Raw genomic sequence first — 162,617 nt, forward strand, 5'->3', positions numbered from 1 at the left:
GCTCCTGCGTGCCCGGGTTGCCGGGTGCCGCGTCTTCCAGAGAACCGCGCATCGGGGCGCGCAGCGAGTCACTGATGAGGGGTGTACTGGCAGTACATCGCTCAGGCGGCGCTCGGGCCGTACGGTCGAGACATGGACAACCGTGATGAGGTTCGCGAGTTCCTGACCTCGCGGCGGGCCAGGATCAGCCCGGAGCAGGCGGGGCTTCCCGCCGGGGCCCGGCGTCGCGTGCCGGGGCTGCGCCGCAGCGAGGTCGCGGCCCTGGCCGACATGAGCGTCGAGTACTACGCCAAACTCGAACGCGGCAATCTCTCCGGCGTCTCCCCGGCGGTCCTCGAAGCGGTCGCCCGCGTGCTCCAGCTGGACGACGCCGAACGCGCTCACCTGCTGAATCTGGCGCAGGCGGCCGACGGCTCCGACGCCCTCACCCGCCCCCGGCGCCGACGCACCAGGGACCAGTGGAAGCCCCACCGCACCCTGCAGTGGACACTGGACGCCATCACCGCCGGGCCCGCGTTCGTGCGCAACGGGCGCATGGACATCCTCGCGACCAATCAGCTCGCCCGCGCCTTCCACCGCGACATCTACGCCGCCCCGGGGAATCAGGCGAACCTCGCGCGGTTCCAGTTCCTCGACCCTGCGTCCCGGCGCTTCTACCCCGACTGGGACCTGTTCGCCGACATTGCGGTCGCCATCCTGCGCACCGAGGCCGGCCGCAACCCGTACGACAAGGACCTGCACGACCTCGTCGGTGAACTGTCCACCCGGAGCGAGGAGTTCCGCACCCGCTGGGGCGCGCACAACGTCCGCCACCACGGCACCGGAATCAAGCGCTTCCAGCACGAGGTGGTCGGCGAGCTCACACTCGCCTTCGAAGGCCTGGAGCTGGCCGCCGAACCCGGCCTGACCATGACCATCTACACCGCTGAGCCCGGCTCGCCGTTCGAAGAGGGCTTGCGCCTGCTCGCCTCCTGGGCCGCCACGCACGAGGCTCCGGCGGCCTCGCAGCAGTCCACGACGAGCTGATTCCGGCGACGGGCAGCGTCATTTTCTGACCGCACGAAGTTCCACGCGGAGTGGGGTGCCGGGGCAGCTCGGGCGGCGGCCATGTCTTCGTTACGCAGGAATGCGGCTCGGTGGGTAGGGGCGTCGGACCCCGACAGGTGTCAGGACCGCTGGTCGGGGGTCGGAGACTAGGCTCGCGCTCGACTTCCGTAGCAGCCCGGCTGCACGCCCGCCCCATGGTGAAGTCGACAAGTCTCTTTCCACAGAGGTGGCAATGATCGCGTCGAAGATGGTCCGTCAAACCGCCGCGCTGGCGTCCGCGGCCGCGGCACTGCTCATGCTCGGCACCGTCGAGGCCCAGGCCGCCACGGCGGCGAGCTCGCACGGATGTCCCGACGGTGCCTTCTGCATCTATCCGGAGAACACGGGCTTCAACAACGACGTGCCCTCACACGTGTACTGGTCCCGGGGGGTGCACCAGCTCTCCAACCAGTACGGCATTCACATGATCTACAACAACCAGACGGACGGCTGGAAGGCCGACATCTGCGTCAACTCCAACGGCACCAACTGCTGGACCGCGAACCAGGGTTACGCCAACGAGATCGACCTCACGCCGATCAACTCGGTGGTTCTGCGCCCGTAAACCGGCGCCGGCCCAGGAGCCCGACCGCAGGCGCGATCGGGCTCCGCGCGTTCCGTGGTGCGTGCTCAGGGGGCCGTACGTGGTTCACAGCATGGCCGTCTCGTCCGGGGTACCGGCGCTGGCCGGCTCTCCGGGCCAGTCGCATGCCCTCGTAGGTCGGGGTCACCGGGCCGACCTTGGGATGCATGCCGGAAGGTCTTCTGCCCGCCGCCGCGTTCGCAGACGTCGTACCGCTCCCAGAGAGGGAGGACCCGCTGCGTATTGCCACGCGGCACCTGCCTGCCGCTCGGCTGACATCGATCGGACAGGGCCTGTCACTGATGCCGATGACCGACTCGCTGTTCGAAACCGTCACAGACGGCAGCGGCGCGTTGGGCCGGCATCGGCACAACGAAGCGTGGATCGCCTGACGCGCCCTTCGGGACGCACTCCTGCCGGTGCACCCGCACGGCTCCGGCTGTGCACGATCCACCGCGAGCTGATGCACGACTCCCCCGCTGCCCGCGTCAGTCCATGCCGGTTTCGAGGTGGTGCGCGAGATCGATCAGGTCTGCCGGCCGCATCACCCGTCCGTCGAACCCTGGCAGAGGGACATGCAGGGGTTCGGTCCAGCGGTCGGGGATCGCGTCCCATCCGTAGTACGCGCCCGCGAGACCTCCGGTGACCGCGGCGACGGTGTCTGTGTCGCCGCCCACGTCGATGGCCGCGCGAAGGGCGTCCTCGAAGCTGTTCGTGTTGCGCAGAGCCCAGACCGCCGACCCGAGGCAGGGCCAGACCGCGCCGTTGAACTCGGTTGCCTGGTCGGGATGCCAATCGGCAGCAAGGACTGTGCCGTATCGACGGCGGTGGTCGGGATGGACGTCTTCCAGGACGTCGGGCAGGGCGCGGAGCGGGTCGGCGCCTGCCAGGGTGAGGCGGATGAGTTCGTGAAATATGGCCGTGCCTTCCCATGCGGCGCGGTCGCCGTGGGTAAGGGCGGCGATACGCCGGGCGGCGTCCATCGTCATCGTCCGCCCGGCACGAGCGAAATAGACCGCAGATGTCGACGCCCTCATCAACGATCCGTTACCGGCTGCTCGTTGCGTGACCTGGAAGTGGATCGCGGCTGCCAGGTCCCACGGCATGCCGTTGGTCAGGACGTCCTCCGTCTGCAGGCCGATGTCCTTTGGGTCGGCTGCCGCCCACTGTTGGAAGCGGCCGAAGATGTCCGGCAGATCCAGTCCGCCCCGCCGCAGTAGTGACTCCGCGACGAGAACGGCCATCTGCGTGTCGTCCGTGCCTTCGCCCGGTTCCCAACCGCCGCCTCCGCACATCTCGCCACCGCCCCCCGGTTCCGGGAAACGGGCGGAGAACGCACCCGGTGGACCGAACTCGAAGGGTGCTCCCAGTGCGTCTCCGACGGCTGAGCCGACGACCGTCGCGACGGCTCGGTCCATGCGCTTCATCCGTGCAGGCTATCGGCGTCACACGGCAGCCGACCGGCCTCTTCTACGTGGTGGGCGGCGAGGGCGTCCGACGTCGCGGCCTTCACCAGGTCCAGGAAGTTGTAGGCGTGTCGGAAGCCTCCTGGAACCAAGCAGCCGCGTCCGGCTGCGGATGCGGTCGTCAGGTGAGGTCGTGGCCGGGGCCGTCGTCCAGTGCGATGCGGGCGGTGATGCGTTTGCCCACCGGCTCCCGCTGCACCTCGAAGTTTTCAACCACGGCCTTCACGATCTCCAAGCCGTGTTGGCCGATCCTGCTGGGATCGGCCGCCCGGGCCGCGGGGATCGTGGGGTCGCTGTCCCACACCATGACCTCCACGGCGCGGGCGGTGATGCGCAGCTCCAGCAGGACGGGGCCGGGAGCGTATTTGCGCGTGTTGGTGACAAGCTCGCTGACCACCAGCTGGGTGAGGTCCCGCACGCGGGCAGAAACGTGCAGGTGCTGGTCGTCGCTGACCTGGTCGAGGAAAGCGGCGGCGTGATGGCGGGCATCTGCAATACAGCTGTCGTCTCCGTCCAAGGCGTACCCCACGCGCATGAGCTGCTCGTCCGGCGTTGTACAGCCGTCACCGTCGGTATCAGATCCCACTGGCCTCGCCCTCATTCCCCGTTCACGCGCGCCGGTACCCGTTTCTGCGCCCTGCATGCCGCAAGGGTGTCGTTCGGCACAGCCGCTCAGGTGCATCCGGCCGGGGCGGTAGGGCAGAATCAAGCGCGCACGTTCTGACCGGGCAAGCCTAAACACACTTGAGGAGACGGTGTCCCAGCTCGAGGAAGCGGACCGGCCGGGCCGGCTCCACGCCGAACACCGCATGGCCGGAGACATCCGTGTCGTGACGCTGCGGGGCGAGATCGACCACGACGTCCGGGACGTGCTCAGCGCAGCCCTGCTGGTCGATGACGGGACGGTCCCGCCGCGGATAGTCGCGGATCTCAGCGGAGTGACCTTCATGGACTCCAGCGGCATCAACGTCTTCGTCGCCACCCACCAGCAGGTGAGCCGCGCGGACGGCTGGGTACGCATCGCCGGCGCTCAGGAAACGGTCCTGCGTGTCCTGCAGTTGGTCGGGGTCGACACCCTCATCCCCTGCCACCCCACCACCGAGCAGGCCCTGACGTCCTGACCCGCGCCGTCAGCGCTGTGCTTCGGCAAGCGATCCCCGCAGGTCGATGAGCTGCCGGGCGGCGGTCGCGGCACCGTCGGTGCGTACGGCGTCGGCGACCGTGCGTGCCTGCGCGGCGACCTCGCCGTCGAGGGCCCGGCGGAGAGCGGGCAGGAGGGTGTCGGTGGTGAGGTCGCCGAAGGGGTGCGCGCTGCCGATGCCGAGGTGCTCGACGCGGCGAGCGAAGTAGAGCTGGTCGAACTGGAGCGGGACGACGACCTGGGGTGCTCCGGAGACGGCAGCCACGGTGGTGGTGCCGGCGCCGCCGTGATGGATCGCGGCGGCGACCCGCCGGAACAGTGCCTGCTGATTCACCTCGCCGATCAGCAGACAGTCGGGGGCGTCGTCCACGAGGGAGAGTTCCGCCCAGCCGCTGGAGAGGACGACACGACGGCCCAGTGCGCGAGCCGTGTCGATCACGGCCTTCGTGACACCGTCCGGTGCGCGGGAGCTGCCGAACCCGCAGTAGACGGGTGGCTGCCGGCGTCCAGGAAGCTCTCCAGTTCGTCGGAGAGCGGACGGGTGTCCGGCAGCACCCAGGCTCCGGTCTGGCGCACGTCCAGTTCGGACGGCTGCGGCCACGGGGCCAGGGTCGGGTCTGCGGCCAGCCACGGGGCGCCGGTGAAGAAGTGGTCGCGCATGTCCCGGACCGGGGACAGCCCGACGGTCGCGCGTCGTGCGTTGAGGGCCTCCCGGAAGACGGCGTTCCAGCGTTCGGCGTCCCGATCCCACAGTGTGCGGTTGTCGATCGTTCCGTCCGCCGGCTTCTCTCCGAGGGTGCCGAAGACTGGTGGTGCGTGGTGGGCGGACGGCAGCGTGACCGGGGCGAAGGCGGCGTAGACGTAGCCGATGCCACGCTGTTCGGCCACCGAGCGGGCGGCGATGGCCAGCCCGCCGCCTCCCACGATGGCGTCGCAGCCCTCCGCGGCCCTGCCGACCGCCTCGAACTGCGCGGCGACGGTGCTCTCGATCATCTGGCGGCGCTGTTCGGGCGTGGGCACGGTACCGGTGCTCCGCCGGGCGGTCCCGCTCAGTTCGGGGCCGCGAGAAGTAGCTTCTCCTCAGCCCACCAGCCGCGCCCGCCCGGCACTCGGGCGAGCGCGGCGTGGGTCAACCCATTCCTGGCAACCCCACACCGCGGGTGCGTGGGGGCCTTCTGGTCGTGGTCGGTCAGGACAGGATCTCGACGTACCCGTCGGTCCCGTGCACCCGGATCCGCTGTCCGTCCTGGATCAGCCGGGTGGCCTCCCCCACGCCCACGACGGCCGGCAGGCCGTACTCGCGTGCGATGACCGCGCCATGGGTCATCAGGCCGCCCACCTCCGTCACCAGGCCGGCGATTCCGACGAAGAGGGGTGACCAACTGGGGTCCGTGTAGGCCGTGACCAGGATGTCGCCCGGCTCGAGGTCGGCCTGCGCCATGTCGAGGATGACGCGGGCCCGTCCCTCGATGGTCCCGCCCGACACCGGCAGGCCGATCAGGGCACCGGCCGGCACGTCGTCGCGCTGGTACGCCCCGTTGATGGTCTCGCCGTCCGAGGTGAGTACGCGGGGCGGTGTGAGCGCCTGGTACGACCGGAACGCGTCCTTGCGCTCCTGGATCAGCCGGTCGTCCACCCGGTTCGAGCGGACGACGTCGTGGAGCTCCTGGAACGTGAGGTAGAAGATGTCCTCCCTGTCGGACAGCACGCCGGCCTGCTCGAGGCGCTCGGCCTCCTTGAGCAAGGCCTGCTTGTAGACGAAGTAGCGGTCGACGATGCCGTACTTCGGGTACTCCCGATACCCGATGAAGGTGCGGACCCGGTCGATCATCCGCTTGGTCTCGTCGGCTTTGGCGTCCCCGTCCGGCAGGGCCCGCAGGCGGGTCAGCACGTCCTGTTCCTTCTTCAACGCCTCCTGCCGACCTTGCTCGAAGCGCTGCTCTGCGGCGCCCGGACCGAAGTTCCTGACGTTGTCGAGGATCGCCGGCACGAGCGTGCTGGGGCGCTCGCGCCAACGAGGCCTCGTGATGTCGATCTCTCCGGCACAGCGCATGCCGTACCGGTCGAGGTAGGCCTCGATGGCGTCGCGCGCCTCGGTCCCGCCGGACAGCTTCGGCAGCTCGTCAAGGAAGCTGTCGTCCTCGACGCCGCGCAGGAACGCCACCACCTCCGGATGGGGACGGATCACGTCCGCGACGTCGAGCAGCGCCAGTCCCATCTCCGACGTGACGTTGTCGGGGGCGGACAGCGTGAGCGTGTCAGCCGCGTTCTTCTCGCCCAGCCATTCGTGCAGCTTGTCGTTCAGCCACCACGTGGCTTCCATCCCCGCCATGATCGCCTGGTGGCTCAGCGGATCGGTGAGGACTCGCTTGTGCTCCTCGAAGGCCTCCAACAGGAAGTCGAACAGCGGCGGTCCGCTCTTCGTCCCGATGTCGCGCCGTAGGGCGGCGATGGACGTCCGGCTGCGCTCGATCAGTTCGGCGACGATGGCCGGATCGGTCTCGATCGGGGCAGGCGCGCCGCCGGCCGGGGGCCCGCCGGGGCCCGCGTCCGGGAGTGACGGGACGAAGTCGTCGCGGTCGAGGACGGTTTCCAGGGCGTTCCTGGTCAGCGGGTCGCCTCTGCCGATGAGGTCGAGGAGGCCGGCGCGGCTCGCGGGCGACGACAGGGCCCGGGTGGCGTCGACGAACAGCCTTCCGCCGGCCGCGCGCATCGGTGCCATGGCCGTCAACTGCCACATGGAGAGCCCGAGGGGCTTCATGGGGTCGGTCATCATCTGCTGATGGCCGACGGAGACGTAGATGTGATTCTCCTGATCGCCGGCCTCCGGGACGGGGAACAGCGTCGTGATCGGCCGGCTCTGAACGATCTGGAAACCATCGTCGACCAGACACCATTCGATGTCCTGAGGGCGGCCGAAGTGCTCTTCGATCCGCCGCCCGAACTCCACGAGCTGCACGGCCTGTTCATCGGTCAGGGCCGGTTGCTGCTGGCGCGGTGAGTCGATCGCCACCTCCTGCGTGCCTCCGGCCGGCAGGGCGTGCACCGCACGCTGTTTGGCGGCGATCGTCTTGGCGACGACTTGGCCGTGTCGCACTTTGAAGACGTCCGGGTTGACCAGGCCGGAGACCAGGGCCTCGCCCAGGCCGAAGCCGGCGTCCACGGTGGCGACCTTCCGGTTGCCGGTGACCGGGTCGGCCGTGAACAGGATGCCCGCCGCATGCGAGAAGACCATCTGCTGCACGACCACGGCCATGTGGACCGTGCGGTGGTCGATGCCGTTTCGCTGGCGGTAGGTCACGGCCCGCTCGGTGAACAGCGAGGCCCAGCACCGGCTGACGTGCTGGAGGATCGCCGTCGGCCCCACGACGTTCAGGTACGTGTCCTGCTGGCCGGCGAAGGAGGCCGTCGGCAGGTCCTCCGCCGTCGCGCTGGACCGGACGGCGCAGGCGGCTTGTTCGCCGAGCCGGGCGAGCGCGCGGGTGATCGCCGCCGCGAGATCGCCCGGGATGGCGATGTCTTCGATGGTCCGGCGAATCTGCGCGCTGAGGGTGCGGATCGCCTCCCGGTCGTCGGGGCCCAAGCGTGACAGCTGATCCAGCAGATCGTCGATCGACGGCGCCTGAGCCATGATCCGCCGGAAGGCTTCCGTCGTCACGCAGAAGCCACCCGGTACGCGGATGCCGTCGATCCGCGACATCGCGCCCAGGTGCGCGCCCTTGCCGCCGACGACCGCGATCTGCGTCTCGTCGGCCTCTCGGAGATCCAGCACGTACGGCTCGATCATCGCGACACCTCCGAGGCAGCCGTGCTCCGTCGCACTGCGCTGGCCGGTCGGATCACCAGCGCCTCCGAGCACGTCCTCGTCTCCAACACACGCACCTCGTGTCCCCGTTTCCGCAGGTTGTGGCTTTGGTCGACGATTCTGCGCCGTGACCCGGGCCTTGCCGCAAGCCCCCCGGTGCGCTATAACTTGGGAGAGGCAAGGAGAGATCTCCTTGCCTTTGTCTTTTGCCGGGGTGACCTCCGGAAGAGATCGGCCTCCGAACGATTGCGTTACGCTGCCGACGACGTCGACCGTGAGTTCGAGCGGCTCGACCGCACGGCCGGGACACCTACGAGCTGTCCGTGGGCCCGGGGCGGGCCGAGAAGGTGCCGATCGGCTCGCTCGGTCTGATGCACGAGGCGGACCTGGCCCAGCCCGTCGGGCACCTGTCCGTGGGGCAACGCCGACGCTTGGCCCTCGCGTTGCTGGTGGCCCGCCGGCCGCATCTGCTGCTGCTCGACGAGCCCACCAACCACCTCTCCCCGCGTCTGTGCGATGAGCTGGAGGAGGCGCTGGGCACCGCCGGGCCGGGCGCGATCGTGGTCGCCAGCCACGATCGCTGGCTGCGCCGACGGTGGCAGGGGCGTGAGCTACGCCTGGAACCGGATCGTGGGCGACGGGAGGAGACCGGGCGCTGACAGTTCCTTGCCCATGACCGGCCTCCCCCTCGGAATCACGCTGTCGCCTTGGACGGCCATCAGCATGCCGCCCACGAGCATTCGTCACCTGTCAAGCAGGTGAGAATGCTCGTGGGCGGGCACCGACGGCACCCACGCGCTCGGCACCGAGAGAAGCAGAAACGACGCGTGGCCGGGGGAGGGCGGCACCCTCCCCCGGCCACGTCGGCGTCCAGGACTAGCCGCGCCTGGGCAACCGCCAGTTCGGGCGCGGGAAGTGGCAGGTGTAGCCGTCCGGATAGCGCTGGAGGTAGTCCTGGTGCTCCGGCTCGGCATCCCAGAACGCGCCGGCCGGCACGACCTCGGTCACCACCGGGCCCGGCCACAGCCCGGACGCCTCGACATCGGCGATGGTGTCCTGCGCGACGCGCCGCTGCTCGTCGTCGAGGTAGAAGATGGCGGAGCGGTAACTCAGACCGATGTCGTTGCCCTGCCGGTCCCTCGTGGTCGGGTCGTGGATCTGGAAGAAGTACTCCAGGATCGCGCGGTAGTCGGTGGCGGTCGGATCGAACACGACCTCGATCGACTCCGCGTGTTTTCCGTGGTCACGGTAGGTGGGGTGAGGCTTGTCGTCGTCCCCGCTGTAGCCGACCCGGGTGCGGATCACCCCGGGAAGCGACCGGATCAGCTCCTGCATGCCCCAGAAGCAGCCACCCGCCAGCAGCGCCCTCTCCTCGACATCACTCATGACGCATCACCTTTCTTGCCCGTATCCGTCCGCGCGAGACCAGCCTCGCACATATACCGTTCGCATTGCGGTCACCATTTTGACAGGTGACGAGCCGACTTGCCCGCAGGGGGCCGCCAGGGGAGCGCGCATCGCCACCGCCACCGAGGCGGGAGCCACGCCCAGGCTGCGGGCGTCGCGGCCGACACCTTGCCGCGGGGTCCCGGTACGCCCTGACAGACCCCCTCGGCGACGCAGGCCGGAACCCGGCGGATGGCCGAGATTCCCGGGGTGATCGCGAACGCGGGAGAGGCCCGCCGGATCCGATACGCGCCAATGTCATCTCTTCGCGCCGCGGAAGCGGCCGGCGGCGGCCGTCCCGCACAGCCGCCCCGACAGGCGTTGACTGCCTGGGCGAATGCAACTCCCGCCACGCCTCCATATTTTCGGCACACCTCGATCACACCATGAACACTTCCAGCCGAGTGGCGAGCAGCACCTTCCCCGCCAGGCAGACGCTGCGCTCGGCCCCTGCCTAGCCTCCCAGGCCATGCGATCACCTCTGATGAGACGTTTCGGCCTCGGTGCCGTCCTCGCCCTCGCTCTCGCCGTGTTCGGCCTGACCCCCAGCGCGAGCGCGGCCGATCCGGCGCCGGCGGAGCTGACCTTCGCCACCGACAGCGCCACCACCACGCCCGGCGGCTCGGTCAAGCTGTCGATGACCATCACCAACAACAACACCTACGACGTCTGGTTCGTGTACCAGACGATCGAACCGACGTGGCTGACCACGCAGCGCCCCGACCTCAAGTACAGCTTCAGCGGATGCAGCCTGACCACCACGAACGGCCCCGCTCCCTGCTCCGGGACCGGCCCGGCCAACCTCGGCAGCAACTACGGCGCCACCATCCCGCCCGGCCAGAGCCGTACGGTCACCCTGACACTGGACGTCGCCGCCGACTCCGGCTGCAACGGCAACATCGGCTTCTACTCGTACTTCTACGCCGAGTTCAGCGACTCCACGAACGTCAGCGGCGGCCCGGTCTACACGCCCGTGACGCGCGTGCTCTGTTCCTGACGCTCCGTCCGGAGCCCGGCGGCCTTGACCTGAAAGCCTCCATGGCCAGGCACTCGCCCCGGTCTGAACCACTGGCACTCCGACCGGCGGGCCCCTCCGGCCCGCCGGTGCGCCGCGCAGGGCCCGGACCAGCATGCCGGGCCCTCGCGTCCACCGGGTCCGACCTCGCCCTACGGCCGGGAACGGCTCGTTTCGCTTCGAAAGCACCATGTTCGACACCTGCGCTTTTCCGTCATGTTCCGCAACATGACCGCGAAATCTCCACACAGACCTCACTATGTGACGCGAACGGATGCGTGACGAACTGGCTTCTGAGGGGGACGCCGGCGGCACGCAAGGGGGTGCGTCCGCTCCACGGGAGCCGTGCTCACCCCTGCCCGGGGAGGGGACCTCACCGCATGAAGCGGACCTTACGCACCACCGTGCTCACGGTGGGCGCGCTCATCGCCGCACTGGGCCTGCCGGCCGGAGCCGCCCACGCCGACACCACGCCCCGTATCGACCTGCGGGTGCTGGTGGTGAGCGACGGCGGCCCGGCCACCGACGCGATAGCCGCCGAACTGGCCGCGGCAGGCACGCCGTACACCCGGATCGACCTCACCCGGTCCGGCCGGACCGTGATCGATGCCGACTTCCTCGCGGACACCGTCGACGGCCGCCCGCGCGCCAAGTTCCAGGCCGTCGTGCTGCCCAACGACAACCCGTTCCCGGCCGGCTCCGCCGAGATGGCGGCACTCGCGACGTACGAGCAGACGTACGACGTTCCCCAGGTCGACGCCTACACCTACGCGCGTCCCGAAGCCGGTTTGCAGTACCCGATCCACGGGGGCTACTCCGGCAGCGTCGACGGCAAGCGGGCGGAGGTGACCGCCGCGGGCAAGTCGGGCCCCTTCGGCTATCTCGACGGGGCGGTGCCCTTCGAGGACAACGACCCGGCTGTCGGCGAGAGTTACGCCTACTTGTCGAAGCCCGTGGCGGGTGCCGACTTCACCCCGTACGTCGAGGCGGCGATCCCCGGGCAGTCGGCCAAGGGCACGCTGGTGGGTGAGTACCGGCACGACGGGCGGCGCGAGCTGGTCGTCACCTTCGTCTACAACCAGTACCAGCAGCAGTTCCGGCTCCTGGCCCGCGGCATCGTGGAGTGGATGACCGGCGGTGTGCACCTGGGCGCCTCTCGGAACTACTTCTCCGTCCACGTGGACGACGTGTTCGCCGCCGACGACCGCTGGAACAGCCAGCTCAACTGCACGCCCGGCGACGTCGACTGCACGGACCCCAACGCGACGCCCGACCCGATCCGGATGACGCCCGGCGACGTCGACCACGCCGTCGACTGGCAGAACAGCAAGGACTTCACCCTCGACTTCGCCTACAACGGCGCCGGCAGCGTCGATCAGCGCGAGGACAACAACGGCGCCGACCCGCTCGCCGACCGGCTGATCGCACGGCGGGGCGAGTTCCGGTGGATCAACCACACCTACTCGCACCCCTTCCTCGGCTGTGTGCAGGACACCACCGTGGTCCCCTGGAAGTGCGCGACCGACGCCGACGGCAGCACCCGTTGGATGAGCCGCAACGACATCTCCGACGAGATCGCCACCAACCGGGTCTGGGGCGAGAACGCCGGACTGCCGCTGGTGAACGGCGAGTTGGTCACCGGCGAGCACTCGGGCATGAAGGTGCTGCCGCAGCAGCCCGAGGACAACCCCAACCTGGCGCTCGCCCTCGACGACAACGACATCACCTGGCTGGGTTCCGACAACTCCCGTGAGCCCGACCAGCGTCGGGTCGGTCCGGCCACGACCGTGCCCCGCTATCCGATGAACGTCTTCTACAACGCCGGCCGGGCGGCCGAGCAGGTCGACGAGTACAACTGGATCTACACCAGCCGCGCCCAGGGAGGCAGCGGCATCTGCGAGGACAACCCGGCCACCACCACCTGTCTGGCGGCGCCCCTGGATGCCGCCACCGGCTACGCCGACCACATCGTGCCGCTGGAGACCCGGATCGCCCTCGGGCACGTCCTGTCCAACGACCCCAAGCCGCACTTCATCCACCAGTCGAACCTGGCCGAGGACCGCATCGCCTACCCCGTGCTCAACGGCGTCCTGGACGACTACGCGGCACTGTTCACCGAGGACACCCCCGTGGTGAACCCGCGGATGCGGGACATCGGCACCGAACTCCGGCGGCGGGCCGACTGGCAGGCCGCACTCCGGGCCGGGGAGGTCACCGCCTACCGCATCGGCGACACGGTGACCGTCGACGCGCCGGACGGGCTGGCGGTCACCGCGACCCTGCCCACCGGCACCACGCTGGCCGGCGCCGCGTTCGGCGAGGCGTACGCGGGGGCGGTGTCCGGCTGGACGCCCTCCACGGGCACACCGCTCGCTCTCACCCTGCCGGCGTCCGCCACGGCCCCGGCCGCCGACGCCGTCGAGTCCGCCCCGGCCACCGGCCCCGCACCACGGACCCGTGTCCCCGCGGGCGTCACCGACCCGGTGGGCCACACCGCAGACGGCTGAACGGCGCACCCGCCCAAGACCGAACCGAAGGTCCTGGCCGCCACGGGGGCGGCCAGGACCGGCCCGAACCACCCCACACCTCGGCCGTGGAGCACATCGATGCCCGTTCCCCAGGGCGCGCGACATACCGGAGCGACGCGCGTCACCCTGCTCACCGAAGGCACCTACCCGCACAGCCACGGCGGCGTCAGTGTCTGGTGCGACCAACTCGTCCAGGGCATGCCCGACCTCGCCTTCGACGTCATCGCCGTCACCGGCACCGGACGTGAACCGGTCGTATGGGACCTGCCCGCGCACGTCTCGAGCGTGCTGTCCGTCCCCATGTGGGGCGCCCCGCCCGAAGGCCGCCCGCCCCGGGGCAGGGCCCGCAACCAACTCGCCACCGCCTACGAGCGGTTCCTGACCGCGCTGCTCGACCCGCGCGCCGAGGACGGATTCGCCCCCGCCCTGTACGCGCTGGCACGGGCCGCGTCGGACGGGACGCTGAGCCCTTTCCTGCGCGCGGACCGGGCGATCGCGATCCTCACCGCGCTGTGGAACCGCCCCGGTCTCGCCGTGCGCGAGGCACAGCCGACCCTGCACGACGCGCTCACCGCGACCGCCCTGCTGGAGCACGCCCTGCGCCCGCTGGCCGCCCCGGCTCCGGAGAGCGGGGTCGCCCACGCGGTGAGCGGCGGGGTCGCGGTCCTGCCGGGCCTCGCCGCTCTCGAACACCACGGTGTCCCCCTGCTGTTGACCGAACACGGGGTCTATCTGCGTGAGCGCTACCTCGGCTATCGCACCGCGCCGTACCGCTGGCCGGTGAAGGCCGTGATCCTCGGGTTCTTCCGGCTGCTCGCGCAGGAGAGCTACCGGCGGGCCGCGCTGATCACACCGGGCAACCGTTACAACCGGCTGTGGGAGGAGGAGGGCGGCGCCGCCCCGGAGTCGATCCGCACGGTCTACAACGGCGTCGACCCCGCGGCGTTCCCGGCGGCCGGGCCCGAACCGGACGCGCCCACCCTCAGCTGGGCGGGCCGGGTCGATCCCATCAAGGACCTGGAGACCCTCATCCGGGCCTTCGCCCTCGTCCGCGCCCGGCTCCCGCACGCGCGGCTGCGGTTGTTCGGCGGGACACCGCGGGGCGGAGAGGCCTACCGGGAACGCTGCGAGGCCCTGGCCGCCGAACTCGGGCACGCCGACGCCGTCACGTTCGAAGGGCGCGTCGACGACATCAAGGACGCCTACGCCGCCGGAAACGTCGTGATGCTCTCCAGCATCAGCGAAGGCTTCCCCTTCACCCTGATCGAGGCCATGTCCTGCGGTCGGGCGACCGTGTCCACCGACGTGGGCGGTGTACGCGAGGCCGTCGGTGACACCGGGCTCGTGGTGCCTCCGCGCGATCCGGAGGCGATGGCCGCGGCCGCGCTGGAGCTGCTGGGCGATCCCGGGCGGCGCAGGGCGATGGGCGAGGCGGCCCGGTTGCGGGTCATCGAGCAGTTCACCCTCCGGCAGACCATTGACACGTTTCGGTCCGTCTATCTGGAACTGGCCCACCCGAAACAGGAGTTGACCGTCATGCCCCCGGTCAGGACGCCCGCCCCGGCCGTCCACGGCACCGGAAGCCTCGCCCTGTGAGCGGGCCGATGTCCCTCGAACCCGGGGGCGGCGAACAGGACACGCTGGCCATACGGCTGGCCGACACACGTCCGCCGCGACGCCGGCCACGCTGGGCCCTCGACGACACCACGCTCGCCATCCGGCTGCCCCGGCGCGGCCCCGACGAGGAGGCGGTCAGTGAACTCGCCGCCGAACTCGCCGACCGCATAGGTCCCGCAGTCCACCCCTACGAAGTGGCCGCGCTGCTGGAGGCGGAGGGACTGTCCGCGTCCCTGATCAGCGAACGGTACGGCCACCCGAACCTGTTCTCCCTCGCCTCCGCCCTGTACGAGCGAGTCCCGCGCACCTTCCCCGAACCCGCCCCGGCGGCCGACCCCTGGCGCCCCGACACCCTGCGCTGTCTGCTGCGGGGAGTGCTGTTCGCCCTGCCGGGCCTCGCCTACCTGCTGACCGCACCGCTGTGGAACGCCGGCGGGCACGCCCCCGCCCTCATCGTGGCCGGCCTCGCCTCCTGGGCGTGGGGGCAGGCACTCGGCCATCGCGCGCACCTGCGGATGGCGACGGGACGCCGGGAGGCGGGCCGTACCCTCCTGGCCGGCGCGCCCGCGGGAGCGGCGGTGGCCACGGCGATCGCCGCGCTGCCCGCCGACGGCGGACCGGTGACCCTGGTGGCTGCCGCGCAGTCCGCGTACCTGGCGGCCGCCGGTGTCCTGCTGGTGCTGGGCCGGGAACGGCTGCTGCTGGCCGCGCTCAGCCCGCTGATCGCCGGTGCCGCCGTCCTGGCGTGGTGGGAGCCCGGCCCCACGCTCCGGGCCGGGCTGCCCCTGCTGGCGCTGCTCGCCACGCTCACCGTCACCGGCTGGGTCCTGCGGGGCGCCCTCGCCGTCCCGGCCGTCGCCGGCGCGACCCGGCCGCGCCCGCTGTGGTCGCTGCCGTACGGCCTGTTCGGGCTGGCCGCGGGGGTGCTGGTGCTGCTGGAGGGACGGGAGGAGCCGTACGCGGTGATCGTGCTGACGCTGAGCATGGGACCGGCGGAATGGCTGCTGTACCGCTACCGCGGGCTGTCGGTCGCCGCGCTGCGTGCCACTGCCACGCCCGCCGGGTTCCTGCTGCGTTCGGCCGGCATCCTCGGCCTCTGCCTGCTCGCCTATCTCGCGCCGCTGCTGCCCGCGGCCCTGCTGACCGGCGCGGACCCGGCCGCCCTGCTGCTGCTCGCGGCCGTCCTGTGGACCGCGCTGCTGCTCCAGGCGTTCGGGGCGGCCTGGTCGTCGGCCGGGATCTGCCTGACGGCAGCCGGCGGGGCCGCAGCGGTCGTCCTGTTCGATCTGCCACCGGGCGCCGCCCTGGCCCTGCCGCTCAGCTGCGGCGCCGCCGCCCTGTGTCTGTCGGCGTGCGCACTGTGGCTGCTCGGCCGGCCCGCCCCGCACGCCTGAGCCCCGCGCCACTCTCCGCTCCTATCCCGTCCAACCGAAGGGACACCGCAGTTGACCTCCGCACCGCTCGCCGCCGTCACCGGAGCCGAAGGCTTCATCGGCTCGCACCTCACCGAGGCACTGGTCGCCTCCGGACACCGGGTCAGGGCCATGGCCCAGTACAACTCCTTCTCCTCCTACGGCTGGCTGGAGACCCTGCATCCGGACGTCCTGGACCAGGTGGAGATCGTCCTCGGCGACGTCCGGGACCCCGGGTCGGTCCGCGGCCTCCTCGAAGGGGCCGACACCGCCTACCACCTGGCCGCGCTGATCGCGATCCCGTACTCCTACCAGGCCCCGCACAGCTACGTGGACACCAACGTCACCGGCACTCTCAACGTGCTGGAAGCCGTGCGCGCCCTGGGCACGCCCCGGCTGGTGCACACCTCCACCAGCGAGACGTACGGCACCGCGCAGACCGTGCCCATCACCGAGGACCACCCCATCAACACCCAGTCCCCCTACGCCGCTTCGAAGGCGGGCGGGGACCGGCTGGCCGACAGCTACCACGCCAGTTTCGACACCCCGGTCGTCACCCTGCGGCCCTTCAACACCTTCGGGCCGCGCCAGTCGATGCGCGCGGTCATCCCCACCGTGATCGGGCAGGTCGCGGCGGGGGAACGCACGATCACCCTCGGCGACCTGCGCCCCACCCGGGACTTCACCTTCGTCAAGGACACCGCGCAGGCCTTCCTCGCCGTCGGCAGCGCGCCCGCAGAGCAGGTCGTGGGCCGTACCTTCAACGCCGGAACCGGTGGGGAGATCTCGGTCGGCGACCTGGTCGCGCTGATCGGCAAGGTGATGGACACCGCTCTCGATGTCCGCGAGGACACCGCCCGCATCCGCCCCGCCAACTCCGAGGTGATGCGGCTGGTCGCGGACGCGAGCCGGCTCGGCGCGGCCACCGGCTGGCAGCCCGCGCACACCTTGGAGGAAGGCCTGGCGTCCACCGTGGAGTTCTTCCGCGACCCGGCCAACCTCGCCCGCTACAAGACCGGCATCTACAACATCTGACACCGCCCAGCGGATCTCGTCCGTCACGTCCGCGCACGTCCACGAAGCGTTCACGAAGGAGGAGCCTCATGCACGCAGTGATCCTGGCGGGAGGCAAGGGCGTCCGGCTGCGGCCGTACACCACCGCGCTGCCCAAGCCGCTCGTGCCCATCGGCGACCAGCACGCCATCCTGGAGATCGTGCTGCGCCAGCTGTCCACGGCCGGCTTCACCAGCTGCACCATCGCCATCGGCCACCTCGGCGAGATCATCCGCGCCTACGTCGGCGACGGCTCCCAGTGGGGCCTGACCGTCGACTACGCCACGGAGGACAGCCCGCTGGGCACCATGGGCCCGCTGCTCACCCTGCGCCACCGACTGCCGGAGACCTTCCTGGTGATGAACGGCGACGTCCTCACCGACCTCGACTACGCCGACGTCCTGCACCGGCACCGCGCGTCCGGGGCCCCGCTGACCATCGCGACGTACGCCCGCAAGGTGCACATCGACTTCGGCGTGCTGACCACCGACTCCAGCAAGGTCGTCGCGTTCACCGAGAAGCCGAGCATGGACTACCGCGTCTCCATGGGCGTCTACGGCCTGTCCCGCGCCACCCTCGACGGCTACACGCCCGGACTCCCCCTCGGCTTCGACGAGTTGGTGCTCGACCTGCTGAAGACCGACAACCAGCCGCACGCCTACGACTTCGACGGGTACTGGCTGGACATCGGCCGCCCCGACGACTACGACCGTGCCAACGCCGAGTTCACCACCCGCAAGTCGCTTCTGCTCAAGGGAGCCTGAGCACGTCATGCGCATTCTCGTCCTGGGCTTCACCGGCTATCTCGGCGTGCACGTCGTCGAGCGGCTGCGCGCACTGCCGGGCGCGCTGGTGCTCGGCGGCGGCCGGTCGCCGGCCGCCGACCTCGACGTCGATCTCGCCCGCGTCAGCCCGGAGCGGCTGGCGAAGTCCCTCGCGTCGGCCGCGCCCGACACCGTCGTCAACTGCGCGGGCGCTACCGGCGGCGACGCCGTCACCCTCGCCGAGGTCAACACCCGGGGTCCGGCGGTGCTGTGCGCCGCGCTGCGCGAGGCGGCCCCCGCGGCCCGTCTGGTGCACCTGGGCTCGGCCGCCGAGTACGGGCCGGGCACGCCGGACATCCCGGTGACGGAGTCGGCGGCCACCCGCCCGGTCGGCCCCTATGGTGCGACCAAGCTCGCGGGCACGGTCGCGGTGACGGCCTCCGGCCTGGACGCGGTGGTGCTGCGGGTGGGCAATCCGGTGGGCCCCGGAGCTCCGTCCACCGGGCTGCCCGGCCGGATCGCCACACTGCTGCGCGAGGCCGGCCCCGACCCGGAGGCGGTGCTGCGGCTCGGCGACCTGTCCGCCTACCGCGACTTCGTCGACGTACGTGACGTGGCACGGGCGGCGGTACTCGCGGCCACGGCCCCGGGCCCGCTGCCGCCCGTCCTCAACGTCGGCGGGGGCCGGGCCGTCCCGGTGCGCGACCTGGTGCGGAACCTGGCCGGCCTGGCCGGCTTCCGGGGCCGGATCGAGGAGAGCACGGCCGGTTCGGGCCGCTCCGCGCAGGTGTCGTGGCAGTGTTCGGACATCACCGCCGCCGAGGAGGCCCTGGGCTGGCGTCCGGACCACTCCCTCGACGACGCGCTGACCGCGCTGTGGGCAGGCGGCCGCACGCCGTGAACCTGCTGATTCCGCTGTACGTCCATCCGGCCGAGGACCCGGGGGCCTGGCACCGGCTGATCACCGCCGCGTCCCGCACCTACGGAGTCGTTCTCAACCCGGCGAGCGGTCCGGGCGAGGTCCCCGACCCGGCGTTCACCGCCGCGGCCGGTGCGCTGCGGGCGGCGGGGGCGCGTCTGCTGGGCTACGTCGACACCGACTACGGGGTGCGCGACGCCGCGGACGTCACCGAGGACGTACGCCGGCACCGGGAGTGGTACGCGGCGGACGGCTGCTTCCTGGACCGGGTGACGGCGACCGCGGACGGGCTGCCGGCCTGCCGCCGGCTGGTACGGGCGGTGCGCCGGGCGGGTGCGGGGACGGTCGTCCTCAACCCCGGGGTCCATCCGGCGCCGGGGTACGCTCGCCTCGCCGACCTGACCGTCACGTTCGAGGGCCACTGGTCGACGTACGTCTCCGCCTTCAGCCGGCCGGCGTGGACCGCGCGGCACCCGCCCGAGCGGTTGTGCCACCTCGTGTACGGGGTGCCCGAGGCGCTCGTTCCTCTCGCCGTGCGCACCGCGCACGAGCGCGGGGCGGCGGTCTGCGGCCCGGTGACGGGCGAACCACCCAACCCCTGGGCCCAGTTGACACCCGCCCTCACCGGGGCGGGGCGATGAGCCGGCGGGCCTTTTCCTGCGTGACCCTGCTGACCGCGCTCGCGGCCTCGGCGCTGTCGGGCTGTTCCGGCAGCGCCGGGCATCCGGCCGAAGCACACCGGACGACGTCGGGCGCGCCGCACGCGGCGACTTCCAGACCGCCGGCTCCTGAGCCGGAGAGGCCGCCGACCTCCCCGAGCGCCTCCCCTTCCCCATCGCGGGGTTCCGCCGCCCCTTCGCCCTCCAGGACCCTGTGGAAGCCACGTCCGGGCCTTGCCTGGCAGTGGCAACTCGACGGCAGGATCGATGCGTCGGCCGACGTGCCCGTCTACGACATCGACGGCTTCGAGAACTCGGCGTCGGACGTGGCCCGGCTGCACCGCGCGGGGAAGAAGGTCATCTGCTACGTCAACGTGGGCGCGTGGGAGGACTTCCGGCCGGACCGGGACGCTTTCCCGCAATCGGTGCTCGGCGAGCCCAACGGGTGGTCGGGCGAGCGGTGGCTGGACATCCGGCAGCTGGCCGTTCTGCGACCGATCATGGAGCGCCGCTTCGACATGTGCCGTGACAAGGGCTTCGACGCGGTGGAGCCGGATCTCGTGGAGGGCTACGGCAACGACACCGGCTTCCCGCTCACCGCACGGGACCAGCTCAGGTACAACCGCATGATCGCGGCCATCGCCCATGAGCGAGGGCTCTCGGTAGGGCTGAAGAACGATCTTCCCCAGATTCCCCAACTCGTGAGCCATTTCGACTTCGCGGTCAACGAGGAGTGCGCCCAGTACGACGAGTGCGGCGAGCTCTCCCCGTTCATCGCGGCGGGCAAGGCGGTCTTCCACGTCGAATACACGGAGCCGCGGAGCGGTTTCTGTGCCGAGTCCCGCCGACTGAGGCTGTCGTCGATGCTGAAGAAACCGGAACTCGGGGTGTGGCGAAGCCCGTGTTGACGGTTGCCTCGCAGAACGGCTCCTTTCCCTGTGAACAGGGAAAGGAGCCGTTCAGGAGTGACCGGAGGTGTGTGCCTTCAACGGGTCATGCGTGACGGTGCGAGCGCCGGTTGCCGGTGACGAGGCGGTAGAGGGCCAGCAGGACGAGGGAGCCTGCGATCGCGGCGATCCACGTGGAGAGCTCGAAGAACCCGTCGATGGAGTCGACGCCGAAGATCACCTTGCCGAGCCAGCCGCCGAGCAGACCGCCGGCAATACCGATGAGCATGGTGATGATGATGCCGCCGGGGTCCTTGCCCGGCATCAGGAGCTTGGCGATGGCGCCGGCGAGTAGCCCGATGATGATCCAAGCAATGATGCCCATGGTGCCTCTCCGCTTCGTCGTATAAGGATTCTGTTAACTCATCGGGTGCGCCGATCCCGCGTTGCCAAACGTCTCCTTCTGATATCGGCTCTGTCGGCCCTGATTGCGGCTCAGGTCATCGGGGGGAAAGACGTACCTCGTCAGGAACGGTCGAGGGCAAGGTGAGCGCCAGGGCGGCCTCAGCCCGGGGCAGCGCAGCAGCATGGAAGGCGGCTGTTCCGTACTCTGACGGCATGCGCATGCGCCCCACCCTGAGCTGGACCCCTGCCGAGGACCTGCCGCCGGGCACCACGGATCTGGAGCCGGTCGCCGATGCGCTCGGCGACGGCGGAGTGCTGGTGCTCAGCGGAGCGGGCATCTCCACGGAATCGGGCATCCCCGACTACCGGGGCGAGGGCGGGAGCCTGAGCCGGCACACCCCCATGACCTACCAGGACTTCATCGCCGACGCCCAGGCCAGGCGCCGGTACTGGGCACGCAGCCACCTCGGCTGGCGGACCTTCGGCCGGGCCCGCCCCAATGCCGGGCACCGGGCCGTGGCCGCATTCGGGCGCCGGGGCCTGCTCTCGGGTGTCATCACCCAGAACGTGGACGGCCTGCACCAGGCCGCAGGCAGCGAGGACGTCGTGGAACTCCACGGAACCCTGACCCGGGTCGTCTGCCTTTCCTGCGGCGCCTTCAGCCCACGCCGCGAACTCGCCCGGCGGCTGGAGGAAGCCAATCCGGGGTTCGAGCCCGTGGCCGCCGGAATCAACCCGGACGGTGACGCCGACCTCACGGACGACCAGGTCGGAGGCTTCCGCGTGGTGCCCTGCGCGCTCTGCGGCGGCACCCTCAAACCGGACGTCGTGTTCTTCGGCGAAGCAGTTCCGCCGCCGCGCGTCGAGCACTGCCGCGAACTGGTCCGTGCGGCGACCTCGGTACTGGTCCTCGGTTCCTCGCTGACGGTGATGTCCGGGCTCCGCTTCGTCCGCCAGGCGGCCCAGGCCGGGAAGCCGGTGCTGATCGTCAACCTGGATCAGACGCGGGGCGACCAGCACGCCCTTGCCAGGGTTGCTCTCCCGCTGGGCACAGCCCTCAGCACCGTCGCCCACCGGCTGGGCGTCGCCTAGCCGTCTCGGCCCTGAACCGACCGGGAACACCCCGAGCAACTCGGACACGGCACGGACCGCGTCACGTCAATGCCCGGCGGCCGCCTTCACCAGGGCGACCGCCACACCGATCGCCGCGTCCGCGAGGCCCGCCACGACCGCCGCCAAGGCGCCTCCCCCCATCCGCAGCCCGCCCACACAGCCCCACAGGAAGAGGGAGACCACGCACACTCCCGCCGCGGCCGGCAACGCGGCGTCCAGAGACAGGACGTCCAGCGCGGCCAGGGCGATCAGCACGGACGGGCCCACAGCGCAGGACAGCAGCGGGCTGCTGACGTACAGCATGCGGCGCAGCTCGCGGCCGTTGGCGAGGCGACGGTGGACTGTGCGGTGCGCCTGCTGGTCGGCGACCAACGCCGCGAGCCACAGACCCAGTGCGGTCGTCAGGACCGTGGCGAGGGCGCCGAGGGGACCCACATCACCGAGAGACAGACCGATCACCACGGCGATCATCGTGATGGTGGCGTAGATCCGTTCCTTCAGACGGTCCGCCAGTGCACCGGTCTCCGCGCCAGGCGGCGCCTCCGCTCGCCGGTCGTCCTCCACCTGCTGCCCCTCACCAGTAGACAGCGGTCAGGGCGTCAACCGAGTCGACGGCGGAGGGCCGCCGCCAGCCTGACCGGCGCCACGCGCAGCACCAGGGCTCCCTTCGGCCCGCCAGAGAGTGGCTTGGCGTAATAGGGACGGCCGAGCCGGGAGGCACGGAACCAACGGGTGCCGGACAGTCCCCTCGTGGCCGGGAGGGGAATGCGGTTCTTCGGGTCGCCCGTGCGGAGGGTCAGCGTCCACCGTCCTGGGCGCAGTGTCCCCACCGGCATGCGGGCGGTGAAGGTGCGGCTGCCGTCCGGTGCGTACAGCAGGGGTACCTCTCGTACCGAGCCCGAGTCCTCTTCGGCGCGCAGGGCGGTGGGTTCGGGGTGGCGTGCGGACTCGGCGGTCAGGCGTCCGCTGACGATGAGCGTGGTGGATGCGAAGGCGTCCCAGGCGATTCCGGTCACCCGGCATGCCGGCTCGGCCTTGGCCTGCCGGACATCCAGGGAGAAGTTGCCGTGGGGGGTGAAGAAGGGGCGTGCGGTGGTGGGATGGTGCCCGGGCCGGGAGTCGGTGGTCATCTCTCGCTGCGGTGGAGCGGCCCTTCGGCCGTCCGCGTCCGTCCGGGCCTGTCGGAGCCTCACGGTCCGGCTGACGCCCTGGGCGCGTAGATCCAGGTAGAGGTCCCACGTCCCCTTGCCGAGCGGGGCGCCCGCGTCCACGGTGCTCAGGTCCACATCGACGGTGAAGCCGACTGCTGCGTCGTCACCGTGGCGCGGTGCGGTACCGACGGTCACGGGCACTCGGATGTCCGGGTGCCGGAAGTCCCTGGGGCGCAGGATCAGTTGGGTGGCGGGCTGGAGGGGGCCGAGGGACTCGATGCGGGCGTGGCCGGCGAGGCGGAGCACCACGCCGTCGCCCGTCCAGGCCGCTTCGGCCAGTTCATGGTGGACGGGGATGCGGTCCGTGGCGTCGAAGCAGGCGTCCGGGACCGCCTTCAGGGGGTCACGGAAGAAGGGGTGGGACCAGTAGACGCGGCCCTTGTCGACGACGTGGCCGCGTCCCGCGTCCTCCTTGGCGTGCCGGGCCACGGTCATGAGGTCCTCGTAGCGGTCCGTGCGCAGGAGGTGGACGATCAGCCGGTCCTCCGGGGCGAGCAACTGGAAGACGCCGTCGGTCACATAGCTCTGGGCCCAGTGCCGGAACTGCGGGTAGAAGTGCTCCCGGGCCCGCTGTTCGCTCTCCCGGGGCAGCAGGGCACGCAGTGGCCCGCACAACTCCCACTCCACATGGCGGCGCATGATCCGGTCCTGGCGCGGTCCGGGGTCCAGGTAGCGGGCGACCGTTTCGAAGCACAGCCGGGTGCCGTCCATGCGGTGGACGAGGTCGGCGGCGGTGAGGGTGAGGTTGTTGCCGTTCTGGCGATTGCGGGAGTAGTAGCAGTCGTAGTCGGCGACCACGGAGATGCCGTCGGCGTTCAGGAAGGCCGCGGCGGTGAAGGGCTTGTCCTCGCAGTTGCGGTACGGCGGAAACCTCAGGCCCAGCCGTTCGATCAGCGAGCGCCTGAACAGTTTCCAGCAGCCCAGGGTGCGGTAGGCCGCGGAGGAGAAGACGTCCGTCCTGGGCTGGTTGTGTGAGAAGACCGCCGTCGGTACGGCTCGTCCGCCGACCGACACCATCTTGCCGAGGACCACGTCGGTGCGGTTCTCGTCCGCCATCGCGACCATGCGGCGCAGGGCGTCCGGGCCGAGGTAGTCGTCGGAGTCGAGGAAGAAGACGTAGTCACCGCCGGCCATGTCCAGGCCGGTGTTGCGTGGGCCTCCGGCCCCTCCGCTGTTGGGCTGGTGCACGACACGCAGGCTGGAGCAGGTCTGGGCGAGGCGGTCCAGTTCACGTCCGGTGCCGTCGGTCGAGCCGTCGTCCACGGCGATGATCTCGATCATGTCGAGACCGAGCGTCTGCTCCATGACGGAGGTGACGCACTTCGTCAGTTCCGGCATCGCGTTGTACGCGGGGATGATCACGCTCACGCGGGGAGGGGTCGTAAGGGACATGAGGGGCTCCCGGGCCGTGGGGCGGTGCGGAGGTGAGGGAGGCAGTCCGGTTTCTGCCGGGGCCGGGCGACAAGCGGCTCCATGGAGCTTCCGGCGCGGCCCCTCCTGCCCGCCCGACGTAGGGCCTCCTCCTACGCCGTCGGAGTGTGGGAACCACCCGTTCGGGTGCGTGTCGGCGACTGCAGCCGGGCGGCGTGACTCCTGGGCGCCGCCCACCGCCGAGAACGCCTGGCTGGTCACCCAGCACGAGGCCGGCTGCCGGGACATGAGCCCGCGGCAGGTCGCCGAGCAGGCGTTCCGGCTGGCCGACGGCTGCCTGATGAGCGCGAAGAAGGACGGCGTCGTCCACATCGGCGGCTTCCTGGGCCTGCGTGACCGCAGCCTCACCGAGCGGTGCGAGTTGCTGCTCATCGCTACGGAAGGCTTCCCCGGCCACGCGCGCTCGCCTGCCAGCTCTACCTGGAAGGTGGCATCCGCTCGGTCGAACTGGGTTCCCTCTACCTCGGCAGCGAGGACGAGAACGGCACCCGGTCACCGCAGCGCCCTACGAGCTGGTCCGGCTCGCGCTTCCCCGCAGGACGTACGGCCTCAGCCAAGGACAAGGAGCGGATCCCGGGATACCGCCTGGTCGAACAGCCCCCGCTGCTCCGCCACTTCCGCTGCAAGCTGGAACCCGTTCCGTCGTGAGTGCGGCAACTCGCCTTCCGCTGCGGCGGTGTGTGCCGTGTCACACCCCCCAAAGTCCGCCTAAGTTGTCTGCATCACAGCGGAAATGTCCTTTTGGCGGGCATGCTCGAAACGGATGCCGATGCCCTAAGTGGGGCTCATCGGCACCCTCTTGGGCGCGATGCTTCAAAGTGACCCATGGCACAGCACTCGCGACATTCTCCCCGTCCCCCTTGGAAGGTGCCTCATCATGGCCGCTTACCTCTGCCCACCCGCCGTGATACACGGTGAGCATGCCGTGAAGACCAGCCAGATCGTGGCGGAGGTGAGCGACCGGCACCCAAACGCGGCGTGGGCGCCGCGGATCGACGGCATCGCGGCCAGTACGGGCATCGACACCCGTCGGTGGATGCTTCCCCTGGAGACCGCCGTCGCCCCCGGCAACGGCGGCGGCCTGCGGGCTGTCGGCGCCGAGCGGGCCCAAGAGGCGCTGGCACGCGACGGGTTCACCCAGCAGGACGTGGACCGCGTGATCACCGCCCTCGAGGCGATACCCGCCCCGCAGACCGTCCAGGAGCGCACCGCGCCGGCCTGGGAGGCTGTGCAGTCCTACGGGGAGCACGCGGCGCGCGGGGCCCTGCAGACAGCCGGGCTGGACCCCGCGGACGTCGACTGCCTGATCACCAGCCACTCCACCACCCCGGCACTGCCGGGTCTGGACATAGCCCTGGCCAACAGGCTGCCGCTCCGCAACGACGTGATGCTGCTGCCGGCCACGCAGTGGGCCTGTATCGCGGGGACCCGCTCCCTGGCACTGGCGGCGGAGCTCGTGGCCGCGGACCCCGACCGGGTGGTCCTGGTCGTCATCGCCGAGGCGCTGAGCACGACCTACCAGCCCGCCGACGACACCCTCGAGTCCCTGATCGTCCGGTTGCTGTTCGCCGACACCGCTGTCGCCGCGGTGGTCACGGGCCGCCCGAGGCCCGAGTCGGTGCTGCGACTGGACGCCGCCTGGCACCACACCCTGCCCGGCACCGGGGACCTGCACCGCCTGGAGACACGGGCGGACGGCACCCACTTCGTGATGGACCGGCGCGGGCCGCGCGCCGTGCAGGAGACCGTCACGGCGATGTGGGAGTGGCTGCGCGCCCGCTACCAGGACGACCCCGACTCATGGCACCCCGACGTACTGCTCGCGCACCCCGGGGGGACCCGCGTGCTGGAGTACATGGAACAGACGATGCCCGACGCGTGGCCGTCGGGGCTGCTGGACTACAGCCGGGACAGCTACACCAGCGGCAACCGCGGAGGCGCCGCCGTGTTCGACATCCTGCGGCGGGCGCACGACGCCGGGCAGCAGAAGCCCGGCAATCGCGCCGTTCTGTACGCGGCGGCACCGGGTCTCACGGCCACCGCGCTGGAAGGGCAGTGGCTGTAGTGCGCGCCCGCGCCCCCGAGGCGTAGCCGCGTCACCTCGCGACTTCCGCCCAGACGACCTTTCCGGTGTCCGTCCACCGCACCCCCCACCGGGTGGTGAGCCGGTGCACGATGCTCAGGCCACGCCCGCCGTCGTCGAGCAGGTCGCCCCGCCTCAGGCGTGGCCTGCCGTTTCCGGTGTCGCCCACCTCGCACAGCAGGCTCTGACCGGCCCTGATCAGCCGGACCGTGACGGGACCGGTGGCGAAGCGCACCGCGTTCGTGACCAGTTCGCTGACCAGCAGCAGCGCGTTGTCCCGGGTGCCGTCCCTGACTCGCCATTGCCTCAGCAGGGCGGAGACCTCCGCGCGGGCTCGGGCGGGGGCGTCGCCGCGGGCGGGCAGCCGCCAGGTCGCCGTGTCCCCCTTGCGGTAGCCGATCATCCGCGCGAGCAGCAGGGTCACGTCGTCGCGCTGGGGCGCGGGCGCCAGTGCGGAGACGACGTGCCGTGCGGTCTGCTGCAAGGCGTCCCAGGGGTGCACCGTGGCCACGGCGTCCGCCAGCCTGTCGATGCCCTCGTCGATCGACAGCGCGGGATCCTCCACCAGGCCGTCGGTGTAGAGCGCGAGCACGGAGCCCGGGGGCACGCCGATGGTGTACACGTCGAACGGCTCTCGCAGCGCGAACTCGGCACCCAGGCCGGGGTGAGGGCGGATCGAGAGCGGGGCCGCGCGCCCGTCCGGGGAAACCAGGATCGGGGGGAGGTGGCCGGCGCTGGACAACGTCACGTGGTGGCTGACCGGGTCGTAGATCGCGATGCAGCAGGTCGACCCGAGGGCGCTGTAGCCAGCTGCCAGCCCGGACTCCGCGTCGTCCAGCAGCGTCACGGTCTCGTCCAGGTGCTCCAGTACCTGGTCGGGCGCGAGCCCCGCGGACAGCAGCGCGCGGGCCTCCATGCTCAGCTGGCCCATGGTCGCCGCGGCCCCCAGGCCATGCCCGACGACGTCACCGACCACCAGCGCGGTACGGCCGTCAGGCAGCGGAAAACTGTTCACCCAGTCGCCGCCGACACCCGCGCTGTCGGGGGTGGCGGGCTGGTCGACGCTGGCGATCTCGATGGTGTCGCCGCCGGCGCGGGGCAGGAGCCGGCGCTGCAAGGCCAGCACCTGCGTGTGCTCGCGCTGGTGCTGACGGGCCAGGTCGACGTGGTGAGCGGTTCTGGCGACCAGTTCCTGCAGGTCGAACAGCTCGCTGTCGCGGAAGGGGCAGTCCGCCCGCCGCCAGACCTCCGCCACGCCCAGTACGACGGGCGGCGCGCCGTCCAGGACCAACGGTATGCACGCCAGACCCGCCGACCGGTCACCGGGTACCAGGGCACGCACCACCCGTGGACTGCCGAAGACCCGCTCGACCGCCTGCCGGTCGGGTATGACGATGGTCTGCGGGGCATCCTCCCGCAGCACCGCCTGCGCCAGCAGGCGACTCGCGTCGCCGGGAAGATCGTCGCCCGGCGTCATATAGCCCTCGGGCCACACCCGGTCCGGCACCAGGGCCGCCCGCCGCAGTCGGATGCGCCCCTGCGGCTTCCCGGTGACTCCCTCGCCCGTCCATACGGCGAAGTCGAGGTCGACGGCGGCAACGTCTCCCCAGGCCAGCAGGGACTCCGCCAGCGACTGCGCGGTCTCGCCGATGTCCAGCGAGGTGCCGATCGCGGTCTCGGCGGCGTAGAGATGCAGTCTCCTGGCCATGGCGATCACGGAGACGGTCAGACCCTCCTCGGGCGCCGCGGCCGGCAGGATGCTCATCGAGACCACCAGCTCAGACCCGTCATCGCGCCGCAGCCTCTGGATTCGGGCGACGTGCGCCTCACCGCTCTCCACGACCTGCCGCAACCGCCGTGAGACCGTCGGTACGTCCCCAGGGGGCAGGAGATCGACGAACGGCCGCCCCGCCCCGGCGTCCAGACCCGCGAACACAGGGGCTTCCAGATTGCAGCGGGTGATGACCAGGTCCCTGTCCAGGTTGACCGCGCCGAGGATCTGCTCCTGACGGCCGGCTGCCGGGTCGTCGGGGACTCGCCGGGGCGTGGCGCGGTCACCCTGCGCATCGCCGGAACCGGCGGGCGCTGCCGCTCCGCCACGCGGGATGTAGCGCCCCAGAGCGCGGCTGACCAGGTCGAACGCCGAGGAGGACGAGGGCGGGGGTGAGGGCGAGGGTGTGGAGTCCATGCGGCTCTCTCAGCAATCCCCGGCACGGTGCCGGGGCCGTACTCGGACCCGTGCGGTGAGGCCCCGAGATCCCTGACCGCACACCTCATTGAATAACACCGGGGGCCGCTTCGCACACACCAGCGATTGCACGGTGTATGCGGACAGTAGGGGCGGGGGCGGGGGGCGTGCTCACCTCAGAGGCTGTGCATGGGCGATGAGCAGCGCGACATCGTCATGGTCAGCCGGATTGCGGAGTTGCCGGAGCAGCCGGTCGCAGGTCTCCTCCGCGGAGCGGTACGGCGGAGAGAGCAGGCGCAGGAGCTCGTTCAGGCGCTTGTCGATGGGGTCGTCGCGGGTCTCGACCAGGCCGTCGGTGTACAGGACGAGTTGATCGCCGGGGTTCATGGCGAGGGCGGAGGTTTCGAAGGGACCGCTGCCGACTCCCAGTGGGGTGCCGGTGGGCAGGTCGAGCAGTTCGGGTGGTCTGCCGGCGCGCACCAGAACGGGGGGCAGGTGGCCGGCGCAGGCCACGTGCAAGAGGGCGTGGTGGGGGTCGTAGACCGCGTACACGCACGTGGCGATGTAGGGGTCCAGACCCTGTGTGATCTTGTCGAGGTGGGTGAGGATCCGGCTCGGGGCGAGGTCGAGGTCGGCGAGGGTGGAGGTGGCGGTGCGCAGCCGGCCCATGGTGGTGGCTGCCGGGATGCCGCTGCCCATGACGTCGCCGACCGCCAGGGCGGTCCGGTCACCGCTGAGGGGGATGACGTCGTACCAGTCGCCGCCGACCTCGCTGAAGGCCTGCGCGGGCCGGTACCGGGCGGCGATCTCCAGGCCGGGGCGGCGAGGCGAGGGCTGGGGCAGCAGGCTGCGCTGGAGGGTTTCGGCCGCGGTGCGGATGTGCTGGTGCAGGATGGCGTTGTCGATGCTCAGGGCGGCGGACGAGGCCAGTTCGCAGGCGAGGGTGAGATCGTCCTCGTCGAAGGGCTGCGGGTTGCGCGCGCGGGCCAGGCCCATCACGCCGATGATCTCTCCGCGGGCGATGAGGGGGACGGCCATGTCGGTGTGGACGCCGGCCTGGGCGAGCAGGCCGGCGGCAGTGTCGTCGGCTGCGATGCGGCTGAGCTCTCGGCTCTCGAGGTGGGTGAGCAGCAGGGGCTTGCGGGTGCGGAGGCAGTGGGCCGCCGGGTGGTCGGCGTGGTAGGCGGTGAGGTGGCCGGGCGCGATGATCGCCTCGGAGGCGTCGGTGGGGTACGCGGTCTTCACCGCCAGGGCTCGGAACAGTGCCGTTCCCTCGCCGCGGTCCGGGCGGCCCGTGCGCAGGACGGAGTCCAGGATGTCCACCGCGATCATGTCGGCCAGGTCGGGCACCAGGACGTCCGCCAGTTCCTGGGCGGTCCGCTCCACCTCCAGTGTGGTCCCGATGCGGGCCGAGCCGTCGGCCATCATGCGCAGGCGCTCCTGGGCCCGGTCGGCCTGCCTGGCTGCTTCGTACCGGTCGGTGACGTCCACCACCACGTTGGCGATGCCCAGCACGTTCCCGCTGTGATCCTCGAGTCGGTAGAGCGACACGGCCCAGGCGTGGTCGTTGTCCGGGTCGGCGCGGGTACGGCCCACCACCTGGCGGTCCACCAGGGGCAGGCCGGTCTGCAGAACCTCCCGCATCTGCCTCTCCGCGGTCTCGAAGGGCGCTCCGGGCAGGATCTCGCGGAAGTGGCGGCCCACGTGGTCGGCCTCGGGGACGCCGTGCATGGAAGCCAGGGCCCCGTTGACGGCCACGTACCGCAACCCGGTGTCGAGGACGGACAGGCCGATCGGCGCCTGGGTGACCAACTGGCTGGAGAGGGCCACCTCGCGCTCCACCTGCCGCACCGTGGCCCTGTCGGTGGCCAGCCCGAGCGCGTAGTGGTCACCGATGTTGTCCGTCAGCCGCATGGTGCGGAACTCGACCGTCCGGGTGCTGCCGTCCTTGTGCCGGACGGGGAACGGTCCCGCCCAGCCTCGGCCGGTCTCCATCACCTCGTCGAACAGTGCGAGCCCCGCCTCCCGGTCTTCGGGATGGAGCAGCAGGGTGGACGCGTAGTGCCCGGCCGCCTCGCCACCGGTGTAGCCGAACAGCTCCTCGGCCTGCGGACTCCACATGTCGATCCGGCCGTCGGCCTCCACCAGCACCGCGGCGACACCCAGCAGGTCCATCAGCCCGCTCGGGCCGGATGCCGCCTCCTCCGGATCACCCGCCCGCTGCGCTGGCTGATTCGCTCGGCTCATCACATTCGCCCCTTAGGCCTGTCGAGCTCACCGGCCCGCCCGCCTGCCTCGGCAGACGCTCACGGCCGTCTCCTTGCAGGTCAGCAACCGTTGCACTTCCAGCCTTCCACACGTCCCGGCTCCGACCGAGGTCATGAACCGGTTCCGGTGGCGGAGTCGCGCGCCTCGCCGATGTCGCGGAGTGCCATCCCCCGGGCTTCGGCGTGGGAGGCCGCCGACGGCCCGTCGTGCGAGGACGGCAGTTCCCGTCCCAGGCGTGCGAGCGGGGAGAGGGCCATCACCACCGGGGACAGCATCATGCCTGCGGCCGTCACCAGCAGGCCGGTGCGCAGCCCCCACTCCCCCGCGAGAAATCCGCCGGCCAGAGAACCGAGCGGGGTCAGGCCCATTCCGGCAAACGTGATCGTCGCGGCCGCGCGGCCCTGCATCCCGCCCGGAGTGACGGCCTGCCGGACGGCCATGACCGTGACATTCACCAGCTGCCCGCCGAACCCGAACCCGAACACGAAGCCGACCGCGAGGAGCGCGGGAACCGTCACGGCAGCGGAGCCGTCCAGGGCGGGCACGCACAGGAACACGCCGTCGCCGAGTGCCGCCGCCCCCATGAGCACCGCGCCGTACCCGAACCGGCTCGGCAGGCGGGCGGCCAGCAGCGAGCCCAGGATCGCGCCCGGTCCGGCCGCCGCGAGCGCCAGCCCGACGACGGTTCCCGACAGGTGCAGTTCCCTTGGCAGGAACAGCAGATAGACGGTCATCATGGCCGCGAAGGAGAACTGGAACGCGGCCGAGGCCAGGCACACGGCCCGGAGCACGGTATCGCCGGCGACAAAGCGCAGGCCCTCGTGGATCCGCTGCCAGATCCCAGGGGGATTCTCCGGGCGCTCCGGCATGGATTCGGTTCGGCGGATCCGCCGGATCGACAGGAACGACAGGGCGAAGAACAGCGCGCTGGAGGCTGCGGCGATCGGCGCCGACAGCAGGGACACCAACACCCCGCCGAGAGCGGGACCGCCGATCTGCGCCGCGGACCTGCTGCCTTCGAGCGCGCTGTTGCCCGGCACCAGTTGGTCGCGTCTGACCAGTCGTACGAGAGACGCCTGGTATGCCACGTCGAAGGACACGGACAGGGCGCCGACGGTGAAGGCGAGCACGAGCAGGCCGGGCATGCCGAGCCGGCCGAGGAGGCCGGCCAGGGCGGCAGCGCCCAGGGCCAGGGCCCGGCCGGCGTCGGTGAGCACCATCGTCGTGCGGGTACGCCACCTGTCCACCCAGGCACCGACGAGGAGCGAGAGCAACAGGATCGGCGCCTGCCCCACGGCGCGGAGAACGCCCAGTTGGCCGGCGCTGGCGTGAAGTGTCAGGACGGCCAGGAGCGGCAGAACCACCAGGCTTGCGTGTTCACCGAGTTGGGAGGCTGTCTGCCCCGTCCAGAGTCTGCGGAAGTCGGCGTCTCGCCACAGGCTGGACGGAACAGGTCGAGCGGAATCGGATGCGGCGGAGGAAGCGGACGGCACGGGAATCCCTTGTGTTGCCGACAACGAGGCCCGCCACCGAGCACATGACCGGTGCATCGGCGGTTCGGGCAGGAGAAGGCTCGCTGTGCCGCATCCTCAAGGGCAGCACGCGATGACAGGCCGATGAACGGCCGACACGTCAACGCGCGCTCGGGAAACCGACCATGCCTCAGCTCCTCGTGGGTGACTCGCTGTGCCCAGACCCTACCTGGGCTCGTGACGTGTGGTGCAGGATCTCGGAGGCCAGACGGTCGTCCAGTGCCCTGGGCAGGGTGTGGCCCATGCCCTCGATCATCACCAGGCGGGCGCCGGGGATGGCGGCGGCGGTGGCCTCGGCGTGCGCGGGCGGGAACATCGGGTCCTCCGTGCCGTGCAGCACCAGCGTCGGCGCGGTGACCGAGGCCAACTCGGCCGCGGAACCCGAGCCTGCGGCCCCGGCGAGCGTGTGATGGAGCCCGGCCATCAGATCACGCGCCCGCTCGTACACCCGCCGTTCCATCGCGCGGTACTCGCGCTCGTCGAACGGCAGCACCCGTCCGTGCAGGACGCGCCACAGCGGCAGTCGGGCGGCAAGGTATTCCTCCAGTCCCGCCGCCGGCTCGGGGAGGGCCGTGGTGAGCGCGGCCAGCAACTCGGGGGTGGGCGGAGGCAGTTGCCCAGGAAGCGGGGACCCGCCCTCCAGAGCGCGCTGCACCGCCGCAGCCGTGTCCGTACCGAGGGGTTGTGACGACAGGCTCGTCAGGGTCAGGACCCGGGGAGCGTGGGTGACGGCCAGCCGTTGCGTGATGAGACCGCCGAGGGAGGCGCCCACCAGGTGGGCCTGCGCGGCTCCGAACGCGTCCAGGACGGCGAGCGCGTCGGAGGCCATGTCGGCGACGGTGTAGGGGTGGGCGGTGAAGTCGACGGTGGAGGAGCGGCCGGTGTCGCGGTGGTCGTAGCGGATGACCCGTCGGCCCCCGTCGACCAGCCGGCGGACGATGCCGTCGTTCCACTGGATGCCTTGGGCCTGTGCGCCCATGACCAGCAGCACTGGCGGATGGTCAGGATCGCCGAAGCTTTCCGCCCACAGCTCTACGTCGTCTGCGCGGACGATCTGCTCGCTGCCCGCCAGGAACTCGTTCTCGTACTCGTTCTCGTACTCGTTCTCGTTCTCGTTCTCGAGTGCATTTTCCTGCATGGTCGTTCAAGGTAATGGTTCTGTGCGCGTCACGCACCGGTTTTCCCGTCGGGCCCGGGTTGGACGCCACGGGCCCCGTCCGGGCAACCTGAGCCCATGGCTGGAGTCAAGGGGCAGGTGCAGAAGCGGGGCGTGGAACGCCGACGCGCCATGGTCGACGCCGCGATCGACCTGTTCGCACGTCAGGGGGTGCGCGGCACGGGGGTGGCCGCGATCGCCGAGCGCGCCGGCGCGACGCCCTCGGCCCTCATCCACCACTTCGGCAGCAAGGACGGACTCGTACAGGCCGTCCTGGAGGAAGCCGACCGGCGCGCCTTGCAGCGGCTGTCCGTCCCGGCCGACGCCGAACCCACGCTGGACGAGGCGTTCGACTGGTTCATCCGGGACGCCGAGTACACCGCCGCCACCGAAGGCCAGTTGGCTGCCCTGCACACCACGCTCACCGCGGAGAACCTGCAGCCGGGCTCCGTGCTCCACGCCTGGTTCCGGGACCGCGGCCGAGCGCTGCGGGCCCATCTGTCCGCCCTGTTCACGCGAGCCGTCGCCGATGGCTCGGCCCGGGCCGGCCTCGACCCGGGGATCCTGGCAGCGGAGACGGCCGCGTTCATCGAAGGGGCCCACCTGCTGTGGCTGCTCGACCCCGAGCAGGTGGACCTGACCGCCCTCCACCGCAGCTACTTCGAGGGCTTGGCGGCCCGGCTCACGCCATGAGCGGCAGCGGCGGCCCGGGAGGCCGCCGGCCCGGGGCACCGTGCCCCGGGCGGACGGACGGCCGATGCCGCCCGGCGTTCGGGGCCCGGCTGCGGCTCGTGGCCGCCTCCTCGTACCTGCATGCCCGCCCGACCCGCGCGGAGCTCGCTGCTGCCGATGTCTTCGACGTGGCCGCCCGCATCCATCGACCGCGTGTCCCGGGCCGCGGGGAAGGGTCGCGCTCGCCGGGGAGGGCGACGTTCCGGTGGCGCGGCCCGCCACCGCGATCGGCGCGTTCATCGCCGGGGCAGCCGTCGCGGGCGTCGTCCTGAAGTGGCTCGCTGTACGCAGACGGCCGTGGTTCCCGGCCGGGCTGGTCTGCGAGGCCGTACTGCTGGTGTGCGCCGGGGTGCTGGCCCTGGCGGAACACGGCACCGGGGCCGTTCCCGCCGAGGACGACAACGAGGTCGTCGCACTCGTCGCGCCGGCCATGGGAGTGCGTGCCTCCACCGCCCTGCGCGTCCATGTACCGAGCATGCCGACGCTGCTGAGCCGGACCGCCATCGCCGAGCTCATCAACGACGTACTGAGACGCCCCCGGGCAGCGCTGCGCGGATGACGGCGAAGCAGCGGCCGGCCAGGACCCGGTGGACGGCCACGGTGGGCGGGATCTTCTGCGGCGGTGTGCTGAGCACGCTGTTGCTGGTGCCGCTGGGCACGGGGCGCGCGCTGCTCGTCATCGCGGCGGCGGTGCTGCTCCTCGCGGTGGTGGGCATGGTCGCACCGCCACGCGACGCGGATCCGGTCCCGAACAGGACGTAGGCCTCGGCGGAGCACGGCACCAGCCGCTCGGCCACGCACCGGCAGATAGCGGTCCCGTGCTGTCGGCGCGACCAGGTAGAGCGCGGTGCGGCGGCCCGGGACTGCCCCCGGTTCTGCCCCTGCGGACCTCCCCGCTCGGGGCCCCGGTCGGGTAGGAGGAGAGGGCCCTCGTCGACGAAGGGGAATCGCGTATGCATGCCCAGGCACAGAAGCGCTCGAACGCCGACCGCGTCGGCGGACGCCCCGCGTCCCGGCCGGCCGCCACGCCGCCCCCGCTCGTCGCCCTCCAACAGGCCGCGGGCAACGCTGCGGTGACCCGCGCGATCCAGCGGGCACGGGACGAGCGCCACCCCGAAGGGAGGCAGAGCGAGCCCGGGGGACGCGACGCCGGCGAGGCCGTGCCGGTCCAGCGGCGCCCCTCGGCCCTCGACGCCGTCGGCTCCCCCGGACGCCCCCTGGAAGCCCGCATCCGTCAACGGGCCGAACAGGCCTACGGCATGGAGTTCGGCCACGTACGCGTCCACGACGAGCCCGTCGCGCAGCGCTCGGCCGAGGAACTCGGGGCCCTCGCCTACACCACCGGCTCCCACATCGTGCTCGGCGGGAGCCGCGTCAGCGATGAGGTGATGTTCGAAGAGGTCGACCACGTGCGCCAGCAGGCTCTGGGGCCCGTGCCGGGCACCGACAACGGCAAGGGTGAGAAGGTCTCCCACCCGAACGATCCGTTCGAGAAGAGCGCTGGGTCCAACGGCCGGAAATTGGCCCGGGGCGCCGACCCCGACCTGTCGCTGCCGGGGGCCGCCGCAGCCGGCGGGGTGGTGCAGCGCAGCGTGGACGGGGACGGGGATGTCCCCGTCCCCGTCCAGCGGGCGGACCGGCCCGGCCCTGCGGCCACGACCGGGTCGCCGGCCACCACCGAGTCCCCGACCACGGCTTCACCCCCGGCCATGGTCCGTCTGGCGCGGCTGCTCGTCGGCGGCAGCCAGGAGATCCGGAACAAGCAGGTGCGGGACGTCCTCCACAAGCGGGTGCGCGGTGGCCCGAGGTTCACGGGCGAGGAGCTCCAGGCGATCAGGGCCGTGGAGTCCGAGGACCCCAAGTGGCTGAAGACGGTGGGCCTCTGCACCCACGCCGAAGCGGCGGCCTACATCGAGGCGGGCGACTTCCGCGGCTGGCTCCAGCAGCCCGAGGGCAAACGCCTGCTCGTGGCCACCCTGCGGTGGCAGCAGAACGTCGAGGACCGCGGCCAAGGGAAGCCACCGGCCAAGCCCACGCGATCGGACTACCAGCTCGGCCGCCACATGGCCATGCACGCCGACGAGACCCCGCAAACCGAGAAGGATCAGCTGAAGGAGGAGCGCAACGAGCAGATCTTCCAGACCTTCATCAAGACCTTCCTCCCTCCCGGTATCAGCGACGACGTACCGGACGCCCAGAAGCACAGAGAGCGCGTCGAGCGCGGCACCGAGCTGCTGACCAAGATCTTCCTGATCCTGAAGGAGGGGCTCAAGGTCTTCAACCCGGAGGCGGGCATCCACGAGGACTTCGAGGACGACGTCGCCCACGCCCTGGCCTACGGCGGTCGCGTCAACGTCCGTATCCCGCAACTGGCCGACGGCCAGCACGGCTACGAGCTGCCCCAGTGGCTCCACATCACCAAGGAGGACCGGAATGCCTGGGAGCCCCGATCGGCGCCGGAGGCACCGGTGTACCGGCGCGGATTCGGCACGCACCACATGGAGATCGGCGACAACGAGAAGGACGGCACGCGGGGCGAGTTCGTCGAGAAGGGCGAGATCGGGGCCACCGTCCAGAACTGGCTCGACCCCCACAGCCACCTCTACGGCCTGCCCCTCGCCGTCGGCGGCATGGGAAACAACGACTACCACGGCGACACCATCCTCCCGGACGAGTCGTACGGGCACCTGTTCATGGGGTACAAGCCTCCGACCCGCAAACGGGACGGCGCACTTCAGGTCGGCATCGAGACCGCCGGGCCGGGAGGCAGAACTCCCGACGGCTACGAGCACGGCGTGACGAGCAGCGAGAAGAACAACAACCCCGTGAGCCACTTCGGCGGCCACAAGGACGACAAGCCCGGCGCCAAAGCGCCCCTCGGTTCGAGCCAGCGCCACGTCGACCTGCGGGAGTTCGGCGACTGGGTGCAGAAGCTGAAGCGCCTGGAGAGGGACTGGAAGACCGAGTTCGCCGAGGCGAAGACCCATGAAGAACGCGCGGCCCTGTACAGGGACCTGATCGGCAGACGCGGCAGCGCCGGTGCAGCGCATTGAGAGCGGCACTGTCGAAGTCGGCCCGCGTTCGCGCTCGCTCCGCCGCGTCGGCAAGATGGGATCATGACCGAGATCCGCACACCCCGCCTCCTCCTGCGCCGATGGCTCGACGACGACCTCGTCCCCCTGTCCGAGATCCATGCTGACCCGGCGGTGATGCAGCGCATCGGCGACGGCGCGCCCCGCTCCCTGGACGAGACCGCCGAGGACATCGAGGCGTGGGAGGAGGAGTGGGACGAGGAGGGGTTCGGGATGTTCGCCGTCGAGCTCCTGGGCTCCGGCGAGCTGGCGGGTGCCGTCGGCCTGTCCGTGGCCGACGCTCCGGCCGAGATCGCCGGCCAGGTGGCGATCAGCTGGCGGCTCGGGCGGGTGTTCTGGGGGCAGGGATACGCCTCCGAAGCGGCGCACGCCACCCTGGAGTTCGCCCTGCAGGACCGCGGTCTCGACCGGGTGGTGGCCGTGTGCCGGACGGACGACAGTGCCTCCGCGAACGTACTCGACAAACTCGGCATGCAGATGGAAGGAACCACACAGCACCCGGTCCACGGCTACGACCTCGGGGTCTACGGCATCGACCTCACGCAGTACCAGGAATAGTCCCCGCGCGACCGGCGTGACCCACCCCGGGTCGGGTGCACGACGGAGTGTGCAGCTCGCACTCCCCCGTGCCGCGAAGCCGCCTCGGCGGAGGGCCCCCGCCGGTCAGCCGTCCTTCTTCGTCACGGCCGCGTCGAGGACGGGACCCAGTTCCCGGGCCACGGTCGTCAGGGCCCGGACGTCCCGCTCGGCCCGGGCGAGGAGGATCGCCCCCTCCAGGCTGCTGATCATGAGCGTGGCGAGTGCGCCGGCCCGTTCCTCGGGCACGCCCATCTCGCTCAGCGCCCGGGCGACCGCACCGGTCCAGGTGGCGAAGGCCGCGGATGCGGCCTTGCGCGTGGAGGGGACCGACTCCGCGCAGTCCACCGTGGCGGCCGCTACCGGGCAGCCGCCCGCGAAGCCGGCGGCCTCGTACTCGTCGGTCCACTGGCGCACCATCTCGGCGAACAGCCCGCTCGGCGTCGGCTGGGGCAGTGAGGCCAGGAAACGGGCGACACGGCCTGCCGCGTAGCCGCCGGCCCAGCCCACCGCCTCGTCGACCAACTGCGTCTTGCCGCCGGGAAAGTAGTGCTGGAGCGAGCCACGTGGCGCTGCGGCGTCGACGGCGACCTGGCGCATGCCCGTGGAGGCGACTCCCTCGCGGCGGATGAGCTGGGCCGCGCTGAAGACCATCCGCTCGCGCGGTCCCCGTTCGGCCTTCGCCATCGTCGACCTCCGTCAGCAGCTCTGTCGCGCGTCTCTCGACCTCCACTCTATGACCGCCGTCATAATCGGGGCTACTATGACCGTTGTCATAGTCGAGGGGGAGGGTGGCGGCTCGGCCTCCGTGCGAGCCGGAGAGGCGGTGTGTCGTGCACGTCGGTTTCATCGGTCTGGGGGTCATGGGGCAGCCCATGGCACTGAACCTCGTTCGAGCCGGGACACGACTCGTGGTCTGGAACCGCACCCCTGAGCGATGCGAACCACTGCGGGCCGCCGGCGCCGAGGTGGCGGCCGGCACCGCCGAGGTCTTTCACCGGGCGGCCACCGTGTTCCTCATGCTGGCCGACGAGACGGCTGTGGACGCGGTGCTGGGGCGCGGCACCCCGGACTTCGCCCCGCGCGTCGCCGGCCGCACCGTCGTCCACATGGGCACGACCTCGGCGGAGTACTCCTGCAGCCTTCAGGACGACATCCGGGCCGCGGGCGGGCACTACGTCGAGGCCCCGGTCTCGGGCAGCCGAGTCCCTGCCGAACGGGGCGACCTGGTGGGGATGCTGGCGGGCGCCGACGACGCCGTGGCGACCGTACGGCCGCTGCTTGCTCCCATGTGCCGTGAGACGTTCGTGTGCGGCGCCGTCCCGAGCGCGCTGCTGCTGAAATTCTCAGTGAACCTGTTCTTGATCGCCGTGGTCACGGGGCTTGCCGAGGCGTTCCACTTCGCCGAGCGGCACGGGCTTGACCAGCATCTTTTCCGGGACGTCCTGGACGCCGGTCCCATGGCCAGTGCCGTCTCCCGGGGCAAGGCGCCGAAACTCGTGGAGCGCGACTTCTCGGTCCAGGCAGCCGCAGCGGACGTCCTGAAGAACAACCGCCTGATCGCCGAGGCCGCCCGCAAGGCCGACCTGGCGTCCCCGCTCCTCGACGTCTGTCACGCCCTCTACGACGAGACCGTTCGGCGGGGCCATGGCGGCGAGGACATGGTGGCCGTCCTGCACGCCCTGGAGGCCCGGACCGCCGGCGCACCCGTTTCAGCGGACCGAACGGCCGACAAGTCCGCTTAGACGCCGTCGCATGGGGTCAGCCGGTGCCACGCTGCCCGAGCAGACGAGCCTGTTCGGCCTTCAGTTCGGCGAACCCTTGCCGTGCATAGACGGCAAGCTCCTCGCTTGGGAACGGCACCACCGAGAGATGATGGTCGTAGCTGCCCCGCGTCCACCTGGCGGCTGTGATCTCGTACCCCGAGACGTGAGCGCACAGTTGGAGCAGGATCGGCGGCATCTCCGGTTCCTTCAGGAGATCTGCATGCCTGATGACGAGATCGCGCATGGCCTGGATGTTCGGGAGGAACACGGTCGTGACCCACAGCCGCCACTCGGCGAGTTCTTCCTCGCTGGGCGGAGTCTCGTGGACGAACGGTGATCTGCCGTCGGGGCGGGCGTTGCGTTCCTTGAACGCGTGGAAGCTGCGGCTGTTGGCCTCGGTGAGGGCGAACAGGGGCCCGTAGAAGTCGCTGAGCTGGCGGTTCAGGCGTGCCAGGCGTTCTTGACGCTGCGACAGGCGCAAGCCGTTGAGATAGGTGGCGACATAGCCGACGAACGCGAGTCCGATGGTGACGACCAGGGCGATCATGAAGGGCGATGCTACTGAGCAGTGCGCCCGTTGGTCAGCCGGTGGTGGCGGATGAGGGCTGAGGGGGTCGGTTCAGACCCCGCATCCCGAACAAGAAGCGCGTCACAGGCGTCCGGCGCACCAGCAGTTCGTAGGCGGCCAGCGTCAGGGCGAGGGAAATCGTCACCAGCACCACGTACTCGACCGGGATCGGTGCCGACCAGCCCACCACGAAATAGGCGACGGCGACGACGATCGGCTGGTGGAGGACGTACAGCGGCAGCACGGCGACGGCGAGGTAGCCGTGGACACGTCGACGCGCGGTCCGGGTCGGCGCCTGCACGGGTTCCTGTGGTGGCTGTAGACCGGGGCGGTCGAGGAGGCCCGGGATGGCGACCACCAAACACCAGCCGGCCGCCCCGAACACGGCCCGCGACACGACGGCCGAAGGGGTCGTGTCGGTGAAGGGGTCATCGCCCGTGGTGAAGCCGGGGGTTGCTGCGATGAAGAGGAGCACGCCTCCCCCGACTCGCATGCGTGGCACCCATGGTGGCGGGGAGGGTCGCCGAGGGCCATACCCGCACACCGCCGGCCGCCCGGACGATGTGACGTCAGGCGTGGGACAGCGCGAAGGAAACCAGGAAGCCGCTGACCGTGACCAGCCCGATCGCCAGATGAGCTTCCTGGAACGCCTCGGGGATCATCGTGTCGGCGATCATGGCCAGGATCGCACCGGCGGCCACCGCCGTCACCCCCGCGATCACGGTGGGCGAGAAGCCGCCGAGGACGGCGTAGCCGAGGACCGCGGAGGCAGTGCTCGCGACCGCGATGGCGCCCCACACCGCGAAGACGTAGCCCTTGCCGCGCCCGGACTTCTTCATTCCCGCCGAGCTGGACAGGCCTTCCGGGACGTTGCTGATGAACACCGCCGCGACCGTGACGAGGCTGACTGCACCGCCGTCGAGCAGGCTGACGCCGATCACCGCCGACTCGGGCACTCCGTCCAGCAGCGCGCCCAGCGCCAGAGCCAGGCCCGAACCGCTCTGTTCCTCCTCGGACGGCTGTGTCTGCCCCGTGTGGTGGCCCGATCGCTTGCGGTGGCGAGCGCCACGGCGTGCCAGCCACAGATTCCCCGCCGTGTAGGCCAGCGCTCCGGCCAGTGTCCCCACGGCTGCCGGGCCCAGCCCACCCTGCTCGTAGGCCTCGCCGACCAACTCGAAGGAGACGGCCGAGAGCAGCACTCCGGCGCCGAAGGCCATCACCAGCGCGATGAGCTTCTGCGGCACGCGCATCCCGTAGCCGAACACCGCTCCCAGCAGGAGGGCACTGCCTGCCAGCAACCCCCAGCCACCTGCCTGAATCACCTCGGACATGCCGCGCCGTGTACCCGCGAGAGCCTGCTCGGCACCTGCGGCCTCCGGTGGCCCTCGGCACACCCCCTGAGGCAAGCTGACCCGCATGGTCTCGATAGTGCAGAACGTGGCGATCGACTGCTCGGATGCGTATCAGCTGGCGCGCTTCTGGAGCGAGGTGACGGGTTGTCCGCTGCATCCCCAGGACGAGCCAGGAGACCGGGAGGTTCAGGTGATGCTTCCGGAGGGCCCGTTGCTGTACTTCAACCAGGTGCCGGAGCCGAAGACGGTCAAGAACCGGATCCACCTGTGTCTGCGCCCGACCACCTCGCGTGAGGACGAGATCGAGCGGCTGTTGAAGCTCGGAGCCTCCTTGGTCGCTGATCGCCGGAAGTCCGACGGCGCGGGCTGGGCTGTCCTCGCCGATCCGGAGGGCAATGAATTCTGTGTCCTGCGCAGCGATTCCGATCGCGCCGCGATGTCTCCCTGAGGCTCGGGGCGGGCAGCTCTCCGCCGCTGGTCCCCGGGCAGTACGTTCGGCTGAGACGGCTACGCGGGGCTTGGGTGGCGGACCAGGCAGAACGGGTGCCCCGCCGGGTCGGCGTAGATCCGCCAGCTCCGCCCGTCCGTACCGGCGTCCAACACCGTTGCTCCCTGGGCCAGTACCTCCTCTTCGGCCCGGTCCAGGTCCTCGACGCCGAAGTCGAGGTGGAACTGCTGCGGTCCGGCCGGGTCGGGCCAAAGCGGCGGCCGGTGGTCCATAGCCCGTTGAAAGGCCAGGACGGCACCGGACGCCCGGATCTCACCGCCGCCCCGAGGCCTCTACGACGTGCGAGAAGTGAGGTACTGCTTGACGCCTGGCGCGGTGTGGGCTTCCTCCACGTTCACCGCGGCCCCTACCGCCTTGGCGTCCGGCTTGTGCACGTAGGTCGAGGTGCTCGCGGGCCGTGCCTTGTCGGAGAAGTTCTGCGGCGAGCCGAGGCCGACGTCGACGCTGGACTGGGAGCGGTGGGCCTTGACCACGTCCTCGCGGGCCAGACTGCCGTTCTCACAGGCCTTCTTGAGGTCGGTGCCCATCAGCCGAGCGGCGTTGTAGCCGGAGAGCACACCGGAGTCGACCAGGGAGTCCGGGTACTTCTTCTTGTAGGAGGCGACCATCGTGCGGACCCCGGCCACGTCGGAGCTGACCGCGGGGACGGCACTGACCACGTTCAGCATGGCCGCCAGGGCCGGAGCGGCAGGCGTCTTCATCAACTGCGGGGCGTAGCCGGGGGCGCTGCTGACGACGGGCACCTTCAGGCCGCGGGAGGCCGCGACGCCGACCAGTGAGGCCGTCTGGGCCGGTCCGGCGCTGATCAGGATCGCCTTGACGCCCTCCTTGCGCAGGGCGGAGACCTGTGCGGACAGGTCGGTGTCCGTCGCCTTGATCTTCTGGTCGGCGATCTTCAGGCCCGCCTTCTTCGCGGCCCACCGCGAGCCCTCCAGCGCGTTCGCGCCGTAGTCGCCCTCGAAGTAGACGTGGCCGATCGTGTCGCCCTTCGCCAACCCCTTGGTGCGGGTGAGGAAGTCGACCGCGGCGATCATGTCGATGTCGTAGGTGGTGCCCAGGACCTGGACCGAGTCACGGTCGAGCAGGGAGGCGGCCCAGGCCTGCGGGAAGGTGAGCACCTTGTCCCGTTCGATGTCGTCGAGCAGGGCGGCCATCACGGGCGAACCGATGACCTGGGGCAGCGCCACGACGTCCGCGGAGATGTCGGCGTAGGCGGTGACGGCCTTCTGGACGTCGTAGCCGTGGTCCTTGACGACGATCTCGATGCGCCGGTCGCAGATGCCGCCGCGGGCGTTGACCTCGTCCGCCCACATCTGCTGGGCCTGCACGATGCTCTTGCCGAGGGTGGCGTAGGGGCCCGTGAGGTCCGTCAGTGCACCGAGCCTGATGGTCTTGCCGGTCACTCCGGGACCGGTCTTGATGCCGTCGGCGCCGTCGTCGGCGCTCTCGGAGGAGCCGGCCTTGGAACTGCATCCGGTGCCCGTGAGCAGCAGGGCCGCGAGGGCCGCGGCCAGGACCGTCTTGGTGCGTGCGGCGCGGTGCGTGTGGTGGTGCGTGGGCTTCACGGGGTGGGCTCCTTGGCTCGTACGGCTGGCGTGGGCGGCAGGGACGGGGAGGTGGTGCCGGCGGATGGTGGGGCGGCTCGGCGGCTGCGCAGGCGGGCTCGCAGGCGGCGGACCAGGCCGTGCAGGCCGTCGGGGGCGAAGAGGAGGATCAGGACGATCGCCGCTCCGTAGAGGTAGCGGGCGGCCTCGGTGGGGCCGACCGTGCCGCCGGTGGTGCCGGGGGCGGCCACCAGCGGGAGTTGGTCGGCGTAGCGGGTCATCAGCAAGGGCAGCGCCGTGACGAAGACGGCGCCCGCGGTGGCTCCGGCCACCGAACCCAGCCCGCCGATGACGATCATGGCGAGGTAGTCGACGGACAGTACGAGGCCGAAGTAGTCGGGGACCACGCGGCGGAAGGACAGGGCGAGCAGCACCCCGGCCAGGCCGGCGTACATCGACGAGACGACGAAGGCCGCCGAGCGGTAGCGGGAGACGTTCACGCCCATCACCGCGGCCGCGGTCTCGCTGTCGCGCAGCGCCACCAGAGCGCGTCCCGGACGGCCGCGGAGCAGCCCGCGGGCGGTGAACCAGGTGATCGCGAACAGCGCGAGTCCCAGGTACCACAGCCGTTCCTCGGCGCCGAACGGCACGCCCAGCAGGGTCAGTTCTGAGTCGGCGGAGAAGGAGAAGCCGCCCAGTTGCAGCGGCGGGACCGAGCGGCCGTTGAAGCCGCCGGTGACGGAGTCCGCGGTGAGCAGGACGTGGTGCCCGAGGAAGACCAGGGCGAGGGTGGCGACGCCCAGGTAGATGCCGCGCACCCGGCCGGCGACGGGGCTGAAGATCCCGCCGGCCGCCCCGGCGAGCAGGACCGCGAGCACCGCGGCCACGGCGGTCGGCAGCCCGGGTCCGGGTTCACCGGCCAGCCATACGTAGCCGTAGGCGCCCACGGCCAGGAAGAAGGCGTGACCGAGGGAGAGTTGGCCCGCTGTGCCGGAGAGCAGGCCGAGGCCCACCGCGCCGACGGCCGCCGCCATCGAGAACAGGCCGATGCGCAGCCAGAACGCGTCGAGGTAGAAGGGCAGGGCGCACAGGATGATGACGGCCGCGAAGGTCCGGCCGAGACGGACGGCGCGGGCGCGGGAGAGTCGCTCAGACACGGACCGCCGCCTTTCCGCCGAACAGCCCGGTCGGCCGCACCAGCAGCACCAGCACCATCACCGCGTAGGGAGCGACGTCGCCGAACCCCTCGCCCAGGACGTGCAGGTCGGACTGGTAGCCCGCGACGAGTGCCTCGGTCATGCCGATCAGCAGGCTGCCCGCGAGTGCGCCGGGCGGCGAGGCCATCCCGCCGAGGATCGCCGCCGGGAAGGCCTTCAGGGCGATCTGCCCTGTCGTGCGCTCCAGGCCGGGTGCGGGGAACGCGGCGAGGAAGACCGCCGCCAGGGCGGCCAGCGCTCCGGCCAGGCACCAGGCCAGCATGCGGACCCGCACCAGCCGTACGCCCATCAGGGAGGCCGCCTCGACGTCCTCGGCCGAGGCCCGCAGCGACAGGCCCCAGGAGGTGTACCGGAACAGGGCGAAGACACCGGCTATGACCACGGTGGAGACCACGATCGCGGCGATACGGCTGTCCGCGACGGTCACCGGCCCCAGCCCGCTGACCGAGTCGCCCCACGGGTCGCCGAGCGAGAGCAGGTCGCCGCCGATCCGCCGCGACAGGTCGGTGAGGATGAGGATGTCGACGCCGATGGTGACGATGGTCTGCACATGGGCGGTGTGCGGGTCCGGCCCGCCGGCCTGGAGCAGGAAGCGGTCCATGGCTCCGGCCACGGCCGCCGTCACCAGGACGGACACCGCGAGGGCCCCGGCGAAGCCGAGATCGTCGTGGAGGACGGCGGTGAGGTAGCCGCCGAGCAGGAGCAGGGAGCCGTGGGCGAAGTTCATGACGCCGGAGGCCTTGAAGATGATGACGAAGCCGAGGGCGACGAGGGCGTAGACCGCCCCGAGGGCGAGGCCGTTGAACACGTTGTCCAGGAGGGTGGTCATGCCGCGTCCTCCTGTTCGGCGCCGGTGCCGAGGTAGGCGCGCAGCACCTCGGGGTCGCTGCGGACCTCGTCCGGGGTGCCGTGCGCGATGGCGCGACCGAAGTCGAGGACGGTGACCTCGTCGGCGAGCCGCATCACCAGCCCCATGTCGTGCTCCACCAGCACGACGGACAGGCCGAGTTCGGCGCGCACGGTGTGCACGACCTCGACCGTGCGGGCACGCTCGGCCGCGTTCATTCCGGCGACCGGCTCGTCCAGCAGCAGGACGCTCGGCTCCAGGCACAGGGCACGGGCGAACTCCACGCGCTTGCGGTCGCCGTAGGAGAGCAGGGCGACGGGGCTGTCGAAGTGCGCTGCCAGGCCGGTGAGTTCGGCCATCTCGCGGGCCCGGTCGAGGTGTGCGCGTTGTTCGCGTCGCGCGTGCGGCAGGCGCAGCGCGCTGGCGGCGAATCCGGCCCGGGACAGGGCGTGGCGGCCGAGCATCAGGTTGTCGGCGACGGTGCCCTGGGTGGTGACGATGTTCTGGAAGGTGCGGGCCACGCCGAGGGCGGCGATGCGGTGCGGGGCGAGCCGGGTCAGATCGGCGTCCCCGAGGCGTACGGTGCCCGTGGCCGGGCGGCACAGGCCCGACAGCACGTTGAAGCAGGTGGACTTGCCCGCTCCGTTGGGTCCGATGAGCGCGTGGACGGAGCCCGGGGTGACGGTGAAGGACACCGCGTCCAGGGCGGTGAGCCCGGCGAACCGGACGGTCACGTCCGTCACGGCGAGTTCGGGTGGTGCGGTGGTACGGGCGGTCACGCGGCTCCCTGCCCCTCGGTGGTTCCGGCTCTCGCGGTCTCGGTCCCTTCTTCGGTGGTCTCGCCCAGGTACAGCCGCTTCACGGCGTCCGTGCGGGCGAGCTCGTCGGCGGGTCCGGAGAGCCGGACCTCGCCGACCTCCAGGACGTGGGCGGTGTCGGCGAGGGACAGCGCCATGCCCGCGTTCTGCTCGACGAGCAGGACGGCGGTGCCCTGGGCGTTGATCTCGCGGACGACCTCGGCGATCCGGTGGACCATCTGCGGGGCGAGGCCCAGGGAGGGCTCGTCGAGCAGGAGCAGGCGGGGCGCGGCCATGAGGGCCCGGCCGATGGCGAGCATCTGCTGCTCGCCGCCGGAGAGCAGTCCCGCCGCCTGCCGGGTGCGTTCGGCGAGGCGCGGGAAGAGCGTGAAGACCCGCTCCCGGGCCTCGGCGACCTGGTCCGGGCGGCGCCGCCCGAGGCCGAGGCCGCCGGAGCGCAGGTTCTCGTCGACGGTGAGTCCGGCGAAGACCCGGCGTCCCTCGGGTACCTGGACGACTCCGGCGCGCACCGCGGCGACCGGGTCGCGCCCGTCGAGTTCCGTGGCGCCGTAGCGGATACGGCCGGCCGTGACCGCGCCGCGGTGCAGGCGCAGGGTGCCCGACACCGCCCGCAGCAGGGTCGTCTTGCCCGCGCCGTTGGCGCCGAGCAGGGCGACGACCGTGCCGTGCGGGACGGTCAGGGACACGGAGCGAAGGGCGGACAGGGCGCGACCGTAGGTCACGTCGAGGCCCTCGACGTGCAGGGCGGGCTCTTCGTCCGGTGGTGCTTCGGGCATCACGGCTCCTCGGATCCGTGCCGTCGGGCACGGGTGCTTCGGGGGAAGGGCAGCTCACGACAGCACGGGCGCGGGTGGGCGGTACAGGTGTTCGGGCCGGGTGGCTGCGCCGTCCCAACGCGGGTCGGCGGGGACTGTGCGGCTGCCCAGGGGCGGCGGTGCGCGGGACGGGGGGATGCCGGGCAGGGGTGCGCTGCGGCAGGACGTCGGCCGGTGGGTGGCGGTGCTGTGCCGCGGCAATGAGACGTGCGAGGCGCGCCGCGGGGGGCGGAGTGCACGGACCGCGCGGCGGCGCCGGCCGGGGGGAATGTCCGGTCAGCCGCGCAGCAGCCGCCGCGCCGTCAACGCGAGGCCGATCTCCACCACGTCGTGCGGGCGGGCCAGAGAGCGGCCGATGAGTTGCTCACAGCGGCGCAGCCGGTTCAGGACGGTGTTGCGGTGGCAGTACAGCCGTCCACCGGCACGCTGGGCGGAACCCTCGCAGGCGAACCAGGCGACCAGGGTGTCCAGCAGTACGTCCCGGTCGGCCGGTTCCAGGCGCAGGAGTGGGCCGAGTACGCGCTCGGTGAGGGTCGCGCCGAGCTCCGGGCAGGAGACGACCAGCGCCTCGGGCAGGTGTTCGGTGAGCCGGACCGTGCCGCCCTCGGGCGGGCTGATGCTCAGCGCCAGGTCGGCCAGGCGCCGGGCGTCGCCGACGGCGGCGAGTCCCCTCACGACGCTGCCGACGCCGATCCGGCATCCGGCCCTGCCGTCGGCGGGCAGGGCCGACGCCGCCACGAGGTCCCGGTCGGCCTCCTCGTCCCCCTCGTCGCCGACCAGGACGATGCCGTAGTCCACCTCCACTCCCGAGTGCCAGTACGCGCTCCCGCGGGGCGCGGTGTCCTGCTGTCGGCCTCCGGCGACCGCGACGACGACGTACCGGCCGTGCTCCGGCAGGCACAGTCTCTCGGCGGTCTCGGGCAGGTCCGCGATCCGGCTCGTGCCGTCCAGGAGGGCCGCCGCCAGCAGACGCACCCTGTTCTCGCGCCGCCAGGCGAGCTGCCGCTCGGCCTGCCGGTAGGCGTCCGCCACGAGGGTGCAGTGCTCGTCGACGAAGTTCCACACGTCGGTCGCCACGTGCACGAGGAGCCGGATGTCCTCGGGCTCCGCGCGGGTGGTCTCCTCGACCAGCCGCTGCCACACCAGGGACCCGCCGAGCCGGAACGCGTGCAACAGGGCGTCCAGCGGCAGCCCCTGCTCGGCGCGGGCGACGCCGATCCGCCAGGTGCAGCGGTGGGCGGCCTCACGGGAGCCGCGGGGGTCGAGCAGCGAGGTCACGCTGTGCCGCAACGAGCGGTACACCTCCTGCCACGTGGCGGCATGGTCGTTCTCCAGAGCGGTCCGGTACGCCGGCTCCTGCTCGCGCAGGACCGCCAGCAGCCGGTCGGTCAGGTCCGGCAGGTCGTCGAGCAGGATGCGGGCCGACCGGTGCAGGACGCGCAGCGCGTCGGCGTCGATCAGCGACCGGATCCGACGTGAGCGCAGCTGCGCAACGGGCGTCGGCCCGGTGCGGAACGTCGTACGTGTGCGTGCGGCAGGATGCATGGCGGTCCTCCCCCGACTTCGGCCTTCCGGCAGCCCCCGCCGCCGTCCGGGCGCAGCGGCGTCCGGCGGGTGCGCTGCCCGTACGGCCGTCGTCACCCGCGTAGTGCTGCTTCGAAGAATGGCATACCGTCCGGTCGGTCCCCAGAGTCGTGCGGCGTCTTCTCGATGCGGCCGCCGAGATTCCCCGGGAATTCAGCGGTGCTCTTGGTCGACCATGCGGGCCAGTTCGATGCGGGAGCGCACGCCGAGAGCGGCGAAGACATTGCGTAGGTGGTAGTCGACCGTGCGGGTGCTGACGGCCAGCCGCTGGGCGACCTCCCTGTTGGTGGCGCCCTCGGCCACGTGGCGTGCGATGCGCAGTTGCTGCGGTGTCAGCCGCGCCAGCCCTGCGGTCGGCTCCTTGCCCGACGCGGCTCCGTTGGCGCGCAGCTCGCCGCGCGTCTGGTCGGCCCAGGCCCCGGCGCCGCAGCGCTCGAAGGCGACCAGGGCGGCCCCGAGCCGGGCGCGGGCCTCCCGCAGCCGACGGCGCCGCCGCAGCCACCTGCCGTACAGGTGCTCGGTGCGGGCCCGCTCGAAGTCGCCGCCCCACTCGTCGTGCAGGGCAAGCGCTTCCCGGTAGAGGTCGTCGGCCTCGCGGTCGTCCGTGGCGAGCAGGGCGCGGCAGCGCGCGAGCTGGGCGGGCGCGTGCGGATCGGCTCCGAAGGCGGCCCACCGGGCGAGGTCGGCGACGACACCCCGCGCGTCCTCCGGCTGCCCGGCGAGCACCGCGGCCTCCACGAAGCAGGGCACGGCGAGCATCCAGACGGCGAAGTGACCGCGCCGGGGTCCGGGGCCGACGAGCGGGCCGAGCCGGTCGGCGGCGTCCAGGGGGCGGCCGCGGGCGAGGTCGGCGCGTGCGGTGGCCCACTCGGCCAGGGTGGCGGCCTGAGCCAGTCCGTGCCGTCGGGCGGTGACCAGGGCGGCCGAGGCGTACCCGGCGACCGCGGCGGTGTCGCCCTCGATCGAAGCGGCCAGGGCGAGCATCGCGTGGTGGCTCGCCGCGGTGTTGCGATGGCCGGCCATCAGTGCCGCGCGCACGCCCTCCTCCGCGTGGGCGCGCGCCTGCGCGTGGCGGCCGGCGCGCAGTTCGCCGTAGGCCAGGTACTCCAGGGCGCGCGCTTCGAACGCGGCGCTCTCCGCGGTGCGGGCGGCTGCGAGGGCGCGGGCCCCGGCGGTACGGGCCGCGTGGACGTCCCCGAGCAGCAGGGCCGCCGCCGCGGCGCGCAGCAGCCGCTCCGGCCGGTCGTCGCGGCGCGCCTGGTCCAGCACGCGCCGCAGCGGCCCGGCGGCGTGCTCCGGCCGCCGGGCCAGCAGGGCCCGCATGCCGTCGCGGTAGTCCCGGAAGAACGGGTCGCGGGCATCGGTGAGGCAGCTGACGTCGGGTGACAGCGGGCTCTCGCCGGAGAGGTCCTCGGCTGTGACGGTGCCCGGTGCGGCGTGCCCGTCGGGCCGCTCCGGGGGGTCGGTGCCGTCGAGGGTCGTCAGACAGATCATGACGTCGCCGGACGCCCAGGCGGCGTCGGTGGCGCAGAGACGTGCGGCTTCGGCGGTGTCCGGGTCCTCGGGGGCCAGCAGGGACGCGGCCAGCAGCAGGGTCTCGCGCGCGTCGCCCACCGGCCCGTCGAACAACTGGCGCTTACCGCGCGCGAGTTCGACATGGCCGCGGTTCCCGGCGGCCGACCGGTCGGTGTCCCGTCCGTTCCGGCTCCCTGCGCGAGGGGCCGTTCGCCACCCGTTTCTGTCTCCGGTCATCCCACGGAGGTTACTTGCGCGTAAGGAAGACCGGAAGGCTCACGTCCGCGCTTCCGGGTGCGCCAACCCGTGGCTCCACCTGCGCGTTGACCGGCTCGGCCGGTGACCGGATTGTGCCGCGGCCCAACGGATGGCCGCATCGGCCGTGCCCCGGCACGCCACCGGCGGCGGACGCGTCGCACGCGTCCGCCGCCGATCCCCCTCGCAGGCGCGGCTCCGCAGCCCGGGGGCGCGGAACGTCAGGAACCGTGCGGGCAGTTGCCCCGGTACTCCTCGATCGTCAGGCTCGGCCGGGGCAGCGGGCACAGGAACTGCTCGTAGCGGGTGTCGTTGTCGATGAACCGCTTGAGCCAGGAAATGCTGTACTTCGCGATCGTCGTGTTCGACGAGTTGGGGGTGAAGTGCGTCGCCGAGTTCAGCTCCAGGTATCCCCGGTCCAGCGAGGAGGACAGGCTCGAGTAGAAGGGTTCGGCGTGGGAGGCGACCGGGGCGATGGTGTCGCCGTCGGCTCCGAAGATCAGGGTCGGCGTGGTGACCTCGGGCCAGGTCTTGTCGAGGTTCCACGGGGTCAGCGGGATGGCCGCTTGCAGGGCCGGACGCGACTTGGCGGCCTCCAGGCTGCCGCCGCCGCCCATCGAGTGGCCCATGACGCCGAGGCGTGAGGCGTCGACGCGGGTACGGACCGAGCTGCGGTCGGTGAGGTAGTCCAGGGCGGCCAGCAGCTGACGGCCGCGGGAGTCGGGCTGGTCGAGCGTGGTGAGGGTGTCGATGGTGAACACCACGAAGCCCTGCGAGGCCAGGCGCGGTCCGAGCCAGGCGATGGACGACTCGTAGGCGGTGTAGCCGGGCGAGACGGCCACCGCGCCGAAGGTGCCGTCGCTGGTGCTCGTCGGGTAGTAGATGGTGCCGCCGCCGAATCCGGTGACGGACAGCGAGGAGACGGACGTCTGTGACACAGCGTAGGGGCCGCGCAGCGCCTCGATGCTGGAGGTGGTGGGGGCCGGGCCGCGCTCGTAGGGGTTGTCCGCGGCGTGGGCCCCCGGGTTGTTCAGGGGTCCCAGGCCGACGGCGAGGGCGAGTGCCGCGGCGGCGCCGGCCAGTCGCCCGGCCCGGCGCCCGGCTCGGTGCCCGAGGGGGCTACGGGTGCGCGTGGGCGAATCGGTGTGGGGGTGGAGTTGCACGACGAGTCGTCCTCTCTGTCGTGGCGGTTGGCCGTTCGCGGGCACGCGGGACCTGGGGCGTCTGCCGCGTGCCCGCGGTGGGCACCGCCGTCGGGCTGGCCGTGCCACTGTCAGGGAGGGGTCGCTGTGCGGGGACCGGCAATGTCACCGGTCTCGTGCGGCCGGTGCCGGGGGTACGCCCGTCGTTGCGGGGCCGTTGTGCGGCGATCGCCCCGGGGCGCCAGTCAGCCGGCGGTGCCGGGGACCGCGAGGCCGAGGCCGAGGCCGAGGCCGATCACCGCACGGCTTGCGGGGGGGGCGGCCTTGTACGGCGGGAACACGTGGCTGCCCGGCCGGCGCGGGTGAGGACAGCGTGGAGTCGGTGCAGAAGGCGGCGATGAGACGGTGAGGGCCGAGGAGTTCGACGGCGAGGAAGGCAGCGGTCGGGCGGCGAGCCAGCCCGCGACCGCATCTCAGTGTGCCTGCTCCGCGACTCAGGCACCCCTGCGGAACGTGGACGAGCACGGAATCGAGGCCAAGGCGGGAAATCACTGACGAGTCCGGCAGCATCGACGTGCGGGCCCGGTCGGTTCCCCTGCCGTACGACGTGGTGGCAGGGGAACCGTCGCGTGCAAAGGCGCGGGGCCTTCTCACGCGTGGTGCCGCACGGGTCAGTCCACGATCACCTCGTTACCCATCGCCGGGGCCCGCCCGACGAGTTCGCCGCCGAAGTTGCCCTCGACCTCCGCCTTCTCCGCCGCGTTCGGATACGGGTTCGTGCACGAAGTACCCGCGGTGGAACCGGACATCAGGCTCGAGCACGGTCCGGGCTTGCGATCCGGCAGGCCGAGGATGTGCCCGAGTTCGTGCGCGGAGATGCGGATCGTGTCGTAGCCCTGGCCGACGGCCTGGCGCCCGATGTACACGGTCCCGTTGCCCAGGGTGGTGGGCAGGGCACGCGGCCAGCCGTTGTCCGCGAGGACCCGTATGTTCGCTCGCTGCCCGGCTGCGACCGGCCGCAGCTCGACGGCGTCGACACTCTCGTTCCAGATCGCCGCGCCCCGGTCGACGGCGCTCTTGAACTCCGCGGAGCCGCCGGCGTCATAGGTCAGGACACGGGCGGCCAGAGGGGCATCCGGCGCTTGGGGGGCAGCGGCCGCGGCCTGGCCACCCGTCAGGGACAAGGACACCAGACAGGCGGCGGCGAGGCCGCCGGTCAGCATACGGACGTGCATGATCGACCTCCTTGTGGGGGAAGGGTAGTCGTGCTCATGACACTCTTTAGCCCATGGCCCAGCAAGGTCACCACTGAATCCGTCAACTCGCGCCCGCGGACTCGGCCACGAGCACGCGTGCGACAGGCCGCCGTCAGGCGACAGCCGCGACCGAGACGCCGATGGCGATGAACAGCCAGCCGGTGGTCAGCTCCCAGCGGTGGCGGATCCTCGGCCGGGCGAGCAGGGCTCGCAGTCGCGCGGAGACGACAACGAGGGCGAACCAATAGGCGACGCCGATGACGACATCCAGCATGCCCAGGAAGAAGATCTGCCGGGCCGGAGATCCGTCGCCGTCGACGAACTGCGGAAGGACGCTGAGGAAGAAGAGGGCGGCCTTGGGATTGAGCAGGTTGGTGAGGAACCCCTGCGTGAAACCGGACCGGAAACGCCCCCGGGCGGGCCCGCCCTCCTGAGCGGCGTGGGAGGCAGCCTCGTTCGCGTTCCGCCTCTCACGGGCGGCCCGGCGGGCGGCCAGTACGGCCCGCACACCGAGATACACGAGGTAGGCCGCCCCCATCAGTTTGATCCCGTCGTACACCAGGGGTGAGCGCGTGGCGATCACCGAGAGACCGGCCGCCGCGGCCAGCATGTGCACGCACAACCCGGTCTGCGCGCCCAGCGCAGCGGCCCTGCCCTTCGAGGGGTCCTCGGCCGCCGATCTGACCACGACGAGGAAGTCCGGGCCCGGCACCACATACGCCACCAGCACAACGCCGAGGAAACCGACCAGGTCGACCGTCATCCGTCCTCCACTCCTGCGCCCTCCGAAACCACCCACGGCCAAGGCACGTCCGCGCCTCGGCGCACCCGGTCACCGAGCCGACCGGCTCCGTCGAGTACCCCCGTGCGGGCCTTCCGGACAGCCCGACGGCGGGAACGAGGGCGGAGCGAACGCCTGAACGAGCGTGATCACCGGCGTTGACCTCGCGCACGCGGCACGAGCACAATCTGCGGGCCTGCGTCACCGCCGGCGAAACAGGGGGAACCATGTGCGACACGTGTCCTGACCGCGACACGATCGATGCCATCGCGCGCAACCCCGCGGCACCGGTCGACGTACTGACCAGGCTGCTGTGCAAGGAAGCCGTCGCGGCCTGGGACGCGATGGCCTGGCGCGCTCTGCCGGACGAGGTGGTCGACGCGATCGTCGCGCATCCCGACCACAGGCTGCGGTCGGTCTTCGCCGCGAACCCCTCGGTGACGCCGGAACAACGCGCCCGGCTCGTCGACGATCCCGACGCACGGGTGCGCGAGGCTCTGGCCTACGGACCCGACTGGTTCCGCATCCCCGTGGAGCCCCTTCCCGTGTCCACCCAGAAGCGGCTGCTCGCCGACCGGGAAGCACGGGTCCGCCGGAGCGCAGCCGACTCACGGTTCACGGCTTCGGATCTGGTCGCCGGGCTCGCCGACCACCAGGACGCGAACCTCCGGAAGGCAGCGTGCCGCGCCTGGGCCCTGCTCTCCGAAGACAGCCGGGACCGCCTGCTCCACGATTCCGACCAGGACGTGCGCCGGGCCGCCATGATGCAGGCCTGCCGCGAGGACGTGGGGTACACCGACCTCCTGCTCGACGCGGAGCTCAACCCCTTCGACCGGCAGGAGGTGATCCGCTACGGCGCCATGAGCACGGCGACCGCCGAACGGCTCGCGGCAAGCAGCGAAGAGACGGAGCGGTGCGAACTGGCGGCCAACCTCAACGTGTCCATCGACATCGTCCGCACCCTGGCCGGCGACGTCGCGCACGGCGTCCGGCTGGCCGTATCGGTACGACCCGAGCTGACGGAGACCGAGCGTGCCGCCGTCGACATCACCATCGGCCCATTCGACCGGCTGCATCCGGTCGAATGGGTGCGCCGCTGCGCCGATCCGGACGTCCTGCGGCAATGCGCCCGGTCGGCCAACATCCTTCTGCGCCGCAGCGCCGCCTGCAGTCCGCACCTGCCCGCCGACGCCGTCGAACTGCTCTCCCAGGACGACGACTACCCCGTCAGACTCCTCCTGTGCGAGAACCAGCGGACCGTCGACGGCGAGATCGTGTTGCAGACCTACCTGGACTGCAAGGTCATCACCAAGGGTGGTCTGCTCGGCCATGCCAACTTCCCGCGTGCGGGCGCCGGCCGGCGCTTCGCCGACGACCCCGACCCGGAGAAGAGGTGGCTGGTGGGACTCGACAGGCAAGCACCGGCCGCCGTGGTGGTCCGGCTGCTCGCCGATTCCGACGCACGAGTACGCGGCATGGCCGCCGCGCACCCCGCGCTGCCGGTCGACCTCGTCCTGGAGAGCTGCAGGAACCCGGAGCTCTCCTCCCGGGCCCTGAGCAATCCCGGCCTCCCGGCAGAGGTCATGCACCAGTACCTCGACGACTTGGGCATCCCGCGTTGACACCGACGGCGGTGAGCGCCGCGAGGTGAGCCCCGACCGGCGGTCCTACCCCGCCGCCCGCCTCTCGGCTCCCGGCAGCGGCGGCAGTGTCGTCCCGTGGATCCACGCCTGCAGCAGTTCGTCCACCGGCTCGGTCGCGAAGCGGGCCACGTGCGAGGTGAAGGCCGCGGTCGTGACCGTGCCGCCCCGGTGCAGTTGCCCCCAGCCGCGCAGCATCCGGAAGAAGGCGATGTCGCCCAGCGCGCAGCGCACCGCGTGCAGCACGAGCCCGCCGCGTTCGTAGAGCCGGTCGTCGAACATCGACTTGCGGCCCGGGTCCGACAGTCGCAGATCCTGCGGCAGCGACGACAGCAACCGGTGTGCGGCAGCGGCCAGTTGCTCCGCCGTACGGCCGCCCGAGCGCTCCGACCACAGCCACTCCGCGTACTTCGCGAACCCCTCGTTGAGCCAGATGTGCCGCCAGTCGGCAATGGACACGCTGTTGCCGAACCACTGGTGGGCCAGCTCGTGCGCCACCAGCCGCTCCGAACCCCGCGCGCCGTCCACGTGGTTGGCGCCGAACAGCGACAGCCCCTGTGCCTCGACGGGCACGTCGAGCTCCTCCTCCGTCACCACGACGGCGTACTCGTCGAACGGGTACGGCCCGAAGAGCTCCTGGAACACCTCCATCATCTGCGGCTGGCGTGCGAAGTCCCGCGAGAAGTCGCCCAGCAGATGCGCCGGGATGTGCCCGTGCTGCGGGACCCCGCCCGGCCCCGGGTCGCCCAGCAGCACCGTCTGGTACTTGCCGATCACGAGGCCGACAAGATAGCTGGACGTCGGCGCCGACTGCTCGTACACCCAGGTGGTGGTGCTCGCCTTCGTCGTCCGGGTCAGCAGACGTCCGCCCGCCACCACCGCGTACGCCGACGGCGTCGTGATCGAGAGCTGGTACGACGCCTTGTCGGCGGGCCGGTCGTTGCACGGGTACCACGACGGCGCCCCGATCGGCTGGCTGGCCACCAGCGCCCCGTCCTCCAGCTCCTCCCAGCCGAGCCCGCCCCAGGGGCTGTTCACCGGCTCGGGGTTGCCCGACCAGTGCACCTCGACCGTGAAGGGCGCCCCGGCGCGGACCGGCTTGGCGGGACGGAGGCGCAGTCTGCCGCCGCGGTGCGTGTAGTGCGGCTGGCGTCCGTCGACCCGCACCCGGCCGATCTTGTAATCGGCCAGGTTCAGCACGAACTCGGTGAGCGGTGACCGTCCCGCTATGGCGTTGATGCGGGCTGTCCCTGACAGCCGGTTCGGGCCCGGGCGGTAGTCCAGCGCGAGCTCGTAGCGGTGCACCCGGTACCGGTGGTCGCCGTGCTCCGGAAAATACGGGTCCGCGCCCGCCGCCTGCTGGACTGCCACTGCCGTCTGGTCTCCCTGCGCTGCGCTGCTGCCACTGCCTGCCGGTCCGTCGCCCTCCGGTTCCGAGTGGGTAGCGCTCACTGGCGCCATGCCTCGATCGGGTTGCCGAGCCATCGGGTGTCGTCGGGGACGGACTCCGCGGCCATGACGAGCGACGCGGGACCCAGCGTCGTGCGGGCCCCGATCGTGCTGCCGGGCAGGACGATCCCGCCAGGGCCCAGCGTCGCGCCCTCACGGAGGACCACAGTATCCGTCCGCAAGATCCGGTCGTGGAAGAGGTGCGTCTGAAGGACGCAGCCCCGGTTCACGGTGGCCGCGTCCTGGAGCGTCACCAGATCGGTCTCGGGCAGCCAGTAGCTCTCCACCCACACGCCCCTGCCGATCCGTGCGCCCAGCCCCCGCAGCCACGCCGTCATCACCGGCGTGCCCGGCACCGCGCCCGCCAGCCACGGCACGGCGAGCACCTCGACGAAGGTGTCCGCCAGCTCGTTGCGCCACACGAAGGAGGACCACAGCGGATGCTCCCCGCTGCGGTGCCGTCCCACGAGCGCCCACTTGGCGACGATCGAGACGAGGGCCGCGCCCCCTCCCGCCGCGAGCAGCACCAGCCCCGACAGCAGCGGCGCCCAGGCCCCCAGCGCGCACAGCGCGGCGATCGTCAGCACCGCCAGGCTCGCCGAGCAGAAGACCGGCACGATCCGGCACAGCTCCACCAGACCGCGCGCCCACAGCAGCCGGGCCGGCGGTTCGTACGTGCGGCTCTGGTCGCCGTCGGCGGCGGCGCGCGGCAGCTTGACCGGCGGCAGCCCCAGATAGGACGTATGCTTCTTGGCCTTCTTCGGCGTCGCCGACAGCACGCCGACCAGCCCGCCGTCCGGCACGCTCCGCCCCGGCGCCGTCATCCCCGAGTTCCCGAGGAAGGCCCGCCGCCCGATCTCGGCCCGCCCGATGCGCATCCAGCCACCGCCGAGCTCGTACGGCGCGGTCAGTGTGTCGTCGGCCAGGAACGCGCCCTCGCCGACCGTCGTCAGACTGGGCAGTGCCAGTACCGTCGACACCTCGGCGCCGCGCCCGATCCGCATCCCGAGCAGCCGCAGCCACACGGGCGTGACCAGTCCCGCGTACAGAGGGAACAGCGTCTCCCGCGACCGGTCCATCAATTGCGTGACCGTCCACGCCTGCCACCCGACCCTGCTGTGCGTGGGGTGCGTCCCCTCCCGCAGGCCGAGGCTCAGAAGCCGTACGGCGACGAGGAGCAGTACCGCGTACGTCAGTCCGTAGGTGAGCGTTGCCGGTACGACGGCCAGGGCGGCGCCCGTGAGGACCGAGCCCGGCGTGACGAAGATCCGGGCCACGAGGAGCGCGGCCAGTCCCGCCAGTACCGGGAGCGAGGTCAGCGCGAGGCCGGTGAGGCCGTACATCACGCTCCAGTACGTCCCGCGCCGCGGTCGCTCCTTGGGCCAGTTGCGCTTGGCCTTGCCCAGCTTGACCGCGGGCGCACCCGCCCACCGCTGACCGGTGGGAATCTGCCCCGTGACCGCGGAACCGGGCGCCACCTCGGCCCGCTTGCCCACCCGGGCTCCGGGGAAGAGCACGCTGCGGGTGCCGACGACGGCGTGTGCGCCCACCTTGACCGTGCCGATCTCCAGCCGGTCGCCGTCCAGCCAGTAGCCGGACAGGTCCACCTCGGACTCCACGGCCGCGCCCCGCCCCAGCTTGAGCATGCCGGTGACCGGGGGCAGCGAGTGCAGATCGGCGTCCGGGCCGACCCTGGCACCCAGCGCCCGCGCGTACCGCTCCAGCCAGGAGCCGGTCAGCGACGTCGCGCCGCTGAATTCGGCCAGCCGCTCGGCGGTCCACAGCCGCAGATGTACGCCGCCCCCGCGTGTGTACCGGCCGGGCTTCACGCCGCGGAGCAGCAGTCGCGCGCCACCGGCGGCCAGGGCGAGCCGTCCCGGCGGGCTGAACAGGGCGACGGCTCCGAGCGCGAGGAGCCACCAAGGGGCCGTGGGCAGCCACGCGTAGGCGGGCAGCAGATTTCCGAGGGCGGCCAGTGCCACGGTCCAGCGCAGGCCGAGGAGGGTGAACAGCGGGACGAGGAGCAGCAGCTGGACGATCTGGGCGCGCCGCGGCACCGGGGTGACGGTGCGCCGGGCCTCGTCGTCCTGCGCCGACTTCTCCAGCCGCCTGGCCAGCTTGCGCAGTACGGGCTGCTGGTAGACGTCCAGGACGGCAGCGCCCGGGTAGCGGGTGCGCAGCCGGGTCGTCAGCTGGGCGGCGGACAGGCTGCTGCCGCCGATCACGAAGAAGTCGTCATGGGCGCTGGTGACCGGGATGCCGAGTACTTCGGTCCACTGCTCGGCGAGCCATGCCTCGGTGCCGTAGAGCTGTTCGGCCGGGCCGCTTGTCTCAAGGTCCTTCAGCGGCCAGGGCAGCGCGTTCCGGTCGACCTTGCCCGACGTGCGGGTCGGCAGCTCCTCGACCGGCGCGAGCAACGGCACCAGCGCGGCGGGCAGTTCGGCCCGCAGCTTCTCCACGGCGGCGGCGTGGTCCCACCCGTCCTGGGTGACGACGTACCCGACGAGGAGCTGATTGCCGCTGCGAGCGGTCCGCACGGCGGCCGCGGCTCCGGCGACCCCGGGCAGGCACTGGAGCGCGGCATCGACCTCACCGAGCTCGATCCGCCGCCCGCCGAGCTTGATCTGCTCGTCGGCACGCCCGAGGAAGACCAGCCCCTCAGGCTCCGCCTTGACGAGGTCGCCGCTGCGGTACGCCCGCTCCCACCCCAGGGACTCCAGGGGCGCGTACTTCTCCGCGTCCTTCTCGGCGTCGAGATACCGGGCCAGTCCGACCCCGCCGATCACGAGCTGCCCGCTGTCGCCCATCGGCACGGGCTCGCCGGCCTCGTCGACGACGGCCAGCTCCCAGCCGTCCAGGGGGAGCCCGATCCGGATCGGCTCCTGACCGCTCAGCAGCGAGGCGCAGGCGACGACGGTCGCCTCGGTGGGCCCGTACGTGTTCCAGACCTCGCGCCCCTCGGTCACCAGCCGCTGGGTCAGTTCGGGCGGGCATGCCTCACCGCCGAAGATCAGCAGCCGTACGTCGTTGAGGGTCTCCGGCTCCCACAGGGCGGCGAGCGTGGGCACCGTCGACACGACGGTGATCTCCTGCTCGACCAGCCAGGGCCCGAGATCGGCGCCGCTCCTGACCTGCGCACGCGGCACCGGCACCAGACAGGCCCCGTACCGCCAGGCCAGCCACATCTCCTCGCAGGAGGCGTCGAACGCCACGGACAGTCCCGCCATCACGCGGTCCCCGGGCCCGATCGGCTCCTCGGTGAGGAACAGCGCGGCCTCGGCGTCCACGAACGCGGCGGCACTGCGGTGCGAGACGGCGACGCCCTTGGGCTTCCCGGTGGAGCCGGACGTGAAGATGATCCAGGCGTCGTGCTCGATGCCGGGGCGTGCGGCGGGGGCCTCGCCGGCACCGTGCACGGTGATCTCGTGCCCGGCTCCGATGACGGCGCGTACGTCCGCCTCCCCGAACACCAACTCGGCCCGCTCGTCGGGGTCCTCGGCGTCGACGGGGACGTATGCCGCGCCGGCCGCGAGGACGGCGAGGATCGCGATGTAGAGCGCGTTGGTGCCGGACGGGACCCGGACCCCCACCCGGTCCCCGAGCCCGACCCCGGCGGAGCCGAGCCGCCGCCGCAGCCGCTCCACCTCCACGGCCAGCGCGCGGTAGGTGAGAGTGCTCGTGCCGTCGTCCAGGGCGGGCTCGTCCGGATGCGACCGCACGGACGCGTCGAAGACGTCGACGAGGGTGCGCGGCGAGGCCGCCGGGCCTCCCGAGAAGCGTGCGGTGTCCCCGAACTGCTGGTGGATCTCCGCGCCGAGCTCCTCGCCGAGCAGGCCGAGAGCGTGGCTCTCCTGTATGGCTGCCATCCGGTCCTCGCGTCTAGATCCCGGATGTCTCCGGGGCGCTGGCGGGCCCGCAGGTGTGCCTGGGGTTGTCCGGATCCAGCTCCAGTTACAAACCGGAAATCTTAGTACGACGCTGGATTTGGCCGCTTCGACATGCCAGTCGGAGTAGCCGTTCGGGGGTGGGTGGAGCCGACGACAATGATCCTGACCTGGGGATCTTCGGACGGACGAGACTTCCCCCACATGAGCCTGCTCGTCAGGGCAGTTGGCCAGAGGTGTGCAGCGCGTCGAACACCATCTGGTCCACGGCCGAGACCCGCGCACGATCGCCATAGCCGAACCAGTCCGACTCCGCGATCTCTCTTGAAGGAACCAGCGGACCGGTGTACTCGGCGGTGTAGCAGATCATCCGGAACTCGGTGCCTCCGTCGTGGTCCCTCCGCGTCTCGAAGGTGCCGACGTGCACCATCGTGGCGGTGTCGACCCGGGTGCGGAGTTCCTCGTCGATCTCGCGCTCCAAGGTCTCGGCATCGGACTCACCCGGCTCCCGCTTCCCGCCCGGGAAGTAGAAGACCTCCACACCGCGGTTGCGCGTCACCAGCACCCGCCCGTCACGCACCAGAACCCAGGCCACCTTCTCCGGAACGACCTCGATCTGCTCCATTCCCGGACGCTACCCACCTGTCCGCCCGCCTCAACGCCGCCCGGGCGAAAGCCCGAGGCCAAGGGGAGGTCGTCCAGCGAGGGGCCGTTCCGGTCCAGGCGGTTTCCCACGCGGCAAGGTTGTGGTGCTGGATGACGCGGTGGGCCGTGCCGTAGGCGGCGGCTGCTGCGGCATGGACGCCGAGGACGGCGATCAGGGCGGAACCCAGGGCACGGCTGCGGACCTGATCGGGGCTCAGGGGCGGGTGCTGCTCATCGGCCTCGTCGTCGGGACGTAGTCCTCGGTGTTCACCGCGGCGCCCGTCGCGATCCGGCTCCACCACCGCTTTCCCCGCGGGAAGCCGTCTCGCCGGGCCTGACCGGGCCGGCGTCGGGCCGGGCACCGGCACCGGACGTCCCCGTCCTGCCGGGTCGTGACCAGAGGGCGGACCGGTCAGGACGTGAGCCGGTCCAGGGCGGCCAGGACCGGGGCCACGCCGTCCTCTTCGGCCAGGCCACGGGCCAACTCCTGGGCGCGGCTGAGGTGGTGGGGGTCACCCGTGGCGCGGTGCAGGGCGGAGGCCAGTGTGCCGGCGGTGAGACGTCGCAGGGGGACGGCGCACGGGGCCACCCCCAGGGCGCCCAGCCGCGCCGCCCAGAAACCGCCGTCGAACTGCACCGGCACCGGGATCGTGGGAACGCCCGCGCGCAGAACGGCGGCGGTGGTGCCGGCTCCGGCGTGATGGACCACGGCGGCCGTACGGGGGAACAGCAGCGCGTGCGGCACGTCGCCCACGGTGATCACGTCGTCGTCGCCGTGGGCCGCCAGGCCCGCCCAGCCCTGCTGGATGATGCCGCGCAGTCCCGCCGTCCGCAGCGCACGCACGATCTCGGCGCTGAGGTCTCCGGGGTCCGGCACCGTCGCGCTGCCCAGTCCGACGAACACCGGCGGGGGCCCGGTGGCCAGGAACTCCTCCAGTTCACCGGGCAGCGTGCGCGTGTCGTGCGGCCACCAGTACCCGGCGATCTCCAGCCCGGGGCGCCAGTCCTCGGGGCGGGACACCACCCGTTCGCTGAACCCGTGCAGCACGGGCCAATGGGCTCGCTCGTGGGCCCGGCGGCTCGCGGAGGGGCCGGGCAGGGTCATGCCGTGCCGGGTGCGCAACCGGTGCGTGGCCTGCGTGAAGACCCGGTCGACGGCGGAGATGACAGCCCGTCCGCCCAGGTGGTTGCCCACGGTGCCGAGCGAGCGGCCGCCGAGCATGGGCGCGCCGAACTCGCGTGTCGGATGCTGGGGTTGGAGGAACAGGCCGAGGCTGGGCAGGCTCAGTCCGTCGGCGATGGCGCGTCCCAGGGGTGCCACGGCTCCGGCGGCCAGGACGACGTCCGCGCCGCGGGCCGCCTGGACCAGGGCGTCGGTCATCTCCTCGGCCGCGGACCGGGCCATCGACGCCGCGCGCAGCAGTTTGCCCAGGCCTGTGGTGCTGGAGTGCAGATCTCGGCCGCGGTCGGAGTGGGACACGGCGTGCGGGTCGACCGGGGTCGGGTGGAAGCGCACCCCCGAGTCGGCGGTCAGGGGTTCGAACAGGGCATGGGGGGCGAGCGTGACCTCGTGCCCGCTCCGCGCCAGCCCCGCGCCCAGCCCGGTGTACGGCGCGACGTCGCCGCGCGATCCCGCCGTCATGATCACCACGCGCATGGGTCCCAGTGTGGACCGGCCGCGCGGGGGACACACGGTGTGTGCCCGCACGTGGACGAAAATCGCCGGTCCGGGGGGGTGCTCCGACCGGATCTGCTCACCGCCGGCCGGTGTCCAGTGTGCCGAGGAGGCGGGCGGCGGCTTGGCACCGTCGTGATGGCCGGTCGACTCGTCGCACCACGGCACGGAGCCGGGTCCTCCGCCGCGGCGCGGCGGAGGACCCGGCTCCCGGCGGGACGGTGGATCAGGACGACTGGGCGCTCTGGTACAGGTTCTGGGCGTCCGCGCCGAAGTACGGGCCGTACATGGCGTTCGGGAGGAAGTTGTACTTGAAGCTGTTCACCGAGGACTGCAGGCCGGTCCCGGTGGCCTCGTTGAACTGGGTGAACCACGGGCCTCCGCTGGAGCCACCGGTCATGTTGCAGGTCAGGCCGTGGTCCCTGGACAGCAGGAAGTCCCGCGTGGTGGTGCCGCTGCAGTAGATGAACTTCTCACCGTCGTACGGCGCCGCGGCCGGGAAGCCGAAGGAGTACATGGCCTTGTTGTAGCCGGTGTTGAAGGCAAGGCCCTGCCCGCCGACGACGTCGGTCAGCTTCTGCCCGTCCAGCGGGGCGACCACGGCCGCGCCGATGTCGTAGTTGATGTCCTCGCTGGCCGTCCACTGCGGCGTGGACAGGGTCTTGGACGCGGCCCAGGTGCCGTACGGGCGCTGCCCGTCGTGGTAGCCGGGTACGAAGACCCAGTTGGTGTGCCAGGCGCCCTCCATCTTCACGCAGTGGCCCGCGGTGATCACGGTGCTCTTGTTGGCGCTGGTGACGGCGTTGCCGGAGCAGGACGCGGTGCGGCCCTGATAGCTGAAGAACACCCGCCCCGCGGTCTTGGCCACCGCTCCCCCGCCGGACCAGGGTCCGCCGCCGTGCGGGAAGGCCAGGGGACCCACGGCGGAGGCGGGCGCACTGGGGGCGACGACCGTCGCCTTGCCCGTGCGCAGTGCCGGTGCCCGTACGTCGGAGCGGTCGACGGTCAGGACGTCGAGCGGAGTGGCCTCGCGCATCCGCTGCGGGGTCCAGAAGGCCAGGGCGCGTTCCTGCGCCGAGAGGGTCGTCACGCCGGGGTCCGGTGCGGCGCTCGCCGGTGCGGCGGTGACGCCGGTCGCCAGGAGCGCGGCGACGCCGGCGAGCGCGCCGAGGACGGAGCGGCGGACACGGGTGCTGCCGCCGGACGGGCGGGAGCTGCGGGGTCGGCCTATCACGCGGTCTCCTTCTGCTGTGGGGGCCGGGCGCCGGGAAGGCCGGTACGCCCGGTCAGGCAGGGGTGTCACTGCGGACGGTCAGGGGGCAGCGTGCCACCAGGAGGCCGATATGGACAGGTGCATGTCATGCGTTGGCCGAAACTTCACGCCCTCACCGATCGGAGCGGGTCATACGGGCACAGAAGAACCCGGCCTCACCGTGGAGGCCGGGTTCGGAGAGTGCGCGGCTGGTGTCAGAGGATGGGGCCGGGGCCGCTGGGGCCGCCCGGCTGGACGCGGCCGCGCCATGCGCCGGATTCGATTCCGCGCTCCTCGATGTACTGCTTGAAGCGCCTCATGTCGCCCTTCACCCGGCGGTCGATCGTGCCCATCATGTCCGCGGCCTTCTCCACTGCTCCGCTGGGCTCGACTTCCAGCACGAGCTCCACCCTGGTGTGGGTGTCGTCCAGGCGCTCGAAGCGGACGGAGCCCCTCTGGTGGGTGTCTCCGCTGGTCGTGCGCCATGTGACCCGCTCGTCGGCCAGCTGGTCGACGATCTCGGTGTCGAATTCGCGCCGTACCCCGGCGATCTTGGTGGTCCAGTGGTTGTGGCGGTCGTCCAGCTGCCTGACCTCCTCGACGCCCTCCATGAAGTTCGGGAACTCCTCGAACTGCGTCCACTGGTTGTAGGCGGTGTGGACGGGGACGTCGACTTCCACGGTTTCCTTGATGGTGCTCATCTGAATGCCTCCGTATTCACTGATCGACTGCAGGAGGCCCATCGGCCCACACAGGTCCGGGCCCGCGAAGACCGAGTACCCGGGATGCTCCGGTTGCCACATCGGATGTGATCAGCGCCGTGGCAGACGCGCGGACGGGGTGCCGCGGGCCGGTGGTCCGCACGGTTTCCGAGCGGAAGCCGTGACCGAGCCTTGCAGCCAGTCCGTGGTAGTGGCGGCGGAACCTGTAGATGGGCGGGCTTCAGACGGCTGGGTCTCTATGCGGGATCAGAACCGGTCGTGCTGCTGCGGCTGCCCGTATGCCTGGCCGCTCGGGTCGTTCGTGCTCTGGGTCTGCAGTTGCTCCGCCTGCTCCTTGGTCACCTTCTGTTCCGCGCCGCAGAAGGTGCACTGCGTCAAGTACTTCGTCGAGATCGGGAACAGCGGGACGAAGAACAGGGTGAACTTCGTGATGCGCTTCCTGAGCGTGTGGGCGGCGGGGTTCTTGCACTGGCCGCACACCAGCGTCAGTATCGCCAGCTGGTACAGATATCCCTTGGTGCCGAAGATGATCACGTGTCGGTCCTTCCCGGTCGGATCTTCACCCAGTGTCCTGCATCGCGGGCATGTCGGGCGCGCGGGCCCCTCGTTCGTGTGGAGAGCCCGGCGGGGGCTGGTCCAGTCGGGTGACGGCGGGCCGGGTGCCTCCCGGCCCGCCGATACGGTTCCGCGGTGACCTCGATCTCACCCGAAACGCAGTCCGTGCCCACCGATGACCTGGGCTCCCTCGTCGTCCAGTCCTGGCGGGGCACGACCCCCGACGGGAACGACATCCCCTATCTGCTGGCCTGCTCCCTCGGAGACGGTGCGAACGGTCCGGAGGGCACTGCGAAGGCCATCGAGCAGTTGCTGCTGAGCGCCGGGCTCCCCCTGGGCGAGGGTCTCGTCCACGCGGCGCAGCGGCCCAGCCTGCCGGTCAGCCTGCTCGTCGTGCCCGGGTCGGCCGTCCTCACCGTGCAGCACCTCACATCCCAGTTCGTCCCGCCGGAGACCTGGCTGGAGACGGTGGACGAACTCGGCTACGCCTACCTCATCTTCACCACGCGGCCGTGGCCGGAGGGCGCCGAGCCCGGTGACGTCGGGACGCTCGCCGCCTTCACCTCCGACGAGGACGCGATGGCCTCGGCGGCGCATGTCGTCCTGCCCGCCCGCAGCCTGCGCAGCTGAAGCGCGTACAGCCCGGGCCACGTGCGGGTGGCCCGGGCTGTGGTGTGCCCGGGGTCAGCCGGACAGGGCCGTCAGCACCACGGACTTGGCCTCCTCCTGGACCCGGCCGAGGTGGTCGGGGCCGAGGAACGACTCGGCGTAGATCTTGTAGACGTCCTCGGTGCCCGAGGGGCGGGCCGCGAACCAGGCGTTGTCCGTGGTCACCTTGATGCCGCCGATGGCCGCGCCGTTCCCGGGGGCCTCGGTGAGCACCGCCGTGACCGCGTCCCCGGCCAGGGTGTCGGCGCTGACCTGGGCCGGGGAGAGCTTGGCGAGCAGGGCCTTCTCCTCGCGGGAGGCGGGCGCGTCGATGCGCGCGTACGCCGGTTCGCCGAAGCGGGCGGTCAGCGCCGCGTAGTGCTCGGAGGGGGTCTTCCCCGTGACCGCCGTGATCTCGGAGGCGAGCAGGGCCAGGAGGATGCCGTCCTTGTCGGTGGTCCAGACGGAGCCGTCCCGGCGGAGGAAGGACGCCCCGGCCGACTCCTCGCCGCCGAAGCCGATGGTGCCGCCGGCCAGTCCGTCCACGAACCACTTGAAGCCCACGGGCACCTCGACCAGCTCGCGGCCCAGGTCGGCGGCGACCCGGTCGATCATGGCGGAGGAGACCAGGGTCTTGCCGATGCCGGTGGTGGCCGGCCAGCGGTCGCGGTGGGCGTAGAGGTAGGAGATGGCGACGGCCAGGTAGTGGTTGGGGTTCATCAGGCCCGCGTCCGGGGTGACGATGCCGTGCCGGTCGGCGTCGGCGTCGTTGCCGGTGGAGATCTGGAAGCGGTCGCGCTGCTCGATGAGCGAGGCCATCGCGTACGGCGACGAGCAGTCCATGCGGATCTTGCCGTCCCAGTCGAGCGTCATGAACCGCCAGGTGGGATCGGTGTGCGGGTTGACCACGGTGAGGTCGAGGCCGTGCTGTTCGGCGATGCGGCCCCAGTAGGCGACCGACGCCCCGCCGAGGGGGTCGGCGCCGATCCGGATACCGGCCGAGCGGATCGCGTCCAGGTCGAGCACGTCGGGCAGGTCGGCGACGTAGGTGCCGAGGAAGTCGTAGCGGCCGGTGGTGGGTGCGGCGAGAGCGCGGGCGTAGGAGACGCGCCGTACGTCCTTCAGGCCGCCCCGGATGATCTCGTTCGCCCGGTCCTGGATCCAGGAGGTCGCGTCGGAGGCGGCGGGGCCTCCGCTGGGCGGGTTGTACTTGAACCCGCCGTCGGCGGGCGGGTTGTGGGAGGGCGTGACGACGACGCCGTCCGCGAGGCCGGCGGTGCGGCCGCGGTTGTGGGTGAGGATGGCGTGCGAGACGGCCGGGGTCGGCGTGTAACCGTCCGCGTCGTCGATCAGCACGGTCACCTCGTTGGCGGCGAACACCTCCAGGGCGGTCACGCGCGCGGGCTCCGACAGGGCGTGGGTGTCGGCGCCCAGGAACAGGGGGCCGTCGAAGCCCTGGCCTGCGCGGTACTCGCAGATGGCCTGGCTGGTCGCGGCGATGTGGTCGTCGTTGAACGCGCTCGCCAGTGACGATCCGCGGTGTCCGGAGGTCCCGAACGTGACGCGCTGCCCCGGATCGTCCAGGTCGGGCCGGCGCGCGTAGTACGCGGTGACCAGCCGAGCGACATCGACGAGATCTTCGGGTCCGGCCGGACGTCCCGCTCGCTCGTGCTGCATGGGCCCGCTCCTCCGCATGGGTTGATCCTTCGCTTGCGGTCTCATCCTTCCTCGTCACAGCGGTGCCGCGCGAGGGGGGCACCCCGGTGAGGGACGGATGTGCGCCAGACCACGAGGGAGGGGGCGGCACGGAGCACGAGGAGGCGGCGCTACGGACCACCGGTGCACCCGGTGGCGCGTCGCGCCGCCTGCTCCCCTCGTGCCGGCACGTCCATCGCGCCGGGCGTGCTTCAGATCCGCCCGCCGGTGAGCCGGGTGAGGGGGCCGTGCGCGCCGCGTTCCGCGCGGCGACCGACGGCGTAGGACGCGGCGCTCAGGGCGGTCAGGCCCGCTCCGACGCCCGCGGCCACGAGCTTGCGGTGGGCGATGACCGTCCACGCCGTCTTCGCCGTGGCGGCGACGTGGCCGGAGGCCGTGACGACCGCCTGGCGTCCCACCTCGACGCCCTTGGCCGCGGTCTGCGCGGCCGCCTTCGCCGTCTCGGCGGATCGCTCCGCGCCGGACTTGGCCGCTGACGCCGCCTCACCGGCCTTGTCCGCGGCGCCCTTCGCCGCCTGGGACGCCGGCGCGGTGGCCTTGTCCGCCGTGCTGCGGGCCTTGGACTCCGCGGTCCGTACGGTGGCCGGCTTCTGATTCGTGCGCTTGTTCTGTTCAGTCATGGACACCGACTTGCCTCTGACTCCGGCGGCAAACACATTCGGTCGCGCACCGACCGGGCGGCGGTGTGCCTGAGCACCTCGCCGAAGGGGTAGTCGCACTACAGGCAAGCGACATCACTACCGGAAGGAAGGTGCGTCATGGCCGGAATGCTGGATCGCATCAAGCAGTTCGCCCGGAGCCCGCAGGGGCGGCGGGCCGCGGAGCAGGCACGCCGGGCCGCGGCCGACCCCCGCAAGCGGGCCCAGGCCCAGCGTCTGCTCGGCAAGCTCAAGGGCCGCCACTGACGGCGAGCTCCCATTCCTCCCGATATCCAACTCCTCGGACACACAGGTGTGTTCATGCCCGGCTTGGGCACTTGGGTCGCACCATACGCACCTGAGAGGAGCTGGTTCGATGGGCAGGGCGGGAAATGGCAGGCGGGTCTGTGCCTTAGGCGTCGCCGGAGTCCTGGCGGGGACGGTGCTGGTCGGCTGCGGTGACGACGGCGGCTCGGACGACGGCGCGCGGGGCACCTCGGCGAAATCGAGCGCCGGCGCCCGGGAGCAGGGCACGCAGGCGGTGCGCTCGGCCTACGACAAGACGGCCGAGGAGGACACCGCCGAGGTGAAGCTCCGGGTGCAGACCTCGGCCGAGGGCGCCTCGCAGACCGCGAACGGCCAGGGCGCGGTGGACCTGGACGACGGCGACAGCGTCATGACGCTCACGGTGCAAGGGCAGCAGATCGAGCAACGAGTGATCGATCAGGTCCTCTACCAGAAGATGCCCAAGGGGCAGGCACCGGGCGGCAAGCCCTGGATCAAGATCGACCTGGGGAAGGTCGCCGCACAGCAGGGCACCGGCGACCAGTCCATGAGCGACCCGGCGCAGTCCGCGGCATACGCCAAGGCGATCACCGACAAGGACGTGACCGAGAAGGGCACGGCCACGGTCAACGGCGTGCAGACCACGCACTACCGCGTCTCCGTCGACGTCGCCGAGCTGCCCAACGGCGACACCCTGCGCAAGCAGGTCGGCCCGACCCTGCCGATGGACATGTGGCTGGACGACGAGGGCCGGATGCGCCGTCAGCAGATCGACATGACCGTCAAGGCCCCGGCGGGGTCGCAGCGGTCGTCCTCCGACGCCTCGGCCGCGCCCGAGAAGGTCACGGTGCGCACGGTCATGGACTTCACCGACTTCGGTACCGAGGTCGAGGCGGACGAGCCGCCGGCCGGGCAGGTCACCGACATGACCGGCAAGGCCCTGGAGCAGGGCAAGGGGCAGGGCTGACCCGAGGTCACCTCACTGACCCGAGGTCACCTCACCGCATAGCCGCGGACGCGTCGTACGAGGTCGCCCGCGGCCTCCGGCCACTCGGGACGCTCGAAGACGAAGCCCGCTTCGAGCAGGCGGCCGGGGACGACGCGGCGGCTCTTCAGCAGCAGTTCGGTGTCCGAGCGCAGGACGAACGCGCCGATCTCCGCCATCCAGCGCGTCGCGGGCAGGCCCAGCGGGACGCCCCACGCGGCGCGCAGGTCGCGCATGAAGGCGCGCTGCGGCACGGGGCCCGGCGCGGCGAGATTGACCGGGCCCTCGATGTCGTCCCGGGCGACGAGGAACTCGACCGCCCGGGTGAAGTCCCGGTCGTGGATCCAGGACACGTACTGGGCACCGCCGCCGACGGGCCCGCCGAGGCCGAGCCGGGCCAGTCGCAGCAGGACGTCGAAGACGCCGCCGCGGTCCGGGCTCATCACCATGGCGGCGCGCAGGGCCACCTTCCGGGTGTGCGGGGTGTCGGCAATCTCCTGCTCCCGCTCCCAGGCCTTGGCGATGTCGACGCTGTACCCCCAGTAGCCGGGGACGCCGGGTTCCGTGCCGCCGATCACGCCGGTGGCCTCGTCGTTGGGCGCGTCGAAGCGGTGCGCGTAGACGGTCGCGGTGCTCATCTGCAGCCAGACCCGGGGCGGGCGGGCGGCTGCGGCGACGGCCTCGCCCACGACCCGGGCGGAGTGGACCCGCGAGTCCATCATCTGCCGGAGGTTGGCGGGCGTGTAGCGGCAGTTGACGCTCCGGCCGGCCAGGTTGACCACGACATCGCTGCCGTCGACCTCCGCCGCCCAGGGCCCCAGGGTCGCACCGTCCCAGTGCACTTCGCCCGGCCCCGCGGGGTGCCTGCTGAGCACCACGACGTCATGTCCCGCCGCGCTCAGCGCGCGTTTCAGGACCGTGCCGACCTGCCCGGTGCCGCCGGGTATCACGAACTTCACGAAGGCCTCCCCCTCGATGTGTGACAGCGACCCTAGCCCATATTTGAACGCGTTCAAAACACTGCGGCGATGTGGGGGCTCAATCGGCGCAGATACGCCATCGGGCAAGATGGGGCCCATGAGCGTAGTCAAGATCAACGTGCTGACCGTGCCCGCCGAGCAGCGGGAGACCCTGGAGAAGCGGTTCGCCTCCCGCGCGCACGCCGTGGAGAACTCCGACGGGTTCGAGTGGTTCGAGCTGCTCCGCCCGGTGGAGGGCACCGACACCTACCTCGTTTACACCCGGTGGCGTGACGAGGCGTCCTTCCAGGCCTGGATGGAGGGGCCGATGAAGAGCGCGCACCAGGGCGGCGGCGAGGGCGGCGAACGGCCGAAGCCCGCGGCGAGCGGCTCGACGCTGTGGTCCTTCGAGGTGGTGCAGCAGGCCGGGCCGAAGGAGGCCTGACCGACGGCGCGACGCACGAGGTCCCCCATGCCGCATCGCATGGGGGACCTCGTGCGTGAGGGCCGTACCGGCGCTCAGCCGCGCCGGGAACGCGCGGGTACGGCGGTGCGGCCGACCGCGGCCGCCAGCTTGCGCAGCCGGCGCCAGTCGAGACGCGGAGGCGCCTCGGGGACGCCGGGACGGTTGCGGGGCACCCGGACGCGCAGGGCGCGGCGGGCGATGCGGCAGTGGACGGGGGCGGGCATGGTGAGCGCCTCGCCGTCGAGGCCGACCTCCAGCTCCGCGTCGTCGGCGTCGACGACGACGCGCTGGGCGGTGAGCACGGTGAGCCCTTCCGGGCGTGGGGACAGCAGGAGTTCGGCCGCCTCCACGGCACTGTCCACGCGGACGGCGAGCACGCCCAGGCGTCCGGAGTTGAGCCGCTCGCGCCGGCCGAAGCCGAAGGGGTCGTCCATGCGGTAGGCGTTGTTGCTGACCAGGATCGCCTGCGGGTCGATGACGGTGGTGCCGTCGGCGGTGACCGTCAGACGCGGGCCGCTCTGCCGGGTGAGCAGGTCGGGCAGGCGGTCCAGGGCCGCGCCCACCTTGTCCTCGCGATAGCCGGGGCTCTGGACGACGGCCCCGTACACACCGAACGAGGCGTTGTTGACGAACGGGCGGTCGTCCGCGAACCCGAGATCGACGCGGAGTTCGACGCCGTCGGTGAGGGCGTCGAGGCAGGTGGAGGGGTCGTCCCGGTCCAGGCCCAGGTCCATGGCGAAGTGGTTGCGCGTGCCGGCGGCGATGACGAGGAACGGCAGGCCGTGCTCCGCGGCGACCGCGGCGACCAGGGCCTGGGTGCCGTCGCCGCCCGCGACGCCCAGGAGGTCGGCTCCGTCGGCCACGGCGGCCTTGGCCAGGGCGGTGACGTCCTGGTGCTGGTCCGGGTCGAGCAGGAGGACCCGGGCGCCCAGCGACTCTGCCTTCGCCTGGAGGTTGAACTTCTCGACCTTGCCGCCACCGGAGCGCGGGTTGAGCAACAGGAAGGGGCGCAGGGGCGGCGGTGTGCGGTACTCCTTGACCCGTACGGTTCGCAGGCCCGTACTGCGCAGGGCGTAGCGGCCGCTCCAGACCGCCCCGCACCACAGGAGCAGGGACAGGAAGACCACCCAGAGCAGATTCGCGGTGGCGAAGAGGGTGATGAGACCGACGGGCGCGACGACGGCCAGCGCGGCCGACGCGATGCGGACCACGCCCCGCCGGGACAGCACCCACCAGAGCGCGGCCGCGGTCAGGGCGAGTCCCGCGAGGCCTGCCACGAGCAGCAGCAGCCCTCGCAGCCCGCCGGAGACGAGCGGCAGCAAGGCCGCCAGTGCGGCCGCGGCCAGGGCGCCCCTGGCGGCCCATCTCTGCCGGCGGTGAAACCGTTCGTCCATCGCCGATCCCATTGTGTCCCTCCGCTCGAAGGCCGACGCTGGCGAACTCTCGCGCCCGCGCGCGGCCGTGACCATGGTGCCCGCCGATGCCCCGGCTCCGCCACTGCCATCCTGGACGGCTCCCCCGCCGCCGGGCAGGTCGGACGTGAAGATCCCTGGGGGCGTAGCCATCGGTAGCGTACGCGGCCTCGTGGGCCCGGTTCCGCGCACCGGGGCACATCGGCACGCACGCTCACCTCTCCCGAACCTCCCCTCTCTTGACCTGGTGAGTCTCATTACGCAACTCTGTCGGTCACAGTCCCTGTCGACGAGGAGGCCGGCACGCGATGGAGTGGACGGGCGCGCGGTACGCGGACCAACCGACGGTCGAGGTGACGACGTGGGTCGCCGCCCCGCCGGGGAGGGTGTGGGCGCTGGTGTCGGATGTGACGCGGATGCCGGAGATGAGCGAGGAGCTGCAGTCCGTGCGGTGGGCCGAGGGTGCGGCCGGGCCGGCCGTCGGGGCCCGGTTCGTCGGCCGGAGCAGGCATGAGCGGTTCGGCGAGTGGGAGACGACCTCGACCGTCGTCGCGTGCGATCCGGAGCGGGTGTTCTCCTGGGCGGTAGGGGATCCGGCGGAGCCCAGTGCCGTCTGGCGGTTCGGGCTCGCGCCGAGGGACGGCGGGACCGAGCTGTCGCAGTGGATGCGGATGGGGCCCGGGCGTTCGGGTCTCTCGTTCGCGATCGACGCCATGCCGGAGAAGGAGCAGAAGATCGTGTTCGTGAGGCTGCGGGAGTTCGAGCGGTGCATGACCGCCACGCTGGAGCACATCAGGCAACGGGCGGAGGCGTGATGCGCGCGGCGACGACCGTCGAGGCGGCGGCGCTGGGCTCCTGGTCCCGGCAGGCCGACTTCGTCGTGGAGGCCGAGAAACTGGGGCTCGACGTCTGCTGGGTGGCCGAGGCCTGGGGCTCCGACGCCCCCTCCGCCCTGGGCTTCTACGCGGCCCGTACGGAACGGATGCTGCTCGGCTCCGGGGTCATGCAGGTCGGCACGCGCACGCCGGTCGCGCTCGCGCAGACGGCGATCACCCTGTCCAACCTGTCCGGCGGACGGTTCCTGCTGGGGCTCGGCCCGTCCGGCCCGCAGGTGATGGAGGGCCTGCACGGGGTGCCGTTCGCCCGCCCCCTGGCCCGGGTGCGCGAGACGGTGGAGATCGTGCGGCAGGTGGTCGCGGGCGGCAAGATCTCCTACTCGGGCTCCGAGTTCGGCATTCCGCTGCCCGGCGGGGAGGCGGTGCCGATGCGCCTGTCCATGCGGGCCGAGCACCCCGTCCCCGTCTACCTCGCCGCGCTGTCGCCCGCCATGCTGCGACTGACCGGCCAGGTCGCGGACGGCTGGCTCGGCACCAGCTTCGTCCCCGAGGGCGCGGCGGAGGCCTATTTCGCCCCCCTGGACGAGGGTCTGGCCGCCGCCGGCCGTGAGCGCGCCGGGTTCGACGTCTGCCAGGGCGCCGAGGTCGCGTTCGCCCGGGACGAGGAGGCGCTGGCCGCCATGGTCGCGGACCGGAAGAAGGAACTCGCCTTCAGCCTGGGCGGCATGGGCTCGGCGTCGACCAACTTCTACAACCGGGCCTACAGCCGCCAGGGCTGGGCCGAGGTCGCGGCGGAGGTACGGGAGCGCTGGCAGGCGGGCGACCGGGACGGTGCGGCCGGTCTCGTCACCGACGAGATGGTGCTGGCCACCACGCTCATCGGCACGGAGGACATGGTGCGGCGGCGGCTGCGCGTCTGGCGCGACGCCGGTGTGGACACGGTCCGCCTCTACCCGGCCGGAGCAACCCTCGACGACCGGCTCGACACACTCGGCAGGGCGATCGAGCTGGTCCACGCGACCTAGGGCCTGTCGTTCGGATCAGGCCGCAGACGCGGGGCCTGGCACGCGCCTCTGCCGCGTTGTCGTCGGTTGCCGACTCCCCCAAGCTCTCGACTTCGCACCAGCGAGCAGAAGCTGTGAGTGAAGACGCCCGTGGACCCGGCCTCTTCGGGCGGCGACGGACTCACCTCCTGCAAACGGCCCTTCGACTCGTTCGGCACGGCGAAGAAGGGCGGCTCCATCCGCGTCCGGGGACACGAAGGCCATCGAGCTGAGCGTCGGCGGTGCCGGCGGCTGACCCGGTCAGGAGGCAGCGGCGAAGCTCTCCGGTAGCGCTTTCCGTTGGATTTCCGGCGGCAACCGGCCGAGTGGGACGAATCGCCACACCAGGGCTTGACGGGGTGGAGGTGGGCTCGGCCTACTGGAAGCGCAGCCGGCCGTGTCGGGGGGTCTGGTCCGGTGCCGGCCCTGGGGTCGAGTCCACTCCGTACTCCCCCGCGGGAACGCAGGTCAGGGGTCTGATGGTGCGGCGACGTTGGGCAGCGGCGGTGGGTCTGGTGGCCTGCCTGCTGTTGCTGCACCTCGTCGTTCCGGGGCTCGCGGGCGAAGGGCCTTCGGCAGGGGCGGTCACGGCGGCGGCGGACGCGGTGGAGCCGGGCGCGGCTTCGAGTGCCGAGGCCGAGAGGGCCGGGGAGACGTGTCCGTGCGAGGAGGAGCCTTCGGTTCGGCGGCTCGCGGCGCGGACGCCACGGGCGGCGGGGGCGGCTGGAGTGAGCCCGGTGGTGACCGGGGCGGCCGTGGTGGGCCGGGGTGGTACGGCCCTCCGTGCTGCGGGTACGGGCCCGTGTCCGGGGGCGGTCGGATCCGCCCCGAGCGCCGCCCGGTTGCAGACGTTCCGGTGCTGAGTGACGGCAGTACCGCCAAGGGCCTGCGCCGTGCGGACTGAGTACTGCCCTGGTGCCGCATCGCGGTGAGTGCAGGCCTTCGTGTGTCCCCATGCCGACGACACAGGAGGCAGAGTTGCCTGGAAAGCGCGTTCTCGTTCTCAGGCCGGACGAACTCGGCTCGAACGACCAGAAGATGTGGCGGGAGATCCGGACGGAGTCCGGCGCCCCGGCGAATCCCTTTCTCGACCCCGCGTTCACCGTGGCCGTGGGGCAGGTCAGGCCGGGGGCCAGGGTGGCGGTGCTGCAGGACGACGGCTCCCCGGTGGGGTTCTTCCCGTACGAGGCGGGGATGTTGGGGCGGGGGCGGGCCATCGGGCTGGGGGTGTCCGACAGTCAGGGGGCCGTGTTGCGCCCCGGGATCCGGCTGGACGCCCGCCGGTTGTTACGCGTCTGCGGGCTGTCGTCCTGGGAGTTCGACAATCTCGAAGCCGGTCAGGGGGCGTTCGTGCCGCACGCGGTCGAGGAACTCGCCTCCCCGGTCGTCGACATCGGCGAGGGTTTCGAGGCGTACACGCAACGGCTGCGGGCGCAGTCGCCGGGCTTCCTCAGACAGACCCTGGCCAAGGAGCGCAAGCTGGTCCGGCAGGTGGGTGAGGTGCGGTTCGTGTACGACGCCCGGGACCCCGGTGCGCTGCGGGCGCTGATGGAGTGGAAGTCGGCGCAGTACCGGCGGACCGGCCGGCGGGACCGGTTCGCGCAGGAGTGGATCACCCGGCTGGTGGGGCTGCTCGGGGAGAGCGAGGAGCCGGAGTGCCGCGGGGTGCTGTCCGTGCTGTACGCCGCCGACCGGCCCGTGGCCGCACACTTCGGGCTGCGCTCGCGCACGGTGCTGTCCTGGTGGTTCCCCGCGTACGACCGCGCGTACGCCAAGTACTCCCCCGGTCTCGTACTGCAGCTGAAGATGCTGGAGGCCGCGGCGGCCGACGGCATCGAGACCGTCGACCTGGGGAGCGGTCCGGCCCGCTACAAGGAGTCGCTCAAGACGCGTGACCTGCGGGTCTACGAAGGAGCGGTGGTGCGGCCGGGGCCGGGCGGGGCCGCCCACTGGCTGAGCCGGGAGCCGGCCCGGGCGGCCCGTCGCTTCGTCCGCAACCGGCCCCGCCTGGCCGGCGCGGCGGCACGGACACTCGAGGAGCTGGGCCGGTTGCGCGGCGGCTGAGCCCGTGCCACCGGCGCCGTACTCATGGACCGTGACCTGGGCGCCCGGCCCCGGAGAGCCGGGCGCCGTGCGGTCAGCCCGTCGCGGTCCAGCTGTGGGCGACGTCGACGATGACGCGGTCGTCGAGCTGCTGCACCCGGAAGGGCAGCCGGGCGCGGACGCCGAGGCCTATCTGGGTCTCACCCTCGAAGCTGCCGGCGAACCGGGTGTCCCGGAAGGTGCGGTACCCGGTGAGGTCCACGCCCGGCAGCGGGCGCGCCACCCGGCCGGGGTACGTGGCCGCGCCGGTCTCCGGGTCGTAGGCGGGCGCGGCCACCCGCACCTCGATGACGGCGCCGCCGGCCACGGGGATCTCACGGCCCGAGCCGTCCTGATACAGCCGGTCGACGTACTGGACCGTGTAGCCGACGCCGCTGCCCGCGCCGGGCACGTCGACGACCATCCGGTCGAAGCAGGTGTGACGGCCGGTCCTGACGTTCGTCACCGGTGCGACGGTGCCGCCGGCGTCGGTCTTGGCGAGGCTTCCCCAGCCGGTCGGACACGCCGTGGCCTGTGTCGTGGACTGCCCGCCGGCCACCGGTGCGGCGCCGGCCGGGATCGCCGCCACACCCACCGTGGCACCCACGAGTGCGAGAGTCGCGCATGCTCTTCTGATTCGTACCATTGCCGCCCCCGGGGCTTGCATGTGACTGATATCGGGTGAGACGGCCGGGACGACCGAAAGGTTGCACTTGCCGCGCCGGACCGCCGACCATGGCACATCCTGGTGGGGAGCGATTGGTGTCCGGTGCGTCCGTACCGGGAGGACGCGACATGGATGAGGCAGCCGCCGTACCGGGCAGGCCACGGTCAGCCGATGGCCGGAGCCGGGACGGGGCTGACGGCCGGGTCCCGAGCGGGGACACGGGCCGGATCGAGGATGCCCTGACGACGCCGCTGGTGGAGGCCGTACGGGACCTCGACGGCTACGGCGGGCTGGTCTACCTGCGCTCCCGCGACCGGCGCTCGCTGGTGCTCGCGATGGTCGCCGGGGTGCCCCGCTCACTTCTCAAGAGCTGGTGGCGGGTGCCGGTGGGCGGTGCCCTGCCCATGGCGGAGGCCTACCGGCGCGACGAGCCCCTGTGGCTGCCGGACGAGCGCGCCACCATGGTGCGCTTCCCGCGCTTCACTGCCGGACTGCCCTACTCCTTCGGCTCCGCCTACCACCCCGTCCGCGTCGGCGGCGAGGCCGTGGGCGTCCTCGTCGTGCTGCGCTCGGCGGCCCGGGCGCCGATGGACGCGGAGGTGGTGGATCTCGCGCTGCGCCCAGCCGAGCGGGCCATGGAAGAGCGCCTCGACCGCCTCACCACGGCCCGGCCCGGCCCGGGCTCCGCCGCCTACCGCGTCGAGTACGACGACGAGCCGATCAGCGTGCGGGTGCCCACCTCCGCCGCCCGCCCGGTCCGGGTGGGGCTCATCGACTGGGACCTGGACAGCGACCGGTGCACGGCGGACGACGAGGCCCTCGCGCTCCTGGGCATCGACCGGGCGGAGTACGGCAACACCATCACGGACGTCGAAGCCCGTGTCAGCTCCGACGACCTGCACGAACTGCGGGAGAGCCGGCACGACGCGCTGGCGAGCGGCCGGGTCAGGTCCCGGCACTTCCGGGTGCGGGACGAGTCCCTGGGCGAGGGGAAGACCAGCTACCGGCCGGTCGAACTGTGGGGCCATCTCGTGCACGGCGGCGCCGGCTCCGGACGGATCCTGGTGGGCGCCCTCGTCGACGCGGCCGGCGGAGTCACCGCGGCCGAAGCGGCCGAGCGGTTGCCCGACGGGATCTTCTCCCTGGACCAGGACGGCCGCCTGACGTATGCCAACCGCCGCTGCGAGGAGCTCCTGGGCTCCGGGCGGGAAGAGCTCTTCGGCCGCTATCCGTGGGAGGTGATCACCTGGCTGCGGGATCCCGCGTACGAGGACCGCTACCGGGCGGCGATGCTGTCGCAGGAGCAGGTGTCCTTCCTCGTCCGGCATCCCGACGGGAACTGGCTGAGTTTCGTGCTGTACCCGGATGTGCACGGCCTGACCGGCCGGGTCTCTCCGACCGGGCCGCCCACCGGGGCCGAGCCGGGACCGGAGGCCGGTTCCGCCACCGGTCAGGGCGTCATCGGCGTCCCGCCGCCGCCCGGGCCGGTCGCCGCCGCGCGGGCCGGAGCGCTGTACCACGTGGTGCAGATGGCGAGCGTGCTCACCGAGGCGGTCACGGTGCAGGACGTCTGCCGGGCCGTGTCGGAACAGTTGCTGCCCGCCTTCGGCGCCCGGGAGCTGGCCCTGTACACCGTGCGTGAGGGCCGCATGTACCTGCTGTGGGAGTCGGGCTACCCGGAGGGCTTCCTCGCCCCGTTCGAGGGTGTCACCCTCGACACGCAGCTGCCCGGCGTCCACGCGCTGACCACGCGGCTCCCCCTGTTCTTCGAGTCGCCCGAGGACCTCTCGCTCGCCTATCCGGGCATCATCCTGGACCGCATGAACGCCTGGTCGTTCCTGCCGCTGATCGCCTCCGGTCATTCCGTCGGCTCCTGCATCCTCGGCTGGGACGCCCCGCACCGGTTCACCCCCGACGAGCGCTCCGCCCTCACCGCGCTGAGCGGCCTGACCGCCCAGGCGATGGAGCGGGCGCGGCTCTACGACTCCGAGTCGGCCGTGGCACGCGGCCTCCAGGAGGGGCTGCTGCCGCACCGCCTGCCCACCGTCGAGGGCCTGCGCACCACCGGCCGCTATCTGCCCGGTACGCAGGGCATGGCGATCGGCGGCGACTGGTACGACGTGATCACCACCGGGCGTGGCGTGGCCCTGGTCATCGGGGACGTCGAGGGTCACAGCGTCGGCGCCGCCGCGGTGATGGGGCAGCTGCGCAGTGCGGTGCACGCCTTCGCCGCGAGCGAGCGCCCGCCGCAGGAGGTCATCACGCACACCAACCGGCTGCTGACCGAGCTGGAGTCGGACGTCTTCGCCACCTGCTGCTACATCGAACTCGACCCGAGGACCGGACGGGCCCTCGCGGTGCGGGCCGGCCATCCCCCGCCGCTGCTGCGCCACCCCGACGGGCGGGCCGAGATGCTGGATCTCGTGGGCGGCGTCATGTTGGGCGTGCAGCCCGACTCGGTGTACCCCGTCACCGCGCTCACCCTGGCCCCCGGCAGCGTGCTCGCGCTGTACACCGACGGGTTGGTGGAGCGGCCCGGCAGCGACATCGAGACGGGCATCGACGCGGTCCGCCGCCGACTGTCCGAGACCTCGGCGGACTCGGTGGAACATCTCGCCGACCGGTTGGTGGGGACGGCGCGGCGGGCCCGGGAGCGGCCGGACGACGTGGCGCTGCTGTTGACGGCGTACCGGTGATTGCGTCGCTCGGCTCGGGGCATGTTGCCCGGACACCCGGCTGATCGGACGAACAGCCGTACGAAGCGGCGCGGAGTACCGTGGGCGGGACCGGTGAGCGAGGCGGTGGTGGCGGTGGAGTGGCAGCGGTACGCCGAGCAGATGGCGCTGCTTGCCCGGGATCTGGTCGCCCAGGATTCGGTCCAGGCGACGCTGGACGCGATCTCGGCGTCGGCGGTGAAGCTGGTCGAGGGCTGCGACGCGGCGGGGATCCTGACGGTCTCGAAGGGCCGGGCCGTGACGCTGGCCGTGTGCGGCGACATCGTCGAGGAGTCGGACCGGCTGCAGGGCGAGCTCGGCGAGGGCCCGTGCTTCGACGCCGCGCGCCGCGTGGACGGTCAGCGGCTGTTCCGGATCGCCGACATGACCCGGCCGCAACCGTCCTGGCCGCGGTTCAGCCAGGCGGCCCGCGATCTCGGGATCGGCAGCATGACCGGCGTGCTGCTCTACACCGACGAGGAGGACTTCGGTGCGCTGAACCTCTACTCGCGCCGTCCCGGTGCCTTCGGTGAGGACATCGAGGCCGCGGGCTGGCTGCTCGGCTCGCATGCCGCGGTGGCGCTGGCCACGGCCCGTGCCGTCGACCAGCTCGAGAACGCCCTGGAGACCCGGCACGCCATCGGTGAGGCCATGGGAATTCTGATGGAACGCCATCAGATGAGCGAGGACGAGGCCTTCGGCGTGCTGCGGCGCATCTCCCAGAACCACAACCTCAAGCTGCGCGACGTGGCCCGGCGGGTCCGGGCCGAGTTGCCGGACCCGGCCTGACGGGCGAGTTCGGGCGGCGGTCTCACGCCGGTCTGTCGCTCAGGCGGGAAGCGCGCAGGAGGAGCACCGCGATGTCGTCGGTGTGCTGTCCGGTGGGGGTGGTGTGGCGGACGAGCCGGTCGATGAGCCGTTCCAGGTCGTAGCCGTCGCCGGTGTCCAGGTGCCCGGCGAGGTCGGTCGTGGTGCGGGTGGCGTCGGTGCCGGGGAGTTCGACCAGGCCGTCGGTGTAGAGGGCGAGGGTCGTGCCGGGGAGCAGGGGTGTCGTGGTGACCGGGTAGTGGGCGCCGGTGTCGATCCCCAGCAGCGGGCCGGGCTCGACGTCGAGGACGCCGGCGGGGTGCCGGGCGTGGCGCAGCAGCGGCGGCACGTGTCCCGCGCTGGCGAAGGAGACCTGGTGGCGGCCCAGGTCGAGGTGGGCGTAGAGGCAGGAGACGAGCAGTTCGGAGTCGAGGTCGGCCAGGAGCCGGTTGGTGCGGGCGAGGACCTGGCCGGGTGCGGCGCCGGCGGTGGCGTGGGCGTGGATGGCGGTGCGGACCTGGCCCATGAGGGCGGCTGCGGCGACGCTGTGGCCTTCCACGTCGCCGATGACGGCGGCCGCGGTCGTGTCGTTCAGGCGCAGGACGTCGAAGAAGTCCCCGCCGACCTCGGTGCCGTGGCCGGCGGGCAGGTAGCGGGCGGCTACGTCGAGGCCGGGCAGGCGCGGCAGGGCCCGGGGCAGCAGGGCGCTCTGCAGTTCGTGCACGAGCCGGTGTTTGGTGTCGTAGAGCCGGGCGCGGTCGAGGGCCTGGGCGATCAGGCCGGACAGCGAGGTGAGGACGGCGCGTTCGTCGGCGGTGAAGGTGTGCGGCTGGGCGTAGGACAGGATGCAGCAGCCGACCGGCCGGCCGGAGATGGTCAGGGGGAGGAACGCCCAGGCCTGCTTGCCGCTGATCTGGGGGGCTCTGGGGTAGCTGGCGGCCAGCTCGGCGGGGTGGGCGAAGAAGGCGGGCGTGCCGCTGGCGAGGACCTGGCCGGCGGGGGTGAGGTCGGTGTCCAGGGACAGGGCGTCGAGCCGCTCCATCACGTCGGCCGGGTAGCCGTGGTAGCCGGTGATCTTCAGCCGGCCGGCCTCGACGCCGGACAGCACGAGGCCCTGGGCGCCGAAGGCGGGCAGGATCTGGTGGGCGATCAGTGCGACGAGGTCGCGCACGGTCACCGTCTCGGTGAGCGCGGCGGCCAGGTGCACGAGTTGGTAGAGGCGCCCCGTGGGTGCCGCGACGGGTGGCCGGGCGCCGGTCGGCGGCGGGTCCTCGGTCCGCTCGGCGCTCGGCAGGACGCGAACGCTGATGCCGCTGGTGTCTGGGTACAGCTGGAAGGTCAGCTGCTGGTCCGGCGGGCGGAGCGCGGTGAAGGAGACGGGGGCGCGGCTGACGAGCGCCGTGCGGTAGTGGTCCTCGTAGACGGGGTCGTCGAGCCAGGGCAGGGACTGCCAGGGCCGGGTGCCGAGGAGCCGGTCGGCGCCGCGGCCGAGCAGGCGGGCCGCGGTGGCGGTGGCGAAGGTGATGCGGCCCTCCAGGTCGAGGGCCAGGGCGCCCTCGGGGAGGCGTTCGAGGTAGTCGGCGGCGGCCAGGCCGGTCTGCGCGGGGTGGCGTGCGGCGTCGACGGGGACGACGCGCGGCAGGTCGGGCAGGGACGGTGGCTGGGTGGCGTCGTCAAGAATGCGGGCCATGCGGCGGGCGCTGGAGGTGATGTCGCCGCGTTCGCGTGGCGTGATCCGGCGGGGCCGGCCGGCGGGCCACATCAGCACGAGGCCGCCCCAGGCGCGTCGTACGCCGGTCAGCGGGACGGCGGCCAAGGCGAACGGGTAGGGCAGGACGGCAGCCGCACGGGGGTAGCGGCGGGCCATCTCCTCCTGGCCGGCGACGCAGACCAGGGCGTCGTCGTGGATCGCGTCGGCGACCGGGACCGGTGCGGTCAGGGGCAGGCGCCGCCAGGGAGCGGTGAAGGCCACCGGCAGGCCGCACAGGGCCACCAGGCGCAGCACCGGCTCCGCCTCCTCGATGAGGTAGAGGCCGCCGATCGAGGCGCCGGTGCCGCGCACGGTGTCGGCCAGGGCCGCCCCCAGGGCGTCGTCCGGCGATCCGGCGCCTCCGGCTCGCTCGTTGCTCCCGGGCATGGTGTCCTCCCGCTCCTGCCCGGACGCTACGTCTGGCGGAGCGTGCGGGCATGTCGTTCGGACGGGTGCCCGGTTTGAGGCTGAATGTGCATTTCCGGGGCGGGTGTCACAGGGCTGCCGGGGGCGGTGGTCCGGCCGTTTCGCGCGGGCGGCCGTGCGCACGGACACCGGCCGGCAGAATCGGGGACCCTGGACGGCATCGGGAGGCCGGGGTGCAGACGCTGACATCGCAGGACCCGCTGGCCGTCGCCGTCACGGAGGCGATCCGGACCGGGGAGCTGCCCGGCCTCCGGCAGCTGCTCGCCGACCATCCCGGTCTCGCCACCGCACGCATCACCGAGCAGGGTGAGGACGGCAGGGGCACGCGCAGTCTGCTGCACATCGCGACCGACTGGCCCGGTCACTTCCCCAGAGGCCCCGAGGTGGTCGCGGCCCTGGTCGCCGCCGGGGCCGATCCCCGGGCCCGCTTCGACGGTGCGCACACGGAGACGCCGCTGCACTGGGCCGCCTCCAACAACGATGTGCCCGTGCTGGACGCGCTCATCGCGGCCGGGGCCGACATCGAAGCGCCCGGGGCGGTGATCGGCGGTGGCACTCCGCTCGCCGACGCCCGGGGATTCGGCCAGTGGCGCGCCGCGCACCGGCTGGTCGAGCACGGCGCGCGCGTCACCCTTCAGGACGCCGCCACGCTCGGCCTGCTCGACCGGGTCCGGGCGTACGTCGAGGCGGACGAGCCGCCGTCGCCGGAGGAGATCACCAGCGCCTTCTGGGGCGCCTGCCACGGCGGGCACCTGCCCACCGCGCAGTACCTCCACCAATGCGGCGCCGACCCCGACTGGTGCGGCTACGACGGCAAGACCCCGCTCGACATCGCCCGCGCCCAGGACGCCGACGACGTCGTGCGGTGGCTGCGCGACCTGGGCGCGAAGAGCCGCGCCTAGGGCCTGTCGTTTGGATCATGCCGGCGTGGCGGGGCAGGCGGGACTTCGCGGACACGGCCTGGCGGCCCGGCCCGGCGGGACGCCTCACAGGCAGTAGCGCACCAGCCATTCGTCCTGGTTGTACGCGGTGCGCGCCGGGTCGGGCACGCTGGCCGCCCGCTCCTCGACCATGTCCTCCACGCGCACCGGCTCCGGCAGTGCCCCGAAGCGGGCCCGGCGGGCGGTGCTCTCCGCCTCGCTCCCCTGCTGCGACGTCGCCTCGTCCATGGCGATTCCCCTCTCCGGCTGGTCCGTCCGACCGTTCGGCCCTTGGTGGGCAAAGAGTTGACGTGCGAGAGAGGCGCATGGTTCCCGCGGCGCGGCTCAGCCGTAGAAGTTGCGCTGCCACCGGTGCCCGGCGAGGGTGGCCGGCTGGTCGTCCGTGAGCGGCCGGCCGTCGCTCAGGGCGGTGTTGCGCTCGACGTTGCGGACGCTGCGCACCCCCGGGATGACGGTCGATACGGCGGGGCTGCTCAGGACGAAGCGCAGCGCGGTCTCGGCCATGTCGTCGGCACCGATGCCCAGGTCGGCGCAGATCGCCGCGACACGCCGCTCGACCTGGGCGGGACGGTCGTCACGGAAGTAGCGGTTGCGGAAGTCGCCCTCGGGGAAGGTCGCGCCGGCCGCGATCCGCCCGGTGAGTCCGCCCTCGTCGAGAGCGACGCGCACGATGACGCCGACGCCGTGCTCGGCGCAGGCGGGGAGCAGGTTCTCGGCCGGGGCCTGGTCGAAGATGTTGTAGATGACCTGGACGGTGTCGACCGTGCCGCTGCGCACCAGCCGGACGGCGTTGTCGGGCTCGTGGTCGTTGACCGACACGCCGAAGAAGCCGGATCTTGCCCTCCCGCTTCAGGTCCTCGACCGTCTCCAGCCACTCGCCGCGGCCGACCCACTCGTCGCTCCACACGTGGAACTGCACCACGTCGAAGTGGTCGAGGCCGCTCGCACGCAGGCCGGCCTCCACGCTGCTGCGGGATGTGCGCGCCGGGGAACGACTGCGCGGGGTCCACGCCGTCCGGAGCGGGCCACAGCCGGTTCAGCGGCGCCACCTTGGTGGCCACGAGGATGTCGTCGCCGGCCCGCTCCCGCACCACCCGGCCGACGATGCGCTCGCTCTCCCCGTAGCCGCGGGCGGTGTCGATGAAGTTCACACCGAGGTCCAGGGCCCGGTGCAGGGCTCGGACGGACTCGTTCCCGGTGGCGCCGACCCAGGCGGACTCGCCGATCCCCCAGGCGCCGTAGCCGATCTCCGACACCAACAGTCCGCTGCGTCCCAGTTCGCGACAGCGCACGGTGCACCTCCACGGCTCGGTGGTCCCGCGACCGGCCGGTGCCGTCGGCTGCGCCGACCTCAGGCGATCACCCGCCGGAGATCACGGCGGTTCAGCCGGGTGAACCGGCTTGTTCGACTCTACGAACATTCAACTCGGTTGTTTCCCTTACGCCTTCACAGTGATAGGAAACCTTCCTATCAGTTCTGCACGGCCGGCTCTTCCAACCCCCCACTCTGCTTGGAGGCACCGTGAGACACCCCTCGGCCCCGGCCACCCGCCGCACCGTCCTGGCGCTGTTCGGCGCGGCCCTCGCTGCCGCCCCGCTCCTGAAGCCGCCGCACGCCACGGCGTCCGTGCGTGCGATCGGGCTCGACGACCCGGCGAAGAAGGAGATCGCCATGCAGCTCGTGTCGAGCGCGGAGAACTCCTCGCTCGACTGGAAGGCGCAGTACCAGTACATCGAGGACATCGGCGACGGCCGCGGCTACACCGCCGGCATCATCGGGTTCTGCTCCGGCACCGGCGACATGCTCGACCTCGTCGAGCTCTACACCGACCGCAGGCCCGGCAACGTCCTCGCGAAGTACCTGCCGGCCCTGCGCGAGGTCGACGGCTCCGACTCGCACGACGGGCTCGACCCCGGCTTCCCGGGCGACTGGCGCCGGGCGGCGCGTGACGCCGAGTTCCGGCGCGCCCAGGACGACGAGCGCGACCGGGTGTACTTCAACCCGGCGGTCCGGCAGGGAAAGGCGGACGGCCTGCGGGTGCTGGGCCAGTTCGCCTACTACGACGCCCTCGTCATGCACGGCGACGGCGGCGACCCCGCGAGCTTCCGCAACATCCGCAAGCGGGCCCTGCGGACGGCGCAGCCGCCGGCGCGGGGCGGTGACGAGGTGACGTACCTCAACTCCTTCCTGGACGCACGGGTGTGGGCCATGAAGCAGGAGGAGGCGCACAGCGACACCAGCCGGGTCGACACGGCCCAGCGTGTCTTCCTGCGCAAGCGCAACCTCGACCTCGACCCGCCGCTGGACTGGAAGGTCTACGGCGACAGCTATCACATCGGCTGACCACCACCGGCCCGGGAGCGATTGGTCCGTCAAGCACGGGTGAAAGTGGACCTCCTCCCGGGCCGCCCAACTGCCTAGCGTCGCCGGCATGAACGCCACCACCACACGCGGAGCCCTGCTCGCCGCGCTCGCCTGTGTCCTCGTCGGAGGGTCCTTCACCGCCAACAGCGTCCTGGGCGACTACCCGTACGCCGGCGGCCAGTTCCTGCGCTACGGACTGGCCTGCCTGCTGCTCGTCCCGGCGGCCGGGAAGGGCGCCGCCGACCGGCTGCGGGCCCTGACTCTCCGTCAGTGGGGCCGTCTCGCCCTGCTCGCGGCGGTCGGCATGGTCGGCTTCAACCTGGCCGTCATCGCCGCGGAGCGCACGGCGGAACCGGCGGTGCCCGGCGTGTTCGTGGGCTGCGCGCCGGTGGCCGTCGCCGTGCTCGTGCCCCTCCTGGACGGACGCAGGCCGCAACGGACGGTGCTGTACGGGGCGTTGCTCGTGGCCGTCGGCGCCTTCACGGTCCAGGGCTGGGGACGCACGGACGGCGCGGGCATCGCCTTCTCGGTGTGCGCCCTGGTCGGGGAGGTCGGGTTCGCCGTGCTCGCCGTGCCCGTACTGCGGCCGCTCGGGCCCCGGCTGCTGTCCGCGACCGTGTGCGCGGTCGCCGCTCTGGAGTCGGCAGCGATCGGGCTGTCGGTCGACGGCGCCGGCTGGCTGCGGCATCCGGACGCCGTGGAGACGGCCGCGCTGCTGTGGCAGGCGGTGGTGGTCACCGTGGTCGGCTTCGTGTGCTGGTACATGGGCATGCAGCGGATCGGCGCGGAGCGGGCCACCCTCTTCTCCGGCCTCATCCCGGTCGCGGCGGCCTGCACCGCGCCGCTGGTCGGCACGGGTTCCTACGGACTCGCGCAAGCGGCGGGCAGTGCGCTGGTGGGGCTAGGTGTGGCGCTCGGGTCGGGAGCGCTGAGGCGGGCGAGGCGCGAACGCCGTTCACCGAGGCGGGCCTTTCGGGGGAACGGGCGCCCGCAGTCCCGTGGGGTCCGCGTGCCTGAAATGCCGGAGTGACCCCGCGTGCATCTAATGGACGGCATTGAACTCCCGGCCCGCACAGGAGACGACGTCCATGCCGCACAGCCGCACCGGTGGAGGGGACCAGAAGGCCGCGCGCGGGGGTGCACTGCGGCGGCTGGGCGAGTGGTGCGCACGCCACTTCGTGATCGTCATCATCGCCTGGCTGGTGGCGCTGGTGGCGCTGCAGGTCGTCAGCCGGGCGTTCGGCGGGGAGTACTCCGACAACTTCTCCCTGCCCCAGGCGCAGTCCCAGAAGGGCCTGGACGTGCTCAAGGCGCACGATCCGCAGGCCGGTGGCTACAGCAGCCAGATCGTGCTGCACGACGACCAGCAGCCCCTGACAGCGCTGAGTTCCCAGATCTCCACCACGGTCGCCGACCTGGAGAAGCTGCCGCACGTCCTGTCGGCCCAGAACCCGCTGTCCGCACAGGGGTCGCCCTCGGGGCAGTCGCAGCAGCAGAACGTCGGTCCGCTGTCCGACGACCAGAAGACGGCGTACATCACCGTCCGTTTCGACCAGCAGCCCTCGACGCTCGGCGACGACTACCTGAACGGGGTCGACAGCGCCGTGCGGTCACTGCGGTCGGCCGGTGCGGAGGTCGAGTACGGCGGGCCGCTCGGCGAGCTCGCCCGGCCGGACGCCGACGACCGGGTGAGCGAGCTGATCGGCTTCGGCGTGGCCGTCATCGTGCTGCTGATCGGTTTCGGCAGTGTCATCGCCGCCGTCGTCCCGCTGCTCACCGCGCTGATCAGCGTCGTCGGCGGCCTCGCGATCCTCGGGCTGCTGGCCGTCGCGTTCACCTTCGCGACGGTCTCCCCGACCCTGGCCACCATGATCGGGCTCGGTGTCGGGATCGACTACGCCCTGTTCATGATCACCCGTCACCGGCAGAACCTCGTCGACGGCGCGGACCCGGTGCGCGCCGCCGGGCAGGCCGCGGCCACCAGCGGTCACGCCGTCCTCGTCTCCGGCTGCACGGTGATCATCGCGCTGGCGGGCCTGTCGGCCTCCGGGGTCGACTTCATCGCCCTGCTCGGGGTCGCCGCCGCGGTCACCGTCGTCTCGGCCGTCGTCGGCGCGCTCACCCTGGTCCCGGCTCTGCTCGGGCTCATCGGCCGGCGCATCGATCGCTACCGGGTGCGCCGCCCCGTCGCCGAGACCGACATCGAGGCGGGTGGGACACCGCAGGGCACCTGGCACCGGTACGCGCAGCGGGTGGAGCGCAGACCGCTGTGGTTCCTGTCGGCGGGTGTCGCCGTGGTCGCGGTGCTCGCGATCCCCGTGTTCTCCCTACAGCTCGGGCACATCGGCGACGGCGCCGATCCGACGTCCTTCACGGACCGGCGGGCCTACGACCTGATGACCGACGCGTTCGGGCCCGGGTCCAACGGACCGCTCACCGTCGTCATCGACCAGACGAACGTGCCCGACTCGCAGCGTTCCGGTCTGGCCTCGAAGGCCCAGCAGACGCTCGACTCGGTCCAGGGGGCCTCCGTCGTCACCCCCCTGACGCCCACGCAGGACGGCGACGCCCTGATCGGCACCGTCTACTCGACCCAGTCGCCGCAGAGCGCCACGACCACGGACCTGAGCAACCGACTGGTCGACCAGACCCTGCCGGACGCGGTCGTGGGCACGGCCGCCAAGGGCTATGTCACCGGCACGACGGCGGCCCAGGTCGACTTCCGCGACATCGTCGCCTCCCGGCTGGTCGTGATCATCCTCGTCGTGGTCGGCCTGGCGTTCCTGATCATCCTGGCCGTGTTCCGGGGGCTGCTCGTCGCCGTGAAGGCGGCCGTCCTGAACGTCCTGTCGATCGCCGCCTCCTACGGGGTGGTCGTCGCGGTGTTCCAGTGGGGCTGGGGCGGTCCCGCGCTCGGCGTCAACGGCAAGGTGCCCATCGAGAGCTATGTGCCGATGATGATGTTCGCCATCATCTTCGGCCTCAGCATGGACTACGAGATCTTCCTGCTCTCCCGCGTCCACGAGGCGTGGCTGCGCACCGGGGACGCCAAGGCCTCCGTGGCCCACGCCCTGGAGATCACGGCCCGGGTCATCACCTGTGCCGCGCTGATCATGGTGAGCGTGTTCGCGGCGTTCATCGTCAGTGACAACATCGTGGTCAAGATGCTCGGGCTGGGGCTGGCCGTCAGCGTGCTCATCGACGCGACCGTCGTACGGCTGCTCATGGTGCCGGCGGTGATGACGCTGCTCGGGCGGCACGCCTGGTGGATGCCGCGGTGGCTGGACCGGGTGCTGCCGCACATCGACGCCGAGGGGCCACAGACCGGGGCACGTTCGGCGTCTCCCTGAAGCGTGCTCCAAATCCCTTGCGGCTTGGGCTGCTTGCGACGGCTTCGCGCCTCACCCCGAACTCCTGTCCGAAAAATTCCATTTTTTACTGTTTTGGTCTAGTTGGTGTGGTTAATCGAGGAGGGTGCGTATGGGCGGACGCCGGGGCACCAGGTGCCGGCGGCGAGTCCCCGCACCCGGCCGGACGCGCCGAAGCGCGGAGATGGACGGCGCATGCCGTCGCCGCGGGTGGTCCGGTTCCCTATCGAGAATTCCGGGAGTTAAGAATGATCACCCGAGAGCAGATTCCCACCGTGCTGGACCACCCGGTCCATGACGCCAGGGGCGACAAGATCGGCGATGCCAGGCACGTCTTCTTCGACGACCTCACCGGCGAGCCCGAGTGGGTCAGCGTACGGACCGGCCTGTTCGGCACCAGCGAGTCCTTCGTGCCCATCCACGACGCGGCCCTCGTCGAGGACCACCTCGAGGTGCCGTACGCCAAGGACCAGGTCAAGGACGCGCCCAACGTCGACATAGACGCCGGCGGCCACCTGTCCGAGCAGGAGGAGGAGCGCCTGTACCAGTACTACGGCATCAACTGGGACGCCGCCTCGCAGGACGTTCGCTCCGGCACCGGCCAGGCCACCGGCACCACCGACGACGCGATGACGCGGTCCGAGGAGGAAATGCACATCGGTGTCGAACGCCGCGAGGCCGGCCGGGCGCGGTTGCGCAAGTACGTCGTCACCGAAGAGCAGCAGTACACCGTCCCCGTTCGCCATGAAGAGGTCCGCGTCGAGCGCGAGCCGATCAGCGACACCAACCGGGACAGGGCGATGGCCGGCCCGGACATCACCGAGGCGGAACACGACGTCACCCTCTACGAGGAGCAGCCCGTGGTGGAGACCAGGGCAGTACCGAAGGAGCGGGTCCGCCTGACCACCGAGGAGGTCACAGAGGAGGAGACCGTCACCGGCGAGGTCCGCAAGGAACGCATCGAAACCGAGGGAACCGACGAGCAGGGGGACCAGCGGCGCCGCCACTGATCTCCACCGGGAGCCCGGGGAGGGAGGACCGCCGACCCTCCCTCCCGGGCATCCTGCGTACCCGTCAGGACGAACAAGCCCTCCGTCGGTGAGGGATGGCCGGGGGTCAGTGGAGCACCAGGTGGACGAGGGCGACGGTGCCGACCGACACGATCAGGGTCCGCAGGACGGCGGGGCTGAAGCGGCGGCCGGTTCTGGCTCCGATCAGACCACCGAGCGCTGATCCTGCGGCGATGAGCACGACGGCCGTCCAGTCGAAGGGGGCGAAGAACAGGAACAGCAGGGCGGCGACGGTGTTGACGACCGCCGCCAGCACGTTCTTCACGGCGTTGAGCCGCTGCAGCGTATCGTCGAGCAGCATGCCCATCAGGGAGACGTAGATGATGCCCTGGGCGGCGGAGAAATAGCCGCCGTAGACGCTGGCCAGCGTCAGCCCGGTGAACAGCAGCGGGCCACCGTCACGGCGGACGCGGCTGCTGCCCGCCTCGCGACGACGGCGCACTCTCTTCGCGATCCAGGGCTGGCACGCGACCAGGACGAGGGCGAGACCCACCAGGACCGGCACGATCCGTTCGAACGCCGACGCGGGCAGGGTCAGCAGCAGCACGGCGCCCGCGAGGCCGCCCAGCACGGCACCGATGCCGAGCAGGAGGACCCGCCGGCCCTGGCCGCGCAGTTCCTCGCGATAGCCGACGGCCGCGGTGATGGAACCGGGGACCAGGCCGAGCCCGTTCGACACCGTGGCCGTGACCGGGGGCAGTCCGGTGGCGAGCAGGACCGGAAAGGTGATCAGCGTCCCCGAGCCGACGACGGCGTTGACGGCCCCGGCAGTTGTGCCGGCGGCGAGCACGGCGGCCATGTCCCACGGCGTCACGCTGCCGCCCCGCCGCGGGTGCTGTTCCAGGTGATGTTCATGGGGTCACGCTAGAGGGCGGGTGCTTCGGCCGTCGTCGAAGGGTACGGGGTACGGCCTCGGCCGGACACGCGCGACGGCGGCGGGATCCGGTGGGATCCCGCCGCCGTTCCGGGCTCACGCCCGGGAGTGACCTCTAGCTGCGCCTGACCCGGCGGAGGACGACGAAGCCCGCGATGACCAGGACTGCGCCCGCCGCGGCCGGCCAGAGCTGGGCGCCGGTGTCGGCCAGGCCGCCCCCGCCGACCGCCTGCGGCTCGGCCCCGGACGGGGCCGACGGGGTCGGGGCGGCACTGGTCGCCGTGCCGACGGCCTGGGACTCGCCGAGACCGTCCGTGTCCTCGTCGTTGCCGTCCTTCGAACCGCCGCCCTGCTCTGCGGCGTTGCCGCCGTCGGCCGAGGCCGTGGCCTTCACCTCGGGCTGGGCGTTGCCGTTGCCGGGTGCCGTGGACGCGTCGCCGGGCTCCGGTTCGGGAGCCGGCTTGTCCGCCGGGGGCTTCTCAACCTCGCCCTTGCCGTCGTCACCGGCGTCGCCCTTGTCGCCGGGCTTGCCGGCACCGTTGCCGCCCTGCGGGGCGTCGGGAGTGCGGGTGGGCTGCTCCTGCGGGGCTTCCGGAGTCTTGGTCGGCTCCTCCTGAGGAGCCTCGGGAGTCTTCGTCGGCTCCTCCTGCGGGGCCTCCGGCGTCTTGGTCGGCTCCTCCTGAGGCGCCTCGCCCGGTGCCGGGTCCTGCCCGCCGTCCGCTCCGGCTCCGCACGTGCGGCCGTCGTTGATGCAGTCGACCATCTCCCCCATCAGATCCTCGTCGAAGATGTTGATGAAGTCGCCGTGGTCCGTGACCGGCTTGTGCAACTGCTCCGGGAAGGAGTCGACCGCGAACAGCGGTGTCGTACGGCCGCCGTCCTGCAGGCTGGGCGCGTCGATGTCGTAGACGATGCGCTGGACCAGCTGCGGGATGGGGCGGAAACCGGACGGGCAGTTGCCGGCAGCGTCCGAAAACGCCACGTGGGTGCGGTGGTTGGCGCTGTCGATGTTGCGGCCGTCCCAGCAGCTCTGGAACTTGAAGGTCCGTACGACGTCGCTGCCCTGCGGGCACAGCGGGTACTTGTCCTTCAGCTGCCGGTCCTCGAAGCCCGTGCAGCTCCAGGAGGCGTTGGCGTTCGCGGGGCCGTTGACGAACGACTTGGCGTCGCCGGTGATGATGCGCAGCAGCCGCGGCATGGCCGTGACCTTCTCGCGCGGGTTGCCCACGAAGTTCAGCGTGACCTGCTTCGGCGTCACGATCTCGCCGGCGTTGCCCTCGATGCCGCCGCCGGGCGAGTTGGCGTCCTGCTCCTGGGCGCCGTTCTGCAGACGCACGACGGGCCAGTAGTAGGACGACTTGTCGCCCTGGTCGTCGCAGCTGGTCTCGGCCTTCGCGAGGTCCTGGTCGCCGGCGAAGGCGTTGTTGGCCTGGTTGCCGACGTAGTCGTGGAAGTGGTGGGCACCGTTGGTGACGCCGGGAGCGGCGATGATGTTGTCGGAGTTGAACAGGCCGTTCTCGTTCACACCGCAGCTGGTGGCGAAGGAGCCGCGGGACGCGTTGCCCTCCTGGCGGGGGCTGTTCACGTTCGGCTGGACGCTCTTGATGTCCGCGAAGTCGGCGGCGACGGGGCCGTTGCCCGCCTGTCCGCCGTTGGCCCCCTGGCCGTTCCCCTGCTCCTGGCCGTCCTGGCCCTGCTCCTGACCGGGCTGCTCGGTGGCGCCGCCGTCCTGGCCTTCGCCCTGCGCGGGGGCCTGGTTGCCGTCCTCCACGGTGCAGGCGGCGAGGGCCTCGAGCCCTTCGGGGCGGTCCCCGACGCGGTCGATGGCGATCGCGATGCGCTCCAGGGTCGCGGCCCGCTTCTCCTTCAGCGGGTTCACGACCGCGTTGTCGGCGAAGCCGGGATCCTGCTGCACCTGTTGTGCCGATTCGCTCAGCCGCTGATAGGCCTTGGCGATCTGCTCGTCCAGGAGGGCGAGTTCCTTGTCCACCTCCCCTCGCGCCTGCTCGGGGACCGAGGTCAGTTTGCTGCCGACGTCCGGGCAGTCGATCGTGGCACCCGCGGTCCGGACCCCCGTGCCGGACCGCGTCTGAGCGGAGTCACCGCCCGAACCGCCGTCCGTGGCGGAGGCGTAGACGTTCGCGGCCATCAGGCCGCCCCCGCCCAGGATCAGTGCGAATGCGGCGAAGGTCGCGCGTCGTGGGCCGGTAGGGCGTCTTCGCGTGTTGCGTCCCAAGGGTGCTCTCCTGCGCTTGTGGCGTGCCGGGCATGAAAATCCCCTCGCCCCATACGTACGGGAGCACCGGTGTGTTCACTCATCTCGAAAATTTTCGGAGAACTCTCATGAAGCCCCGGCCGGCCCGGGCCCCGCCGGACACGGCGTCCGGCGGGGAAGCGCAGGTCAGCGGAAGTTCACGTCACTGCACAGGAAGTAGGTCTGGTCCATGTGCGAGGCCTGCCAGATCGTGTACACGACGTGCCGGCCGCTCAGCCCCGAAGTGCTCACGGGAATCTCGTAGTTCTGGCTGGGCGCGTACCTGCCGGTGCGCTTGACGAGCTGGAGGTCGTTCCAGGTCAGCGGCTGGGTGGTGGGGTCGAAGCCCTGCCGCGTGACGTACACCAGGAAGTAGTCGGCGCCGTGACTGGCCTGGTCGTACAGCTTCACGGTGAAGTTGCCGGTGATGTCCGTCGTCTTCCAGGCGCCGACCGTGTCGAGGGAGTTGTACCGGCCGCCCTCGGTCCGGCCGCCGCTGCACAGCTGGCCGTTGGGGACGACGGCCTGGAAGTTCCCGCCGGAGCCGTTGCGGTACAGGCCGTTCCAGTTCCACATGGCGTTGGGGTCGGCCCGCCACGCCTGCCAGCACATGGGGTCCTGCTGGGCCATCGCGGGGTTCAGGTGATCGCTCCCCCAGCGCAGCCAGCAGCCGTAGTTGCGGGAGGCCGGGTCGACGACCGAGCCGTGGGCGACGGCGGTGCCGCTCCACGGGATCAGGCTGAGCAGCGCGGCGACCAGGACGCTCAGGGCGAGTGCCGGACGGGACCTGCCCCTGGAGAGCCGTACATCATGACCATGACAATCCATGATCTCCCTCTTTCGGATGTGGGGGTTGTCGTGCCTTCGGTCGTGCGTCGGGTCGTACCTCGGGTCGTACTTTCGATCATGTTTCGGTGTACTTCCGTGGGGAGTGCGGGCGCGTGTGGGAGCGCTCCCGCACCGCACAGGCTGCGCCCGATGACACGAGTCGGCAACGCGTGATTGCGCCACTTCCGTGCCTCCTGGCGCGTTCGATGCGTTCGACGCACGCGACGGCAGGGGCCGTCAGAGGCGGTCGAGTTCCTTCGTGGTGCGGCCGAGACAGGTGGCCTCGCCCGGCTCGGGGACGTCGATCTCCTCGAAGCCCATGCGGTCGTAGAAGGCTCTGGCCCGGGTGTTGGCGGTCGCCATGGACAGGTGGACGGCCGGGACTCCCCCGTCCTGGAGGGCCTGCAGGAACGTCCGCATCAGGCGGCGCCCGTGGCCCTGGCCCTGCCATGCGGGCAGCAGGTCGATGTGCAGATGCGCGGGGTGGGCGGCCAGTTCGGGGAGCACCATCCGTTCGGGGTTGTGCAGCAGGCCTGCGATGACTTCGTCCGGGGTGCGCGGCGGCCGGGGCGGTTCCGGGTAGCGGCCGGCCACCAGGGGCAGCCATGTGGTGCGGAAGGCCCGGGCGAAGCGCGGGGTGTCGGCCGTGCCGAGGATGTAGCCGACCGCCTGTCCCTGCCCGTCGTCCAGCACGAAGGCCAGTTCCGGCTCCAGATGGACGTACGGCGCCGCGAAGGTCGCCGGGAAGATGCCCGGGTCCGCGTAGTGGGGGCGGCTGTCCTCGCCGCGGTGCGCGGTGCGGATGCAGATGTCGTCGAGAGCGGGGCGGTCCTCGGGGCGGTACGGGCGGATGGCGGGCGACATGGTCATGATGGCATCGTGCACACAGTGGGAGCGCTCCCTCAACCCGGTTGGACGAGCACGGCTTAAGCGCCCGGCCTGGGGTTACTCGTCCCACATGGTGAAGCTGCATATTCCGGGACGAAAAGAACATCACGAGACCGAGGCCCCGCCTCCGGAGAGCCCACGCCCCGGGCCCGAGGCGGAACGCCGGCAGTCTCCCGATGCGGAACGCCGGCCGGCTCCCGATGCGGAACGCCGGCCGTCTCCCGATGCGGAGCGCCGGGAAGCTCCCACCCCCGCTGACGAGGAACCGGGGCCGGACCCCGAGGTGGAGCGTGCGGCGCCCGACACGCCGACCGACCTGCCCCGCAAGTCGTGGGGCGCGGTGCTGAAGGGCAGCCTGCGGGAGTTCAAGGACGACGAGCTGACCGACCGGGCGGCCGCGCTGACGTACTACGGCGTGCTGGCGATGTTCCCTGCGCTGCTGGTGCTGGTGTCGATGCTGGGCCTCACCGGCAAGTCGACCACGGACAAGGTGCTCGAGAACGTCCAGCAACTGGCCCCCGGCTCGGCCCGCGACATCATCACCCGGGCCGTCGAGCAGTTGCAGGGCAACGCCGGCATCGGTTCGCTGATGGCGATCGTCGGCCTGGTCCTGGCGGTGTGGTCGGCGTCCGGTTACGTGGGCGCGTTCATCCGCTCGGCCAACGCCGTCTACGACATGCCCGAGGGCCGGCCGGTGTGGAAGCTGCTGCCGGTGCGGGTGGCCGTGACGGTCGTGCTGATGGTGATGGCCGTGTTCAGCGCGCTGATCGTGGTCTTCACCGGCGGGCTGGCCCGCCAGGCCGGAACGACCCTGGGGATCGGCGACACCGCGCTGACGGTGTGGACGTACGCGAAGTGGCCCGTTCTGGTCCTGCTGGTCACGACCATGATCGCGATCCTGTACTGGGCGACTCCGAACGCCAAGGTGAAGGGCTTCCGCTGGATCACCCCGGGCAGTCTGCTCGCCCTGCTGATCTGGCTGTTGGCATCCGCCGGCTTCGCGTTCTACGTGGCCAACTTCGCCTCGTACAACAAGACCTACGGCACGATGGCCGGTGTCATCGTCTTCCTGGTGTGGCTGTGGATCACCAACCTGGCGATCCTGCTGGGTCTGGAGTTCGACGCGGAGACGGTGCGGCAGCGGGCCATCGCCGGTGGGCATCCGCCCGAGGCCGAGCCGTACACCCAGCCGCGTGACACCCGGGCGTGGGACGAACAGGACCGGCGCCGGATGGACGAGACCTGACCTGTCCGGACGGTTCAGCCCATGAGTCCGGCGGCGACCGTCGCGCCCAGTTCCCAGCACCGCTCGAGGTCGCCCTTGTCCGGCTCCCCGGTCACGGTCACGGCCTCGGCGGTGCGGCGCCAGCCGAGGCCCGTCGTGACCGATTCGATCCCGCGCACCGCTCCGGTGACGTCGTTGCCGCCGTGCACCCAGTAGCCGAAGGGGCGGCCACGGGTGGCGTCCAGGCACGGGTAGTAGACCTGGTCGAAGAAGTGCTTGAGGGCGCCGGACATATAGCCGAGGTTCGCGGGAGTGCCGAGGAGGAAGCCGTCGGCGGCCAGGACGTCGGAGGCGGTGGCGGCCAGCGCGGGCACGCGGACGACCCGGACGTCCTCGATGTCGGGATCCGAGGCCCCGGAGACGACGGCTTCGAGCATCGCCTGGCAATGGGGCGAGGGCGTGTGATGGACGATCAGCAAGGTGGCCACGGCACCTGACCTTGCCGCCTGGGCCCCCGCCACCGCAAGCGGTGACGGGGGCCGGGTGTCGCTGTCGCTCAGCGCTTGCCGCGGCGGCGGATCAGCAGGCAGGCCACGAGTACGGCACCTGCGCCCGCCAGCAGGGCGGCCCGGTGGTCGCGCACCTGCTGCGGCGCCTTGTCCTGCCAGACCTGCTCGGCCTGTGCGGCCTTCTCCTTCGCGCCCTGAGCGGCGGCGGCGCCCTTCTCCTTCACCGGCTCGGGCAGCTTCTCCTCCACGGTGTGGGCGACGTGCGCGGCCTTGGCCCTGGCCTGTCCGCTCCATTCCTGAGCCTTGGCCCCGGCCTGTCCGCTCCATTCCTGAGCCTTGGCCCCGGCCTGTTCCCTGACCGCGACGGCCTTCTCACGGGCTCGGGTCTTGACGTCGGCCCGGTCCGCCAGGGCCTGGACGGTGTCGCCGAGTTCGTGGCGGGTGTGCTCGACCTGCTCGCGCAGCTCTTCCTGGCTGCGGGCGGTCGGCTCGTCGTGCGGAGGCTGGGTCATCGTTGTGCACTCTCCTTGATCTCGGCCACGTCGGCCTTCACGCTGTCGATGGTCCGCTGCGGGGCGGGCGGGGTGGCGCTGCGCACCTGCTTGCGGCCGGCCAGCGCCGTCAGGCCCGTGGCGACGGCCAGTACGCCGGTGACGATCAGCGCCGCCGCCCACACCGGCAGCGGTACGGCCAGGGCGGCGATCCCCGTGGCGACCAGAGCCTGCAGAGTGACGAAGCCGAGTACGCCGGCTCCGCCGAACAGACCGCCGCCCTTTCCGAAGCGTTTGCCCTTCTCGGTCATCTCCGCCTGGGCGAGGCGCATCTCGCCGCGCACCAGGTCGGACAGCTGCTCGGTGGCCCGTTGCACCAGCTCGCTCACGGGCTCTTCCCCGGCCGCCGGCCCGCTCCCCGTGCGGGGAGCGGCAGAGGCCGCGCGATCCGTGTCCGCCATGGCGATCACCTCCCGGTCCGTAGTTGCAGGCCGGGTACCCCAGTGAGGGCGGAAAGGACACCTCCTCGGACAACTCTTGATGACGATGAGTGAGCGGCGCGAGATCTGGTACCCGTCCGCCGCTCACGTACGAGAAAGGGAGGCATCGCCTTGTCGCAGGTAGAGGAATCCATCGAGGTCCGCGTGCCGGTGCACACCGCGTACAACCAGTGGACGCAGTTCGAGACCTTCCCCGAGTTCATGGACGGCGTCGAGCGCATCGAGCAGCGCTCCGACACCCTCACGCACTGGGTGACGAAGGTCGGCGGACAGGCGCGGGAATTCGACGCGGAGATCACCGAGCAGGTCCCGGACGAGCGCGTCGCCTGGACGACCGTGGGTGGCGAGGCGCGGCAGGCCGGTGTGGTGACCTTCCACCGCATCCAGGACGACACCACCAAGGTCATGCTGCAGATGGACTTCGACCCCAGTGGCGTGGCCGAGACCGTGGGCGACAAGCTCGGGTTCGTGAAGCGGCAGGTCTCCGGTGATCTGCGGCGGTTCAAGGAATTCATGGAGGCCCGCGGGGCGGAGACGGGCGCCTGGCGCGGCGCGGTCTGACCGGATGCGAGGAGGCCGCCACCACTGCGTGTGGTGGCGGCCTCCTGCTGTGCTCGCCCGCTACGCCACCGGGGCGGCGATCCCGCTCTGGAAGAGCTGCCGGGCCTGGCGGCTCAGGTCGTTGAGGCGCAGGGCGAGCTGTGCCGCGGCGTCGTAGAGGGTGTGGACGGCCTGGAGGCGCTCCAGGCGGGGCGCCAGGGCCGACAGGGCGATGGCGAGGGCGACGCCGGACCAGGCCACGGGCCCGAGCGGAGTGCAGCCGAAGAAGTGGCTGACGCCGGGGGTCTGGACGAGGGCGGCGAGGACGGCGGCCGAGCCGAGGGCCGTGACCCACACCAGGGTGCTGTGGCGCCGCCCGGAGAGGGTCTGCACGAGCTGGGCGCCGACCACGCCGCACAGGGCCATGGTGGTGGACCGGCGTTCGGTGCCGGGGGTGAGGCGGCCGATGAGGTACGCCGTGACCGCGCCGAGGCAGGTGGTGATGCCGCGGCGACGGATGGAGCGCAGCAGGGGGGCGCCGAGGACGTCGAGGCGCATCGGGCCGGTCGCGGCGTGCTCCGCGGTCGAGGGGTCGTCGCTCGGCGTGACCGCCACCGCCATGGCCGGGAACATGTCGGTGAGCAGGTTGACCAGCAGCAGCTGACGTGTCGACAGGGGCGAGGCGCCGGCGAGCAGGGTGCCGAGGACGCTGAAGCCGACCTCGCCGGCGTTGCCTCCGATGAGGATGCTCACCGCGTCGGCGACGCTGCGCCACAGGGCACGGCCCTCGGCGACCGCGTCCACGAGGACCGACAGGTCGCCGGTGGTGAGCACCAGGTCGGCGGCGTTGCGGGCGGCCGCGGAGCCGCGGGACTCGACGCCGACCCCGACGTCGGCGGCGCGGATGGCGGCGGCGTCGTTGGCGCCGTCGCCGGCCATCGCCACGACCCGCCCGGCCTGTTGCAGGGCCTCCACGACGTGCAGCTTCTGCTCGGGTGCGACCCGGGCGATGACGCCCGCACCGCGCAGGACCCGGACGCGTTCGCGGCGCTCCATGGCGACGAGTTCGTCGCCGGTCACCGCCTCGGTCTCCTCCGGCCAGCCCAGTTGCAGGGCGATGGCGCGGGCGGTCTCCGGGTGGTCGCCGGTGAGCATGACGGGCAGGATGCCGGAGCGGCGCAGTTCCGCGAGCAGGGCGTGCGAGGTGTCGCGCGGGATGTCGGCGAGAGCGACGAAGCCGCTGAACTCCAGGTCCGCCAGCGGCGCGTCGAGTTCGGCCTCGGCGTCGTCGGCCCGGCAGGCGCGGCGGGCGACGGCGAGGACGCGCAGTCCTTGCCCGGCCAGTTCGTGGGCGGTGTCCCAGGCGTGGCCGGGGAGGTCCCGGCAGGTGGGCAGGATCGTCTCGGGGGCGCCCTTGACGACGAGGAGTTCGCCCATGTCCGGGTCGCCGTCGCGGCCGACCGCTGCGGCGTAGCCCCGGCGGGTCTCGAAGGGCAGTTCGCCGGTGGGTGCCCAGTCCGCGTCGGGCGGGGCGACGTCGAGGACGGCCTCGTCGGTGGCGTGTGCGACGCGGCGGCCCTGCCCCGTCTCCTCCTGCGGGCAGGCGCGCGCGGCCAGGCGCACGATCGGTGCGGCCTGTTCGTCGTCCGTGGCGAGGACGGTGCCGTCGGCGGTGGCGACGCGGACCAGGCGCAGTTTGTTCTCGGTGAGGGTGCCGGTCTTGTCGAAGCAGACGGTGTCGACCCGGCCGAGCGCCTCCAGGGTGCGCGGGGTGCGCACCAGGACGCCACGGCGGGACAGCCGGCGGGCCGCCGCCATCTGCGCGACGGTCGCGACGAGCGGAAGCCCTTCGGGGACGGCGGCGACGGCGACCGCGACACCGCCGCTGACGGCGCGTCGTACGGGGCTGCCGCGCAGCAGGGACAGCCCGGTCACGGCCGCGCCGCCGGTGAAGGTCACCGGCAGGGCCTTGCGGGTCAGTTCCTGGAGCCGGGCCTGGACGCCGGCGGGCGGCGGGGTGCGGGCGGCGAGCGTGACGGCCCGGCCCGCCTCGGTCTGGTCGCCGGTGTTCACGACCAGGGCGGTGGCCCCGCCGGCCACGACGGTGGTGCCCTCGAAGACCATGCAGGTGCGCTGCGCCACGGGCATACCCGGTGTGGCGTCGACGGCCTTGGTCACCGGCAGGGACTCGCCGGTGAGCGCCGACTCGTCGACCTCCAGGCCGTCGACCTCCAGCAGCCGTGCGTCGGCGGGTACGACGTCGCCGGCGCCGAGGCTGATCTCGTCGCCGGGCCGCAGCCGGGCCGCGTCGACGGTGACCGTGCGTCGGCGGCTGTCCTGCCTGCGGGCCTTGGGCTGCTGCCGGGCGGCGAGCCGGGCCAGGGCCTGTTCGGCACGCAGCCGCTGGAGTCCGCCGGTCACGGCGTTGAGGTCCATGGCGCCGACGACGAGCAGCGCGTCGACGACCGAGCCGAGCAGCGCCGAGGCGACGGCGCCCGTGGCGAGGACGGGGGTCAGCGGGTCGTCGAGTTCGCGGCGTACGGCTCCGGCCGCCTGCCACGTCCAGCGGGCGGGGGCGACGGCCGGGTGCCGGGCCACGCGTTCGGCCCGCTGCCGTGAACGGCCGGCGAGCAGGGCGATTCCGCGGGGCTCGCCGTCGCGGTCGGCGCGCCCGAGCCGGTCGCGGGCCTCGTGGGGCTCCAGGGCGTGCCAGGGGATGTGCAGGCGGGGCGGGGGCGGGGTGGCCCGGGCCACCCGGACGGCTTCGAACCAGCCGGTGATCAGGGCGTTGGCGGCGGCGATGTTGACGGGGGCGTGCCGGGTGAGGGGCCACAGGAGCTGACGGCCCGGGGGCTGCCCGCCGCGGGCGACCAGCAGCCCGGAGAGGGCCGCGCCGGCGCGGGCCAGGGTCTGCGAGCGGCGTCCGACGCGCCGGGCCGCGGGGATGGCGGTCAGCAGCCGCCAGACGTCGGCAAGGCCTCCCGGGGCCAGCACGTCGACGCCCCAGGAGACGGCCGCCCCTCCGTCGGTGAGGGCGATGGCCACGTCACCGGCGGGCAGCCCGGCCGCGACGTGCCCGTCGCCGGACTCGTCCAGGCGGGCGACGGTCACGACCACGCGCCCCTCGTCCTGCAGGGCCCGTACGACGTCGCCGAACGGCTTGGCGCTCGGGGCGACCTCGTCGGCGAGCCGGGTGATGTCCTTCAGGTCGGAGCCGCCCGCGATCACGACGTGCAGTCCGGCCCGGCGGGCGGCGTCCAAAACGGCCTCGGCGAAGGGGTGGATCGGGTCGTCGGGCAGGCCGTCGTCGGTGTCGTCCTGGCGCAGGCTGCGCAGGGCGTCGGCGTGCAGGACGAGGGCGTCGGCGATCTCCAGCTGCCGCAGGCGCTCCCCGTTGCGCAGGAGGATCCCGGCATGGGCGAGGAAGGCGCCGAGGGTCGCGCCGAAGGCGGCCGGTCCGTACCGGGCCGCCTTCGGGGATCCGGCGAGGACCGCTTCGGCCGCGTCCGTCGCGCTGTGCGTGACGAGGAAGGTGGCGGCGGCGCCGGCGAGGCTGCCGGTGCTGGCGTGGGAGGCGTACTCCGCGGCGGGGGTCACCTTGAGCGGCGGCCGGGTGTTCACGGGGCAGGGCAGGCTGGTGCGCCGGTGGTGGCAGACGTCGTCGTGCAGCGCCTCGAAGGCGGCGGCCCTGGCCACGGCTTCGGTGAGCTGGTTGCCGCGCAGGACGCCGTCGAGCACGAGTGCCAGCGGGGTCTGGCCGACGCCGTGGGCGGCGGCGTTGGCGGCGGCGAGGACGAGTTCCATGCCGGACGCGCCGAAGCGCTGCCGGAGCAGGGCCCGGAACCGCGGGTTCTCGCGCAGCAGCGTGACGGTGGCGGTGATGATGCGCGAGGTGGGCGGCAGCCGCAGGGACCGGCCGACCAGGGCACCGGCCGCGCCGACGGCGTCCAGCAGGATCGCCGCCGCGGTGACACGCACCTCGGCCGGGTCGCCGGGGTGGCTGGTGTCCCGGAGGTTCGGATCGGCACCCTCCTCCAGGCCGAAGCGGGCGGCGAGCGCGGTGGCCCGCTCGGTGACGCGGTCGGTGGCGGCGTCCTCGGCGACGGTGACCACCAGGCGGGCCAGTCCCCCGTCCCAGTACGCCGTGAGCACGTCCGGGTGCTCGACCAGTTCCTCGGCGACTTTGTGGACGAGCGCTTCGGCCTCGCCGTCGGAGTGCCGCAGTGCGAGGTGGAGGCGCTGCCCGGCCTTCCAGTGCTGTCCGCCGGTCAGGGCGTTGCGCGCGACGTTGCGGACGCGGCGCGTGGTGTCGTAGACGGACGTCACCGACTGGGCGGTGCTGCGGGCGGCGCCTGCGGCGGCCCCGGCCACGGCCCCGACCAGCGGAGTGACGTCGAAGCGTGTGAGCATCTCCTGCCGTCCCCACTCAGCCGGCGGGGCGGCTGTCGTGTCCGTGCCCGTGGGGCTGCTCCTCGCCGTGGTGCGCGGTGGCCTCGGCGACCTGCTTCAGCGCGGAGGCCGTGGCGGTGTCGCCGACCTTCGCGGGCTGTTCGTGGGCGTGCTGTTCCGGCCGCTCGTGCCGGTAGTGGGAGGAGGTGAGTTTGCCGCCGGGGCCGTAGGCGGAGGTGTCCTCGTCGTCCCGGCCGGCCTGGGCGGAGCGGTTCTCTCCGGGCCTGCCGGTCCGGGTTCCGCCGTTCGGAGACGCGCCGTCGGGCCGCTGACCGGGCCTCGGCTGGGTCAGCCAGGCGACGGCCGCTCCGGTCAGCGCCACCGGCCACTCCACCACTCCGGCCACGCCGAGCACCCCGGCGCCGGCGTAGACGGCCATCCGGCGGCCCCGCGGCGAGACCGCTCCGATCCTGTCCAGCGCGTCCGAGGCGACCTTGCCCACCTGCTCCGCACCCGGCAGGTGCCTGAGGCCGGAGGCGACGGCCCGCAACGGCTGCGGAAGATCGGACGAACGTGATGTCTCCTGGTTCATGTCGACCTCCACAAGCGCGATTGTCCAGCGGCGTCATCCGGTTTCCCAGCTATTCGCCCCATATTCCGCCTTTGGTGCGGTATGCGCTTGTCTTGTTCGGCCGGGGAGGTCGGGGAGCCGCCACCCGGGGAGGAGGGGCCGGCCGTCACCATCGACACGTCGTGGCTGCCGGCCGGCAACGAGAAGGCGGCGCGGCACATCGACGACCAGAGGCGGGCCCGCCGGTGCGATCACCTAGGGCCGCAGGCTCCTCGGAAGCCGTCCGTGTCGGGTCGGGAGCGCCGGGTACTCAGTTGCAGGCACGCAGGCCGTCTCGGGTCCGGACACCGCACGGGAGCGACGTGTCCGGTTCGGCGAAGGAGTAGTCATGGCGCAGAACGGTGATGACGCGACGCTCGTCCGGCGACCGGGGATCCCCGACCTCCGGACGGCACCGGACGGGGACGAGCCCGCGCCACCACAGGACCCGCAGGCGGACCAGCCGCTGCAGGAACTCCCCCAGGACCGCAATCAGGCGCTCCTGGAGGCGGCCAAGCAGGTCGGTGCGCTGCTGAAACGCAAGGGGCACCTGTTCGCACTGGCCGGCAGCGTGGCCGCGTACGCCCACGGCGGTGAGAAGAACCTGCAGCACGACGTCGACTTCGCGATCCGCCCCGAGGACGCCGAAGCGGTGGCGGCCACACTCCACGAAGCCGGGCTGACCGTCTACACCCCGCCGGAGGACTGGCTGATCAAGGCCACCTGTTTCGGCCAGCCGGTCGACATCATCTTCGAGTTGGCGCACCAGCCGGTCGGCGCGGACATGCTGGAGCGGGCGGAGGAGCTGTCGGTCGACTCGGTGCGCATGCCCGTACTGGCCCCGACCGACCTGCTGTGGAGCCTGACCGCCGCGTTCTCCGAACACCACTGCGACTTCGGGGCGGCCCTGCCCATCGCACGTGCCCTGCGGGAGAAGGTCGACTGGGAGCGGGTCCGGCGCGAGTGCGGGGACGAGCCCATGCCCGCGGCCTTCTTCTTCCTCCTGGAGCGCCTGAACGTCATCTGAAGGAGCACCCATGAGCACCCACGGTTCACAGGACGCGGGCGGCGGGCCGCCGGCCGAGAACCTGGACTACCGCATCGCCCACCTCCAGGACCGCCTCGCCTCCGGCGAGCTCGGTGAACTGGGCGTACGGGTCGAGGCCCGCGGCCGGACGGTGCTGCTCACCGGCACCGTGCCCTCGGCGCCCTGCCGCGACGAGATCCTGCGCACCGTCCACGAGGAGCTCGCCGGCTTCCCCGTGCACAGTGACCTCGTGGTCACCGAGGCGTCCTCCCCCGACCACGCGGAGGAACTCTCATGATCCGCATCGCAGCCGTCGGAGACATCCACATGGGACCCGACAGCCGGGGCGTGCTGCGCCCCGCCTTCGAGACCCTGCCCGAGTGCGCCGACCTGTTGCTGCTGGCCGGGGACCTGACCCGGCACGGCACGCCCGAGGAGATGCGGGTGGTGGCGGGCGAGATCCAGGACCTCGCCGTTCCGGTCGTCGCCGTCCTCGGCAACCACGACCACCACGACGACCGGCCGGACGAGGTCACCGCCATCCTCCGGGACGCCGGTGCCCATGTCCTGGAAGGGCAGGGGACGGTCGTGGAGAGCGGCGGGGCCCGGATCGGCGTCGCCGGGACCAAGGGGTTCGGCGGCGGATTCGTCGGCCGCTGCGCCGGGGAGTTCGGCGAGCCGGTGATGAAGGAGTTCGTCCAGCACTCGCGCCGGTGCGCCGACGGCCTGCGGGCCGCCCTGGAGCAACTGGGTGAGGAGGGCTGTGACGCGCGGATCGCCCTGACCCACTACTCCCCCGTCGCGGACACCCTGGCGGGTGAGCCGCTGGAGATCTACCCGTTCCTGGGGAGCTATCTGCTGGCCGAGGCGATCGACACCGCCGGCGCCGACCTCGCGGTGCACGGGCACGCGCACGCCGGCACGGAGCACGGCATGACGAGCGGCGGGGTGCGGGTGCGCAACGTGGCCCAGCCGGTCATCGGGCGGGCCTTCCACGTCTACCACCTGCCGGTCCGGGAGCCCGCCGCGAGCGGTGCCGCCGCACAACAGGGCCACTGAGCCAAGGACTTTCCCCTTCCGCCGCCGGCGTCTCGCCGGCGGCGTTTCTGTTGCCCGTCGCCCGGCGCGCCGAACCGCCCGTGTACCGCCTGTGGTGTGAACCCCCCGCACGTCGCGCCCGTTTCAGGCATTTTGTCTGCTTAGCATGCGAGCTCCGCGCTCCGCATTTCGGCGATGTCCCCACGCGTCCGTACGGGGCGCACGCGCCCCGTACGAGAGGACATCAGATGGCGCTGACGGGCCGTCAAAATCCACCCTCCGAGCATGCTTTCTCCCCGCACGACGCCGTCCTGCGCAGCGCGGCGCCGCATGTCGCCCGCCGTCGCTTCCTGACCGTCACCGCGGCCGCCGCCATGCTCGCGTTCGGCACCAACCGGCCGGCCCGCGGCGCCACCGCCGCCCCCGAACTCGACGCGGCCCGGATCACCGACAACCCGTTCACCCTCGGCGTGGCCTCCGGGGACCCGCTGTCCGACTCGGTGCTGATCTGGACACGGCTCGCGCCCGCGCCGTTCACGGAGGACGGCGGACTCGGCCAGGAGCGGGTCGCCGTCTACTGGGAAGTGGCCCTGGACGAGTGGTTCGCCTTCGTCGAGCGGAACGGTGCCACCACGGCCCACCCCGAGTACGCCCACAGCGTGCACGTCGACGTCAAGGGCCTGATGCCGGACAGCGAGTACTACTACCGGTTCCGGGTGGGTGCCTGGATCAGCCCGGTCGGCCGCACCCGTACGGCACCCGCCGCCGGCAGTGACACCGACAGCCTGCGGCTGGCCGCCGTCGCCTGCCAGGCCTACCAGGACGGCTACTACACCGCCCACCGGCATCTGGCGCAGGAGGACGTCGACGTCGTCTTCTTCCTCGGCGACTACCTCTACGAGTACGCCGTGGACTCCGCCGGCGGGGCCCGCCGCTACACCGACCGCAAGCTGCCCGACGTGTTCAACCGCGAGGCGACCACGCTCGCGGACTACCGGCTGCGCTACTCGCTCTACAAGACCGACCCCGACCTGCAGGCCGCGCACGCCCAGCACCCGTTCGTCGTCACCTGGGACGACCACGAGACGGAGAACAACTACGCGGGCGCCGTAGACGAGAAGGGCAGCCCCGCGGAGCAGTTCCTGGTGCGGCGGGCCGCGGCCTACCGGGCGTACTGGGAGAACCAGCCGCTGCGCGCCGAGCAGTTGCCGAACGGGCCCGACGCCCGGTTGTACCGGCGGCTGGCCTGGGGCTCACTCGCCCAGTTCGACATCCTCGACACCCGCCAGTACCGCTCCGACCAGGCCTACAACGACCGGCCGCACGCGCCGGGCACCGAGTCGGACGATCCGGCCCGCACCCTCACCGGCGCCGATCAGGAGCGCTGGCTGCTGGACGGCTGGCAGAAGTCGAACGCGCTGTGGCACGTGATGCCCCAGCAGGTGTGCTTCTCCCAGCGCAAGTTCGACCTGACCGAACCGGCCCGGGTCTCTATGGACGCCTGGGACGGCTACCGGGCCTCCCGCAACCGCATCATGGCCGGCGCCAAGGCCGCGGGCATCGACAACTGGATGGTCCTCACCGGTGACGTCCACGTCGGATACGCCTTCGACATCAAGGAGGACTTCGACGACCCGGCCTCCAAGACGGTCGGCACGGAGTTCACCTGCACCTCCATCGCCAGTGGCGGGAACGGCACCGAGAAGCCGGGCGAATGGGACACGTACATGAAGGCCAACCCGCACATGAAGTACTTCGACGGCCGGCGCGGCTACGTCCGGGTCGACATGGACCGCGACGAAGCCCAGGTCGACTTCCGGACCGTCTCCGCCATCACGACGCCCGGGGGCGGCATCTCGACGACCGCGTCCTTCGTCACGGAGGCGGGTTCGCCCGGCCTGAAGTCCGCCTGAGGCGTCCGCCCGTACTGCACATGGCGCCGTTCCCCGCACCAAAGCGCGAAACGGGGCGGCCCGGGACATCACACCGGGACGTTCCGGCAAGGCCTGTGCGGGAGCTCACCAAGATCGGCACCCGCACGACACCCGCAACGACCCCCGCAACGACATCCACATCGACATCCGTAGCGAACGCTGTGATCGAAGGAGACGCATCGCATGGTCCACAGACATGCCGTGACCGGTCGCCGGGTGGCGCTGACCGCGCTCGGCGCGCTCGTCGCCACCGGGATCCCCGCCGCCGTGGCGGCCGAGCCGACGCCCGCGGCGGGCCCCCTGCCCTCGGCCGCCCAGACCCTCGGCGCCGACCGGCCGTCGGCTCCGGTGCTGCGCGCCCTGGAGCGCGACCTCGGGCTGACCCCGGCCCAGGCGTCCCGGCGGCTGGTCAACGAGGCGGAGGCGGGCACCCGGGCGGGACGGCTGCGCAACGCGCTGGGCGACCGCTTCGCGGGTGCCTGGCTGCGCGGCACGACGTCGCAGGAACTCATGGTGGCGACCACGGACGCCGCTGACGTGCCCGCCATCAAGGCGCAGGGCGCGAAGGCGGCCATCGTGAAGAAGACGCTGCGCGACCTGCAGGCCGCCAAGCAGAAGCTGGACGCGGCGGCCGCCCGGGTCAGCACCCGCGAGACGCCCCTGTGGTACGTCGACATCCCCGCGAACCGGGTCGTGGTGGAGGGCCGGAGCAAGGCCGCGGCGGCCGCGTTCGTCAAGGCCGCCGGCCTCGACGCCAGGAGCGTGGGCGTGAAGGTCACGGCGAACCGGCCGCGGCTCATGGAGGACGTCACCGGCGGTGACGCCTACTACATCGACGGCACCGCCCGCTGTTCCATCGGCTTCTCCGTCACCAAGGGCGAGCAGGAGGGATTCGCCTCGGCGGGTCACTGCGGCAAGCCGGGCGCCAAGACGACCGGGCACAACCAGGCGGAGCAGGGCACGTTCCAGGCCTCCACGTTCCCCGGCAAGGACATGTCGTGGGTGGCCGTCAACGACCAGTGGACGGCCACGCCGAACGTCAAGGGCGAGGGCGGGCAGAACGTGCAGGTCACCGGCTCGGTCCAGGCTCTGGTCGGGGCGGCGGTCTGCCGCTCGGGCTCCACGACGGGGTGGCACTGCGGCAAGGTCGAGCAGCACGACACGAGCGTCAGCTACGCCGAGGGCAGGGTGGACGGCCTGACCCGGACGACGGTGTGCGCCGAGCCGGGCGACTCCGGCGGGCCGTACGTGTCGGGCGTCCAGGCGCAGGGTGTGACGTCCGGTGGCTCCGGCGACTGCAAGACCGGCGGCACCACGTTCTTCCAGCCGATCAACCCGCTGCTCAGCGAGTTCGGCCTCACCCTGAAGACGGCCGAGGCCGAGACCCCGGCGCCGCAGGACAACGTCGCGCAGGCGTGGGCCGCGGGCCGCGTCTACGAGGCCGGGGTCATGGTGACGCACGCGGGCGTGCGCTACCGGTGCCTGCAGACCCACCAGGCCCAGGGACCCTGGGCGCCCACCGACACTCCTGCCCTGTGGCAGCGGGTGTGACGAAGGGTCAGGGCTGTCCGGCGCCGGCGCGGCACCTGCCGTCGGCGCCGGGCGGGCCCGGCCGGTCCTCCGCCAGGAGCGCGTACGCGGTGGCGACGAACGGGTCGTGGGCGCGGAAGCGGCGGGTGCAGACGGCGGCCAGTGCCGTGCCGGTGTCGGGGTGGAAGCCCAGGAACGCCTGCTGGCCCAGGGTCGCGCCGCTGTGGAAGTACATCGGCCCGCCGTCGGTGGGGTGACAAAACCAGGCGATGGTGTGCACGTGGCGGTGCGTCAGGCCCCTGCGGAGCACGGGGCGGCGCACCGCGCGCAGGGCGGGGGCGATCTCCCGTGGCGCGTCGCCCGGGTGCAGATGGGATTCGAGGAAGGCGAGCAGGTCGTACGGCGTGGCGCGTACGGCGCCGGCCGCCTGGAAGCCACCGGCGTCGAAGGGGGGCACCGGTGTCTCGCCGTCTCTGCCGTGCCCGACGGCGTCGAGCCCGGAGTCGTCCGCGCGCAGGGTCGTGCCGTCCAGACCGAGCGGGCGCAGCACCTGGTCGGTCAGCAGGTCCTCCCACGGTGTGCCGGTCGCGGCGGCCAGGGCGTGTCCGAGGACGGCGACGCCGTAGTTGGAGTAGCGCCAGCGGGTGCCGGGGCGGTGCCGCTGCCGGTGGCGCAGGTAGGCGTCGACGACCCGGGCGGCCGGGAAGCGGGCGTAGGGGTTGGTGTGCCAGGCGGGCAGGCCGCGGAGGAAGAAGCCGGCCGGGAGGGCGGGCAGTCCGGAGGTGTGGGTGATCAGGTGGGCGAGCGTCACCGGGGTCGCGCCCGCGGGCCGTCCGCCGTCCAGGAAGGCGGTGGCCGGTTCGCCCCCGGACAGCGCGCCGGCGTGGATCAGCCGGGCCAGGAGCAGGCCGGTGAACGTCTTGGAGGCCGAGCCGATCTCGTAGCGCAGGTCCTCGCGGGGCAATGGCGGGGGCGGGGCGGTGCCGCCGCTCAAAACGGTGCGGCGACCACCGCGCGAGAGGGCGAAGACGACGTCGGGGGCGTCGGACGCGGTGACGGCGTCCGCGAGCAGCCGGTCGTCCGGGGGGACGTCAGCCGGTGGGACGACCGGGGTCCGGATCGGGTCCTCGGCGTCGAGCAGTCCGGGTTCCCCCGGCCACGGGGGCAGCGGACGGGTCGTCATGACGCGTGTGCCAGACCGGACAGGGCCCGGGACGTGGCCAGGACCGAGGCGAAGGCGGCCACCAGGGTCGGGTGGTAGACGATGTCGAACACCTCGTCGGGTGTGCCCTCGGGCATCGTGCGGATCGCGGGCATCGCTCCGTCGGGCTGCTGTGCGGCGGCGAAGGCCTGCCAGGCACGTTCGTCCAGGGTGGGGCGGGGCAGGCAGGCGTCGACGACGAGGAGCTCGCCCAGCAGATCCCAGCGCTCCAGGTCCAGCCAGTCGTCGATCCAGACCGGCAGCCAGGTGGCGAGGTAGTCGGCGATGGCCGGCGGCAGGCCGTCCGGGTTCTCGCCCCAGTCGGTGAGGTGGAACACGGTGTGGGTGACGTCGTAGGCGATGTGGCCTTCGACGGTCCAGGGTTCAGGGGTGCGGGCCAGCCAGGTCGTGCCCACGAGGTCGGCCTCGGGCGGGCGGGGTATGAGGCCGTAGCGGCGCTGGAACGCGGAGAGGCCGAGCCGCCGGGTCGGGGTCGTCTCGAACGCGATCCAGCTGTCCAGCCGGTGGTTCAGGGCGGCGGCCCGCTCGACGTCGGGCTGGCTGTAGCCCAGTTCCCTGAAGGGGAGGTACACCTCGAACGGGATGGGTGAGATCGGCTCAGTCCGCTGCCCGCGGACCAGCATGGTGCCACCGTCGAGGGTCTCGCGCCAGGCATGGTCGAGCAGTTGGCGTGCGAGCTGGGCCTGGCGTGAGCCGGCCACTCCCTCGCGGAACAGCACCTTGCAGATCAGGGCCAGTTCGCCCACCGGTTTGAAGCGCTCCAGGAAGCCGATCTCGGGGTCCACGTCGGGTTCCAGGCGGAATCCGTCCCGGTGGGCCCACAGCCATTCGATGGCGCCCACTCCGACGGTGTGGATCAGGCGGGTGTCGGTCATACCGGTGCTCCTTGTCCGGCGGTGAGTGCCGCCGCGAAGGCCGCCATGAGGGTGGAGTGGTAGTGGTGCGCGAAGTACTGGTCCGGGTCGCCCGCGTCGCCCTCCTCGGGGAGTGCGCCGGACGCGTCCCGCGCCGCCGCGATCCGCTCCCAGGCGTCGCCCGGTACGGCGTCGTCCGGCAGGCCGGGCACGCTCGCGGCCACGGCGAGCAGTTCGCAGCAGAGGTCCCACATCCGCGCGTCCAGGCAGCTGTCGAGCCAGGGCGGCAGCCAGTCGGCGAGGTAGGCGGTCAGGTCTGAGGGGACTCCCCCGGCCGCGCGCCCCCAGTCGGTGAGGTGGAAGACCACGTGGGTGAGCGCGTATCCGGCGGACCGCTCGAAGGTCCAGGGTTCCGGCAGGCCGCCCAGCCAGGTGCGGCGCAGCACCCGCTCCGTGGGCTCGTCCCGCCGAAAGCCGCCCCGTTCCTCGGCCTTGAGGACACCCAGGCGGCGGGTCGGTTCCTGCTCGGTGAGCCGCCAGCCGCGGGTGCGGGCCACCGTGGCGGTCGCGGCCTCGTAGGCGGGGTGCCGGAATCCGGCCGCGGCCAGGGCGGCGTAGACCTCCAGCGGGTAGGTGGCGAAGGGTTCCAGCCGTTGCAGCAGGAGGAACAGTTCGCCGTCGCCGGTCTGCCGCCAGGCGAAGGCCAGCAGTTCGGACGCGCAGGTGTGCAGGGGGTCGGTGGGGGGCGTGCGCCGGGTGATGCTCGCGCAGACCTGGGCCAGTTCGCCGAGCGGCTTCCAGCTGCCGTTGACCTGGCCGTCGGCGGCCAGCGCGTCCTCGCCGAGGGCGAAGTCCGCGCGGTGGGTGGACGCCCAGGTCAGAGCGGCACGCGCCACCTGCCGGAGTTCCGTGGCCTGTGTCGTCGTCACACCGCTGCTCCGGTGCGCAGGTGGCGGGCCGCCCACACCTGGAGTTCGACGAGCGGGTCGTGGCCGCCCATCAGTTCCACGAAGTCCAGGCCCGCTTCGAGTCCCAGGGTTTCGGGGACGCCGTGCAGCAGGGTGAGCCAGCGGCCGGCGCCTGCGGCCTGCCGCCAGTCCCGGCGGCGCACCGCCCGTACGAAGCCCCGGGCGACGTCCACGGGGCGGCCTTCCGCCACGCGGGCCACGGCGCAGTCCTCGCCGGGCAGGGCGAGGGGTGCCAGCACCGCGAGTTGATGGGTCAGGACCTGCCAGCTCGCGTCGTCGAGCCAGTCGGTGCCGGGTTCCGTGCCGTCGGCGGTTCCGGCGGCGGAGGGCGGGTCGAGCCGGCGCAGGGTGCGCGCCATGGCCCAGTGGCTCCACAGCACGGTGGGCGCCGCGTCGCTGCGGGGCGGGAAGGACTCCACGGACTTGCGGAACACGGCGAGTTCGTCCGGGTCGGGCGGGGTGCCCAGCAGGACGGCCGGCAGCAGCGCGTCGGCTCCCAGCACGCGGACCGCCGCGAGTGCGAGGCCTCCTTCCTCCACGTCGACCGGCCCGGGGGCGGCCGCTCGCGCGTGGTCTCCGCCCCGGAGGGCGGAGACCACACTGGAGGCGAGGTCCTGCACCGCGCCCTGCAAGAGGGTCGAAGTGCCAGACTGCTCCATTGTCTACTCCCGTCGATCACTAGCCCTTCTTCGGGCGCGGGGTCGGCGGCGACAGCAGCAGCTTGGTTGCCCCGGAGGACAGAGCCAGAGCCGCGCACTCACGGCTGTCGCGGTAGACGCCGTCGAGTTCGGTCGGGTCGAGTGCCGCCTCGATGTCGACACTCGGAACGCCGGTCAGTTCCTCGATGACCTTTTCCTTGGAAGGCATAGCACCATCTCCTTGAGCGGAAGCGAGTACCTTCACCTTCCGGATCACCGGAATCGGACAAAGCATGCCAACTTTCTCAGAATTCACTTAAATAACTTCTTCAACATCTCACGCACAAGCGTTCGCCCCGTGTGCCGCGACCCGCGTGAGTGCGGGACGGGCGGCGTGAGTGGTTCGGCTCCTGCTGGGGAACCCGGCGAGCGCTCTACCCACCGACTCTCTGGAGAGGGCTCATGAGTCTGTTGCGTGTGCTCGGCCGCCCCATGCTGGCCTCGATGTTCCTCACGGGCGGTATGAACTCCGTCCGCGACCCGAAGCAGGTCGCCGACGCCGCCGAGCCTGTCGTCCAACCGGTCACCGAACGCGTCCCGGCACTGCCGGACCGCACCGAGCAGGTCGTACGGCTCAGCGGCGCCGTACAGGTCGCGGCCGGGCTGATGCTGGCCACGGGGCGCATGCCGCGTCCGGCCGCGCTGGCCATCGCGGCCACGCTGGTGCCCACCACGCTGGCCGGGCACCGCTTCTGGGAGGCGGAGGACCCCGAGGAGCGGGCACAGCAGCGCATTCACTTCTTCAAGAACATGTCCATGCTCGGCGGGCTGCTGATCGCCGCCGACGACACCGGCGCCCGCCCGTCGGTGATGTGGCGCGGCACCCACGCCGCCCGCGGTCTGCGGCGCGACGCGGGTCTGGTCCGCCGCTCCGTCCGGGCCACCGCACGGCCGGCCGCCGCGGCCGGGCGCGTGCGGGCCAAGCTCCCCTCCTGAGCCGCCCGTACGGCACCGGCGGACCGCACGTTAACCCGGTGGGGCCGGGGGGACCCGAGCGCTGGAGGTGAAGGACATGGGACACGGAGGAAACGTCATCGACGAGCTGGTGACCGATCACCGCGAGGTCGAGGAGATGTTCGGCAGGATCGAGGCACTGCCGTCCGGCCACCAGGACCGCAAGGTGTACGCCGACCAGGTCACGATGGAGCTCGTACGGCACTCGGTGGCCGAGGAGGCCTACCTCTACCCGGCCGTACGCGAGCACGTGGCGGGCGGGGACGCCCTCGCCGACCAGGAGCTGAAGGACCACGCCACGGCCGAGCAGATCATGAAGGACCTGGAAGGCTGTGACGCGGGCGACGCCGACTTCGACCGGCTGATGGGCATGCTGATGAGCGAGATCCGCTCGCACATCGCCGACGAGGAGGGCAACCTCTTCCCGCGGCTGCGGCAGGCCTGTCCGATGGACACGCTCAACGAGCTGGGCGACAAGGTGCGGAAGGCGAAGAAGACCGCCCCGACCCGGCCGCACCCGGCGGCGCCCGACAAGCCGCCGGCGAACAAGCTCCTGGCTCCGGGCACCGGGATGGTGGACCGGCTGCGTGACGCGCTGAGCGGCCGCGGCAAGTCCGAGTAGGCCGGCCACATGAAAGGGGGGTCCGTCGCCCGGGCGACGGACCCCCCTTTCATGTGGCCGCGCAAACCACGGGTCACTCCGCGGTACCGCGCTCGCGGAACCAGGCGATCGTGCGCCGCAGTCCTTCCTCGGCGCGCACCTGCGGGTCCCAGCCGAGCTTGTCGCGAGCCAGCGTGATGTCCGGGCAGCGCGCGGCCGGGTCGTCCACCGGGCGTTCGATGTAGCGGACCTCCGAGGAGGACTCGGCGAGTTCGACGACCAGGCGCGCCAGGTCGAGCATCGTGATCTCGGTCGGGTTGCCGATGTTGACGGGGCCGCGCATGCCATGCGCGGCGGCGGCGAGGATGCCGCGCACGGTGTCGTCGACGTAGCACAGCGACCGGGTCTGGCGGCCGTCGCCGGTCACGGTGAGGGGCTCGCCGGCCAGGGCCTGCCGTACGAAGGTCGGCACCGCGCGTCCGTCCTGGCTGCGCATCCGGGGGCCGTAGGAGTTGAACAGCCGCGCGATGCAGGTGTCGGTGCCCTCGGCCTCGGCGTGGGCGGTGGTCAGCGCCTCCCCGAAGCGTTTGGCCTCGCCGTAGACGCTGCGCGGGCCGACGGGGTTGACGTTGCCCCAATAGCGCTCGCTCTGGGGGCTTTCCTGCGGGTCGCCGTAGACCTCGGAGGTCGAGGCGAGGACGAAACGGGCGCGGGAGGAGTGCGCGAGGTCCAGGACGTTGCGGGTGCCGACGCTGCCGGTCTCCAGGGTGTGCAGCGGGAGGCGCAGGTAGTCCGCCGGGGACGCCGGGGAGGCGAAGTGCAGGACGAGATCCGGCGGCCGCTTGATCCGCAGCCCCTCGGCGACGTTGGCCTGGACGAGCGTGAAGCCGGGCTGTTCCATCAGCGGCGAGATGTTCTCGGGCCGGCCGGTGCTGAAGTCGTCCACGCAGGTGACGGCCGCGCCCGCGTTCAGCAGGGCGGCGCACAGGTGGGAGCCGATGAACCCGGCACCACCGGTGACGACGGCGTGTTCCCAGTTCCGCGAGAGGGCGGTGGTCATGTCGGTCTCTCCTCCGTCGGCGGCGGCGCGCGGCACGACGGTCGCGCCTCGGGCCGGCGAACGGGGGCCGGAGGGCCGTCGAGTCCACGCTCAGCCTCCGCCGACCGTGCGGGCACGGCACGGTCGCGTACGGCAAACCGGTGAGTCACGGAGGGTGAGAGGTGCGGGCATCGGGCTGTCCGCGCAGGCCCGGGAGGCAGGGCTTGGTGCGGGGCGCGGGCGGGCGCGGGGTGCGTCAGGCGATCAGCGTGCGCCCCGGGTTCAGCCGGTCGAGGAGCTGGTCCTGGTGCAGGCCGGCCACGGGGGCGAGCAGGTCGGGGTGGCGCAGCAGGGCGGCGGCGTTCCGGTCGCTGTCGTCGGGGGCGGTGAGCCGGCGGAACTCGGCCGGTGCGCCGGTGCTGTGGCTGCCGTCGGCGAGCGCGGCCACGGCCCGGGCGGCCAGCTCCGGGTCGGTGAGCAGGCAGGCCGCCCAGCTGGCCACGACCTCGTCCACCCAGGTGCGCCAGGCGTGTGCGTCCGTGTCGTCGCCGAGGGCCGCGTCGGCGCCGGTGACCCAGTCGAGCCGCCCGGAGCCGCCGGGGCCGGCCATGTCGAGCAGGGCGGCGTCCATCGCCGTCGGATACCTGAGCCAGGCCGCGACGGTCACGGCCTGCCGGGCCTGGACCTCGCACAGGGCTGCGGCCAGCGCGCCGCCGGAGGCGGGAAAGGCGCGGGTCAGCCACTGGGCGGTCGCCGCGATGACAGGGGAGAGATCTGCTTGCACTGCCGGGCCGTCCGAAGGGAGGGAGCGGGGATCTGGTCGTAGACGGTAACCGCCGCTTCCCGCCTGCGGACGTGATCGGGACCTCGTCCGGGGCGTGGCCTCGGCCACACCGGCCGACGGCGCAGAGCCGTACCCGCGGCGGGCCGCGGAGGTGCACCGGCGTTCCGTCTCCTCCGGCGGCCGCCCGGAACGACGGTGCCCGTTTCGCCGCAAAGGGCCCGGGCACCCGGGCCGCGTGTTCCCTCACGGACCCGAATCCGCTGGTCCGGCCCGGCGTGGCGCAGGTACCCGGTCGCCGGTGCGCTCGCTGCGTTTCGACGGCTGGATCGCGGGGATCGGCACGGCGTCCGGCACCCGCGTGGTGCTCGGCCACTGGCCGCGCTCGCCGTTCGGGCCGTTCAGCGACGTGATGGTCGAGGAGGGCGACGGACGCCGGCTGCTGCTGGCGCCCACGGGTGAGACGGCGGACTTCGTCGCCGGCACGTATGTCTTCGACGAGGTGCGGGTCGTACCGGTCGAGGTGCGGGTCGCCGACCGCCGGCACTGGAGCGTCACCGCCCCGCCGCTCGTCCTGCGCTTCAGCACCGGCCGCCGGAACCTGCCGGGCCTCGCGCTGCGGGCGGTACCGGGCCGGCTCGCCACCCACCCGAGCTGGATCGCGCTGTGGGACCGGCCCGCCCGTCTGCTGCTGGGAGCACGCACCCACGGCAGTGCCCGGGCCGGACGGCACCAGTGGTACGGCGCCCGGGATCTGCACCCGGTCACCTCGGCCACCGCCACCTACGAGGGCGAGAGCCTCGGCGCCCTCGCCCCGGTCGAGCCCCCCGCGCGCTTCGGGCCCGGCTCGGCACCCCGCCGTCCCTGCCTCGTACGGGTCACCACGACGGTGGCCGTGGAGCGGGACCGGAGTACGACAGGAGCTGCGTCATGACGGAACAGGGGGCGGATTCGCCGCGCGCCCAGCGTGCCCCGGCCACCGACATGTCCCTGCTGGGCATCTACCTCAACGACCATCTCGCCGGTGCCACCGCCGGGACCGCGCGGGTGCGCTACCTGCTGCGCTCGTGCGGTGGCTCGGCGCTCGCCGACGCGCTGGCCCCGGTCGCCGTCGGAATCGCCGACGACCGGACGAGCCTGCTCCACATCATGCGGCGCCTGGACGTCCCGGTACGCCGCTACAAGGTCTACGCGGGCCGGGCGGCCGAGCAGGTGGGGCGGCTGAAGAGCAACGGCAGCCTGGTACGGCGGTCCCCGCTGAGCACGCTGTGGGAGCTGGAGGCGCTGGCGCTCGGGGTGGAGGGCAAGCTGGCCGGCTGGGAGACGCTCCGCGATCTGGCCGCCACGGATAAACGTCTCGACCGGCGGCAGCTCGACGAGCTCATCGAACGGGCCCGGCGGCAGCACGCCACGCTGGAGGAGCTGCGCCACAAGCAGGTCGAGGTCGCCTTCCGCGGAGCCTGAGCGACGCGGCCCGGCTCACCAGAACCTGCTGCTGAGGGCGGGCTGATGGGCCAGTTGCACGGCGTCCCGCAGCCGCAGCGCGACGCTGATGGTGGCACGCAGCGCGGACGGGCGTACGGTCTGGGCGGTCTCGGTGGCGAGGACCAGCAGGCAGGCCGCCGCCTGCTCGACGACCGAGACGGGCAGGATGAAGTCGTTGTCGGCGGCCGTGCGGAACGCCTTCAAGGGGATCGCGGCTCCGTCGATGGCCCGGTGCGCGGCCTGCTCCAGATGCTGTGCGGCCTGTTCGCACACGGGGGCGGGCAGGGCGATGGTGCGCTGGAACGGTGAACTCGTCATGACCCGACTGCTCCCCCGGCGCCGGCCGGTTCTGTCGGCCGGCGGCGGGATTTCACCGTCCCGCGTGACCGGTGCGTGGCGAATGTCCCGCCGGCTGCTCGACGTGGACTGCGGGTCCGAGGGCTGAGCAGCCGTCGTCGTACCCTAAGTGCCGGTCGAGCCCGGCGCTGAGAGGGAGTACGTATGACCGCCCGTGCGGATGTCGTGGCCCGGCTCACCGGGCGGGCGGTCAGCGATGAGCGGCCGCTGTCGAGAGGGCTCGCCGAGGTCACTCTCGACGACGGGCGGGTCGTGGTCGTCAAGCGGTCCGACGAGCCCGGGGCGGCGCGGGCCGAGGCCGCGGGGTTGCGATGGCTGGCCGCCGCCGGGAGCGTGCGGGTGCCGACGGTGCACGGGCACGAGGAGGGCTGGCTGGTCATCGACCGGGTTGCGCACGGGCGGCCGGGCCGGGAGGCGGCGGTGCGATTCGGGCGGGACCTCGCCGCGCTGCACGCCGCCGGGGCGCCCGCGTTCGGGGCGCCGCCGCCGGACGGGCCGGCCGACGCGTACATCGGGCTCGCGCCGATGCGCAACGAGCCCGGTGGCGACTGGCCGCGCTGGTACGCCGGGCAGCGTGTGCTGCCGTATCTGCGGCGGGCGGTCGACCAGGGCACGATCCGGGCCGGCGAGGCGGCCGTCGTGGAGCGTGTGTGCGAGCGACTGCCGGGGCTGGCGGGGCCGGCCGAGGCGCCCGCGCGGCTGCACGGCGATCTGTGGAGCGGCAATGTGCTGTGGGCGGCCGACGGGCAGGTGCGGCTGATCGACCCGGCCGCGCACGGCGGGCACCGGGAGACCGACCTGGCGATGCTGCACCTGTTCGGCTGCCCCCCAACTGGAGCGGGTGCTGGACGGCTACCAGGAGGTCGCGCCGCTCGCCGACGGCTGGGCGGAACGCGTCGGCGTGCACCAGCTGTTTCCGCTGCTGGTGCACGCCGTGCTGTTCGGCCGGGGCTACGCGGAACAGGCCCTCGCGGTGGCCCGCACGGCCCTGGCGGGGTGAGCGGTCAGCGCGTCACCACGTGCCGTTCGTCGGGGACGCAGTGGGTCATGGTGAGGCCCTCGACATCGCGCGGCTTGTTCTTGCCGAGGCCGGCCAGGCGTTCGCGGTCGTCGTCCGTGAGGTCCTGGCTCGCCAGCGGCTCCAGACCGGCCACGTCCTCCGGGCCGATGCCCAGGCCCTCCCCGACCCGCAGGCCGAGGTCGTTCTCGACCAGCAGGAAGTGCCAGACCATGCGCTCCTGGATCGCCCGGTCGCACTGGGACAGTTGACCGATGAAGTTCTTCACGAGGTCGTCGCGCTCCCACTCCTCCAGCAGCAGATAGCGCTGGCCTGCCTGGAGGTAGTCGTTGGTGCGGGGGATGCGCTTGCGGGTCAGCCGGCCGTGGATCTCGGGGCCCTGCTCGTCGTGGGTCGGGTAGCGGGCCTCGCGCAGGCCACCGGTGAGTGACGGCTCGTAGTTGACCTGCGGGTTCTCGCCTCCGCCGTCCACGTGGTAGGCCATCTGGCCGTCGCGCTGGTTCGTGTGCACGTCCGCGTTCTTGGCCTGGTTGACGGGGAGCTGCAGGTAGTTCGGGCCGACCCGGTAGCGCTGGGTGTCGCTGTAGGAGAAGGTCCGGCCGACGAGCATCTTGTCGTCGGAGAAGTCCAGGCCGTCGACGAGGACGCCGGTGCCGAAGGAGATCTGCTCGTTCTCGGCGAAGAAGTTCTCCGGCATCCGGTCGAGCACCATCCGGCCCACCGGCTTCGGCGGGAAGTCCTGCTCGGGCCAGGTCTTGGTGTCGTCCAGCGGGTCGAAGTCGAGCTCCGGATGGTCGTGGTCGTCCATCATCTGGACGAGCAGCTCCCATTCCGGGTGGTCGCCGCGGGCCACCGCCTCGTACAGGTCCTTGGTGGCGTGGCCGAGGGTGTCGGCCTGGACGTTGGCCGCGTCCTCCTCGGTCATGCTGCGCACGCCCTGCTTGGGCATCCAGTGGTACTTGACCAGCTTGGTCTCGCCGTCGGCGTTGACCCACTTGTAGGTGTTGACGCCGAAGCCCTGCATATGGCGGTAGTCGGCGGGGATGCCGCGCGGGCTGAACAGGTTGACCAGCATGTGCATGGCCTCGGGCGTCTGCGACATGAAGTCGAAGATGCGGCCGGGCTGCTGCTCGAAGGTCACCGGGTCGGGCTTGAGTGCGTGGATGACGTCGGGGAACTTGATGGCGTCGCGGATGAAGAAGACGCCCAGGTTGTTGCCGACCAGGTCCCAGTTGCCGTCCTCGGTGTAGAACTTCACGGCGAAACCACGCGGGTCGCGGGCGGCCTCGGAGGAGTCGCGTCCGCCGATCACGGTGGAGAAGCGGACCGCGACATCCGTCCGTTTGCCGCGCTCCTGGAAGAGTTTGGCCCGGGTGTAGCGGCTGATCGGCTCGTCGCCCCAGGTGCCGTAGGCCTCGAAGTGGCCGTAGGCCGTGACGCCGCGGGCGTGCACGACGCGCTCGGGGATGCGTTCCCGGTCGAAGTGGCTGATCTTCTCCAGGAACTGGTAGTTCTCCAGCGTGGCGGGGCCACGGGGGCCGACGGTGCGCTGGTTCTGGTTGTCGTAGACCGGATGGCCCTGGCGGTTGGTGAGTACCTTGCGGTCGTCGCCCGGAGCGGGGCCGGTACCGGATACGTCCGTCATGTGCGTGGGCTCCTTCGGCTCGTGGCCGGCGGCCGGCGGGGTCGGCGCCGCGAGCGGCCGCCCGGCTGGTCCTGGCGGGGCGGGCCGGGTACCCGGTGGGCCGGGGTCACTCACGTGCCTCGTGCCTCATCGGGCGGCGGTGCCGTCCCCGGGGCCGGGGGACGGCACCGCGGCTACGCTCCGTCACAGGTGGGGCCGGCGCCCCGCTCCTGCCTCGGGAAGCGACGGGCCAACTCGGCCGTGAATGCCCCTCGCGTGGGGATGGAAGGGTGGGCTGTCGGCAGCGTGGAATCCGCCAATGACAATCAGCGGCGGCGGGCACAAAGGAGAGGCATGCGGCACGTCTACTGGATCGGCGGTGGGAGCGGCGCGGGCAAGTCCACGATCGCCCGCCGGCTCGCCGACCGGCACGGCTGGCGTCTCTACGCGACCGACGACGTGATGGCGGATCACGCGCGCCGGACCAGCGCCGCCGAGGCGCCTTTCCTGCACGAGTTCATGGCCATGGACATGGACGAGCGGTGGGTCGACCGGTCCCCCGAGACCATGCTCGAGACGTTCCACTGGTTCCGGGGTGAGGCCTTCGGCCTGATCGTCGAGGATCTCGCGCGCATCCCGCCGAAGACGCCTGTCGTCGTCGAGGGATTCCGGCTGCTGCCGCACCTGGTGATGCCGCTGCTCACCGAGCCCGGACGCGCGGTATGGCTGCTGCCCACACCTGAATTCCGCCAGGTCGCGTTCAGGAGCCGTGCCACACCGGAGGGAAGGTTCACGCAGCGGACCGGTGATCCAGGGCGGGCGGACCACAACATCGCCGTACGGGACGCCCTGTTCACGATGCGGCTGCACGAGGAGACCGCTCGCCTGGGGCTGCCCGCCATCACCGTGGACGGCACGATGACGGAGGACGAACTCACAGAACGGGTCAGTGAGGTCTTCCGGCTCTGACACGCGAAAGGGTCCGGACCCTGGCAGGGTCCGGGCCCTCGGGGGCCGGCGAGCCTCAGCCTCCGTTGAGGCGTGCGCGCAGCAGTTTCTTGCCCAGTTCGGCGCCCTTGCGGCTGTCCGCCTGTGCCTTGCGGAACAGGTCCGCGACCTCGGTGTCCTTGGCGCGCTCCGCGTCCTGGATGTAGCTCTCCAGGCGCAGGGCATTGTTCAGGCACGCCTCGACATACCAGATGAGGTTGTAGTCCTTGTCCTGCGTACCGGTCACACCGCCGGTCTCCGATGCACTGCTCATGCGGGCCTCCTTCTCGCGGAGCGGACCTCTTCAGGTGCCGGACGGGTACCCGCCCTCCGGTCGGGCACACGACCCGCGTCCCTCACATGGAGTGATCGCTCCGCCACAACCGCAGGGCCGTTCGGTCAGACCCGTACGCACCACCAACTCCCCTCCCCGATACGGCAATCCAGACAGTTGCCCCGGATACCCACAGACACCGATCACTTTCGGAACGAAGTGGTGCTCCACCGTGCGAGACCGGTCGATGACGGTGTGTACTGTGCTGCGGGTGCCTCGCCAGAGCACCTCGGACCCAGCCCTGCCCGACTCCCTCCAGGAATGGACTCGATGATCGAAGTACCGGACCTGGCCGTCGGCGCCCTCGCCCTCGGCACACTGTCCGCGTTCGCCCTCGGCGGCGGGCTGCTCCGCTCACGGCGGCAACTGGCCGCGCAGCGCGCGAAGACGGCGGCACTGCGTGCGCAACTCGACGGCACCTCCCGGGTGTTCACCTCCGAGGTCGAGCATCTGGCGGCGCGGCGGGTGCCCGCCGCGGCCCGGCAGGCCGCACATTCCCACGTCACCGTGCCCGGCCCGCTGAACCCGCAACTCGCCGGTTCGCCCCTGGGGTTCGCCCTGGAACAGGTGCTGAAGGGGCTGCACACCGAGCTGGCCGCGCAGCGCACCCGGATCGACGCGGCCGCACAGGCCGGGATGCGCGGAGCCACCCGGGAGATCCAGGCGGCGCTGTACCGACTGCAGGACGCCCTGCGTGGGCTGCAACAGCGCTACGACGAACCGGAGTTGGCGCAGACGCTGTTCGAACTGGACCATGAGAACGAGCAGTCGCTGCGGCGCGCCCAGATCGCCGCGGTGGTGTGCGGGGCCTGGGTGGGGCTCGCCCGGGAGGAGTCCCATCTCGTGGACGCGGTGACGGGCGGTCAGGCCCGGCTCGCGGGATACCGGCGCGTCCGGGTCAACAACCACCTGGCGGCCGGTACGGCCCTGGTGTCCCACGCCGTCGAGCCGGTCGCCATCATCGTCGCCGAACTCCTCGACAACGCGCTCAGGCACTCCGCGCCGGACACCGACGTCGTGGTCAACCTCGAGGCCGTCCACCACGGCGTCTGCGTCACCGTGGACGACGCCGGCCTCGGCATGACACAGGACGAACGGGCCCGGGCCCAGCGGATGGTCGCCGGCTCGGATCCGATCCTGCTCACCGAGCTCGGCGACCCGCCGCGCATGGGACTCGCGGCCATCGGCCAGCTGACCCGGCAGTTCGATCTGAGCGTGGACCTGTCCTCCCCGTCGCCGTACGGCGGGGTGCGGGCGGTGCTGCGAGTCGACAGTCATCTGCTGACGCGGATCGACCCCGGGGAACTGCCTCCGGCGGCCAGCGCCCCGCGTCCGACCCGGAAGACGGCGGTGGGGGACGCGGAGAGGGTTCCCGCCTCGCCCCGCGGCGCCGAGCCGGGTGTGACCGCCCCCTCCCACCAGGCCGGCCCCGCCCCGGCTGCCGCCTCCGAGACCGCCGCGGGGCGCCGGAATCCCGAGCCGCTCCCCGTCACCACGGATCACGAGCACGGCTACGGCACGGAGCAGGACGACCGAGCGACCGCCCCGGCCCCGGGCCACCACAGCCCCGGGGACAGCGGCGGTCTCCCCCAGCGTCGTCGCCGCGGCCGCGCCACGGCCCCGTCCGGCCCCGCCGCGGCCGAGCCCGCGCCGCAACGCCGCCCCCGCCGCCCCGAGGAGTCCGCCGCCGCCCTCGGCGCCCTCCAGTCCGGCACCGCGGCGGCGCGGACCGCCGCCGGGTCGAACACCGGCGCCGTCCCAGCCGTACCTGAGGGTGCCCCGGCCGCGACCACGGCCGACGCGGCATCCGAGGAGACCGACAGCAACGACCACGAAGGGGGAACGGCTCGATGACCAGCCGCGCAGCGGGGGACACGGCATGGGTGCTCGAACCGGTCCTGGAGGTGCCGCACGTCGTGGCCGCCGTCCTGCTCACCCGGGACGGACTCGTCACCGGGTACACCGACGCGCTGTCGCGGCCGTCGGCCGAGCGGGTCGCGGCCATCACCAGCACCGTGCAGGGCGCCTGCCGTACCGCGGCGGCGGCGTTCGCCGACACCGACCGGGCCGAGATCCGGCAGGTCGTCATCGAGTCGGACCACGGTTATGTGCTCATCGTGCCGACGGACCACGGCACCTGCGTCGCCGCGTACGGCGATCCCGAGGTGCGGCTGGACCTGCTCGCCCACCGGGTGCACTCGCAGGTCGCGCGGCTGGGCGAGAAGGCGATGACGGCCGGGCCCCGAGGTGCCGACGGCGACGCTCCGGCATGACGGGCCGCCGAGGCGGCCGTCCCCTGGTTCCCGCGTACCTGTCGACCGGCGGGGTGGCGCGGCCCAGCCGTGCGCATCTGGAGCGGTTGTCGGTCCTCACCGGCAGTGGTGAGCCGGCCCCGGCCGACCTGCCCGCCGCCCAGGCGGCCCTGCTGGAGGAGCTGGAGCACGGGTCGCTGACGGTGCTGGAGGCTGCGGCCCTGCTGCGGCTGCCGGTCTCCGCGGTGCTGGTACTGGCCGCCGACCTCCTCGACCGCGACCTGGCACTGGCCCGTGCGCCGATCCCGCCCGCCCGGCGCTTCGACCCCGACCTGCTGAAGAGAGTGGCCGATGGCCTCCGCGACCTCAAGCGCCGTTGACGCCCAGCCCGGCGGTACGGACATCCACCTGCCCGACACCGCCCAGGACTTGGTGAAGATCCTGATCACAGGGCCTTTCGGGGTGGGCAAGACCACCCTGATCCGCTCCGTCTCCGAGATCCGCCCCCTGCACACGGAGGAGCAGCTCACCGAGGCGTCCGCGCAGGTCGACGATCTCGCCGGGGTACGGGACAAGTCGACCACCACGGTCGCCATCGACTTCGGCCGGATCAGCCTGCCGGGCGGCGTCGTGCTGTACCTGTTCGGCACGCCCGGCCAGGAGCGGTTCCGGTCGCTGTGGAACGACATCGCCTACGGGGCGCTCGGCGCACTCGTCCTGGTCGACGCTCGCCGGATCGACGCCTCGTTCGACGTGCTGGGGCTGGTGGAGGAGACCGGACTGCCGTACGCGGTCGCCTTCAACACCTTCCCCGACGCTCCCCGCCACCACACGCCCGAGCAGTTGCGCGCCGCCCTGGACCTGGAGCCCACGACCCCGATGGTGACCTGCGACGCGCGGGAGGCGAACTCCTCGATCGACGCCCTGCTCGCGCTGGTGCAGCATCTGATCGACCACCACCCCCCGGAGCCCCGGTGACCCACCCCTCCCCCGCCGAGCAGGCCTTCTCCCTCGCGGCGCCCGTCCGCCTCTGGGAGGACGGCTTCGCCCGCGACCCCCACCCCTACTACGCCGCCCTGCGCGCCCAGGGCCCGGTCGGCTGGGCGGAACTCGCGCCCGGTGTGCCGGCGTACGTCGTCACGGACCGGCGGGCGGCGCTGGAGCTGCTGCACGACACGGAGACGTTCTCGCACGATCCCCGGCCGTGGGAGGCGAACGTCCCCGACGACTCGCCGGTGCTGGGCATGATGCGCTGGCGGCCCAACACGCTGTTCGCGGACGGGGCCGCCCATCTGCGCTACCGCACCTCGCTGATCGACGCGTTCGACCTGGTGGAGCCGCACGACCTGCGGGCCCGGGTGCACCGGGCGGTGCATCTGCTGGTGAGCCGGATCGGGCCGCGCGGCGAGGCCGACCTGGTGGGCGAGTTCACCCGGCCGCTGATGGCGCTGGTGTTCAACAGCCTGTTCGGGCTGCCGGACAGCGCGAGCGACCGGCTCGACGCCGCGCTGGGCAAGCTGATCGAGGGCGGCGCCCAGGCGGCGGAGGGCGAGGCCGAGTTCGGCGGGTACGTGCTGGAGCTGATCGCCGCCAAGTCCGAGCAGCGGGGCGACGACCTGCCGAGCTGGCTGCTGGACCATCCGGCGGGGCTGACCCCCGAGGAGGTCACCTGGCAGGTGTTCCTCACCCTCGGCGCGGGGCACGAGCCGACGGCCAACCTGGTGTCCAACGCGCTGTCCCGCATCCTCGGCAATCCGGCCTACTACTCGACGCTGACCAGCGGCGCCCGCCCGGTGACGGACGCGGTGCTGGAGGTCCTGCACCACGAGACGCCGCTCGCCAACTACGGCGTCCACTACGCCCGTACGCCGCTCACCTTCCACGGCGTGTGGATCAGGGCCGCGGTGCCGGTGGTGATCTCCTACGGGGCGCTCGCCTCGGCCGCCGAGCAGGAGCGCGGCGAGGACCGCCACCCGTCCGACGCCTCGCATCTGTCCTGGTCGGCCGGCCCGCATGCCTGCCCGGTCAAGCAGCACACCCTGCTCATCGCCACCGAGGCGATCGAACGGCTCACCCAGTGGCTGCCCGACCTCGAACCCGTGCTGCCCCGCGCGCGCCTGACGTGGCGGCCAGGTCCGTTCCACCGCTCGCTGACGGCGCTGCCCGTCCGTTTCAGCCCCCGCTCCCCCGACCAGCCAGGAGGACGACCGTGACCGTGACCGACCGCATCGCTCTGGACCCGCTGGGTGCCGACATCGCCGCCGAGAGCGCCCGCCTGCGCGCCCTCGGCCCGATCGTGCCCGTGGAGCTGCCCGGCGGCATCCCGGCCTGGGCACCCACGCGTTACGACACGCTGAAGGAGCTCATCCTCGACCCGCGGGTCAGCAAGGACCCGCGGCTGCACTGGCGGCTGTGGCCCGAGATCGCCGAGAAGCCGTCCTGGGCCTGGATCCTGGGCTGGGTCGGCGTGGTGAACATGCTCTCCGCCTACGGACCGGACCACACCCGGCTGCGCAAGCTGGTCGCGCCCAGCTTCACGCACCGGCGGACCGAGGCGATGCGGCCCCGGGTCGAGGCGATCACGGCGGAGCTGCTGGCCGCTCTGGAGGCCGCCGACGGCGAGGTCGTGGACGTCAAGGAGAGGCTCGCGCATCCGCTGCCGATGCGGATGATCTGCGAACTCATGGGTGTGCCCGACGAGTTGCGGGAGGACACCGGACGGCTCATCGCGGCCCTCATGGACACCTCCGATCCGAGCCCGGAGCGCGCGGCGTCCGTGCAGCGGCAGATCGGGACGGTGCTGCCGGCCCTGATAGCCCACCGGGCCGCGCACCCCGGAGACGACATGACGACCGAGCTGATCCGGGTCCGGGACGAGGACGGCGACCGGCTGAGCGACGAGGAGCTGCTGTACACGCTGCTGCTGGTGATCGGCGCCGGGTTCGAGACCACCGTGAACCTGATAGGCAACGCGGTCGTCGCCCTGCTCCGCCGCCCCGAACAGCTGGCGGCCGTCCGGTCCGGGGAGATCGGCTGGGACGCCGTCGTCGACGAGACGCTGCGCGCGCACCCGTCGATCGCGTCGCTGCCGCTGCGGTTCGCCGTCACCGATCTCGCCGTCGGCGATGTGACGATCCCGGCCGGCGACGCCATCATCACGACGTACGCCGCCGCGGGGCTCGACCCCGAGCACTACGGGCCGGACGCCGACCACTTCGACGCCACGCGTGCCGCCGACGACCATCTGGCGTTCGGCATCGGCGTCCACCGCTGCATCGGGGCGCCGCTGGCCCGGCTGGAGGCCCTGACCGCCCTGCCGGCGCTGTTCGACCGGTTCCCCGGCCTGTGCCTGGCCGAAGGCGACGAGGGCTTGCGGCAGGTGCCGTCGTTCATCGCGTTCGGCTGGCAGGAGATCCCGGTGCGGCTGCGGAGCTGACGCCCCCGGGAGGGATGCCGCCTCGCAGAGCAGCGCGCGGGAGCGCGACCGGTCCCCCGTTCCGGTCGAGCCCCCGCGGTGAGTTGAACTTACGTCCATGGCAGAGGCCTTGTGAACCGTGTCGATGCCCGCTGCACGCTCAGCGGGGCTCACCCGTGCACAGCTGAGTCCGGATGGCCCGGTTTCGTCCCGCCCGGATCCGGCCAACGGGTTGCCCCGGAGGCAAACCAGGCTCACGCCGGACGCCGGAATACCGGCAGGTCGAGTTCGCCCACGGCCAGGTGCGCCAGCACGACCTCGTACAGGTCGGTGCCCGCGGCGAGGAGCTGGCGCTCCAGGACGGGTTCGGCGCTGCGGACGTGCTCGCGCACGGTCTGGGCGTGCATGCCCAGTGCCTGCGCGGCCCGTTCGGCGTTGCCGCCTGCGGCGATCCAGGTGCGCAGCGTCCGGCGCGGATTCCTGGCGTCGGCGTCCAGCCGGCCCAGCAGGTCCTGCGCCCAGGTGCGTACGGCGGAGCCGGACAGCAGGTCGGCGAGCCGCAGCCCGGGGTCCCCGGTGTCGTCGGCGGACCTGGCGTCGGGCAGGCCGATCTGGGTGTTGACCGCCAGGTGGACGACCGCTCGGACCGTGAGGTCGGTGAAGTCGGTGCCGAGCAGGGTCTCGACGCGTTCCATGCGGGCGCGGACGGTGTTGCGGCTGACGCCGAGGACCTTGGCGGCGTTGACGGCGGTGAACTCGAGGCCGAGCCGGTTGGTGGCGAGGAGTTCGGCGCGGGTGTGGTGCGGCAGTGTGTCGAGCGGGCGCAGCACCCGGGACGTCCAGCCGCGCAGCGCCACCGGGTCCATCAGGCGTTCCGGATGGGTGCGCTCGGCGTAGACGGCCGTCTTGTCGGGCCGGAAGTGCGCCACGGCGAGGGCGCTGACGGCCTGTCCGTAGGCGGTGGCGGTCCGGGCGAGGCTCTGCCGCACGCTGCCGCCGAGGAAGAGGTCCGGATGCCGTCCGACCAGGGAACGCAAGGCGTCCCCCGTGGCCTCCCGGGGGCTGACGACGATCACGTGTCCGTCCATGGCCGGGCAGCGCACGACCAGGGCGTCCTCCCGGGTGCTGTCCAGGCACTCCTCGGCGATGCGGTCGCGCAGGGCGGGAGCGGACTCGACGACGTACACGCACGCCGTCTCGGCGTCGAGCAGGCCGGGCCAGAGTCCGGCGGCGACGCGGCGGGCGGCGATGGTGTCCTCGACCATGAGCAGTTGCAGGATCGCCAGGCGCAGGTCGGCGGTGGCCCGGCGCAACCGGTGCCCGGCGGAGGTCGACTCGCTCGCCGTCAGCAGCAGCTCGATCACCTGGGCGGTGTGCGTGACGATGTCGGAGGCCCGCCGGTCGAAGGGGCCCTGCCGGGAGACGGCCAGTACGCACGTGTCGGACGGGTGCTCCACCCTGACCAGACGCAGGTGCCGCTCCCGGCTCTGCCAGGCCGCGGAGGCGATCCGGCCGGCGGTGATGTCCGTGACCAGGTCCTCGTCCAGGGGGAGCCGGTTTCCGGCGACGAGGTTCCCGGCGGCGTCCTGCAGGGCCACGGTCGCGCCCAGGGTGCCGGCGAGCCAGGCGACGACCCTGCGGACATCGCGCCCGGCCGGGCGCAGGTGCTCGAGCAGTTCCTCCGCCCACGCCGGTTCCGTGCCGGCCTGCGTCTCCCGCTGCCGGTTCCCGTCCTCTCGGCCTGTCACCTCGGCCTTCCCCTCGTTTCTCGCGCCGCTTCCGGCACACCGGTCGGGGACGTTACCTCACGTCCCTGGGGCTCTCGCTCCGGCCCGAACGCCGGACGGCGGTGGCCCGGGTCCCGGGGGCCCGGCCCCCTCCTGCGCCGCCGACCCGCACCGGCGGCATAAGCTCGACGGATGGCGAAGTACTACGACGTGCACCCCGACAACCCCCAGCCCCGCACCATCGGCCAGATCGCCGACAGCATCCGCGCCGACGCTCTTGTCGCCTACCCCACGGACTCCTGCTACGCACTGGGCTGCCGCCTCGGCAGCCGGGACGGCATCGACCGGATCCGTACGATCCGCAAGCTGGACGACCGGCACCACTTCACCCTCGTGTGCCAGGACTTCGCGCAGCTCGGCCAGTTCGTGCGGATCGACAACGACGTGTTCCGCGCGATCAAGGCGTCGACGCCCGGCAGCTACACGTTCATCCTGCCCGCGACGAAGGAGGTGCCGCGCATGCTGCAGCACCCCAAGAAGAAGACGGTCGGCGTGCGCATCCCCGACCACGTCGTCACTCAGGCCCTGCTCGCCGAGCTCGGTGAGCCGCTGCTGTCCAGCACCCTGCTGCTGCCCGGCGAGGAGGAGCCGATGACGCAGGGCTGGGAGATCAAGGACCTGCTCGACCACGTGCTGGACGGGGTGGTCGACTCCGGCGACTGCGGCACCGAGCCGACGACGGTCATCGACTTCTCCGGCGGGGAGGCCGAGGTGGTGCGGCACGGCGCGGGCGACCCCTCGCGGTTCGAGTAAAGCGCGGACCAAGGGCCGTTCACGGTTCAACCGTGTGACGGGGGTGGGCGAAATGCCCCGGGAACGGACGTGTCACGATGACCATGATCCGCCCGGTCACGCGGACGGGTTCCTGGCCCCCCACCCCCCGCAGAGAGGCAGCCCAGCCATGACCGCCGTACAGGGCACCGCCGTCGACATCCCCACCGAGGACGGCACCGCCGACGCGTATCTGGCCCACCCCGCCGACGGGGCCGCCCACCCGGCGGTCCTGTTCTTCATGGACGCCTTCGGTCTGCGTCCGCAGCTGCGGTCCATGGCCGACCGGCTGGCCGCCGAGGGCTACACGGTGCTGGTGCCGAACGTGTTCTACCGGCACGGTCGCGCCCCGCTGTTCGATCTGCCCGAGTTCATCGACCCGGGGGCGCGTCCGGAGATATTCGAGCGCATCGTGCCGGTCATGCAGGCCCTGACGCCCGACCTGGCGATGCGGGACGCAGGTGCCTGTCTGCGCTGGCTGGCCGAGTCCCCGGCCGTGGCCGAGGGTCCGGTCGCGCTGACCGGCTACTGCATGGGCGCCCGGCTCTCGCTGCTCACCGCTGGCACCTACCCGGAGCGGGTCGCCGCCGCGGCCGGCTTCCACGGCGGGCGGCTGGCCACGGACACCCCGGACAGTCCCCACCTGGTGGCCGGCAAGGTCACCGCCGAGCTGTACTTCGGCCACGCCGATCAGGACCACTCCCTGCCCGAGGACCAGATCGAGCGACTGGAGGAGGCCCTGACGGCGGCGGGCGTGCGCCACACGTGCGAGGTGTACACGGGCGCACCCCACGGTTTCACGCAGGCCGACACCGCGTCGTACCACCAGGAGGGCGACGAGCGGCACTGGTCGGCGCTGCTCGACCTGCTGAAGCGTACATTCTGACCTCAATCGACTCTTGCGGAACGAGAGTTGGCGGCCTACCGACGGTAAGGGCTTGCTTTCCCGAGATCCCTGCGCGTAGACCTTGCTGAAAACCAGCCATGACTCGGGGGGAGTTGGCTCATGGACGGCACGGTCGACGGGTTTCGCTACGGTGCGGTGACTCCGGTGGCGGCCTATCTGATGGCCTGTCTGGGAGGGGCGCTGGGGCTGCGATGCATCGTGCGCACGCTGCTCGACGCGCGTTCCTTCAGGGCGGGCTGGCTGGCGTTAGGCGCCGCCTCCATCGGCTGCGGCATCTGGACGATGCACTTCATCGCCATGATCGGCTTCCACGTGGAGGAGACCCGGATCCGCTACGACGCGGCCACGACGGTGCTCAGTCTCGTCGTGGCCGTCGCCGTAGTGGGTGTCGGCGTGTTCATCGTCGGTCTCCGCGGCACGAGCGGCGCCACGCTGGCGGTCGCGGGGGCGGTTACCGGACTCGGCGTCGCGGGCATGCACTACCTCGGCATGGCGGCGATGCGGCTGAACGGCGACGTCGGCTACGACCCGGTCGGTGTCACGCTGTCCGTGCTGATCGCCATCGCCGCCGCGACCGCCGCGCTGTGGGCGGCCGTGACCATCCGCGGCTTCCTGACGAGCCTCGGAGCGAGCCTGGTCATGGGCGTGGCGGTGTCCGGGATGCACTACACGGGCATGGCCGCCGTAAGCGTCCATGTGCACGACATGACCGGCGGGACCTGGGAGGGTGACTCGCCCACGTCCCTGCTGCTGCCGATGCTGCTGGGGCCGGTCGTCTTCCTGCTGCTGGCCGGGGTCGTGGTGATGTTCGATCCGCTGCTGGTGCTGGGCGAGCGGCCGTCCGCATCCCAGCCGGACGCCCAGCACGCCAACTCCACGGCCAGGAAGCGCCCTTCGCGGCGTGCGGCGGCATCGTCCGCGCGTGTACGGTGAACAGCCTGCTGCGGACGGGTCATGAGCCGATTGTTACGGTGCACCGGTGTCTGACTCCTCACGCGATACCGCCGAAGGCGCCGGCTGGGGTACCACCGAACGGGGCGCGTACCGGCAGTTGATGCCGCCGAAGGTGGAGAAGATCTCCTGGCTGAACCCCCGGATGCTGTGGGTCGCCCGCAACGGCGTGCTGGCCTCCTGGTTCGGGGACCCGACCGGCCGGACCCGCAGCCGGTGGGTGGCGCAGCGGGTGGCCTCCGGCGCACCGGCCGACAAGGTGATCCGGCGCGACGACCCGGACCGGTTCTCGTTCCTGGTCATCGGCGACACCGGCGAGGGCGACGACCCCCAGTACGCCGTCGTGCCAGGCTTTCTGAAGACCGGTCAGGACACCCGCTTCGCCGTGCTGGCCAGTGACGTGATCTACCCGGTGGGCAGCGCGGACGACTACGACACCAAGTTCTTCCGCCCCTACCAGGACTATCAGGCGCCGATCTACGCGATACCCGGCAACCACGACTGGTACGAGGACCTCGGCGGCTTCATGCGCGTCTTCTGCGACGACGCCCCTCCCCTGCCGCCCGAACCCCGTCCGCGACCGCTCACCCGGGCCTGGCTGCGGACGCTGCTGTGGCACCGGCCAGGCCCGGACGAGGGGCACCGTCTCACCGGGGCCCGCAAGTTGCGCTCCACCGCCGCGCAACAGGCCGTCCAGCCGGGCCCGTACTGGGCGATCGACGCCGGCCCGGTGCGGATCATCGGCATCGACACGGGCCTGCTCGGCACCGTCGACGCCGAGCAGGGCGCCTGGCTGCGCGAGGTCTCCCGGGGGCCCCGCCCGAAGATCCTGGTCACCGGCTCGCCCCTGTATGTGGACGGCCGGCGCGAGCCGTGCGCCATCGAAGGGGGTGGCACCGTCGACGACATCGTCCGCGACCCGGATCACCACTATGTGGCGGCGATCGGCGGCGACATCCACAACTACCAGCGCTACCCGGTCCGGCTGGACGACGGACGCACGCTCCAGTACGTCGTCGCGGGCGGGGGCGGAGCGTTCATGCACGCCACCCACACGATCCCCCGCGTCAACGTCGGGGGCGTCGCCGAGCAGGACTTCCGCTGCTACCCGCTGCGCGGCGACTCCCTGGCCTTCTACAGCCGGCTCTACGGCCGCCGGCTGAGGCTGCGGCGGTTCTTCACGCTCACCGAGGCCGAGGCGACCGCCGTGATCGCCGAGCGCCTCGGCATCAAGCCCACGCGTACCCCGGGCGCCTCGACCCGCGTCACCCGGCGCGTCCGCCTGGTCGCCGGGCTGCTCGGCACCGGCCGCCGCCCGGACAAGGCCAAGCGGTTCCGGCTGCCCGTGCGGAAGATCTACACGTCGTTGTTCTCGCCGAGCTCGGCGACGTACAGCCCGCCGTTCTTCAAGTGCTTCCTGCGCCTGGACGTCTCCCCGGAGTCGGTCCGGCTGCGCTGCTACGCGGCCACCGGCAACCTCGCCCAGGAGGTCGCCCCGCCGGTCGAGGACGAGGTGACGATTCCGCTGCGCTGACCGGGCGGGACGGGAACAGCACGGGCGCCCGCCGGGTTGGCACGACCGTAGGGCCATTGAAGGTTCAATGAGGGAGGGCTCGTGCCACCGACCCCGCGACCGCTGCGCAAGCTGGGTTTCCTGACCATCGGGCTGTTCGACGCGACGGACCCGCGCCGGGGCCACGAGTCCACGCTGGAGATCATCGAGCTGGGCGAGCGGCTCGGCTTCGACAGCGCGTGGGTGCGGCACCGGCATCTGCAGTACGGCATCTCCTCCCCGGTCGCCGTCCTGTCGGCGGCGTCCCAGCGAACCCGCCGTATCGAGCTGGGCACGGCGGTCATCCCGCTCGGCTGGGAGAACCCGCTGCGGCTGGCCGAGGACCTGGCCACCGTGGACCTCCTGTCGGGCGGACGGCTCAACCCGGGGGTGAGCGTGGGCCCGCCGATGCACTTCGACCAGGTCAAGGGCGCGCTCCACCCGGACACGGCCGATGCCGAGGACTTCGGCTACGGGCGGCTGGAGCGGCTGCTGGACTTCGTGCGGGGCAAGCCGGCGACGGACTTCAGCGGGGTCGAGGGCTTCGAGGTCTTCTCGGACCAGGTGCAGCCGCACTCCCCCGGTCTGGGGAGCCGCCTGTGGTACGGCGGCGGCAGCCTGCGGTCGGCCCGATGGGCCGGCGAGCACGGCATGAACCTCCTCACCAGCAGCGTCGTGAAGGCCGAAGAGCCCGAGGGCCCCTACGACTTCGCGCAGATCCAGCTCGCGCAGATCCGCGCCTTCCGCACCGCCCACCCCGACGGCGAGGCCGCCCGGGTCTCGCAGGGCCTGGTCGTCATCCCCACGGACTCCGCGTCGCCCGAGCAGCGCGCACGCTACGAGGAGTACGCCGCCCAGCGCACTCCCCGGACCACCTCACCCCAGGGCCCGGCACGGCTGCTGTTCGCGCCGGACCTGGTGGGCACCTCGGCGGAGATCGCCGAACGGCTGCACGCGCACGCCGCGTTCCGGGAGGTGGACGAGGTGGCGTTCGCCCTGCCCTTCACCTTCGAGTACGAGGACTATGTGCAGATCCTCACCGACATGGCGACGAAGCTGGGCCCGGCCCTGGGATGGCAGCCGGGTAGCTAGGGTCTGTCGTTTGGATCAGGTCGCAGGGAGGCGACGGTGCTGTTCAACGCCGGTGAGCGGGGTCTGGTGCGTGCAGCTGCAAGGCGGAGGAGGGAGTCGACGCGGAGCGTCGGCGACCGACGACAACGCGGCAGATGCGCGTGCCAGACCCCGCGTCTGCGGCCTGATCCAAACGACAGACCCTGGGGCTGTCGGTGCCGTCCTCGGCAAGTAGCTCGGTGACTTCCGAGCCGACTCGGGAACTTGCGAGCCGAGGGGAGCACGGCCCGGTCGCGGAGTGCGCCCCGGAGGCGCCCCACCCGCGCCGTCGCCGGACCCGTGTCGGCAGGTGCCGTGAGCATCTGCCGGAGGCGCATGTCAAAACGTTCATGCGGACCTTTTCACACCTGGGCCGCACCATCGGTCGGCGCCGACCCCGGCCGAACGAGAGCCGGCGCACCACCCGATTGATTCGGATTTTGCATATGATCCGAGCTTCCCGAGGACTCTTGCCTTGATCCCCCGCTCTGCAGCTAGCTGGTGATGCGTCCGCTTCCCGGCCCGGGTTCCCGATGAGCCCGGCGCCGACCGGCAGCACCCGGGCCCGTTCCCAGGGCCGTCGGTCAGGGATGCGGTGTGCGAACCTGCACGTGAGGAGTAGTCGTGAAGAAGGCATACGAGGCACCGACGCTCGTCCGGCTCGGTACGTTCCGGAAGGAGACGGGGCTCCTCCAGCGCTCCGGCAACGACCGGCTGATCCTGAGCAAGAACTGACGACCGACGGTCCTTGACCCGACGTCATGACTGAACTGCACGAAAGTGCGGGGACGGGCCCCGGCGACGCGCACTTCGCGGTCTTCACGGACCGTGCGGACGCGGCCGCCGTGGCCCGCTCCTTCGCCCGCCCCGGAAGCCGGACCCTCGCGCACGCGTCGGGCCGGCCCTGGCTGGTCGGCCACTGGCACGACGACGACATCGTCACGGCGAGCGTCGGCAGCGCCTCACTCGCCGTCGTCGGCTGCTGCCCGATCGACGCCGACGAACTGCGGCACCGGGCCGAACGGTTGCGTGATCTCGCGGAGCTCGACGCGCTGGCCCGGTCCCTCCCCGGCAGTTTCCACCTCGTCGGCGCCCTCGACGGCCGGATCAGGGTGCAGGGCACGGCCTCCGGACTGCGGCTCGTCTTCCACGCGGAGATCGACGGCGTACGCGTGGCCGCGACCCGCGCCGACACCCTGGCCACCGTCCTCGGCTCGGAGCCCGACGTGGGGGAACTGGCCGTACGGCTGCTGTGGCCCGCCCCGTACCCGCTGTTCGAGACCTCGATGTGGCGGGCGGTCACCGCCGTTCCCCCACAGGACGCCGTGCTCGTCGCCGCGGACGGGCGCACCGTACGGCACACCCGGTGGTGGACGCCGCCGGAGCCCGTCCGGCCGCTCGCCGATGCGGCTCCCCTGATCCGGACGGCACTGGAGGAGGCCGTCGGCGCGCGTACCCGGCTGGGCGGCGTGGTGAGCTGCGATCTGTCCGGGGGCCTGGACTCGACCTCCGTCTGCTTCCTGGCCGACCGCTCCCCCGCCCGCGTGGTGGCCAGTACGTGGCCCGGGCGGGATCCGGCGGACACCGACCTGGCCTGGGCCGAGCGGGCGATGCGGTACCTGCCGGACGTCGAGCACGTGGTCTGGGACGCCGACGCCTCGCCGCTGGTCTACGAGGATCTGCTCGGCATCGACGACCTCCTCGACGAACCCACCATCGGCGTCATGGACCGTTCCCGGGTGCTGCACCACCTGCCCGGCCTCGCCGCGCGCGGCAGCCGGTTGCACCTGACCGGCATCGGCGGCGACCACGTGGCATGGTGCTCCGAGGCGTACTACCACCGGCTGTTGCGCACCCGTCCGCTGTTCGCCCTGCGCCAGCTGCGCGGATTCCGGGCCCTGTGGCAATGGCCGCTCGGCGGCACACTGCGCGCTCTCGCCGACTCCCGGCCGTACCGGAGGTGGCTCGGCGACGCCGCCGGTGACCTGCGTGGCCCGTTGCCCCCGTCCGTCGCGACGGGTCTCGGCTGGGGCATGACCCCGCGCCTGTTCGACTGGGTGACTCCCGAGGCCGAGCGGATGGCGCGCCGGGCACTGCTCGACGCGGCGGCGACGACCTCTCCGCTGCATCCGGACCGCGGGCTCCACACCGACCTGGAGCAGATCCGCTCGTGCGCCCGCGTCATCCGGCAGTGGGACCGGATGGCGGCCCGCGCAGGCCTGCCGATGGCCTCCCCCTTCCTGGACGACCGCGTCGTCGAGGCGTGCCTGTCCGTACGTCCGAGCGAGCGCGTCACACCCTGGCGGTACAAGCCCGTCCTGAGCGCCGCGATGCGCGGGATCGTGCCCGAGGAGTGCCTGCAGCGCAGCAACAAGGCCACGGCCTCCATGGACGCCTCCAACGGACTGCGCGAACACCGTGCCGACCTGCTGGCCCTGTGGGAGGACTCACGGCTGGCGGAGCTGGGCCTGGTGGACGGCGCCGAGCTGCGCCGCCTCGCCCGGCGGCCCGCCTCCCCGGGGCTCTCCGACGCCATCCTCTACTCCACGATCGCCGCGGAGGTGTGGCTGCGCGGGCTCACCCGCCGCCGCGCCCATGTCCCGCAACCCTGACCGCACACCCCGTCAGATACGTCAGACACGTCAGAAAGGCCCTCACATGCCCCTGCGGTTGGGCGACAACGTCTCCACGGCCGAGACCGACTACGGCACCGTCCTGCTGGACGAACGGGGCGGTTCCTACTGGGAGTTGAATCCGACGGCCACCTTGGTGGTGCGGACGCTGCTGGACGGTGGCGAGGAGGCGGACGCGGTCGCCGCCCTGGTCCGGGAGTTCGACATCGACCGGGCGCAAGCCCTCCAGGACGTGGAGACGCTCGTCCGCGAGCTGCGCGAGTCGGGGCTCGCCTCATGACGACGCCCAGCGCGCTGGAGCGGCCCACCGGTGTGCCCCTGGCCCGTCGCATGGCCGCCCGCCTCGTCCTGCTCCCCGCCGTCGCCCTCGCTCTGCTGCCGCCCCGCCACATCCGCACGGTGCTCGGCATCCTGCGGCGCGGCGCCGCACCGGCGAGCACCGGCCAGGCCCAGAGCGCACGCGACGCCATGTGCGCCGTCAGCCTGCGCTGCGCCGGGCCGAAGGGGTGCCTGCCGCGCTCCCTGGGAGCGGCACTGCTGTGCCGGCTGGGCGGAACCTGGCCGACCTGGTGCACCGGCGTGCGGGTCACCCCGCCCTTCACCGCCCACGCCTGGGTCGAGGCCGAGGGCCATCCCGTCGGCGAGGGAGTCCCGCAGGGCTACTTCGCCCGGCTGGTGACCGTGGCCCCGCTGCCGGGGCCTGCCGACCGATGACCGGCACGACGGTCCCGCACGGCGGCCGGGCCGCGACCACCGAAGCCGAATCCAAAGGCGGAGCCGGCAAGTCCACCTTGGCGGCGGTGGCCACGATGTACCGGCTCACCGCCGGGCATCGCAGCGCCATCGCCGTGGCCAGCGTGCTGACCCTGGTGGGCTCCGCCCTGGGACTGGCCCAGCCGCTCGTCGCCAAGCAGGTCGTGGACGCCAGTGGCCACGGACAGGTCATCTGGCCGCTGCTGGTCCTCCTGGGCACGCTGTTCGTCGTCGAGGCGGCGACGGGGGCGGCGGGGCGCTTCCTTCTGGAACGGATGGGAGAAGGCGTCGTACGCCAGCTCCGGCACGGGCTGGTGGGCCGGCTGCTCCGGCTGGAGATGAGGGAATACGACCGCCACCGCAGCGGCGACCTCATCTCCCGGGTGACCGCCGACACCACCCTGCTGCGGGAGGTCGTCTCGCAGGCCCTGGTCGATCTCGTCACGGGAAGCCTGGTCGCGGCCGGGGCGCTCGCCCTCATGGCGTGGCTGGACCCCCTGTTGCTGCTCCTGGTCGTCGTGACCGTGGCGGCGTCGGCCGTTGTGGTCGCCTCACTGCTCACGGGCATCAGGCACGCGTCCGAACACATGCAGGGCTCGGTCGGTGCCGTCGCCGCCGATCTCGAACGCGCGCTGTCCGCTCTGCCGATGGTCCGTGTGCACCGGGCCGAGGAGCGGGAGGCGGCCGGGATCGGCGCCCGCGTGGACGCGGCCTACGGCGCGGGCGTGCGCACCGCGAAGCTCGCCTCCGTGATGAGCTCCGCCGTCGAACTCGCCGTGCAGGGCTCCTTCCTCATCGTCCTGGTCGTCGGCGGCCTGCGCGTCGGCGGTCAGGCCGGCTCCCTCGGCGACCTGGTCGCGTTCCTGCTGTACGCCTCGTACCTGGTCCTGCCGTTGTCCTCCGTCTTCCGCGCGGTGGGCCTCGTCCAGCGCGGGATGGGCGCCTACCAGCGCATCGACGAGGCGCTCCGCCTCCCTGTGGAACCCACCGCACCCCGGAGCGCGACAGTCCGCGCACCCGCACCGCGGCCGACAGGACCGTCCGGCACCCGCGAACAGCCCGTCCTCGCCCTGCGCGACGTCCATTTCGGCTACGACCCGGAGCTGCCGGTCCTGCGCGGTGTGTCGTTCGCCGTCCCGCAGCGCCGGCAGGTGGCCCTGGTGGGGCCGTCCGGAGCCGGCAAGAGCACGGTGTTCGCCCTGGTCGCGAGGTTCTACGAACCGAATGCGGGCACCTTGCTCTTCAGGGGGCGGCCGGCGACCGAACTCACTCGCGGGGACTGCCGCCGGGGCATCGCCGTGGTCGACCAGAACACCCACGTGGTCCACGGCACCTTGCGCGACAACATCACCTACGCCGTGCCCGACGCCACGGAGGCGGAGATCCGGCGCGTCGTCGAACTGGCCCGGCTCGAAGAGGTCGTCGACCGGCTGCCCGGGGGGCTGGCCGCCGTCATCGGTGAACACGGCTGCAACCTCTCCGGTGGCGAACGCCAACGTGTCGCCCTCGCAAGGGCGTTGCTGGCCCGGCCCGCACTGCTGCTGCTGGACGAGCCGACCTCGCACCTCGACGCGATCAACGAGTCTGCGCTCACCACCGTCATGAAGGACGTCGCCCAGGAGTGCGCCCTGCTGGTCATCGCCCACCGTCTGTCCACCGTGCAGCACGCCGACCACATCGTGGTGCTCCGGGACGGCCGCTCGGTCGCCGGCGGACGTCACGAGGAACTGCTGGTCAGCAGCGCCCTCTACCGCGAACTGGCCGCGAGCCAGATGCTCCGGGCGGCTGGGCGGCCCGAGAGAAGGGGGTCCGACCAGGACAGGTGCCCTTCAGGCGCCCCCACCGGTGACGGCGGACCGGCCTAGGCGGTTTCGCAGGCCTGCCGCCGGCTTGGCGTCGCTGACCGACGACGCCGGCGCGTTGGCCGGCCACACCGGATCCGCGGCACGGCCCTGCCACGCTTGGCGTCGCAGGCCTGCGGCGTCAAGCCTGCGGCCGGGCACACCGGGAGCGGCCGGGCCCGGCACCGGTCCGGCCCCCGGACAGTCGGCACTCCCGGTGACCCGCCACATCCCGGCCCGGGCCGGGGCGGCGCCGGCCTACGGTGCCCCCTTCCCAGCTCCCCCGGGTGAGCGGCACCAGCACGCGCCGCTCCGCCCGAGTCACCGACGAGGGCGCTCGCAGCCCGGCCCTCCGGCCCGCCCGCGGGTCACCAACGGCCCGGCGCGGTCCCGGTGATCGGTTCCGACGCCGTGCCGTCCACCCCTACTGGCACGTCCCCGGCGAGCATCACGCGGTGCATGATTCGCGGATGGTCGAGATGGGCGGTGTCCCCGGGGGCCAGGTGCATGGTGGCGCGGTTGTCCCAGAACGCCACGCTGCCCGGCTCCCAGCGGAACCGGACCGTGTACTCGGGCCGGACCGCCTGCTCCAGCAGCATCTCCAGGATCGCGGCGCTCTCGGGCCGGGAGAGGCCGGCGATCTGCTCGACGTAGTAGCCGTTGACGTACAGGATCCGCTCGCCCGTCTCCGGGTGGACGCGCACCAGGGGGTGCATGGAGGCGACCTGACGGTCCAGCAGGTGCCGGACGTACGCGTCGTCGCCGGGCCGGGGCTGGTAGCCGACGCCGAGCCGGTGTTCGGCCCGCAGCCCGTCGACGAACTGCCGCAGCGGGGCGGAGAGTCCGGCGTACGCCGCCGCAAGGTTCGACCAGGTGGTGTCGCCGCCGTAGGGCGGTACGGTCTCGGCGCGCAGGATCGTCGCCGCGGGTGGGTCGATACGGGCGCCGTGGTCGCAGTGCCAGCCGCGCAGCAGGGTGTGGCGGCGGCGGCGCAGCCACTCGTCGTGCTCCATCCCGAACCGTCCGCCCAGCTCCAGCCGGTCGGCGGTCGTCTCGATCTCGGGGAAGTCCGGGGGCGAGGCCTTGCCGCGCCGGGGCAGCACCACGGTCTCACCGAACCGGCGCGCGAACGCCACGTGCGCGGCGTGGTCCAGCCGCTGGCCCCGGAAGAACACCACCTTCCACCGCAGCACCGCCGCCCTGATCGCGGCGACCACGGCGTCGTCGAGGTCCGCCGCCAGATCGACCCCGCTGATCTCGGCCCCGATGTACCCGGCCACCGGCTTCACCTCCACCCCGGCCTCCCGCGCCGCCTCGTTCGTCGTCCGGCTGTCCGTCGTCATGAGCGCTCCGCTGGTCGTGGGCGTGGTGTTCGCTTCCCGAAGATCGTGACAGCGATCTCCGTCCGAGGCGACCAGCTGTCCGGTTGATCATTGCTCCCCCTGTCCGTGACCCTGGAGGGACGACACAGTCCATGGGAAGGTCCGACGGTGATCAGCATCCCGACGCACACGCTCAACGACGGTACGACGCTCCCCGCCCTGGGTCTTGGTACCTGGCCGCTCGGCGACGACGAGGCGCAGCAGGCGGTGCTCTCGGCCCTGGAGGCGGGCTACCGCCTGATCGACACGGCGACGAACTACCGCAACGAGACGGGGGTCGGCCGCGGTGTGGCCTCCGGCGTGGTGCCGCGCGAGGAGATCGTCGTGACGACGAAGCTCCCCGGCCGGCACCACGGCTACGAGGAGACGTTCGCCTCCTTCGAGGAGTCCCGGGCCCGCCTCGGCCTGGAGTACGTCGACCTGTACCTGATCCACTGGCCGCTGCCGCGCGTGGACCGGTACGTCGATTCGTGGAAGGCCATGATCAAGCTGCGCGAGGAGGGGCTCGTGCGGTCGATCGGCGTCTCGAACTTCACGGCCGGGCACATCGAGCGGCTGGAGAAGGAGACCGGGGTGCTGCCCTCGGTCAACCAGATCGAGCTGCATCCCCTCCTGCCGCAGGACGACCTGCGCGCCTTCCACACGGGCAAGGGCATCGTCACCGAGAGCTGGAGCCCGCTGGGCCGGGGCACGCCCCTGCTGGAGGACCCCGTCGTGGCGCGGATCGCCGAGGCGCACGGGGTGTCGCCCGGGCAGGTCGTGCTGCGCTGGCACACGCAGCTCGGCGCGGTGCCCATCCCCAAGTCGGCGAACCCCGAGCGGCAGCGCGCCAACCTCGACGTCTTCGGCTTCGAGCTGAGCGAGGACGAGATGCGGGCCGTCGCGGACAGGCAGCAGCAAAGGGTCGGCGGGGACCCCGAGGTGCACGAGGAGTTCTGACGGGTACCCGGGGCGCCCGCGAGGCGGGAAGGAGCCGCAGGTGGCTGAGCGGGACCGGCTGCGGGACTACCGCGGCAAACGCGACTTCGACCGGACCGGCGAGCCCCGGGGACGCGGTGCGTCCGCCGGGGACAGGCCCCGGTTCGTGGTGCAGATCCATGACGCAAGCACGATGCACTTCGACTTCCGGTTGCAGGTGGACGACGTGCTGAAGTCGTGGTCGATCCCCAAGGGCCCCTCGGCGGACCCGAAGGACAAGCGGCTGGCCGTGCCCACGGAGGACCATCCGCTGGAGTACGAGAAGTTCGAGGGCGTGATACCGCGCGGCGAGTACGGCGGCGGCACGGTGATCGTCTGGGATTACGGCACGTACGAGCCGCTGAGCCACGACCGCGAGGGCCGGCCCGTCGACTTCGCGGAGTCGCTGGAGCGCGGGCACGCCACGTTCCGGCTGAGCGGTTCCAAGCTGCACGGCGAGTACGCCCTGACCCGGTTCCGCAGCGGCCGGAACGGCGACGGCGAGGACGCCTGGCTGCTCGTGAAGCGGGCCGGGGGCACGGCTCGGCCGCACGGGGCTCCCGATCCCCGCCGGGCGCGCTCGGCCAAGTCCGGCCGCACGCTCGCCCAGGTCGTGTCGGACACGGCCGGGGAATGAGCGGGTGAGGGCCGCTGCCCCTCGTGACCGCGGAGGTCGATCGAGCGGGTCAGCGCAGGGCGTTGACCGCGTAGAGCGTGCCGAGTGCGGTGGCCAGGGTGCCGAGGAGGAGCCGGAGGAAGGTCTCGGGCAGGCGCGGCTGGAGGCGGGCGCCGAGGTAGCCGCCGATGAGGCCGCCCAGACCGCAGGCCAGTCCGAGGGCCCAGTCGGGGGCGATGCTGCCGCGGTGGGCCAGGGACAGCAGGGCGTAGGTGGAGGCGCCGACCACCGAGGTGGCGAAGGTGGAGGCGAGCGCCGCCGGGGCGACCTTGGCGACGGGAACACCACGCCCGACCAGGACGGGGCCGAGGATCGAGCCGCCGCCGATGCCGTAGACGCCGCCCACGACCCCGACCATGAGCGCCAGGGCGGTGACGGTACGGGGTGCGGGTTCGGGACGTCGCTCCTCGGGGCGTGCCGGGCGCAGGGTCCGGGCGATGAGCCAGGTGCCGAGCGGCAGCATCAGCACGGCGACCAGGAGGCGAAAGACGCGTGGGCCCGGAAGGGCGAACACGCGGATGACCGCTCCGAGGACCACGCCGGGCAGGGTGCCCAGCACCAGGAGCCGCACGAGCGGTCCGGCCAGGGCGCCGTCCCGTCGATATCGCAGCAGGGCACCGGGCCCCGCCACCACGTTGTAGAGCAGATTCGTGGGCGTGACGGCCGGGTTGGGCACGGCGAAGACGCTGAGCTGCACCGGCAGCAGGAACACTGCCCCGGACACGCCGACCGGGGCGGTCACCACGGCTATCAGCATCCCGACCGCGAGACCGGCCGCCCCCAGCTCCCACTCCACTCGATGCCCCCGCGTCGCCGTCGGCCGATGCTGTCGTGTCCCGTTCGCCCTCCCGCGACAGCCTAGATTCGCCCGCCTCTCGCCGCGGAGGCACCCAGCGGGTCAGAACAGCGGCGTGAGCGACTGTTCGCACCAGATCGTCTTGCCCCGGGTGGTCTGCCGGCTGCCCCAGCGCTGGGTGAGCTGGGCGACCAGCAGCAGACCGCGGCCACCCTCGTCGTCCTGGTGCGCCCGCCGCAGGTGCGGGGAGGTCGAGCTGCCGTCGGAGACCTCACAGATGAGGGTCTGGTCCCGGATCAGGCGGAGCTGGATGGGCGGGGCGCCGTACCGGATGGCGTTCGTGACGAGTTCGCTGACGACGAGTTCGGTGACGAAGGCCGTCTCGTCCAGGCCCCACGCGGTGAGCTGGTCGGTGGCTGCCTGCCGGGTGACGGCCACCTGAGCGGGGTCGGGTGTGACGTCCCAGGTGGCGACCTGGTCTGCGCCCAGCGCCCGGGTGCGGGCCAGCAGCAGGGCCACGTCGTCGCTGGGCTCCTCCGGCAGTACGGCCTTCAGCACGGTGTCGCACAGGGCGTCCAGCGAGTCGGCGGGCACGGTCAGGGCGCGGCACAGTTCCTCGGCGGCGTGGTCGACGTCGCGATCGCGGTCCTCGATGAGTCCGTCGGTGTAGAGGGCGACGACGGAGCCCTCGGGCAGTTGGAGCTCCGTCGCCTCGAACGGCAGCCCTCCGACGCCCAGCGGGGGCCCCGCGCTCATGGGGATCAGCCGGGCCGATCCGTCGGGCAGCACCAGGGCGGGCGCGGGGTGCCCGGCGGCGGCCACGTTCAGGCGGCGCGTGACGGGATCGTAGACGGCGTAGAGACAGGTCGCGCCGAGCTCGGCGACCTCGTCGTCCTCGTCGTCCGAGGCGAGATGGGTGACCAGGTCGTCGAGGTGGGTGAGGAGCTCGTCCGGCGGGAGGTCCACGTCGGCCAGGGTGCGGACGGCCGTGACCAGCCGGCCCATGGTCGCCGTGGAGGGGATGCCGTGCCCGACGACGTCCCCGACGACCAGCGCGACGCGGCTGCCGGACAGCGGGATCACGTCGAACCAGTCGCCGCCGATGCCGGCCGCCGAGCCGGAGGGCAGATAGCGGTGGGCGACCTGGACGGCGGCCTGGCCGGGCAGCCCCCTGGGCAGCAGGCTGTGCTGGAGGGCGAGGGCGGTGGTGCGTTCCCGGGCGAAGCGGCGGGCGTTGTCGACGCAGACCGCGGCCCGGCTGGCGAGTTCCTCGGCGAACACGGCGTCGTCGGCGCCGTAGTCGTCGGCCTGCGCCACACGGACGGCCACGGCGACACCCAGCGTGGTGCCGCGGGCCCGCAGCGGTACGGCCAGCATCGAATGGGCGCCTGCGCGGTAGGGGCTTCCTTCCGGGGCGCGGGAATTGCGCTCGGCGACCCAGCGCATGAACGCCGGCTCCCCTGCCTGGCTGAGGATGGCCCCGCCTTCCCGCATGGCCCGGGCGATCGGCGAGAACGAGGTGTAGACGTCGACTTCTCCCAGGTGCACGGCCGCTTCCGGGGTGCCCTCGGTGACGGAGCCGTGCGCGACCCGCCTGAGGGTGATCTCGTCGGCCGGCACCGCCGGCTGCTCGTCCGCGCCGAGCACCCAGTCGAACAGGTCCACGCTCGCGAAGTCCGCGAACCGGGGCACCACGACCCCGATGAGTTCCTCGGCCGTGCGCACCACGTCCAGGGTGGTGCCGATGGCGGCCGCGGCCTCGTTGAGCAGGACCAGCCGCTGCCGGGCCCAGTACTGCTCGGTGCTGTCGAACGCGGCCAGGGCGGTGCCGACGAGTTCGCCGTCGGAGTCCCGGACCGGCCACATCTCGGTGACCCAGGCGTGCTCCCGGTTCAGGGCCGGCGCACCGGTGTAGCTCTCGTAGCGCACCGGCCGGCCGGTCTCCACGACATGCCGGAGATGCCAGTTGAAGCCGCGCATGTGCTCGGCCTCTTCCACGGTCTCCGGGAAGTGCCGGCCGAGCAGGGTCTCCTCGGACACGCCCATCACATGGCAGGCGGCTTCGTTGAGCCGCAGATAGCGCTGGCCGGTGTCGAAGACGGACATCGACATGGACGCCTGCTGGAAGGCGAGGCCCGCGAGGGACGTCTCCCCGCGGCCGGGCGGCGCGGCGGTGATCACATAGGCGTCCGCTTCCCCGTCCGGGCCCGTCACCGCGCATGCACTGACGCGGACCCCGACCAGGTAACCGTCGCGGTGCCGCACCATGACGGTGCCCGACCGCGCGGACACCGCCTCGGGGGGCGCGTCCTCGGCGAGCAGTTCCCGTGCGGCACGGCCCAGGGCCTCATCGGCCGGGTAGCCGGTCAGCCGCCGGGCACCCTCGCTCCACCCCGTCAGAATGCCGTGGGCGTCGATGATCGCAGCAGCGGAGGCATCCTCCATATCGTCCAGGATTATCCCTGTGCCGCCCTGTATCAACCGCAGCACAGCATTCGTGACAGTGTCAGGCCTGGTGGGCGCGCAGTGCCGCGAGTGCCCGGTCGGCGTGCGCGTTCATGCGCAGTTCGCTGCGTACGACGTCGAGGACGGTGCGGTCCTGCGCTATGACGAACGTGGTGCGCTTGGTGGGCGCCAGGGAGAAGCCGCGCTTCACCCCGAACCGCTCGCGGACCGCGCCGTCGGCGTCGGACAGCAGCGGCATGCCGAGGCCGTGCCGTCCGGCGAACTCCTGCTGCCGCTCGACGGCGTCGCCGCTGATGCCGACGGGGCGTGCTCCGACGGCGGCGAACTCGGCGGCGAGGTCGCGGAAGTGGCAGGCCTGGGCGGTGCAGCCGGGGGTCAGCGCGGCCGGGTAGAAGAAGAGCACGACCGGGCCCTCCGCGAGCAGCCCGGACAGGCTGCGGACGGTGCCGGTCTCGTCGGGCAGGGCGAAGTCCTCGACCTTGTCCCCGGTGTCCACGCGCGCGGTCACGACCTGCCCTCCGCGTTCCGGGCGACGCCGCGGGCCCAGAGCACGAGGGGCACCTGCAGGGGCAGGCGTCCGAAGGCGGCGGCCTTCTGCGGGGTGGGGCGGTGGCGCCAGTCGGCGGCCATCTTGACGTTGGCGGGGAACACCCCGACGAAGAAGGCGGCCGTGGCCAGCGCGGCGGTCCTGCGGGTGCGCGGCAGCGCCAGGCCGGCGGCCAGGGCGAGCTCGGCGGCGCCGCTCGCGTAGGTCCAGGCTCTGGGCGTGCCGGGCAGGCCGCGCGGGATGGTCGCGTCGAACGGGCGTGGGGTGGCGAAGTGGGCGACACCCGCGGTGGCCAGCAGGCCGGCGAGCAGCAGGGGCGAGCGTTCGGACCGGGGCACGGTTCCTCCTCTGAAGGCCTGCCGCGCATTATTACCGGTCGGTAGACAGGTCAGTCCACCGGGTCCCGGAAGCGCCGGTGACGGCTGCCCGGCGTGTAGCCGAAGGAGCGGCGGAAGACGTCGATGAACGCGCTGGCGGAGGACCAGCCGCAGCGGTGGGCCACGGTCGTGACGGGCAGGCCGTCGGCCAGCATCCGCAGGGCGTGGTAGAGCCGTGACTGGGTGCGCCACTGCGGGAACGTCATACCGAGCTCGCCGCGGAAGAGCCGGCTGAGGGTCCGCTCCCCCACCCCGGTCGCCCGCCCGAGCTCGGCGAGGGTCCGCCCGTCGGCGGGGTCGGCGTGCACGAGCGCGCAGACGGCGGCCAGGCGCGGGTCGGCGGGGGTGGGCAGGCGCAGCGGCTGCTGGGGCGAGAGGCGCAGTTGGTCGCGCAGGACGGCGCGCAGCCGGCGGCGCTCGGGGCTGTCGTCGCCGGGGTCACGGGTGTAGGCGAGGATCAGCTCGCGCAGCAGGGGGCTGACGGCGAGGACGGCCGGGTGGTCGAGGCCGAGGGGGTTGTCGTCGGCGGGCAGGCCGACCAGGTGCAGATCGAGCCGGCCATGGGCGCGATGGGCGTGCACGGTGCCGGCCGGGACCCAGATGGCGCGGGTGCCGGGGGCGAACCAGGTCCCGGCGTCGGTGGTGACGGCGACGACGCCGGCGCCCGCGTAGACGATCTGGTGGTCGTCGTGCCGGTGCGCGTCGATGCGGTCGCCGGCGGTGAGCCGCTGGGCGCGGGTCGGGGCCGTGGGGGCATGGCGGATGTCCGGCACAGTCCGGCAGATTATCGGAAGCGGGCCGGCTCCCTCGCGGACGACGATCGCCGGGTGACCACTTCGAGACACGACCGACCCGTCGCCCTGATGTCCCTGGGGCACGCCTGCGTGGATGTGTACCAGGGGGCCGTGGCCGCTCTGGTCCCGTACTTCGTCGCCGAGCGTGCCTACTCCTACGCCGCCGCTTCGGGTGTCGTCCTGGCGGCGTCCCTGCTGTCGTCGCTGGTGCAGCCGTTGTTCGGGGTGCTCACCGACCGGTGGGAGATGCCGTGGCTGCTGCCGCTGGGCGCGCTGACGGCCGGGGCGGGCGTCGCCCTGAGCGGGGTGACCGGCTCCTATGCGCTGACCCTGGCGGTGGTAGCCGTGTCGGGGGTGGGCGTGGCCGCCTACCATCCGGAGGCCGCCCGGGTGGCGCGGGCCGTCGCGCAGGGCCGGCACACGGGGATGGGCTGGTTCTCCTTCGGCGGCAACGCCGGCTTCGCCCTGGCTCCGCTGCTCGTCTTCGCGGTGATGGCCACGGGCGGGCTGCGCGCCTCGCCGCTGCTGGTCGTCCCGGCGCTGGCGGGGGCGGCCCTGTGTGCGGCGGCCGTGCGGTCGGCCGGGCCCGGGATCAGAAGCTCGCGCGGGTCCGCCGCCGGCGAGGACGACTGGGGTTCCTTCCTGCGGCTGTCCGGGGCCGTGGTCTGCCGATCCGTGGTGTTCGTCGGCCTGAGCACGTTCGTCTCGCTGTACGTGCGGGAGCGCACCGGTGGCGGTGCGGCGGCCGGCACGGCGGCCCTGTTCGTGCTCTACGCCGGCGGCGCGGTCGGCACGCTGGCCGGGGGCCGGCTGGCCGAGCGGTACGGGCGGATGGCGGTGGTGCGCCGGTCGTACGCCCTGACGGTCCTGGCCGTGGCCGGTCTCGTCCTGGTGCCGGGGCCGCCGGTGTACCTGTTCGTGGCGCTGACGTCGGCGGGCCTGTATGTGCCGTTCTCGCTGCACATCACGCTGGGACAGGACCTTCTGCCCCGGCGCGTGGGCACCGCGAGCGGGGTCACGCTGGGCCTGACCGTGAGCGTCGGCGGCCTCGCGGCCCCCGCGCTCGGTGCGCTGGCCGACGCGACGTCCCTCCGGACGGCCTTGCTGCCCCTCATCGCGCTGCCCGCGCTGGGGCGACTGCTGCTGTGCGGCCTGCGCGAGCCGGCGCCTCCGGGCGCGCCGGTCTCCGAGCGGGCGGATCCGCATGATCCGGCCGCACGGTGACCGGTAGTCAGGCCTTGCCGGCCGGGGTGGACCGGGGTTCGCCCTCCTCGTCGACGGCGTGGGCGAGGAAGTCGTCGACCATGCGGTGGAAGAGCGTCGCGAGCTGCCGCAGCTCCTCGGGCGACCAGTCCGAGAGGGCCATCTGCATGCCGCGGACCCCGGCCTCGCGGATCTTGGCGATGGCCGCGCCGCCGGCGTCGGTGAGCTCGATGCGCTGGGCGCGACGGTCGTCCGGGTCGGGGACGCGGGTGACGTACCCGGACTTCTGCAACTGCTGCACTGTGCGCGTGACGTGCGAGGCCTCCACGCCCAGCCGGGCGGCGAGTTCCCCCGGCCGCATCGGCTCGGAGTCGGCCACCTGCCGCAGCAGCGCGACGGCGGCACGGTCGAGCGGTACGCCGGCCAGGGCCATCAGCCGGTCGTGCTGGCGGGCGCGTGTGCTCAGGTAGGTGATGCGGGTGAGCGCTCGCTCGATGTCGATCACTTCCGGGGAGGGGACGTCGGGGAGCGGTGGTGTGGGCATGGGCGCCACGCTACCATCTCGTTGCGTAACTCAAGTAAGGTGTCACCGCCCAGTTGCCCAAGCGACAGCAGGGTCCGGGCCGGCGTCGGCGCCGTTCAGGGGAAACAGGCCGACAACACGCGTGACGGCCCTCCGGTTCGTCGACACCTCACCCGTGGACCTGCCGCTGATCCCGCCCATGCTCGCCACGTCCGGCCCCCTGCCACCCGCGGCACAGGACGCACGCTGGGCCTACGAGACCAAGCAGGACGGCCAGCGCGTGGTCGTCTATCTGCCCGGGGACGGCAGTGTGCTGCTGCGCGCCCGCTCCGGCGACGACATCACGGCCGCCTACCCCGAACTCCGGCCGCTGGGCACCGCCCTCGGCACCACCCCGGCCGTACTGGACGGCGAGATCATGGCCCTGGACGACCAGGGCCGCGCCAGCTTCCAGTTGCTGCAGTCCCGGATGGGCCTGGCCCACGCACCGGCCAGGGCCGCGCGGCGGGCGGCGGAGGTCCCGGTGCATCTCGTGCTGTTCGACCTGATGCACCTGGAGAGCCACTCCCTCCTCCGGCTCCCCTACGCACGACGCCGCGCGGCGTTGGAGGACCTCGGACTCGCCGGGCCCTCCTGGTCGACCCCGCGCGCACTCGTCGGCCACGGCGCCGACGCCCTGCGCGCCACCCAGGAGCACGGCCTGGAGGGTCTGGTCTGCAAGCGGCTGGACTCGGTGTACGAACCGGGGGTGCGCTCCCGGGCCTGGATCAAGATCCGCAACATGCGCACCGAAGACGTCCTGGTCGGCGGCTGGCAGCCCGGCAGGGGACGGCTCACCGGCCTGCCCGGCGCGGTGCTGGTAGGACAGCGTGCCGCCGGACGGCTGCGCTACGTGGGAAGCGTGGGCACGGGCTGGAGTGAGGCCGAACGCACGGAACTGGCCGGGCTGCTGGCGGCCGCCGCGACCGACACCTGCCCCTTCGACCCCGCCCCGCGCGCTCCGGGTGCGCACTGGGTCGTACCCCGCCTGGTCGGCGAGGTCCGGTACAGCACCCGCACCCGGGAGGGGCTGCTGAGACAGCCGTCCTGGCTGCGGCTGCGGCCCGATCTCGCGCCCGAGCAGGCGGCGGCCGACATCCCGGACGACCTGGTCTGAAACGGCGGCCCGATCTCCAACTGTTGGGCTGTGATTCACTCCTGAGATCGTCCGCCCCTCTTGGCATGGACGCGTCCAACCTGGAAGCTGAACCTCCCTTTCCCCCACAGCCGTTGGGCTGCGCCCGGACCGAGGAGGACGCAGTGTCGTCACGCCCTTTCACCCACCGCAGGAGATGGCTCACCGGAGCGGCCGGTGCCGCCGCCCTCGTTCTCGCGGTCCCCGCCACGGCGTTCGCCGCGCCGCCGTCGGCGCTGCCCGCCAACGCGGACGCGCTGGAGCGGACGTATCAGCCCGCCTACGACTACGACACCGACGGCTGCTACTCCACACCCGCGATCGGCCCGGACGGCACCGTGAACGGTGGGCTCAACCCGACCGGCGCCCTCAACGGCAACTGCCGGGACGCCTCGGACCTCGACAACACCAACGGCTACGCGCGCTCCAAGTGCAACAACGGCTGGTGCGCCGTGCTGTACGCGCTCTACTTCGAGAAGGACCAGGCCGTGGCCGGGAGCAGCATCGGCGGCCACCGGCACGACTTCGAGCACGTCGCGGTGTTCGTGCAGGACAACCAGGTCAAGTACGTGTCGACGTCCGCCCACGGCTCGTTCACCGTGCACGCGGCGTCCGCGATCCGCTTCGACGGCACGCACCCGAAGATCGTCTACCACAAGGACGGCGTCAGCACGCACTGCTTCCGCGCGGCCAATTCCAACGACGAGCCGCCGGAGAACCACAAGGGCACCTGGCAGTACCCGGCGCTGGTCGGCTGGAACGGCTACCCGGCCGGGGTGCGCGACAAGCTCACGTCGTACAACTTCGGCAGCGCCAACTTCGGCCTGAAGGACGCCAATTTCGCCAACCACCTGGCGTCGGCCAAGCCCTCCGGCATCTCCTTCGACCCGTACGCCTGACGACACCGGACCCGGTCGCGGGGCCTAGGCCCTCCGGCCGGGTCCCGCTTCCGCCCCGCGCCCGATCCCCCGGCGCGGGGCGGCCGCATAGCGTCCCGGCATGGACACGCACGACACGACAGGGACCCTCGAAGAAGCCCTCGAACGGCTCCACGCCTCGGGGCCGGAGCGGCTCGGCCGGCTCACCAATCACGCCCCCATGGTCGTGGAGGCGCTCGCCGCGCACGGGCGGGCGGATGCCGTGCACCGCTGGCTGGACCTGTACCGGCACAAACTGGAGGACCTGCCCGGGCCCGTCGCGCCCGTGACCGACGCCGACTGGCGCGAGGCGCTGGGCGATCCGCGCCGGGCCACCGACTGGACCGGGTATTTCAGCCGCGCGCTCGCCGAGAGGCCGTGGCGGGACGTCCTCGCCGCGTGGTGGCCGCGGCTGCTGCCCGGGATGTACGGCGGCTCCACGCACCCCGTCATCCGTGTCGGGCATGCCGTACGGGCTCTGGAGGCCGGTGAGAACGCGCCACGGCTCGCCGAACTCGCGCACGGCCTCGGCTACTGGGCCGCCCGGTACCGGCCCGCCCCCGGCATCACGGGCCTGCCCGCGGCGCCGAGTGCCGCGCGGTCCCTGGACGCCGTGCCGCCGATCACCGACCCCCGGGGCGGGTTCCCCGACCGGCTGGCGGCCGTACGGTGGTTGCCGCTGTGGGCGTGCGACGTGACCGAACCGGGCACCGCCCGGGCCCGCCTCACCGAACTGGTCCGGGCCGCGACCCACCGCTACGCCACTCACGGCCACGGCGAGGCGACCATGCTGGTGCACGCGGCGACGGCACCCAACGCCGTACTGCGCACGCTCGGTTCTCTCCCCCGCGCCCTGTGGGCGCCGAGCCTGCACGCGGCGTGGACCGCGTCCGCGGCGGTCACCGCCATGTACGCCACCGCCGAACCCGTCGCGCAGGTCCCCACGCCCCGCTGCACCGCGCAGGAGGTGCTGGAGCGCGCCCTCGCGCACGGCGACGAGCACGTCGTGAAGCTCACCGACACCGCCCTCGACGTCGGCGACGAGCGGGCCCTCGCCGCGGCCCTGCGAGCGGTGGAACTGAGTGAGCCGCTCGTCCCGAACTGACGTCCGATGTCCGGTGGTTGGAGGAGGTACGGGGCGAACGCCCCCGCGGGAGGGTCTATCGTGTCCGCATGTCCGTCCCCGAACTGATTCGCATCGTCTCCCGCGACTCCCCCATGGCACTCGCCCAGGTGGAGCGCGTCCGGGCCGAGTTGGCCGCCGCCCATCCCGGAGTACGCACCGAGGTCGTGCCGGTGAAGACCACCGGCGACAAGTGGATGGGCGATCTGTCCCAGGTCGAGGGCAAGGGCGCGTTCACCAAGGAGGTCGACGCGGCACTGCTGGCCGGCGAGGCCGACCTCGCCGTGCACTGCGTGAAGGACGTCCCCGCCGACCGGCCGCTCCCGGCCGGCACGGTGTTCGCCGCGTTCCTCAAGCGGGACGACATCCGCGACGCCCTGATCCATCCGGGCGGGCTCACCCTGGACGAGCTGCCCGCCGGGACGCGGATCGGCACCTCTTCGGTCCGTCGCGTCGCGCAGTTGGCCGCCACGCACCCCCACCTGGAGTGCGTGCCGTTCCGCGGCAACGCCAACCGGCGCCTTGCGAAACTGGCCGCCGGGGAGGCGGACGCCCTGCTGCTCGCGGTCTCCGGGCTGGAGCGCATCGGCCGCGAGGACGTGATCAGCGAGATCCTCTCGACCGAGACGATGATGCCGCCCATCGGCGCGGGTGTGCTGGCGCTGCAGTGCCGCGAGGACGACGCCGCGCTGATCGACGCGGTGAGCGGTCTCGGCGACCCGGACACCCACCGGGAGACCACCGCCGAGCGCATGTTCCTGCATGTGCTGCAGGGGCACTGCAACAGCCCCATCGCCGGGTTCGCACAGGTGGATCGCAGCGGCGAACTGTCCCTGCGGGCCTGCGTGTTCACCCCGGACGGCAAGACGCGCCTCAACGCCCACGAGTGGGCGGGACGGCTGGACCCGGCCACGCTCGGCACCTCGGTCGCCGTGGCGCTGCTGCGCCAGGGTGCCCGCGAGATCATCGACGGCATCCCGCACTGACCGCCGCGACGCCCTGACGCCGGATCAGGCGGTGCCTTCCTCCGCCTGGTCCCGCAGGAAGACGCTCACCTGGTGCGCCAGGCTGTCCCGCACCGCGCCCTGCTGGCCGCCCGTGGGGCCCTCGTGCGCACCGATGCCGCCCGACCACAGCCGACGGTCGGTCCACTCCTCCTCGACGCGCAACTGCACCTGGACGTCGACGAGACTCAAGGACGCCTCGGCACCGGCCGCGTACAGCACGGCGGTGGCCCGGCGCAGCGGGTAGACGTCGAAGCCCTCGATGAACTGCGAGTTGCGCCAGTCGATGAAGGCGCTCTCCCCGTCCGGGCCGAGCCGGACGTCGATCTGGCCGTCCTCGAGGTGGACGCCGAGATGGCGGCTGCCGCGGTTCTCGACCGTCACGCGGAGGCAGAAGTACGTCAGTCCGTCGGCGGCGTCGTCCCGGCCGCGGGGCGGCTCGGCCAGTTCCAGACGGTGGACGCGGACGCGCAGACCGGCATGCTCGTCGTACTCCCGCCAGTCCCCGACCACGTTCGGCTCGTACACGCTGCACCCTCTCGACCTCTGGAAGCTGCTTCCTATCTGTGGTCTCAGCGCACTGTCAAATGAGCAGAATGCGCTGTGGCCAGGCAGTTCATCCTTTTTGATCGGTGATCAAGCCGTGCCCAGCAGTTATCCGGATTCAGTCGGAGAAAGCGCTTGCCCTGGCGTGCCGCACATCACTTCCACGAGTGAAGATCAACGGGCCGGTCGGCCCAGCAGGGCCGAAGCAACGGTGACGCCGAGCACGGCGGCGACGATCAGCACCGCGAAGTCGCGGACAGTTGCTGTGGGACGTAGCCGAGCAGGCGGCGTACGGCCATGCAGTTCCCGGCGGCGTCGCGGCCGAAGACCCGGACCATGCCGGCGGGGACGAGCGGATGGCGGTGGTCTTGGTCTGGGCCCGTCGGCCCGGGGCGGGGCGGTGTCCCGCGTCATGACTCCTCGGCCTCCTCGTGCAGGGTGTCGGCCGGCTTGCGCACCGAGGTCAGGAGAGCTGAAAGCGCCCGGGACCCCCGATTGCCGTATTGTCTTAATTGTTTCGCTATGTCTCTGCCCGGGAATGGGCAGTGAAGTGCTTCGGACAGGAGGCACGTGCGTGGGAGCCGGCAGTCCGGGCCCCCGGTGCTCTCCGTGAGGCCCGCGTCCGCGCCTCCCGCGGTGTCTGTCCATTCAGCACCTGCTCAGGGAGGTGCGCACCATGCGTATCGCCGGCAGCACCCGACCGCACCCCCACGACGACGCGCCCGACACCGCCGCGGCGTTCGCACGTCTCGCGCGACTGCCCGACGGGCCCGAGCGCAAGGCCCTGCGGGACGAACTGGTCGAGGCATGGCTCCCCATGGCCGAGCGGATCGCCGTCCGCTTCCGGGGCCGTGGCGAGGCCCTCGAGGACCTGTACCAGGTGGCCGCTCTCGGTCTCGTGAAGGCGGTCGACCACTACGACCCGGCGCGCGGCAACGCCTTCGAGGCGTACGCGGTGCCGACCGTCACCGGTGAGATCAAGCGCCACTTCCGCGACCACATGTGGACGCTGCACGTGCCCCGCCGGGTCCAGGACCTGCGCAACCGGGTGCGGCACGCCGCCAAGGAGCTGTCGCAGACCACCCCGGGCCGCTCCCCCACGGTCGCCGAGATCGCCGAGTACGCCCACCTCACCGAGGGTGAGGTGCGCACCGGCATGGAGGCCCTGGAGTGCTTCTCCGCGCTGTCGCTGGAGGCGGAGATGCCCGGGACCGACGGCTACGCCCTCGGGGACGCGATCGGCGGGCCCGACCCGGCCTTCGACATCATCGTCAACCGTGTGGCCGTCAGGCCCTGTCTGGAGGCACTGCCGGAGCGCGAGCGGATCATTCTCTATCTGCGGTTCTTCAAGGGCATGACGCAGAGCCGGATAGCGGAGCAGCTCGGCATCTCGCAGATGCACGTCTCCCGGTTGCTCAGCAGCTGCTTCGCCCATCTGCGTGAGGAACTGCTGACCGAGGCCCGGTGAAACCGGGGGAGGCCCGGTCCCGCAGGCCGCCGGAGGTCACGCCTCCGGCGGCGATCCGGGGATCTGCGTCGGTCCGGCGCGGTCGAGGGCGTCTTCCAGTGCGGCCCTGATCTCCTCCGGCATCACGCCCGTGCGCCCCCAGACGAGGATCAGTTCCGCCACGTTGCGCAGCTTGATGTTGGTGTGCTGGGAGACCTCCTTCAGCACGGCCCACCCCTGGTCCGGGGAGATCCGGCCGAGCGCCACCACCATCCCGATCGCCTGGTCCACGACGGCGTGGGAGACGACCGCCTCCTTCAGCTGCTGGACCTCTTCCTGCAGCTCGAAGATCCGATCCGAGCCCCCGTCCGTGGGCATGGTCACCTCCGGGTCCGGTGCGCCGCTGCCCTCAAGGTCCCAGCGGGTGCTTGAGTACCTTGACGCAGTGTCCGACCCATCCATCGTCGTCACTCGGCCCGCCCGGTGCCACCGGGGCGGACCAGGCCGGACGCCGTTTCGGCGCCTCCGCCGGGGTACTCGGCAGGCGCCCACAGCGGTTCCGGCCGGACACTGGTGTCAAGCCTCCGGTGGCTGCCAGGCCGACGAGATCAGGACGCGACTGCCATGAATCACGACATGCCCACCTCCTCCGGCACGAAGGACGTCGTCTCATCACACTCCGTGTTCGGCGCACCCTGCTGGGTGAGTCTGACCAGCCGGGACGTCAAGGCGACCGAGGAGTTCTACGGGGCCGTGCTGGGCTGGCAGTGGCGGCCGGCCAAGCTCGGCGACCGGTTCCGGATCGCACTGGCGGACGGCTCGCCGGTGGCGGGGATCGCGGGGGTGGCGGCCATGTGGCAGATGGCGGTGGCGTGGACGCCGTACTTCGCGGTGCGCAGTGCGGACGACGCGGTGGCGCGGGTGCAGGAGCGCATGGGCACGGTCGCGGTCGGGCCGATCTCGCTGCCGCCGGGGCGGGCGGCGCTGCTGGCCGACCGGGACGGGGCGACCTTCGGCATCTGGGAGGGTGACCTCTTCACCGACTGGGAGACCTGGCGCAACGCGCAGCCGGCCTTCATCACGCTGCACACCCGTGACGCCTTCGACGCGGCGATCTTCTACGGCGAGGTCCTCGACTGGGCGACGCAGCGGCCCGGCGGCTGCGAGGTCCACTACGAGGGCGGCGAGGTCGTGCTGCGCAGCCGCGGGGACGTGGTGGCCCGGATCGAGTCGGGCGCCCTCGAAGCGGCCCCCGATCCCGCGATCCGTCCGCACTGGCAGGTCCACTTCTCCGTCGACGACGTGGAGGCCTGCGCCCGCGCGGCGGAACTCCACGGCGGCAGCGTCCTGTCCAAGGGCAGCGACGAGGCGGTGCTGCGGGACCATGACGGCGCGCAGTTCACGGTGACTGCGCGCCGCAACCACTGACCGAGGTCACTCCTTCTCGTGCGACGCCCGTGACGGCCGGGACAGCAGGACCAGGCTGCGGGCGCCGACGGTGAGGCCCGTCCCCGCCTTGTGCTCCGACTCGTCGGGCGTGCCCTCCGGGTCGGCCGTGTCGATGAGGGCCGTCCAGCGTGGGCCGTAGGAGGCGTTCGGGAGGCGGAAGTCGATCGGCTCCCAGTGGCTGTTGAGCAGCAGCAGGAACGAGTCGTCGACGACCGGGCGGCCCCACGGGTCGGGTTCGGCGATGGCGTCGCCGTTGAGGAAGACGCCGACGGAGTGCGTGTCGCCGCGCTGCCAGTCGTCGTCGGTCATCTCGCGGGCGTCCGGCGCCAGCCACACCAGGTCGGGCAGCGGCTGGTCCGCCCGGGTCAGGGTCTCGCCGAGGAAGAAGCGGCGCCGGCGCAGCACGGGGTGGCCCGTGCGCAGCCGGATGAGGTACCGGGTGAACTCCAGCAGGTCGCGCTGCTCCTCGGTGAGCCGCCAGTCGATCCAGGAGATGTCGTTGTCCTGGCAGTAGGCGTTGTTGTTGCCGCCCTGGGTGCGCCCGAGTTCGTCGCCGTGGGAGATCATCGGGATGCCCTGGGACAGCAGCAGCGTGGCGAGGAAGTTGCGCTGCTGGCGGGTGCGCAGTTCCAGCACGGCGGGGTCGCGGGTCGGGCCTTCGGCGCCGCAGTTCCAGGACCGGTTGCTGCTCTCGCCGTCCTGGTCGTCCTCGCCGTTGTCCGCGTTGTGCTTGTCGTTGTACGAGACGAGGTCGCGCAGGGTGAAGCCGTCGTGCGCGGTGACGAAGTTGACGCTGGCGCGGGGCCGGCGCCTGCTGTGCTGGTACAGGTCGGAGGACCCGGTGAGCCGGGAGGCGAGCTCGCCGAGCGTGTGGTCCTCGCCGCGCCAGAAGTCGCGGACCGCGTCGCGGTACATGCCGTTCCACTCCGACCACAGCGGCGGGAAGTTGCCCACCTGGTAGCCGCCCTCGCCGACGTCCCACGGCTCGGCGATCAGCTTGACGCGGCTGATCACCGGGTCCTGCTGGATGAGGTCGAAGAACGCCGACAGCCGGTCCACCTCGTGGAACTGCCGGGCGAGCGTCGCCGCGAGGTCGAAGCGGAAGCCGTCGACATGCATCTCGGTCACCCAGTACCGCAGCGAGTCCATGATCAGCTGGAGGACGTAGGGGTGGCGCATCAGCAGGCTGTTGCCGGTGCCGGTGGTGTCGTAGTAGTGCTCCCAGTCGCCGTCGACCAGGCGGTAGTACGAGGAGTTGTCGATGCCGCGGAAGGACAGGGTGGGGCCCCTCTCGTTGCCCTCGGCGGTGTGGTTGTAGACCACGTCGAGGATCACTTCGAGTCCGGCCGCGTGCAGGGTCTTCACCATCTGCTTGAACTCGGCGACCTGCTGGCCGCGGGTGCCGTGGGCGGCGTAGCCGTTGTGCGGTGCGAAGAAGCCGATGGTGTTGTAGCCCCAGTAGTTCGACAGGCCGCGGTCGTGCAGCACCCCGTCGTGGACGAACTGGTGGACCGGCATCAGCTCCACGGCCGTGACACCCAGGGAGGTCAGGTGCTCGACGGCCGCGGGATGCGCCAGCCCGGCGTAGGTGCCCCGGAGTTCCTCGGGCACCTCGGGATGGGTGCGGGTCATGCCCTTGACGTGCGCCTCGTAGATCACCGTGTCGGCGTAGGGGCGGCAGGGCCGGGCGTCGTCGCCCCAGTCGAAGGCCGGGTCGGTCACCACGCCGAGCATGGTGTGCCCGGCGCTGTCGGCCGGGTCGGGGCCGTCGGGGTTGCGCTCGTAGAGCGAGGGGTGGTTGTCGATCTGCCCGTCCACCGCGCGGGCGTACGGGTCGAGCAGGAGTTTCGCCGGGTTGCAGCGGTGGCCGGCGGCCGGGGCCCACGGCCCGTGCACGCGGTAGCCGTAGCGCTGGCCGGGGCCGACGCCCGGCACGTAGCCGTGCCACACGAAGCCGTCGACCTCGTTCAGCGGCACCCGGGTGTGGGTGCCGTCGTCGTCGACGAGGACCAGCTCGACACGTTCGGCGACCTCGCTGAAGAGCGCGAAGTTGGTGCCCTCACCGTCGTAGTCCGCCCCCAGCGGGTAGGGGCGCCCGCTCCAGGCGGACGCCCCTTTCCTTGTCTGCCGGCGGGTCACCGGGCCTCCTCCAGGACCTCGGCCGGGGTACTGGCCGGACCGGCCAGCTGGGTGATCGGTACCTCGCGGGGCACCTCGAGGCCCTCGCTCTCCCGCGGCGCGGGCGCGGTCGGCACCAGCGGGACGCGTTCGCCGGCGCGGGCGCGCTGCGAGAACCAGATGACCTTGCTGCCGGTCTCGGTGGCGCAGCAGCCCCAGCCGTCGCTCATGGCCGCGAGGTGCTCCAGGCAGCCTCGCAGCTCCTGGTCCGGGCGCAGGGCGCGGTCGTTGTCCCCGATGGCGGTGATCAGGTGCTGCCGGTTCCACCACATCTCGATCGACGTGTTCTTGTCCGTGGCGTGCTCGTCGATGGCCTTGAGCAGCATCTCGGCACCGCCGCAGACGGGCTGGACCAGGTTGTCCAGGTCCCAGAACTTCAGGTGAGCGGCCAGAATGCGGCTGACCTGTCCCACCCGTTCCGGGCTGACTTCCACGTCGAGGTGGTAGTAGCAGGGCACTGCGGTCTTCATCGGTCGGCTCCTCACCGCGAAGCTCAGCTCCTTCTCGCTCCCGCGGTCCTGCGGGACGCGCCCCGAACACGGAACGTGAGCGCCTATCGCTTCTGAGTCACCCTCAGCGTGAGGGTGCTAGCCCGTTCGTGCAACACGAGTGCACGGTTGATGCGGTGGAGCACACAAGTGAGCGGGCAAAGGGGCCCGAACGGCCCAGGAGAGCCGCCACTGGTTGAAGCTCCAACAAGACGCTGTGTCGCCGCGCATGCACCATGTGTGAAGAACTCGATCGCCGTTACGGGTCCGTGCCGCAGTGCGCACGGCCGCCGTCCGACCGTCGGGAGACCGTGCCCCTCGAGCCCGAAAGGTGATCGGCGCCATGCTGCTACCCGCCAAAGCCGAAGTCGCCCGGCAGTTGCGGCGTTACCGGGCCTGGGAACGCGTGATGCTCGCGGCACCGAACGACCGCACGGTGCGGACCACGTTCGAGGACTCCGGCTACACGCTCTGCGTGCTGATGGGCAAGCGCTGCGCACGGGAGGCGGCGGACGCGGCCGAGCGGTACCTGCGCACGAACCAGGTCACCTATCTGCAGGAGCAGCAGATCACCTGCCTGCAGGACCAGGTCACCCGTCCGACGGAACCGAACGAGCGGCCTCGTCCGGCCGCGGCGGTCAGAAGAAGAGCGCCGGCGGCGGAGCGGAGATCCCCGGCCGCCGAACGGAGATCCACTGCGGGAAGGTAGCGCCCTTCCCGCACCTTTTGTCCCCTGAACCGGGCCCGCGGCCCGGCTTTCGAGCACGGTGGAGGTGAGGACCATGAGTAGGACCCGGGCCATCGGCCGTATCCCGGTACGGGATGTCCGCCCGGCCGTGGAGAGCGGCAACCGGCCGGCGAAGGCGGTCGTGGGCGAGACGTTCGAGGTCACCGCCACCGTGTTCCGGGAGGGGCACGACGCGGTGGCCGCCAACGTCGTCATGAAGGATCCCGAGGGCCGCCCCGGCCCGTGGACACCGATGCGCGAGCTCGCCCCCGGTAGCGACCGCTGGGGCGCCGAGGTCACCGCGAACGCCGTCGGCCGCTGGTCGTACCGGGTGGAGGCCTGGAGCGATCCGGTGGCCACCTGGCGCCACGCGGCGGGCATAAAGATCCCGGCGGGCATCGACCCGGGCCTGGTCCTGGAAGAGGGCGCGGAACTGTACGAGCGGGCAGCGGCCGGCGTGCCGAGGGAAGCCGGCCGCGACGTGCTGCTCGCCGCGGCGGAGACCCTGCGCGACGACTCGCTGCCCCCGGCGGCCAGGTTCGCGGCGGCGCTGACGCCGGAGGTGGACGAGGTCCTGGACCGGCATCCGCTGCGGGACCTGGTCACCAGCAGCGAGCCCCTGCCCCTGCTCGTGGAGCGGGAGCGGGCGCTGTACGGCTCGTGGTACGAGTTCTTCCCGCGCTCGGAGGGCACCCCGCAACAGCCCCACGGCACGTTCCGCACCGCGGCCCGCAGGCTGCCGGCGATCGCCGAGATGGGCTTCGACGTCGTCTACCTCCCGCCGATCCACCCCATCGGCACCACCTTCCGCAAGGGCAGGAACAACACCCTCTCCCCCGGCCCCGAGGACGTCGGTGTGCCCTGGGCGATCGGCTCCCCCGAGGGCGGCCACGACGCGGTGCACCCCGCCCTGGGCACGCTGGAGGACTTCGCCTGGTTCGTTCAGCAGGCCCGGGAGCTGGGCATGGAGGTGGCGCTGGACTTCGCGTTGCAGTGCTCCCCGGACCATCCCTGGGTGCAGAAGCACCCGGAGTGGTTCCACCACCGCCCGGACGGCACCATCGCCTACGCGGAGAACCCTCCGAAGAAGTACCAGGACATCTACCCCATCGCCTTCGACGCCGACATGGACGGCCTGGTCGCCGAGACGGTGCGGGTGCTGCGGCACTGGATGGA

Annotated in this window: 149 protein-coding genes and 6 pseudogenes; 80 read left to right on the plus strand and 75 right to left on the minus strand. The window is 72.1% G+C overall.

What is annotated here, in order from left to right:
• The first annotated feature begins 132 nt into the window (after positions 1–132).
• The 3 genes from AB0G20_RS28495 to AB0G20_RS28505 all read left to right on the plus strand — a co-directional run bounded on the left by AB0G20_RS28495 (position 133) and on the right by AB0G20_RS28505 (position 2,061).
• Positions 133–1,026, plus strand: a complete 894-nt coding sequence (locus AB0G20_RS28495) for a helix-turn-helix transcriptional regulator (RefSeq protein WP_361307174.1) — start codon at positions 133–135, stop codon at positions 1,024–1,026.
• A gap of 253 nt (positions 1,027–1,279) precedes the next feature.
• Positions 1,280–1,651 carry a hypothetical protein gene (locus tag AB0G20_RS28500; protein WP_361307176.1) on the plus strand — a complete coding sequence of 124 codons (372 nt, stop codon included), beginning with the start codon at positions 1,280–1,282 and terminating at the stop codon, positions 1,649–1,651.
• A 185-nt stretch (positions 1,652–1,836) separates the two neighbouring features.
• Complete coding sequence (locus AB0G20_RS28505; RefSeq protein WP_361307178.1) at positions 1,837–2,061, plus strand: hypothetical protein; 225 nt, start codon at positions 1,837–1,839, stop codon at positions 2,059–2,061.
• Positions 2,062–2,157: 96 nt separating this feature from the next.
• Here AB0G20_RS28505 and AB0G20_RS28510 read toward each other — a convergent pair whose 3' ends face one another.
• Together AB0G20_RS28510 and AB0G20_RS28515 are read right to left on the minus strand one after the other, a co-directional pair.
• Positions 2,158–3,096: an ADP-ribosylglycohydrolase family protein gene (locus AB0G20_RS28510; protein ID WP_361307180.1), complete on the minus strand. Its 939-nt coding sequence runs from the start codon at positions 3,094–3,096 to the stop codon at positions 2,158–2,160.
• A 160-nt stretch (positions 3,097–3,256) separates the two neighbouring features.
• Positions 3,257–3,670 (minus strand): ATP-binding protein, encoded by a 414-nt coding sequence (locus AB0G20_RS28515; RefSeq protein ID WP_361307466.1) that lies wholly within the window; start codon positions 3,668–3,670, stop codon positions 3,257–3,259.
• 220 nt (positions 3,671–3,890) lie between these two features.
• Here AB0G20_RS28515 and AB0G20_RS28520 point away from each other — a divergent pair, with 220 nt between their 5' ends.
• Complete coding sequence (locus AB0G20_RS28520) at positions 3,891–4,256, plus strand: STAS domain-containing protein (protein WP_361307182.1); 366 nt, start codon at positions 3,891–3,893, stop codon at positions 4,254–4,256.
• A gap of 9 nt (positions 4,257–4,265) precedes the next feature.
• Here the strand turns inward: AB0G20_RS28520 and AB0G20_RS28525 are convergent, their stop codons facing one another.
• From AB0G20_RS28525 to rph, 3 genes are all read right to left on the minus strand, one after another.
• Positions 4,266–4,715 (minus strand): nucleotide disphospho-sugar-binding domain-containing protein, encoded by a 450-nt coding sequence (locus AB0G20_RS28525; RefSeq protein WP_361307184.1) that lies wholly within the window; start codon positions 4,713–4,715, stop codon positions 4,266–4,268.
• The gene (locus tag AB0G20_RS28530) at positions 4,712–5,296 is read right to left on the minus strand and encodes a hypothetical protein (protein ID WP_361307186.1); all 585 of its coding nucleotides are present in this window, start codon (positions 5,294–5,296) and stop codon (positions 4,712–4,714) included. Before AB0G20_RS28530 ends, AB0G20_RS28525 begins: the two co-directional genes overlap by 4 nt.
• A 169-nt stretch (positions 5,297–5,465) precedes the next feature.
• On the minus strand, positions 5,466–8,063 hold the full coding sequence (gene rph, locus AB0G20_RS28535; RefSeq protein WP_361307188.1) for a rifamycin-inactivating phosphotransferase: 2,598 nt from the start codon (positions 8,061–8,063) through the stop codon (positions 5,466–5,468).
• Between the two features lie 297 nt (positions 8,064–8,360).
• On the opposite strand from rph, the pseudogene AB0G20_RS28540 reads away from it, so the two are divergent.
• Positions 8,361–8,740: pseudogene (locus AB0G20_RS28540) on the plus strand (ATP-binding cassette domain-containing protein); the annotation flags it as partial.
• Positions 8,741–8,957: 217 nt separating this feature from the next.
• Here AB0G20_RS28540 and msrA read toward each other — a convergent pair.
• Positions 8,958–9,467, minus strand: coding sequence for a peptide-methionine (S)-S-oxide reductase MsrA (gene msrA / locus AB0G20_RS28545; RefSeq protein WP_361307190.1), 510 nt, complete (start codon positions 9,465–9,467; stop codon positions 8,958–8,960).
• A gap of 529 nt (positions 9,468–9,996) precedes the next feature.
• Here msrA and AB0G20_RS28550 point away from each other — a divergent pair.
• The 9 genes from AB0G20_RS28550 (at position 9,997) to AB0G20_RS28590 (ending at position 20,402) form a co-directional block, all read left to right on the plus strand.
• Positions 9,997–10,524: a hypothetical protein gene (locus AB0G20_RS28550; protein ID WP_361307192.1), complete on the plus strand. Its 528-nt coding sequence runs from the start codon at positions 9,997–9,999 to the stop codon at positions 10,522–10,524.
• Between the two features lie 398 nt (positions 10,525–10,922).
• On the plus strand, positions 10,923–13,049 hold the full coding sequence (locus AB0G20_RS28555) for a hypothetical protein (RefSeq protein WP_361307194.1): 2,127 nt from the start codon (positions 10,923–10,925) through the stop codon (positions 13,047–13,049).
• A gap of 99 nt (positions 13,050–13,148) precedes the next feature.
• On the plus strand, positions 13,149–14,666 hold the full coding sequence (gene pelF / locus AB0G20_RS28560) for a GT4 family glycosyltransferase PelF (protein ID WP_361307196.1): 1,518 nt from the start codon (positions 13,149–13,151) through the stop codon (positions 14,664–14,666).
• The gene (locus AB0G20_RS28565; RefSeq protein WP_361307198.1) at positions 14,663–16,081 is read left to right on the plus strand and encodes a hypothetical protein; all 1,419 of its coding nucleotides are present in this window, start codon (positions 14,663–14,665) and stop codon (positions 16,079–16,081) included. The genes pelF and AB0G20_RS28565 overlap by 4 nt, the downstream gene beginning before the upstream one ends.
• Before the next feature lie 51 nt (positions 16,082–16,132).
• On the plus strand, positions 16,133–17,134 hold the full coding sequence (locus AB0G20_RS28570; RefSeq protein WP_361307200.1) for a GDP-mannose 4,6-dehydratase: 1,002 nt from the start codon (positions 16,133–16,135) through the stop codon (positions 17,132–17,134).
• A 68-nt stretch (positions 17,135–17,202) separates the two neighbouring features.
• Positions 17,203–17,916 (plus strand): sugar phosphate nucleotidyltransferase, encoded by a 714-nt coding sequence (locus AB0G20_RS28575; protein ID WP_361307202.1) that lies wholly within the window; start codon positions 17,203–17,205, stop codon positions 17,914–17,916.
• A 7-nt stretch (positions 17,917–17,923) separates the two neighbouring features.
• The gene (locus AB0G20_RS28580; protein WP_361307204.1) at positions 17,924–18,817 is read left to right on the plus strand and encodes an NAD(P)-dependent oxidoreductase; all 894 of its coding nucleotides are present in this window, start codon (positions 17,924–17,926) and stop codon (positions 18,815–18,817) included.
• Positions 18,814–19,476: a spherulation-specific family 4 protein gene (locus AB0G20_RS28585; protein ID WP_361307206.1), complete on the plus strand. Its 663-nt coding sequence runs from the start codon at positions 18,814–18,816 to the stop codon at positions 19,474–19,476. The genes AB0G20_RS28580 and AB0G20_RS28585 overlap by 4 nt, the downstream gene beginning before the upstream one ends.
• Positions 19,473–20,402 (plus strand): endo alpha-1,4 polygalactosaminidase, encoded by a 930-nt coding sequence (locus AB0G20_RS28590; protein ID WP_361307208.1) that lies wholly within the window; start codon positions 19,473–19,475, stop codon positions 20,400–20,402. The genes AB0G20_RS28585 and AB0G20_RS28590 overlap by 4 nt, the downstream gene beginning before the upstream one ends.
• Positions 20,403–20,487: 85 nt before the next feature.
• Here AB0G20_RS28590 and AB0G20_RS28595 read toward each other — a convergent pair whose 3' ends face one another.
• A complete protein-coding gene (locus AB0G20_RS28595; RefSeq protein ID WP_248511653.1) occupies positions 20,488–20,766 on the minus strand; it encodes a GlsB/YeaQ/YmgE family stress response membrane protein in 279 nt (92 codons plus the stop codon).
• A 233-nt stretch (positions 20,767–20,999) separates the two neighbouring features.
• Here AB0G20_RS28595 and AB0G20_RS28600 point away from each other — a divergent pair, with 233 nt between their 5' ends.
• Positions 21,000–21,878: an NAD-dependent protein deacetylase gene (locus tag AB0G20_RS28600; RefSeq protein WP_361307210.1), complete on the plus strand. Its 879-nt coding sequence runs from the start codon at positions 21,000–21,002 to the stop codon at positions 21,876–21,878.
• A gap of 66 nt (positions 21,879–21,944) precedes the next feature.
• Here the strand turns inward: AB0G20_RS28600 and AB0G20_RS28605 are convergent, their stop codons facing one another.
• On the minus strand, positions 21,945–22,463 hold the full coding sequence (locus tag AB0G20_RS28605; protein WP_361307212.1) for a hypothetical protein: 519 nt from the start codon (positions 22,461–22,463) through the stop codon (positions 21,945–21,947).
• A gap of 35 nt (positions 22,464–22,498) precedes the next feature.
• Complete coding sequence (locus tag AB0G20_RS28610; RefSeq protein WP_361307214.1) at positions 22,499–24,502, minus strand: glycosyltransferase family 2 protein; 2,004 nt, start codon at positions 24,500–24,502, stop codon at positions 22,499–22,501.
• Positions 24,503–24,895: 393 nt separating this feature from the next.
• Between AB0G20_RS28610 and AB0G20_RS28615 the strand changes: the two genes are divergently transcribed.
• Entirely contained in the window at positions 24,896–25,189 is a 294-nt protein-coding gene (locus AB0G20_RS28615; protein WP_361307215.1) for a hypothetical protein, read from the plus strand.
• A gap of 229 nt (positions 25,190–25,418) precedes the next feature.
• The gene (locus AB0G20_RS28620) at positions 25,419–26,606 is read left to right on the plus strand and encodes a type III polyketide synthase (RefSeq protein ID WP_361307217.1); all 1,188 of its coding nucleotides are present in this window, start codon (positions 25,419–25,421) and stop codon (positions 26,604–26,606) included.
• Positions 26,607–26,637: 31 nt separating this feature from the next.
• Here the strand turns inward: AB0G20_RS28620 and AB0G20_RS28625 are convergent, their stop codons facing one another.
• From AB0G20_RS28625 to AB0G20_RS28640, 4 genes are all read right to left on the minus strand, one after another.
• Complete coding sequence (locus AB0G20_RS28625; protein ID WP_361307219.1) at positions 26,638–28,812, minus strand: SpoIIE family protein phosphatase; 2,175 nt, start codon at positions 28,810–28,812, stop codon at positions 26,638–26,640.
• 171 nt (positions 28,813–28,983) lie between these two features.
• Positions 28,984–31,059 carry a SpoIIE family protein phosphatase gene (locus tag AB0G20_RS28630; protein ID WP_361307221.1) on the minus strand — a complete coding sequence of 692 codons (2,076 nt, stop codon included), beginning with the start codon at positions 31,057–31,059 and terminating at the stop codon, positions 28,984–28,986.
• 131 nt (positions 31,060–31,190) lie between these two features.
• Positions 31,191–32,573, minus strand: coding sequence for an MFS transporter (locus AB0G20_RS28635; protein WP_361307223.1), 1,383 nt, complete (start codon positions 32,571–32,573; stop codon positions 31,191–31,193).
• A 169-nt stretch (positions 32,574–32,742) separates the two neighbouring features.
• Entirely contained in the window at positions 32,743–33,750 is a 1,008-nt protein-coding gene (locus AB0G20_RS28640) for an alpha/beta hydrolase (RefSeq protein ID WP_361307225.1), read from the minus strand.
• A 96-nt stretch (positions 33,751–33,846) separates the two neighbouring features.
• On the opposite strand from AB0G20_RS28640, the gene AB0G20_RS28645 reads away from it, so the two are divergent.
• From AB0G20_RS28645 to AB0G20_RS28665, 5 genes are all read left to right on the plus strand, one after another.
• On the plus strand, positions 33,847–34,461 hold the full coding sequence (locus AB0G20_RS28645) for a helix-turn-helix domain-containing protein (protein ID WP_361307227.1): 615 nt from the start codon (positions 33,847–33,849) through the stop codon (positions 34,459–34,461).
• 64 nt (positions 34,462–34,525) lie between these two features.
• On the plus strand, positions 34,526–35,059 hold the full coding sequence (locus AB0G20_RS28650) for a DUF1275 family protein (RefSeq protein WP_361307229.1): 534 nt from the start codon (positions 34,526–34,528) through the stop codon (positions 35,057–35,059).
• Positions 35,056–35,262: a hypothetical protein gene (locus AB0G20_RS28655; protein WP_361307231.1), complete on the plus strand. Its 207-nt coding sequence runs from the start codon at positions 35,056–35,058 to the stop codon at positions 35,260–35,262. The genes AB0G20_RS28650 and AB0G20_RS28655 overlap by 4 nt, the downstream gene beginning before the upstream one ends.
• A gap of 191 nt (positions 35,263–35,453) precedes the next feature.
• Entirely contained in the window at positions 35,454–37,553 is a 2,100-nt protein-coding gene (locus AB0G20_RS28660; RefSeq protein ID WP_361307233.1) for a DUF4157 domain-containing protein, read from the plus strand.
• 63 nt (positions 37,554–37,616) lie between these two features.
• Entirely contained in the window at positions 37,617–38,150 is a 534-nt protein-coding gene (locus AB0G20_RS28665) for a GNAT family N-acetyltransferase (RefSeq protein ID WP_361307235.1), read from the plus strand.
• A gap of 105 nt (positions 38,151–38,255) precedes the next feature.
• Here the strand turns inward: AB0G20_RS28665 and AB0G20_RS28670 are convergent, their stop codons facing one another.
• Complete coding sequence (locus AB0G20_RS28670) at positions 38,256–38,855, minus strand: TetR/AcrR family transcriptional regulator (RefSeq protein WP_361307237.1); 600 nt, start codon at positions 38,853–38,855, stop codon at positions 38,256–38,258.
• Between the two features lie 146 nt (positions 38,856–39,001).
• On the opposite strand from AB0G20_RS28670, the gene AB0G20_RS28675 reads away from it, so the two are divergent.
• Positions 39,002–39,913, plus strand: a complete 912-nt coding sequence (locus AB0G20_RS28675; protein ID WP_361307239.1) for an NAD(P)-dependent oxidoreductase — start codon at positions 39,002–39,004, stop codon at positions 39,911–39,913.
• 16 nt (positions 39,914–39,929) lie between these two features.
• Here the strand turns inward: AB0G20_RS28675 and AB0G20_RS28680 are convergent, their stop codons facing one another.
• From AB0G20_RS28680 to AB0G20_RS28690, 3 genes are all read right to left on the minus strand, one after another.
• Positions 39,930–40,481, minus strand: coding sequence for a hypothetical protein (locus tag AB0G20_RS28680; RefSeq protein WP_361307241.1), 552 nt, complete (start codon positions 40,479–40,481; stop codon positions 39,930–39,932).
• A gap of 34 nt (positions 40,482–40,515) precedes the next feature.
• Entirely contained in the window at positions 40,516–40,995 is a 480-nt protein-coding gene (locus tag AB0G20_RS28685) for a hypothetical protein (RefSeq protein ID WP_361307243.1), read from the minus strand.
• Positions 40,996–41,071: 76 nt separating this feature from the next.
• Positions 41,072–41,833 (minus strand): ZIP family zinc transporter, encoded by a 762-nt coding sequence (locus tag AB0G20_RS28690; RefSeq protein WP_361307245.1) that lies wholly within the window; start codon positions 41,831–41,833, stop codon positions 41,072–41,074.
• A gap of 85 nt (positions 41,834–41,918) precedes the next feature.
• Here AB0G20_RS28690 and AB0G20_RS28695 point away from each other — a divergent pair, with 85 nt between their 5' ends.
• A complete protein-coding gene (locus AB0G20_RS28695; protein WP_361307247.1) occupies positions 41,919–42,302 on the plus strand; it encodes a VOC family protein in 384 nt (127 codons plus the stop codon).
• 59 nt (positions 42,303–42,361) lie between these two features.
• Here AB0G20_RS28695 and AB0G20_RS28700 read toward each other — a convergent pair.
• From AB0G20_RS28700 to AB0G20_RS28750, 11 genes and pseudogenes are all read right to left on the minus strand, one after another.
• Positions 42,362–42,619, minus strand: a pseudogene (locus AB0G20_RS28700) (VOC family protein); the annotation flags it as partial.
• 15 nt (positions 42,620–42,634) lie between these two features.
• Positions 42,635–43,927: an ABC transporter substrate-binding protein gene (locus AB0G20_RS28705; protein ID WP_361307249.1), complete on the minus strand. Its 1,293-nt coding sequence runs from the start codon at positions 43,925–43,927 to the stop codon at positions 42,635–42,637.
• Positions 43,924–45,063, minus strand: coding sequence for a branched-chain amino acid ABC transporter permease (locus AB0G20_RS28710; RefSeq protein ID WP_361307251.1), 1,140 nt, complete (start codon positions 45,061–45,063; stop codon positions 43,924–43,926). The genes AB0G20_RS28705 and AB0G20_RS28710 overlap by 4 nt, the downstream gene beginning before the upstream one ends.
• On the minus strand, positions 45,056–45,952 hold the full coding sequence (locus AB0G20_RS28715) for a branched-chain amino acid ABC transporter permease (protein WP_361307253.1): 897 nt from the start codon (positions 45,950–45,952) through the stop codon (positions 45,056–45,058). Before AB0G20_RS28715 ends, AB0G20_RS28710 begins: the two co-directional genes overlap by 8 nt.
• Positions 45,949–46,749, minus strand: coding sequence for an ABC transporter ATP-binding protein (locus AB0G20_RS28720; RefSeq protein WP_361307255.1), 801 nt, complete (start codon positions 46,747–46,749; stop codon positions 45,949–45,951). The genes AB0G20_RS28715 and AB0G20_RS28720 overlap by 4 nt, the downstream gene beginning before the upstream one ends.
• Positions 46,746–47,564 carry an ABC transporter ATP-binding protein gene (locus AB0G20_RS28725; RefSeq protein ID WP_361307257.1) on the minus strand — a complete coding sequence of 273 codons (819 nt, stop codon included), beginning with the start codon at positions 47,562–47,564 and terminating at the stop codon, positions 46,746–46,748. Before AB0G20_RS28725 ends, AB0G20_RS28720 begins: the two co-directional genes overlap by 4 nt.
• Positions 47,565–47,879: 315 nt before the next feature.
• On the minus strand, positions 47,880–49,148 hold the full coding sequence (locus tag AB0G20_RS28730) for a helix-turn-helix domain-containing protein (protein WP_361307259.1): 1,269 nt from the start codon (positions 49,146–49,148) through the stop codon (positions 47,880–47,882).
• Between the two features lie 192 nt (positions 49,149–49,340).
• A pseudogene (locus tag AB0G20_RS28735) lies at positions 49,341–50,816 on the minus strand (helix-turn-helix transcriptional regulator); the annotation flags it as partial.
• A 362-nt stretch (positions 50,817–51,178) separates the two neighbouring features.
• On the minus strand, positions 51,179–52,120 hold the full coding sequence (locus tag AB0G20_RS28740; protein ID WP_361307261.1) for an alpha/beta hydrolase: 942 nt from the start codon (positions 52,118–52,120) through the stop codon (positions 51,179–51,181).
• A gap of 650 nt (positions 52,121–52,770) precedes the next feature.
• A complete protein-coding gene (locus AB0G20_RS28745; protein ID WP_361307263.1) occupies positions 52,771–53,334 on the minus strand; it encodes a snapalysin family zinc-dependent metalloprotease in 564 nt (187 codons plus the stop codon).
• Between the two features lie 133 nt (positions 53,335–53,467).
• The gene (locus AB0G20_RS28750; RefSeq protein WP_361307265.1) at positions 53,468–54,118 is read right to left on the minus strand and encodes a LysE family translocator; all 651 of its coding nucleotides are present in this window, start codon (positions 54,116–54,118) and stop codon (positions 53,468–53,470) included.
• 245 nt (positions 54,119–54,363) lie between these two features.
• Between AB0G20_RS28750 and AB0G20_RS28755 the strand changes: the two genes are divergently transcribed.
• On the plus strand, positions 54,364–55,758 hold the full coding sequence (locus AB0G20_RS28755; RefSeq protein WP_361307267.1) for a hypothetical protein: 1,395 nt from the start codon (positions 54,364–54,366) through the stop codon (positions 55,756–55,758).
• Between the two features lie 45 nt (positions 55,759–55,803).
• On the opposite strand, the gene AB0G20_RS28760 is transcribed toward AB0G20_RS28755, so the two are convergent.
• The 3 genes from AB0G20_RS28760 to AB0G20_RS28770 form a co-directional block, all read right to left on the minus strand.
• Positions 55,804–57,147: a M1 family metallopeptidase gene (locus tag AB0G20_RS28760; protein ID WP_361307269.1), complete on the minus strand. Its 1,344-nt coding sequence runs from the start codon at positions 57,145–57,147 to the stop codon at positions 55,804–55,806.
• A 77-nt stretch (positions 57,148–57,224) separates the two neighbouring features.
• Positions 57,225–61,091: a Pls/PosA family non-ribosomal peptide synthetase gene (locus AB0G20_RS28765; RefSeq protein WP_361307271.1), complete on the minus strand. Its 3,867-nt coding sequence runs from the start codon at positions 61,089–61,091 to the stop codon at positions 57,225–57,227.
• Positions 61,092–61,326: 235 nt separating this feature from the next.
• A complete protein-coding gene (locus AB0G20_RS28770; RefSeq protein ID WP_361307273.1) occupies positions 61,327–61,734 on the minus strand; it encodes an NUDIX domain-containing protein in 408 nt (135 codons plus the stop codon).
• 139 nt (positions 61,735–61,873) lie between these two features.
• On the opposite strand from AB0G20_RS28770, the gene AB0G20_RS28775 reads away from it, so the two are divergent.
• Positions 61,874–62,011, plus strand: a complete 138-nt coding sequence (locus AB0G20_RS28775) for a hypothetical protein (protein ID WP_361307275.1) — start codon at positions 61,874–61,876, stop codon at positions 62,009–62,011.
• Between the two features lie 155 nt (positions 62,012–62,166).
• Here AB0G20_RS28775 and AB0G20_RS28780 read toward each other — a convergent pair whose 3' ends face one another.
• The 4 genes from AB0G20_RS28780 to AB0G20_RS28795 all read right to left on the minus strand — a co-directional run bounded on the left by AB0G20_RS28780 (position 62,167) and on the right by AB0G20_RS28795 (position 65,937).
• On the minus strand, positions 62,167–63,411 hold the full coding sequence (locus AB0G20_RS28780) for a glycosyltransferase (RefSeq protein ID WP_361307277.1): 1,245 nt from the start codon (positions 63,409–63,411) through the stop codon (positions 62,167–62,169).
• 244 nt (positions 63,412–63,655) lie between these two features.
• Positions 63,656–64,663: a peptidase gene (locus tag AB0G20_RS28785; protein WP_361307279.1), complete on the minus strand. Its 1,008-nt coding sequence runs from the start codon at positions 64,661–64,663 to the stop codon at positions 63,656–63,658.
• A gap of 233 nt (positions 64,664–64,896) precedes the next feature.
• Positions 64,897–65,382 (minus strand): SRPBCC family protein, encoded by a 486-nt coding sequence (locus tag AB0G20_RS28790; protein ID WP_266466608.1) that lies wholly within the window; start codon positions 65,380–65,382, stop codon positions 64,897–64,899.
• Positions 65,383–65,649: 267 nt separating this feature from the next.
• Complete coding sequence (locus AB0G20_RS28795) at positions 65,650–65,937, minus strand: zinc-ribbon domain-containing protein (RefSeq protein ID WP_361307281.1); 288 nt, start codon at positions 65,935–65,937, stop codon at positions 65,650–65,652.
• A gap of 156 nt (positions 65,938–66,093) precedes the next feature.
• On the opposite strand from AB0G20_RS28795, the gene AB0G20_RS28800 reads away from it, so the two are divergent.
• The gene (locus tag AB0G20_RS28800) at positions 66,094–66,588 is read left to right on the plus strand and encodes a DUF5949 family protein (RefSeq protein WP_361307283.1); all 495 of its coding nucleotides are present in this window, start codon (positions 66,094–66,096) and stop codon (positions 66,586–66,588) included.
• Positions 66,589–66,642: 54 nt separating this feature from the next.
• On the opposite strand, the gene pgm is transcribed toward AB0G20_RS28800, so the two are convergent.
• The gene (gene pgm, locus AB0G20_RS28805; protein WP_361307285.1) at positions 66,643–68,283 is read right to left on the minus strand and encodes a phosphoglucomutase (alpha-D-glucose-1,6-bisphosphate-dependent); all 1,641 of its coding nucleotides are present in this window, start codon (positions 68,281–68,283) and stop codon (positions 66,643–66,645) included.
• 230 nt (positions 68,284–68,513) lie between these two features.
• Positions 68,514–68,942, minus strand: a complete 429-nt coding sequence (locus AB0G20_RS28810; protein ID WP_361307287.1) for a hypothetical protein — start codon at positions 68,940–68,942, stop codon at positions 68,514–68,516.
• A 138-nt stretch (positions 68,943–69,080) separates the two neighbouring features.
• On the opposite strand from AB0G20_RS28810, the gene AB0G20_RS28815 reads away from it, so the two are divergent.
• Together AB0G20_RS28815 and AB0G20_RS28820 are read left to right on the plus strand one after the other, a co-directional pair.
• The gene (locus AB0G20_RS28815; protein ID WP_361307289.1) at positions 69,081–69,227 is read left to right on the plus strand and encodes a hypothetical protein; all 147 of its coding nucleotides are present in this window, start codon (positions 69,081–69,083) and stop codon (positions 69,225–69,227) included.
• A gap of 109 nt (positions 69,228–69,336) precedes the next feature.
• On the plus strand, positions 69,337–70,212 hold the full coding sequence (locus AB0G20_RS28820; RefSeq protein ID WP_361307291.1) for a hypothetical protein: 876 nt from the start codon (positions 69,337–69,339) through the stop codon (positions 70,210–70,212).
• A 26-nt stretch (positions 70,213–70,238) separates the two neighbouring features.
• On the opposite strand, the gene AB0G20_RS28825 is transcribed toward AB0G20_RS28820, so the two are convergent.
• Positions 70,239–71,189, minus strand: coding sequence for a DUF1731 domain-containing protein (locus tag AB0G20_RS28825; RefSeq protein ID WP_361307293.1), 951 nt, complete (start codon positions 71,187–71,189; stop codon positions 70,239–70,241).
• A 118-nt stretch (positions 71,190–71,307) separates the two neighbouring features.
• On the opposite strand from AB0G20_RS28825, the gene AB0G20_RS28830 reads away from it, so the two are divergent.
• On the plus strand, positions 71,308–71,634 hold the full coding sequence (locus AB0G20_RS28830; RefSeq protein ID WP_030853536.1) for an antibiotic biosynthesis monooxygenase: 327 nt from the start codon (positions 71,308–71,310) through the stop codon (positions 71,632–71,634).
• Positions 71,635–71,708: 74 nt separating this feature from the next.
• On the opposite strand, the gene AB0G20_RS28835 is transcribed toward AB0G20_RS28830, so the two are convergent.
• Positions 71,709–73,061 (minus strand): diacylglycerol kinase family protein, encoded by a 1,353-nt coding sequence (locus AB0G20_RS28835; RefSeq protein ID WP_361307295.1) that lies wholly within the window; start codon positions 73,059–73,061, stop codon positions 71,709–71,711.
• A 314-nt stretch (positions 73,062–73,375) separates the two neighbouring features.
• On the opposite strand from AB0G20_RS28835, the gene AB0G20_RS28840 reads away from it, so the two are divergent.
• The 3 genes from AB0G20_RS28840 (at position 73,376) to AB0G20_RS28850 (ending at position 77,010) form a co-directional block, all read left to right on the plus strand.
• The gene (locus AB0G20_RS28840; protein WP_361307297.1) at positions 73,376–73,882 is read left to right on the plus strand and encodes an SRPBCC family protein; all 507 of its coding nucleotides are present in this window, start codon (positions 73,376–73,378) and stop codon (positions 73,880–73,882) included.
• Positions 73,882–74,928, plus strand: a complete 1,047-nt coding sequence (locus AB0G20_RS28845; protein ID WP_361307299.1) for an LLM class flavin-dependent oxidoreductase — start codon at positions 73,882–73,884, stop codon at positions 74,926–74,928. The genes AB0G20_RS28840 and AB0G20_RS28845 overlap by 1 nt, the downstream gene beginning before the upstream one ends.
• A 996-nt stretch (positions 74,929–75,924) precedes the next feature.
• Positions 75,925–77,010: a GNAT family N-acetyltransferase gene (locus AB0G20_RS28850; RefSeq protein ID WP_361307301.1), complete on the plus strand. Its 1,086-nt coding sequence runs from the start codon at positions 75,925–75,927 to the stop codon at positions 77,008–77,010.
• A 73-nt stretch (positions 77,011–77,083) separates the two neighbouring features.
• Here the strand turns inward: AB0G20_RS28850 and AB0G20_RS28855 are convergent, their stop codons facing one another.
• Complete coding sequence (locus tag AB0G20_RS28855) at positions 77,084–77,674, minus strand: hypothetical protein (RefSeq protein WP_361307303.1); 591 nt, start codon at positions 77,672–77,674, stop codon at positions 77,084–77,086.
• Between the two features lie 149 nt (positions 77,675–77,823).
• Here AB0G20_RS28855 and AB0G20_RS28860 point away from each other — a divergent pair, with 149 nt between their 5' ends.
• Positions 77,824–80,391, plus strand: coding sequence for a SpoIIE family protein phosphatase (locus AB0G20_RS28860; protein WP_361307305.1), 2,568 nt, complete (start codon positions 77,824–77,826; stop codon positions 80,389–80,391).
• Positions 80,392–80,532: 141 nt separating this feature from the next.
• A complete protein-coding gene (locus AB0G20_RS28865) occupies positions 80,533–81,198 on the plus strand; it encodes a GAF and ANTAR domain-containing protein (RefSeq protein WP_361307468.1) in 666 nt (221 codons plus the stop codon).
• Between the two features lie 22 nt (positions 81,199–81,220).
• Here AB0G20_RS28865 and AB0G20_RS28870 read toward each other — a convergent pair whose 3' ends face one another.
• A complete protein-coding gene (locus tag AB0G20_RS28870; protein ID WP_361307307.1) occupies positions 81,221–83,353 on the minus strand; it encodes a SpoIIE family protein phosphatase in 2,133 nt (710 codons plus the stop codon).
• Between the two features lie 212 nt (positions 83,354–83,565).
• Between AB0G20_RS28870 and AB0G20_RS28875 the strand changes: the two genes are divergently transcribed.
• Complete coding sequence (locus AB0G20_RS28875; protein WP_361307309.1) at positions 83,566–84,294, plus strand: ankyrin repeat domain-containing protein; 729 nt, start codon at positions 83,566–83,568, stop codon at positions 84,292–84,294.
• An 84-nt stretch (positions 84,295–84,378) separates the two neighbouring features.
• On the opposite strand, the gene AB0G20_RS28880 is transcribed toward AB0G20_RS28875, so the two are convergent.
• Together AB0G20_RS28880 and AB0G20_RS28885 are read right to left on the minus strand one after the other, a co-directional pair.
• Positions 84,379–84,561, minus strand: coding sequence for a hypothetical protein (locus AB0G20_RS28880; protein WP_361307311.1), 183 nt, complete (start codon positions 84,559–84,561; stop codon positions 84,379–84,381).
• A gap of 96 nt (positions 84,562–84,657) precedes the next feature.
• Positions 84,658–85,625 (minus strand): annotated as a pseudogene (locus tag AB0G20_RS28885) (aldo/keto reductase).
• Positions 85,626–85,855: 230 nt separating this feature from the next.
• On the opposite strand from AB0G20_RS28885, the gene AB0G20_RS28890 reads away from it, so the two are divergent.
• From AB0G20_RS28890 to AB0G20_RS28905, 4 genes are all read left to right on the plus strand, one after another.
• Positions 85,856–86,677 carry a chitosanase gene (locus tag AB0G20_RS28890; protein WP_361307313.1) on the plus strand — a complete coding sequence of 274 codons (822 nt, stop codon included), beginning with the start codon at positions 85,856–85,858 and terminating at the stop codon, positions 86,675–86,677.
• A gap of 88 nt (positions 86,678–86,765) precedes the next feature.
• On the plus strand, positions 86,766–87,728 hold the full coding sequence (locus tag AB0G20_RS28895) for a DMT family transporter (RefSeq protein ID WP_361307315.1): 963 nt from the start codon (positions 86,766–86,768) through the stop codon (positions 87,726–87,728).
• Between the two features lie 58 nt (positions 87,729–87,786).
• A complete protein-coding gene (locus tag AB0G20_RS28900) occupies positions 87,787–90,048 on the plus strand; it encodes an MMPL family transporter (RefSeq protein WP_361307317.1) in 2,262 nt (753 codons plus the stop codon).
• Between the two features lie 266 nt (positions 90,049–90,314).
• The gene (locus AB0G20_RS28905; protein ID WP_361307319.1) at positions 90,315–91,076 is read left to right on the plus strand and encodes a PRC and DUF2382 domain-containing protein; all 762 of its coding nucleotides are present in this window, start codon (positions 90,315–90,317) and stop codon (positions 91,074–91,076) included.
• Between the two features lie 106 nt (positions 91,077–91,182).
• Here the strand turns inward: AB0G20_RS28905 and AB0G20_RS28910 are convergent, their stop codons facing one another.
• From AB0G20_RS28910 to AB0G20_RS28925, 4 genes are all read right to left on the minus strand, one after another.
• Positions 91,183–91,950, minus strand: a complete 768-nt coding sequence (locus tag AB0G20_RS28910; protein WP_361307321.1) for a sulfite exporter TauE/SafE family protein — start codon at positions 91,948–91,950, stop codon at positions 91,183–91,185.
• A gap of 175 nt (positions 91,951–92,125) precedes the next feature.
• Complete coding sequence (locus tag AB0G20_RS28915; protein ID WP_361307470.1) at positions 92,126–94,159, minus strand: DUF1996 domain-containing protein; 2,034 nt, start codon at positions 94,157–94,159, stop codon at positions 92,126–92,128.
• Between the two features lie 252 nt (positions 94,160–94,411).
• Entirely contained in the window at positions 94,412–95,092 is a 681-nt protein-coding gene (locus tag AB0G20_RS28920; RefSeq protein ID WP_361307323.1) for a lytic polysaccharide monooxygenase, read from the minus strand.
• 237 nt (positions 95,093–95,329) lie between these two features.
• Positions 95,330–95,962 (minus strand): GNAT family N-acetyltransferase, encoded by a 633-nt coding sequence (locus tag AB0G20_RS28925; RefSeq protein ID WP_361307325.1) that lies wholly within the window; start codon positions 95,960–95,962, stop codon positions 95,330–95,332.
• Between the two features lie 88 nt (positions 95,963–96,050).
• On the opposite strand from AB0G20_RS28925, the gene AB0G20_RS28930 reads away from it, so the two are divergent.
• Positions 96,051–97,226, plus strand: a complete 1,176-nt coding sequence (locus AB0G20_RS28930; RefSeq protein ID WP_361307327.1) for a YihY/virulence factor BrkB family protein — start codon at positions 96,051–96,053, stop codon at positions 97,224–97,226.
• 14 nt (positions 97,227–97,240) lie between these two features.
• Here AB0G20_RS28930 and AB0G20_RS28935 read toward each other — a convergent pair whose 3' ends face one another.
• The 3 genes from AB0G20_RS28935 to AB0G20_RS28945 form a co-directional block, all read right to left on the minus strand.
• Positions 97,241–97,693, minus strand: a complete 453-nt coding sequence (locus AB0G20_RS28935) for an NAD(P)H-dependent oxidoreductase (RefSeq protein ID WP_361307329.1) — start codon at positions 97,691–97,693, stop codon at positions 97,241–97,243.
• Positions 97,694–97,761: 68 nt separating this feature from the next.
• Positions 97,762–98,226 carry a DUF3618 domain-containing protein gene (locus AB0G20_RS28940; protein WP_361307331.1) on the minus strand — a complete coding sequence of 155 codons (465 nt, stop codon included), beginning with the start codon at positions 98,224–98,226 and terminating at the stop codon, positions 97,762–97,764.
• On the minus strand, positions 98,223–98,594 hold the full coding sequence (locus AB0G20_RS28945; RefSeq protein WP_361307333.1) for a phage holin family protein: 372 nt from the start codon (positions 98,592–98,594) through the stop codon (positions 98,223–98,225). Before AB0G20_RS28945 ends, AB0G20_RS28940 begins: the two co-directional genes overlap by 4 nt.
• A gap of 222 nt (positions 98,595–98,816) precedes the next feature.
• Between AB0G20_RS28945 and AB0G20_RS28950 the strand changes: the two genes are divergently transcribed.
• The gene (locus AB0G20_RS28950) at positions 98,817–99,266 is read left to right on the plus strand and encodes an SRPBCC family protein (RefSeq protein ID WP_361307335.1); all 450 of its coding nucleotides are present in this window, start codon (positions 98,817–98,819) and stop codon (positions 99,264–99,266) included.
• A 60-nt stretch (positions 99,267–99,326) separates the two neighbouring features.
• On the opposite strand, the gene AB0G20_RS28955 is transcribed toward AB0G20_RS28950, so the two are convergent.
• Complete coding sequence (locus AB0G20_RS28955; RefSeq protein WP_361307337.1) at positions 99,327–103,655, minus strand: cation-translocating P-type ATPase; 4,329 nt, start codon at positions 103,653–103,655, stop codon at positions 99,327–99,329.
• A gap of 16 nt (positions 103,656–103,671) precedes the next feature.
• Positions 103,672–104,226, minus strand: a complete 555-nt coding sequence (locus AB0G20_RS28960; protein ID WP_361307339.1) for a hypothetical protein — start codon at positions 104,224–104,226, stop codon at positions 103,672–103,674.
• A 367-nt stretch (positions 104,227–104,593) separates the two neighbouring features.
• On the opposite strand from AB0G20_RS28960, the gene AB0G20_RS28965 reads away from it, so the two are divergent.
• The 5 genes from AB0G20_RS28965 to AB0G20_RS28985 all read left to right on the plus strand — a co-directional run bounded on the left by AB0G20_RS28965 (position 104,594) and on the right by AB0G20_RS28985 (position 109,794).
• On the plus strand, positions 104,594–105,271 hold the full coding sequence (locus tag AB0G20_RS28965) for a nucleotidyltransferase family protein (RefSeq protein WP_361307341.1): 678 nt from the start codon (positions 104,594–104,596) through the stop codon (positions 105,269–105,271).
• A gap of 10 nt (positions 105,272–105,281) precedes the next feature.
• On the plus strand, positions 105,282–105,569 hold the full coding sequence (locus AB0G20_RS28970; protein ID WP_142166158.1) for a BON domain-containing protein: 288 nt from the start codon (positions 105,282–105,284) through the stop codon (positions 105,567–105,569).
• The gene (locus AB0G20_RS28975) at positions 105,566–106,330 is read left to right on the plus strand and encodes a metallophosphoesterase (RefSeq protein WP_361307343.1); all 765 of its coding nucleotides are present in this window, start codon (positions 105,566–105,568) and stop codon (positions 106,328–106,330) included. The genes AB0G20_RS28970 and AB0G20_RS28975 overlap by 4 nt, the downstream gene beginning before the upstream one ends.
• Positions 106,331–106,557: 227 nt before the next feature.
• The gene (locus tag AB0G20_RS28980; protein WP_361307345.1) at positions 106,558–108,222 is read left to right on the plus strand and encodes an alkaline phosphatase D family protein; all 1,665 of its coding nucleotides are present in this window, start codon (positions 106,558–106,560) and stop codon (positions 108,220–108,222) included.
• A 204-nt stretch (positions 108,223–108,426) separates the two neighbouring features.
• Complete coding sequence (locus AB0G20_RS28985; RefSeq protein WP_361307347.1) at positions 108,427–109,794, plus strand: alpha-lytic protease prodomain-containing protein; 1,368 nt, start codon at positions 108,427–108,429, stop codon at positions 109,792–109,794.
• 7 nt (positions 109,795–109,801) lie between these two features.
• Here the strand turns inward: AB0G20_RS28985 and AB0G20_RS28990 are convergent, their stop codons facing one another.
• Genes AB0G20_RS28990 through AB0G20_RS29010 form a run of 5 tightly spaced genes read right to left on the minus strand, consistent with a single transcriptional unit; the run spans position 109,802 to position 113,684 of the window.
• Entirely contained in the window at positions 109,802–110,956 is a 1,155-nt protein-coding gene (locus AB0G20_RS28990; RefSeq protein WP_361307349.1) for a serine hydrolase domain-containing protein, read from the minus strand.
• Positions 110,953–111,870: a hypothetical protein gene (locus AB0G20_RS28995; RefSeq protein ID WP_361307351.1), complete on the minus strand. Its 918-nt coding sequence runs from the start codon at positions 111,868–111,870 to the stop codon at positions 110,953–110,955. The genes AB0G20_RS28990 and AB0G20_RS28995 overlap by 4 nt, the downstream gene beginning before the upstream one ends.
• Positions 111,867–112,778: a hypothetical protein gene (locus AB0G20_RS29000; RefSeq protein WP_361307353.1), complete on the minus strand. Its 912-nt coding sequence runs from the start codon at positions 112,776–112,778 to the stop codon at positions 111,867–111,869. The genes AB0G20_RS28995 and AB0G20_RS29000 overlap by 4 nt, the downstream gene beginning before the upstream one ends.
• Complete coding sequence (locus AB0G20_RS29005; RefSeq protein ID WP_361307355.1) at positions 112,775–113,476, minus strand: hypothetical protein; 702 nt, start codon at positions 113,474–113,476, stop codon at positions 112,775–112,777. Before AB0G20_RS29005 ends, AB0G20_RS29000 begins: the two co-directional genes overlap by 4 nt.
• A gap of 19 nt (positions 113,477–113,495) precedes the next feature.
• Positions 113,496–113,684: a hypothetical protein gene (locus AB0G20_RS29010; protein ID WP_030853640.1), complete on the minus strand. Its 189-nt coding sequence runs from the start codon at positions 113,682–113,684 to the stop codon at positions 113,496–113,498.
• Between the two features lie 233 nt (positions 113,685–113,917).
• On the opposite strand from AB0G20_RS29010, the gene AB0G20_RS29015 reads away from it, so the two are divergent.
• The gene (locus AB0G20_RS29015) at positions 113,918–114,451 is read left to right on the plus strand and encodes a DoxX family protein (protein ID WP_361307357.1); all 534 of its coding nucleotides are present in this window, start codon (positions 113,918–113,920) and stop codon (positions 114,449–114,451) included.
• A gap of 76 nt (positions 114,452–114,527) precedes the next feature.
• Positions 114,528–115,091, plus strand: a complete 564-nt coding sequence (locus tag AB0G20_RS29020; RefSeq protein ID WP_361307359.1) for a hemerythrin domain-containing protein — start codon at positions 114,528–114,530, stop codon at positions 115,089–115,091.
• A gap of 73 nt (positions 115,092–115,164) precedes the next feature.
• On the opposite strand, the gene AB0G20_RS29025 is transcribed toward AB0G20_RS29020, so the two are convergent.
• Positions 115,165–116,130, minus strand: coding sequence for an NAD-dependent epimerase/dehydratase family protein (locus AB0G20_RS29025; RefSeq protein ID WP_361307361.1), 966 nt, complete (start codon positions 116,128–116,130; stop codon positions 115,165–115,167).
• Between the two features lie 235 nt (positions 116,131–116,365).
• The gene (locus AB0G20_RS29030) at positions 116,366–116,893 is read right to left on the minus strand and encodes a hypothetical protein (protein ID WP_361307363.1); all 528 of its coding nucleotides are present in this window, start codon (positions 116,891–116,893) and stop codon (positions 116,366–116,368) included.
• Positions 116,894–117,191: 298 nt separating this feature from the next.
• Here AB0G20_RS29030 and AB0G20_RS29035 point away from each other — a divergent pair, with 298 nt between their 5' ends.
• Positions 117,192–117,824, plus strand: a complete 633-nt coding sequence (locus AB0G20_RS29035) for a hypothetical protein (RefSeq protein WP_361307365.1) — start codon at positions 117,192–117,194, stop codon at positions 117,822–117,824.
• Positions 117,821–118,354: a hypothetical protein gene (locus AB0G20_RS29040; protein WP_361307367.1), complete on the plus strand. Its 534-nt coding sequence runs from the start codon at positions 117,821–117,823 to the stop codon at positions 118,352–118,354. Before AB0G20_RS29035 ends, AB0G20_RS29040 begins: the two co-directional genes overlap by 4 nt.
• Before the next feature lie 15 nt (positions 118,355–118,369).
• Here the strand turns inward: AB0G20_RS29040 and AB0G20_RS29045 are convergent, their stop codons facing one another.
• Positions 118,370–118,693: a hypothetical protein gene (locus tag AB0G20_RS29045; RefSeq protein ID WP_361307369.1), complete on the minus strand. Its 324-nt coding sequence runs from the start codon at positions 118,691–118,693 to the stop codon at positions 118,370–118,372.
• 183 nt (positions 118,694–118,876) lie between these two features.
• On the opposite strand from AB0G20_RS29045, the pseudogene AB0G20_RS29050 reads away from it, so the two are divergent.
• A pseudogene (locus tag AB0G20_RS29050) lies at positions 118,877–119,732 on the plus strand (fructosamine kinase family protein).
• Positions 119,733–119,736: 4 nt separating this feature from the next.
• On the opposite strand, the gene AB0G20_RS29055 reads toward AB0G20_RS29050, so the two are convergent.
• A complete protein-coding gene (locus tag AB0G20_RS29055; protein WP_361307371.1) occupies positions 119,737–121,395 on the minus strand; it encodes a catalase in 1,659 nt (552 codons plus the stop codon).
• A 333-nt stretch (positions 121,396–121,728) separates the two neighbouring features.
• Between AB0G20_RS29055 and AB0G20_RS29060 the strand changes: the two genes are divergently transcribed.
• Positions 121,729–122,343, plus strand: a complete 615-nt coding sequence (locus tag AB0G20_RS29060) for a hypothetical protein (RefSeq protein WP_361307373.1) — start codon at positions 121,729–121,731, stop codon at positions 122,341–122,343.
• Between the two features lie 55 nt (positions 122,344–122,398).
• On the opposite strand, the gene AB0G20_RS29065 is transcribed toward AB0G20_RS29060, so the two are convergent.
• Positions 122,399–122,635 carry a hypothetical protein gene (locus tag AB0G20_RS29065; RefSeq protein WP_361307375.1) on the minus strand — a complete coding sequence of 79 codons (237 nt, stop codon included), beginning with the start codon at positions 122,633–122,635 and terminating at the stop codon, positions 122,399–122,401.
• Positions 122,636–122,965: 330 nt separating this feature from the next.
• On the opposite strand from AB0G20_RS29065, the gene AB0G20_RS29070 reads away from it, so the two are divergent.
• Genes AB0G20_RS29070 through AB0G20_RS29095 form a run of 6 tightly spaced genes read left to right on the plus strand, consistent with a single transcriptional unit; the run spans position 122,966 to position 128,383 of the window.
• Positions 122,966–124,549 carry an ATP-binding protein gene (locus AB0G20_RS29070; RefSeq protein WP_361307377.1) on the plus strand — a complete coding sequence of 528 codons (1,584 nt, stop codon included), beginning with the start codon at positions 122,966–122,968 and terminating at the stop codon, positions 124,547–124,549.
• Positions 124,546–124,968, plus strand: coding sequence for a roadblock/LC7 domain-containing protein (locus AB0G20_RS29075; protein ID WP_361307379.1), 423 nt, complete (start codon positions 124,546–124,548; stop codon positions 124,966–124,968). Before AB0G20_RS29070 ends, AB0G20_RS29075 begins: the two co-directional genes overlap by 4 nt.
• Positions 124,965–125,327, plus strand: coding sequence for a DUF742 domain-containing protein (locus AB0G20_RS29080; protein WP_361307381.1), 363 nt, complete (start codon positions 124,965–124,967; stop codon positions 125,325–125,327). The genes AB0G20_RS29075 and AB0G20_RS29080 overlap by 4 nt, the downstream gene beginning before the upstream one ends.
• Complete coding sequence (locus AB0G20_RS29085) at positions 125,299–125,925, plus strand: ATP/GTP-binding protein (protein ID WP_361307383.1); 627 nt, start codon at positions 125,299–125,301, stop codon at positions 125,923–125,925. The genes AB0G20_RS29080 and AB0G20_RS29085 overlap by 29 nt, the downstream gene beginning before the upstream one ends.
• Positions 125,922–127,160 (plus strand): cytochrome P450, encoded by a 1,239-nt coding sequence (locus AB0G20_RS29090; protein WP_361307385.1) that lies wholly within the window; start codon positions 125,922–125,924, stop codon positions 127,158–127,160. Before AB0G20_RS29085 ends, AB0G20_RS29090 begins: the two co-directional genes overlap by 4 nt.
• Entirely contained in the window at positions 127,157–128,383 is a 1,227-nt protein-coding gene (locus AB0G20_RS29095) for a cytochrome P450 (protein ID WP_361307387.1), read from the plus strand. The genes AB0G20_RS29090 and AB0G20_RS29095 overlap by 4 nt, the downstream gene beginning before the upstream one ends.
• A 233-nt stretch (positions 128,384–128,616) precedes the next feature.
• Here AB0G20_RS29095 and AB0G20_RS29100 read toward each other — a convergent pair whose 3' ends face one another.
• On the minus strand, positions 128,617–130,110 hold the full coding sequence (locus AB0G20_RS29100; protein WP_361307389.1) for a helix-turn-helix domain-containing protein: 1,494 nt from the start codon (positions 130,108–130,110) through the stop codon (positions 128,617–128,619).
• A gap of 171 nt (positions 130,111–130,281) precedes the next feature.
• Here AB0G20_RS29100 and AB0G20_RS29105 point away from each other — a divergent pair, with 171 nt between their 5' ends.
• From AB0G20_RS29105 to AB0G20_RS29150, 10 genes are all read left to right on the plus strand, one after another.
• Positions 130,282–130,902 (plus strand): L-threonylcarbamoyladenylate synthase, encoded by a 621-nt coding sequence (locus tag AB0G20_RS29105; protein WP_248511045.1) that lies wholly within the window; start codon positions 130,282–130,284, stop codon positions 130,900–130,902.
• Between the two features lie 148 nt (positions 130,903–131,050).
• Positions 131,051–131,806: a dienelactone hydrolase family protein gene (locus AB0G20_RS29110; protein ID WP_361307392.1), complete on the plus strand. Its 756-nt coding sequence runs from the start codon at positions 131,051–131,053 to the stop codon at positions 131,804–131,806.
• Between the two features lie 120 nt (positions 131,807–131,926).
• Positions 131,927–132,760: an MHYT domain-containing protein gene (locus tag AB0G20_RS29115; protein WP_361307394.1), complete on the plus strand. Its 834-nt coding sequence runs from the start codon at positions 131,927–131,929 to the stop codon at positions 132,758–132,760.
• A 46-nt stretch (positions 132,761–132,806) separates the two neighbouring features.
• Positions 132,807–134,312, plus strand: coding sequence for a metallophosphoesterase (locus AB0G20_RS29120; protein ID WP_361307396.1), 1,506 nt, complete (start codon positions 132,807–132,809; stop codon positions 134,310–134,312).
• Positions 134,313–134,393: 81 nt separating this feature from the next.
• Positions 134,394–135,422, plus strand: a complete 1,029-nt coding sequence (locus tag AB0G20_RS29125; protein ID WP_361307398.1) for an LLM class flavin-dependent oxidoreductase — start codon at positions 134,394–134,396, stop codon at positions 135,420–135,422.
• A gap of 642 nt (positions 135,423–136,064) precedes the next feature.
• Positions 136,065–136,175, plus strand: coding sequence for a keywimysin-related RiPP (locus AB0G20_RS29130; RefSeq protein WP_107047813.1), 111 nt, complete (start codon positions 136,065–136,067; stop codon positions 136,173–136,175).
• Between the two features lie 26 nt (positions 136,176–136,201).
• Positions 136,202–138,052, plus strand: a complete 1,851-nt coding sequence (locus tag AB0G20_RS29135) for a lasso peptide isopeptide bond-forming cyclase (protein ID WP_361307400.1) — start codon at positions 136,202–136,204, stop codon at positions 138,050–138,052.
• A gap of 46 nt (positions 138,053–138,098) precedes the next feature.
• Entirely contained in the window at positions 138,099–138,353 is a 255-nt protein-coding gene (locus AB0G20_RS29140) for a lasso peptide biosynthesis PqqD family chaperone (RefSeq protein ID WP_361307402.1), read from the plus strand.
• Positions 138,350–138,787 carry a lasso peptide biosynthesis B2 protein gene (locus tag AB0G20_RS29145; RefSeq protein ID WP_361307404.1) on the plus strand — a complete coding sequence of 146 codons (438 nt, stop codon included), beginning with the start codon at positions 138,350–138,352 and terminating at the stop codon, positions 138,785–138,787. The genes AB0G20_RS29140 and AB0G20_RS29145 overlap by 4 nt, the downstream gene beginning before the upstream one ends.
• Positions 138,784–140,691 (plus strand): ABC transporter ATP-binding protein, encoded by a 1,908-nt coding sequence (locus AB0G20_RS29150; protein WP_361307406.1) that lies wholly within the window; start codon positions 138,784–138,786, stop codon positions 140,689–140,691. Before AB0G20_RS29145 ends, AB0G20_RS29150 begins: the two co-directional genes overlap by 4 nt.
• Before the next feature lie 344 nt (positions 140,692–141,035).
• On the opposite strand, the gene AB0G20_RS29155 is transcribed toward AB0G20_RS29150, so the two are convergent.
• Positions 141,036–142,010 carry a TauD/TfdA family dioxygenase gene (locus AB0G20_RS29155; protein ID WP_361307408.1) on the minus strand — a complete coding sequence of 325 codons (975 nt, stop codon included), beginning with the start codon at positions 142,008–142,010 and terminating at the stop codon, positions 141,036–141,038.
• Positions 142,011–142,157: 147 nt separating this feature from the next.
• On the opposite strand from AB0G20_RS29155, the gene AB0G20_RS29160 reads away from it, so the two are divergent.
• Positions 142,158–142,988: an aldo/keto reductase gene (locus AB0G20_RS29160; protein ID WP_361307410.1), complete on the plus strand. Its 831-nt coding sequence runs from the start codon at positions 142,158–142,160 to the stop codon at positions 142,986–142,988.
• Positions 142,989–143,028: 40 nt separating this feature from the next.
• Positions 143,029–143,643: a DNA polymerase ligase N-terminal domain-containing protein gene (locus AB0G20_RS29165; RefSeq protein ID WP_361307412.1), complete on the plus strand. Its 615-nt coding sequence runs from the start codon at positions 143,029–143,031 to the stop codon at positions 143,641–143,643.
• Between the two features lie 49 nt (positions 143,644–143,692).
• Here the strand turns inward: AB0G20_RS29165 and AB0G20_RS29170 are convergent, their stop codons facing one another.
• The 5 genes from AB0G20_RS29170 to AB0G20_RS29190 all read right to left on the minus strand — a co-directional run bounded on the left by AB0G20_RS29170 (position 143,693) and on the right by AB0G20_RS29190 (position 148,641).
• Entirely contained in the window at positions 143,693–144,478 is a 786-nt protein-coding gene (locus AB0G20_RS29170; RefSeq protein WP_361307414.1) for a sulfite exporter TauE/SafE family protein, read from the minus strand.
• 102 nt (positions 144,479–144,580) lie between these two features.
• Positions 144,581–146,923, minus strand: a complete 2,343-nt coding sequence (locus AB0G20_RS29175) for a SpoIIE family protein phosphatase (protein ID WP_361307416.1) — start codon at positions 146,921–146,923, stop codon at positions 144,581–144,583.
• Between the two features lie 61 nt (positions 146,924–146,984).
• The gene (locus tag AB0G20_RS29180) at positions 146,985–147,452 is read right to left on the minus strand and encodes a peroxiredoxin (RefSeq protein WP_361307418.1); all 468 of its coding nucleotides are present in this window, start codon (positions 147,450–147,452) and stop codon (positions 146,985–146,987) included.
• Complete coding sequence (locus AB0G20_RS29185; RefSeq protein WP_361307420.1) at positions 147,449–147,829, minus strand: DoxX family protein; 381 nt, start codon at positions 147,827–147,829, stop codon at positions 147,449–147,451. The genes AB0G20_RS29180 and AB0G20_RS29185 overlap by 4 nt, the downstream gene beginning before the upstream one ends.
• Positions 147,830–147,879: 50 nt before the next feature.
• Positions 147,880–148,641 carry a helix-turn-helix transcriptional regulator gene (locus AB0G20_RS29190; RefSeq protein WP_361307422.1) on the minus strand — a complete coding sequence of 254 codons (762 nt, stop codon included), beginning with the start codon at positions 148,639–148,641 and terminating at the stop codon, positions 147,880–147,882.
• Positions 148,642–148,731: 90 nt separating this feature from the next.
• On the opposite strand from AB0G20_RS29190, the gene AB0G20_RS29195 reads away from it, so the two are divergent.
• Positions 148,732–149,886 (plus strand): MFS transporter, encoded by a 1,155-nt coding sequence (locus AB0G20_RS29195; protein ID WP_361307472.1) that lies wholly within the window; start codon positions 148,732–148,734, stop codon positions 149,884–149,886.
• Positions 149,887–149,893: 7 nt separating this feature from the next.
• On the opposite strand, the gene AB0G20_RS29200 is transcribed toward AB0G20_RS29195, so the two are convergent.
• Positions 149,894–150,409, minus strand: coding sequence for a MarR family transcriptional regulator (locus AB0G20_RS29200; RefSeq protein WP_361307424.1), 516 nt, complete (start codon positions 150,407–150,409; stop codon positions 149,894–149,896).
• Positions 150,410–150,563: 154 nt separating this feature from the next.
• On the opposite strand from AB0G20_RS29200, the gene ligD reads away from it, so the two are divergent.
• From ligD to hemC, 4 genes are all read left to right on the plus strand, one after another.
• A complete protein-coding gene (gene ligD, locus AB0G20_RS29205) occupies positions 150,564–151,544 on the plus strand; it encodes a non-homologous end-joining DNA ligase (RefSeq protein ID WP_361307474.1) in 981 nt (326 codons plus the stop codon).
• A gap of 143 nt (positions 151,545–151,687) precedes the next feature.
• Positions 151,688–152,461 carry an NPP1 family protein gene (locus AB0G20_RS29210; protein ID WP_361307426.1) on the plus strand — a complete coding sequence of 258 codons (774 nt, stop codon included), beginning with the start codon at positions 151,688–151,690 and terminating at the stop codon, positions 152,459–152,461.
• 100 nt (positions 152,462–152,561) lie between these two features.
• Entirely contained in the window at positions 152,562–153,584 is a 1,023-nt protein-coding gene (locus AB0G20_RS29215) for a questin oxidase family protein (protein ID WP_361307428.1), read from the plus strand.
• Between the two features lie 68 nt (positions 153,585–153,652).
• The gene (gene hemC, locus AB0G20_RS29220; protein ID WP_361307430.1) at positions 153,653–154,588 is read left to right on the plus strand and encodes a hydroxymethylbilane synthase; all 936 of its coding nucleotides are present in this window, start codon (positions 153,653–153,655) and stop codon (positions 154,586–154,588) included.
• A gap of 24 nt (positions 154,589–154,612) precedes the next feature.
• On the opposite strand, the gene AB0G20_RS29225 is transcribed toward hemC, so the two are convergent.
• Positions 154,613–155,134 (minus strand): hypothetical protein, encoded by a 522-nt coding sequence (locus AB0G20_RS29225; RefSeq protein WP_361307432.1) that lies wholly within the window; start codon positions 155,132–155,134, stop codon positions 154,613–154,615.
• Positions 155,135–155,397: 263 nt separating this feature from the next.
• Positions 155,398–155,505 (minus strand): annotated as a pseudogene (locus AB0G20_RS29230) (ABC transporter ATP-binding protein); the annotation flags it as partial.
• Positions 155,506–155,828: 323 nt separating this feature from the next.
• Between AB0G20_RS29230 and AB0G20_RS29235 the strand changes: the two are divergent.
• Positions 155,829–156,620 (plus strand): RNA polymerase sigma factor SigF, encoded by a 792-nt coding sequence (locus tag AB0G20_RS29235; RefSeq protein ID WP_361307434.1) that lies wholly within the window; start codon positions 155,829–155,831, stop codon positions 156,618–156,620.
• Between the two features lie 36 nt (positions 156,621–156,656).
• Here the strand turns inward: AB0G20_RS29235 and AB0G20_RS29240 are convergent, their stop codons facing one another.
• Entirely contained in the window at positions 156,657–156,977 is a 321-nt protein-coding gene (locus AB0G20_RS29240) for an ANTAR domain-containing protein (protein ID WP_361307436.1), read from the minus strand.
• Between the two features lie 246 nt (positions 156,978–157,223).
• Here AB0G20_RS29240 and AB0G20_RS29245 point away from each other — a divergent pair, with 246 nt between their 5' ends.
• Positions 157,224–158,027, plus strand: a complete 804-nt coding sequence (locus AB0G20_RS29245) for a VOC family protein (RefSeq protein WP_306921389.1) — start codon at positions 157,224–157,226, stop codon at positions 158,025–158,027.
• 6 nt (positions 158,028–158,033) lie between these two features.
• Here the strand turns inward: AB0G20_RS29245 and glgX are convergent, their stop codons facing one another.
• Both glgX and AB0G20_RS29255 read right to left on the minus strand, forming a co-directional pair.
• Complete coding sequence (gene glgX, locus AB0G20_RS29250; protein WP_361307438.1) at positions 158,034–160,187, minus strand: glycogen debranching protein GlgX; 2,154 nt, start codon at positions 160,185–160,187, stop codon at positions 158,034–158,036.
• On the minus strand, positions 160,184–160,696 hold the full coding sequence (locus AB0G20_RS29255) for a pep a2 (protein WP_248511078.1): 513 nt from the start codon (positions 160,694–160,696) through the stop codon (positions 160,184–160,186). The genes glgX and AB0G20_RS29255 overlap by 4 nt, the downstream gene beginning before the upstream one ends.
• A 361-nt stretch (positions 160,697–161,057) precedes the next feature.
• Here AB0G20_RS29255 and AB0G20_RS29260 point away from each other — a divergent pair, with 361 nt between their 5' ends.
• The gene (locus AB0G20_RS29260; protein ID WP_361307440.1) at positions 161,058–161,423 is read left to right on the plus strand and encodes a DUF5133 domain-containing protein; all 366 of its coding nucleotides are present in this window, start codon (positions 161,058–161,060) and stop codon (positions 161,421–161,423) included.
• Between the two features lie 73 nt (positions 161,424–161,496).
• A partial coding sequence (locus AB0G20_RS29265; protein ID WP_361307442.1) for a maltotransferase domain-containing protein occupies positions 161,497–162,617 on the plus strand: 1,121 nt, incomplete at its 3' end.

Origin of the sequence: Streptomyces sp. NPDC024017, from assembly GCF_040638895.1 — a bacterium.
Taxonomy (GTDB): Bacteria; Actinomycetota; Actinomycetes; order Streptomycetales; family Streptomycetaceae; genus Streptomyces.

Excerpts from the sequence above, each read along its gene's own strand:
- AB0G20_RS28495 (WP_361307174.1), top strand. The coding sequence starts at position 133 with ATGGACAACCGTGATGAGGTTCGCGAGTTCCTGACCTCGCGGCGGGCC.
- AB0G20_RS28500 (WP_361307176.1), top strand. The coding sequence starts at position 1,280 with ATGATCGCGTCGAAGATGGTCCGTCAAACCGCCGCGCTGGCGTCCGCG.
- AB0G20_RS28505 (WP_361307178.1), top strand. The coding sequence starts at position 1,837 with ATGCCGGAAGGTCTTCTGCCCGCCGCCGCGTTCGCAGACGTCGTACCG.
- AB0G20_RS28510 (WP_361307180.1), bottom strand. The coding sequence starts at position 3,096 with ATGAAGCGCATGGACCGAGCCGTCGCGACGGTCGTCGGCTCAGCCGTC.
- AB0G20_RS28515 (WP_361307466.1), bottom strand. The coding sequence starts at position 3,670 with ATGCGCGTGGGGTACGCCTTGGACGGAGACGACAGCTGTATTGCAGAT.
- rph (WP_361307188.1), bottom strand. The coding sequence starts at position 8,063 with ATGATCGAGCCGTACGTGCTGGATCTCCGAGAGGCCGACGAGACGCAG.
- msrA (WP_361307190.1), bottom strand. The coding sequence starts at position 9,467 with ATGAGTGATGTCGAGGAGAGGGCGCTGCTGGCGGGTGGCTGCTTCTGG.
- AB0G20_RS28550 (WP_361307192.1), top strand. The coding sequence starts at position 9,997 with ATGCGATCACCTCTGATGAGACGTTTCGGCCTCGGTGCCGTCCTCGCC.
- AB0G20_RS28555 (WP_361307194.1), top strand. The coding sequence starts at position 10,923 with ATGAAGCGGACCTTACGCACCACCGTGCTCACGGTGGGCGCGCTCATC.
- pelF (WP_361307196.1), top strand. The coding sequence starts at position 13,149 with ATGCCCGTTCCCCAGGGCGCGCGACATACCGGAGCGACGCGCGTCACC.
- AB0G20_RS28575 (WP_361307202.1), top strand. The coding sequence starts at position 17,203 with ATGCACGCAGTGATCCTGGCGGGAGGCAAGGGCGTCCGGCTGCGGCCG.
- AB0G20_RS28580 (WP_361307204.1), top strand. The coding sequence starts at position 17,924 with ATGCGCATTCTCGTCCTGGGCTTCACCGGCTATCTCGGCGTGCACGTC.
- AB0G20_RS28590 (WP_361307208.1), top strand. The coding sequence starts at position 19,473 with ATGAGCCGGCGGGCCTTTTCCTGCGTGACCCTGCTGACCGCGCTCGCG.
- AB0G20_RS28595 (WP_248511653.1), bottom strand. The coding sequence starts at position 20,766 with ATGGGCATCATTGCTTGGATCATCATCGGGCTACTCGCCGGCGCCATC.
- AB0G20_RS28600 (WP_361307210.1), top strand. The coding sequence starts at position 21,000 with ATGCGCATGCGCCCCACCCTGAGCTGGACCCCTGCCGAGGACCTGCCG.
- AB0G20_RS28610 (WP_361307214.1), bottom strand. The coding sequence starts at position 24,502 with ATGTCCCTTACGACCCCTCCCCGCGTGAGCGTGATCATCCCCGCGTAC.
- AB0G20_RS28620 (WP_361307217.1), top strand. The coding sequence starts at position 25,419 with ATGGCCGCTTACCTCTGCCCACCCGCCGTGATACACGGTGAGCATGCC.
- AB0G20_RS28625 (WP_361307219.1), bottom strand. The coding sequence starts at position 28,812 with ATGGACTCCACACCCTCGCCCTCACCCCCGCCCTCGTCCTCCTCGGCG.
- AB0G20_RS28630 (WP_361307221.1), bottom strand. The coding sequence starts at position 31,059 with ATGAGCCGAGCGAATCAGCCAGCGCAGCGGGCGGGTGATCCGGAGGAG.
- AB0G20_RS28640 (WP_361307225.1), bottom strand. The coding sequence starts at position 33,750 with ATGCAGGAAAATGCACTCGAGAACGAGAACGAGAACGAGTACGAGAAC.
- AB0G20_RS28645 (WP_361307227.1), top strand. The coding sequence starts at position 33,847 with ATGGCTGGAGTCAAGGGGCAGGTGCAGAAGCGGGGCGTGGAACGCCGA.
- AB0G20_RS28650 (WP_361307229.1), top strand. The coding sequence starts at position 34,526 with ATGCCGCCCGGCGTTCGGGGCCCGGCTGCGGCTCGTGGCCGCCTCCTC.
- AB0G20_RS28655 (WP_361307231.1), top strand. The coding sequence starts at position 35,056 with ATGACGGCGAAGCAGCGGCCGGCCAGGACCCGGTGGACGGCCACGGTG.
- AB0G20_RS28660 (WP_361307233.1), top strand. The coding sequence starts at position 35,454 with ATGCATGCCCAGGCACAGAAGCGCTCGAACGCCGACCGCGTCGGCGGA.
- AB0G20_RS28665 (WP_361307235.1), top strand. The coding sequence starts at position 37,617 with ATGACCGAGATCCGCACACCCCGCCTCCTCCTGCGCCGATGGCTCGAC.
- AB0G20_RS28670 (WP_361307237.1), bottom strand. The coding sequence starts at position 38,855 with ATGGCGAAGGCCGAACGGGGACCGCGCGAGCGGATGGTCTTCAGCGCG.
- AB0G20_RS28680 (WP_361307241.1), bottom strand. The coding sequence starts at position 40,481 with ATGATCGCCCTGGTCGTCACCATCGGACTCGCGTTCGTCGGCTATGTC.
- AB0G20_RS28685 (WP_361307243.1), bottom strand. The coding sequence starts at position 40,995 with ATGCGAGTCGGGGGAGGCGTGCTCCTCTTCATCGCAGCAACCCCCGGC.
- AB0G20_RS28690 (WP_361307245.1), bottom strand. The coding sequence starts at position 41,833 with ATGTCCGAGGTGATTCAGGCAGGTGGCTGGGGGTTGCTGGCAGGCAGT.
- AB0G20_RS28695 (WP_361307247.1), top strand. The coding sequence starts at position 41,919 with ATGGTCTCGATAGTGCAGAACGTGGCGATCGACTGCTCGGATGCGTAT.
- AB0G20_RS28715 (WP_361307253.1), bottom strand. The coding sequence starts at position 45,952 with ATGACCACCCTCCTGGACAACGTGTTCAACGGCCTCGCCCTCGGGGCG.
- AB0G20_RS28725 (WP_361307257.1), bottom strand. The coding sequence starts at position 47,564 with ATGCCCGAAGCACCACCGGACGAAGAGCCCGCCCTGCACGTCGAGGGC.
- AB0G20_RS28730 (WP_361307259.1), bottom strand. The coding sequence starts at position 49,148 with ATGCATCCTGCCGCACGCACACGTACGACGTTCCGCACCGGGCCGACG.
- AB0G20_RS28745 (WP_361307263.1), bottom strand. The coding sequence starts at position 53,334 with ATGCACGTCCGTATGCTGACCGGCGGCCTCGCCGCCGCCTGTCTGGTG.
- AB0G20_RS28750 (WP_361307265.1), bottom strand. The coding sequence starts at position 54,118 with ATGACGGTCGACCTGGTCGGTTTCCTCGGCGTTGTGCTGGTGGCGTAT.
- AB0G20_RS28755 (WP_361307267.1), top strand. The coding sequence starts at position 54,364 with ATGTGCGACACGTGTCCTGACCGCGACACGATCGATGCCATCGCGCGC.
- AB0G20_RS28765 (WP_361307271.1), bottom strand. The coding sequence starts at position 61,091 with ATGGCAGCCATACAGGAGAGCCACGCTCTCGGCCTGCTCGGCGAGGAG.
- AB0G20_RS28770 (WP_361307273.1), bottom strand. The coding sequence starts at position 61,734 with ATGGAGCAGATCGAGGTCGTTCCGGAGAAGGTGGCCTGGGTTCTGGTG.
- AB0G20_RS28780 (WP_361307277.1), bottom strand. The coding sequence starts at position 63,411 with ATGCGCGTGGTGATCATGACGGCGGGATCGCGCGGCGACGTCGCGCCG.
- AB0G20_RS28790 (WP_266466608.1), bottom strand. The coding sequence starts at position 65,382 with ATGAGCACCATCAAGGAAACCGTGGAAGTCGACGTCCCCGTCCACACC.
- pgm (WP_361307285.1), bottom strand. The coding sequence starts at position 68,283 with ATGCAGCACGAGCGAGCGGGACGTCCGGCCGGACCCGAAGATCTCGTC.
- AB0G20_RS28810 (WP_361307287.1), bottom strand. The coding sequence starts at position 68,942 with ATGACTGAACAGAACAAGCGCACGAATCAGAAGCCGGCCACCGTACGG.
- AB0G20_RS28815 (WP_361307289.1), top strand. The coding sequence starts at position 69,081 with ATGGCCGGAATGCTGGATCGCATCAAGCAGTTCGCCCGGAGCCCGCAG.
- AB0G20_RS28820 (WP_361307291.1), top strand. The coding sequence starts at position 69,337 with ATGGGCAGGGCGGGAAATGGCAGGCGGGTCTGTGCCTTAGGCGTCGCC.
- AB0G20_RS28830 (WP_030853536.1), top strand. The coding sequence starts at position 71,308 with ATGAGCGTAGTCAAGATCAACGTGCTGACCGTGCCCGCCGAGCAGCGG.
- AB0G20_RS28835 (WP_361307295.1), bottom strand. The coding sequence starts at position 73,061 with ATGGGATCGGCGATGGACGAACGGTTTCACCGCCGGCAGAGATGGGCC.
- AB0G20_RS28840 (WP_361307297.1), top strand. The coding sequence starts at position 73,376 with ATGGAGTGGACGGGCGCGCGGTACGCGGACCAACCGACGGTCGAGGTG.
- AB0G20_RS28845 (WP_361307299.1), top strand. The coding sequence starts at position 73,882 with ATGCGCGCGGCGACGACCGTCGAGGCGGCGGCGCTGGGCTCCTGGTCC.
- AB0G20_RS28855 (WP_361307303.1), bottom strand. The coding sequence starts at position 77,674 with ATGGTACGAATCAGAAGAGCATGCGCGACTCTCGCACTCGTGGGTGCC.
- AB0G20_RS28860 (WP_361307305.1), top strand. The coding sequence starts at position 77,824 with ATGGATGAGGCAGCCGCCGTACCGGGCAGGCCACGGTCAGCCGATGGC.
- AB0G20_RS28865 (WP_361307468.1), top strand. The coding sequence starts at position 80,533 with ATGGCGCTGCTTGCCCGGGATCTGGTCGCCCAGGATTCGGTCCAGGCG.
- AB0G20_RS28870 (WP_361307307.1), bottom strand. The coding sequence starts at position 83,353 with ATGCCCGGGAGCAACGAGCGAGCCGGAGGCGCCGGATCGCCGGACGAC.
- AB0G20_RS28880 (WP_361307311.1), bottom strand. The coding sequence starts at position 84,561 with ATGGACGAGGCGACGTCGCAGCAGGGGAGCGAGGCGGAGAGCACCGCC.
- AB0G20_RS28895 (WP_361307315.1), top strand. The coding sequence starts at position 86,766 with ATGAACGCCACCACCACACGCGGAGCCCTGCTCGCCGCGCTCGCCTGT.
- AB0G20_RS28900 (WP_361307317.1), top strand. The coding sequence starts at position 87,787 with ATGCCGCACAGCCGCACCGGTGGAGGGGACCAGAAGGCCGCGCGCGGG.
- AB0G20_RS28905 (WP_361307319.1), top strand. The coding sequence starts at position 90,315 with ATGATCACCCGAGAGCAGATTCCCACCGTGCTGGACCACCCGGTCCAT.
- AB0G20_RS28915 (WP_361307470.1), bottom strand. The coding sequence starts at position 94,159 with ATGGCCGCGAACGTCTACGCCTCCGCCACGGACGGCGGTTCGGGCGGT.
- AB0G20_RS28920 (WP_361307323.1), bottom strand. The coding sequence starts at position 95,092 with ATGGATTGTCATGGTCATGATGTACGGCTCTCCAGGGGCAGGTCCCGT.
- AB0G20_RS28925 (WP_361307325.1), bottom strand. The coding sequence starts at position 95,962 with ATGACCATGTCGCCCGCCATCCGCCCGTACCGCCCCGAGGACCGCCCC.
- AB0G20_RS28930 (WP_361307327.1), top strand. The coding sequence starts at position 96,051 with ATGGTGAAGCTGCATATTCCGGGACGAAAAGAACATCACGAGACCGAG.
- AB0G20_RS28940 (WP_361307331.1), bottom strand. The coding sequence starts at position 98,226 with ATGACCCAGCCTCCGCACGACGAGCCGACCGCCCGCAGCCAGGAAGAG.
- AB0G20_RS28955 (WP_361307337.1), bottom strand. The coding sequence starts at position 103,655 with ATGCTCACACGCTTCGACGTCACTCCGCTGGTCGGGGCCGTGGCCGGG.
- AB0G20_RS28960 (WP_361307339.1), bottom strand. The coding sequence starts at position 104,226 with ATGAACCAGGAGACATCACGTTCGTCCGATCTTCCGCAGCCGTTGCGG.
- AB0G20_RS28965 (WP_361307341.1), top strand. The coding sequence starts at position 104,594 with ATGGCGCAGAACGGTGATGACGCGACGCTCGTCCGGCGACCGGGGATC.
- AB0G20_RS28970 (WP_142166158.1), top strand. The coding sequence starts at position 105,282 with ATGAGCACCCACGGTTCACAGGACGCGGGCGGCGGGCCGCCGGCCGAG.
- AB0G20_RS28975 (WP_361307343.1), top strand. The coding sequence starts at position 105,566 with ATGATCCGCATCGCAGCCGTCGGAGACATCCACATGGGACCCGACAGC.
- AB0G20_RS28980 (WP_361307345.1), top strand. The coding sequence starts at position 106,558 with ATGGCGCTGACGGGCCGTCAAAATCCACCCTCCGAGCATGCTTTCTCC.
- AB0G20_RS28985 (WP_361307347.1), top strand. The coding sequence starts at position 108,427 with ATGGTCCACAGACATGCCGTGACCGGTCGCCGGGTGGCGCTGACCGCG.
- AB0G20_RS28990 (WP_361307349.1), bottom strand. The coding sequence starts at position 110,956 with ATGACGACCCGTCCGCTGCCCCCGTGGCCGGGGGAACCCGGACTGCTC.
- AB0G20_RS28995 (WP_361307351.1), bottom strand. The coding sequence starts at position 111,870 with ATGACCGACACCCGCCTGATCCACACCGTCGGAGTGGGCGCCATCGAA.
- AB0G20_RS29005 (WP_361307355.1), bottom strand. The coding sequence starts at position 113,476 with ATGGAGCAGTCTGGCACTTCGACCCTCTTGCAGGGCGCGGTGCAGGAC.
- AB0G20_RS29010 (WP_030853640.1), bottom strand. The coding sequence starts at position 113,684 with ATGCCTTCCAAGGAAAAGGTCATCGAGGAACTGACCGGCGTTCCGAGT.
- AB0G20_RS29015 (WP_361307357.1), top strand. The coding sequence starts at position 113,918 with ATGAGTCTGTTGCGTGTGCTCGGCCGCCCCATGCTGGCCTCGATGTTC.
- AB0G20_RS29020 (WP_361307359.1), top strand. The coding sequence starts at position 114,528 with ATGGGACACGGAGGAAACGTCATCGACGAGCTGGTGACCGATCACCGC.
- AB0G20_RS29025 (WP_361307361.1), bottom strand. The coding sequence starts at position 116,130 with ATGACCACCGCCCTCTCGCGGAACTGGGAACACGCCGTCGTCACCGGT.
- AB0G20_RS29040 (WP_361307367.1), top strand. The coding sequence starts at position 117,821 with ATGACGGAACAGGGGGCGGATTCGCCGCGCGCCCAGCGTGCCCCGGCC.
- AB0G20_RS29045 (WP_361307369.1), bottom strand. The coding sequence starts at position 118,693 with ATGACGAGTTCACCGTTCCAGCGCACCATCGCCCTGCCCGCCCCCGTG.
- AB0G20_RS29055 (WP_361307371.1), bottom strand. The coding sequence starts at position 121,395 with ATGACGGACGTATCCGGTACCGGCCCCGCTCCGGGCGACGACCGCAAG.
- AB0G20_RS29060 (WP_361307373.1), top strand. The coding sequence starts at position 121,729 with ATGCGGCACGTCTACTGGATCGGCGGTGGGAGCGGCGCGGGCAAGTCC.
- AB0G20_RS29065 (WP_361307375.1), bottom strand. The coding sequence starts at position 122,635 with ATGAGCAGTGCATCGGAGACCGGCGGTGTGACCGGTACGCAGGACAAG.
- AB0G20_RS29070 (WP_361307377.1), top strand. The coding sequence starts at position 122,966 with ATGATCGAAGTACCGGACCTGGCCGTCGGCGCCCTCGCCCTCGGCACA.
- AB0G20_RS29075 (WP_361307379.1), top strand. The coding sequence starts at position 124,546 with ATGACCAGCCGCGCAGCGGGGGACACGGCATGGGTGCTCGAACCGGTC.
- AB0G20_RS29080 (WP_361307381.1), top strand. The coding sequence starts at position 124,965 with ATGACGGGCCGCCGAGGCGGCCGTCCCCTGGTTCCCGCGTACCTGTCG.
- AB0G20_RS29085 (WP_361307383.1), top strand. The coding sequence starts at position 125,299 with ATGGCCTCCGCGACCTCAAGCGCCGTTGACGCCCAGCCCGGCGGTACG.
- AB0G20_RS29105 (WP_248511045.1), top strand. The coding sequence starts at position 130,282 with ATGGCGAAGTACTACGACGTGCACCCCGACAACCCCCAGCCCCGCACC.
- AB0G20_RS29110 (WP_361307392.1), top strand. The coding sequence starts at position 131,051 with ATGACCGCCGTACAGGGCACCGCCGTCGACATCCCCACCGAGGACGGC.
- AB0G20_RS29115 (WP_361307394.1), top strand. The coding sequence starts at position 131,927 with ATGGACGGCACGGTCGACGGGTTTCGCTACGGTGCGGTGACTCCGGTG.
- AB0G20_RS29135 (WP_361307400.1), top strand. The coding sequence starts at position 136,202 with ATGACTGAACTGCACGAAAGTGCGGGGACGGGCCCCGGCGACGCGCAC.
- AB0G20_RS29140 (WP_361307402.1), top strand. The coding sequence starts at position 138,099 with ATGCCCCTGCGGTTGGGCGACAACGTCTCCACGGCCGAGACCGACTAC.
- AB0G20_RS29145 (WP_361307404.1), top strand. The coding sequence starts at position 138,350 with ATGACGACGCCCAGCGCGCTGGAGCGGCCCACCGGTGTGCCCCTGGCC.
- AB0G20_RS29150 (WP_361307406.1), top strand. The coding sequence starts at position 138,784 with ATGACCGGCACGACGGTCCCGCACGGCGGCCGGGCCGCGACCACCGAA.
- AB0G20_RS29155 (WP_361307408.1), bottom strand. The coding sequence starts at position 142,010 with ATGACGACGGACAGCCGGACGACGAACGAGGCGGCGCGGGAGGCCGGG.
- AB0G20_RS29175 (WP_361307416.1), bottom strand. The coding sequence starts at position 146,923 with ATGGAGGATGCCTCCGCTGCTGCGATCATCGACGCCCACGGCATTCTG.
- AB0G20_RS29195 (WP_361307472.1), top strand. The coding sequence starts at position 148,732 with ATGTCCCTGGGGCACGCCTGCGTGGATGTGTACCAGGGGGCCGTGGCC.
- AB0G20_RS29200 (WP_361307424.1), bottom strand. The coding sequence starts at position 150,409 with ATGCCCACACCACCGCTCCCCGACGTCCCCTCCCCGGAAGTGATCGAC.
- AB0G20_RS29215 (WP_361307428.1), top strand. The coding sequence starts at position 152,562 with ATGGACACGCACGACACGACAGGGACCCTCGAAGAAGCCCTCGAACGG.
- hemC (WP_361307430.1), top strand. The coding sequence starts at position 153,653 with ATGTCCGTCCCCGAACTGATTCGCATCGTCTCCCGCGACTCCCCCATG.
- AB0G20_RS29235 (WP_361307434.1), top strand. The coding sequence starts at position 155,829 with ATGCGTATCGCCGGCAGCACCCGACCGCACCCCCACGACGACGCGCCC.
- AB0G20_RS29240 (WP_361307436.1), bottom strand. The coding sequence starts at position 156,977 with ATGCCCACGGACGGGGGCTCGGATCGGATCTTCGAGCTGCAGGAAGAG.
- AB0G20_RS29245 (WP_306921389.1), top strand. The coding sequence starts at position 157,224 with ATGAATCACGACATGCCCACCTCCTCCGGCACGAAGGACGTCGTCTCA.
- AB0G20_RS29255 (WP_248511078.1), bottom strand. The coding sequence starts at position 160,696 with ATGAAGACCGCAGTGCCCTGCTACTACCACCTCGACGTGGAAGTCAGC.
- AB0G20_RS29260 (WP_361307440.1), top strand. The coding sequence starts at position 161,058 with ATGCTGCTACCCGCCAAAGCCGAAGTCGCCCGGCAGTTGCGGCGTTAC.